The sequence below is a fragment of the Tunturibacter gelidoferens genome (assembly GCF_040358255.1).
In the GTDB taxonomy this organism is placed as follows: Bacteria; Acidobacteriota; Terriglobia; order Terriglobales; family Acidobacteriaceae; genus Edaphobacter; species Edaphobacter gelidiferens.
Genome location: NZ_CP132938.1, coordinates 2,133,845 through 2,364,530, shown reverse-complemented (window position 1 = coordinate 2,364,530; position 230,686 = coordinate 2,133,845). Strand labels below are relative to the sequence as shown.

The window sequence follows — 230,686 nt, the reverse complement described above, 5'->3', positions numbered from 1 at the left end:
CGGTTCTCTTTCTCGTAAGACGATGAGCGTAAGCCGCGCAAATATGGGAAAAATTGCTTCCCATTCAAAAGAGCGCCTACTTTTCTTTCCCAAACCCATGCGCGGCAGGAATAACCCCTTCATTTAAACATATGTGCTGAACCATGCAATCCTGCCATTGTGTGGAAGGATTGCATGGTTTTGTGGGAGATGGATCAACGGCTCTCAATCGTTCGACGTAACCTAGCCGCTTCGCTATCCAACCCAGCCTTTTGTAAGGCATAAATTGCATCCCATACCAAGCGCTCAAGAATCTCGATGCGCTTGTCCCGCTCCGCTACAGCCGCATCTGAGCCACACCATTGACGAATGATTGCCCATGACGCTCGATATTGATTCAACAAAGGAATGAGATATTCATGACCAGGGCGGGCAACATCCATAGACCAGTTTCGTTCCGTGGCCTCTATCGCAATCAAGACTGGCGCGGGTTCCACCATGCAAAAGCTGCGTGCCAGCTCGGCAGCTTGGTCATGCGGTAGATGTAGAACGCCATCTCGACCTGCAAACGCCGGCCATTTGAGCGTGTACTCAGGAAGCTGGCAGCGCGTTCGCAGTCGATTCAGCCAGTCCCGAGTTGTTCGTAGAATTCCGCGGTCGTAGCTGATTCCTTCGCCAACGCTTTCGAAAACCTGTTGAAGAGCTTCAGAGACAGGTGAACTCCCCTCATAACCATGGATAGAGTTGTACTCGCGAAGACGGGCGAAATCTGTCTCCTCTTGCAGGAATAGCTTATGTTCTTTCCAGGGGACGAGGATTTGTGCCGTTGTCACATAGTCCACCAAGCCTGGATGGGTATCGATCCACTGAGCCTTCCATTTGTTTCCCCTGATATGTTCGATCAGGCGTATCCGCGCAAGCGGGTCGCCAGCGACTCGCTTCTCACGAAATGCATACTCATTACCTGCCTTGAGTTCTGATTTCAGCATCGTCTGCTCGGACGCACGAAGTGGCACACTCAGTCTTTGACGGATCAAGGTAGCTCCCGGTCATGAGCGGGGGCGGTCCCCAGCCCAGGACCTCGTCGATCTCAGCGCCAGTCACCCTGTCAAATTGCCAAGCACTACATGTGATGATTCGATCAGTGATTGCAGATACCGGCAGCTTCATCGGAATAGTGCCGCCCAGCATCCTGGTCACCACGTCGCCCACGTTCAAATTCTCGAATCCTGTCATTGTGCCAACGCGATCTCTAATGTTAATTTTTGTGCTACAAAATGTGACTAGCTCTGCTCGAAGACTCTATAGCGGATTGCAAATTGATACGACATCTAATAGATGGTAACGACGCAATTGAAGCGCACTCGATCGTCGAAATCCATTAGTTGCATCGACATAGGTCTTGATCGCGAAAATCGGCCATAAACCATTGATTCGCTATTCAAAAGCTGACGCCATCAGATCTTGCTCCGCACGTGGGATATGCAATCGGCTAGCTTCACTGCGCCAGCTATGGATCGCCGTCTGAACATGCTGTAGCACACGATCAGCCTGTTGGGTCGTCAGGCCGTAATCTCTATAGGCATCCATTGCAATCGCAACATCACAAGTTGTGTCAACTTCGTTGATTGCCAAAGTCAATTCCGTGCGGTCGATCGACGGGTTCATGTCGTAGGCAGGGGAAAGCCGGATACCCTGCTCACCGATGAAAAAGCCATGATTGCGCAGGTGATCGTCTGTATTGTGAACCAGAATATTGAAGAGAACTCGGCGAAAGAGCTGCTCACAATCGGCAGCTGTGTCGGCGCCTCTTGACTGCAGGAGATCGACAAACTCCAAATAACTCGCTCCAGGCTCTCCGTCTTTATGCTGCGTGAGCGTCATAGCAGAGACGAAGGCGAGCCGCCTCCCATGCGGGGTGCGATCAAATCGCTTCACAAGAAAAGTTGTATAGGTGCTTTCCTGAAGCCGGAGCGGACGAGCTTCCGGAACAACAATACCCGCCTTCAAAGCGAGTCGGTGTGCCACCAACTCCCAGCCTCCGATGTCGCGCGTGTCCTGCCGGCTTGGAAATTTAGCGATACATAGCGTTCCCTCTTCATCTCGCACCGAGGCCTTAGGCCGCGCCCCACCCAGCGAAGTTCCGGGAGCAAATAGCTGAGTGAGCCATCTTTCATACTCTGGATGTTCTTCCTCGTTGATGTGCTGCTCAAATTGGAGGCTGGCAGCTTGCAGTTCCCGAAGCGAAGTGATCGGAGGAGCAGCCAGGTGTTCATCGCTATCGATGAACGCACCCTCAGGTGGCACACGGAAGCGTAACGCTCCAAGCCGGGTCTCATCATGCACACCCAACAGAAAGTCCCATTCTGTTAAGGTGCGGGCCCTTCGCTGCTCTTGCCGTGCGCGTGAATTTTCACGGCGCTGCATCAGCACGCGTCCCCATCGATCGGGAGACGAATCGAGAAAAATGCCGAAGTTTGCTCTGTCGGACGCTGGGTATTGATGGCCTGCCACAAGGGCAAGATCCGGATCAAACGCATAGGTCTCCGGCCCTACAAGCCATGCCTCATCATAGTTGAAGGAGAAGATTTCCCCTGACCGGCTTTGCTGGCAGTGAAGCTCTCCCATCAGGGCCGGTTGCGCAAAACGTTCGAGATCGACATAGACTTGAACGGTATCGAAACGAGTCATGCATCCCTCGGTTCGTTCTCGGCAGGTCTTTCCTTGGCTAATTTACTGGATGTCCGTTTTGGTGCGCGGCGTTTTGGAGTGAGCCCCGCATCCTGCAACTTCCGGCCCAGAACATCGTCGACAGCCAACTGCGCGAGATCGTTCTCCAGTCGTAGAACCTGCATCACTCGTGCGTAGACACCCAACGCGACACCTGGATCGCCTTGTTCCACCTTCGAGAGTGTTCGCCTCGTTATGCCGGCGCGCTGCGCAACGGTCTCCGACGAATACTTTCGCCGCAGCCGGGCAAGCTTGAGGTTCGCACCGAAGCCTTCAAGCAGGCGCGCCATACGAGGGAGTATGGCTGGAATCGTCTTCCCCATAATGAGAATTATTATACACAAAATGACAAAAATATGCGCATTTTATTTCCTGTTGCGTGAAATGGCCAATTCCACATTCCATCGTAATCCCTATGATAGAGAGTCAAAACAATGTCCCAGAAAGGTCTGGTGCATTCTAAAACTCGCTACTCCCATGCCACATTCTCAATCAACCAGTGTGAGGCCTACTATCCAAAGAAAGGTGATTCGATCTAGGGCCAACGTACAGATCGAAAGCGTTTCTGAGTGGGCTCATTCGCGTATTTCCTTGTCGACTTACCCGTCGCAACGTTCAATAATGTGGAAACGCGCAGAGGACGAGCATGCCATCAACCGGACAGAACTCGTTCGCAGTCTGTTCGATTACGTCATCGCTTATACACAGATCAAATCACCGTATGCGCGGAATATTGTGCAGCAACCCTGGTCCCAGTATCTCGGCGAGATACCGCAGCATGAAGCCATCCAGTTCACTCCCCCAGTTTCAAGCGACACAGCCTCAGGTTGGCAGCTACTCAAGATCGGTCGAGCCGCCGCGCCTGCCGGAAATTCTCCTCGATTGGATGGATGCAGATTGGAAGACGCAACAGGATCCGCGCCCTGCACCGCAACGGGACGCGGAACTCGAAGGCGAGATCAAGGCAGAGCAGTTTGAGGACTTGCCGGAGCGTGTCGCAGCCTACACTGGCTGGCTGCCTGGTTTCAAAGCCTGGAGTACAGCAGATCGGAGTGCCAGGGCAGCCCTGAAACTCTTCGAGAAGCTTTATGAGGTCCACGGCATACTGCAACGCGAGAACGAGCTTTGGGAACTTGCTGTCGGTGACGGGTTCCTGTTCCACGCTCCCGCACAGGTCGAACACCCTCTACTGATCCATGCCTTACAGTTAGACTTCGATCCTAAGGTGCCGGCATTCACCGTCACTACCGCGCTCAAGTCTTCGGAGATTTACGTCGCGCTCCTAACCATCCTCGGCCTCGACGGGCGGCACCTGAACGCTCTGCAGGAGGAACTGGAGGGTGGAGCATATTCTCCTCTCGGAGCAGAGGAGACGACAGCGTTCCTGAAGGGTCTCGTCCAACGCTTTGGGAACGGCGTCTTCTGCGAGTCGAAGGCGACCGCCCCGACGGACAGCCCTACACTCTTTCGTAAGCCGGTTCTCTTCCTAAGGCGCCCGACACCGGCTTCGGCCGGGCGCTCTCCGCCATTGCCCAAGCGATTGACGCAGGAGTACAGCCGTCCGAGGCCATTCTCAAGATTGTTGGTGCGGTTGGTACCGGTCTTAATGCGGTGCTTGCAACCGCCTCCCTCGGAGGGAGCAACTTGGGCGAACACGCCGAAGACACGGATTCTCCTGCGGATGCGGAGGAAAGATTGGGCTGGGACGACCGCAATGTATTGTTCAGCAAGGAATCGAATGCGGAACAATTTGAGATCGCCCACAGGCTGAGAAGCCAGAAGACCGTGCTGGTGCAAGGGCCTCCCGGCACCGGCAAGACTCATACGATCGCCAATCTGATCGGCTCCCTGCTGGCGCAAGGCAAGACCGTCCTCGTCACGAGCCAGGCCAGTAAGCCGTTGCGGGTTCTGCGCGAGAAGATCGTTCCCGACCTTCAGCCTCTCTTCGTCAGCGTCGTCTCCGGAGACGAGATGGGAAGGCGTCAGCTTGAGGCGTCCGTGAACGGAATTACCGCGAGACTTGGGTCTGACTCGCTGCAACGGCTAGAAGCCGAGTTCGTTCGCTTGACGGCAGAGCGCCATCAGCTCTTGAACCGCATCGAGAAGTTGCGCGAAGACATCTTCCGAGCTGCGAATACTGAGTATCGGACGATCACGAGATCGTGCCTTCAGCCGCTGCCCGCTTCGTCCGCAAGAACCGGGAGACTTCCGACTGGATACTGGCCCCGCTGAAATCGCTGGTACCTCTGACACTCGATTCAAGTGAAGTGACAAGGCTTTATGGAACGAACGCGGAGCTTACTGATGAAGACATCGCAGAGCTGCGATGCGAACTGCCCGCCGTGTTGGACTTGCCCACGCCCGAGGATTTTCAAGCTCTGGTGAACGAATCTGCCAGCCTTGCCGATATCGACAACCATCCGCTTCTTCGCTTCAGGATTAAGGACGATCGGGAAGGTCTGGTGGCGAGTTTGAAGGCGATCGTACCTCGCGTCGCCACGGTGAACTCCATACTTACCGCGAATCCGGAGCCCTGGAGCGAGGTCTGCATCCTCGCCGGAATACGAGGAGAAGCCAGCCAGCGCGTCTGGCGAATGCTAACGAGCTTTGCCCAGGAGGTGCGCGGCTTCTCCGTCACTCTCGAAACTGACATGGTTCTGGCATCAGGGCCACCCGTAGCGGCTCCGGGAATTGGAACGACAACCGCAGTTGACAAGGTTATGCTTCCGCTCCTTCTTGAACTGAACGGGCATCTTGACATCCTTGACATCAATATCGAGAGCGACCCTTTAGAACCGCATAACGTAATTGTCCAATACTCCCCGCGCAGGCCGGCAGCTAGAAACATCTTCAGCGCGACAACTGATGGGTTGGAACCAGCTTCTCGCAGTCTGTTGAATGAAACTGAGCTTGTTCTCTACTGCCGCCTTCATAGAAGATTGCAAGAATGCTTAGTGTTTGGCGGTCGGTCGAAGCTCGAAATTTCGTTTGGGCAATGCTGCTCTTGGCTCATTCGCAAGACAGCATACTGCCTCGAAGAGCCCTCATTTTTGTCCAATCCGGCGAGAGACTGGCTCAAGCTGCAAAATGCGGATTCAACGATCCAGATGGAGGATAGATTTTTTCTCCCGGCCATATATGAAAGGCTCAGGAGCGATTTTGGATCGAAAGTAGTGAAGAAGCCTGAACGGTTCGGCGGCGAGATCGACATACTTTTTGATGACACTATCCCGATCGAACTCAAGGTAAGGCGTGGACGCAAAGGGCCGTTGAATCTTGCCGAAATTGATCAAGCCTTTCCCCCGGCGGGGCAGGCTTCGGCGTAAGCCTCGGTGTCACGAGTGGGCATTGTGGCAATTCTGGATATTCCCGACACTGATGCTCCGCTAGGCAATTTGGAATCTTGCGCCGCTGTAGTTGAGAGGCGATTCCCAGAAGATTCTCCATACGTGTATAGTCATCATTTCCTTTCGATGCCATCACCCTAAGCCGAGCGCAACCCACTAGTTTGCTGTTGTTCGGGAGTTTCCAATGCCTCGTATCGCAAAGCTCTATTTGCAGACTGTTGTCTACATTTATCGGGATCAAGAATCGGCTAAGGCTGACAAGGTCGAAGGGGCACCGGTTTTCTCGTCGCTCGCTTGGTCGATGGCGGCTATCAAACTTTCGTTGTCACAAACCGGCACGTCATCGAGAAAATGGCGAATCCGGTAATTCGTCTGAATCAGTATGCTGACGAACCGGCACTCTACACCACGAACCGGGCGCTTTGGTCGGTTGTACTCGGAGTTGCAACTGGGCTGGTTAGTTGCGGTCTGTGCAGGCTGGTTAAAGAACCGACTCAAATGGTGAAAATAAGTTTGGCGGGAGAGCCTCCCGCGCACTAATGGTCGCTTGCCAACCCAGGAGTTCAGAACGCTGCCGCTGCACGGCCGAGGTCTGATCAACCTGCCGGAACAAATCATTCATTTGAGAAGACATGTCTATGTTCCCAGGATTCTGAGGGTGCTGAGAATATCGGTCAATTTTTCGACGACTGCTGCTCCGACACGGCAGAGGTCACGCGCAAAAATATTTCTCGCTCGTTCAGAAGCCGCTCTAATCGTGCATTTGCGCGATCAGAAGATTCCTGATCCGCGCTGCGAGGGTGCTGAGGAGGGTGCGGAAGGGCGAGAGAATTGTCGAGCCGATTCGCGGGTCACTTCCGCTATGACGACTTATCATGACTGATCAATTGACCTCTGCTGGAGGTCGGCAAAGGTTTCCCCTCAGATTGTTAGACCTTTTGCTTTTCCGGCAGGCTGTGAAAGCTCACGTAGGAGACCGTTATGAGAGCGAGCGGTAGCAGAACGACAGCGGCAGCTCTTCCGAGGCCTTGTACCGCGAGGTGCGACCAGATGGCGCCGAGGAAATCGAAGACGAATCCCGCATAGGCCCATTCTTTGAGTCGGGGGAATCTTGGCATAACTAGCGCAATGGGACCCAAATCTTAGCGGTGCCAAGGATGGCGAGCATATATGGCGGATAACCCAATGTGACGAGTTTCGTGACCATCTGCGGGCTATGAATCAGATACAAGGTGCCAGTGGTTGCAAAGACTAATGCAAACAAAATCGTGGACGACCAGTAGATCGCTTTGGTGGCCTCATGTAGCGCTCCCTTACTTCCGCTCAATTAGCTGTGTTTTGGCTGCGGACAAGATGCGATCCGAGAATGCCGCGTCATCGACGGCGCGCGCGAGGATCATTGCACCAACCATGGTCGCCATCGTCGACAGAAGCTCATCCTCGTTTTTGCGTTTGCGTCCTATAGGTAAGAGTCCGGCCAAACGCGTTATGTTGTTGCGAACGATCTGAGTAAAACTTGCGCGGACTTCTTTGCTCTGCCTCGGCATGTCGCAACCCAACGCGGCCATGAAGCAGCCCGATCCAGGGTTGTCGCGATGAACCGGAGAGAGATATGCCGAGATAGCGTCGCCCAGACTCTTGACGCCACTGGCTCTGGACTGGCTGAGAGCATGGCCATGCCTCAGGGACTCCGCGAGCAAGTTGTCCTTCGAGCCGAAACGGCTATATAAGCTGCCATGAGTCAGACCGGCCGCCTCGGTCAACGCATCGACGCCGACGCCGTGGACTCCCTTTTCGCGGAAGAGACGCGCGGCCCCGGTAAGGATCAGTTCGCGATTCTCGGCAGCTTTTTCTTTGGACACCTTCACGGTAACGCTCCATCAGACCGGATTGGCTGACGTCTTGATATTAATTACGATCGCCATTATTGTCAATGATGACAGTCGCCATCAAACAGGAAAAGATGACGATGCAAACCGTGATCAATGAAGTTCGAGAGGAACCATCATGAGAACAAGAAGCTTTCTTGGCATCTCGCTGGCCGTTGCAAAAACGTTCTTTTGTGCCGACGCGTACTCCCAGGGCATTCAATATGACAGAACCGAATTCGTCACGGAGAATGTTGGGCTGAATGTCTATGTTCTTACCGGTTCGTATGGGACTGATCCAGGCCATCCAGAGGGCGCGGGTGGCAGAGTTGGTGTGCTCGCCGGACCAGAGGGGATACTCATGGTCGATGCGAGTTATGCTCCCCTGTCCGACAAGCTGACTGCGTCGATCCGGAAGATAAGCCCATCGCCGATCCGTTTTCTGGTAGATACCCACGAGCATCCAGACCACACAGGCGGCAACCCGCAGTTTGCGAGAATGGGCGCACTGATTCTTGCGAGAGAAGAGGTACAGGAGCAGTTAAGCCAGGGGTTTCCTCCTCCGGTGGCAGCAGCGATTGGCACGGCGGCCTCTGGAACTGACCCTGACCACCTCCCGGTTCTGACGTATGGGATGGGCGAGCCGCTGAAGATTCGAATGGACGGCGAGACCGTCGACTTGATCCCCATTCGCTCCGCTCATACGGATGGCGACACCATCGTGCGGTTTGAGAAGGCCGACGTGATGATGATCGGCGATTTTTATAGAAACTATGGATACCCCTTCATCGATCCACAGCATGGTGGAACATTCAGGGGGTGCTGGAGGCGTTGGATGTCGTAATGAAGCTTTCAGGTCCAAAGACAACGCTGGTCCCAGGTCACGGAACCATCATCCACGAAGCCGACATCGCGCCATACCGCAGCATGATTCTCGACGTGCAGGCAAAGGTGCCGCAGATGGTCCGCGACGGCAAGAGTCTGCAAGACGTGCTTGCCGCGAAGCTGACTTTGCCCTACGGCGCCAAGGTACCGGGTGGCCTTGCTCCCCTGCCTGCCGGGCTGGGAACGAGTGCAGACAGGTTTGTCGGATCGATATATGCGGAGCTGAAAACTGCTCACTAGGTGCAGCTGAATGTATACAGCCGTTGGACCTTGCAGACAGCCTGCAGTTCCTCACATCCTCGAAGAGGTGAATGTATGAAAGCAATCTATTTTGAACAATTCGGCACACGCGATGTCCTGCAGTTCGGAGACAGGCCAGAGCCTGCACCTGGGAACAACGAGTTGCTCATTGAGGTGGAACGATCGAGCGTCAACTTCGTCGACATCCGCGAACGTCAAGGCACATATAACCGCTCCGAAACCCACGTCGGCGGCATTGAATTGCCACACATCTCAGGCCTGCAGGCGGTAGGTAAGGTGATTGCAGCCGGTTCGAAAGACGACAAGGCCTGGATTGGCAAAAAAAGTGGTGGCCTATACGCCCAAAGGTGGTGGCTATGCTCAAAAAGTCGTTGCCGAAACCAATTTCTGCGTGGAGATCCCAGAGTCAGCAAACGCCGACCTCTTCGCTGCGCTCCCGAATCAGGGTCTCACCGCATACCTCCTATTGACGGCATCGACGCAGATTCAGCATGGAGAATCGGTCCTGGTTCAAGGTGCTTCGGGAGGCGTGGGTAGTCTCGCAGTTCAGATTGCGAAGATCCTCGGCGCAGGTACAGTCCCCGGAACCGCCAGCACAAATGAGAAATTAGAGTTCATCCGCGGTCTGGGTGCGGACGATGCAATCGACTACACACAAGAGGGCTGGACGAAACGTGTCCTTGAAAGTACGGGAGGGCGAGGAGTCGATGTGCTTCTCGAATCAGTGGGCGGTGAGATCTTCGAGCAGAGCTTTGAATGTCTCGCACCGTTTGGTCGTTACATCATCTTCGGATCGACACGCGGCCCAGGACAGCCCTTCGCGCCGCGCCGGCTCATGCAAAAATCGCAAACGATGACGGGGTTTTATCTGCCGGTTTTTCTGGCTAAGCCGGAGCTGATCCGTGAAGGAGTGGAGTTCCTGGTTAAGGCCACGTTGGAGGAGAAGCTACGTCCTTCCATCGCGCGCGTGCTCCCGCTAAGCCAGACGGCCGAAGGACACCGTCTTCTGGAAGACCGTGAAATTCAGGGAACGATTCTTTTGGACACCAATAGGTGAGAGTACGTCCCCGGATCGATCGCCGGGGTCACGATCAGCAGGCAATCATCAGTAATGACAAATGGGATGAGCAGGTCTTTCGAGACGGAGAGAGACTATTCCCATGAAGAAGCCAGCGCAGCACCTCATCGCTGAAGTTCCACGCAGGCAAGCCAAGGTTGAGATGACGATCGGCATCGACCTTGGCGATGTCTGGAGCCATTACTGCACCCTCAACCAGGACGGAGAAGTAGTTGATCGGGGACGCTTCCGAACCACCCCGAAGGCAATCGAGAACTGGTTCATTGATGTGCCTCCCGCGCGGGTTGCGATGGAGGCTGGAACGCACTCGATCTGGATCAGCGCACAGCTGCAGGAACTAGGCCACGAAGTCATCGTGGCGAACGTCCGTGAGCTGCGGGCTATCTCGCACAGTGATCGGAAGAGCGATCAAGTCGATGCTGAGAAGCTGGCGCGTTATGCCCGGCTTGATCCGAACATACTGCGGCCGATCGCCCACCGCACCGTCGCGCAGCAGGAGGCCCTCACCCTGATCCGTGCGCGAGCACTGCTGGTGCGACTGCGCACGGCTGCGGTGAACGCCGTTCGTGGTCTAACGAAATCCTGCGGTTACCGTATGCCCGCGTCCGCTACAACGTGCTTCGCTCAGCGCAGCCTGGCCGTTATGCCGCCTGGACTGGCACAGGCGCTCGGTCCAGTGCTCCGGCAGATCGCGGAGATGACAGTCAAGATCAAGCAGTACGATCGGCAGATCCAGCAGCTGGGCCAGACCGAGTATCCCGAGACACAGGCCCTGCTGAAGGTTCACGGCGTCGGCCACCTCACCGCCTTGACCTTCGTGCTGACCCTCGGCAGCAAGGAACGGTTCGGACGAAGTCGCGATGTCGGCTGTTACCTCGGCCTGCGGCCGCGCCGCAGTCAGTCCGGAGATCATGATCCTCAGCTCGGCATCACCCATGCCGGCAACGCCTATCTTCGAAGTCTGCTGATCGAGTGCTCCAACCACATCCTCCGACCGCATGGGAGGGACTCAGCGCTTCGACAGTGGGGACTCCATCTGGCTGCAAGAGGAGGCAAGCAGGCCAAGAGCAAGGCCGTCGTTGCAGTTGCTCGCAAGCTGGCCGTGCTGCTCCATCGCCTCTGGACCACGCAAGAACCGTATATGCCGTTCTACGAGCAAACGGCCTAAAAGATGACCCTGTTCACCCGTTGCAACGACACCGTGTTCCGATGACTGCGTGCGCGTTTTGGTCTTCCAAGGCCGACCGATAAATGGCAGCATCGCCTCTCCTCTCGAACCCCAACCGGCACCGAGCTTGCATCAAGACAGCTCATCCAGAGTGCGAATAGAAACCCGGTGGAGAGCAACGAAACTGTGAACAACAACCAAAGCAAAAGCCCTATGAAGGAAAAGACGAAGAACAAACCTTGACATCAGTGACCTGCTCATAGAAAACGCGCTTCTGAGCATCTGAACCAATGCGCAGATCACTACCGGGAAGCCGATTAGGCTTCTTTCAGAAGTTCGGTGTGGTATTTGGGCGCAAGTGCCTTCGCCTTCTCAAGAAACGCGGCTATCTGTTTGTCGTCCAGTTTGGGCGGAGCTGTGGTGCGAGTCGCCACGGGGACGCCGACTTCCAGGAAGAATTTCTCATGTCCAGCCGGGGAGCAAATACAGATCAGACGGGCTGGGTTTGCAGACGCGTTGTGGAACTGATGCGGAGCATTGGCAGGAATGTGATTGTTTCACCCCCGCGGACGACGGATTTCTCTCCGCGAAATGTTGCTTCGATCTCTCCATTCAGCACGATGAATATCTCTTCAAAGTCATGGCGATGTGGCCCAGGTCCACCGCCGGGTGGGATGTGCATATCGACCACGCAGAACTGGCCTTTTGTGTCGACTCCATCGACGGTGATGGTGTAGGTATCTCCGACGAGACCAATGTGGGGCAGTTTTCCTTCATGATCGGGATTCGTGGATGCCAAAGTGCGATTGAGATCGTCGGGCGGAAGGGGCGGGTATTGTATTTGTATTTCGGGCATGTTGCGTCTCCTTGAGAGTTTGTCCGTGTCGACTTGCGCACCGAAGATTGAAAATGCAAATGCTTGAGCCGATCGTGATGCAGATAAGACACCAGCGGCTATTGCGAATTCCGTAATCTGACGACGGTTGATCTTCGGATTCATTTCACAGCTTCCTTTGAATGTTGACCCGGTCAAGCTGCTCCAGGACAGCTTCGGGACGCTCTTCTGGAACGAAGTGGCCACAGTCTGGCAGAACAACGCTTTTGAGATTGGCCGCCACCATCGCCACAGACTGGCCAACGCGCGCTCCCAATCCTTTTTCTCCGCCAATGGCGACGACGGGCAGCTGGACCTTGTTTCGTGTGAGCGGCAACGTCTGCGTCATGGTCGTAAAGACCGTGCGGTAGACGCCAAGCGCTCCCAGCACGCCTTCAACGCCAGCGAAAGTACGCAGATATTCATCCACTGTCTCAGGCGGGATCGCTTCATGTTTTACGACAGCATCTCCGAGATAGAACCAGTTAAGGAACTCTCTCTCTTTACCGACGAGGAGAGCTTCAGGAACACCTGGTGCGAGAGGAAGAACCCACCACCACATGCTGCCTTTTACCATTGCTCCAGGCGTGAAGGTGATGATCTTTTCAAGGATGGACTGCAGCATCACCGGCGCTTCGATGTAGAGAAGCACCGCGATCTCGTCTGGGTACTTTGCGGCCCAGAGGAGCGCGGGCGGTGCTCCCATATCGTGCGCAAGAAGCGTTAGCGGACGCCCTACACCAAACCCTATTTGTCCTACAAGCGACCGGAACTCTTCAGCGAGGGCCGCGCCGTCGTAACCGGCATCTCCTGCGGGCTTATCGGAGTCTCCATATCCGCGCATGTCTGGGACGAGAACCGAGTACCCTGCATCTGCGAGCAGCGGCATCAACTTGTGCCACGAATACGCAGTTCCAAGAAACCCATGCCAAAGCAGCACAGGTGGACCGTTCGGATCGCCGCCGACCCAGTAGTGAAGACTAACGCCATTCACGGTGGCCGATTCACTCCGAAAGCCCGCAATTTGTTGTCTCGTAGTCGTCATGTAATTTCCAGGTTCAGTAGAGGTTTGTTATGCGTTCCAGAGTTTTGTTGTCTCTACGGCAAAATCCTCATAACTGCGAGGCGTATGACCAAGTAGTTTCCTCAGACGCGCAACTTCCGTCTCGGTCGAGGCGAACCCTCGTTCGAAGTAGCCTTGGAGCATCATGCGGAGATCGTAAGCACTCCAACTCGGCATTCGTGCGCGCATGTCCTTTCCGACTGGTCGAAATCGTGCCCCGTGTACTTGATCTCTTTGCCAAGCAGTTTGCTCCATAGTGCCGCGTTTCCCGGGCCACTGATAAGCGAGGGAGCCACGATGTCGTAGGTCTGTTCTTCATGACCCTCTTCTGTGAGCGAGATCGCAGCCGCCTCCGCAATGTCCCTCATGTCTGCTGCGGCGATCCCGGCGGTGCCTAGAGGCATTGGGTAGAGGCCGGGTCCAGTGAGAGCATCCTTCAAGCCGATATCGTTCTGCATGTAGTAACCGGGACGCAGAATGGTGTACGGCACACCGAACTCACGCAATGCGCTCTCGACGGCAAGCTTAGAGGCGAAATGAGGCACGTCGCGGAACTCCTGCACCTTGAAGACAGACAGGTAGGTCACATGCTTCAAACCGATCCGTTTGGCGATGCCGTATGCGATCAGCGCCTGCGTCAACTCATCCGCAACGATGGCATTCAACAGAAAGAGCTTGTCGACTCCTTTCATCGCTGCTTCTAGTGAAACGGGATCAAGCAAATCGCCGATGGCAACCTCAACGCTCGCTGGCAGCTTATGAGCGGCGTCGGGTTTACGAATCAACGCACGGACTTCAGCGCCGCGCTTTAAGAGTTCCCGGACCACCACAGAACCTACATTTCCCGTTGCTCCAGTAACCAAAACTTTCATGTCTTCTTCGCTCTTCCCGGATAGCCAGCATCCATGGGTGCTTTAAAGTGTTCCGCGTGAGTCATTTGTTTGAGATCAGGTGAAAGCATCTCGTCGTATGTCGTCTATAGAACAGATGCGGTATTCTGAGTCGCCGGAGAGCTGATGAACGCAAAGCTATTTTGCGCTAATGCAAAGGAAGAAGGATACTGACTTACGGTCTCCGCACGAAAAATTTGATGCGTCCGTCTTGCGGACCTTGAATGGTTGAGACTGTCCGGGAAAGAATCACTATTACCAGTGACTGGTCGGAACACATCATGCCGCACCATGTTGATCTGAACGACGTCCGGACATTTGTAATCGCCGCGCAGGCGGGAACACTGAGCGCTGCCGGGAAGGCGCTACATCAACCAGCGTCGACGGTGAGCAGATCTCTCACTCGTCTTGAAAAACACCTGGGCATACTTCTTGCGCACAGGGGTCCGAAAGGATTGATTTTGACAGACGCGGGCAGGGAGTATCTTCTCGCCTGTAGACGTGCGTTACGTACGCTTACAGATGGGGAGGAGTTCCTGGAGGCCCGCCGCTCTGACCCCAGCGGCACTATCAAGATCGCGTGCCCGCTGACTATGGCTCGCGAGATACTCGCACCGCTGCTTAGGGATTTCATCACTCGCTTTCCGTCTCTGAAAATGGAAATTGAGCCGTACTCCTTCGGCTGGGATCAGGAGCCCCGTGAAGATGTGGACGTGTTCTTCAAACTCAAAGCGCCGAAGGACTCGGTACGACGGGTCCGGTCCTACCCTGGGACTGCACGGGGGCTCTTCGCGAGTCCGGCATACGTGAACGCATTTGGCAGTCCGGCTGATCCCGACGAACTCGCCGCCCATCGGTGTGCGGGCTCCGGAGTGTGGAAGCTGTCCCGCGGATCTAAAGAGGTCACTCCAAACATTGCGTTTCACGTCGTGACGAGTGATCCCGGCATCAATCTACCCTTTGCTCTGGATGGGTTGTCCACACGCGGACGATGGGGATTAAAACTTGCAAGCGCTTGGAATATCCTGGGCCTTCTCGCTCTGCTAAACGTTGTCACTCGGGCCATACTCACTACTCCCGGGCCACTCAATCTGATCCACGCAGAAGTTCCCGATCGGATGATCGGCATGTTTCCGTTTCTGCTCATTCCAGGATTCTTCGTGCCGTTGGCGGTCGTGTTGCATGTACTCGCAATTCGATCCATTCACGGGTCGCTCGCTAAGAGCCAAATATCGAACTAAGAAAGAGGGAAGGCACAGCAGAGGCCCATGTGTGTGGCCAAAGCGTCTCTCCATCGAAATGCCTGCAACGGCCTGCGGGCTCGGCGGGAGTCCTCCCCTTCAGATCTGGGATCTTCCGTAGTCGAATGTCTGTCATACAGAAGCAGACTGGCGACCACGTCGCCAAGTACAAGCAGTAGGAAGCCAGGTAGAGGCAACAGCGACCCGATCCCGATTGCCTGCAATATGCTGGCAATGGCGGCTGTAATACGAGAAGGGCCGTAGTTGCCTCGATTCTCCGGGTGAGCGCTGGCCTTCACCTTGAGGAGCAAGGCAATGCCGAGGATGGCAGCTGCAATCCCGAATAGGGCATGTTCCAACGCGCGAGCGTGCGGAGCAGTTCTTTTGAAACGCCACACAACATCATCCGGGGAGATTAAGTAGGTAGAGAGGCCTACAAGGAGCAGGGCCGCGCGGACTATCAAACCCATGCGATTTCCCGCGATGCTTCGTGGTCCCATCGTCTCGCACCTGCTGCGAATGTAGCACCCTTCATCTTGTTCTACTGAGACCAGTGCTGCGGAGTCGGCCAGTGTTCAGGAATTCTGATGGGGCGTCAACGCCGGGATAACGAGACACTGCGGCGTTTATCGGGACTGATCGTGGTCTGCTTCGGTCGGTTTTGGACCCGCGATGTTCTGTTCGCGAATGCGAGGCACCTGGGTACCTAGGCCCCGCCGCCAAAGTCAGAATCCTCCGCTTCAAAAATCTTCCGCCGTTCCGGCATTACTGTGGCCTTCAAAACCACGCTTGAGGTATTCACCAGGGTTGGCCCCGACAACTCGCTTGAATGCCTTACTGAACGCAGCGTCGGACTCGTAACCGACCAACCGAGCGACGTCTATGAGCTTTTTGTCACGCTGTTGGAGTAACTGCATCGCCTTCTGCATCCGCCACTCGGTTACATATTCCAGTGGTGTTTGTCCGAGTAACTCTTTAAAACGCGCTGCGAATGCGGAGCGAGACATGCCCGCCGCTTCGGCCAGGGATTCGACCGTCCAGGGCGAATTCACTCTGTCGTGAATGGCACTCAGGGCAGTGCCCATTTGAGGATCGAAAACAGCACGAAGCCATCCTTTGTTGCGTTCCGGTCCCGACGCGATATGCGTCCGGAGTACCTGGATAAACAGAACCTCGGCCAGCCGACTCGCGACTACTTCAGAGCCAGGCGCCTGTTCTGCCATTTCTGATGCCAGCGCCTGCATTGCGTTGTGAAGAGCAAGCGTGCTTTTCTGATCGGCCTTAATCAGAATGAAGCTCGGCAATAACTGAGTGATCGGCTTCAGGCTGGCGCGATCGAAACTGAAGGACCCACAGACGATTGTCGTCGGTGCGCCACCTCCTCCACAATGAGCGACATTGCTGTTGGCCTTGGCCCCAATCTCGCGGAAACTCCACCTCGGACGTGTTCGCGGGCTGTCGCGCAGAACAATCGAAGTCCCCTTAGCCACCAAAAAGCAATCACCACCGGTGAGCGGAATCGGGTCCGGAATCCCTTCCACACTCAGCCAGCAGTTGCCGCGCGAAAGCATCGCGAAGTGCGCCAAATCTGTGGGTGACATCTTTTTGTCGGAAGGCGTGACTTTTTCTTCGGTCTGATTTTCCTGTTTTACGCCCCACGGGGCTGTGGCTTCGAGCCTGTGCAGACCGAAGGCGGTTACGTGCATCGTTCTGAAGATATCTGTTATCGGATCCAACTTAGACTCCATCTGCTCTTGAAAGCCATAGTGTTCTGCGAGAACTGTACGAAACTGCACAGCTTCGCTTGTCGGACAAGCGCAGCATCAGGTAGAAGAGGCCTCAACCATGACGGACATGCTCCTTCCTTCCAGCGTCACAACTCCTACACTCCTTTTCCTCGAGCCGCGCGTCCCAGCTCAATTAAAAGGTGCAACACAGCTCGGGTCGGCCCTCTTTTTGGACGAATAGACAAAAGATTAGGACCCCCGAGCAGTTCTCGTCCACCGCCAAAGAACTCTACTCTACTGTACTGAATGCTAGACATCTACCAAAGGGAGTAATTATGGGAAAGCTTGAAGGAAAAGTTGCAGTCATCACGGGTGGATCGAGCGGCTTGGCGCTGGAGAGCGCCAAGCGCTTCGTTGAAGAAGGCGCCTACGTTTTCATCACGGGCCGGAGGCAGGAGGCGCTCGACGAGGCCGTCAAGCTGATTGGCCGGAACGTGACCGGCGTGCGCGGCGACGCGTCCAATCTCGATGACCTCGACCGTCTGTTCGACACAGTCAAGCGGGAAAAGGGCAAGATCGACGTCCTGTTTGCGAGCGCGGGCAAGGGTGAAGCCGCCAAACTGGGCGAGATTACCGAGCAGCACTTCGATGCGGGCTTCGACCTGATCGTGCGCGGAACGCTGTTTACGGTTCAGAAGGCGTTGCCGCTGTTCAACGATGGCGGATCGATCATCATGATCGGGTCAGTTGCTTCGGTGAAAGGTTTTCCTGGTTTCGGCGTGTATGCGGCGAGCAAGGCGGCATTGCGCTCATTCGCACGCACGTGGCTCAACGAACTGAAGGGCAGGAAGATCCGGGTGAACGTGCTGAGCCCGGGGCAGGTCGACACACCGGATTCCCAGCGACTCGACAAGGCGACGAGGGAGATGTTCGAATCCCTGATCCCGCGGGGAAAGATGGGTCGCCCTGAGGAAATTGCGGCGGCCGCGCTGTTTCTTGCTTCAGACGATTCGAGCTACGTGAATGGAGTGGATTTGGCTGTCGACGGCGGCTTCTCGGCTATCTGAAATCGCGCCGGATCGCCGGAAGTCGCTGACCCGCGGGACCAGCGTGTCCATGGTGGAACGACTTCTGCGCTGAACGGTCGGCCCGCGCTATCCAGTTGATGCACGATGAATGAACTTGCTTGGACGACTGAATGCTACACATCTACCGAAGGGAGTAATTATGGGAAAGCTTGAAGGAAAAGTTGTAGTCATCACGGGTGGATCGAGCGGTATGGCGCTAGCAAGCGCCAAGCTCTTCGTTGAAGAGGGGGCCTACGTTTTCATCACGGGTAGGAAGCAGGAGCAGCTCGATGAGGCCGTCAAATTGATTGGCCGGAACGTGACCGGCGTGCGCGGTGACGCGGCAAATCTCGACGATCTCGACCGTCTGTTCGATACGGTTAAGCGAGAAAAGGGCAAGATCGACGTCCTGTTCGCGAGCGCTGGCCAGGGCGAGGCCGTCCCACTGGGCGAGATTACCGAGCAGCACTTCGATGCGGCCTTCAACGTGAATGCGCGCGGAACGCTGTTTACAGTCCAGAAGGCGTTGCCGCTGTTGAACGATGGCGCATCGATCATCATGACCGGATCAAATGCTTCGGTGAAGGGTTTTCCTGGTTGGGGCGTGTATGCGGCGAGCAAGGCAGCATTGCGCTCCTTCGCACGCACGTGGCTCAACGAACTGAAGGGCCGGAAAATCCGGGTGAACCTGCTGGTCCCGGGGGCGATCGCGACACCGATGCAGGAAGAAGTTCTCACCAAGGAGTCGAAGGCGATGTTCGAATCCCTGATCCCGCGGGGAAAGATGGGTCAATCTGAGGAAGTCGCGACGGTCGCGCTGTTTCTTGCTTCAAACGACTCGAGCTTCGTGAACGGGGCGGAGTTGTTCGTCGACGGCGGCATGACGGCCATCTAACGTCTGCAGACCTCGGCTAGTGGCTTACCTTCCGGCCGCCCGCAAAGTGATTTACTGCGAGACGTTTACGGAAGGTCGCCACAAACGGAATTGATGTTCCCGCGCCGTCGAAGGCTGGGAATCAATATCAACAAGGATCGGAGAAACATTATGAGCTATGCAATTGTAGGATTCGGAAAGATAGGTCAGGCCCTCGCCCACGCCTTCGCCCGTAAAAACATCGACGTGACCGTTGCGAGTCGCCGGCCGCCCGAGGCGTTGGCACCGCAGGCTCGGGCAATTGGATCCACGGTCGTCGCCAAGTCGCTGCGGGATGCACTCGAGGCTGACACAATCATCTTGGCGGTTCCGTTCGGGGAACATCGCGAGATTGCGAAGGCCCTGCCGAGTTGGAAAGGCAAGACGGTCATCGACACGATGAACTCGTTTCCAGTCCCACCTGAGGAGCTGGACGGTCTTCCGTCCTCCGCATTCGTTGCGAAGTCGTTCACCGGCGCTAAGTTGGTGAAAGGTTTTAACCACTTGGTTGCGGCCACACTGGCTACTGACCCGATCGTCGAGGGCGGCCACCGGGTCGTCTTTCTGTCGAGCGATGACGAGGACGCTATCGCTCCCGTGGCGGATTTGGCCAAAAAACTTGGGTTCGCACCCGTCAAGCTGGGAAAGTTCAACGAGGGTGGCGCGCTGGTGCACGCACGCGGCCAAACTTGGGGTCGGCTCATCTTCCAGGATTTATTCAAAAAGGAGCAGTAATCGATCTACGACCGAGACGGATGGTCCCAAAACGTCCGATTAGATCGGACACACTTGATGTAAGGGAAAAGGAGAGATTTCGATGAGCATCGAAAAGAATGTCCATATTGCGAAGAATTTTCTTGCGGCACTCGGCCGCCGCGATAAGCAAGGTCTGCTGGCGTTGTCTGCCGAAGATATTGAGTGGATCGTTCCGGGCGAGGACTGGCCGCTGGCCGGCACGCACCGCGGGCACGCGGGATTGGAGAATTTACTTCAGAAGGCTAACGAAACGGTGGAAACTTCGTACCCAGAGCCCCCCGAGTTCATAGCGCAGGGAGACCGGGTTCTAGTCGTCGGCTTCGCTACGGGGAGAATCAAGGCCACGAATAGGAAGTTCGAGGATCATTGGGTCTTCGCCATTAGCGTTCGAAATGGCAAATTGACGAACATCCGGGAGTATATCGACACGCAAGCACTGGCGCGGGCCTCCGAGATGGCGTGAGCCCCCGGCTTTAACCCATCTGAAATTGGCGGATCTCGGTGAGTGCATTTTCGCCAATGCACTCACTGAGACACGATAACTACCAAGAAGCGGCTTCTCGTCAGTTAACCTTCGATAGTCCGAGATCCGGGAGCTATCCAGAGAAACTCTGTGTGAGCCAGCGCAGATTCCTTCCGTTATGCCGACCTAAGATGTGCTTGGACAAGGTTAGGTCAGGGGCGAAGGCGGTCCAAGAACCTCAAGCCGTCTCTGCTTCTTGAGCATCCGCCGCCGCCGCAGCTTTGCCAACCGACTTCTTCTTGGCGCTGTTAGCCATACCCTGCGATACGGCCTTCTCGACCGCGTCCTCGGTTACGCCCTTCTTCACGGCTTTCCTGACCGCTTTTTCTACTTTCTTTGTTGCCTTCTTTTGGCCTTGATATTCGCCATCGTGGGAACCCTCGGACGAGACCTTGTCTCGCAATTGGAAATTGTACATGGGCTCCCTTTCGTTGTTTTTCCCGCAGTGCCTCCCTTCTGTGTGCCTGATCGCAGGCTCCGAAATTGGCGTTGCATCGACCAGTTGAGACCGCGGGGGTTATCGGAAACTACGGCTTCCCGAATCGCGTCGCTGGGTGAAAGTACCGAAAAATTCGACTTTGCGGCGACCACGGAATCACGTCCAGATAGCCCGTCAACCGGGAGTCATCTGAATCCCTCATAGGCCCATTGTGTAGTAGCGCCGAGCCATGTCCCGAATCAGACGGTGTGTAGATCATCTCGAATAGCCCGTCTATCTCACGGACCATGGGCCTCCAAACTGCGGACGCTGTTTCCTCCTGCATATTCATGCCCCATTCATACGGCGCAAATGCGCGCAGGCATCAGACTAAGGGCGAGGTAACGTTCATGGCAACGTCGATCGACACCAGGCAGACCGACTTCTCCGAGATGGATAATGCGGGGATTTCTAAAGAGCACTGGAAGATCATGCTGATCTCGGGCATGGGTTTCTTCACCGACGCCTACGATCTCTTCGTCATCGGCGTTGTGATGGCGCTCCTAAAACCCATGTGGCATGTGGGAAAAGTGGAAGAGGGCCTGGTCGAGTCAACCGCTTTGCTTGCCGCAGCTATTGGCGCGCTCCTCTTTGGTCGAGTCGCGGACATGGTCGGCCGCAAGCGGATCTACGGCGTCGAAGTCCTGGTTCTCGCCGCAGGCGCAATCGCCTGCGCCTTCTCTCCCAATATCTGGTGGCTTATCGGATTTCGTTTCATTCTCGGCATTGGAATTGGCGGTGACTATCCAGTTTCCGCCACCATCATGAGCGAGTACGCCGGCAAGGCACACCGCGGGATGCTCGTCACCCTGGTCTTCGCGATGCAGGCTGCCGGACTCATCGTCGGTCCTCTTCTCGCTGCTGTTCTACTCTCGACTCATCTCTCGCATGACATCATCTGGCGCATTCTGGTCTCTTTTGGTGCATTGCCCGCCCTCGCCGTCTATGGTGCACGTCGCCACCTGAAAGAGTCACCGCGTTTTCTCAAAGCTGCAGGCCATGAAGAGGACGACTCCGGTAACCTCAGGAAGGCAAAACATTTTGATAAAAAGACGCACTCGATCTCCTTTTGGGACGGCTTTACCCGTCTCGTCGACAGCAAGATGATTCTGATCCGTCTTATCGGTGCAAGTGCCGCATGGTTTCTGATGGACTTTGCCTACTACGGCAATACCGTCTCCAGCCCGCTCGTGCTTTCGGCCCTAAGCAGCGACCACTCGGTCCTGCAGAAGACACTGACCCAACTTTGCATCTTCACTGTGTTCGCGGCGCCCGGCTATGCGATCGCGGCGCTGACGATGGATAAGCTTGGCCGCAAGACGATACAGGGTCTCGGCTTCGGCATGATGGCGCTGAGCTTTGGTCTGCTCGCCCTCATTCCCAATGTCGAGAAGCTGATGTACCCATTCCTAATTATTTACGGCTTCAGTTACTTCTTTACCGAGTTTGGCCCGAATGCCACCACCTTCGTTTACCCTTCGGAGATCTTTCCAGTCAAGGTTCGAACTACTGGTCATGGTATCGCTGCTGCCATGGGCAAGATCGGTGGCTTCTTCGGCGTCTTCACTTTCCCGTTCTTTATGCACTGGCACGGCTTGCCTGCCGCAGAGGGTGCGGCCGCTATCGTCAGCGTCCTGGGTCTGATCGTCACAATCTTCCTCCTGCCCGAAACCAAGGGTAAGAGCCTCGAAGAGCTCTCGGAAGAGCCAGCGACTCCGCTGGAAAGGGCGGCTGCCTGACATCCGCAAAGGGCTAGGATGTGTTCAGCAGAGTTTGAGAGCCTCTTCGACAGAGACTGGTAAGTCCCGGGTAGTCCGCAACTCGGAACTTAGCGGTTTGGTAAAGAGAAGCGCGTTTAGCATGACTGATAGTGCCGCCGGCGGCGTGTCTGGAAAAAGCAAACTGCACCGAGCGTTTTCTTCAAATCGACCACCTGTTTGCGCGCATGCAGCGCCTCAACACATACGAAGCGAAGACGAACGCCATGACGAGAATCGGATCAAATTTATCCCAAGTACTGCCACCGCCATTCAGTTGTGAATAGAACGCGAGTAAAAGAGTGATCGCGAAACCAGCATAAACCCACTCAGTCAATCGAGGTACATTGGGAATCAGAAGGCCCACTCCACCAAGGATGTGGGTTACGCCAATCAGAGGGATGATATAGAGCGGGTATCCGAGCTGCTGATTGGCGATCCTCCATTCGCCAGGATCGTGAATTAAATATAGCCTTCCGAAGTACACCCACATGAAGGCGACAAGGCCGGTTGTTACCATCGCGGCTATTTGAGTTGCTCGACCTGCCTGCACGGATTTATCTATTGTTTGTTCAGCTTTCATAGTAAAAGGATCCTCTTCTTGCGGTTACGATGGGATGGCCTTTCGCCAGCGCGGAACCAGACGATCAGCCGTCCGGTTCCGCCCGTTGCACCCAAACAAGAACTTTCATGTTTGAGCTCAATCTTTTTTGACGTTAGCGCCGCAGTTTCAAAGGAACCGGCGTGGTTAAGCCTGCCCCGGACTTACGCCTTGACGGCGTTCTGTGCAGCCGCAAATACATCGCGTGCGGACGTCGTACCCGCTATGTGCTCCGTACCCGTGACTCCGAGGTCCATCCATCCGGCGTTAACGCTCTCATACATTTCTTCGGCAGGCCCAGTGTGGCCCTTCGGTATGCCGAACTGTTCGAACGCTTCCGCCCACCCTGCACGCGGGACTGCAAAGGCTTTTACGTCGAGTGTCAGGACTTCACCCAATTGTCCGGCCACTTCGTCCGCGCTTACCATCGAACCCAACTCGATGACGCGAGGCCCTGACCACGCCGGCCCGGTCAGAAGCGTTGCCACTTCCGCGCCGATGTCGTCTGACGCGACCATTGTCGATTTCCGGTTTGTAGGATTGTAGAAGACCGGTAGTGTTCCGCCTTGGGCGGCCTGTAAGCCGAAAAGAAAGTTTTCGAAAAAGCCGCCTGCGCGCACAAATGCAACTGGAGATGGCAAGCTGCGAAAACCTTGCTCCAAGAGTGATAAGGCCGTGACATTCCCCACCCCGCTTGTTCTATTCGCGCCCATCGACGAGAGCGCTACCACCCGCGGGGGCACTGCCTTGGTCAGCGCCTCGACATAGTTCGCAATCACGCCCTTTGCTTCTCTATAATCAGGAGAGGGTGCCCATACAGCCGGCAACATAACAAACGCGCCCTCAACACCTTTGAGCGCCGCCGCTATGGCCGTCGAATCGTTCCAGTCTCCCTCGACCAACTCCACACCTTGGTCTGCCCACTTCGCCGCCCTCTCGCGATCGCGCACAAGCGCCCGCACCTCTTTGCCTTGCTTCAGCAGATGCCGCGCGGTGGCGCCCCCAACTTTTCCAGTAATGCCCATGACTAAATACATGCTCGTTTTCTCCTTGTTGTTCTTGCAGCGATATGGGACCGTATTTGCAGCCCCGTTTTTGCGTCGCGACGCATCTCTTTAGTTCAAAGGTGAACTCAAGAGATGCCCCACGCTAAGCATGGTTGGTGACGAGAAATGTCTGGTTTTTTTCCATGGACTTGGTCAACTTCTCAAAGTCGGCCTGAGTGAGTTGGGCGGGCAAGAAGTCTGTCCTGCCATCCGGATGCACCGCATCCTTCATCATTCGCTCGTGGTGATACGTTGACACACTCAGCACGCGGCACGGACGCTCACTCTTATTGGAGAACGAGTGAGGTGCATTGGGTTGCACCACCAAGCTCTCGCCGACTTCATACACGTTCCACTCAGCGGCGCCCTGACTGTTCCAGTGTCCAATTGATAGTGTGCCTTCCAGCACATAGAAAAACTCTGCAAAGGGATGCTTATGGAGGGGAATCCCCATGCCCGGCACGACCGTGGTTTCAAAAATGGAGAACGTGTAGCCCGTGTTTTCTCCCAGTGCCCTCCACAGCAACTGCATAGGCCCGATATCAAGCGCCGGGCCGCCTGTTTTGTTGTTCTTAATAACGTTGTGATGAATGACTTCTTCAAGCGGTGTGGGGAAATTCGACATAAAACAATCCTTTCGTGAACGAAGTTGGTGCTCTGACGTGAATCCCAGAGCTTGTGAGTTGCGCAGCTAGCACTCCGCTAGTCCCGTGGGTTTTCACAGTTATCTGTCGCATCGCTACAGGCCTTTACAGGGTCGATTGGATCGCCTCGATGAGAGGTGGTTGATCCTCGCCGAGGTCTTGCTATGTGGTCGTCACCGTCACTGCCTGACGCACATACAGGCCACTTTCAAGTTGCTGCACCATGAAGGCTGCCAGATCGGCCCGCCCGATCTGGCAGCCTTCTCGCCGCCCTCCGTGCTCAGCACCCTGGCAACGCCGGTCTTCTCGCCGTCGGTCAACATCGGCAGCCGCACGAGCGTCCAGACCAAGTTGCTGCGTTCGATCTCGGCCTCCATGCCCGCCTTGTCTACCAGCAGACCCCTCAGAAACGTCCGCATGAGTACGTGCTCGTTGAAGAAGCCAGCGTTCTTGACGCTCTCGCCCGCACCCATTACTGAAATCTTCAGCAGTCTCCGCACGCCATGGCGCTGCATCGCGTCGACAATATTGTGTGCCGCGCTCGTTTCCATCGTCGTCACTTTCCACGGCGTCTTGCCGTCAAGCGCGTCGATGACCGCATCCTGCCCGGCTACCGCAACGTCGACCGCAGCCGCGTCTAGCACGTCTCCTGCAACAACTCTGACATTCGCCTTCTTGTATTGCGCGGCACCGCGCACGAAAGCCATCACCCTATGCCCAGCCGCCAACGCCTCATTTACCAGCGCCTCTCCGCTCTTGCCCGCTGCTCCAATCACTAGAACTTTCATCGCATCCTCCTTTGCCTCGTACATGGCCGCCCATCTAAATACGCGACCTGACGATTAGATATCTATACTAACCATTGGTTGTAAAATAATCGTTGGTTTTATTTACCAATGGTCGCAAAGCAACATTTGGTCGCAAAAATCGCCAAAAGGAGACTAAGCTATTGAAGTGACATCCACATCACCAAGTCGTCGGGTAGAGCGCAAGGAGAGGTTGCGGGGCGAAATCCTTGCGGCTGCAAGCAAAATGTTTGCCGATCGCGGTTACGAAGCCGTGACGCTTCGCGAGATCGCTAAAGAGATCGGCTATACGCACGCCGTGATCTATCAGCATTTCCCCGACAAGTGGCACATTCTTGTTGAGTTGAGCAGCGAGACGATCGGGCTGATGGTTCAGAACTTCGACGCGATTGCCGCTAAACATCTTGCACCGAAAGATCGTCTTTTTGCGACTTCACGCGGCTTGATTCAATTCTGCATTGCCCATCCGCAACAGTTCCGTAACGTCTTCTTCGGACCTGAGAACCGCAATGGCGTCCGCGCTGGACAATATATCAACGACATTGGCGCGCCGTTGTTCGGACGTTTCGTGCAGCTCTTTTTCGATGTTGCCAAGGAAGAAGGATTGCCAAACAGGGATGACATAGTGGTAGCTCACACTTGGTGGTTTTCGATCTTTGGTCTCGCCACACTCATGGTCATTCAAGGGGTTGTGCCTGACTTGCCTGACCAGACTCTCGTGGTAGAGCAAACGATCGCAACGCTTTGGGCGGGCGTTCAGGCTGTTCCGCGATTGCCGAAGAGTGCAATCTCTAAGCGATCCGGCCGATCCAGTGCCTCAAAGCAATAACAGCTTCTGTCTACTTAGGAGCTGTTGGAGGTAACCGTGAGAGTGCGTAGATCTGAACGCTATGAAGTATTGAGACAGGTCGACGAGATGAAACGCAATCAGAGCCTGTGCGTGCGAGATACATAGGCCTTGATCGCTTAAGCACACTGGCATTCGATTGGTAATGCTAAGTCGGCTTATGGGAAGTGATGGCGGCCGATCGTTACCTATCCACGGCAGAGGTCTGTTCCGCCTGCTGAAACAAGCGACTCATTTGACAAGACATTCCCTCTGACCCGGAAACCTGGAGGGTGCGGAATCGCCATTTGCTCAATACGTCTGGGTAGACGTAGTCTAATTATGGCGATGCGTATTTTCCGGCAATTCGGCGTGCTGGTCTTACTGCTGGTGTCGTGCCTGGCTCCGGCGATGGCCTGCGTGGTTTCCAGTACGGAAATGAACCCCGAAGAACGTGCCTGCTGCCGCATGATGAAGAATCAATGCGGGCAGATGGACAATATGCCTGGGTCGCATGGCTGCTGCCAAAAGACCCCGCCGAGCGTCCACGATAACGCGCTGGATACGAAGGCGGTGACATTTCACCCGGTTGTAGCCCCTGTCATCTGGTTGGCTGCCTTTGAACTGGTGAATCCGGCCTCCACTGTCACTGGGTGGGTCGAGCGCCCCGACTACTCTCCTCCAGAGTCTCCACCTACAACCATTTCCATCCTAAGAATCTAGTCAGCTCCTCTCTCGCACTCTACCTTTGCCGAGCACGCACGCCTATACGCGTGTGTTTCGCCAAATGTCTTGAACTGCACTTGAGATTGGAGCTTCCGTATGAACGTGGTCTCTTTGACCGCCACGCTCGCGCTAGCCACCGCATTTTCTGCCTTCGGGCAGACGCCGGTGGCGAGCCCGCCCACGCCCTTGTCCCAGCTTTTAGCTGAGGCCGGGGCGAACAACCCACAGATCTCCGCGGCCGATCACGGCGCACAAGCTGCCAGGCAAATGGCGCCGCAGGTCACTACGTTGCCTGACCCGAAATTCACCTACCAGCAGTTGAGTGTGGGCAGTCCGAAGCCGTTTGCTGGCTATACCAACAGCGACTTTGCCTACATCGGCGTCGGAGCGTCGCAGGAATTGCCTTATCCAAGGAAATTACGGGCGCGCGGAGAAGTCGCCGAACGCGACGCCGACACAAAGCTGGCTGAAGTTGAAGTCACGAAAACGAGTATCGCCGACTCGATCAAGGCTGACTATCTGCAACTGGCATATCTGCAACAGACGCTCGGCATCCTCCGGCAAAACGAAACCGTGCTTGACCAACTCATTCAGGATGCAACGGCGCACTATCAGGTCGGTCAGGGGATGCAGCAGGATGTCCTACAGGCGCAAGTGAACCGAACCAAGATCGTGAAGGAGATCACGATGCACCATCAACTAATGGGACAGACACAAGCCCATCTCAAGGGCCTGCTCAGTCGGGATCAGGGATCTCCAGACATTGTTACGGAAGACATGATGGAAACACCGCTCACGCGCACGTCTGATGAGTTGCTTGCAGTGGTCCGCCAGGCCAACCCACAGATTCAAGTCGATGCAAGTTCCATCCGGAAGCAGGACGCGCAGTTGGTGTCTGCGAAGCGTGAGGGGAAACCGGATTTTGAAGTTGGCTATATCTATCAGAATACCGATCGTAAGTACCGGGATTACTACATGTTCACCTTTGATGTGCGCTTCCCGCGCAGGGCACGGGTGAATGCGGAGATCGCAGAGGCCACGGAGAAGCGCTCCGAATCACGACAAACCCTCAATGCGCATCTGCAACAGCAACTCGCTGAGGTGAAGGAAGGATATGTCAAAGCGACGAGCGATGCGGAGCTGCTAAAGGAATATCGGGAAGGTCTCATCCCACAATCGGATGCCGCGTACCGGGCAACACTAAACGCTTATGCGTCCAATCGTGAGCAATTCATTCATGTTCTCTCGTACTTCACCGACATTCTGAGTCTGAGGCTCGAATACGCGCAGACCCTCATGGATCACGAAGCTGCTTTGGCCCACCTCGAATCTCTGACAGGAGCGACACTGCGATGAACAAATATGTCTTGAGAACCTCACTCGTTTGGATCATTGTCCTAGCAGCTATCGCAGGGATCTGGGCATACCGCTCTCATTCAATCAAGCTGCCAATGTCACAGAAGTCGTCGATGTCCGGGGACATGCAGCCTGTTGCCTCTGGTCCTCCCGATACTGCGAACGAGCCAAAGCCATCCATGTCGGATATGCGAAATATGAAGATGGATGCTTCGCTCGTTCCAGTGCAGCTCACGCCCGAGAGGATGCAGAGCATCGGTGTTCAGACTGGCATGGTCGAATACAAACAACTGAGCGACGATATCCGCGCGACCGGCACGGTAGACATCAACGAGCGCCTGCTCTCCTATGTGCAGGTCCGCTTCCCCGGCTACATCCGCAAGGTGTTCGCCAATGCCACCTATCAGTATGTGCACAAGGGAGAACCGCTTTTTACGATCTACAGTCCTGACCTCGTGGCGACCCAGCAAGAGTATCTGCTGGCACGGCAGAATCAGAAGGCCATGAGCGCAAGCACTATCGATGGTGTCGCGGACGGTGCGGCCACTCTTTCGACCGCAGCAGAACAGCGACTCCAGCAGTGGGATATACCCGAAAGTGAGATCGCAAAGCTGAAAGAAAGCGGCAAACCAGTTACGGACCTCACCATCAACTCGCCGGTTGAGGGATACATTACCGAGCGAAATGCTCTGCCAAATATGTATGCCGAGCCTTCGACCAAACTCTACACCGTCGCCGATCTGTCGCGCGTATGGGTCTATGCACAGGTATTCCAGAACGACATAGGTCGCATAAGACCCGGCGATGCCGCGCAGATTATCGTCGATTCGTATCCAGGCCGCGTCTTCTCCGGGCAGATCGAAGAGATCCTGCCGCAGGTGGATATGACGACGCGCACGGTCCGTGTGCGACTGGCAATGGCGAATCCGGGACTCAAACTGAAGCCGGGTATGTTTGTGAACGTTGATCTAAAAACAAACCTGGGGCGTCAGCTGGTTGTTCCGGCGTCTGCTGTTTTTCAATCCGGCGCGCGGCAACTCGTGTTCCTCAATCATGGCAACGGCAGTCTTGAACCAAAGGAGATCACAATCGGTCCTCGCGTTGGCGATGACTTTGTCGTGCTCAAGGGACTGAAACCACATGAATCCATCGTGACATCAGCCAGCTTCCTTATCGACTCGGAAAGTCAGCTACAGGCCGCGGCGGGTTCCTTCGTGCCACCACCGCAGGGTGCCGGGGGTACGGCTTCAACAGCGAAAGTGCCTGCTGCTGTACAGACGAACGTCGATTTCGCCACCGATCCGAACCCACCGCAAAAGGGCAACAACATCTTTCGGGTGAAGCTCACAGGCGCAGACGGAACTCCCACCACGGGAGCTGATATTACGGTCACGTTCTATATGGCAGCGATGCCGGCGATGGGAATGGCTGCAATGAACACAAGCACCAAGCTCATCGATAAAGGCAACGGCATGTATGAAGGAAGCGGTTCGCTAAGCTCGGGCGGCACATATCAGGTGACCGTCTCCGCTCAGAAAAACGGCCAGGTGATCGCAACCAAGCAATTGCGCGTGAACGCGACAGGAGGCATGTAATGCTTTCCAGAATTATTGACGTTTGCGCCCGCAATCGCTTTATCGTGTTCACCGGAGTATTGCTGCTCACACTTGCCGGTATCTGGTCATTGCAACATGTGCCGCTGGACGCACTACCGGACATTTCGGACGTACAAGTGATCGTTCATACGGGTTGGGCAGGCGAGCCACCCGATGTCATCGAAGACCAGGTGACCTATCCCATCGTCACGAGTTTGCTGGCTGCCCCGCATGTCAAAGCCGTTCGCGCGCAGACCATGCTTGGCGACTCCTACGTCTATGTCGTGTTCGAGGACGGCACGGATCTCTACTGGGCGCGCTCGCGGGTCATCGAATACCTGCAACAAATAAGCGGACGCTTGCCGGAGAACGTGCATCCTTCGATCGGCCCTGATGCGACGGGCGCAGGCTGGGTCTATGAGTATGCCATCGTCGATAAGAGCGGCAAACACAGTCTTGCCGACCTGCGCAGTTTGCAGGACTGGCATCTGCGCTATGCGCTGGAGACTGTGCCCGGAGTTGCCGAGGTAGCCAGCATCGGTGGCTTCGTCAAGCAATATCAGCTACAGCTCGACCCCAACAAGCTACTTGCCTACGGCATTCCGCTTTCTACCGTCATCGACAAAGTAAAGATAAGCACGAATGAAGTCGGCGGTCGCGTCCTTAACTTGAGCGGCGCGGACTACATGATCCGTGGTCTCGGATATCTGCGCTCACTGGACGATCTCGCTACGGTTGCCGTCGGCAGCAAGAATGGGACCCCTGTTCTGTTGCGCGATCTCGGAACGGTGAGCTTTGGCCCGGATATACGCGAGGGGGTCGCGGAGTGGCATGGAGACGGGGAGACGGTCGGCGGAATCATCGTCATGCGCCAGGGCATGAACGCATTGAACGTCATCAATGGAGTAAAGCAGAAGCTCCGTGAGATAGCGCCCTCATTTCCACCCGGCGTCCAGATCATGACGGGTTATGATCGATCCGACTTGATCGAGGCGTCTATCAAAACGCTACAGCGTGATTTGACCGAAGAAGCCATTATCGTCAGCCTCGTCATCATCGTCTTCCTGTTTCATTTCCGTTCTGCGCTCATTGCCATCGTCGCCCTGCCTATCGCGGTGCTGATGTCTTTTATCCCAATGTATTGGCTGGGAGTGAGTTCGAACATCATGTCCCTGGGCGGCATCGCCTTAGCGGTTGGTGTGCTTGTCGATGCTTCTATTGTGATGGTCGAAAATGGCTATCGCCATCTGTCGGAACGGCAGGAAAACGATGCCAACCCGGTATCGGAGTCAGAGCGGCAAAGCATTCTTATCAACTCGGCCAAGCAGGTTGGTCCTGCACTCTTCTTTTCACTGATTATCATCGTCGTTTCCTTTATGCCGGTCTTCCTGCTCGAAGCGCAGGAAGGACGCATGTTCCGGCCGCTGGCATGGACCAAGACCCTGGCGGTCGGCTCCTCCTCCATCCTTGCCATCACGCTCGTGCCGGTTCTAATGGTGATGCTGATTAGAGGGCGGCTCAAGCCGGAGAATGCGAATCCTATCTCACGAGTCACGCAGGCGATTTACCTGCCCATCCTGAAATTCTGCCTGCGACACCGCAGGCTCACCATCGTGGTCAACCTGATCTTTCTGCTGGTCACGTTTCCACTAGCAACACGTTTGGGCAGTCAGTTCATGCCAGCTCTCTTTGAAGGCTCCACTCTCTACATGCCGACCGCTCTTCCAGGCATCTCCATCGAACAAGCGAAGGTGCTCCTGCAGCAGCAGGACCGCATTCTTCGCAGTTTTCCGGAGGTGGCCAGCGTATTCGGCGCAGTGGGCCGATCCGACAGCGCAACCGACAATGCGCCACTGGACATGTATGACACCACTCTCATGCTCAAACCACGGGAGCAATGGCCCACCGGGATGACCTACGAGAAGCTCATTCAGCAGATGGATGATAAGCTCCAGTTTCCGGGGCTCTCGAATACCTGGACAAGCCCGGTCGAAAACCGCCTCGATATGGAATTGACCGGCATCAAGACACCACTTGGCATGAAGGTGCAGGGGCCAAATGTGGATGGCATTCAGCAACTTGCCTCGCAGCTTCAGACTGTTCTTTCAGGGCTGCCCCAGGTGCGATCTGTCTTTGCTGAAAAGGTCGCGCAGGGTTTCTACGTCAATGTCGAAGTCAAACGGGAAGAGGCAGCGCGTTACGGTCTAACGATTGCGGACGTTCAGACAGCGGTTTCATCTGGCATCGGCGGACAGAATATTGCAGAGAACATCGAGGGCCGAGAACGCTACCCCATCAATGTCCGCTATCAGCGCGACTTTCGCGACAATGTTGACAAGATGCGTGGGGTACTGATCGGCACCCCATCCCGCGCTCAGATTCCGCTTGGACAGGTAGCGAAGGTCTCCTTCTCGCATGGCCCTGCCATGATCCGGGATGAAGACGGTGCGCTGACGGGATACATCTACATCGATCTCAAGAACTCCGATTACGGTGGCTTCGTTGCACAGGCAGACAAACTGATTCAAAACAAACTAGCCTTGCCCGCAAATTACACTTTCCAATGGTCGGGAGAATATGAACTCGAACTACGCGCAAAAAAACGCCTACAGCTGATCCTCCCGGTGGTATTCTTCGTGATTTTCCTATTGTTGTATCTGGTCTTTCACTCTGTTGCCGAAGCGCTTGTTCTCATCTTTCCAACCATCTATGCGATGAGTGGAGGGTTGCTCTTGCAATGGCTTCTTCACTACAACTTCAGCGTCGCCGTGGCGGTCGGTTACATCGCACTCTTCGGAATTGCGGTAGAAACAGGTGTCGTGATGGTCGTCTATCTTCATGAAGCTCTCGAACACAAACTGCAATCTGGTAAGACGCTGACGAATGCTGACGTTGAAGACGCAGCCATTGAAGGTGCTGTTCATCGTCTGCGGCCAAAGCTTATGACCGTCTGCGCTGTGCTTGCCAGTCTTGTTCCGATTCTCTGGGAATCCGGCATCGGCTCCGATGTGATGAAGCCGATTGCCGCGCCTATCGTCGGCGGCATGATTACGTCCACCATCCACGTCCTGATTCTGGTTCCCGTCTTCTTCGTCATGATGAAGGAACGGGCATTGCGTAAAGGACATTTACAAGCGCGGAATCAGGGTTCTGGCGTCACGGATTGAGAGGTATTTGGCCCGTTCTGGGTTCAGCAGCAGCCACAACTCTCGCCGTGGAGAGCACGTCGTCCCTCGACTATCAAGATGGACAACGCCAGGAGGGCTGCTGCTGAATCCACCCAACTAATGTGCCAGACAGCATTGATAGCCAGTCCCGCCAAAGTTATCAGCGCTAGATAAGCACAGGTGGCGGACTGTACCGCATCCGCAGCCAAGGCTCGGTTGTTTGTCCGTTGCGCGGTTCTACGCTTTGCCCAGGCCAGAATCGGCATCACGATAAGGGCAGCAAACGTGATGGCAATACCACTGCAACTCGTCTCCGGCTTGACACGGTATAGGAGTGAAAGGACAGTCACGAGTGCGACTATTCCTGCAAGGACAAAGAGCAGGACCAGCCAACCGTGCGGCACGGTCTTTCGTGAGTGGAAATGATGGGACAAGCGCTAAGAGAACCACCGTCGCCGATAGCAGTTCCACAAAGCTGTCAGCGCCAAATGCCAGCAGCGCCGAACTGTGCGCCCTCACAGCTCCGTAGAGAGATACTCCGCACTCTACCAACATCCATACCAAGGTGATTCCCTGAAGCCAGGCAATCGTACCCGTCATCGTCGCAGGAGGGGAGCAGGCTGTCCTGTTATTGGAATGAGCTTCGGTCTGGATGAACTGTGCCACAACTAAGTCTATCGCCATACCTACGCTGGAATCGTGTTCAACTGCTCCCGCGCCAGCAACTTCAAAACACGCTGCTTGATCTCATCACGAGTTTGGCGCACGATTTCTATTCCCTGTCCCTTGGGATCGGGCAACGGCCAATCGTCACGCCTGAGGCTAGGGACGTAGGGGCACTCATCTCCGCAACCCATCGTGACCAGCATTTCGGCATTTTTCGCCAACTCTGCCGTAAGCTTCTGAGGCTTCGCGTTGCTGAGGTCGATTCCCACCTCGCGCATTGCGTCCACGACTACTGGATGAACATGTTCGGCGGGATGAGTCCCAGCAGAAATACCATGCGCCAAATCAGGATCGACGAGTTGGTTGAAGAAGGCAGCCGACATCTGTGAACGACCAGCGTTATGAATACAGGCAAAAATGAAAGTACGCATCCCTGGTCAAGCTCCTTCGGTTGAACGGTTCTACTGATGTCCTATATTGTCAATTTCCTTTTGCAAGGCAAGCTGGTCAAGTGTCGAGAGCGGCAAAGAGAGAAACAGAGCAATTCTCCGATCAAGGATGGAGAAGGTGTCACGAAATGCGCGGTCAATCTCTTCCGGCCTGCCCACGGCTGTAGCGGGATCGGGCACTCCCCAGTGGGCCGTCATTGGCTGCCCCGGCCAAACCGGGCATATTTCTTTGGCAGCGTTGTCGCAGACAGTGAAGACGAAATGAAGTTGGGGAGCATCGGGTTTCGCAAATTCATCCCATGACTTGCTGGAGAACCCGTCCGTACTGAGTCCAGCAGTCGCGATCTGCTTGAGCGCTTCGGGGCGAACAATGCCTGCTGGGTGGCTGGCTGCACTATAAGCTGTGAAGTTGGCTCTGCCTTTGCGGTTCATGATCGCCTCGGCTATGATCGAGCGTGCAGAATTACCGGTGCATAAGAACAATACGTTGTAGTGTGGCATCATGCTCTCCTACGCACAGCAAGACGGGCCACAGCAAGGGGATGACGCTGTGGCTTTTGGCTTGACGGCGTAGACCTTTACACTTGCGGCCGCGGCATTGATGTCATGGTTCTTCAGCAAATCATTCAGTTCCGTGTGGAGTGATGCTATATTTGGCGCGGGCGCACAGCAGGACTCTCCATCCATCGCGGGGGAACAGCAACCCGACTGATTCTCCACTTTGGTGTAAGCGTTCAGGTCCGCTCCACTGTCCAAGATCTCAACATGCTCGAATCCTGCTGCGAGAAGACCGGCACGGTATTCGTCGATCTTGATCGCGCCAGCGATGCAGCCCACATAGGCGGCCATGCTGCGAGCGACGGCCTCCGGTAGCTCGCCCTTCAAGGCTATGTCACTCACGGCAACACGGCCTCCAGGCTTGAGCACACGGGCAATCTCGCGGAAGACAGCGGACTTATCCGGTGCTAGGTTCAGGACGCAATTCGACATGACGCAATCCACAGAAGCATCGAGAAGCGGGATGTGCTCGATAGTGGACTGGTAAAACTCCACATTGGTATAGCCGCCCGCCATTGCGTTCGCTCTGGCCCGCTCAATCATGGCCGGAGTCATATCAATACCGATTGCACGTCCCTGCGGCCCCACCATCTTTGACGCCAGAAAGACATCGAGGCCGCCCCCGGAACCGAGATCCACTACCACCTCACCGGGCCGAATGTGCGCGGTCGCCGCGGGATTGCCGCAAGACAGGCCCATGTTTGCCTCGGCTGGGATCGAGGTTAGTTCCTCTGTCGAATAGCCAAAGGCTTCTGCAACGGCCCTTACACCGTCATCGTCGCTCGATAGCGTGCTCTGTGCAACTGCACCGTACTTCGATCGAATGGAATCAAGAATCTGTTCTGCCATGCAACCACCTCCGAGGACATATTCGCCAATGTGAATGTATCTCTTGCTTTCGTATTCGTCAAGGCGTATACATTCTCTATGGCAAGGCGAGCGCAACTATTCGACATGCAGCAGTTCTTTCAGGCTTTGGGAGACAATACCCGCATCCGGCTCCTCAACCTCATGGGAGATCAGGAAGTTTGCGTCTGCTACTTCGTGGAAATCCTGGGTGGCCCGCAGCCGAAAATCTCTAGGCATTTAGCGTATCTGCGGAAGGCTGGCATCGTCTCGGTGCGGCGAGAAGGTAAGTGGATGCACTACCGCATTGTTATGCCGCCCCATATCGGAGCAACGCAAATCCTTCGACAGACCCTCGATTGGTTGAAGGAAGACAAGTCTATGCAGGCAGATAAGGCGCGTCTCACCAAGGCTTGCTGCTCTCCGTCGAAATACCCCGCGCTCGAAGGTGCTCCACTCCCCACGGCTATTACGGAACCGTGCTGCGAGGCTTGCTAGATATGACCACAGCCATAACGCAAGGACGTGTATGCGCTCCCGCGCAACGAAAGAAGCTATCTTTTCTGGATCGCTTTCTTACGCTCTGGATATTCCTCGCAATGGCCGTCGGTGTGAGCATCGGCCACTTCATCCCCAATTCGGCGGCCTTCGTCAATCGATTTCAGACCGGCACGACCAATATCCCCATCGCTATCGGACTCATCATCATGATGTTCCCGTCACTCGCGAAGGTTCGTTATGAGAAGCTGGGCGAGGTCTTCCGTAACAAGCGCGTACTTGGCCTGTCGCTGATACAAAACTGGCTCATCGGCCCGGCACTCATGTTCTTCCTGGCTGTTGTCTTCCTGCACAATGAACCGGCATACATGCGCGGCCTCATCCTGATCGGCATTGCACGTTGTATTGCGATGGTCCTCGTCTGGAATGAGCTTGCAGAAGGCGATACGGATTACGTCGCCGGACTGGTCGCTATCAACAGCGTCTTTCAGGTGCTTTTTTACAGTATCTACGCCTGGGCTTTCCTTACGGTGCTCCCGAAGTGGTTTGGCCTTGAGGGGAGCATTGTCAAAATCGGAATCGACCAGATTGCGAAGAGCGTCGGCCTTTATCTCGGTGTTCCATTTGTCGCCGGATTCCTGACACGGTTCGTTCTCATTCGGCTCAAAGGGGAGGAATGGTATCGGGCACGCTTCCTTCCTCAGGTGAGTCCGCTCACGCTGGTCGCGCTGCTCTTCACAATTCTGGTCATGTTCTCGCTGAAAGGCGAACTCATTGTGAGACTGCCTCTTGATGTAGTGAAGATTGCTGTTCCTCTGGTCGTCTATTTCCTCATTATGTTTCTGGTCAGCTTTTGGATGGGCAAGCGGCTTGGCGCGGATTATGCACAATCGGCTACCCTCTCCTTCACGGCTGCCGGTAACAACTTTGAGCTGGCTATTGCGGTAGCGGTGGCAGTCTTTGGGTTGAACTCTGGAGAGGCGTTCGTCGGTGTCGTGGGCCCACTCATAGAGGTGCCAGCGTTGATCGGCTTGGTCAACGTGGCCTTCTGGCTTAGACACCGGTATTTTGGGCAGGGGGCCACAGGCTTTCATGCACGCCCGGTCGAAGACGCCCAATAAAATGTCTCGGCAACGCTAAGACGATTTGCCAGCGGTGCATATTGCTGTTGGATTCCGAGATAGGCTCGATAGGCAGGAACAGACGCCGTACGCATCAGATTCGCTGAAACTTGGAACGTCGCGAGGGTGCTTGAGCACCCTTCCGCACCCTAAAAATTTGAAAAAGATCGATTTGGACTGGACCTCTGCCGTAGTCCAGACCTCTGTCGCTGCACGGCAGAGGTCTGAATCTCGGCACGTTCAATTTGCGAGGGTGCTGGCGAGGGTGCTGAAATTTGGGATTCGCGTTTTTCCCCGTGTTTTTGAATGTCTTTGGGTGTCGTAGTTAGCCATCAACGCCCATTAAATCATATAGATACAACCAGTTAGCGTAACTGTCACAGCAGAGGTAAGAGTCAGAGGCTCGCCGCTCAATAGAATGATTGCTGACCCAATCAGCGTCCCCCCACTAAACAATCGAGGGACAAATGAGAAAGTCACGCCGAAGAGGCTGGATCGAGCTTCGCGGGAAGAAGTGGTATGGATATTTCCGCAAGACAGTGATTGATCCGACAACAAACGAACAAAGACGCATGACCGCCACGGTGATCCTGGGATTCCAGGCTCACATGAACAAGGCAGAAGCACGAGAGATCCTGGATTTCCACCTCTTCAAACAAACAGGAGCACGCTATGAGGAAGGAGTTTGGATCGACAGTTCGGTAACTTTCGGATGGTTTGTTCGCAATCGCTTTCTTCCTCTGAAAGAAGGAATGTGGAGGGTTGAGACCGCCAAGGTCAAGAAACTTCTCATCGAGCGTGACCTAATCGATAGCTTTGACGCTATCTCGCTGAAGAGCTTCGATAAATTTCGCCTGCAGATTCATCTGCATAATTTGGCCAAAGAAAGATCCAGAGATCGTGTCCTTCAAATTCACGCATATCTGCGCGATATTTTTGCAGAGGCAGAGGAGCAGGGATTTCTTGCGAAGGATCCAGCGCGAAGGCTCCGAGTTCCGACACAGCTACGCGGGGTTGATAAAACAACTTTGACCTGGGAACAGCTCAGAGAAGTTCTCTCTCGCTTGGTCCCCGTGATCGTCTGCTATTAGAGCTTGGTATGACGAATGCATTGCGGCCCAGTGAAATGTTTGCTCTCAAGTGGCAAAGTTTCAACTATGAAAAGCTGACCATAACGTTGAGTGAGACAGTATATAAAGGGAAAATTCGTCCATGGGGTAAAACGCCAAAGAGCATGGGAGTGATCCATATCACTCAGGAGTTAGCCAAGGCACTACTGTTTTGGAAACAGCAATGTCCAACCCCTACTCCTGATACGTTTATTTTCTCGAATAGCAGGGAAAACTTTATTGATGCAGACAGATTCCGCAAACAGGTATTACACAAACTGGCTGCCGAACTGAAATTGCCTAAGCTGACGTTCCGGGTCATTCGTCGTTCGATTGCAACACTCGCTCAAACGATGGGCTCGGTTAAAGACATCCAGGGCATACTTCGGCACTCGTCTGCGTCAACAACTGCAGATGTCTACATGCAGGAAATTTCCGAGGGTGTGCAGATGACTTTGTTATCCATCAGCAATGAACTGAGGGCAATTCCCTCTTCATCCAGTTTGGAGCCAAATGGAAGCTGCTGCCAACCCATAGAGTCTTCTCTAGAATTTGAGGTGGCAATGAATATGTAACGAGGGTAGGAAATCGTGTCGTTTGACCTCTTCCACACACGGAGGGCAACCTTCTTTAGTCGCCCAGCACTGGTTGCATTGGTTGCAAGTGCGAAAGGGAACGGCCGCTAAGTCATTGATTTTCCCAACTGGTTTTGCTTGGTTCCTCTTCCATGCCATGGAAATGGCAAAACCATAAGTTATTGACGGTAAAGCAGTTATAAACCGGCAAAACCGGCCTTCTGGGCGGCCTTTGACACAAACTTTGACACAAACTTTTCGGGCCGTGGGCTGCGCTTGTGGCGGGAGCAGCTCACCATCATTTCCATTCACCGATGGACAGAACGTAACCTTAGAGACGACATGGACACCCTCCAATACGGCGAAATCCGTAACGATATTGTCGCACTGCTCCAGGCTGCCAGAACCGCTTCCGCTCGAAGCGTGAATGCACTGATGACTGCCGCCTATTGGGAGATCGGACGCCGCATCGTGGAATCCGAACAACAGGGGCAGGAGCGGGCGGAATACGGCGAGGCCCTTATCAAGCAACTCGCCGAAGATCTGGAGCCACGTTTCGGGCGGGGCTTTGGGTGGCGCAACCGCACACAAATGCGGGCGTTCTTCCTCGCTTGGCCCGCCTCGAAGATTTTGCAGACACCGTCTGCAAAATCTGTCCCTCTTCCTGAACTGGCTCAAAAGTTCCCTTTACCCTGGTCGGCATACGTCCGGCTGCTCTCGGTGCGGAATCTGGAGACTCGTGCGTTCTACGAGACCGAAGCTCTTCGTTCCGGCTGGTCAATTCGTCAGCTCGACCGGCAGATTGGCAGCCAGTTTTACGAACGCATCGCACTTTCTAAAAACAAGGCCGCCATGCTTCAAAAGGCGGAGACCGCCGCATCCGGCGATACCGTTACACCTGAGCAAGCCATCAAAGATCCGTTCGTGCTCGAATTCCTTGGCCTCAAGGACGAGTATTCTGAGACGGACCTTGAAGCGGCGCTCATCCAACACCTCACCGATTTCCTGCTAGAACTAGGAGACGACTTCGCGTTTCTGGGCAGGCAGAAGAGGCTTCGCATTGACGACACCTGGTTCCGAATAGATCTCCTTTTCTTCCATCGTCGGCTCCGTTGCTTGGTTGTCATCGATCTCAAAGTGGGCAGGTTCAGCTACGCGGATGCCGGACAGATGCACCTCTACTTGAACTACGCACGCGAGCACTGGATGAAAGAGGGAGAGAACCCTCCGGTGGGATTGATTCTTTGTGCAGAAAAGGGCACAGCGGAGGCTCATTATGCTCTCGACAGTCTACCCAATAAAGTTCTCGCCGCCGAATACCAGATGGTGCTCCCTGATGAAAAGGTGATTGCCAACGAATTGAAGAAATCTCGGGTGCAGTTGGAAGAGCGGCGTATGAGTCGTATCCAATCTGATAGCACCTGAGAATTGTGGGCACTATCCTAACCGATGTTTACGACATCTTGGTACCATTCAGCTCTTTGGTGAGTGCATTGGCGATGATGCGTCATTTGAGAGTGACGGCCCGCTTACATCCAAGTTGCGCCCGTCGGCCTGCGTATACATCACATCTCCTTTCACCTAGGCTTTACATACGGCGCAAAAACTTACTTCACTCCATCGGGTCTAAGCAAGCTCATGAAGAAGAAAGAGCAAAATGCGATTCACGCTCTTCTTGGAACCTTGGCGGTTCTCGCACTCCTGCCCGTACCGGTGCGCGCGCAGGAGATTGTCGCAGGTGTGAATGACAAGATTCGGGTCCGCGTGGGAACGCCTCTGGTTGCTCGTGGGCCCTCTGGCGATGTCGCTGACAATTGGTTTACGGAAACCCGACTTCCCGATGGGCGCTTTCGCGGCTTTACAGGAACTGGAGATACATGGGCGGTTGACGGCCATCATCCCTACGAAATGAGCAGCCCAGGGGTCAAAGTCCTGAAACCGGGGCTACCGGGCAGCCCATCCTCTTGCGGTCAATGGACCCAGCACGTCGAACTCGAAGGCAAGACACTGTACGGCTGGGTTCACAATGAAACCGCCTGCAACTACGCAAAGGGCCAGACACATTCCTCCATGACCATTGCTACCTCCGCCGACTATGGGCTTACCTGGAAGATTGAAGGACCGGTCATCGCTGGTACTGACCCGCCCGCCGCCGGTAAAAGTACAGGTGATAGTTGTCCTGCCACAGTGAAGGGGCAGGACGGTTATGACTATGCGTATTGCCTTCGCAACGGCGGGCAATCCTGGAATGGCGGTTACACGTTCATTGCGCGTGCGCCTTCCACCAACCCCGGCCCCGGCCAGTGGAAGAAGTTTTTCAACGGCGCCTGGTCCGAGCCGGGAGTTGGTGGCAAATCAAGCCCCGTCGATGGGCTGGGCGTCGCTTATTGGACCACAACGCATCAGACCATCAGTCTCAACTGGGCCCACGGAGGCATGGGGCTTCAGGTGTCCGCGGATCGCCTGCACTTCAAGCCAGCTTTTTCTCAACCTCTCATGTTAACTGCGGGTGGCGACTGGGGGCGCAAAGACGGCCTGGAACTTGTCTCTTATCCTGTTGTCATCGACGCACAAACTCGTCTTAATCAGCTCGGTGACCATTGGCTACTCGCTTACATGTACCTTAACCCTGGCGAGGGCTTCGACAAGCGCTATCTGATTTTCCGTCCGGTCGATATCTCCTGGTCCCGCTCACCGAGCGAACCCGTAGTGGCTGAAATGCTCACGCACTGGTACGACGCGACCCACCATGACCATTGGACCACCATTGCTCCCGTGCCTGGCAACTACACTTCTTACCGCCTTGTCGCCCAGCTTGGCTACATGATGACTGCGGCAGATCCTGCCAAACCCACCGTTGAGCTCGAAGAATGTCTCAGTAGGTCGCTCGGTCATCCCGACCGCATTCTCATTCAAAAGGGCGTTTGCGAAACGCAGGACTACCAGCGACTGCGCAGCGCAGGATTCGTCTATTCCACAGCTCAGCCCGACACGCAGCCGCTTTATCGCTGCTACTCCGACGCCGAGCACGCCCACTTTGCAGCAAATGACGAGAACTGCAACGGCATGGGCAAACGCGAGGCACTCCTCGGCTACGACCTCAAACAGTGACTGGCATTGCGATGTGACACTTCCCCGCGCAAACGGCTTTGCACACTCGTTGCTGGTGGTTTATCACCAACTGAGGCAGACCCGCCTGAATTCCTCGTCACACGATCCTCTGAACCCATTGGCTCCGCCAAGGCGGCGCCTTGAAGAGATCTATCCGCGAAATACTGTGCCTCATGCACGACCTTGCCGTTACGGAACTCCATAATGCTCACTGTGTATGATGAACGTCCCGGGGCGGCGAATACTGAGTCGATTCTACAATGCCGCAAACAGGGCGCACCACGTTTCCATGACCGAACAGCTTGGAACCAAGCATCGGCGACTTGACACTGATTTAAGTTCACTTCAGTGTAGAGAACCCGCCTAGTGGATACCGTACAGCCCTTGAAAGTAGTAGTCGATGAGGTGCGTAAACGCTTCTGGAGATGATTCAGGGAGATTGTGCGTCGGGTACACTCCCTGATGGCATGGACGAGATGACCGCAACTTCTTCTTTGCTATAAGGGTTGTAAAAGGCAATCTTCGGCTCATCGAAGTTCAGAGGAGATTTTGGGTTCATGAAGAAGCGCAGACGCTTGGTTGCAGTCCTAGCATTTCTGGTTCCGCCAACCGTCCTTGCATCCGAGGATGTCACTCTTAAGGGCAGAGAGTTTTATCTGGACGGCAAGCCGTGGTTGCCGAAGGGCATCGACGTTGAGGCGTTCAATCGCCCCATTGGAAATTATGAGTCTGCCTCGTTGCAACAGCTGGCGAAGCAAGTGCGCAGTGATTGGGGACCTGCCGAAATGAGTGCAATCAAGACGGTCTTTGGCAGCAAGATGATCCGTTTTACTGTCAGTCAGCCGGGGCTGGATCCGCAATCGCCGATCTATTCGGCGGCCTACCGTGACGAAGTGCTTGCGGGGTTCAAGGAGGCGAGAGATGCCGGTTTCGTCCTCGTTGTGTCTATGGACGCGCAGGCCGAGAACGGCATCCCCAATCTGCCTTGCATGCCGAGCGACAGTACGGCGCGGGCCTGGAAGGCGCTTGCACCTTCGCTCATCAACGATCCGGGGGTGATCTTCGAACTGTTCAACGAGCCCTGCCGGGACAACTGGGATCAGGGACGCAAGGAGTGGGCAGGCGAGATGCAGACCCTGATCGACATGTTCCGGAGTATGGGAGCCAGGAATATCCTGTTGGCGGACGGCCTGAGTTTCAGTCAATCGACCAACGGGCTGTTTCCTCTCTTGCACGATTCCATCCCCAACCGTCTTGCGATGGCCGTCCATCCCTATTTCAACGGCTTGAGCAAGGAGCCATCCACGCCACCCGAGACGTACTTTGAAAATCATTTTGGCAAGGATGCTGGCAGGTATCCGATCCTCGCCACCGAGTGGAACGCCACCGACACCAATGGTTGCGTGGATGATCGAACGCCGGAGATTGCTCTAGCGTTAGTGCGCTATCTGCAACGGCTACATATCGGACTGGTTGGCTGGGCCATCGATTCCGATCATGGAAAGCTGGTGAAGGATCATTTGCACTTTGAGCCAACCGATTACCAGAACTGGCATGGGTGCCCGCACACGCCCAAAGGTCAGCCGACGCCTCCGGTCTTCTCCGGTGCCGGCAAGCTGCTCGCCAACTTCCCAAACAACTGAGGAAAAACGTGATGAGATATGTTGCGCTCCTTGTGTCCTTACTATTTTCTCTTCCTGCCGTGGCTGTCCAAGACGTCACGATCAAAGGCAAGGACTTCTATCTGGATGGCAAGCCCTGGCTGCCCAAGGGTGTTAACGTCGCCGCTTTTGTTCGGCCGAAGTTTATTCCGTCCGCCCCCAAGTGGATGAATGATGAGAGCAACAATCCGGGGCGGGAATGGTGGTGCCCTGCTGAGTTTGCCGCGATCAAGAGCGTTCTGGGAGGCAGCGTGATTCGCTTCCAGATCAGTCAGGCCGCGCTTGATCCCCACTCCTCCATCTACGACCGCGCATATTTGACCGAGCTGACTGGAGCCATCAAGCAGGCGCGCGCAGCCGGTTTTGTCGTCATCTGCTCGATGAGTTGGGGAGATAGTGGCGGACTGCAGAACATGGCGGGCATGCCGGACGATGGCACAACGCGCGCGTGGCAGTCGCTGGCGCCTGGATTTGTCCATGATCCGGGAGTTATGTTCGAGCTATTCAACGAGCCTAAGCTGGATTGGAACAAGGCAGGCAGCCACCAGATCTGGGCGCAGGATATGCAAGCGCTCATCGATGAAGTGCGTTCGCTGGGCGCGACGAACATCCTGCTTCTGGATGGCCTGGGCTATGCGCAGTGGACCAACGATCTCTTTCCTCTGGTCCATGATCGCCTGCCCAATCGCATGGCAATGGCCGTCCATCCCTACCTCGACCCCATGCGCAACGAAGCTCATCTCGACCCGCAGGAATACTGGCGCAAACACTTCAGCCTGAGCGCCGCGCAGGTTCCCATGATCACGACGGAGTGGAACGCAACGCCCAACGGCGGCTGCGCTGGCCCCAGCACACCAGAGCTATCGCTTGCGCTCATGCGGTTGCTGGCATCGCTGCATGTGGGCGTGCTTGGCTGGTCCATCGATACATCCGCAAAGCTGGTCAAAGACCATACCAGTTATCAGCCGACAGACTATACATCCTTCCAGGATTGCAAGGACGGATCGGAATCCGGCGGTGGCAGCCTGTTGGCCAGGTTCCCAAACGACTAAAAGGATCAGCCTTCTGCCTCACTATCTTGAAAGATAGCAGTGATTCTCAGACAGAACCTATGCCGTGCACGAGCAGCGGTCTTCCTCAATTCCATCAACATGCTCGCAAAGATGAAGCCTACTTTGATGAGTGGATCGGCGATCTATCGTCAGGTGAGGATTGCGACGCCAAGAAGCCGTTCGAGCACACTCTGCCCGAGTTGCAGCATTTGGCTGGAAACTCTGGTGTGCTTTTAGGGTCTTCATTACTGAGCTTTTCGCAAGCCTGTGATGATTGAAGGGTGCGATGGGCCGATTTCGATTCATGCCGTTCGTAGAAACCGAGGCGCTGCTATGCATGTTGCTGCACGCAAGTTGAAGCTGTATCGGCTGTTTATTGCTGTTGCGATCGTAGGGATTCATTTTGCGTTCAACTCTCCCGCGATGCAGGCTCAGAACGTTCATGCAGGGCCAGTGACTGGAGTTATCGATGGGGTTGGATTTGAGGGAGACCAGTATTACGTTCACGGATGGGCGTGCCAAGAGGGGCAGCGGGGCTCCATCGACGTTCATATTTACGCTGGTCACGGCGCAAACGACAAGCCACCGGGAACATTTGTCACCGCAGACGCAGCAAACCTACCAAACGAACCGGCCGTAGACCATGAGTGCCACGACGCAGATGGGGGCCGACACAGGTTTCGAATCGCGTTGCCCAACCAACTCCTTAGGAGCTTTCAGAGCAAAGCGCTCTTTGCACATGGAATCGCTATCGCGGGCAACGTGGAGAACACCCTGCTTGCCGGGTCGGGGAATTTCAAGCTACCTGCTCCCAGATGGCCACCAGATCCGCCTACGCCAGACTTTCTCGATGGTCCTGCCGTCGCGGCTTTCGACACCAGGAAGGACTCTTGCGAGCAAATCGATATTCCGGATGCCGCGGCCCGAGCCTTCCGCGACTATAGAGGAACGATCCATCTGATCGCTTCACACTATGTGACACGTGCTGGGCTTGGGGCAACGCTTGAGACCGTGAAGCATAACTGTCAGGTTGTCTATCAATCCCCGAAGGACGGAAATATCGCAGACTTTAGCGATTACACCTGGTTGAATTCTTTCTACAACGTGGATGGTAAGCAGATTGTGGCGCTGGGGCATATGGAATACCACGGCTGGGAACATAGCCAGTGTGCAGGTAAGACGGACACCATTACCTGCTGGTATAACGTGCAGACATTCAATCTGTCGGAAGACGGCGGCTATCACTTCGCTCGTCCTAAGCCGCCGGAGAACTATTTTTTGAGCCTTCCATACAAGTATCAGGTCAATCAGGGGCCAGAAGGTGTCAGCGTCGACGCCAACATCGTCAAGGTTGGCAACTGGTATTACACAGCGATGAGTGGATGGCCGTGGCCGCCCAACTGCGGCAGCGGAAAAGGTCAGAAGCCGTGTCTGAATCCCGGAGGCACCTGCCCGGTTCGCACGGCGAATATTCTCGATCCATCCTCGTGGCGGGGTTGGGATGGCAAAGGATTCAATGTAGCCTTCGCAGATCCGTATCGCGGCCCGATAGCGAATTCCTCAGCGCATCTCTGCCCCCAAGCGCCGAATATCGAGTTCTTAACAGGATTCAACTACTACCCGGCAACGCATCTGTTTATTGGGACACAGTTCACGCCAGTAGAGACCGCGTATGGTCCCCCGGGGGTGTACTTCACGACATCGCCGGACTTTGTGCACTGGAGCAAGCCCGCACTCGCTCTGACTATGAACCAGATGCTCCGGCGGGAGCCTGAAGGCAATTGGTCTTATGCGTACTTTTCTCTGATTGATCCGAGATCGACAGATTCGAACTTTATGACGATCACGGACACTCCTTATCTTTATTACGTCCGAAGTGACGTTGACCACGGTCCCTATCAACGCGTCTTGTTTCGGCAAAAGATTAAGTTGAATTGGTTAATGAAAAGCTCAAATCGATGAACGCCGTTCCGCTCTAGCCACATTGGTTGGAGCGATGTCACTTGAGGCTTCTCAGCGCGTTTGAAAGTAGTAGTCGATGAGGTGCGTGAACGTCTCTGGAGATGATTCAGGGAGATTGTGTGTTGGGTAGACATGCCAGGTTGAGATCATGAGATGGTCCGGGGGCCATGCGCCGGACTTCCGCAAGAGATCGATATTCTGTTCGGCGCTGCGCATCCAGGTCTCATCCGGGCCTTTACCAGACGCGGCAATGATAATGGGGGCGAAGGGAATGTGGTTGGAGTGAACGAGCTTCGCGACAGCCGGTAGATAACCTGGCAACGGCCGTGACCAATCGGTGATGTCCTCATGAATGAAGGCAAGCCGTTGTCCGGTAGCAGCTTGAAGGGCATCGATCCATGCTTGGGTATTTTTGGCCCATTCGCTGGTTGGATCTCCACTGGGTGGTGGCCCCAGTGGCTCGGTGTCGCCAATACGAACAGTGGGGAAAACAGCTTGGTACGCCTTGAAGTTAGCGGCAACGTCAGTCGCCAGAGCGCTAGCTGCGCTGTGACAGGCCCCTGCGCCGCCAAAATAACGACCGAACCAAAGAGCTTCGTCAACATCGATGTAGCTGAGTTCTCCTCCAAGTGCCTTGATACGGTCGGCGACGTAGCGCGAACCTCCGGGAGGAACATATCCCTCAATGTGCTTCCCGCATCGATCTGACCAGGTCAACATTCCAATGCCAACGGCAAGCTTGATGTGATTCGCCTTGAGAAAGGCGTAAAAGGCCTTGAGCTTATCTGCCGGCCCGTTGGTTACGAGGTTCTGCGCGATCCCAACGACGCGAACGTGATGTTCGGCGTGTGCCCAATCAGCACCCGGCTGGAACATGTCCCAGAAGTCTGTGGCACCACCGTGTGTCGGATCGTTCGGCGAAATCCAGACCTCATCTTCAGTATTGGCAGGCTGGGAGCTTTGCCTGGCCGTCTGGCTTGACTCTGCTTGAAGTTGGGCGATACACATCGAGCTTCCGGAAACAAACAACAAGATACACGCTGAAATGAGACGTTTGATTCGATAACGTTGGAGAAAGAATTCGAGGAGGAGTAAGGGTGTCATTGTCATGGAATTTCGTCACCTTCCCTGACGCTGTGCGAGGACGATCAGGGCCTGACGCATCTTGTTCAAATCGCCGCCTCCATTCAGATCGACCAGGTTGTTCGCCTTGATGCCGCAGGTCTGCCAGTCCTTGTTCAAAAGGTCCGCGCCGTATGCTTGCTGAACGCGATATCCCCAATCGCCCATCGACTCCTCGCTTGCCACACCGGCACGCGCGGCCATCTCTTCTGGATGGCAAATAGAATGTCCGACGAGATTAGACAACGATTTCAGTTTGGCACGATCTTCTGTCGTCTCCGAGATATGCAGCGCACTCCGGATTTCGCGCAAGGCCAGCAGCATGGAGAGCGCTCGATTTTGGTAAATGAGTGCCCGGGAACCTCGCGAGAGTTCCGAGTCCAGATATCCATCGTCATGGACCGAAGCAAGAAAGTATTGCCAGACTTCGTTTTGAAAATCGAATGCATTCTTGTCATGTGTCAACAAGGCATACGCTGCCGCGGTCGCGCCATCCTCGTAATAGAGGTTGCCTTCTTTGTTTCCTTGCGCGATATGCTCGCGATCCCCCTTGATCTTGTCGCCAACCAGGTGTCCAAGCCATGGCAGGACATCCGGCCCCAATGGCATACCACTGGCCTTCATTTTGATCGTCAGCATCACCATGCCACGCGTGAATTCGCCTTTATCGACGCCGCCTTCGCGGCTGTACTTGCCGTGTGCATCGACGGTCGTTGCCATTGCACCGGCGGCAGCCCACCCTTCCAGCAGAAGATTGGCGCATATTGGAGATAAACCCCTCATCTTGCTCCATGATGGTGCACCATCCAGTGACTGAGTTTCGTACGAGAGAAAATTATTGATCGGTTCTCGATCTTTGCTGAGCTCCGCCTCTTTCGTCGGGTCGACCTCCGATCCTTTTGAGTCGGAGTAGAATTCTGGCCCGCTGACGTTCAACACTGGAGGATAGCTTGGACATGGAGCTGCAGACTGCGCCTTGATGGAAGGAGAAAGGGCTAGGGCCAAAAACAGTGTGACGTACTTCATTATCTTTCAATTCCTCTCAGAACTTTGGCTACTGGGCTTCTATTTCGGGTTATTCCTGGGTGGTAAATGTCTCTTTGATCGCAGCGATGTCCCCGCAGGTCACAGCATCATACTCAGTCTTTCCGTCGGGCCGTATCTCACACTTGTCTCCCACCACCTTCGCCGGAATGCAGTCGACGCAATGCAACATAGGCGGAATGAAGTAAGCGCCGTACTTGTGCGCTGTCTGGGCACTCGTGGTCAGCAGATAGCGCCGGTTGCTGGGGTCAAGCTCCATGAACCGACGAAGATCGTCTTGATTCGCATCCCAGTTATCCACGTAAAAAAAGACATGAGCATTGCGAGGGGCAGCAGCCAAAACGTCTTGTGCACGTGCAGGTGAGAGGCTATAGGAATAGCCGACGCCAATTCCGGGTCGAGCGATCTTGTTCTGGTATTTCTGTGCAAACGTCAGGTGATAGAAACGAGAAGGTACGTAATAGAAGTCGATCTCTTTTACAGTGTCATCCGTGGCTGGATCGCCGGAAAAATAGATCCGCTCACCCTTTTCGGCTCCATAGTGTCGCAACGTTTCCAGCAGCGATACGAAATTTCTCACCGCTTCCGGTTTCGAGGAAGCATGAGCGATCACATTTTCGTGTTCTGGAAATCCGATCAGGGTATAACCGCGGTCTATCAACTCCATCCCCACGCAGACGTAATAATCGCGCGCGACGGGATTGGCTAGATCAAGCCACGCCGTATCGCCTAGAACGCGCTGTTTAGGATCGATCATTGCTGCGGGCGCAAACGTCTTTGTCCCGAGTTGCCCACCGCACATTAAGGTCTGGGCCGGAATGGAAAGAGAGACAGACTCATTAACACCTCCGCCGAGAATGGTCTGCGGTAGAAGCTGACGCAGCTTGCTGGCTAGCTGTTCAGCGGAATTCAGGTCCTGCTGCCGGATTGTGCCCCACACCCCCACGTATGTGGCGTAGATCATGCCCGGATCGAGATTCTGGATTGTATCGAGAACATGTTTTTGGTCGGTCGCGCTGAACAGGCTCATCCGCGTGTTCACAACACCCTTCGAGATCGCATCGTTCAGAGGATAGAGACCAGACTTCGTCCCAACCGATTCGACCTGCTGGGCGTTTTCGGGCCGACAGATTCCGAAAACGAGAACAAAGAGGGTGCTCAAAACATAGCTGTATCGTCTGCGGCTCATGAAACTCCTTCGTCCAAAGCTCATTGGTGCCAATGTCATCAGGCTGCTGATTATTGAATGACAATCCTGTTCACCGAACAGTGGCAGGAGAAAAACAAGCAGACATCAAGAGACGGAAATCAAAGCGACAACATCCGACTAGACCCGAGTGTCATGGTAAAGTTCCGCTGAACCAAATTCACAGTCGCGTGAACACTGAATCGCCTTTGATCGGCTCGTTCGGGCTGGCACCTGGTTGTACGTTAGCTATCTTGGCGTCTTTCGGCACCCTAAATCTGAGGAACAGCCAAAATCTCCTTCATAAACTCTGCCGTGTACAGGCAGAGGTCGCCAATTGGTTCTGTGAAGCCGGCTTGTGTTTACTGACAGATCTTGTTGAGTCTCAATTGGCGATATCAGGCCAACTCACTTATTCAACTCAGATTGACTGCACGAAGAGCCATTAGCACCGGAAACCTGTGGCATTGCTAATCATTAGCGAGAGAAGGTAGATACTTCGGAAACCCAGCAAGCTGACCGACGAGCGCCGCCAGAGGTGCTCGTGCAGGCTCAGCGATTTCATACTCAACATGAAGAACGGAATTGCTCAAATCTCGGCGGAAGATCAGCTGCATTTTTTCAAGAGATCTAAGGTTCGCGGTTAGGGCCTTCTTGGACGCCGTTGGTATTAGCCGCCTCAATTGACTGAGACGAACTGGACCGGAGAGCAGCGCACAAAGAATTTGCACGGTCCATTTTCCTCGTAAGACCTCCATGGTGCGCGCAACTTGATCCAGGCATTCTGCGTCGTATGCAGGCATTGGGACGTCTCCTCGGTAGGTTAGCGTGCTCACGTCCCGATTCCGTTTCGGATTCGCTGAGCTAAGTCATTGCACAACCTCAACGCGCCCGTGCGGTAACAGCGAATTGGCCCCTCGTTCCCGAGTCATGTACCAGCCGACCTAAGACATCGAAGATAGGGGCTTCGTCGTTAGGGGAATCAAAAAACAACTAAAACTTATACGTCGCCCATACAGCGGCATAATCCACAACCTTGCCTGGTGGCGACGCCTGCGTCAAAAACGAACCAACGAAAAAATGGCCGTAGGCGGTGGATACTGAAAGATGATGGCTCGCGTTCCAGTACACCCCGACCGACGGCTGATTCCCTATATAGCGCCCAGAATTACCTTGTCCAGGAACCAGTAGATTGACGCCGAGTCCATACACGCCGTCTTGGAGGCTGGTCCGCCAAAAAGTATGGTCGTCTGCAACCAGGCTGAGCGATCTGGTGAACTGCAAGGTTATGTGGGGGCCGGTTTCAAAGAGATTCGATGGGCCGAGCAAACTGATGCCACCCTGACCAAAATAAAAGCCCGTGGGGAACAGTGGGTTGAATGTTCCAAGCGGGGATGTAGAACCTCCGCGGTTACCGCTGGCGATGCCTGCCGTGGCTCCAATCTGAAGGTGGAGCGCAGCGGATCGAAAGGTGTATGCGGTGTCGTGGGTGGTGGCCCAGGCACGTATGCCATTGGGGCCAAACGACCCCCATTGGAACATGGTTTCGCTGTTGTAACTCCAGCCGTTTCGTCCGCCCCAGAATCTTCCGCCTACCGTATGGCGCAACTCGTTCTGGGAACCTTTTTCGAACGGCGCATTTTTCCGAGCGAGCCCTAGATAGTAAAGATCGATGTTTCCGCCCTTGATTTCGGGCAAAGGATGGACAGCATACACGCCCCAAAAGGTAGAGCCGTGATTCGGAGGTGCATCAAGAACGCCGTTGCCGTTCAGTACGGGCTTTGCAGCGAGCCCGTCGACGGTCCAGGCGGATGTCTTCCATTTCAACGAAGCGCCATCGAATGCCTGACGGACATTAGGCCCCTCTCTGACGTCAACGAAGCGTCCGGAACCAAACTCGAACTCCTGCCGTCCAAGACGTAATACCGCCGATTCATCGCTTGTCTTCGAGAGGGCAATATCGGCGAATCCCTCTTAAAAAAATAGCTTCGATTCATCGGTCACTGGTCTCGGGCCGCCACTCCGCCCCGCTTCGATAGCACTGGTGAGTTGCACAAAGAACCGAAGGCGAGGTGCCGCATGGATATCGGCGTATATTGACAGGCGCTGCAAAAGATAGCCGTTGTCGTCTTGAGTGCCGAGACCCCAGGTCGCGTTGCGGAAGCCCTCATGCCATTCTCGAATCTCGCCGCCAAAGGTGAGATACCTATCCTCGTTCGCTCCGAGTGGTACGTACTTGAGTCGATCCCAATCGTCGTGCCGACACGTTGGATTGCTGAGATATCGGTAGTCTTCGTCCTGCCGGAGCAGTGCATACGGCTGAAGATTGTCAGGACATGGCGATTGAGCAAACACGCGACTTGTAAGCGGCAGGAGAACGCTTAGACCTGCACAGGCAAAGAAGATCATCTTGAGCCTCCCCAGCGATCGCGACGCAATTGATGATCTCTTTGTGATGGTCTGCAACATCCTCTTCTTTCGGCCTTTTCAATGCGAAACGCTTCGGTCGGCAAGCGAAGCTACTCTCAGGCAACACCCTTGTACGCCAGCGCAGAATCAACCCTGAAGCTGACGCATGAGCAGCGCGAAGTCCGCGACTTCCCAATGCTCTGCGAGCTGTCCGTTTTCGATTCGGTAGAGTTGAAAGGCCATCGCGTCGATGCTTCTGCCAGAGGGCTTGAGGCCAATGAATTCTCCCTTGTGCGTCCCTCGAATGGAGTTCAGGACAGCGACGCGGTCACCCTCACCACAATCGCCGAAATCGGCAGCGTCAAATCCGGAAACGCAGAGCGAAGTGTGGCGAAGTATTTTTTGAGGATCTCTCGTCCTGGAGTCTGCCCAGGCAGATGATCGTCGTAGCCTTCCGCGACGATCTCGTCCAGGACCTGGAGGTTGCCGCTTTCAATGGCGTTGAAAAAGCTGCGTATGAGTGCTTTGTTCTCTTCTATCGATGACGACATATTGTTCTCCTTCAATTGCCTTCTCTTTCCCGACCAGCGAGCATCCCCGTTCGTTCAAGATGAAGATGTGCGGAGCTTAGGGGTACGGTCAAAGAAAATGTCGCGCCGCCACTCGGGTTATTCTCAGCCCAGAGGCGCCCGCCGTGCGCTTCGGCGATCGAGCGGGACAGAGCCAAACCGATCCCTAGCCCGCTTTTTTTTGAGGTCACAAAAGCATCGAAGATCTTGTCTGTTTCGCCGATACCAGACCCGTTGTCGATCACTTGTATGATCATCTCGTTCGCATCATTTACATCTGCATGGATTTCAACGAGAGCAGTTTCTCTATTGTTTTCTAGCGCTTCGATGGCATTCGAAATCACGTTAATGAAGAGCTCCTGAATTGCGAGTGGGTCTACCCAAACTTCGGGTAGATTCTCCCCGAAGCAGCATCGGGTCGATACTTCACGCTTGCGGGGATCCTCCAGAACCAAACGAACTGCTTCATTGATCACATCTGGGATGTTGGCTGCTCTTCTATCTAAAGGCTCTTGTTTGAAGAGCGCCTGAATCCGCTGCATCGTCTCACCGGCGGTGCGAGCATCGATCACTATCCGATCAACGGATGCGATGGCCTCCCTCAGACTGGGTCCGGCCACTAACCAGCGCTTTGCGGCTTGGGCATTCGCGAGCATCGACGTCAGAGGTTGGCTGAGTTGATGAGCGATCGAAGCTGACAGCTCAGCCACTGAACCCCTGTCGGTGGGATTGTTGCGTTTGGTGCAACCGGTAAGACGGGCAGGTTGATAACCAATGAAGCTCCGCGGCGCGGAGACAGCGTCACTGCGGCTGTCCGCGACCTGAGCAATGAGCCCGGTTTCGCCGAGAGCGTACATGCGGTCATGGGCAATCCTGCTCATCGCTACCTCCGCCGTCCTAGGACGGGCATGTTCCTCAAGCGCTAAACGGATAGGTTTCTGTGGGACGACGTAGCCGGAACGACGAGTTGTAGAAGATGGTGGCTTCCACATTTCCAACAATAGGCAATCGGTGCAAGGCGCTGAATTCCGAAGCGCCCGTAAATAACAACGAACCTTCCCCGGACCATATCTCACCGCCGATGAACTCCAGCGCCGACGGTACGAACTCGCATACCGACAACGGTCCTCCAGGCACAGCCGACCCGACCACCCTCAGCCCGAGAGTCCTAATCACTGTGGGATTTTCCTCAGTTATCTCACCCAAAAATTCACTTGGGCGAAAGATCCCTTGCGCCAACAAGAAACCGGCGGGACGGGAAAGCCGTGTCGTGATCAGTCCGTAAACGTTCGGCTGCAATGTCCCCGAGCAGCTTCGGATAGCCTTCTCTTTCCCGCCCGGCGAGCATACCCCGTTCGTTCGAGATGAAGATGTGCGGAACGAAGCCGACCTCCTCGCCCCGGAAGCGCGCGTGAATGATGTGAATGTACTCTCGAAAGGGACCGACGCTGGTGAACCCGTATGACAAGAACATCCCGGATATCTTAGGGTTCTCATCGATCTCCAATTCGGTGGGCAGCAGCGCCGCTGCAGCATCGGTGTTCGTCCGGTAGCTAAACGTCACTTGATTCACTGCTCTGAACGACGCATTCTTGAAGCCGAGAGGATCGGCGTGAACCGGCATCACTTGCCCCAAGCTGCTTCGACTCATCTTTCCCTTCACAGACATCTTGTATCTCCTAATCTTTGCGGTTGCGTATCGCCCAACTCTTTGAGTTAGTCAATCCTGATTAGATTTTGCGTAGAGAAAGGTCCGCCAAACTGCTGGAGACGACCGCACTCAGATATCCGTCCGAGATTGATGGGATAGAAGCCCAGTCGCTCGCACAGGGCGCTGACCGTAGCGATCGCATCAGCATCGTCGGAGGAGATGAAGATGACACGCCGTCCGCCAGCCTCGGCGGGATTGCTCGCTAGGGCCGCTGCCGCCAAGGTATTGAACGCCTTCACTACACGCGCACCGGAAACAGCCTCGGCCACGATCTTGCTGGATAACCGCCCACCCAGGTTCGTTGGAGTAAAAGCTGGGAGGTCGACAGCGTTCGTAGCATCTATGACGATGCGGCCTCCCCAGTCGGATATCGAGCTGACTGCATCAGGTACCGCCGGAAACGGAACCGCGAGGATCACGACGTCGGCCAGGACGGATTCCTCGACAGTGACCGCTTTCACCTTCGAGCCCAGCTTGCCAACGATATCCGTCAGCGAACCAGGCCCGCGATTGTTGGCCAGTGAAACTTCGATACCCTTGCTTGCGAAATGGCCGACATGCAGTCGCATGACTTCCATTGAAGCTGATCGCCTTACACAGGCAGTAATCTAACCATTTGAACTCAGCCCTCCTGCTTCTGCGCAGGAGGATTCTTGGGGCAACGGCTCCAACTCAAGCGCTGTGCCGCGCCACGCGCTTTCATGTGAGCAGGTCAGTTCTTGAACCGACTGCCGATAGCAGCGGCAAGTACGGTAGCCTGCAACCAGCCGAAGAGGATGAGAAACACCCTCGCCCACCGAAGGGTGGTATAGGACACGACCCAATCTTTGGGTTTGTATGTCTGGTCAGGTGCCCACTTGTCGTCGAGGCCAAACTTCACGAGAGGCAGATCGTTTTCGAGAGAGTAGAAAAAGGGGTTGAATCGCGGATAGACGGTGTTTAGCGGAGCGCCGGTCGACCACGCCAAGTAGGCTTCTTTGTTCGTGGGAGCCATCGCGCCTCGGGCGCTCGCACACCAGAAAAGGCAGCTTACTAGCAGCGTGGTCAGAGCAATGGGAAGCAATACCCACAACGGCTGTTGTTGTAGCCGGGCAAAGCCGATCTTCCAAACGCGCACAGTCTGGTTGGCGGATTTTGCTTGGGCACGTCGAAGTTCGAAGAGGATGCGTTTTGCGCCATCCTCATCTCCCTTCGCTCTCAACAGAGCGGCAAGCTGCATCCATGGTTGCGGCTCGACTTGATCAGAAGACGGCTGAAGCTGGAGCCACTCGACCCGGTCCTCAATCTTCAAGGGATGTTCCCGACCTAGACTGTTATTCCCCCGATCCGCATCGGTTCGGACAGAATGCAGGGTTAACTCTTCGTACTGGAGGCCGTCCAGATGCAATCCACCCGCACTCGGCCAGCTTTCACGCTCATCGCGCAGGTTCTTGATCGTCGCGCCGTTCAACCAAAGCGAGGTCAACTTCGCATCCTGAATACCAGTCCACTGAAGGTCACCCTTGAGGTTCAGGTTTGCGCAATACAGCGCGGCCAACTTGCAACTATCGCAAACGAGATTGCCTTCGATCTGCGCGCTCTGCACTTCCACTCGTCCGAAGCTCGAGAACCTGTCGCAGATGGAAACCGTCCCACGGATCGTGGCTTCCTGGAGGAAAATGGCGCTCACCGCCTCGGTCAGCGTCGCGCCGCTCAGATCGATGCTGTTTCCGATCTCGGCGCTGTGCATATGAAGTTGGCCAGCGGCCTGCTTGGTGCGCAAGAGCCGTCTGGTCACCATGGGAATAACGGTCATAGCGGGGTCCTCTCGCATGCGGGCAGTTCCGCACCCACATGTCAGCCTCGACCAGCAAGCCGGTCGAGTGGGGATCATGGGGCTGTTCCGGATTTCGGTCAAATGTCTGGCGTAGGGATCCTGCCCTTGGGGCGAGGGAGTGCGCAGGGCCACTCCGCGTGAGCCGGAGGAAGGCCCCGCTCCGCCGATGTCTAGGCAGTCGTCGACTCGTCCCCTCAGGAGACGCTGAGCTGCTGAGTTTGCAGGGTTCTCAGTCGGCTCTCTTTCTCCCAATGGGAGCGAGGGCGAAGATGATGGATTTTCTTGAGAGGGAGAAGGGGCGAACGATGTGCGGCTCTGCCGGTCGTTCGGTTTGTTTCTAACGTTTGGACAAAGAATGGACAAAGTCGGATCCAGGCTTGGAACCGACGATTATGTAAGTTGTTGTATTTATGGTGCCGGGAGGGGGAATCGAACCCCCATGACCTTGCGGTCGGCGGATTTTGAGTCCGCTGCGTCTGCCAGTTCCGCCATCCCGGCTTTTGCTTGCAACTTGCAAGAAGTGAATGTTCTACCTCACCGCTAATCAAATCGCAAAAAATACCGCCGCGCTGAGCTCGATCATCGAATCAGCGGGCTTTGCCTTTAAGTATCGTATATCATTCACTGATCCGCATCTTCTCAAACTCGTCTGTTTGGCCAAAGCCACGCCGCGCCGCGGACTCCACTGGAGTCTCCATATTTTGCTTTCACGACCGGCGTGGATGCCTCTCCTCCAAACACATATTTCGGCAGCAACTTAGGCAGTGCCTCGTAGATATGCTCCACCCCTGATACGCCTCCACCAACCACAATGACATCTGGATCCAGTATGTTGATCACGTTAGCCAAACCGCGCGCCAAACGATCTTCGAACCGCTCAACGGTCTCCGCCGCCACTAGATCTCCCGCGGCAAAGTCAGCAATTATCTCCCGCGTAGTCCGCGCTCTGCCGGTCACATTTTTGTAATCCCGCGCAATCCCCGTGCCCGAGACCCACATCTCCATGCACCCTTTCTTTCCGCAATAACACTCCGGTCCAGGGGACTCCTCCGGCTTCGGCCACGGCAGTGGATTGTGCCCCCATTCGCCCGCAACTCCATTCGGTCCGTCGTGGACGCATCCCTCCAGAGCGACTCCGCCTCCACATCCGGTCCCTAGAATGACTCCATACACAAAACGCACACCGGCGGCCGCGCCGTCTGTCGCCTCTGATACCGCAAGGCAATTTGCATCGTTGGCGACCCGTACTTCGCGACCAAGCGTAGCGATCAAATCTCTATGAAATGGTTGGCCATTCAACCACGTTGAATTGGCGTTTTTAACCAGCCCGGTAATTCTCGAGATGGTACCTGGAATACCGGCACCCACAGTGCCTGTCTTTCCAGTCTCCGTTTCTATGCGGTGGACCAGCGCAACAATTGCCTTCACCGTCGCTTCATAATCGTCCCGCGGAGTATCGACACGATGCCGAGCCAACTCTGTGCCGCGATCATCGATAGCGAGTGCCTCGATTTTTGTCCCACCAAGATCAATCCCGATGCGCATCCCCATCTCCGTCATTGAGCCTTCCAGTCCCTTTCACTTGCCACTCTAAAAAGTGGGCACAACGAACCCTACTGCACCTTGCCACGGGGACGCAACCTGCTTAGCTCCCCGCCGCATGCAATCGCATTCAGCGCCGCGAGCTTCAGGTTATCCGCAGCGAGCCACAGCCAGAAGCGTGTTCCTCGCTCCCCCTGATCAAAGTCTCCGCTCACTCGTACCATAATGTCCTCCTGCCCCGCCGCACTCAGGTTGCTCGGCGGATCGGATTCCTCGCTTACTACGTCTATATGTTCCCCGGCAAGCGCCACCTCTACTTCCTCCTGCGTCGCTTCACCAGAGAGTTCCACCAGCATCGAAACGACATACCCATGAAACACCGGAGCCTGAATGACCTGCAGCGCCAGTTCAGGTAACAGCGAATCAGCAAGCCCAGCGTAGTGTTTGCGGATACGCCGTTCCGTGGCGCTCAGCTTCACCTTCGCGGCATCGCCGAGCGAAGGCAACAGATTGAATGCCACCTGCGCATCATATTGCTCCCGTGGCAGCGTCTGAAATGAAAGCAGGGTAACAGTCTGCTGATGCAACTCATCCATCGCGGCGCGGCCATACTCGGACGCCGGCTCCATGACGGTCGCAGCAACGCTCGTCAAAGCCATCTTCGCTTGCAGTCTTCCGGCAACTAGGGCAAGCATCACAGCGACCGGATGCGCAGCTACTAGAGCTGGCGTCTTCAAATCCGGCTCTGGGCCTCCAGGCTCGCTCTTATCTGCAAGCACCTCAGCCACCCAAGGAGCCCGCACCAGAACATCCTTCTCGCCCTCCAACGCGTACGTTAGATCGACAATGCTCGCCCCCTCGCGCCGCGCAGCCTGCCAATGCTTCTTCGTCACCGCTGCACTGCCCGCAAAAAAAACAAAGTCCATTCGGTCGAAGGAAGATGTCTCCAATCGTTGTATAAAAACAACCTCATCGCCAGCGGAGGTCACTTGTCCAGCGGCTTCTTCTTCGTCGAGCAGGACAAAGTCCGATGCTCCCAGCACCGACTCGGCCAACTCCTCGCTCAGCTCTTTACCAGCGAGCGAAGACGCCCCAACGATTCCGATTCGATACATTCTTTCCGTCATATTTTCCTGAAGTCGTCGAAACGTAAGGTCTGAGCGCCAGATTACTATCTTATCTGTTCATCTCCCGTCACCGACTTACACCGCGGAGTGCCGCCGCTCTCGCCCCCACGAGTACGCAAGCCGAGCCACCACACCGGACACCAGATACGCCATTGCCAGGATGATCAGCATGTACTCCGAATACAGCACGATCAGCGCTCCTATAAACGCTATCACCGCGACCAGTTGAAAGGGATGACGCTTACCAAGCGTGATCTCCTTCGCACTCCAGAACCGCCAGTTGCTTACCATCAAAAAGCTGGTGAACAGCAGCAGGCACAGCCACACCAGCGCTATCCATGGGTTGTCGATCGGCGATCCGTGTTGAAAGTGAATCACCGAGCTGATCACGCCCGCACCTGCCGGAATCGGCATGCCCACAAAATACTTCTTGCCCGGTCGCCCCGGGTTGCGAGGCTGCGGGTTGATGCTGATATTAAATCTCGCCAGCCGACTGGCGCCGCATATCAAAAAGATAAAACAGACAAACACCCCAATATGCACAATTTGCTGTCGCGCCTCCGGATGAGCCATCAAAGGCAGCATGCGGAAGCCCCAGATATAGGCCAGCAAACTCGGCGCAACACCAAACGTAATCACGTCCGCCAGCGAGTCGAGTTCTTTTCCAAAGTCGCTGGTCGTGTGGGTCATTCTTGCGATGATGCCATCAAGACCATCGAACAGAACGGCAATCCCAAGCGCCAACGCAGCTCGATCGAAGTAACTCTGATCCGCCACGGACCCCTGAATACTCTGCGTAATTGCGTAGTACCCAGCGGCCATGTTGCCCGCCGTAAATAGCGATGGCAGCACGTACATCCCCCGACTAGGTTGACGCCTCACCTTCTCGTCGGTCTCGATCTGCGCGTCCTCCATTAGGCCACCACTGCCGGTGCGTCTCTCAGCGACTGCTCCGGGAGCACGGCCAGCACGGTCGACCCACCCTTAACGCGAGCCCCCGTCTTCACCTTCAGGTTCGCCGCTGCCGGCATCAGTACATCCACCCGCGACCCAAATTTGATGAGGCCGATCCGCTGTCCACGCTCCACTCGGTCACCTACTTTCAGGTTGCACACAATACGCCGAGCCAGCAGCCCGGCTATCTGTTTGAAGCTGACTTCATATCCACCGGCATCGATCGTAATCAGAGTCTGCTCGTTGTTCAACACAGACTCCGGCTTCATCGCATTCATGAATTCGCCCTTGCGAAACTCGCACACCTTCACGACTCCGCCCACCGGCGAACGGTTCACATGCACATCAAACACGTTCAGAAAGATGCTAAGTCGCAACCGACTCCCGCTAACCGTTTCGATCCACTCAGCTTCCGTAACCACCCCGTCCCCAGGAGACACAATCTGTCCCGGCGCCTGCGGAATCGTCCTGTTCGGATCGCGAAAAAACCACAAAAAGAAAGCCGCCAGCACCACCGGTAACGCCACCAGCGCAATCGGCATATTCAGATACCAAAGTGCCGCCGCAACAACCCCAAGCCCTAAGGCATAGAAAAAACCGTCTCGCACCATAAGTGACTCGATTATAAGGCCACGTACACCTCGGACCTGAGCGTAACGCTACTCAGGCCGGTCGCCTCCATACGGTCAAACCGCGTCTTCTAGCTTTAGGATGCTCCCAAGCGTCGAAGCCGCTCGATCTCATCCTTCAAACTGAGCTTCAGCTTCTTCAATCTCACCTCTTCCAACTGTTCCGAGTCAGTGAGAAACAACTTGGACCGCAGCGTATCCAGCCTGCGATCATAAAGGCTATGTTCTTGCATCAATTGTTGAATGGAAGGGAACGACGCAGGATGGGGCAGCTCGGTGAACTTGCCAGTTTGCACGTGAGAGTACCTCCAGCAACAGACGACTTCGCACTGATGGCCGACACGCTATCACAGCGCGATAATTACCGGCAATGTGGATTACTCGTCTCCAGCTAACTTCAACTGCATCAGCAACGCGTCCTCTGTGGGATCGTGGTAGTAGTTATCGCGCTGTCCAACGACCGCAAACCCTAACCCCCTGTAAAGCGCAACTGCACCCCCACTCCCCGCCCTCACCTCGAGTTCCATCTCCTTCGCACCCCGCTCCCTGCACCAGCAAATGACCCCCCCGCACAACGCCCTTCCCACGCCCACTCGTCGGGCCGACGCACTTACTGCCACGCTTTCAAGCTCGGCCAGCCTCACAGCCCCGGAAACAAGAACCTTTCCAACTGCAAAACCCAACAACCCAGCATCCGACTCCGCAACGAACAAGCACCTCGTCACCGCAACCTCAGAGCTTCTATCGGCACCCACAATTGCCGCATACTCGGCCTCCGCCCAATGCGGAGCCTCAGGCGTAGCCCTCTCCAGCCTTATCACACCAACAAAGTCCTCAGCACGACCAGCGCGAACCCTATACTTGGCCGAACTCATCGAGTGGCTCGCGGAGCAGTAGGTTTGGCAAATATCTCAGCATCGGTCCGTCTCAGATAATTCGCATCCAGCGCAGCAGCATCATCAAATCGCCCCGATACAACTCGCTCTACCGCAAACGGCAGAGCATCCCCCGCCAACGGCTCATCCACCAACTTCGGACGCAACTCCCGCAAAGCCTCCGCCACCTTCAACTCACACACCACCACCAACCCACCCGAAGCCGCCGTCCTCAAATCCTCCGCGCCTGCCAGGATCTCCCGCACGCATCTCTTCCCCATATACTCTCCGTAGTAGAACTCCCCGCGACCAGCATCCAGAACTGCATGCACCATCTGCTCCCCGCCATTGACCGCGGCGGCAAGCAGGGCCAGCCGCGACAACGCAATCAGAGGCACACCCCCGGCCTCGCTCAGCCCCTTCGCCGCGCTCACCCCCACACGTACCCCCGTAAACGATCCCGGCCCATACACCACAACCACAGCCGCCAACTCTCTCAGCAGCCATCCACTCGACGCCATCAGCCGCCGCACAGTTGGAACCAGCCGTTCCGACGAACTCCTTCCCGGCAACACCTCAGTCGCAACGATCGCCGACGCCATCTCGGTATCCGCCAGCGCAACGCTCCCCTCACCCCCTGCCGTATGAATCATCAGAAACCGCATCACTCCCCACCCTTACGCGGCTCAACTGCATCCCCGACAATCTCCAGCAACACGCCCCCTGTGCTGGCCGGATGCACAAAGAAATACCGATGCCCGCCAGCCCCCACTCTCACCGCATTGCTCGCCAACCTCACTCCTTGCTTTGTCAGCCGCGCAAACATCACGTCAATCTCATCCACATGGACGGCGATATGATGCAGCCCCTCACCTCGCTTCGCCAAAAATCTCCCAATCGTGGAATCTGCCTCGGTCGCCTCCAACAACTCGATACGGCTTTCTCCCAGCGGCAGCATCGCCGTCTTCACCTGCTCATGCTCCACTGTCTCTTCATGGCTCACCACCAGCCCCAGCGCCTCATAAAATCCACGCGCCCCCGCAATGCTCTTCACCGCGACGCCAAGATGATCCAGCCGCAGCCCGCCCTGCCCCAGCACGCACAGAGTGTCAGCGCTCTCAAGCCTTACTCTTCGCGACCCCTTCTCCAAGGCGCATCGTCTCACCGTCTCCATCAACTCCTTGACACCCTCCCCCGTAGTCGCGACCGTCCGCACAACAGGAGGCACCCACTCACCCTCTCCAACCGCCAAAGCCTGCATCGCAACAATCTCCTGCTCTACCAACTCCGCACCCCCACGGTCGCTCTTGTTCACAACAAACACATCCGCGACCTCCATCACGCCAGCCTTCAGACTCTGCACCTCATCGCCCATTCCGGGCACAAGCACCAGCACAGTCACATCCGCCAGGCCGATCACATCCACCTCATCCTGTCCCACACCCACCGTCTCAATCACAATCGTCTGCCGCCCGGCCGCCTCCATCACCGAGCAAACATCGGCAGCCGCACGCGCAACGCCCCCCATAGCCCCACGCGAAGCCATGCTGCGAATAAACACCCCATCATCCCCGGCAAAATCCTGCATCCGAATCCGGTCCCCCAATAACGCCCCACCCGTGTAAGGACTAGACGGATCGACCGCCACCACCCCCACACTCTGCCCCTGCTGCCGAAGCCACCTCACCATCTGGTCCACCAGCGTGCTCTTCCCCGCCCCAGGAGGCCCCGTCACTCCCACCCGCAGCGATCTGCCCGCAAACTCCCGGCAAGCCGCAAGCACCTCCGCTCCGCCGCCATTCTCCACAAGAGATAGGGCCCGAGCCAGAGCACGAACATCGCCTGCCCGCACCCGCGCCATCATCTGCGCAACTTCCACCCCACTCGTCCTGAAATCCTTAGGCACGTTAGCGATAATAACGTGCTCCACCTCGCATCTCCCATGCCCACCTTCCTCACCGGCAAAGCGCCCTTAACATTCATGTGCTTGAACTCTTCAAATGGACCCTTCTCAAAACCCGGTCGCCCACCTTCCTTCGTTCGCCAGCGCTCCAACGCATTCATTTGTAATCAAAAATGATCTTTCCAGATCATCGGAGACGGCGCTTGACACCTACTGCCCAGCACAGACTATCCTCATCCTCGACACCCCTTGACCCGAATCTGCCGCATCAGGCGCAATCCGGGGCAGCCGCCGGACCAACATTTACGCTGGAGTTACAACTAATGTCGATCAACACTGCCAGCCTGCCTGACTCGGGCTTCACCACCACCGCCCCGGAGAAATCCAATATCCGCTGGCTCGTCTGCGGTCTTCTCTTCCTCGCCACCACCATTAATTACATGGACCGCTCGGTCTTCTCCCTCATCGAGCCGCTCCTCCACCTCGACTTCATGGGCTGGATTCCCGGCATCGACGCCGCTCATCAAACCGCTTACAACCTCAACTATGGACGCGTCCTCATCTGCTTCCAGATCGCCTATGGCGTCGGCTTTCTCTTCGCCGGTCGTATCATCGACAAGCTCGGCACCAAAACCGGATACGCCCTCGCCATCCTGATCTGGGGATGCGCCTCGATCAGCCATTCCATGGTGGCCAGCGTCGCCGGCTTCTGCATCGCGCGCGTCTTCCTCGGCCTCGGCGAATCCGGCAACTTCCCCGCCGCCATCAAGGCCACCACCGAGTGGTTCCCCTCCGAAGAGCGCGCCCTCGCCACCGGCCTCTTCAACTCTGGCTCCAACGCCTCTGCTTTCATCGCCCCGGTTCTCATCGCAGCGGTCGCCGCCCGTTGGGGATGGCACGCCGCCTTCATCTGCACCGGCTCCATGGGACTCATCTGGGCAATCATCTGGCTTATCTTCCCTTACAACAAACTTCGCCGCAGCGCGACGCAAACCCAGACTGACCTTGCCCCCGTCACGCAGGGCGGCTCCATCTACCCCATCCTTCTCCACCACCGCGGCTTTTGGGCCTTCTCCATCGCCAAAGGCATCACCGACCCCATCTGGTGGTTCTATCTCTTTTATCTCCCCAAATTCCTCAACGATAACTACGGCCTCAATCTAAGCCACGTAAAGTACCCGCTCATCGTCATCTACACCGCCGCAAGCATCGGCTCCATCGCTGGCGGCTGGCTCTCCGGATTTCGCATGAAGCACGGCCACACCGTCAACTCCGGTCGCAAGTTCGCCCTTCTCATCTGTGCCCTTTGCGTTCTTCCCATCATGCTCGTCCCGCACATGCACTCCATCTCCCCACACAATGCCTGGCCCGCTATCGCGCTCTTCTGTCTCGCCACCGCCGCCCATCAAGGCTGGTCTGCCAACCTCTTCTCCACTCCAACGGACATGTTCCCCTCGACCAGCGTCAGCACCGTAGTCGGCATCGGCGGCGCTGCCGGAGCCCTCGGCGGAGCGTGCTTCACCTGGCTCGTCTCTCACTACTTCTCCCTCCACCCATTGCTGATCTTCACGATGGGAGGCCTCGCCTACGTCACCGCCCTCTTGATCTTCCAGCTCCTGGTTCCTCGTCTCGGCGGCCGGCAAACTGCCTAAATCCAGTCTTCCCAATCGCAACAATGAGCAGCGTCGAACACAGCCCGAAACGTCTCGCTCCTCTACCCGTCCCACTGAAACATGCGCCGCACCGCCGTGTTACCCTTCATCAAATCAGGCGCAAGGGAGCTTCGTTCAGCATGAAAAAAGAGGTCAAAGAGCAGTTCGACGAGGTCTCCAGCCACAGCCAGCTCACCATGCAGGTCGTTGAACACATCCGCTCGCTCATCAGTTCGGGAGAGGTTCGCCCCGGCGACCGCCTCCCCCCCGAGCGCGACTTGGCTCGCCAGCTCAAGATCAGCCGCTCCAGTCTGCGGTCCGGCATCGGCTTTCTCGCAGCCATGGGCGTCCTCAAAAGCCGCCACGGCGCTGGAACCTTCGTCGCCTCCGGTCCGCCCTCGTTCGACTCCAGCTCCTTCTCCGTCCTCGGCGCGCTCCACGGCTTCCTTCCCGGACAGATGTTCGAAGCCCGCATCATCATCGAATCCAACCTCGCCGCTCTTGCCGCCGAACGCGCTACCGAGGAACAGGTGACAGAGCTGGCCGAAGAGGTCGCCGAGATGTACGCCGCGCTCGACGATCCCCACGAGTACCTCATCCATGACGTCCGCTTCCATCGCGCCATCGCCCGCGCCGCGGCCAACCCCATCCTGGCCGCCATCATGGAGACTCTCATCGCCAATCTCTATGAGATCCGCAGCAAGACCATCCAGAACGCCGTAGATTTAAAAGAATCCTCCGAGATGCACCGCGAGATCTATCGTGCCATCCGCTCCCACAACCCCGCGCAGGCTCGCCGCTCCATGGAGCAGCACCTCAACCTCGCCCGCATCGCTCAGGCCGCCGAAAGCCCGTCGAACCCTCCCGCCGCACACGAGACGACTCCGACCAGCCAAGCCGAAATCTCAGCCGCGAGCGAAACCGAGACCCCTCAATCAACCCCCGCCCGCTGACCCTACAACTTGCAAGTCATACCGCCCCTCCACGCCGCTGTGTATCGTCAAGTTGCTTCACTCTTCGGGACTATCTCTACGTCCTGATCAACTTAGCGCTACACCATGACGCACGGCCTTCGGGCCAGGAGAGTTCCCCATGGATCCATTCTTAGGCGAAATCAGAGTCGTCGCCTTCAACTTCGTTCCTGCCGGCTGGGCCGCCTGCAACGGCGCGTCTCTGCCCATCAATCAAAATCAGGCACTCTTCGCCCTCCTCGGCACACAGTATGGCGGGGACGGCACGACCACCTTCAACCTCCCCAACCTGCCCGACGCAAAGACTCACGCCGTAGCCGGCAAGGACACCGCAGCCCCGGTGCACAATATCATCGCCGTCAACGGAATGTTCCCTTCGCGCCCCTAGCGCCTACGCCGCTCCGCTCTCACCGGGCGAGCGGCAACCTCCCGTCCCACCAGCCAACATCATCCCTCTGCCCTGCTAGACTTAGGCATATCGTCATGCCTGAAGCCCCGCAAAAGTTCTATCTCACGACCCCTATCTACTACGTCAACGCACGCCCTCACATAGGCCATGCGTACTCGACCATTGCGGCCGACGTGATCGCGCGCCGCCACCGCCTGCTTGGCGACGACACCTTCTTCCTCACCGGCACCGACGAGCACGGCCAGAAGGTCGAGCGCTCCGCCGCCGCCGCCGGTATTCCGCCCCTCCAGTTCGCCGACCAGGTCTCCGCCACCTTCCGCGCCCTCTGGGACCGCATGGGAATCACCTACAACGACTACATCCGCACCACCGAACCCCGGCACACCGAGGCCGTCCAGAAACTCTTCCAACTCCTCCTCGACCGTGACAAGTTCTACCTCAGCAGCTACACCGGCCAGTACTCGATCGGCGAGGAGATGTTCGTCGATGGACCTCCCGGTACCATCGGCCCCGACGGCAAGCCGACCGAAACCGTCACCGAAGAGAACTACTTCTTCCGCCTCTCCGAATACCAGCTTCCCCTCATCGACCTGATCGAGAGCGAGAACCCTGAGAGCCGTCTTCTGATCCAGCCCGAGTCGAGCCGCAACGAAGTCCTCAGCTTCCTTCGCGGCAACGTAGCCGAAGCCACCGACCGCGGCGAGGTCCTCGAACTGTCAGCCCTCGGCAAGCCCTATGTTCCCGGCGCCCTCAAAGACCTCTCCATCTCGCGCACCAGCTTCAAGTGGGGCATCCCCGTGCCCGGCAACGAAAAGCACGTTATCTACGTCTGGCTCGACGCTCTGATCAACTACCTGACCGGTATCGGCTACGGCAGCGACAACCCCGCCGACCAGGAAAAATTCAAACGCTACTGGCCCGCCGACCTTCACCTCGTAGGCAAGGAGATCACGCGCTTCCACTGCGTCTACTGGCCCGCAGTCCTGCTTGCCGCCGAGATCCCCACTCCAAAATCCGTAGTCGCCAACGGCTGGTTGCTCTTCGACGACAGCAAGATGTCGAAATCGAAGGGCAACGTCGTCCGCACCGAGACCATCCTCGACGCCTTCGGCACCGAAGTCTACAAAAAGCAGTTCCCCGACAGCACGAAGAAAGAACAGGACCTCTTCGCCGCCGACGTCCTCCGCTACTTCCTCCTCCGCGAGATCCCCTTCGGACAAGACGGCAGCTTCAGCTTCGACGCCATGATCACCCGCTACAACGCCGACCTCGCCAACGGCTACGGCAACCTAGTTAGCCGTACTCTCGGGCTGATAGTTCAAAATTTTAGCGCGGGAGATATCGAGGGTTCGCCAAGGGGGGTTGCTCGGGTCCCTCCCTTGACCGATGGCAACGATACGCTCGCGTTCATTTACAGCAATAATCTGCGTGCGCACGCCGATACTCTAGCGGATCTTGATGCGACGGAGAATGAATACACTTTTGGATCGAGACTTCAAAGGATTTTCGACCTAATTCAAAAGGTTGATGTCTTCATGACTGAGGAAAAGCCTTGGAAGCTCGCAGCGCAGCTTAAGGCATCGTCCACGACGACCTACCTAGATGCAGCGAAGCAGACGGAGTTTGAGGAGGAGTTGCGAAAAGACGTCATCCAGCTTGAATGCATACTTTACACTGCTGCCGAATCCATTCGGGTTATCTCCGCCCTGCTTTACCCCGTCCTTCCCTACTCTACAGCCAAAGTGTGGGCCCAATTGGGCCTCGGCGACATCGAAGACGCCGCGAAAAACGGCGAACTGAAAAATCTTAAATGGGGAGGCTTGAAACCCGGCACAAAACTTGGCCCACTCGCCCCCATCTTCCCCCGAGCAGACAAAGGACTCGCGCAAATCATGACCGACATGGAAAACCCGACCACCCCGCCAAAGCCCGAGCATCCGAAGCCCTCCAAGTTCGTCGACGAGACGACCACCCACACTTCCGCGGCTCCCATCGACCCCACCGATCCCGCCGCCGCCCCCCGCACCTCCTACCTCGCCGAAGCTGCGCCTGGAACTACCGTCGGCGGAAGTCACGCCGTCAGCACCGAGCGCACCGGCACGCCCTCGCACACCGAAGCCCCCGCCTCGGGCATCTTCGCCAACTCTGCCGCGCAGTCGAACATCTCCGGCACTGCGCCCGACACCCCGCAGATCGTCATCGACGACTTCGTCAAGATCGACCTTCGCGTCGCGCAGATCGTCGTCGCCGAACGCATCCCCAAAGCCGACAAGCTCCTCCGCCTCGAGGTCGATCTCGGCTACGAAAAACGCCAGATCCTCTCCGGCATCGCCGAGTGGTACACGCCCGAAGAACTCCTCGGCAAAAAGATTGTCGTCATCGCCAATCTCGCACCACGCAAGATGCGCGGCTTCGAATCTCACGGCATGCTGCTGGCCGCCTCGCACGGTGAAGACGGAAAGCCCGTCCTCGCAACCTTCGGCGAAGAGATTGCCCTGGGCTCTCGCCTACGTTAGACATCGTTAAGGCCGCAAGCTGGATGCTACCTTGCCGGTCTCATGCGACGGCGGCATCCAGCGCAGCAAGTCCGTTTTAATCGTCGTCGTATACCCAATCACTGTTGCCACGAAGACCCGCGCCAGTACTCGCATCATTGGAAAGCTGCGTAAAACAAGACCAAGAATCTCCTTGACATCCCGACAGGCCGGTCGCATCCTTGTCCGTAAATTCGAATAGCTTCAAGAAGGAAGCTCTCATTATGAGAAATATTGTCTTCCCGCTTGCTCTTCTTTTCTCTGCCTTCGTCCAACCTCTAACCGCCCGCGCCGACACGATCGACGGCTTCGTCCTAACCGGCAATGGCCTCGACATCACGTTCTCCCTGCCGGCCTCACCTCCGGGCAATGAGAGTACTTGCCCTACAGGCATCATCACCTCCTGCCTCCCGGGTTCGGAGACCTCTTTCTCCGCGTCCACAATGGTCACAACCAACGGCGTCTCCAGCGAGGAGAGCATCGTCTTCCCGACGGGCCGCTTCCTCGGAGGCCTGAGCCTTGGCCTGATCCCTGGAAGACTGTTCGGCGAGCAGCTCTTCGCACCGGACGCCGCCAATCCTACCTTCCTGACAGGGACTTTTGACCTGACTGCGCTCAACCCCAAAGGGTCCCCACCTTTCCTCGATTACAGCCTCACAATTACGCCCGAGACGACCGCACCGACGCCTGAGCCCTCGACGCTGGCCCTGCTGACCACTGGTGTCCTCGGCCTCGTTAGCCTTGCGCGAAGGAAGTATAGCCGGGACTCGCGTTAGTTGGATTCATCCCATTGATCTGCCATCCTTAGTCTGTCATCGACCACTCGCCGCATCCTCATTCAGACGATCGCCTTCTGCACGCCGATTGCAACGACAAAGTAGTTCGCCATCACGTCGCCAACGTTCTTCAATCCGTGCAAGACGCCTGACGCGGTGAAGATGACTCCGCCCGGCTCGACGATGCCCGTCTGTCCGTCACTGGTGACTTCGAGCTTCCCCTCGCGAATCATCAGGAACTCCGAGTGCGTGTGCCGATGCGGCTGGTGCGGCATCTGGCCGGGGGGCAGCGCAGTCTCGTGCACCTCAACAAACTCGCCTGTAGCCAGCCGCCCCTGGATCACCGCACGGCTCGCTCCGCCATTCGCCGAAGCATGCACGGGCAGCTTGTCGAAGGGAAATATCTCCGAGTGAGCGAGCACGGGTTCTGCCGCCCCGGTACCGCTCTGCCCCTCCGCCATCACACCGCCCATCGCCGCCAGAGCCGAAAGAGCAACACAAAGATCACGTCGATTAAGATTTTTCATGCCGACATACTACGCGGTCCGAACTATACCAGTCACGCACTCCTTCGCCGCCTCCCTGTCAGCCTCAATGTCGCGCCCCGATGGGATACCCTGAAAGAGATGCCTCTGATCGACTCTCACGCCCACCTCGATTTCTACACAGAGACTCCAACGGAGCGCGAAGAAGTGCTGCGCCGCGCCTATACCGCAGGAGTCCATACCATCCTCGCGATCGGCATCGGCGATGGCCCCACGACCATGAATCAAGCGCTCGAGATCGCAAATTCCACAGCCGGCGCCGGGCTTCCGCAAATCTACGCAAGCGCAGGGATTCACCCGCAGGAGGCAACTCACGCCACCCCCGAAGCACTCGACAAACTAGCCGCGCTGGCTGTCCAGGAGAGGTGTGTCGCAGTTGGTGAAATCGGGCTCGATTACTACCACTTCGACAACCCCGACATCACCACGCAGAAGCAGGCCTTCATCGACCAGATGCGTCTTGCGGCGAATATGCGTAAGCCAATCCTGATCCACTGCCGCACGAGCGAGCTGGCAACGCCGCAGGCCAAAGAGAAGTTCGGAGAGGCTGACGCCTGGGAGGACCTTCTTGCGCTCATCGACCAACACTGGACGCCGCATGCGCTGGGCGGCATCATGCACTGCTTCTCTGGTACCGTCGACCAGGCGGAACGATCCCTCGCCGCAGGCTTTTATCTCTCCTTCGCGGGTAACCTTACCTATCCGAAGGCGCAGGCCATCCGTGACGCCGCCGCCATGGCCCCGCCGGACCGTATCCTCGTCGAAACCGATGCGCCGTTTCTCGCGCCAATTCCGCTTCGTGGCCAACGCAACGAGCCTGCTTTTGTCACACATACCGCGGCAGCCCTGGCGGAACTTCGCGGCATCTCACCAGAAGAGCTCGCCACCCAGACGACAGCGAACTTCAAAAATCTGTTCCCCACAACCCGCGAAGCTCTCAAGCGCTGACATAATAGAGATCGACCGAGTTACAGACGAATAGAGATCGACAAAGTTACATAAGAAGGAACACACCCATGGCATCCGATAACAGCTTCGATGTAGTGAGCAAAGTAGAGATTCAGGAAGTGAAAAACGCCATCGATCAGGCCTCGAAGGAGGTCCACGCCCGCTTCGATCTCAAGGACTCGAAGTCGAAGATCGAGCTCGAAGGCACCGACACCATCCAGCTCGCCTCGCAGGACGAGTATAAGCTGCAGGCCGTCACCGAGATCCTCTCGCAGAAGCTGGTCAAACGCGGCGTCTCGCTCAAGAACCTCGAGTTCGAAAAGATCGAGCCGGCAGCCAACTCCAGCGTTCGCCAGAAGATCAAGCTCGTCCAGGGGATTCCGTCGGAGAAGGCGAAGATCATCGTCGCGGCGATCAAAGACTCGAAGAAGAAGGCGCAGGCCAGCATTCAGGGCGACACCGTGCGCGTCGTCAGCAAAGACCGCGATGTTCTGCAGGAGGTCATGGCGCTTCTGAAGGGCAAAGATATCGGCGTCGACCTTCAGTTCACCAACTTCCGCTCCAACTAACCTGCGTCCTCTTCCTCAAGGCGGCAGAAGGCCTCGTTTCGCTGCCGCTCACCAACCCATTGCTGCGATCAAAATTCTGACTTACTTTTTCGAGCCTATTCTGAAGCCAAATCCACATCCTGATACTCTGACTAGTAAGTGAGCACGCTCTCCATCGCGACCGCAGCCGAGGTGTTCGACCTCCTCCGTGACGATCTAGCCGCCATCGAGCAGGAGTTCTCCCGCCAATCGGCTTCCAACGTCGAGGTCATCACCGACATCGCGCGGTACCTGATCGCTGGGGGCGGTAAGCGCATCCGGCCGCTTCTTCTGCTGCTCTCGGCCAAGGCTCTAGGCTGTACCAGCGAGAGCCGCATCCGTCTCGGCGCCGTCGTCGAGATGCTTCACACCGCAACCCTGGTCCACGACGACATCATCGATGAAGCCGACACGCGCCGCGGACGCCCCTCTTCCAACACGACATGGGGCAACGCCAAGTGCGTTCTCGCGGGCGACTGGCTCTACATGCAGTCCTTCTCGGCGGCCCTTGAGGAGCGGAACTTTCGCGTCCTTGAGTTGCTGATCTCGCTTACCCAGCAGATGGTCGAGGGCGAGCTGCTCCAGATTGAAAAGCTCGGCCACCTTATCAACGAAGAGGAGTACTTCGACCTCATCTTCCGCAAGACCGCCTGCCTCTTCAAGGTCTCGATGCAGCTCGGTGCGGCGATCACGCCTGCTCACGGCTTCGGTGACCCCGATGAACTTGAATCCCAGCTCGGCGAGTACGGCCGCAACCTGGGCCTCGCCTTCCAGATCGTCGACGACGTTTTAGACCTGACCGCCGCTGAAGATGTCCTCGGCAAGCCTGTCGCCTCGGACCTGCGCGAAGGCAAGGCCACTCTCGCCGTCATCCACGCGCTCGAGCGCGGCACAGGAGCCGACCGCGAGGCCATCCGCACCGTCCTCGCCGACCGCAGCTTCGCCCGTGTCTCCCACCCGCAGATCCTTGAGATTCTGCAACGCCACGGCTCCATCGACTACGCCATGGACACCGCCTGCGCCTACGCCGAAGCAGCCCGCCTCACCATCGCAGAGCTGCCCGACTCCGACGCCAAGCGCGCGCTCCTCTGGGTACCCGGCTTCGTCACCAGCCGCGACCGCTGACATCGAAAGATCCCGCGAAAGAGAAACTAGATCACTGCCTCACCCATCTCTGCGCGCAGCGCACGATGCTGATCAAACCACCACGCCCACGGAATCAAAACTAACTCAGCAACGATTCCAGGCCACGCAATATCTTGTGCGACGTTAGCAGGTGGACTACTGAATCGATCTCCAAGGTATAGCACCAGCAGCAACACGACATAAGCGAGAAATCCGTATCGCCCAACTCGATCGCGAGCGCGAGTAACGCCAACATACAACCAGATGCCCAGCAGAAACATGGTCAATTCGACGGCCAGCGTTGCGCCCACATGGTTCCACAACCCCAGACCGAACAGAGGACTGCCAGGATAGAGTGGCATATCCGGACGATGCGTAATCCAGTCGAGTAACCAGTGGCTCACCACGCCAATCCAAATCACAACCGCGCCACGCCGATAGCGTGTGGTCAGGTAGTACAGAAGCCCGAACGCCGAGGCCCAGACAACTGACATCAACAAGCTGTGCGACCACGGAAAATATTCAAGATCGAGCGGAGTAAACCGCGTATTGCCAGGGTCGATACGTACTCGCTCCCAGCCAGTCAGAAGAAACACCGGCCACAGCATATCCAGAAACATGGGGGCCGCAATCAGGACACCCCTGTTGGTACGAGGCGCAAACTTCTTGCTCGCAAAACCGACTGCGAAATGACCGAGAAACATGATCGGGACCTGCCCTCCCTACGGCCCATCCTCTACTCCTCGTCGTCACCCAACTGACCATTCTCAGACATATCCAGATCCTCCACCCCTTTCTTACCCTTACCCTGCTCCACCAGCACCTGGATCTTTCCCTCTGCTGCCTCCAGCTCCTTCTTGCAGGCGTTCGAGAGCTTCACACCCTCCTCGAACAGACGCACCGACTCGTCGAGCGAAAGGTCTCCGCGCTCCAGCTTCTCCACCACCGTCTCCAACGCCGTCAACTGCTCTTCAAAGTTCGCCATTACGCAACCTCAACCTCTGCCAGCCCGAGCACGTCGGCCGCGACGCCATATCGTCCGAAGGGCGCACTCACCTGAACGCCCTGCACCATCGGCCTTGCCTCAGCCAGCATCTCCTGCGCAATCTTGACGCCCTCCAGCCTGCCTGCTTCGGGGGTCAGCGCCGTGGCCATCCGCGCCATAATCTCATCCGGCATACTCACGCGCAGATCGTTCTTCATAAACTCCGCGTTGCGCAGACTAGTCAACGGCCAGATGCCCGCGATCACCGGAATGCGGAAGCCTTCGATCCTGCGCAAAAACTCTTCAAGCACGCGCATATCGAAGACGGGTTGCGTGATGGCGTACTCCGCCCCAGCCTCCACCTTGAACGCGAACCGGCGAACCTCCTGATCCATATCCTGCACGCCTGGGTTCGCCGCTACCGCAATGGAGAAGCCCGTGGACTCTCCGATAGAGTTGCTCCCAATGTCGAGTCCGTAGTTCAGATTCTTCACCACATTCACTAGACCGATCGCATCGACATCAAACACCGCCGTCGCATTCGGATAGTTGCCCAGCTTCGGCGGATCGCCCGTCAGGCAAAGAATATTTTTCAGCCCAATCGACGAGGCGCCCAGCAGATCGCTCTGAATGCTCAGCACGTTTCTGTCGCGGCAGGTGTAGTGCAGAATCGTCTCGATGCCGACATGCTGTTGAATCTGCACGCACAGGCTCTGCGCACTCATCCTCGCGCTGGCCCGGGGCGAATCCGGCACATTGATCGCATCCACGCCGAGCCGGTGCAACTGCGCTGCACCATCCAGCTCCTTGCTGCAGTCGATGCCCTTCGGCGGAACGATCTCCACCATCGTTACAAACTCGCCCGCCGCTACCATCGAACCGATCTTGGACCGTTCGGCCAGCGGCGGCGGCGCAACCTTGCTCTCCTTGATGGTCGTAGCCTTGCCCGTACCGCTGCGCTGCATCACCTCAATGCCGCCCTCCATCGCTCCCAACGCGCGCAGCGAGCTCTTCATCGCCCGCGTGTAGCTCGGCGTGGTACCGCAACATCCGCCAACGATGCTCGCGCCCGCCTTCACCAGCTTGCGGGTAAAGCTGGCCATGTACTCGGGCGACGTGAGATAGATCGTTCGCCCCTCGACGGCTCGTGGAATTCCGGCGTTCGGCATCGCAGCCAAGGGAAGTGCGGTCAATGGCCGCATCCGCTCAATCACGCTCAATACCGTAGCCGGACCCGCGCTGCAGTTGCATCCCACAGCGTCCGCGCCCCACTCCGTCAGCTTGATCGCGGCAGTCTCCGCCGATGCACCGTCGAGGCAGTTCCCGTCTTCATCGACCGTCATCATTACGACGACACGAACTCCCGGAGCCACACTGCGCGCTGCCAGAATCGCCTGCTCCGCCTCGGTCAGCGACGTCATCGTCTCCACAATCAGCAGATCCACGCCCACGCCCGGCCCACCCTCTACCAAAGCACGAATCTGTTCCGCAAAAGCTTCCTGGGCCTCCTCGAGTCCAACCTTACCCAGCGGCTCCAACCGCACGCCCAGCGGCCCGATCGACCCCGCCACAAAGGCCTCAGAGGCCTGCTTCTCCCGTATCTGGTTCACGCACTCCCGCGCCAGCTTGACGCCCGCTACGTTGATCGCGCGCACCTGATCCTGCAACCCATGCTGGCCCAGGCGAAACCTGTTTCCCCCAAAGGTATTGGTCTCGACCACCTCCGCACCCGCCTGCAGATACTCCGCGTGAATCTCCCGCACCAGATCCGGCTGCGAAAGATTCAGCTCGTCGTAACACCGGTTGATGAAGACGCCGCGCGCGTACAGCATCGTACCCATGGCTCCATCGCACAGCACTGTCCCGCCGTCAAACAGCCGGTCGGCCGCAGCATATCCTGCAACAGACACCGATTCCGCACCACCTACACCATCCGCCATAGCCGTCTCCAAGTGTTCTCACCATCTTAAGCCACCCGGCGGATCCGCTCCAAACCAATAAAACTCAACCCTTTGCTGATTGCTCCCAAACCGTGGACTGGCCGAGTCCTTTGTTATACTCGGCAGATAGCCGTGGCCGCCAAAATTATGCCGCAGCGCTCAGGTTGGAGTTAGTTACCGTTGACGAATCGAAGTCTCTTTACCCAGTCTCTCCGTGCCCAGATCTTCTGCGGCCTCCTGATCGCCGCTGTCACGCTGGGCCTCACAGCCTGCAGCACGCAGTTCTACAAGTTCCCGCAATACACCTTCGCCAATCGGCCCATTCCTCCCAGCAAGCTTGCCCAACGGGTGATGGTTGGTGTCACTGCCAACGGCGGCACCAGCGGCAGCCTGCAGATCCTCGATGCGTTTCGCGACCTCCGCAACAACGTACAGAACACCAAACCATCATTCTCCATCAGCGGATACTCGTCCGGTTTCCCCAATCTCATCCTCAACTTCCCCTCTGAGATCACCGGCTACGTGTACTCCAACACGCTGGGCGACGTGCAGATCATCAACTACGGTACCGAATCCACCGTCGGCTCTGCCGGCACCTTCCCGGCCAAGTCAACCAGCATCGCTGTCCCTCCAACCTTCGGCCACGTCTACTCTGCCGAAGAGGGCGCAGGCTTGCTCGGCATCATCGACAAGACCACCGGCGCAACCTACGGTCTTAATCTCCCCAACGTCTTCCAGGTCGTCGTCAACCAGGGCGACACCGTCATACTTGCGATGGTCCGCAACTCCAACTCGCTCTACCGCGTCATCAAGCTGAACGCCAACCAGTACCTCACCTCGACCGCCGCCATCGCCGCAATTGGCGCGGTGGATTGTCAGCCCTTCAACCTTCCCGCCTACTGCATCATTCCCGTCAACACCGGAACCAACGCAAACGCCTTCGACCGCCCTACCGGAGCCTACTTCTCCCTCGACGGCAACACTGTCTACGTTCTCAACTGTGGAGCAGAGTGCGGTGGAAACACCTCCAGCGTCACTTATCTCTCGCCCGGCGCGCTTCAAGTTAACAGTTACACCAACAGCACTGTGCCTGCACAACAGAACCCGAACGCCTTCGTCTCGAATCTCCCGGTTGCTGGCGGCGTCACAACGGCAGTCTCCGATGGAAATAATCTCTACGTCGCAGGCCAGCAGCGACAGCCCGACGGCCTCTTTGCGGGCAATCTCTCCATCATCAGCCTCGCGACCAACGCCGTCACCAGCACCACCTCCATCTCCGACGGTACTCACACTAAAATCCTCTTCGCCGACGACAACACTCTGTGGATCGGCTCTCAGTTCTGCGCCACAGGCGAACGCGCGGCGCGTGCAGCGCAGCAGATCGCAGCAGGCCAGGCTACCGACCAGAGCGCCAACTACAACTGCCTCACCCGCGTCGTTCTTCCCTCGGGTTCAACCGGCGCCAGCGCATCGATCATTCCTGCGGTCACCCAAAGTACAACGTCGCCCGTCGTCGTCCCTTATCCAAACACGAACCAAAACCAGTTTTACTACGGCGACCTGACAGGACTCTGCTGGGTCCAGGGCTTCCACAAGGTCTACACCGCCTACGGTGGACAGGTTCATGCCTTCAACACTGCAGACGGCTCCGAGATCAACAACGCGAACATCACCGTTCAGGGCACAGCCCTCGACGTAGCCTACATGGACGCCGTTACCGACGCTGCCAACTAATGCCCGGCTTAGGGAACAGGCCTTAGGTCCGGAGAAGATCCCGCCTCTGGTCTCCCGCCTGAACCCTAGGCTTTACGCCCTAAGTCCTATGCCCTCGCCCACCCAACTCGATATCCTCGCCATAGCAGCCCATCGCGACGACGTCGAACAGACCTGCGGCGGCACTCTTCTCGCCATGCACGCTCGCGGCTGGACCACCGGCATCCTCGATCTCACCCAGGGAGAGTCCGGCACCCGCGGCACCGCAGCCGACCGCGAAGCCGAAGCCACCGCCGCAGCCCGCATCCTCAACGTAGCCCATCGCGAGGCTCTCGACCTTCCCGACGGCAACGTCGAGAACACCCTGCTCAACCGCCTCAAGCTCGCCGCCGTTCTTCGCCGCCTGCGACCCCGCGTGGTCATCCTTCCCTACTGGCAAGGCCGTCACCCCGACCACTACACCTCGGCCACGTTAGGCTATGAAGCCTGCTTCGTCAGCGGCCTTGCGAAAGTCATAACGCCCGGCGACCCCGCCCCACCTCATCGGCCCTACAAGATCCTCTACGCAAGCCTCTACGCAGATGTGCGCCCCACCTTCGTCGTCGACATCACACCCTTCGCCGAGCAGCGCCTGCAATCTCTACTGGCTTACCGATCCCAATACGGCACTCAACCGGAGGGCACCGGCCTCTTCGTCCCCGAAGATGAGATTCGCGAGCGAACCTTCGCCACCGCCCGCCACTATGGTCTGCTTGCCGGCGTCCGCTACGCTGAACCCTTCGTTCAAAAGGAAGTCAGTCTCGTTGATGACGTGATGCTTCTTTCTGTTCCATCAATCTAACCTTTATTTTCAAAGCATCTGTAAATCCGATACACTCCACAGTGCGTCATCCAAATGACATAGGAAGCCAGCACCACGCACTGAGGAGAGGTATATTGTGGAAAAAAAGCTAAACGAACTAATAGATAAGGCTCTGTCCCGCCGAAAGTTTCTGGCCGGAGCAGGTACAGCAGCCGCTGGGGCAATGATCATCGGTTGCAACAGCAGCACACCAGCGCCCACCACCACGCCGACACCGACGCCAACCCCGCTCGACATTCCCGACAACGACATTCTGAACTTCGCCCTCAACCTCGAATATCTTGAGGCCGAGTTCTACCTCTACGCATCAACCGGCTCTGGTCTCTCCTCGGCCGATGCACTCACGGGTGCAGGTACCACCACCGTTCCTCAGGGAATCAAGGCAGTGCCATGGACCAATTCGGTCTTCGCTCAGTACGCCGCCGAGATCGCGCAGGATGAACTGAATCACGTTCGCTTCCTGCAGGCAGCCATCACAAAAAACAGTGGAACGCCAGTTCCCCGTCCTGCTCTCGACCTCACCTTCTTCGGTCCCCTCGCGGTCGCCGCAGGCATTACAACGGCACCCACCTTCAATCCCTTCGACAGCAACAACGACTTCCTCATCGGAGCATTCGTCTTCGAAGATGTAGGCGTTACCGCTTACACTGGCGCTGCTCCCCTGCTCGCCAACAACAACATCCTATCCGCCGCCGCCGGCATCCAGGCGACGGAGGCCTACCACGCAGCAGAGATCCGCACCTTGATCACTGCCGTTGATGGTGCGGCTGGCAATCAGACCTACACCACGATTGCCAACCAGGTGTCGGCTCTCCGCGGTAAGCTCGGCGGCGGCAATGAGACCACCCTCAGCGTCAGCAGCATCGTCGCGGCCGATCCCACCAACGCCATCGCCTTCCACCGCACAACCGACCAGGTTCTGCACATTGTGTACGGCGCACTGGGCGCGGGCCTCTCCAAGGGCGGCTTCTTTCCCAATGGTCTCAACGGCAACATCTCAGTAACAGCTTCCTAAGGACGGAGACATCATGGCAACTTTAGAGACACAGCAACTCGATGAAATTATCGTAAGTACCCGCCGAAAGATGCTCACCAAGGGAGGCGCCGCGCTGGCTGCTCTTGCCTTCGGCGCAACAACGACACCCAAAGCAGAGGCCCAGGCAGCCGCCATCGGTGACTCGGACATCCTCAACTTCGCCCTCAACCTGGAGTATCTCGAGGCACAGTTCTACAACCTCGCAGTCTATGGCGTCACCATCGACAAGCTGCCGACGCCGATCCCCGTCAGCGTCAACGGCGTAGCCGCTGGAACCGTCACCTTAAGCCCGACCTTCTCCAAGGTCCCGTTCGCGCTTTCGTACATTCAGGCCTATGCCACCGAGACAGCTACCGAAGAAGGCAAGCACGTCACCTTTCTCCAGGGCGCTCTCGGATCCAAGGCAGTCTCGATGCCCAACATCGACCTGTTCAACTCCTTCAACGCTCTCGCAGCTGCAGCGAACATCGCAGGCGGGACTTTCAACCCCTTCGCAAGCGACGCAAACTTCCTCATCGGCGCCTATATCTTCGAGGACGTGGGTGTCTCCGCATACCACGGTGCTGCCCCCTTGATCACCGACAAGGTCAATGTCCTCCCGGCTGCAGTAGGTATCCACGCGGTCGAGGCCTATCACGCCGGTCTCATCCGCACCACCATCAACGGTCTCGATGGCGGCGGTGGCACCGGACCGCTCAGCACGTTGACTCAGATGATCTCGGCGGCTCGCTCCTCGCTGGCCAATCCTGATCCTAAGAACCCGATCACAACTCCGTTTGTAACCTTCACAGGCTCAGCGGCAGACGACATCGGAGTCTCCACGACCCAGGTAGCGCTCAACACCGCCACCGCGAACATAACAGCCTCAACCATCGTCGACTGCGATCAGAACTCTCTGGGCTGGTCCCGTAACACCTCCCAGATCCTCGCAATCGTCACCGGTACTACGCCAACCGCAACAGTCCATCAGGGAGTCTTCTTCCCCAATGGCCTCAACGGTCTCATCGCATAGCTCCACGCACCACATCAACAAGAAAAGAGCCGCGGCCTTAAAGCCGCGGCTCTTTTGCATCTCCAGCGAACTCACTCAAACAACCGCACGAACTCGAAGCCGCTCTCTCACAAACTCCACCATCTCTTCCGTCACATAGACCGGTGGCCGCATCGGCAGCACCGGCGTCCCCTCCACCAGCTTCAGCGAAACTCCCTTCCACTCCGGCCTTCCCAACACACCCTCAGCTACCAGCACGGCGTCCGCGCGGTCCAAAAAGTACTTAGCCGAATCTTTGAAGTCTGCAGTCTCCGGATCGAGCACGCTCAGATAAAGATCCGGCCGCAGAAACCGCAGGATGCTGTTCGACTCGATCACCACATTCTCCGCTCGCTCAATCTCCTTCCGAATCCGCGGCATCGCCTCTGACAGATCGCCCTGCCGCGTCCTCACCCAGAACGAACGCATCGCACCCGCCGCCAGATACCGTCCCGAATCCGTCGTAGCATCGCCCCCCACCCGCTCCTCGCTGACTGCCACCGTATGCTCAGCGGTCTCGCAGTCGCACGGCTCGCCATTAGCCGAGCACATCCCATGCCCGAATTGCGTAATCTTGAACGCGGTCCAATGCATCTCCGGCATCGCGGCGATCAACCCAGCCACCACGCTTGTCTTCCCGATATTCCTCGTATGTCCGCCAACCACCACAATCGCCATCACTCACCGCACAATCCAGTAATTTTAGTCGCTCTTGCCAGGCGGATGCCCTGCCGGACGGGCCCACTGCGCGTGGCGCGGTCACTTCGTGACGCGTGATTGCTTCGCATGGTCCTCCCGTTGGTCGGAGAAAGATGATTCCGACCAACGGGAGGACCCATGCTGATGAGTTCGCAACGACCGGTATACAAGTCACGAAGTGACCGCCCGAATCGGGGTCCCCACGAATAGGTCTTCGTTCGTGGGGTAACAAGCGCAGTGGGCCCGTCCGGCAGGACACCCTCAGCGCCGCTTCAACCTCGCAAGATCCCTCAGATACTCCTTCAAAGGTCGCGCCGGCCGGCCCCAGAACACCTCCCCGGCCCCCCGCATCTTCTTCCCACTCAGCACGCCAGCCCCACCGCCCAGAATCACACCCGCTCCCACCGTCGCGTGCTCTCCAATCCCCACCTGCCCACCAAGAATCGCGCCATCCTCCACCACACTCGAACCCGAGATCCCTGTCTGTGCCGCGATGATCACGTTCTTCCCAATCACGCAGTTATGCCCTATGTGCACCAGGTTATCGATCTTCGTGCCACGTCCGATCCGTGTCTCCCCCAGCGCACCACGGTCGATCGTCGTATTCGCCCCGATCTCAACATCGTCCTCCACCACCAGCCGCCCCTGCTGCGGAAAAATCAAATACTCTCCCGTCTCCGCACTCCTCACATACCCAAATCCTGTCGACCCCAGCACCGCCCCCGCCTGCACCACCACGCGGTCCCCCAGCATCGTACCCGCGTAAATCGTCACCTGCGCACCAATCTCACATCCACTCCCAATCACCACACCGTCGCCAAGCACAGCACCCGGCCCCACCGCCGTCCCCACGCCAATCGCCCCCTTCTGCCCCACCACGGCCGAGGCATGCACTCCCGCCCGAACCCCATCGACATTCAACTTCCGCGCCACCAAAGCAAACGCATACCTCGCATCCGCCACCCACAAAACCCGCGGGTCCGGCGTCCGATAGGGCGGCAGCTCCGCCGACTCCAGCTTCCTGCTCGCCAGAATCACCCCAGCCCTCGACCGCAGCGCCCTGCCCAGCGCCTCACCCTCGACCGCGAACACGACCGAACTCTCCCCGGCGTCCTCGATGCTTGAGACCGATGTAATCTCCACCTCCAACAGCGGTGCGCTCACCCCAACCCAGTCCGCGATCTTGCTCATCGTTGTCATCAGTAAATCCCCGCCATCAGTAGATCCCCTCTTCTCCCGGAGGCCGCGTCTTCCATCGCCGATGCATCCAAAGCCACTGATCAGGATACCGTCGAATCGTTGCTTCAATCGCCGCCGTAAACGCCGCTGTATTTGTAACCGCATCGGTTTCAGAGTCTCCAGTATGCGTCACCTCAAGCTCTCTGCCGAAGCGCAGCACGTACTTCTGCTCGCTCTCCTCCCACAGCAGAAACCCCGGCACTACCGCCGCTCCCGTCTTGCCTGCAATCCGTGCCATCCCCGAGGCCGTACAAGCCTGTACTCCAAAGAACGGCACAAACACACCCTGCGGCGGAGTCATATTCGTGTCCATCAGAATCCCAACCGTCTCCCCCGCGCGCATCGACGCAATCAGCCCCCGCGCAAAGTCGTCCTTATGAATCACTCGATTTCCATGCAGGCACCGAATGCGATTCACAAACTCATCCACCAGCGGATTATCCAGCCGCCGTATCACCATCCCCATCGGCATCCCCATCAGCGAGTGATAAAAACTCGACAGCTCCCACGCCCCCAAGTGCCCCGTCAACACCAGCACCCCCTTCCCGCGCTCGCGAGCCGCCAGGTAATTCTCCAGTCCCTCATAGCGAATAAACCTGCTCGCACTCTCCGGCGTGTATCCCGGCATCAGGCAGAACTCCGCCAGCAGCCAGCCAAGACGCCGGTACAACGACCGCAGAATCCTCTCACGCTCCACCTCCGGCATCGCAGGGAACGCGAGCTTCAGGTTCCGTGCGCCCACTCCACGTAGCCGTCCCAACCCGTGAAACGCAATCGTCGCAATCCCCTTGCCCACCGACCTGGCCACTCCACGCGGAAACAAACGCATCCCACGAACCGCCAACCACACCACGGCAAACTCAACTCGTTCGCGGAAGCTCACCTCCGCGTCAACCTGCTCTTTTTTTGGAACCTTGCTCAAGCCTCTAGTCTACCGATTCCCATCCTCGACGCCTTAAAAACAGAAAGGGCGGCCAAATCAGCCGCCCTTCCATGATCAAACAACAAATGCCACTACCGGTTCTTGGCAACCACAAAATACTTCGCCACCGTTCGCACAAACGGACGAGCCTCAACCGGAGTCACTTCCTTGCCACCAAGAATCTGTTCGAACTGAATGTCGGAACCGTACAGCGCGCGGGTGTCGTCCTGATTCTGCGACAGCACCGTGCCATCGAGATCGATGCCGGCAAACAGCCCCTTGCTACGCGAGTAGCTTAGAAACTCCGCATTCAACTTCCAGTCCGTTCCAGCCTGGGCATTTCGTCCCACTGGACCAGCAGAGGCAGCAGCATCAGCTCCCAGCTTGAACTTGTTCTTCAACATGTCCTGCAGACCCTGCTGATTCATCGCAATCAACACGAGGTCCGTCGCCTGACCGCCAATCTGGAACCCGAAGCTGCCCCCGGCTAGTTGAACGCAAACCGGAGCGCTCCACTTTCCGCTAGGCGTACGACAAGTCGCGACACCCTGTCCGTACTGCGCTCCCACAACAAAGGCGCCCTTCTTAAAGCTCGGAATCACTACCACGCACGATGCACCCGACAGAATCCCGCTTGGTATGCCTTTATCTGGTGTCGCCATGATCTGGTTAAGCACCTCGCCAGCAGCGGTCATACGATCCGCAATCTTCGCCTTATCGCCCTGCGCATGCGCAGACAGAGAACCGGCCATCATCGCCAAACCACAAAGTGCCACTGAAATCTTCTTCAACATTATTGTTATCCCTTTCACGTTCTTAATCTGTAATTTGGAGAGGTCTCAGCAAGCTGCCTATTTCCAACAATATGTGAGATGGGGGGAAACCGCTCCAAGTTGTCCCGTCAATAGAACGGAACCAGCATATGCCGGAATGGCCCCACACACCCAAAAAAATGGGGGTTGTAGAGATAGTGTCGGCAGAACTCCGACGCTATCTCTACAACCCCTCTCCCAGGTCTGTGTTGCTTGGTAGTACTTTGCCCCACATTACCTTCGCTCACAACGGTACGAAGGTGGGTAGACCTTTGAGCGGTTTTTGTTAACTTAGTAGTTAACGCCATTTGGACAATAAAAATTCACTAACTCATCCTGTATCAGCATTTGCAACGAACGAGACCCACCAACGGTTCCAGTCGATCAAATTTCTTACCAAAACTCCGGGTTACCGCTTCAGCAACAGCTTCTGATTGACGGCCTGAACCGACAGTGCGATGCGATTATCAACCCCGACCTTCCGCATCAGGTTGCCCACATGCTTCTTCACAGTGCCCACGTCGATTCCCAGCTCCCGGCCAATCGCCGGGTTAGGATGTCCGGCAGCCAGCAAACGCAGCACCTGCAGCTCCCGTTTCGTGAACTTCGGCTCCTTGGCTGGTTTGGTCGTCGTCTCCGCTCCAGCTGAAGTCGACTCAAGCAACCGCGCCAAAACCTTGCGGGGAGCCCACACCGACCCATCCTGCACCACATCGATCGCCATCCGAATCTCGCTCTCCTTCGCCGAATGGGCCAAGTAGCCCTTCGCTCCGGCGCCGATAATTCGTTGAATGTGTTCGTGATCCTCCTCCAGCCCAAGCACCATCAGCCGAAAACGGGGGCGCGTTCTGCGAAACGTAGCCAGCAGCTCAAAGATGTGCTCTGTGCAAGCCGAATCGATCAGGATCAACGACACTCCCGACGCATCCAGCGCCCCCGGAACCGACAGAGGAACAACCTCCACCGGTCCGCCGTCAGGAAAGATCGTCTGCAATCCCAGGATTCGCAACGGATCCGCAGCCACGAGACCGACGCGCAGAGATCCCTTGGCCTTCTTAACCTTCTTGTCTTTTGTGTCCTTCATCGCCTGCGCAGCCCCTTTACTCAGCATCGTGCATTTAGTAGGCCGACTTCAGCGCTTCAGAAAAATCGTAACTCTGTAGTTTTATAGCTTAGGCAGCACGATTCCCTGCTGATTTTGATACTTCCCCTTCCGATCCGCATAGCTGACCTCACACACCTCGTCGGATTGAAAGAAAAGGATCTGGCAGAGCCCTTCGTTCGCATATACCCGCGCCGGCAAAGGCGTTGTGTTCGAGATCTCCAGAGTCACATAGCCCTCCCACTCCGGCTCGAACGGCGTAACGTTCACGATAATCCCGCACCGCGCATACGTCGATTTGCCTACGCAGATCGTCAGCACATCGCGAGGAATCTTGAAGTACTCAATCGACCGCGCCAGCGCAAAAGAGTTCGGCGGAACGATCACGCTATCGGCCTGCACCGTCACAAACGAGCGCTCATCGAAAGCCTTCGGATCGATGATCGCGCTGTTGACGTTGGTAAAAATCTTGAACTCGTCCGATACCCTCAGATCGTACCCATAAGAAGAGAGTCCATAAGAGATAACACCCTCTCGAACCTGTTTTTCGCTAAACGGAGAGATCATTCCGTGTTCGTTCGCCTGCTGGCGAATCCAACGGTCGCTTTTAATTGCCACTCTGGTGTGCCCCTTCAGTCCTGCTTTTTGAAATTTCTTCAATTCTCGCAGAAGGTGATATCCCTAATTGTCGCAGAAGGGTGTAAATTGGGTGCGGTAGTGTCCCAGGTCCCATTGCGTCATTAGATTCTTCATCTTACGGTAGCGTTCTTTCGTTGACAATCTGAGTTTGAGTTTCTAACATCACCGTACTACCAGGTCAGCATCCAGTTTCAAAAAAATTACAGCCCAAGGGCGGCCCAGATGATTAAGCAGGATCTCATACAGAGGGTGGTAGAAAGAACCGGCCTTCCAAGGACAAAAGCAGAGTCGGCTGTCGATGCGATCTTTGAAAGCATGAAAGCCACTCTCATCGCGGGAGATCGCATTGAACTCCGCGGATTTGGTGTATTTACCGTCAAGCCGCGCAAAACCGGAATCGGCCGCAATCCCAGGACCGGCGCCGAAGTCACCATTGCCCCAGGCAAAGCAGTTCGCTTCAAGCCAGGCAAAGAACTCCATCTGCTTGACTAGAGCATTTGTCTAAGTCTTGACGCACCAGCAGTCGCGACTTGTTAGCATCAACCTCCCCAACATTTCACCGCCAACGATGCGTCACATCAGGTGCACAGCATCCACGTCGACCATCAGGTTTCGGCGCGCAATCCCTTGCGTCTCCGCATAAGCCAGCATCGCCCGCAGCGTCTCGCCCAGCGTCTGCCGCCGCTCCGCCTTCAGCACAAAGTGGTACCGGTAAATCCGCTTCAACCGGACAATTGGTGCCGCCGCCGGCCCCAATACCCGCACCTTATCCAACCGAGCCTTCTGAAACCATCGCCCCAGCGTTCCCGCCCACGCCGTGGCCTCCTCCAGCTTCTCGCTCTGAACCACCACATTCGCCAGCACCGCAAACGGCGGATAGTGCATCCATCGCCGATACTGCATCTCCTTCGCTACAAACCCAGGATAGTCATGCTTCGCCGCGAACTGAATCGCATAGTGATCCGGATGGTACGTCTGCACCAGCACTTTCCCAATCAGATCCCCACGCCCCGCCCGGCCTGACACCTGGGTCAGCAACTGAAACACTCTCTCCGCCGCGCGAAAGTCCGGCAGCCCGAGTTGGAAGTCCGCCCCAATCACTCCAACCAGCGTCACTCCATGGATGTCATGTCCCTTCGCGATCATCTGCGTCCCCACCAACAGATTGATCTCGCCCCCATGGAGCCTCGCCAGCAGCCGCTCCATATCACTTCGCCCGCGCACCGTATCGCGATCCATCCGCCCAATCCGCGCCGTCGGAAACAGCTCCTGCAGCCTCTCCTCTCCCTGCTGCGAGCCCACTCCAAGAAAATAAAGATGTTCACTCTCACACTTCGGACAAGCCTTGGGCACCGCCCGTCGCGATCCGCAGTAGTGACACTCCAATCGCTGTCCCGGCTGCGCAATCGCATCATTGCCACTCACCGGCTTGTGATAAGTCATCGACACCGCGCAGTTCTCGCACTCGATCTTCTCCCCGCAGCTCCGGCACAACACCGTCGACGAGTACCCCCGCCGATTCAACAACAAAATCACCTGCTCCCCGCGGTCGAGCGTAGCCTGCGTCTCCTCCATCAACCTCCGCGAAAAGATCTGCTCCTGCCCCGTCTCGCGAAACTCCTCCCGCATATCCACCAGCTCCACCAGCGGCATCGGCCTGTCCGCAACCCGCGCGCGCATCTCCACCCGCGCATACCGCCCCTTCTCCGCATTCGCCCAGCTCTCAAGCGAAGGCGTCGCCGACCCCAGCACCACCACAGCTTCATTGAACTTCGCCCGCATCACCGCAACATCGCGCCCGTGATACCGCGGCGTCTCCTCCTGCTTGTAGCTCGAGTCATGTTCTTCATCGACGATGATCAATCCCAGATCCACCATCGGCGCAAACACCGCAGACCGCGTCCCCACCACAATCCTCGCCTCACCCCGACGAATCCTGTGCCACTGCTCTGCCCGCTCATCCGGCGTCAGCTGCGAGTGCAGCAGTGCCACCTCACCGCCAAACGCCGCCACCATCTGCCCTGCCATCGCCGGCGTCAACCCAATCTCCGGCACCAGCAGCAACGCGCTCTTCCCCGCATCCAGCGCCCTCTGCATCGCCGCAAAATAAACCGAAGTCTTTCCACTCCCCGTAATCCCATACAGCAGATGCGGCCTGAACCCACCCTTCTCCATCGCTGCCGCGATCGTCCCGAGCGCCTCCATCTGCGCCTCGTTCAAAGCATGTTCATGCGCATGCTTCTTCCTCTTCTCGCCCGCATGCATCGTCCTGTTCTCTTGCGCATGCAATGTCGTATCCTCTTGCGCACGCATCGTCGTATCCTCTTGCGCACGCATCGTCCGGTCCTCGGGGGCACGCAAGTTCCTGTTTTTTTGGTTGTCATTCCGCAGCGCAGCGGAGGAATCTGCTTCTTCTCCACCCTCCGCAACCAGCCCTCCCATCCAGAACTCCCGCTTCACCTCTTCAACCCCCACCAGCCCGCGCTTCACCAGCGTCCCTAACGTAGACTCCGGCACTCCCGCACGCGTCAAACTCAACCGCAGATCTCGCACCCGCATCCGCCCACCCACCGCTGCCAACTCCGCCAGAATCGCCGTCTGATTCTCATTCAACTTCGGTAGCCGAGCTTCAGTCACTAACACCGCGACCTTCTCCAGCCGCCGCGCATCTCTCTCCTCCGCCACCGCCTCCCTCACCAGCCACTTCTTTCGAACCATCCCCTCCAGCAACCCCTTATTCGCCCCCGTAGCCGATCGCAGAGCCGACATCTTCGCCGCCTCGCCCCCCTCCAGATAATTCAGCACCGAGTACTCGCGATTCTGCTCCTCCACCGTCAGCTTCGATCGCCGCGAAGACCCCTTCACCGCCCCCTCATACAACACCTTCCTCCCAGCCTCCGCGATCCGATAAGAAAAATGCCGCTTCACCTCCGCCGCCAGCGGCAGCATCCCTCGCAGCACCTCACCCAGCGGCGCGACATAGTACTGCGCGATCCACCCCGCGAGCTTCATCAACTCCTCAGGCAACAGCGCCGCATCATCCAACACCTGCTGCACCGGCTTGATCTCAAACTCCTCCACCGGCGCATCCTCATGCACCCGCACCACCACGCCCATCAGCCTCTGCCCGCTGAACGGCACCAGCACCCGCGCCCCCACCACCGGCACCACCCCGTTCACCGCATAGGTAAACGTCCTATCCAGAGGCACCGGCAAAGCAACATCGCAAAACAAAGCCATCCCACCAGCTTAACCGACCAGCCCCCACAGCCCGATCTCCACCCTTGCCCTCGCGAAGAATCTACAAAGCAGCCTTCGCCCGCTGCGCTCCCCGCCAGTGCGCCGGCGGAACACCCTCCCATATCCGAAACGCCCTCACAAATGAGTTCGAATCCTCATATCCCAGCAGGTGTGCCGTCTCACCCAACTCCAGCAACGAGTTGGTCAAATAGTGCCGCGCCAGCTGATGCCGCGCCTCTTCCAAAGCCTTCTGAAAGCTCGAGCCGGCATCCTGCAACCGCCGCTGCAGCGTACGAGAGCTGATATGAAGTTCGCGAGCGATCTCCTCCATCTTCGGACGGCTCCCCGTAAGCTTCCTCTGAATCGTCGCGCGAACCCGCTCCGGAAAACTCTCCTCGCCCTTATGCTGCTTCAACTCCTCATCCAGTTGCGGCGCAAGCATCGCCAACAGCTCCGCATTACGAGTCACAAAGCGAAGCTCAGCATCCGACGCACGAAACACAATCGCATTACGCGCCGCACCAAACACAACCGCGCAGCCAAAGTGGCGCTCAAGAGATCTTGCATTCGCACGCGGCCGTTGCAGCTCAAGACGCAACGGCGAAACCCGCACTCCCGTCCCAAGCCGCGCAATCCCAAGTACCCACGCGAAGCAAAGATCCGTCAGCACCGCAGGCTCAGCCTCGTTCGCCAGCAGCCAACGAAACTGAATAGTCCACTCCGCGTCACCCGGCTCAAGCACAACCTCCTCCGGACAAGAGAGTTGTTTATAGCGCGCGATCTGCCGCATCGCCTCGCCAAAGCTGCCCGTCGAAAGAGCCACAAGCACCACAGGATCGAAGTGCTCAGCCTTCGTCTCCGTGCCCAACACAAGCCCGATGGCGGGATCAGAGCTTACCTGCCCAATCCCCCGCCACAGCGCAAAGAACTCTCCTGTCGATAAGAGAATGCGAGGTTGATAGAGCAGACCCGAAGGCAACCCCGCACGCTCCAGCACAGAGGACACACGAACTCCCGACTCGTTCAACTTCGACGCTAGACGGCCGGAAACCCGAAAATGCTTACTCATCGTTGAACTACGCCGCACCTTTCAGAGAGGCCATGTCGATGACGAACCGGTACTTCACGTCAGCCTTCAGCAACCTCTCGTAAGCATCATTCACCTTCTGAATAGGAATGATCTCGACATCCGCGGTGATGTTATGTTTGCCGCAGAAATCAAGCATCTCCTGTGTCTCCGCAACGCCTCCGATCGGTGAACCCGACAGACTCCGGCGACCGAACAGCAGGCCGAACGCAGACACCGACAACGGCTTCTCCGGCGCACCCACCAGGCAGAGATTCCCGTCGCGGCGCAGCAGATTCAAATAAGCGTTGATGTCGTGGTCAGCCGACACCGCATCGAGGATAAAGTCGAAGCTGCCCGCATGCTTTGCCATCTCGTCCGCATTGCGAGAGATGACAACCTCATCTGCTCCGAGACGAAGAGCATCGTCCTTCTTGTTAGGCGAAGTCGTAAACAGTACGACATGCGCACCCAGCGCATGAGCGAACTTCACTCCCATGTGGCCAAGTCCGCCAAGGCCCACAACGCCAACCTTCTTGCCCTTCGTCACGCCCCAGTGATGCATCGGCGAGTAGGTGGTAATGCCGGCACAGAGCAGAGGAGCAGCTCCCGCTGGATCAAGATTGCTCGGAACTCTAAGGACAAATCTCTGATCCACAACAACACTGTCCGAGTAGCCGCCATACGTGACGCCGCCGGTATGCTTGTCAGGAAAGTTGTAAGTGAGCGTCAAGTTCGGGCAGAACTGCTCCAGGCCCGCCTTGCACTCCTCGCACACACCATCCGAGTCGACCATGCAGCCGACCGCAACAACGTCGCCGGTTTTGAATTTAGTTACAGCCGAGCCGGTCTTGGTTACACGGCCCACAATCTCATGACCGGGAACGCACGGATAAACAGTGGGCATCACACCGCTCCACTCATTACGGGCCTGGTGTAGATCAGAGTGACAGATTCCGCAGAAGAGAATCTCGATCTGCACGTCTGTCTCGGTTGGATCGCGCCGCGCGATCGTAGTGGATGCAAGCGGCGATGACGCACTGGCAGCGGAGTATGCTTTTGCGTTGTACATGGTTCAAATGTAGACCGTCACAACTGGTCACTGATATGCGAAACACGCCATTCTATATGCAGAATACGCCTCCACTCTTCGATTCAAAAATATTCGGTTACATCCAAAAACGCACCGCCAACCCTGCGAAGACGCACAACAACAAGTCCACTCCTTACAGAACATGGCATCGTAAGTTCGCTGGCGTCATCCATCCACAAACGCTATCCTTCTCCCACTATGAAGAAGAAAGCCGCACTCTCGCTTCTGATCCTTCTTCTGCTCACCGCCTGCAACCCGCCTCCTCGGCCCACGCCTGAGCCTGCTCCACGTCCAGGCGCGGTCGCAGCGCAAGCCATCGAACCCATCACCACTCAACCGTTCGACTTCTACCTCCTCAACCTCTCCTGGTCCCCCGAATTCTGCCACTCACACCCCACCGCAACCGAGTGCGCCCAGCGCCCCGCCTTCGTACTGCACGGCCTCTGGCCTCAAAACACCAACGGAGGCTATCCGCAGAACTGCTCCACCGACCCCGGTCCGCGCGATCCCTCCTCCTACTCCGACATCTATCCTGACCCCGGTCTCCTCCGCCACGAGTGGCGCACCCACGGCACCTGCTCCGGCCTCTCTCCGGACGCCTTCTTCACCCTCGCCCGCATTGCCTACAAGGCGGTCGCCGTCCCGCCAACGCTCGCTCAGCTCAATCACCAGATCTCGCTCACGCCCGCCCAGCTCATCGACCTCTTCCAGACCGCGAACCCTTCCATCCCCGCCGCAAGCCTCGCCATCAGCTGCGGCAACAACTACCTCACCGCCGTCGAGGTCTGCCTCGACAAGCGCGCTCAGCCCACCCCCTGCGGCCCCGTCCGCTCCTGCCGAGCCAACTCCGTCCGAATCACACCACCCTGACCCACGAACCTCTCCCCGAAGTCGTCATCCTGACCCTGAGCGTCCCGAAGGGGGAGGATCCCTGTATTTCGCAGTTGCGCTTGCAATTGCGGTTGCGTTGCACTTGCGGTTGCCGTTGCACTTGCGGTCGCAGTTGCAGTTGCGGTCGCAGTTGCAGTTGCGGTCGCAGTTGCAGTTGCAGTTGCAGTTGCCGTTGCAGTTGCGGTTGCCTTTCTTGTTGTCATCCCCGCAGGGGATCTGCTTTTGCTTTTTGTCGTTGCCCGTCCTCCCACCCCCTCAAAAACCTGTCAAGCCCTCAAATCGCAAATCCCCGCGCCAATAAAGGAGATTCGCGTGGCGTATTAGTTACCACCAATCCCGTAAACTGGATAAAGATAGAAAAAAGCCCGAGCTTCTGCTCGGGCTCTTCGTCGTTAAAGGCCGTAACTCTTTTGTTTAGACTTATTTACCTGTAACCCTTTTGTTTAGAATATTTTGGAGATTTTCAAAAAATGCAAGTAACTATAAACAAACAACTTGCGCGTAAATACCCCCCAGGGGGTACCCCCCACACTTCCCAAAAGGACCACAACTTTGTCAGCCCCGGCTCGCGCCCTTCAACCCCATCTCCGCCATCACCCTCTGCAGATCCTTCCAGGCCTCACCCTTCATCCCCGGATCCCGCAGCAGAAACGCCGGATGGTAGGTCACCGCCAGCTTCGCTCCCCTGCAGCTATGCCAGCGGCCCCGCAGCACGCTCAGGGACTGCTTCACACCCAGCAGGTACGTCGCCGCCGTAGACCCCAGCGCCACGATCACCTGGGGCTGTACCACGTCGATCTGCTGCAGCAAAAACTGGTCGCAGGTATTGGCCTCCACCGGCTCAGGAACCCGGTTCGCCGGCGGCCTGCACTTCACGATGTTGGCGATGTAAACCTCCTCCCGCTTGAGGCCCATCGCCTGGATCATGTTGTTGAGCAGCTGCCCAGCCTTCCCGACAAAAGGAATCCCCGAGGTGTCCTCATCCGCCCCCGGCCCCTCGCCGACAAACATCAACCGCGCATTGGCATCGCCATCGCCGAACACGATCGTCCGCCTGCCCGCATACGCCAGCGGACACCGCGTGCAATCGCCAATCTCAGTTTTGATTCCAATCAGTGCCTCAGCCTTATGCGCCGCGGCCACCCGGGTTGCAGGCAGGGGAACAAGATCATCGAAACTCACAAGCTTCGCGATAGGAGGCTCCAGAAATTGAGGTCGACTCGAAACAGCAACAGCCCGCTGTTCTGCCACAGCCGCCTTCGCAGGCAATGGTCGCGCTTCCACCGCGTCATCGACAACAGAAACCACATCAACGGCAGCAAGAGGAGCAACCGGAACGGTCTCCGCGTACACCGGCTCGCCCTGACGATAGAAGTCATGGACGCCCATGTCGCGAAGATATTCCACGTAAGCCCGCAGCTGCTGCTCTACTTCACCTGCCATGGCTCTATGGTATCGCGCTTAGTGCACAGGAAGATCAAGTACAGGTTCTACAACCTTCTCCGGCAAAACGAACTTCACGTGTCCCTGCTTGATCTCATCCTGCGCCACGCGACAAGCCTTCATCGACTTGGCCACGATCAGAGGAGAGGCGCCAGACTGTAGCTGCCGCGCGCGACGCGCCGCACCTTTCACCAGACTGTACTTATTGTGGAAAGCATTCTCAATCGTCATGCGTTTCACCCCGATGCAGAAGTTATAACTCACCCCGGTGAAAAGCCATACACAATTCGTAGTGGATAACACGCTCTTTATTCGTGAAAGGTACTCAGAGCCTTCTTCAACCGAGGCGAAGCGGCATCGGTTCTGCAACTCGAAGCCAGCGCCTGCACTCCGTCCCGCTCACCGCGCTCACACAAAACAATCGCCCGCAGCTCCGCCACAGCCTGGTCAAGCACATCATTCACCAGCGCATACTTGTAATCCCACATCTGTTTTAACTCAGTCCGAGCTTCAGCTAACCTGCTCTGAATCACCTTCTCAGACGTGACATGCTCCGCCTCGCTCCGGTTGCGCAGCCGCATCTCCAATACCTGCGGACTCGGCGGCAGAATGAAGATAGAAACCGCCCTCGGCATCTTCTTCATCACCTGCACCGCGCCTTGCACATCGATATCGAGCAGCAGGTCCTTTCCCGCGTCCTTCGCATGTCCCAGTGCCGAAATCGCCGTCCCGTAGTAGTTGCCAAAGACCTCTGCCCACTCCAGAAAGTCTCCCGCCGCAATCATCCGCTCGAACTCCTCCCGGGTCGTGAAGTGGTACTCGCGCCCATCCGTCTCGGACCCCCGTGGCGCCCGCGTCGTATACGAAATCGAAAAATCCAATCCCTCCACCAACGTCCGCAGCTGACTCACCAGCGTCGACTTCCCCGAACCCGACGGCGCCGAAATGATAAAAAGAATTCCTGCCATGCGCCTCAATCACCTAATCAATTTGTCTCTGCCAGTCTAACAACCGCGCCCACTCGAGCTACTCGAGATTCTGAACCTGCTCCCGCGCCTTCTCAATCTCGGCCTTCATCTCGAGTCCCAGCTCCGTAATCCGCAAGCTATTCTCGCCCGCTGCTCCGCTGGTCTTCGATAGCATCGTATTCGCCTCGCGGTTCAGCTCCTGCAGCAGAAAGTCCAGACGCTTGCCCAACTCACCGCCCTCCTCCAGCATCGCCACAAAGCGCTCCACATGCGTCCGCAACCGAACGATCTCCTCCTCGATATCGCTCTTCTCCGCCAGCACCGCAGCCTCAGCCAGCAGCCGCTCCTCGCTCACCGGAACGCCCTGCGTCAGCTCCATCAGTCGACTCCGTAACCGCTCGAACTGCACCTCGCGCACGCCGTTCCTTAGCCCAGCCATCTCTTCCCCGAAAGCCTGCAGCCGCAGCATCGAAGCCTTCAGCTCAACAGCCAACGTCGCACCTTCCTGAGCCCGCCCTTCATTCAGCTTCCCTACAAGCGGCACGATCTGCGAGAGCACCGCTGCATCAAGCCCCTCAATATCCGCGGCACCTGCGACACTCTCAGTACTCATCACACCCGGTATGCGCAGCATCGCATTCAAGTCCGGATCGCCCGACACGCCATGCGTCACGGCAGCCTCACGGAACGCCTGCACATAAGCCTCCAGCAATCCCGTATGCAGTTGGATCTCAACATTCGCCCTGCGCTCCAACTGCAGTGTTACCTCAATATGCCCCCGCCGCAGATTCTCCTTCAACATCCTCCGCATCTGCACCTCCAGCCCATCGCAGGAGGCTGGCAACCGCAGATGAAGATCGAGAAACCGATGGTTCACGCTCTTCATAGCCAAGGTAAAAGAGATGCTATCGCGCACCGCCCCACGCAGACTGGCGTACCCAGTCATCGAATAAACACTCCTCACGCGATCCCCTCCAGCCCCACCGGTAGCGCAGTTTCGCTGTTACTCGCCGGCACAACATCGTCCTCACTGAACTGCATGTTGTAGAGCCGCCGATAGGTCCCCGAGTGCTGCATCAGCTCGTCGTGCGTGCCGATCTCCGTGATCCGTCCCCCTTCAATCACCGCAATCCGAGAAGCTCTCCGCACCGTCGAAAGGCGATGAGCGATCACAAACACCGTCCGGCCCTGCATCAAATTCGCCAACGCCGCCTGCACAAACTGTTCGCTCTCCATATCGAGCGCCGATGTTGCCTCATCCAAAATCAAGATCGGGGCGTTCTTCAAAATCGCCCGCGCAATCGCAAGTCTCTGACGCTCTCCCCCGCTCAGCCGAGTCCCCTTCTCGCCTATCATCGTGTTATACCCGTCAGGCATGTTGAGAATGAACTCATGCGCCAGCGCCATCCGCGCAGCCTCTTCCACCTTATTCATCGGAACATCCGGCTGACCGTAAGCGATGTTGTTCCGCACTGTATCGTTGAACAGCACGGTCTCCTGCGTCACCTTTCCAATCTGCTGTCGCAACGATGCAATCGTCACATCACGCAGATCGTGCTCATCCAACAAGATCCTTCCATCGTTCACATCAAAAAACCGAGGAATGAGATTAACCAGCGAAGACTTGCCCGCACCACTCGGCCCCACAAACGCAATGACCTCGCCGGGCCGCACGTTCAAATTGATTCCATGCAGAACCTGCCTTATCTCGCCATCGCTCTCATAGGCGAAGCCGACATCTTCAAAACGGATCTCCTCCTTAAACCCTTTCAAAACAAACGCGCGCTTCTTCTCCTGAACATCGTCCTGCGCGTCCATAAACTTGAAGATCTCTTCGCTTGCTCCGAGCGCTTGCTGAAAGCTGTTGTAAAACAATGCAAATTTCCGAACAGGATCGTACAAGGTAAACACCGCGATCAGGAAAGAAATAAATGAGCCGATCGTCATCGAACCGCTCTTGATGCGGTCGCGGCCAAGCAGCAACAACAGTGCGATTGCAACCGAACCGAGCCCATCCATCAAAGGCGAGCTGATCGCCTGCACACTCACCGAGCGAAGATTCGCGCTGAACAACCTCCGCGCCGCGCGGCGAAAGCGATTCATCTCCCACAGTTCCATTCCGAAGGCTTTCACGATTCGATTGCCCGTAATCGTCTCGTGAAGAATGTTCTGAATCTCCGCCAGCTTGTCCTGTCCCTTGCGCGTCGTCTGCCGAACCCTGCGACCAATGCGTCGCGCGGAGGAAATCACCACAGGAACAAACAGCAGCAGCACCCAGGCCAACTTCCCGCCGTAAAAAATTGCCACACCGATCATAAAAATCAAGGTGAAGATCTGCTGCAGAAACTCCCCCAGCACGCTCGACATAGCTGTCTGCACGCGCTCGATATCGTTGATCAGCGTAGACAGCAAAGTCCCCGTCGTGTGCTTCTGAAAGAAGCCGACCGAACGTCGCAGCACCGCGTTGTACAGGTCGTTCCGCAGATCGGTGATCATTCCGAAGCCCGCGTAGTTCACGAGATACGTCCCCGCGTAATCGCACACCGACTTGACCAGGGCAGAGACCACCAGCGCATACGCCACCACCGTCCACGCATTATGCAGCGGGCTCGGAACCAGAAAGTGCAGGTTCAAAGACCTTCTGAGAATAGGCACATGAGGGAACACCAGCACGTCATGCGTATAAGCATCCGGACTCAGCACATTGTCGAAGATCGGCTTCACCAGCAGCACGCGGAAAGCCGCCATCGCGCCCACCACCGCCATCAGTACCACCGACGCCATTGAGTACAGCGCATAAGGACGAACGTACAGCAGCAATCGCCAGATGCGCTTCAAGCCGTCACTCTCCCGATTGTTGCCATCGCATTGCGCATCTTACTATTCTATTGCGCCAGACCGCGCGCAGCAGCTACTTCGGCATATCCCGGTGAGCGGTCTTCACCCGATACCCCTCATCTGCCAGCCGTCTCTTCATCTCTTCCGCGATAAAGACCGACCGATGTTGTCCTCCGGTGCATCCAAACGCCACCGTCAGATAGCTCTTCCCTTCCTTGATGTAATGAGGCAGAAGGAACTTCAACATCTCCGCCGTCTTATCCAAAAACTCTTTCGTCTGCGGAAACTGTAGAACATACTTCGCCACCTTAGGATGCTTGCCAGTCAGTTTGCGAAACTCCGGCACAAAGTGAGGATTCGGCAAAAAGCGCACGTCGAACACCAGATCCGCCTCTGTAGGTACTCCATTCTTGAACCCAAAACTGTTCGACGAGATCATCAAAGCTCGCCCGCTCTCCTCACGTTCGAACTGTGAGTTGATATGAGCTCGAAGATCGTGCACATTGAACTTCGTCGTATCCAACACGATGTCGGCGACATTGCGAATCGGATCCAGCCGCTTGCGCTCCGCTCGAATCGACTTCACCACTGTATCGCTGCGTCCCATTGGATGAGGCCGCCGCGTCTCGGAGAATCGCCGAATCAGCGCATCCTCACTCGCCTCCAAAAATACCACTCGCGTCGGCAGGACCTTGCGAACTTTCTTTAGAATCCCCGGAAACTCATCCAGCCGCATCCCCTCGCGCACGTCGACCACCAAGGCCGCACGTTCGATCTCTGCGGACTGTCGCACAAGATCCGCAAAACTCGGCACCAGCTCCAGCGGCAGATTATCGACCGAGTAGTACCCCAAATCCTCAAACGCCTTCAGCGCCGACAGCTTCCCCGACCCCGAGAGTCCAGTCAAAATGACCAGTTCGCCCCGATGCTCCGGAAGCACAACCTCCACGACTCTCTTCCTGCGCGTCTTCGTGGATGACTTCACAGAACTTTTCGTGACCCGCTTCCTCATGCAGAAATCCTAGCACCCCAGTCTAAGGGACTTCGATCAGTTCCATCTTTCCGTCGCGCTTACGATAGAGCACCATCGCCTGCCCCCCATGGTCGCGAAATACAAATACTTCGCGGTCTCGGAACGCAGCCTCCTTCACCGCCTCCTCGATCGACATCGGCCGCAACGCAACTGAATCATTCGAGCGCACCACATGCGGCTCCGCAAGCGGCGAGTGCGACGGAAAAGAGTGCACCAGCATCGGCACTGCCTTGCGGCCAACACTGCTCTTCGCCACCGCCTTCACCGCGGCAGTCTTCCGTGCCACAGGAGCCGCAACCTCAGCTGCAGTGCCCTTCAAATCCGACTTGGGATGCCGCTTGATCGTCCCGTATCTCTTCTTGTGCCGGATCGCCTGCTGTTCAATCTTCGCCAGCGCATCGTGCAACGCGACGATCATGTCCGTAGCCTCGCACCGTGCCACCATCTTCTGATGCTTGGTCTGCACCGTCACCTCAGCGATCTGTCGATACTTGTCCGTGGACAAAATCACATGCACGCTGCCGGAGTTGCCGACGATCTTCGCAATCGCCTCAACACCTTCTTCCGCCTGTGACTTCAGTTTTTTTGTAATCGTTGTCTGTCTGCCGGTGTACTCCACGTCCATACGTTCACCTCGTCCCCGCGATCGGTTCGGATCTTTCGCAGACGATCAGCGCACACGACGCTGGTGCGTGCTTGGTATCTGCATATCTTCCCGGTACTTCGCCACCGTCCTTCGGGTCACCTGAATCCCCTGCCGCTGCAACTCAGCAGCCAGTTGATCATCCGTCAGCGGCTTCCGCTCATCCTCTTCCTCGATCAGCTTCTTCACCTTGCGCTTCAGCAGGACCAACGGAAGATCGCCGCCCTCCGGCCCGTTTACTCCCTCAGAGAAGAAAAACCGCAGCTCGAACACGCCCTGCGAGGTATGGACATATTTGTTCGCGACCGCGCGGCTCACCGTGGAGGGATGCACACCGATCTCCTCTGCAACCTCTTTGATCATCATCGGCTTCAATGCATTGACACCATGCTCCAGAAACTCTTGCTGCCGCCTGACGATCACCTCGCAAGTTCGCACAATCGTATTCTTCCTCTGCTCGATATTCCGCAGCAGCTGAATCGCCGACTTGTACCGCTCCTTCACGTACTCTTTGACTTCCTTCTCCGTCTGCTTCTGCTGCAGCATTTTGCGATAGCCCTGATTCAACCGAAGCGTCGGCATATCCTCTTCGTTCATCAACACGACATAAACATCATCGCGCTTCACAAACGCCACATCCGGCTCAATCAGCCGCGTTTCGCTGTGGTTATATCGCTGCCCCGGGCGCGGATCCAAGGTGCGGATAAACTCCACCGCCGCATTCACTTCGTCCGCCGTGCGTCCGCAGCTCCGGGTCAGCTCGCGCATATCCTTCTTCTGCAGCAGCGGTAGACAGTTCGTCACAATGTGCGTCGCGATACTGAAGACATCTTCGCGTCCCGGATGATCGGAGGTTGCTACCACCTCTGTCGCGCCGTAGTCTTCGTCGCCGGCTGGACCATTTTTTGCGGCTGCATCTGCAGCATGCATCTGATGGCGTCGAAGCACTATCGCCGCCTCACCCTGCTGCGCGCATATCTGAATCAGCAGACACTCACGCAAATCCCTCGACCCCACTCCCACTGGGTCAAGAAAATTCACCACCTTCCGCGCCTCGCGGACCGCCGCCAAAAACACGCCGACCGTCTCATCGGAAGCAGCCGCTAAATCCAACGACTTACCCTGCACCGAGCCGTCTTCTCCCTCGCTCGTCTCCGGAAGATCCCACACATGCGCAGACCGGCTCCTGGTGCCCCGCTCAAATGGAATCGGTTCCGACCGTTCCGGTTCCTGCATCTGCATCAGAGCCTCAACCAGCTCCTCGTCGCTCGCCGTCAGATAGCCATTTTCATTCAGATTTCCCACCACCAACTCTGCCGCTGCTCGAACCTCCGGGCTCAGCGTCAGCGACCCAAGCTGCCACGCCAGATGGTCGCTCAGTGTGCTCGGCTGCGAAAGAAAGTTCTCAAACGATGGCTTGTCATACTCTTCGAAATTAGAGGCCGTGCGAAAACCCGGATCGAGATAATCCTGAAAGTAGCTGCCGAAGTCGATCTCATCGAACGGGTCTTTTTCCACCCTTTCACTCTCCGCGGCAACATCTTCCGCAGAACGCTCCCGATCGCCTTCAAGGCCCGCTCTTTCATCCAGCGTGGCGACCGATTCTTCCAACTCCTCCAGCACCGGATTCTCCACCATCTCAGTGTTGATCATCTCTCTCAGCTCAAGCTTGTTCAGCGCCAGCACGCTGACCATCTGCACCAGGCCAGGCGTCAATACCTGTCGTTGCGAGACTTTCAAGTTCAGCTTCGGTTGCAGCAACACGTTATTCCCTCACAACCCAATTACTTTGACTTTGCTAGAGATGTGCCATTTGGCACGTCTCGTGCTCATTGTGCAATTAATTACAAACAGAACGCTATTCCCTGGCTTGGCCACAGTCTACACGCCCTGCCTCGATCTCGCTGTAAGTCTAACGCTGTCAAAGGCTGCGCGCCCTGCACCGATAGCATCTCTGTCTTACAACAGAAGTTGTAACGCGCGCCGCTCATCAACCCATCGAGAAGTTTTCGCCCAGATAAATCCGTCTCACCTCAGGGTCGCGCCCCAGTTCACCCGGCGTTCCCGTCTTAAAAATCTTTCCCTCGGCAATGATGTAAGCCCTGTCTGTCACGGACAAAGTCTCTCTCACATTATGGTCGGTGATCAGCACCCCAATCCCGCTCTTCTTCAATCCGAAGATAATCTCCTGCAGATCCAACACCGCAATCGGATCGATACCCGAAAACGGTTCATCCAGAAGAATGAACGCCGGTTCGATCGCGAGACATCGCGCGATCTCCACTCTTCTGCGCTCTCCTCCGCTCAGTGCATAGCCGCGCGTCTTCCGCACATGCCCCAGGTTCAGCTGTTCAATCAGCTTCTCCGTACGCGTACGCCGGCTCTCCCAGCTCAACTGCTGCGCCTCTAGCACCGCAAGAATATTGTCCTGCACCGTCAGCTTGCGAAACACAGAAGGCTCCTGCGGCAGATAGCTGATGCCATAGTTCCTCGCCCGCAGATACATCGGCAACCGGCTGATGTCGTGCCCATCCGCAAGCACGCGCCCCGTATCCGGCCGCACCAGCCCCACAATCATGTAAAAGCTCGTCGTCTTTCCCGCGCCATTCGGCCCCAGCAGCCCAACCACCTCGCCCTGCTCGATCTCCAGGCTGACCCCCTTCACCACTTGGCGGCCGCCGTACGACTTGCCAATCTCCTCCGTCGATAAGGTCTTCATTACTTGTTCTTCACCCGCGTCTCCGTGCGCACTCGTTGCCCCGCGCCACTCTCTCCTTCATTAGAAACCACGACGTTGTCATCTCCGGTGTGGAATTGCAAAGACGTACCCGTTACGGTCCCCCGCTGATCGTCCACAACCTTCGGTAACGCCGTCGGAGTACCAGTCAAAACAAACATGCCATCGCTCGCGGTGTACACCAACTGCTCCCCGCTCGCACGTCGGCCCGGCTGTTGCATCTCGATATGCCCACTCGCCACAACCCTCTCCACGTTGCCGCCCATAAATCCACCGGCCGCCCCATCAGGCTTCTTCGCGCCATTAGCCGGAGCCGCCTGCAGATAAACGACCGCCTGCTGCCCTCGCATACTTCCATCCGCACTATCCACCTGAACCCCACCCGTAAAGTCCGCCTTGCGTGCCTCATCCGAATAAACCAGTTCACGGCTGATCACCCGGACCACGCTGGTCTTGCCGCCTCCCGTCCGCTTACCCGTCTTAGCTAAATCCGCATTGCTACCAGACCCACCACTTACCAGCACGGTATGCACAGCGGCAGACGCGCCCTGTCCCTCGCCGTGCGCCACCAGCCTCTTCTGCTTCTGTTCAAACTCAATCACCGGAGCGTCCACCTGCGAAGCACCTTGCCACAGCCGCGCGGGCGTGCCCCCAGCCCCTTGAGATCCCGCCCCATAAAATATCGCCACCTGCGAATCATGCTTCAGTTCCGCACGCGACGCCCGCACATGCACCGGCTCAGCCTCACTGCCCACCTGACTAAAGCTGGCCTTCACCGAACCGTCCGCCGTAGCATCTCCCGTCTGTTGTTCAGTCACCACCCGATCCGCCCACAACACACTCGTCCCATTGCTCACCTGCACGTTGCCTGTCAACGTCGTCCGTTCCAGTTCGCCGTCATAAGCAGCTCGTTCCGCCGTCACTCGCTCCTCTGCCGGAGCCACCGCATCGCCCGGCTTCTTCACCGGCAACTCTGTCATCACCACATGCCCCTGTTCGGTCGCGCTCGTAATCTCATCCGCCCCTTGCCCTTTGCCTGTAGCGCTCGAACCACGCGCCGCACCCGCAGTCACAGGCCGAAAGTGCGCCACCAAAGAATCCCCCGAGCTCGTATCGACGACTCCCTTTCCATTCACCCGACGCATCGACGTGTGCCCATCGCCATGCACCTCCGCAAGATGGTCTGCGTTCCCCACACGCACAAAGTGTGCCGTCAAGACATCCCCCGCCAAAGCACTGCCAGTCGTTCCGCCACCCTTGGCAGCCGGATTCATCACCGTCAGCCGCGCATCCCCGGTGGCCTTCGCATCGCGCAACTGCGCCTTACCTGCGCGATCTGCGGACAATGCCAGCTCCATCTGCCCAGCGTTCAAATCGCGCTCCCCCCAGGCTTCAACCGACGCATCTGTCCGAACCCGCTCGTTCAGATGCACCGCGCCAGTCATCACAACATGCTCCGGCCTGCCCACCTTGTCGAACACCGCCCGTCCCTGCGCCGCCTCTCCCTTGGCCTGCCGCAGCGGTTCATCCGCCGAGTACTTCACCCCGCCCTGCATCACCGCCGACGCCGGCTGACTCTGCGCATTCAACGTCACCTCACCCCGCGGAGCCACAACCGTCCCGCCCAACCCATCGGTCAGCGTTACCTCTCCCTCCGCCTCAACCCACTCCGCCGTTCCATCCGGCCTTAGATGCACGACAACATTCCTCGCCTGCGCCGTCTGCCCCGAATTCCCTTTGCCGCCCACCGCCACATACTTCGCCTGAGTCAGCACCGCTCTCTCATTCTGCCGATCCAACTCCGCACGCGACGCCGTCAACACCACCGGCCTGTCATGCTCCAGCCCATTCACCCTCACCGCCGAGTGCAGCACCAACACTCCCGTGTCCGAGTTGTAATCCGCCCCCACCGCATGCCCCGTCAGCCCACCCGACGCAAACTCAATCTCGTTATCCGTCGCCGCCACACCCAGCTTCTGCAAAAACACCAGCCCACTGGTCGTCACATGGATCAGCCGCACATCCTTAGTCTCAACCGCTCCCGCGCCATGCAGATCCTTCCCTGCGGCATAGTCCATCTTTGCGTTCGCATCCGCTGCCTCCGGCGCCTGCAGATCGATATGCACTTCTCCATCCGCACGGATCACCTGGTTCTTCTGGTCATACTCAAACTCTTTCCCGTAGATCCTGTCGGCCCGATCCTCCTTCAGCCCATAGAGCACGATCCCCACATCGTGCAGCGTCACCTTGCCATCACCACGTTCCACTGCCTTGGCCGCATGAACCGTATAGATCGTCCGGCCCTGCACTGACTGCGAATAAGTAAATCCATTGGTCTCCCGCCGAACATTTACCCCGAGCTTCTTCGGCAGATTCGTCAGAAACCGATGCGCCCGGTAGTGCGCGTACCCCAGAAAAGAGGCGATCACGATCACCAGCAGGCCTGCACCCGCCAGCAACCAGACCCGCAGCCGTTCTACCGAAACGTTCATTCCCCTTCTATCTTCTCATTCCGCACCGCAGTCCTGCCGGACGAGCCCACTACGCGTGGGGCGGTCACTTCGTGACGTGTATACCGGTCTTGGCAAACTCACCTGCAGGGTCCTCCCGTTGGTCGGAATCATCTTCCTCCGACCAGCGGGGAGGACCACGCGAAGCTCTAAAAAGGCGTGCGAACGCCCGCCCCACGCGCAGTGGGCCCGTCCGGCAGGACCAGTCATCGAACCAAAAGGTCTAAACTAAAACTATGGCCGATCAGCTCTACCTCAGTCTCTGGTTCCCCAACTTCCGCTTCGAAACCCTCCCTGCGACCATGGTCTCGGTCATGCGCCAGTTCGCGCTCATCAGCGGAGAGAAGCGCGTCGCCGCCGCCAGCGTCTACCCCATCAGCTTCACCGAAGCGCCCACCTACCAGCGCATCTACGTCAACGACGACCGCGCCGAAGAAAACCAGGACACCTCCGGCTCCATCATCGAAAACGCCGTCGCCGAAGCCACCGAGCAGCTCCACGACGACATGGCCTACGAGTTCGAGATGCGCTGGAAGCTCTGGTCCCCGGATGTCGACCCCAACTACCCCAACCCAGACATCGATCCCGACTCCGACATCGACCCGGAGTACGAATCCGCCGCCCTCGATCCCCTCTGGAAGCTCCAGCCTGCCACCGTTCGCATCCTCGGATTCGGCCCCAACTTCGACCACGCCAGCTTCGACCAGAACGGCCACATCCGCGTCGACTTCGGACTCGACACCCCCTGGCTCGCCGAGACCCTCGAGGACGAGCAGCTCGACGAAGCCGCCACCAAACACATCCAGCAGAACGTAGAGATGCTGTTAGCCTTCACCCTCTCCGTCGAAAAGAACTGCGGCATCAGCAGCCGCCTCCTCTGGACCGAATCCGGCGAGCCCCTCGCCCAGAAGCTCATCGACCGCCTGCAGCGCGTCAACTAGCGCTCTCAACCACAGCACCGTCGCCTCGTGCCGCCGTGTTCTTCGCCGCCGCCACAGCAGCCCTGGCCTCTCTCCGCAACCTTGCCTCCCTCATCGCCACCAGCATCAGCCCCGCAAAGGTCAGCGACAGTACCCCATAAGCACGAGCACCATGCAGCTGCGGAGTATCTTCATACAACAGCGTCAGTCCGACGAACACAAAGAAGACGTGTGCGCAAAAAACCTGCAGCGAAGCCTTTCCCAGCGTCAGAAACGGCTCAACCGAGATCAGCTTCACCAGATACCGTCGCATCCAATATCCAACGACTAGAAACGCCGCCAGGTTCACCACCCGCATCGGCCCAATCTGCCACTTATCCAACCCGATCCCCAGCGACTCCTGCGTCAACACAGGTCCCAGCCAGTGATGCCTCACCCCAAGAAAGAAGAGGCAAACCGCCCCGCACACCGCCACCACATATCCCGGAACCCTCTTCAACGGCATCTCGCCCTCGGCGCTCTTTGCCCCCAGCCACAGTCCCGCGATCCAAACTCCCTGCCACGCAAACAAGTTGAACGCACCCGTCTCCTGCAACGGAATCTGCAGATGAGTTACCCGCACGATCCACGCATGCACCAGCTCCCGCAGTCCAAACTGTGCCCAAACCCACAGCGCCGCGCTGCCCCCCAGCACCCATCTCCACCCATAACGCACACCCACCGCCAGCGAAATCGGCGTCAGAAACATGAAGATCACATACATCGGCAGAATATCCAATAAAGGAGGGCAGTAAATCAGCAGCACTCCGCCAAGTATCGCCACCTTCGGATGAGCCAGATAAAAATTAATGAGGTTGTAAATCGCTGACCGGTGAGTCTTCGCCGCAAGTGCAGCCGCAATAGTAAACGCGAAAGCCAGCATCAATACGTGATAGCCGTAAATCTTCAACGTCCGCCGCCACAACCTCGCAATCACACCAGACACATCCTCCAAGGCGTCTCGCAAATAGACCGTGCCCACCAGCATCGCCGACAGAAACACAAATCCCTCCGCCGAAGACACAAATCCAACCGGCTGATTTACGAAGTCGCTGAAATGCGTCGGCATATGGGTGAAAGTCATCCACACCAGGAACAGCCCACGCAGCGCATCCAACTCCGGCCTCCTCTGCGTCTTTGGACTACTGAGCGTCACTGGTAATCCCCTCTCTGGAAAAAGCGCACCTTCAGCATAGGCCACAAGCCACCAGCAACGGTGTAGCGATTCGCTCCGTATCGACCAGCACTAAAGGCCTCTTCACTACTAGAACAGACGTCCGGAACAAGAGATCCGCTTCAGCCGTGCCAGAGATTCCAGACCGGCTTTTAGAGCCCTCGAAAACACCAGGAACCGTAGAAAACAAAGACGAACATCTTTACGAACTTCATCGAAATCTCTTATGCCTTCTTTACGAACGCAGTGCTGAAATATAAAAGTCGGCTGAAGCAACGACCGACAGGAGAGTTAGATGAACACCTTTCGCACCCGCAGACCGCTCCTCGTAAACGCCACCCAGTGCCTCCACCCCACCCTCATCCTTACCGACTCCGGACAGCGCAAAGCCTATCCCGGCGACTGGATCATCGAAGGCGAAAACCGCGAGCGCTACATCGTCGACAACACCTTCTTCCAGCGCACCTTCGCCCCCATTCCATGGGAGTCCTCGAGCGAAGGCCGCCACTACGGCAGCTAAGCCACTCCTCCGTCAGAAATTCAACCCGAAACCTTCACCAACCGGCCCCGGGCCCCACGATCCTCAAAGAGAAAAGCGCAGTGTCCTATGGCATTGTCCCCTGTACTAGAACCTCCGGCGTCCCCGTTCCCCTTCCTACCGACAACAACGATCATCCCCACAGCCTCATCCCTCTTCCCACACTCGCGCATCGCCCCATCACAAGCCCGCTCCACCACTCTCCGCAGCGAACCCAAAACCATCTTCCTGCGAACGCGCAAGGCGCAGTCGCAAGACGCCCGCGCCATCCATCAGCTGATCGAGAGCTTCTCCCACGACGGCACCCTCCTTCCCCGCTCCTACGCTGAAGTCTGCGCCAACATCCGCACCTTCACCGTCGTCGAAACCCACACGCACCAGTTCCTCGGCTGTGCTGCCCTCCACATCTACGGCCCGCACCTGGCCGAGATCCGCTCCATCGTCGTCCGCCCTGACATCAAAGGCCGTGGCGCAGGAGGCCAACTCGTTCACGAGCTCCTGCGTCAGGCCAACGCTCGCGGCATCGGGTGCGTCTGCCTCTTCACCCGCATCCCGTCCTTCTTCAAACACTTCCACTTCTACGTGACCGAGCGTCAAGCTCTGCACGACAAGGTGCTCAAAGACTGCATCCACTGCTCCCGCCGCAATGCCTGCGACGAGACCGCGATGGCCCTCGGCGAGCTCCCCGTCTCGCCAGACAACCCGCAGAACGACACCTTCCTGCCCCGGCACCACTCAGAGCTGGTACAACTCCAGCTCTGAGCGCATCACCCGGAAGTGTCATTCAAGGCTCCACCCCTTCACGTTACCCTTGCCGTCAGCAGTTTTCGTCATGCATGATGACGAGCAACAAACACGGCCGTCGAAGAAATGGCAGCCCGCGCTGCCTTCTTCGCACCTCGCATCCGGCATCTTATGCAAAGCAGGACAAATGCATTCTCTGCCTGAACGTTTTGCCGGAGCCAGCGACACTTCGCACAGGAAAACAAAGATGAACTACATCGAATCGAAAGAAATAGCACCAACCTTCCAGTCCAACAATCGCGCTGAAGACGGTCTACTCGACCGCAGCCGCTGGAGCGGCCTCTGCGAAGGTGTCCTCATCCCACTGGGTTCCCTCTTCGCGGTCTTTCTCTTCATGCTCGGGGTCATGCTCATCACAACCTAGCCGGCGATCACAATCTCCGAGAAGTCCGCGATCCCGGAAAAATCCCCGAGCACCTTCTCGAGCAGCGCCAACCTATTCGCCCGCACTGCCTCATCGGGCGCCATCACCATCACCGCCTCGAAGAACGCATCCACCTGCGGCCGCAGCGTAGCAATCTCCTCCAACGCTGCCCTGTAACTCTTCTCCGCCCGCAGCGTGTAGACGCGATCAGCCAACTCCGCCGACCTATCCGCCAACGCCCTTTCTGTTGGCTCCGTCAGGAGCGCAGCATCAACACCGCGCGCCGCTGAAATCCCCTTCTCCCTCGCCTGCGAAAGAATGTTCTTCATCCGCTTGAACGCCGAACTCACCGCAACAAAATCATCCGACCCGCGCACCGCAGTTACCGCCTCTGCCCGCGCTACCGCATCTCGAACATCACTCGCACCAGCCGCCAACGCAGCCTTCACCACGTCATAAGCCTGCCCGCGCGCCTCTTTTAGATAGAACTCCAGCCTCTCCGCAAAAAAACCTCGCATCTTCGCGACCACCGCAGCATCGTAGCTACCCATCTCCGCGATCTCATCCAGCTTCAACGGCAGCGTTACCTTCGTCTCGGCCAAAATCTTCACAATCCCATTCGCCGCCCGTCGCAGCGCAAACGGATCTTTCGACCCCGTAGGCTCCAATCCCAACCCGAACATCCCCGCAATCGTATCCGCCTTATCTGCTATCGCCAGCAGCGCACCTTCCGTTGTCCGAGGTACGCCATCTTCCATCGACTCAGGCTTGTACTGGTCATATATCGCATCTCCCACCGCCGCAGGAAACCCCTGAGCCCGTGCGTACAGGCCGCCCACCACGCCCTGCAGCTCCGTAAACTCCTTCACTAGCTCTGCCGTGAGGTCCGCTTTCGCTAATCGCGCCGCGTGATCCAGTGCTAGGACATCCACTTCCAAGCCGCGTTCCACGACGCGTCCCGCAAGCGCGGCCGCAGCCTTCCGTACTTTACCTGTCTTCACAGCATAACTTCCCAAGTCTTTCTGAAAGGTCACATTTTCGAGCAACATACACCGCTCGTTTAGTGGCACCCGCTGGTCGAACTCCCAGAAGAACCGCGCGTCATTGAACCGCGCTCTCAGCACCCGCTCATTGCCATGCCGAATCACCGCGACACCAGCCTCATCGGCTTCTGTATTCAGCACCGCGAGAAAATGCGGAGCCAGCTTTCCACTTTTATCCTCCACTGCAAAGTAGTTCTGATGATCCCGCATCACCGTCACCAGAACCTCCTCCGGCAGCGCCAGGTACTCCTTCTCAAACCCACCCATCAGCACCGAAGGCCACTCCGTCAGTTGCGTCAGCTTATCCACCAGCTCATGGTCCTCGCGCCACCGCAGTCCCGACCCCTTGAGATCACCAGCCCGCGTCACCTTATCCAAAGCCTTCCGAATCCTCTGCCTCCGTACCTCCACATCCGCAATCACAAAGCCGCCCAGCAGCGCATCCTCGTAGTCCCCAGGAGCCTTCAGCACAATCTCCTTCTCCCCAAACAAGACCCGGTGCCCATACGTAACACTTCCAGCTACATATCCGCCGAACTCCACCGGCACCGTCTTTTCACCCAGCATCGCTACCATCCACCGCACCGGCCTCACAAATCGCTCCGGCCGCCCCGCGCGCCAGTACATATTCTTAGCCCAATAAATCCCAGCCAGTTCCTTCGGCATCTCCGCAGCAATCACCTCCGCCGCCTCGCGTCCCGCCTTCACTAAAGTCGCCGCAAGATACTCCCCCTTGGCATTCGTAATCGTCTTCAGTGCAGCAACCTCCACCCCAGCCTTCTTCGCGAATGCCACTGCCGCCGGAGTCGCCACACCATCCTTGTAAGCCACCTTCACCGAGGGTCCCACCAACTCCTCAGCCACATCCTCCTGCTGCTCCGCAACTCCCTCAACCCACACCGCAAGCCGTCGCGGCGTAGCAAAGCTCTTCGTCCCTGCGCCCGACCTCATCAGGCGCTCGCGCTCCAGGATCTTCACCACGCGCTGCTCCAGCTCCGCCTGCGCCCCGGCTATCATCCGCGCCGGGACCTCTTCCAAACCAATCTCAAACAAAAAATCAGCCATCACACTCTCGCAAAATTCCAAATCGCTAACTTGCTGACTCGCTAACTTGCTAACTCGCTGACTCGTTCACCCTGCGCCGCATACGCCTTCGCCACTCCCACCACCAGCGTCCGAATCCGCGCCATCACTCCAACGCGCTCCGTCACCGAGATCGCCCCGCGAGCATCCAGCAGATTGAAAAGATGCGAGCACTTCAGCGCCAACTCATACGCGCCCAACACCGGAAAGCGCTTCAACTTCAGCACATCCATCTCACCAAAATCCTTCACCTGCGACAGCAGTCCCAAACACTCCGCTTCATACGAATTCAAGTGCTCCCAAAGCCTCCCCACATCGGCGTAATCGAAGCTGTAAGCCGAAAACTGCTCCTCCTCAGCCAGGCGCATCTCGCCGTAAGTCACCTTGCGCCCGGTATCCGGCTCAACCGCCCACACAATGTCGTAGATCGAATCCACATCCTGCAGAAACCCCGCGATCCGCTCCAGCCCATACGTAATCTCGCCGCAGATCGGATCCAGATCCATCCCGCCGCATTGCTGAAAGTAAGTGAACTGCGTAATCTCCAGCCCATCCAGCATCACCTGCCAGCCCACGCCCCAGGCGCCGCCCACCGGCCACTCCCAGTTATCCTCTTCGAACTTGATGTCGTGTTCCTTCAAGTCAATCCCAATCGCCACCAGCGACTCGAGATACATCTCCTGAATCCGTACCGGTGGCGGCTTCAGAATCACCTGCAGCTGCGTATGCCGAAACAGCCGATTGGGATTCTCTCCATACCGGCCATCCGCAGGCCTGCGCGAGGGCTGCGCATAAGCGATCCGCACCGGCTTCGGCCCCAGCACCCGCAAAAACGTATCCGGAGACATCGTCCCCGCGCCCACCTCAACATCGTAAGGCTGCTGCAGCACACAACCCCGATCTGCCCAAAAACGCTGCAGCGTAAACAACAGCTCTTGAAACGTCAGCGCGCGCTTCTTTCCAGCTATCTCAGTCATGCATCTCTCTTCACAAACGGCAATCCACCGATTCTAAATGCAATCGGTCAATTCCCACCCGCACCGAACCGTGGTCACGCAACCCTTACCCTGGCGCGCCATCCAAGCAACTTCCGCGCCTTCTCCGATCCTGCGACCGGGTTTCCCATCTATGATTGCCCAGTACTTTACAACCCAATTTCAATTGTCGGCGACAACATCCGGGAAAAGCCGGGTTCATACAACCGAAGTATCGAGGAACGACCATGAAAACCCCACAAACACGTAGTACGACCATTAGGGGCTTCTTCAAGCAGAGCATCATCGCCTCATTCGTCCTCACCCTCCTCTCTGCCCTCTCCCTGCATGCCCAGGATTATCCTCAGAACACAGACCCACCCGAGCGCGTCGCCCGCCTTAGCATCCTTCAAGGCAACGTCTCCCTCCAGCCCGCTGGCGTCGATCAGTTCAGCCAGGCCGAAACCAACTATCCCCTCACCAACGGCGACCGCATCTACGTCGACAACTCCAGCTTCGCCGAACTTCAAAGCGACGCCCTCGCCATCCGCATGGGCCTCGGTGCCGACCTCTCCCTCACCAGCATGACCGATCAGGTCGCCCAACTCGGCCTCGCCCAGGGCTCCGTCCACATCCGCAGCTGGGACCTCCAGAACGGCGCCACCATCGAAATCGATACCCCCAACGGCACCATCACCATTGTCCGTCCCGGCGACGTGCGCATCGACAGCTACCCCCAGGACGACACCACCGTCGTCACCGTCAACTCCGGAGAGGCCGAAGCCACCGGGCCCAATCTTTCTCAAGCTATCAATCCCGGCCAGGCCCTCCGCCTCACCGGCTCCAACCCCATCTACGTCGAATATGTTGAGCTCGCCCCAGGCGACAACCTCGACCGCTTCGATCAGGATCGCGACCGCCGCCAGATGGCCGACCGCGCCGCCCAGCAGCAGTACGTCAACCCAAACATGATCGGATACAGCGACCTTCAAGAGTATGGAGAATGGTTTTCCCAATCGGACTACGGTCAGGTCTGGTATCCCCGCAACGTCGACGCCAGCTGGACCCCCTACCATAACGGCCACTGGGCCTGGATCGCCCCCTGGGGCTGGACCTGGGTCGAAGCCGAACCCTGGGGATTCGCACCCTTCCACTACGGCCGCTGGGCCAGCTTCAACGGACGCTGGGGATGGATCCCTGGCCCCACCATCGTGCGTCCCGTCTACTCTCCAGCTCTGGTAGCCTTCGTCGGAGGATCCAACTTCTCCGTTAGCGTTGGCTTCGGCGGCGGCAACGGGGGAGGTCTCGCCGCATGGTTCCCACTCGGCCCGCGCGAAACCTACGTTCCCTGGTATCACGCGAGCCCCGGCTACGTGAACCGCGTCAACGTCACCAACATCTATAGCCGCAACGACACCGAGATCCGCAACATCTACAACAACCGCACCACCAACACCTACATCAACAAGACAACCGTCAACAACACCACCATCAACAACATCACCTACGTCAATCGCACCGCCGCCACCACCGTCGTTCCCCAGCGCGCATTCGCTGCCGGACGTCCGGTAGCGTCAGCAGCCGTTCACGTAGATCCAAAGCAGCTCGTCCAGGCTCAGGTCATGCCCCACCCCATGATCACACCCACCCATGAGATCGTGGCGCCTGCCCCAGCCCGAGCCGTTCCCGTCAACCTCGCACGCCCCGTCCTGCAAACCCGCGTTGGCCTTGCGCAGGCCGTCCCCGGAGCCCAGGCCCACCCCGTCCCAGTCCATACCCTCACCCCGCAACAGCAGGCAGTCAAACTCCAACCTCTGCCCGGCGGCCAGAAACCGATCCAGCAGCCCGCACCCGCACCCGTTCAACGACAAGCAATCGTAGAACGACCTACTCCAAACCAGCCCGCGCGCGCCGTCCCGGCACAACCCGCACAGCCCACAGCCCAGTCCAACCCGCCACGGTCTCAACCTGTAGCTCCAATCAACCAACCAAAGCCCGAGCCTCCGGTGCAAGTGGCCCAACCAAAACCGCAGCCGCCACCTCCGGTCATCCAGCCGAAGCCGCAAAGCGTGGCTCCCGTCAACCAATCAAGGCCCGAACCGCCCGCGCAAGCAACACAACCTAGACCGCAGCCGCCACCTCCGGTCATCCAGCCGAAGCCCGAGCCTCCGGCGCAAGCCGCTCAACCGAAGCCGCAGCCACGGCCCGTCGATCAACCTCGTCCGCTCATCAACCGAAGCGAGCCCCCGCCCGCGCAACCCACCTTCGTTCAGCAACGACAGGCCATACAGAAGACCGACCCCGGCCGCCCTCTTGGTCCACAGCAGGTCGAAAATCTGCGCAGCGGACGCCCAGCCGGTCCACATGAGCAGCCCGAGCCTATTCCTCATCCAGTCGCCCATCCCCCACAACCCAAAACAGAGTCGAAGCAGCCGCCTCCCAAATAGGCGCGGCTCCCCTTCAAACCTACCCCGCACCACCTGAAGAGGTGCGGGGTAGGTTTACATCGGCGTCTCTCCGGAGACCGCCTCATCGCCTTCACGACATCACTGTGGCGGCGTCAGAATATGATGCGTCCCCACCTCCGGGGCCAAGGCAGGATCCGTATGTACCGTCGTCGGATCGGCCAGCACCTTCGCATCCTGCACAGGTACTGAGATCCCCGTCGAGCGAATAAACGCCTTGCTCTTATCGATAGCCACCACCAGCTCGTGTAGTCCCTTCGTCGAGTTGTACGGTCGAGGAAACTCCAGGATGTAGCGTCCTCTAACCAGTTCCATAAACCCTTTTAGCCTCTTCGCCACGTCACTTCTGTTCGCCGAAAACACCAACCCCCCACTCCACTCACAGATCGAACGGAAGGGATCTTCCAATGCGTTACCCACGCTGGGGGATCCAACCGAAAGCCACGGTACATACGTCACGCCAAAGACCGCAACCGCACTAGCCTGCGCGAACACCCTCACCTCGTTCCATCGATGCGTGCTTCCCTTATCGTTCCCATCGGTCACCGCAAGAATCACCCGCCGGCCGGGAAGCGCCGACAGTTGATTGGTAGCGAAGGCCAGTGCGTCCCATAGCTGCACCTGTGGTTTGCACTTCGACCCTTGTTTATCGCGCCTCCGGTCGACCCATGACTGTAGCGCTTCATGGACCAGCTTCTTCAAATGCGCCTGGTCGGCTGGCACGTCACTCGCATAGCGAGTAAGCTCGCAATCCAGCCCGTAGACCGAGACATGATCCTGAGAACGCAGAGACAACGGCGCAAGCCCCGCAATCGCATCCTCAAGCTTCGACGATAACTCCGCCTCCGCCCCGCTCATGTCCAGCAAAATCGCAAGCGAGATCGGATCATCCCCCTCCAGACGAACATGCGAGACGCGGAACGGCGGTCCTCCGTCGAAGCTTACGCTGAACCTGTTCGGCGCGATCGGCGCAATCTTCTTCCGATCCTCCCCCAGCACCAGCACTGGGATCTGAATCGTATTCGCATAGACATGCAACGTTGGAATATCCGCATCCTGTGCCCTGGCCGGCAAGCCCAGTCCCCACCCCGCCATCCACAAAGCCCATACGAATACCCACACAAAGGCCCACACACAAGCTTTTGCCAACCGGCCCGCCATACCCAACCCAAACGCGAACCCACCCGCCCTCGCCATCCCAGCAGTATGCCAGAACTTAGTCGGCAACAACCATCTATACGGAATCCTGCCGTTCGACCGCATTTTTCTCGAACGCGACGCGCGCCCGCTCGATCTCCTCACCATGCTTCTCCGCCCAGATCCACACCCCGCAAAACGCCTCCCCCAGGCTCGAACCAAGCGCCGTCAACTCATACTCCACTCGCGGCGGAATCACAGGATGCACCTTCCGTGTCACCAGCCCATCCCTCTCCATCTGCCGCACCGTCTTGGTCAACATCTTCTGACTCACACCGCCCACCAGCTCCCCGAGCCGCGTAAACCGCACCACCCCGTGCTCCTCCAAAACCTCCAGCACCAGCATCGTCCACTTGTCCGCCACACGCGCAATAATCTCTCGGACCAGTGCCTCGACCTTTGGGTCCGCCTCAGCCGGATACTTCGACCGTTCCTTTGTCGTCGTCTTATTACGAACCGGTTTCTTAGCCGCAACCTTCGTTTTTCCCATAAATTCTTCACTCTCTTTTAGGTAAGTATAGATATTTAAGGTGCCTACTTCCCAATGGATACAAACAATCCTACTATTAAGTCAGGAGAATTCAACACCATGAACACCACTGGAAATACGATCCTCATCACCGGCGGCGGCTCCGGAATCGGCCGCGGCCTGGCAGAGGCCTTTCACAAACTCGGCAACCACGTCATCATCGCCGGTCGCCGCAAACAAGCCCTCGACGACACCGTAGCCGCCAACCCCGGCATGTCCTCCGCGATCCTCGACATCGAGAACGCCGCCAGCATACGCGCCTTCGCCGCCAAGCTCATCGCCGACTTCCCCGCCCTCAACGCCGTCGTCCACAACGCCGGCATCATGCGCCCCGAGAAACTCCTCGCTCAACCAGAAGACCTCACCGACGCCGAGGCAATCATCACCACCAATCTCCTCGGCCCCATCCGTCTCACCGCAGCTCTTCTTCCTCACCTCGAAAAGCAACCCCACGCCGCTATTCTCACCGTCACCTCCGGCCTTGCCTTCATCCCCATGGCGATGACCCCCACCTACAACGCCACCAAGGCCGCCATCCACTCCTACACCCAGGCCCTGCGCTATCAACTGAAGTCCACCAACATTCAGGTCATCGAACTCATCCCACCCTACGTCCAGACCGAGCTTATGGGCAGCAAGCAAGCCTCCGACCCACGCGCCATGCCGCTAGCCGACTACCTCAACGAGACCATCAACATCCTCAAATCCCAACCCGACGTCACCGAAGTCCTCGTCGAACGCGTCAAGCCTCTCCGCTTCTCCGAACAAAACGGCCCCGAAAAGTACAACGCCTTCTTCAAACAATTCAACGACGCCATGGCCACCGACCCCCATTAACCCGACCACACGAACCAGGCCTGCAAGAAGGTGCGGTGTACCATCATCTCGTCTCCAACACCGCACCCGTCTCCGAAAGGCCACTACCCTCTTGCAAAGAAGACCGCTCGCAGCCCTCCTCGCCACGCTCCTCACCACCACCGTCTTCGCCGTTCAAAACAATCTGCCCAGCGACTACAAGGGCACGCCCTACCACGACGACCGCCACAAAAACGCGCCGCAAATCATCCCCGGCAAAGTCGAGTGCGCCTACTACGACACCGGCGGCGAAGGCATCGCCTACCACGACACCGACTCCGTCAATCACGGCTCCGGCGAGCTCAATCCCGCCGACGGCTCCTACCTCCACGAGTTCCGCATCCACGAGGGCGTCGACACCTCCTACACCAAGTTCCACACCACGCCCGACCCCACCGACAACAGCCCCTACTCTCTCGTCCTCCCGCCCGAAGACCAGCTCTACGTCGGCTGGACCGAGCCCGGCGAGTGGTTCAACATCACCGTCGAAGTCGCCCACGCCGGCCTCTACCCCGCCGACCTTCTCTACACCTCCAACCGCGGAGGGACCATCTCCATCGACCTCAACGGCAAACCCGCCACCGGCCCCCTCACCATCCAATCCACCTTCAACCAGGCCGACCCCCTCGCCTGGCGTCAGTGGCACCACTGGAACCTAACCCCAAGCCTCTTCAAACTCAACCTCCCCGCCGGCAAAAGCGTCCTCACCGTCCACATCCTCACCGGCGGCAACATGAACCTTGCCTGGCTCAACTTCAAACAACCCTGACCAAAGCGCAAATGCCACACCCATCGCCGCAACGCAATCGAAAGTCGAGTTTTCGGCAACTCGTCGATCTCCGTTGTTCAAATTGTCTCTCCTCCTCTCGGTTTCTCGCTGATTGCCGATCAATAGAAGCAGTTAGAACCAGCTGAACCAGCCTGTTTCCCAGTGATGTGAGCGTCGGACGCGCCGCAAACCTCAACTCGTGTCCGCTTAACCTGGCTGCACCGCTTTATTGCACTTTGCACAAGATTATGTGGCTCTCGTGGATGGATAACAGAACGCTCTTCGCATGTCAGATTCTGCTGACGATGGTTTACTCGATCGCCTTTCTGGGAATGAGGCGGATGTATCGTCATCTGCCTGGCACCGGGTCCTTCGCGCTGGGATTTTTTTCGGGCTTTCTGGCGTGCATCCTGATTCTTCTACGAAGCGGCGTGCCGAACTCTGTCGCTGTCGTTGTCGAGCATTCCCTGATCTTCTCGACATTTGTGCTGTTCTATCGCGGGATATTGCTTTTCTTTCGTAGTCCACGGACGACTCGCTTCCTTTCGATCATGTGCGTTGTCGCCCTTTTGCTGCTGACGTACTTCAGCGCGGTGCAGGACCGGGTCGCCGCGCGGATCGTTATCGTGTCGTGCGTGCTGTTGGTTTCGCGCGGGCTGATCGCGGTGGAGTTGTTCCACCAGGCCAGACAGCGGTCGATCCTGAACGTCTTCGCGGCGCTCATGGCAGCCTACGCGTCATTTGGTGCGGTCCGGACGATCGCGACTTTTCTGCATGGCCCTCCATACGACTTCATGCAGACCAGCCGATTTCAGACACCGTCGCTGGTGGTGAACCTTCTGTTCATCTGCATTATCGGGTTGTTCTTTCTGCTGATGCTGAGCAGTGAACTGGTAGCGATTGTTGAGGCGCAGTCCCTGTATGACCACGTCTCAGGTGCGCTGAACAGGCGAGGAATTGATCAGCGGCTTGCCCTTGAGCTGGTTCGTGCGGAGCGAAACGGTTATGAGCTTGCTGTGGCGCTGATCGACATCGACCACTTCAAACAGATTAATGACACGGCAGGCCATGCCGCAGGAGATGCGGCGCTGAAGCAGGTTGTCGAGGTCATCTCCTCGCGGCTTCGCTCGTATGATTTTTTCGGGCGCTACGGAGGCGACGAGTTCCTGTTGGTGTTTTCGCAGACTTCCTACGAAGACGCGCTGCGAATCGCGGAACGGATAGAACACGCGGTGAGTGGGCTTGCGGTCTCGAGATTCGCGCTTCCGATTACGCTGAGCATCGGGCTCACCTTTGCCAGACCGTGCGAGACCGCGGTGTCGACGCTCGCGCGGGCGGACCGGGCTCTCTACAACGCGAAACGGGCTGGACGAAACTGCATCAGGGTGCTTCTGGCGTCTGTCGAAGACGCTTCAGAGGACGGTGTGCATGTTCATGTCGGCGAGGCGATTACTTCGTGAGCGCTCCGCGACTTATCGCCGTGGATTTGGGGTTAAGAAGCAAATCAAAGCGCTCTGCCAGGCGCTTCCATCTTAGACATGGACCTGCACGTTGCATAGGATCTCGCATCGGTATAGTGAAATCGGCTCATCGGAAACCTACGGTGACGGCTTGATCGTCTGACTACCGGAAACGGCGTTTTCGGAAACGTCCCGGTCAGACAGCAGGGTGCCCCATATCTCGATTCTGAGATGTGGGCATTCGCGCCGCGCGCGAACCGCTCTCCTGGCTAACTCTCACGCTCTCCCCAACGCCCTGGCACTCACCAACCGCCGCTCCAGATGCCGCTCCAGCGTCTCCACCGCAAAGCGCCGCAGATCCGCCGCCCGCCCCTTAGGCCACTCCTCCTTCGCCAGTTCGCCCACCGTCCCCCGAAACATCCGCACCGCTTCACCCACCGACGCCGCCGACAGCGCCACACTCCCCGGCCGCCGGTCATCCTCGCACGTTACCCCATCACTTGTAGACGAATACCAAACCGTTCCCCCGCCCCCGTCTCTCGGATCCAGCACGAGTCCACACACAACACACCGTCCCAACTCCGGCATCCATCCCATCAGCCGGCTCATCCACAGCGAAAAATACGTCACCGGCATCCACACCCTGCCCACCTGTATCTGGTCGAGCACTGCCAGCACCAGCCGAAACACCGCATCCTCAGGAGCCTGCTCCGGCAGCGCCTCCTCCACGACTTCCGCCACAAACTGCAGCGCCGCCGTCCGCGCATAATCAATCGGCCGCGACAGCGGCGAACTCAAAATCTCAAACGCATCCAGTCGCACCAGCTCCTGCTTCGGCCTCTCCGCATACGTCGCGCGCACATACGTCATCGGCTCCAGCGCCCCGCCAAACCGCCGTCGAGACCGCATCGCATGACGAGCCACCCCCTTCACCCGCCCCTGTTCCCGCGTAAACAGGCTCACCAGCAGGTCCGCCTCCTGAAACGGCCACACCCGCAACACAATCGCCTCTCCCTGCCGCTCTGTCATCCCTCCAAGACTAATCCACGTAACAGACCGCTCAGCCGTCATCTCTCTCGAAGTCAGTCGAGACGCTAAGATCCTTCCATCTCCTGTCAGCCTCAAGCGTCGCAAGAGCGCTCTTCTCAGCCGCCGCATAGCAATCGCTTCCCAGCAACAGCCGCAGCGGAGGCTCCGCCAGCGACACCAGCTGCAGAAGTGCCGCAGCAGCCTTAACCGGATCACCCGGCTGCCTCCCGTTGTAGCTCCGCTGAAACCGCACCGTCGCCCCCACAGTCGAGTCATACTCCGCCCGACCCTCCCGAAGCTCCGTCGACGAGCCAGCAAAGTCCGTACGAAAGCCACCCGGCTCCACAATCGTCACCTTCACCCCAAGCGGTCCAAGCTCCCGCGACAGCGACTCCGAAAATCCCTCCACCCCAAACTTCGCAGCCGCATAAGGCGCCCGCCCCACCGGTCCAAGTCGTCCAGCGATCGAAGTCACCTGGATAATATGTCCCGCCTCGCGCTCGCGAAAGTAGGGAATCACCGCCTTCGTCATGATGATCACGCCAAACAGATTCGTCTCGATCTGCGCACGAAACTCCTCAAGCGTCGTATCTTCTACCGGAGCTACATTCCCATAGCCCGCATTGTTCACGAGCACATCCAGCCCACCAAAGCGTTCAATCGCCGCCTCGACAGCATCCTTCGCCTGTGCCTCACTCGTCACATCCAGAGAAACCGCACGAACCCTCTCCCCAAACCTCTTCTCTAGATCGGCAAGCTGCGCCGGATTTCGCGCACCCGCCACCACGCGATCGCCTGCTTCCAGCACAGCTTCCGTAAACGCGCGTCCAAGTCCCCGAGAACTTCCCGTAATAAGCCAAACCTTTGACATAGAACCTTTCCTGGCCGACAGAATTATCAAGGTCCCGAGAAAATCGCCGGCACTTCTAATTGATTCAATCGAACGAATGAGGTTTCCAAATGAGCGCGAAATAAGCCAAATCGCAGAAGCGCTTGTCCTAATAAAACAGGCTAACCAGGAGCCGCCTCCTGAAAGCGTCCCCAAAAACTGCCTCCGTGCCTCCCACGCCAGCTACAACCACGGCAACAAGCCAGCAAACACGGGTTTATCGCCGGAGATCCCCGCGCCCTCTCTAAAATCGGCGATGCGAGGTGTAGGATTGCGTCGGCGAGCACCACTTCTGCCGCCAGCAATACTTTGGGAGGAATAGCGTGAAGAAAATCCAAGGATTCTTTGTGGGAGCCGCAATGACGGTGTCTCTAATCGCAATGGCACAAGAACGCGGCTCAAACGTCAAAGTCACCGGCTGGGTTATCGACTCCGCGTGTGCGTACACCAAAGGCCTCAGCAAACCCATCGGAGTAGCGTGCGCGAAAGCCTGCGCCAAAAACGGTTCGCCGCTGGTCATTCTGCAAGACGACGGAACCATCTATCTGCCGATCGACAGCAACACACCCTCCGCATCGCAGAACGCCAGACTACTCCCCTACGCAGGCGAGCACGTTACGGTCACTGGAAAGGACTACGCCAAAAACGGTTCCCACGGTCTCGTCATCGACACCATCTCAAGATGAACTGAACCGAGCCGGCACGCAAAAAGAGACGCGCAGCCCATTGGCCACGCGTCTCTTTTGAAATCCCCTAAAACAAATTACCGCCCGAAGTGAGCCGCATTCTTCGTCTGATACTCCGCCCACTTCTCTGGAAGGTCATCGCCGGCATAGATCGCCGAAACCGGACACACCGGCACGCACGCGCCGCAATCGATGCACTCCACCGGATCGATAAACAACTGCTCAGACTCGCCGAACCCGGACTCATCCTTCTTCGGATGGATACAGTCCACCGGGCAGGCATCCACGCAAGCCGAATCCTTCGTCCCGATGCACGGTTCCGCAATCACATAAGCCATCTCAAAAATCTCCCTTATTTACGTGTAAACTCACGTCTAAATTCACCGTCTAAATTCGCCGCGCAAAAATCAGCTCGTAGCTAGATTCTAGCAGCACAACCGCACTCCTTCGCAACTCGGCCGCTACGCAATTGCGACCTCTTCAAACCTCACTCCGTCGCACTTTGTCGCTCTGTTCCCGCGTCCGCTCCGCCAAATTCTCCGGAAAGATTCTCTCCTCCGAATTCGCAATCTCATCTCCACTCCACCAGCGAATCTCTCGCATGATCTCCCTCTCATCAGCCGTAACTCCCATCAGTTGAGGCTCCTCGCGCCGACACTTCGCCCTGAAGAGAAAATCCGTATTGTCCTGCATCTCCCCCTGATGCAGAAACTGATTCCTGTCGCAATAGACCGGTCCAGTCATCACCAAATCCAAACCAAGCTCTTCCCGCACCTCGCGCGCCGCCGCCTCAGTCTCCGTCTCGCCCGCCTCTATCTCTCCACCCGGCAAAGCCCAGAAGACGAACTCGCCATCCTCTCGCGGCACCACAAATCGAATCAGCAAAACCTCTCCGGACTCATCAAACAGCATCACCCGTGCCGTTCGTCTCTTCCGCACCCTACTTCGCCGCCAACCGCTTCGCTGCAAACTCCGCCGCTGAAGGAATCGCCGTCAGCTCCCGCCCCGCAAACATCTCCGTAAACAGATGCACCATCTCCCCGTGGATTCCGTGGGCCAGCCCATTCGTCGCCAGCACCTCGCGACTATCCAGCGTGAACTTCCCCCCATCGAAGTGAGTCACCGTCCCACCCGCCTCCTCCACCAACAAGAAACCAGCCGAAGTATCCCACGGATTCAAATTGAACTCCCAAAACCCATCCAGCCGCCCGCAAGCCACATAAGCCATATCCAGCGCCGCGCTCCCCGCTCGCCTCACTCCATGCGACCGCAGCGTGATCTCGTTATAGAAGTTAATATTCGGGCTCTCATGCCGCTTCTTGCTCGGAAACCCCGTAGCCGTCAGCGACTCCTGCAGCGAAGCTATCTTCGAAACCGAGATCTTCCTCCCATTCAGCCACGCGCCCTTACCTCTCTCCGTTGAAAACATCTCGTCGCGCAGCGGATCGTAGATCACCCCGGCAACCATCTCTCCATCCTGATCCGTAGCCAGCCCCGCGACGCGCCTCTCCAGCCCCAGCACCACGCAAAACGCCGGAAACCCATGCGCAAAGTTCGTCGTCCCATCCAGCGGATCGACGTACCACCGGAACTCGCTCTCCAACCCACTCCTCGTCCCCTCCTCGCCATACACCCCATGCGAAGGAAAAGCCGCCTTCAACTTCTCCGTAATCAACTGCTCGCTCGCCCGATCGGCCTCCGTCACCAGGTCCACATCGCCCTTGTACTCGGTTGCCACCCCCTTCACATAAAACCCACGCAGCAACGCCCCCGCCTGCCGCGCGATCCCTTCAGCAAGATGCGCAAACTCGAACTTCTTCACGGTAACCCTCCCATCGACCGCAGCCGTCTCCAGTGCTATCGTTGTCCTCCAGAGTATCCTGTGCCCGCCGAGCCTGCTCGAAACTCCATCTCTCTCGAGGTCAGTCATGCCAAAATTTCTGATCGAACGCGACATCCCCGGAGCTGGTAACTTCACGCCCGAGCAACTCCTCGCCATCTCCAAAAGCTCCTGCTCTACCCTCCGAGGCATCGATCCCGAAGTGAAGTGGATCACCTCCTTCGTCACCGCCGACAAGATCTTCTGCATCTACATCGCGCCCGACGAAGAGATCATCCGCCGCAACGCCTTCGAGGGCGGCTTCCCTGCCAACGTCATCACCCTCATCCGGTCCACGATTGACCCCAACTACGCCGACGCATAAACCTCACCGCGCGTCCGCGTAGTACCCAGATCTGTAGCGAAGGTCATACTTCCCCTTCATCTCCGCATCCGTCATCCGCACCTTGATCTGCCGAAATGAGCTGTCCGTCCCCCGCTTTGGCGCATAGTAACCCAGCAAATACTGCGTCCTCAGATCATCAGACACATGCGCAAACGCCGGCTCCAGGTCCTTGGGATCCACCACGTAGTAGTACTTCCCGCCCGTATCCTCTGCCATCTGAATCAGCGCATGTTCTCCACCCGTGTTCCTGCCCGCATCCGCATAGATCGGCACAATAATGATCGAGTACACCATTGCCCCCGCCCTCTGCGCCTGCTCCAGCGCCTGCGTATACCGCGCGCCCTTCACCGTATCTCCGCCATCGGTGATCAGCACAATCACCCGCCTCCGCCCATTCGCAGCCGAGGTCCCCGCCAGCCGGTCCGACGCCAGGTAGATCGCGTCATACAACGCAGTAGCGTCTCCATGCTGAATCGCGTTCAACCCACTCTCAATCCGCTTCGGCTGATTCGTAAACGGCACAATCTCCCGCACCACATCCGAGAACTCCATCAGGTCCAGCTCATCCTGCTCCCGCAGCAGCGCCCGCACAAAGTGCTTTGCCGCCTCCTTCTCCAGCCGCTCACTGGTCATCACGCTCTCACTCGCATCAATGGCAAGCACGATCGACAGCGGCGTCGTAGCCTCCTTCTCAAACACCGCAATCTTCTGCGGCTTCCCATCTTCCAGAATCTCGAAATCGTCCCTTCCCAACCCACCCACCGGCGAACCCTTCGCGTCCACCACATTCAACGCCACATTCACCAGCCGCGTCTCCACCTTAATCGTAGGAAACCCACCCGCGGGAGAGCCATTCGTGGAACCATTTGTCGCAGTGCCATTCGTCTTCCCACCAGCCTGCGCGCCGTTCGTCTGCGCATCAGCCACCGGAGGACTCTGCACATCATCCGGATCCTTCGGCGCCTGCGCCCCTACCGTCGGCGGCGGTTGCCGCACCACCGGAGCCTGCGACAGCAGATCACCCTGCACCATCAGCAACCCAACCAGAGCCCCGACCACCAATCTCACCGACCGCCTCCACCTTCGACCTTCGCCAAAGAACCCGGTGCCCCATACGTCGCTTCTGATGTAGGTGCATCATGCGCAGCATGACCGCTCTGCTCCCCATCTCCCGAATCCAAAGCCTCAGAAGCATCCCCCGTCTCACCGGGTGCCCCATATCTCGATTCTGAGATGTGGGCATCGTCCGAAGGGCGACCGCTCTCCTCCGCATCCATAACACCCAACCCTACCGCCTCAGGAAACGGCTCCCCATCCGCCCAGATCGCGCCATCCACAAACTGCTCCTTCTTCCAGATCGGCACCGTCTTCTTCAACGTATCGATCAACCAGCGGCAAGCCTCGAACGCCGCACCCCGATGCGCAGAAGCCACCACAATCAACACACTCGTCTCGCCCACCATCAGCCGCCCCAGCCGATGCACCAGCGTCACATCCCGCACCCCGAACCGCTCCACCGCCTCACCCGCCAGCCCGCGCATCTTCTCCAGCGCCATCTCCCGATAGGCCTCATAGTCCAAATACAGCGTCTTCCTTCCCCGCGTATTATCCCGCACGATTCCATCGAACACGCACACCGCGCCGTCCGCACCAGCCTTAATCTCCGCGACGATCTCCTCCCCCGCAATCACCTCATCCGTCATCTCAACCCGCATCATCCTATCCTCGTCCCCGCATACCCTCACCTTCGCAGTTGCCCTTACCTTTGCAGTTGCAGTTGCCTTTACCTTTGCAGTTGCCTCGGCAGTTGCAGTTGCCGCTGAAGTTGACGTTGCATCTCCAGTTGCCGTTGCCTCCTTGGTTGTCATCCCCGAAGGGGATCTGCTGTATCGCCCTTGCCGTTGCCTCTAGGTACGCCAAGGCTTCAGCCTTGGCCCTCTACCGACCAACCAACTGGGGCTTTAGCCCCTTTGGAAGCCTTCCTATCCCTGCCATCCAACTCCAAAACTCCCGCCGCTCACCGGCGGCAACAAAGCCACCTCATCGCCATCCTTCAACACATCCGCCGCTCTTGCATACTCCTGATTCACCGCCACAGCTATCGAATCCCAAACCCCACCGGCTCCCGCAGAACGCCCTTGACAAGCAGCAATCAAATCCGCCACCGAAGCACCCTCGGCCAACTCCATCTCCTCAACACCCCGGCCAAACGCATCCTTCAGCACCCCAAAATAAAGAACTCGCACCCGCATATCCCATCAGGATACGCGAGCACGAGTCTTTGACGTTCAGCCAACCTCAAACATCACTCCCCACCGGGAGCAACATCGTCCTACAGCAATCCTCATCGCACAGGCGAGTCCGGAAACGGAGAATTCGCAATCAAATCGCAGAAGTTCGGGCTCTTGTACCCCGGAATAAACCGCTCGCAAACATCCGCCTTCACCGTCCCCCACGTCGTCCCCGGCTTATGCTCAAACCCGCCAAAGAATGCCCTCACGATCCCGTCCTTGAAGTTCACCCGCGGATACTCCGCTACAATCGCCTCGCGAACGTCCGACGGAAAACTCTCAAATCCCTCCCCCAGCACATCCAGCCCGACGCCCGAAAACAACAGTGCCACCTCCGGCTTCATATACTGCGTCACCCCCGGAGTCGTATGCAGCGCAATCGCTGTCCAAGCCGTCTGCACCTCCTCCTCGGGAACGTTATGTGCAGTCAAAAACTGCCGCACCGCATTCGCACCATCCACCTCAAACCGCTCCGTCTCGCTGATGTACTTCTTCACCAGCCCAAGATCATGAAACGCTGCACTCACATACAACAGCTCAGGATCGAACCTGAGCTTCTTCTGCCGCCCCAGCTCAGCAGCAAACAAATAAACCCGGTTCGAATGGTTGAACAACAGATCCGTACCCTGCTCACGCAAAATCTCTGTCGCCTCTTTGGCAAGCTTGGTATCGGGAATCGCAGTAGCGGAAATCGTAAGGCTCATGGCACTCTCCTTTGGCACAACTCACTAACACCCCAATCCTGCGCCTCCCCCGCCCGCACCGCCACGACACAGATACAGCAAATTCGGACATCCCTCCGCGCCGGCCGTCTCCGTCTTTTCTTGCCATTCCGCAGCGAAGCTTGCCCCTGTACACCATCGAACTCAACTTTGTCTTTGTCTGGCTCGCTCTCTTTCGGCCAGATAAAAACTCGTCATCTCGACCGAAGCGGCGGACAGCCTCACCGTCCGTTGCGCAGTGGATTGCAGCCACAGCTCCCAGTTGCAGCGAACCGATTCATGTTGCGGTATCCGTCAAGACCCCCGTAGTTCGCCTTTGCACTTGTCGTACCCTGAAACTCATGCGAAAGATCGTCATCACCGGCCCTCCACCCGTCCAAATCCTGGACATCGCCGGCCCCCTCGAAGTCTTCGCTAACGCCGTCTTCGCCCACTCCCCCGACTACGACATCACCATCGCCACACCCGACACCACTCACCTCCTCCAAACCAACCGAGGCTTCGCCCTCACCAACGCCGTTCCACTCACCGAAATCACCGGCAAGATCGACACCCTCCTCGTCACCGGCGGCCCCGGCGCCGAATCCGGCACCTACGACCCCGCCTACATCGCGTGGATCGCCGCCGCCGCCACCCGCTCCCGCCGCGTCGCCTCCATCTGCACCGGAGCCTTCCTCCTCGCCGCCGCAGGCCTCCTCGACGGCCGCCAGGCCGTCACCCACTGGGACTTCTGCGACCGCCTCGCCCGCGAATTCCCCGCCGTCCACGTCAAGCCCGACCCCATCTTCCTCCGCGACGGCTCCGTCTACACCTCCGCCGGCATCACCGCCGGCATCGACCTCGCCCTCGCCCTCGTCGAAGAAGATCACGGCCACGCCACAGCCCTCGCCATCGCCCGTAAGCTCGTCATGTTCCTCGTCCGCCCCGGAGGCCAGGCTCAATACAGCCACATGCTCTCCCACCAGGCCGTCACCTCGCGGCCCCTCCGCGAGCTCCAGGTCTGGATGCTCGAACACCTCCGCGACAATCTCACCGTAGACAGCCTAGCCGAGCGCATGGGAATAAGCCCCCGCCACTTCACCCGCATCTGCCTTCGCGAAACCAACATGAACCCCGGCCAGTTCGTCGATCGCATGCGCGTCGAAGCCGCGCAACAAATGATCGACAGCTCCAACATGGGCCTCAAAGAAATAGCCGACGCCACCGGCTTCAGCACCGCAGACGCGATGCGCCGCACCTTCTCCCGCATCCTCGGCATCACCCCAGCCGAATACATCCACCGCTTCAAACGCCCCACCCATACCTAGACGAAGACAACCACAGTCACTGCGAGTGTATCGGCGATCCATATCGATGAATTTTGTCCAGCCCAATGCAAGCCACACCCAAGCACATCAACACCCAGCAGAGGACAAAACGCAACAGGATGGATCTCCGCAATCGACTGTCCGGGAAAAAGGAACGGTGAGGCCGCCAAGCTCTGTCCCATCGATACCATTTAAATTCTCTCCCAGAACATGCTTCGTTGGTCTCACGAACCAACTTGATCGTTGCCTGCACAAGCCTTACGTAAACCAAAAGAGCTGCCAGACCAAATAAAATCCCGACGAAAGTCATCGCCGCAGTCTATCTCACGCTATCTCGTTGCCTTCGCGGCCTTCTCCTTCGCCGCACGATACTTCTCCAACAGCGTCCTTCCCTTAGCCCCCAGCTTCTTCGCAGCAGCCTCCGTCTTCGGCACCGCCTCTCCCCACGCATGCGCACTCAAAGCCAGCCGCGTCGATTCTCCAATCCTTCACCATCGGCCCACGAGGATGAGTAAAGTGCCTCGTCAAAACGATCCCTTCCTTCGCATCTTCTCCGGAGTATCCGCCTTGCCCTTCACTCCCGGCTTCAAATTCGCCCCCTCCGTCTTCTTATAAAACTCTCTTCCCGCCGCCGTCAGCCCGCCCTTCGGATCCTTACCCTTCGCCCGCATGGACTTCGAGGAAGCCTTCTTCACCGCTCTCTTCTTCACATCACGCTTCTCTTCATTCGGCACAAAACCCTCTACCCTTGAGAATCGCTTCACTCGCAACAGGTTTCTTCCGTATTCATCTCCATTGATCCCGTCAACCCCAATAGGCGCAAATTGCACCATCCGCAGTTCCAATTAGATGTCGCCCAGTCGTCACCTTTCATCGACCGTCTCTGTAACCGCTGCGATAGCGTCACTTGCTCATCATCCGTTCAAACAAAGCCAGCCCGACCAACATCCACGCGCCTTTTAGCATCAAACCAATATCAATCCCGCCGCACCGTCCATGATCATTCCATCCATCCCAAATCTCATAATTCAGTGCATACTGGCCAGCTCCGTCGCATTACTTCTCTCGGCCCTCTTCCCCATCCGGTGGATCTGCGGTATGCTCCCTCGTGGATTCGCACGTTCCACCTGGCGCTCCATGAGCATACTCATCCTTCTCTCTGCCGCAGGCGTCACCGTATTCCTGCGCATCAACAGCACAGAAGGCCCAAACCACCACGAAGACTGGCTCGTCAGCCTTGTCTTCCTCGCCGCATCCATCTTCGTCGTCACCGTCTGCACCCTGGCGCTCAACACGGCCAAGGATGTCTCGAAGATTGCTGCTCTCGAGTTTGCAGCCATCGTCGATCCCGTCACCGAGCTCTTCAACCGCCGTCACATCATGGCTCTTCTCGACGCGCAATGCCAGCTCTCCAGCGAGCACAACTCACCCTTCTCCATCCTTCTCATCGACATCGACAACTTCAAAACCATCAACGACACCTTCGGCCACCGCGCCGGAGACATCGTCCTCAAAGAGCTTGGCCGCGTCATCGCACGCATCATCCCCGACTCCAGATACATCGGACGATACGGCGGAGAGGAGTTTCTCGTGATCCTCCCTCAATCCGCCTCCAGCGAGGCCTGGAGCGTCGCCGAACGCGTTCGCAAAGCAGTTCAGTCCACGATGATCGCGTACGAAGCAAAACCCATCAGCTCCCCCACCATCAGCATCGGCATCGCCACCGCCTTCGGATGGAAGGAAACCTCCGAAGACCTGATCGAGATCGCCGACGAAGCGCTCTACTCTGCCAAAGCCACCGGCCGTAACCGCGTCTGCCACGCCTTCGAATCCTCAGGAAGACAATTTGGCTCGAGATTCACCGTCGTCTCAGCGACGCAATAGCAGCCATCACCTGCCGTCTCAGGCTTCACCGGCTCACACTTGCACCGGCTCATAGTGCAGCAGCACACTCCCATTCCCAAACACGCGATGTTTGGTCAGCTTCAACTTCAACTTCTTCTCCAGCCCTTCAAACATCGTCCTTCCCCCACCCAAAGCCACCGGCACCACCGCGATCTGATACTCATCGATCAGCCCCGCATCCGCCAGTTGCGCGACGATCGTTCCACTCCCGAAGATCACCATCCCTTCCCCGGCCTTCGCCTTCATCTTGCGCACCGCCTCGACCGGATCATCCTTCATCAGCGTCGTATTCTTCCACCCCGCTGTCTCCATCGACTTCGAAAACACCACCTTCTTCGCACTATTCATCTTCTCCGCGACCTCAGGCATCATCGCAATCGCGGCAGACGTTGGCCAGAAGCTCACCATCAGGTCGTACGTCTTCCGTCCAAACAAAAGCATGCCCTTCCCGCTGGCATTGCCTTGTACAAACTCATTCCACTCTGCGTCATCATTACGAGCCCAGCTCATGTCGCCCTTCTCATCCGCAATGTAGCCATCAACTGACACGTTGTTGAACACCATCACTCTCTGCATTCCACTCTCCTTTATCTCTGCCGTAGTCGCCGTTGCCTTTGTCGTTGCGTTGCCTTTGCCTTTGCCGTTGCCTTTGCTTGTCCTCCAGTCCAACAAAAAAACGGTCATTTCGACCGAAGCTGCTCACAGTCTCACCGTGAGCAGCGCAGTTGGAGAAACCCCCGCATCTCGTCTTTGCTGGTGCCCCTGTCTTCTTTCTGTCGCTCTGCAACGGGAGAATCTACTGCCGTCTCCAAAGCAGTACCTACTTAGGCCCAACCACCGCAAACAGAGCCCCCTGCGGATCGATCCCCTGCACAATCCAACTCCCGCCCGGAACCTCATGCGGCCCCATCAACACCTTGCCGCCCTTCTCCTTCACTCTCCCCGCCGCCGCCTCCGCGCTCTCCACATTGAAGTAGTAAATCCAACCCGGACGATTCGCCTGATCCTCAGCAGTCATCATCCCGCCAATCGGAGGCCCATCTGCCGCGAACATCTGATACACCCCCATCGGCCCCATATCCATCGCCTCAGTCTTCTTCCAGCCGAACATTCCGGAGTAAAACTCGAACGCCGACTTCCCATCCACAGCATGCAGCTCATGCCAGCTCGTATAGCCAGGCGTCCCCGCCGGCGGCTCCGGCGGTCTCTCTGCTCCCTCCTTCGGCTGAAACAGCACAAACACCGTTCCCTGCGGATCGGCCACCACCGAAAAACTCCCAACACTCGGAATCTCCCGAACCGGACGATGCAGCTTCCCACCCGCCTCCTGCACCCGCTTCGTAAATCGTTCCACGTCATCAACCCCGATATAGCCGATCCATCCCGGCTTCGTCCCACCGGTAAAGAACTCCTTCGGCATCGCCATCATCCCCGCAACCGGCACCTTTCCCGCCTTCAAGATGGTGTAAGGTTCCCCCGGAGTCACGCCCGCCTGCGTATCCGCCTCCCACCCCACCACGCCGCGATAGAAGGCCTCAGCCGCCTTCGCATCCGAGGTCACCAGCTCATACCAGACAAAATTCGAGGGCCCGGCCTTCCCATTATTAAGCGTCATCGTCTTCTCTCCTTTGGTTGATGAAACAGAAAGCATCTCGACGGTCCCCGCAAATCGGCCAGGCCCAGCCGGCAATCACGAAGCCCCGTCCTGCACTGACTACGCACGAACCCGGATCAAGTTCACTTCCGAAGTAAAAACCCGTCAGGCAAATTCTGGCCACCAACATACCCACCGGTAGGTACAGTGTCAAGCCGTCTCCTTATCTCTCGCCATGACAACAACTCCCCCGCCGTACGAATACAAACGAAGATGAAGGCGCCACTCAAAAATCCTGCGAACATGGCAAAAACTCCTGGCAACAGCCGCGATTCTCTACTGACTCGTTCAAGGGACAAGCGCCCAGCCCCTTCCCACTACCATCGCCGCCGCGACCTTCGGGATACCGTGTTTATGCGGTCTTCGGAATCTCGCCGCGTACGACGTATACAACACCCAGCCCTCTTTTTTTGTTTGGTCTATCGAGCCATCCACGCGAAGCCGGAGTCCTCCGCCAGATGTTCATAGACTTCTGGTTTGGACCGCGCCTGCACGCTCGTAGTTCACGAAAATCACGCCCTTCGAGGTGACTGTGCTCTCCGTCACCTTGAATGCCGCCGGGATCGTGCCCTCGGCAAACAATCGTTTTTCACCGCCCAACGTGATCGGAAATATCTTCAACCAGAACGCATCGACCAGATCATGCTTCATAAGCGTCTGCACGAGATTTGCGCTTCCATAAACGTGCAAATCCGGGCCTTCCTGTTGCTTAAGTTCAGCGATTTTTTTGGCAATATCTCCGTTGAGAAACACGGACGGCTGCCATTCGTGAGAAGTCACGGTATTCGAGGCGACGTACTTGGTCGCTGAGTTGACGCCTGGCCAAATGTCATTATGTTGCGGCCAGAATTGTGCCCAAAGATCAAACGTTATGCGCCCTAGCAACAAGTCAAACGGCATGTTCATCTGCTTTTTTACGGCCGCTGAACTAACTGGGTCGGAATGCATACGTATCCACCATGGCGGGCCACTGGTATCTTCCTCTGGGTCGCCTGGGGCTTCGATGACGCCATCAAGTGAGACAAATTCAAGCACATTGATCTTTCTCATGACTGAGTTCCTTTCGAGTCCTGCCCCTGGGCTCGTGGCAACCCCGATGCCAGCCCGTCGGGCCGGCATCGGAAAAAACGCGCGCACCACTACCGCTTCAATCCGTGGATGCAAGAGCGGCTATTTGCTGACGGGCTGATTCGGCAGCTCAGCCCGTTTCGCTACTTTGTACTGAATCTCCTCTTTGGACAGGACGGGTGCGAAGTCTTCCATCTCAAAGACCTGGCGGATTTCGATCTCGGACTCGCCGCCGTGGGGGTTGGGGCAGCGCTTGACCCACTCAATGGCCTCTTCAAGGGACTTGACTTGCCAGATCCAAAAGCCGGCGATGAGCTCCTTGGCCTCGGTGAAGGGGCCGTCGATGACGGTACGAGACGTGCCGGAAAATTTGACGCGTGCGCCTTTGGAGCTGGGATGGAGGCCATCCATGGCGAGCACGACGCCAGCCTTGATGAGCTCTTCGTTAAACTTGCCCATCTCCTGCAACATCTGTGGATCGGGGAGGGCGCCTTTTTTGTCTGCCTCTGGGGTTGATTTGACGATGACCATGAATCGCATTGCGGAATCTCCTTTGGGTTGAGCGATGGTTGGGTGGCTTATCTTCGGGTTTAGCTATTTTTGTTGACTAACCGGTGAACTCGGATTGAAAGCGCAGTTGGATCGCTTCGCCCTCTGTGGACGAGTCGAAGTTGTCGGGGTGGTGAGTAGCGACCAAATACTGCGTCATCATCTCTCCTGTAACGGTCTCAGGCGGGCCTCTTGCCTGCCTTCACTACATAGTCGAACGACCGAACCGGAATTCGACAGATCGTCCAGAAAAAATTTTGCTTCTTCCGCTCTTCAGATCAAAAAGATACGCGTCCGCCCAAAATCGTAAAGCGTGGAACCAACCGGTCGCTTTAGACGTTCTACCGACACGGGAGGAATTCATGCCTCAGGCTGCATCGAGTTCAAGGCTTGTCTCATGGCGTTGGGCGCTCCTGGCGCTTCTCGCAACCCTGGTTGGTTTGGCATCGCTTCGCTACGCCCTGCCCAAAGTCCCTTTTCCCGCCGGCCTTCCGAACTTTCAGCTACGCCACAAGTGGCTCATCGCTCATGCAATCTTTGCTTCCATCGCGCTTCTGACTGGCCCCTGGCAGTTCCTTCCTCTCATAAGACAGCGTTGGCTTCCTATGCATCGCTGGATAGGAAGGATCTATTGCGGCGCGGTCCTTTTGGGATGGTTGGCCTCGTTACCCATAGCAGCCCATGCGCAGGCAGGAGCCATCTCTTCCGCGGGTTTCCTCACACTCGGCTTTCTCTGGGTCGGCTCCACCGCCGCGGGCTACTTCACGATTCGTTCCGGCAAAGTAATCGCCCATCGCAGATGGATGATCAGAAGCTTCGCCCTCACGGCGGCTGCGATCACTCTTCGCATCTACCTTCCACTTCTGCCGCTCACTGGACTTTCCTTCTCGACAAGCTATCGAATTATCGCCTGGGCCTGTTGGGTACCAAACCTGTTCTTCGCAGAGTGGCTTCTCCGCCACCAGCCAACTCCCGAACCCATCGCTCATCTCCTGCACGGTCATCAATCGGTAAGCGCCGATTGATCGAAAAAGAACAGCCGCGTCCTCAATCCCGCTCCTAATATGTAGGCCGGGTGCCGGGTGCCCCATATCTCGATTTCGAGATGTGGGCATTCGCGCCCGCGCGAACCGCTCCTCTCCCCTCAACAACAGAAAGCTCACTTGCGTGGACCACTGACGAACGGGACACAGTAGAACCCCAATCTCAAAAATCAATCAAACAACCCAGCCGCCGTCACACCCGGATACCAAACCCTCCCGCCCTCCACCCGGGCAAACTCCGTCATCTCGTGCACCCTTCGCGAGCTCCCACCCTCAGCCGTCACAAAGATATCCTCCACCCCTTCCCCACGAGCCAGAACCGCATCACCAATCAGCGACCGGTGACACCTCCAGGGCACCGCCTCCGCACACATCACCACCGCAGTCTCCAAATCCGGCAGCCCCATCAGCCAGTCGATCTCCGCGACAAACTCCGCCGTCTGCATGTAGTCCGCATAACCCCGAAAGCTCTCATTCCGCCATCCCGTATTCACGCTGTCCTTCCGCGCAGCCCTGCGCCCACCCAACCCCACCCGCCACACTCCGCGAATCCCAGCCCCCTCAAGCGAAGCAAACAACCTCTCCTGCCCAAACTGCGGATGTCTCTTCGACCCCGGATACCGCCTCACATCCACCAGCGTCGAGCACCCATTCTCCCGCAAAGCCCGCAGAAACGACTTCAGCTCCAGCGTCGAATGTCCAACCGTCATCATCCCAGCCACCGCCCGAAAATAAAGTTCCAAAACGTGTCACATTTTTAGACGCTCAAAACATGACGGCTAAACACCACACCAGCCACGCAAATCACCACAACCACACCACAAAAACACCACACCAAAACACCCATTTTGCGCAAAAACCCCTGCAAAAACGCCCCTCCACCACAAAACCAAAAAAATCCCTCCAAAAAACAAAAAAGTGGGCGATCCGGCACTCGCCGAACCGCCCACTTTTTCTCAATCCAACTTACACCGTAGCGTGAAGTACCTCTTCGCGAACCACCTCGTCCTCCACCTTCTCCGCTCGAGTCTTAGGCAGCGCAACCGCCAGAACATCCTCAATCCGCGTAGCGTAATGAAGCGTCACGCCCTCAATCTGATCCGGCGTTAAGTCCTCATCCACCTGCTGTTTGCAGTCCGCCGGCAGAATCACATCCCGCACGCCGGCCCGCTTCGCCGCAAGGAACTTCTCCTTGATTCCGCCAACCGGCAACACATTGCCGCTCAGCGTAATCTCGCCCGTCATCGCCGTCAGCGGATGCACCGGAGTATCGGTCAACAGACTCACCAGCGCAGTCGCCATCGTCACGCCAGCCGACGGGCCATCCTTCGGAATCGCACCCGCAGGCACGTGAATGTGCAGGTCCGTATCCTTGGTAAAGTCCTCCTCGAGCCCCAATGACGCGGCATTCGAGCGTACCCAGGTCAGCGCGGCCTGCATGCTCTCCTTCATCACATCACCAATCTGGCCAGTGATCGTGAACCCGCCCTTACCCTTCATCCGGTTCGCTTCGATGAACAAAACATCGCCGCCCGCCGGAGTCCACGCCAGTCCAACAGCAACGCCGGCACGCTTGGTCCGCTCTGCAATCTCGGTATCCACGCGCACCTTGATACCTCCAAGAAACTCGTGCACGATCTCAGGAGTAATCAAAACCTTCTCCGTCTGACCCTCCGCAATCTTGCGCGCAACCTTACGGCAAACGGTACCAATCTGTTGCTCCAGCTTACGGACACCAGCCTCCCGCGTGTAGTGCCGCGCAATCAGATGCACGCTATCCTTCGGGAATTCGATCTGCTCTTCCGTAATTCCGTTCTCTTTGATTTGCCGCGGAATAAGGTATTTGATGGCGATGTTCACCTTCTCCTCTTCCGTATAGCCGGTCAGTTCAATGATCTCCATACGATCCAGCAAGGGCCCAGGAATCGTATCCAGCTGGTTCGCCGTGCAGATGAACAAAACCTTGCTCAGATCGAACGGCTGGTCGAGATAGTTATCGCGGAACGTATTGTTCTGCTCCGGATCCAGCGTCTCAAGCAACGCACTCGCAGGATCTCCCCTGAAGTCGCGCCCCAGCTTGTCGATCTCATCCAACATAAACACCGGGTCCTTCACCTCAACCCGCTTCAAGTGCTGAATGATCTGCCCAGGCAGCGCGCCAATGTACGTTCTCCGATGCCCGCGAATCTCCGCCTCATCATGCATACCGCCTAACGAGATGCGTGAAAACTTGCGATCCAGAGCCTTCGCGATCGAACGTCCCAGCGACGTCTTACCAACACCCGGAGGCCCAACGAAGCAAAGAATCGGCCCCTTCATATCCGGCTTCAAACGCCGCACCGAAAGGTAATCCAGAATGCGATCCTTCACCTTCTTCAAGCCGTAGTGATCCTCATCGAGAATCGCCTTCGCCTTCAGAATGTCCACCTCGCCCGAAGATGTCTTCGACCACGGCAGTACCGCCAGCCACTCCACATAGTTCCGCGTCAGCGAGTAGTCCGCAGCAGCAGGATTCATCCGGCTCAACCGGCCCAGTTCCTTCAGCGCATCCTTCTTCACATCCTCCGGCATTCCAGCGGTCTCAATCTTCTCCTTCAGCTCCGCGATGTCCTTCTGGGTATCATCCTGGTCACCCAGTTCCTTCTGGATCGCCTTCAACTGCTCGCGCAGGTAGTAATCCCGCTGCGATGACTGCACCGAATCCTGAACCTCCGTCTGGATCTTGTTGCGCAGCTGCTGCACCTCAAGCTCCTTCGCCAGGTGCTTGTTGATCCGCTCCAGACGAGCCGAAACATCCGGCGTCTCCAATAGCTCCTGCTTGTCCGTCGTCGTCAAAAACGGAAGCGACGAAGCAATAAAGTCCGCCAGCCTGCCGGGTTCGTCGATGTTGATCGCAATGGTCTGCAGATCGTCGCTCAATGTAGGAGACGAGGTCACAATCTGCTGGAACTGGCTCACCACATTGCGTTGCAGCGCCTCGGCCTCCGGCGTCTGCTGCGGATCCACGTCGGGGATGGCCTCATATTCGGCCGTCATAAAGGGCGTCAGTTGCGCAAACTCGCCAAGATGTACCCGCTCATTGCCCTCGGTGAACACAAACAGGCTCTGGTTTGGCATCTTGACGACCTTGTGCACTGTTGCTCTGGTCCCGGTCGCAAACAGATCTGCAGCCTGCGGAGCATCCTGCCGCGCATCCCGTTGCGCCACCACCAGAATGGTCTTCTCTTCGCCCAGCGATTGAATCAGCTGGATCGAGCTATCCCGCCCCACTGTCAGTGGAAGCACCGCGTGAGGAAATAAGACGGTATCCCGCACCGGCAACACTGGAACAGGACGTTTGCCTACCACCTCCGCGCCTGACCCTTCACCGCTTTTTGTTGCCGTAGGTTGAATCACACTTACAAAATCGCTTGGCATTGAGTGTACCTCTATCAGATTATCCACTATTCGATGCAGCAAGTCTTCGTCTGGTCGCAAACTATGGCCCTCTCTCAGGAAAACGTGTCTCTTCACATTCCGTCATCGGCCATAACTCCCTTCACATCAGTGAGTAACTGTCTAATAGAGGTATTATGAGTAGTTCCAAATAGAGAGTGCTGGCCCAGTCACGCCGCCAAAACCATCATTCGCCTACATCGACGCAGACCCTGAGGGAAGGGACCGCCATGGCAAGCCTCCCAACGGCTCACAGTACTCGGCATATTACGCCTCCACTCTGCGTCTTCGCCACTGCCGCCCAAGGTCTAAAAACCGCACAGTTCCTGCATCGCTGCCCCAGCACTGCTACCTAAGCCGCCCAGTACCGTCCCAGCACCTTGACCATCCGGCAGTGCTCGCGCAGCGCAATCAAAGCAGCCTCAGCCTTCTCCGATGAATCGAACCGCACATCAACATAGAAAACATACTCCCACGGTCTACCCGGGACCGGTCTGGACTCGATTTTAGTCAGATCCACCCCGGCCTTCGCCAGTCGTTGCAAAGCCGCCACTAGCGTTCCCGGCCGATGTTCGATGGCAAATGCCAGGCTCATCTTGTTCCCGTCGCCTCCGGCCTTTTCCAAAACCGAATCGTCCCGCCGAACCAGATGAAACCTCGTGTAGTTTTCCGTATGGTCCTCTATGTCAGCCACCATCACTTCGGCGCCATACTCCGACGCCGCAAGCACAGGAGCGATCCCCGCCGCATCCCGCAAGCCTTCGGCCATCAGTCGCTTCACGCTCCCCGCCGTGTCGTAGAAGGGGACTACCTCCCACTCCGGATGCGAGGCCAGAAATCTCCTGCACTGCGACAGCGCCACGGGATGCGACATCACTCTCTTCACCTCCTGCAGCTTCACCCCTGGCATCGCAATCACATTGTGTCGAATCCTTAGCAGGCTCTCACGCTCAATGTGCACCGGCAGATCCAGCAACAGATCGTAGTGTTCAGCAACCGATCCGTGCAGGCTGTTCTCAATCGGCAGCACCGCCGCATCGACCTCCCCCGCGATGACCTTCGCCAACACCTGTGCCGACACCGCGCACGCGACGATCTCTAAGCCCCCAGGACTCTCCAGCATCTCGACTGTCGCCATGTGGCTATTCGAGCCCAACTCCCCTTGAATCGCCACCTTCAATCCACACACCCCGCATATTCGTTCTTATCAGGTTCATATTTTATGCTCATTGGCAACCCCCTCGACGAACCCGGCAACTTACCACAAGAAGGGCCTGAGTTTTTGAATACCATCACAGCGAACCGGAGACCCAAAACCGGCAATCGTTTAGGAGAACGAAATGCTTTGGACAATCACTATCATTCTTTTCATCCTCTGGATCGTAGGGCTTGTAAGCAGCTACACCCTCGGCGGATGGATTCACATCCTTCTGGTCCTCGCCATCATCGTGCTCATTTTCAACCTGCTGTCCGGTAGGCGAGCACTGTAACCACCCCGAAATCGCAGCCCTCCCGTTTTACGCGTATACCCAAGGAGCAAACTATGAACACCGAAAAAGTAGAAGGCAAGTTTGACCAGGTAGCAGGCAAGATCAAGCAGAACGTTGGCGAAGCTGTCGGCAATCAGAAACTAGCCAACTCCGGCGTGGCAGATCAGGTCAAGGGCGCCGCCAAAGAAACCTGGGGCAATGCCAAAGATGCCGCGGCTGTCGCAAATGATGATGCCCGCGCTCGTGCCGAAGTCAAAGGCGAAGACTACAAAGCGCGCGCAGAAGATACAGCTCACAATATGCGCGAGAAGATCGCGAACACAGCGCACAATGTCAAAGAGAGCGTGAGCGAAAAGCTGGATAACTTCAAACGAGAGCACCGCAGTTAAACAGAACTGTAATCCCCTAGAGAAGGTCCGCCATCGAGCGGGCCTTCTATTTGCGCATCAACACATCCGCGGCAACAAATCCAAAAAACACCACTGAGATTACCCCATTCAACGTAAAGAACGCAGCATTCATGCGCCGCAGATCCTTTGGCGAAATAATTGAGTGCTCATACAGCAGCAGCATCGCAACCAGTCCAACCCCCAACATCGCAACCCTTCCCAGCCCGAACAACTCCATCAGCCAGCACAGCATAAGCAACATTCCCACATGCATTGCACGCGCAATCCAGAACGCCGCTGTTATGCCAAAAGCCTGCGGCACACTGTTCAAACCCACCTTGCGGTCGTGCTCGAAATCCTGACACGCATACAACACATCGAAGCCGCCCACCCACAAAAGCACTGCCGCCGTAAGCACAACAATCCTGATATCCAGCGATCCCCTCACCGCAATCCACGCCGCTGAAGGCGCGATCCCCAACGCCAGCCCCAACACAACATGCGACCATCGCGTTACGCGCTTCATGAAGCTATAAGCCAGCACCACAGCCAACGCCACCGGAGCAAGTTCCAGCGTCAACCGGTTCAACATCGCCGCACCCAGCACGAACAGCGCGATCGATATCACTACAAATCCCGCAACAAACCCGTTGCTCAGCGTCCCCGCAGGCAGCGCCCTCATCGCCGTACGCGGGTTTGCCGCATCCAGCTGAGCATCTGCCAGCCGATTGAACGCCATCGCCGCAGACCGCGCCGCCACCATGCAGACAATAATCCAGCCCAAAACTCGCAGCGTCGGCCAACCACCCGCAGCCAGCACAGCACCCGTCAACGCAAACGGCAGCGCAAACACCGAATGCTCCCACTTGATCATCTCAAGCGTTACAACCGTACTCTTCCACAACGATGCCATCCTTCCATCGTAAAAGACCCGGGCCCCGCCGACCTAACCGGCGCAGCCCGAACGCCAGAAACTATCCCTATTTAGCTGGTTTCTCCGCCTCACTACCAACCACCTCAAGGTTGTTCACTACCTTGAACACCCCCGAAACAGCGTTAGCCCGTATATTCGCCACATCCTTATCCGACTGGCTGTCCACCACACCCGACAGGGTCACACTCCCATTCACCACCGTGATCCGAATCGGCTTTGCCGGATCAATCGCGTACTTGTTCAACTGCGGAAACCCATAGATCGACCGCGCCTCTGCCAATCGAATCCGGTCATCGATCGGCGACACCGGCGCCACCTCCACGTTGTCAATCACATCCTTCACACCCGGATAGTTCTCCACCAGGCTCAGCGCTGAATCTTTATCCGTGGGCCCATACGCAGTCCCGCCGAGCGTCACAACACCCTTCTCGACGCCGATCGTAAACGCATTGAACGCCGTGGTTCCATACCCAACCCGGTCGTACGCCAGCTTTTCTGCCAGCTTGTTCCGAAGTGTCATGTCATCGACCTCAGGCCCCGCAACCTGAATCTGATTTTCAACGCCCTTTACATTCTTGCGGTGGTGCGCACGATCATCCGCATCGATCTTCGCGCTGTAAAGCTCCACGGTCCCCGTCAGCGTCACCACGCCATTCTGCACCAAACTCTTCACATCTTTGAATCGCTTATTATCCAGCGCCTTCGTCACATCCGCCTGAATCTGCGTATCGTTTGGCCCCGATCCGACGTTGTTGACGGCGCTCTGGGCCACACCTTTCGACGTCCCGAACAACATCACCAGACCAGCAAAACCCAACACGCCGACGCGTGCAAAATTCTTCATCCTGCTCATATCTTTCCTCCGAAAATATTGCGTCGCGATACCCGCGTGAAGCACCGTCATCCACACTTAGTACGATGCAACATCCGTCTCAGCGCGCTAACGATATCTCCTCCGCAGCTTATAGACGATGCTGAACACGCCCGACTCGTCACGCGCCACCACAATCGAGTTGTCATGGTTCAAGTCATACTGCACCTGGATCAACTGCTGCGCCGAAGTATTCACATTCGTCGCAAACGTAGCCGTAATCTGCCGAGATAACTGTTGCTGCACCGTGATCCTCGCCGACGACCCGCCCAGCGTCCCCACAAACGCCGGATCTATCTTCACGCTGCCCACGCCAAACAACTTCTCCACACGATTGCTGACCGTAGCATTCAACGCCCCACCCAACAACGCGCTAGTCGTTGGATCGGTTCCCTGCTGCACCTGCCGCTCCTGGTATAGCTGCGCCTCCTCCTGCGTCCGTCCCAGCGCCAGCAGGGCAAACACATCCGACTCGCTCAGTGGCGGCTCCGACCGATACGTCGGCTTCAAATTCGTCGAAGTCCCGTGCAGCCCAATCGTAATGTCGTAGTTCTCCACCTGCGCCGTCGCATCCAGGTCGATGATCGGATCAATACGCACTGGATTCGTAAAGTAAATGTCCCCGCGCTGCAGTAGATACTTCGTCCCCGCAAACGTCGCGCTTCCTTCATTGATCTCGATCCGCCCCAGCAAAGAAGGCACCGCAGCCGTCCCACGAATCTGCAAATCAACGGTCCCCGCCAGCTTTGCATACGAGTTTTGAAAATCAAGCTGCGGCGCACTCGTCACATGCACATCTAAACGAATCTTGTTCGAAGGCGCATTCGGATCGGGAGGCGGGCTTACCCCTCCTGCAGAACCAAACGCTGCGAAATCCACATCAGCCCCCACGCCGAATCGTGTAATCAGGATCGTTCCGCTCAACAGCGAGCTCTCCGGACCGCCCTGCAACTTCAAGTTCGCATTCGCCGTCGCACTTAACCCATACAGCCGCACCCGCACCACATCGCCCGTCGCCGACAGGTCCGCATACAACCCATTCTTGTAGCGGATGAACCCGCCGATCTTCAGTGTTCCTCCGCCGGTCGTAGCAGTCAGGCTCTGCACCTGCAGCCGGTCGTCGTTGAACACCAGCGTGCCATTCATATTGCTCAACCCATTCGGCACGCCATCGATCGCAACATTCACTTTGTCGAACTGTACTCTCCCCGTCAGCTCCGGATTCATCACATATCCGCCGGCGCCCACGGTGAACTCCACCTTGCCAGTCGAAATAACATCCGAGTCGAAGGTGTGCAGCAGCGTCATGCTCACACTGCCGGTCGCTTTCACATCCAGCTTGCCTCCCTTCGGATCCGTCGCGCCAAATAACTGTGCCGTCCCACTCGCGCGCATATCCGTATCCTGCCCGGTGATGTGAACCTGCTCGAGCGTAGCCAAACCATCGCGCAGTCCAACCCGCAAGGGTTCAGCAGCCTTCAGTTCCACCCCCTGCAGCTTCACATCTACCTGGCTGAACTCAGCCTCGCCTCGCAGCGTCTTCGGTGTCTTGAGTGGCCCGCTCACAGTCGCACTGCCGTTGATCATCGACTGCGCCTTCATGGTCCCCGGTCCAAACATCTCCAGCGGCTTGCCAATATCCAGACCCGCCACCGTCATCTTCGCCTCGGTCTGATACTCGCCCGTCAACCGCGTCTGTCCCGAAGCATTCAGCTTCGCTCCCACCAGCGTCGAGTTCGCGGTGAAGTACATCACCTCTCCCTGGCTATGCGCCTCCACCGTCGCCTCGCCAATCATCTGCCCGCGATAAGACACCGCGTTCAAAGTGACATTCGCCTTCAACCCGGGCTGCGTCAGCGTCCCATTCGCATCCGCAACCAGGTTCACCGTCCCATCGACATCGTTCTTCGTCTTCTTCACCGTCTCAAACTTCGACAGCTGAATGTCATGCCCTTCTATATGCCCATGCAGGCGATCCGTGCTCATGTCATACCCACCGTTACCCGCAATCTGCATCCCGTGCAGCCGCAGCACGACATTGGTCGCCTCCACATCCTTCCCCTGCACCGTCAAATCCGCCACCGCCGACTCGTACGGCTCCCCGTAGGCCACACCGTTCATCAACGAAAGATGACCGCCTCCACTCAAACTCCTCAGCGTCCCCACCGCATGCCCGTTCAGCGCCACCGTTCCTGTCAGCGAGACCTTCTCCTGCTGCCCCGCGATCTGCAATACATCGACCACCTGCGCATTGGCCAGCTGCACCTTCGCGTCCAGAGCCATCCCGTCGTCCCACAAATAAGTCGTCTTGCCGAATCGTGACACAACCTTCCGCGGCGCAATCTTGCCCTCCGCATTCAGCACCGCAGTCCCACGTTTGATCGTCGAACTCGCTACCACAACTCCAGTGTTCGGCGAATACTCCGCATCCGTCACAAGCGAATCGATCAACACATCAGTCGTTCCCAGCGCGAACTCCGCATTCGTCGCCTGTAGATGCCCCTTCATATCAAGATCCGCAATCTTCCCTTTCGCTGTTCCGTTGAACTGCATCGCGCCATGCAACACAACAGGAATTGCCGCGGTGCCCTTCTTTCCATTTCCTTCCAGATCCAGCGTCGTCAGCAGTTGGTTGTACTCTGATAGATCCCGCACCGTCATATCCACACGCAGGTCCGTCAGCGGATCACCCTCATTCACTCCCAAAATCCCAGACGCCTCAAAGTTTGTCTGGGGCATCTGCAACGAAATCCGCTGAATCAGCACCGTCTCGTTACGGCCCGTGTAGTGAGCCACAGTTTGCCCCGTCACCGGAACATCGTTCAACGCCCCACGCCGTCTAACCCCCGTCGGAGCAAACGTCAAATTTCCCTCTACCTCCACCGTATCGGAGATATTCTTCGCTGGGCCGCCCCACTCGACCTTCACCGGCCCGCTCACAGCCGTATCAAACCCCAGATCGCCATAGTCCTCCGGGGCCGTCACGTCCATAATCGTTCGCAGCGGAATCTTCGTAACTATCGCAGTCAAATACGCGTGCGCGACCTGCACCGGGGGCACCTTCGCCGTCTCCGAAATCGGAGCCTTCGCCCCGATCGTCTTTGCAGTCGTATTCGCCGTCGTAATCGCAGCTTTGGTCGAAGACGAACTCACCGCAACATCCTGAGGCGGTACCTCCCCAAGCCAGTTCGCAATCCGCAGCTCACCCGCCGCGCCGCCTCCGCCAGGCAGATATCCCGTCAACGCAGTCAACAATAACTCCGTAGGCGTCACATGCAACGTCCCACCGCCATCGATATCATGTAGTCGCACATTCTGATCCCGATAAGCTGCTTTGTGAATCTTCGCCGTCCCCACCAAAAGATATCCAGCCACACAATCTGGATCAGGCGGCAACGGCCGCGGCGGCTTAGTCGTCTCCGCGGGATGGCTCCGGCGCCAGAACGGCGGATGCTTCTGCGCTACCGAGGGGGACGTCGTGCAGTTATGCCCATTCAAATCTAGATCCACCGTGCCCGCATTCAGACCATCCACATCGGCCAGCACCGAAATCTGCTTTATTTCGACCGTTCCCTTCACCGTCGCCTGCCACTGTGGTTTAGCAAAGTTCTTGAAGCTCCCAGTTGCGTCCAGCTCGGAACTCTTGCCTGTGGTGAACTTCAGCCGCTGCAACTCCATCGCGTCTCTTCCCAACTCCACTGCCAGGCTCAACGCCGACTGCGCCTCCACCTGCTTCCCCATCTTCGTTCGAAGATCCTTCAGGTCTACCGTCGCGCCATACCGATCCGTCGCAGCAAGATAATGCACCTCCGCATCCAGATCTCGGGCAGCAAGATCGAACGGAATCGCCCGATTATTAATCAACGCCACACCGTTGGACAGCACCACCTCCTGCGCCTTCAGATCAAGCAGCGTATCCGTAACCGATGTCTTACTCGTATTAGGATGCTTCGGCACCGGTTGGTTCGTCTTGCCATCTTTATCAACGATCAAATGGAACTGAGGATGCTCCACGTCCAGGTAGTTCAAACGAATATGCGACGAAATCCCGCTGCCCGTTACATGCGTGAAGAAGTCAAAGATCTCTACGCGAAGCAGAACTCTATCCACCGCGATATAGGGAGCCTCTCCCGGCCCCTCAAGCCCATGTATCACCAGTCCGTCGGCCTCTACGACAAGATGCCAAAGATCGAAGCTGATCTTCGCCAGCTCCACTCTTCCGCCCGTCGCGTCCTCCAGAACCTTTACAACCTCCTTCCCAACCCGCCGATTGAAGTCGTTCGTCTTCGAATACCACGCGAACGCCCCGAACAGCACCACCACCAGCACCAGCAACGCCGCCACGGTCCAGCCGATCCAGATCATCATCCGCTTCGCCAGAGACCTCTTCACCTTCGCAATCTCACCGGCAACCTTCGCCTCGAGCTCCTCCTTCTTCTCACTCAGTTTTTTCTCCAGGTCGCTCATGGAGCCACCTCACCTGGATTCATAATCTTCACGCTGCCCTGCACCCGCAGCGACTTCAGCCAATCCACCAACAGTGCTCCTACCTGCTGCTGCAGCAGCACCTCTTCAATCCTCTTCGAGATCGTATCCAGCTGTGGCGCGGGCACATTTCGCTTCGCATACTCCGGCGCCATCCTCTTCTCGTAAAAGTCCTTAATCTCAGAGTCCGAAATCTTGATTCCATTGCGAAACCGCACCTCAATAAACCTCAGCAGTTCCATCCTCAGCCGCCACCGCTCGCGGAACTCCTCCACCGTAAATCCATGGTCGCCGAGATATTTCTTCCAACCCTCGTCCGACTCGCAGTGATACTCCTTGCAGTCGGGAATATCCTTCCGCAGCATCGTCAACTGGTCATCCAACGCCTTACTGGAGATTGCATCTTCCGGCTCCAGTTCCGCCTGCTGCAGGATTAAATCGCGATCGATCAATCGTTCGATCGTCCTCTCCCTCGAACGGTCCCCTGCAGTCCTTCGATAAGGTTGAATGTCCTCAAACCGCCGTTCTTCATCGACATCGCTCTCCAGAATCACATCTCCGTTCACTACCGCGACCACTCGATCCAGCACCACACCCTGCTGGGCAACCGAACCAGGCGTAGTGACAGGCGCGGAACTCGCAGCCCCGGCCGGTGGTGTCGTCGTCTGTCCGGCAGGCGATTGCAAGGAAGCCAAACCCTGCCCGCTGCTCCACACAAGCGTCATTGCAAACGCAGCCAGCGACAATCGCTTAATCGTATTGTGCGTCATCCAACGCATCTAGAAGCTCTCTCCGATGCTGAAGAAAAAGTTGAAGTGCGAAGCCTGCCCCTCATGCGGAGGGCTGTTGTTGAAGTCGTAAATAATCGGATACACCGGCGGATTAAGGTTATAGCTGAAGTCCACACGAATCGGCCCAACCGGCGTCCTGTAGCGCGCGCCCAGACCAACCGCGTGTGAAAAATAATTGAAATTGCAGGTTCCGATCGACCCCGAAACATTCGCGCAAGTCTGCTTGTCCGGTTGATGGAACCGCGTAAAACTAGGAAACATCTCGTTCGCATTCTGAAATACATTGCCCATATCGTGAAAGATCACGAAATTCACGCTATTGCCCACCAACGGCAATGTCTGCGGGGGCAGCCTCAGTTCAAGCGTATTCACGAACGCCGCTGACCCGCCTACAGGAAAGCCGGTCTGCAAGTCCCGGGGGCCCGCGCCATTGATCGGAAATCCGCGATGCGAATTCGCACCGCCGGCATACAACCGCTCGGGCAGCGGAATCGAATTGCAGCTAGGATTCGTCGTCAGCAAAACTCCAGCGCACGCTTCGTTCCCTACGTTGGGATTTTTCCCCGTCGCCTGCTCGTACCCAATCCGTGTCTCACGCGCAAACACATACTTCAGCTTGCCGAACTGGTAGTACGTCGAGTTCGTTCCATCCAACTTCCAGAAGTCCGTCTGCGATCCGAACTTCGACGAAGCCACAAAGCCCTGCACCGTCGAGTACTGTCCCTTCACTGCGTCCAGCGGCCCCGGCGACCGCGTATCGTGAAACCACGTAATGCTCGGCCCACCCACCCGCACCGGCTGAGACAGCAGCGGAATCAAATCCGCAGAAACCTGCAGAGTATTCGGATTCACCGCCACCCGGCGATACAGAAAGTCGTAGATAAATGTATCCCGCCGCCGAAGCTTCTCCGTAATCCGAAAGTCGCCCTGAAGCGTCGACGCCTGAAACGTCGTAATGTCCTGGATGTTAGAATAGCCGCCTGAGATCGCCGCACTGAAGTTCTTGCTCCCGTGCAGATGCGGATTCTGCAACGTTAAAATCGCCACCTGCTCCAATAACCCATACGACGTGTGCAGCGTCAGCGAATCCTCTGACCCTCGCAGATTAATTCGCGACACATCCAGCGACACCCGCGGGCTCACTCCCGCCCTTCCCTCCTGCGTCAACTGGTTGCATGGGTTCAGCATCAACTGAATGCACGAGGCCTCCGAGATCATGCCTTGCTGCGGCGTCCCCGTCTGCGCCTCAAAGCCGAACCCATACGTCACATTCCACCGCTTCGCCTCCGTCAACTGCAGCACCACATTTTTCTGAGGTGCGTCTCCCGCAGGATTCTGTACCGCCGCCACAACCTCATTGAACAGCGCAATGTTATACAGATTCCTCTGCGTCTGGAGCAGCGCCGTCTGGTCCAGCGGATCCCCCGGATGCACCAGAATCTGCGATGCCACAACGCTCGGCCTCGTCTTCTCCACTCCCGATAACAGCACGCGGTTGACGAACACCTGCTGCCCCTCGGTTACGTTCAGCGACACATTCGTCTTATCCGCGTCCGCCCCCTCCTTCGTCTGCCTGATCTCCACCTTCACCTGGTCGAACCCATGCGCCAGGTAATACTGCAGCACCGTGTCTCGATCGCCAGAGAGCGTTACCAACGAAAACGGCTGGCCTGCCTGCGTATTCATCAGTCCCCGCACATCCGGCACGCGGCTCGCATTTACTCCCGTCAGGTCCACCTTGCCAAACTTCTGCTGCGGCCCCTCGACGATGGTGAAGGTCACCGCAATCTCCCCCACCTTCATAGCCTTTCCATTCTTCGCCGTCGTAACATCCTTCACATCCGTCGTCACCTTGGCTTGATCAAAGCCATTCGCACGATAGAGTGCCTGGATCGCACTCACATCGCCCGACACCAGCGCCGGACTGTACCTCCCGCTTCGCTGATACGCATTCGACTTCTGCACCCGCATCCGCTCCCGCAGCAGATCATCTGTGAAGTATTTATTGCCCTTCAAATCCACCGCCACGACCTTGTGCTTCACCCCGCGATCCACAGTAAACACCACCTGCTCCGCCGTCGCACCGTTCCCCACCACCCTCACATCCACCTTCGAGTCGAAGTACCCCTGCTGCTGTTCGTAGTCCCGAATGTTGAAGACACCTTCGTTCAGCAGGTCGTTATCAATCGTGCCTTCCTCGAAGATGGGGACCAGGAGATGCAGGCGACCCGTCGAAATCTTCGCCCCCTCCACCGACACCATCACCTCCGGTCCCTGGCTCGCATGGAACTCGTAATCCACCTTGTCCCGCGCATCGTCGTACGTCTGCTTCTGCAGCGACACCGTCGCCTCAAGCCGGTTCTTCTTCTGATAGAGCTTCCGCAATCGATCGAGCGCGTTGCTCGTCGTATCCCGCCCCACCTTGCTGTTCTCCTTCAGCTTCGACTTCTTGCGAAACTCCTCCGGCGTTAACCCCGTATCGTCACCCACCAGTTTTATCTGTCCGACTCTCGCCTGCGGTCCAATTGCAACCGTATAAGTTACATTCACCTGATCGCCCGCTTCATCGGTCTCGGACTTCACCGCCACCGTTGGTTCGTAGTACCCCTGCTGTTGCAGAATCTCCTTAATCCCCACCGTCCCCGCCGGTATCTGTGAATCGGTAAACGCAGTTCCCGGCGAAAGCTTCGTGGCAAACTCCAGCAGCGAAGTCAGCCGTTCGCTCTTCACCCCCGCAATCGTCACCCGCCCCACGTAGTACCGCGCCGCACCAGCAAAGATCAGCGTCACCTGGTCGCCCTGCCGGATCCCTCGAACCGAAATATCCCGATACCGCCCGCTCGCAAACAGCCGACGCAGACTCGCCCGCACCTCCTCCGGATCCAGCGGCACGCCAACCTTCTGCGTCAACTCCTTCGGCAGCGTATCCGTCGCATCGAACGTCACACCCTCAAATGAAATCTTCTCGACGATGAGACCCTTCCACTGCCAAACCGAAGTCGTCAGTCCCACATTCTTTTCGTCAACCGAATCCGGCTTGTCCTCAACCGGTTTGGTCTGCTGACCCTGCGCCGGAGTCGCTCCACTCGGCACCGGGCTCGGCGTACGCGCCGAAGTCGACGCCGCCGGCACCTCCTGCCCGAAAGCCACACCCGCCATCAGCGACAAACCAAGCCACACCGCCGCAGCGACACACTCGCACCTCATCCACCGTGGTATTCGCGCACGACCTCGAAGCACCTGACCCAAAAAACCACCCATCATTCCTTATCTAATTTGAGGAGCCCAGCAAGTCTTTCACGATGTGCAGCAAGCCCGCATCCAGCCCGCAAACTCGTTCTCCCGTAGGATGCCGAAAGCCAATAGCTCGTCAGCCGGTTCCCTGCACATCCGTCCTTCCCTATACTACGAAACAACCGCCTTTTTCAGACGGTGTGACCCCATCATGTCAAAGCATCCGGCACCCCCCTTCGAAGAACCGACCGCGAGCATCCACATCGGCACCCCCGCTGACGCGCAATCCTCCAGGACCACTAAAACTGGCACCACCAGCCACGCCAATCCCAATCGCACCACAGATCCCGTCATTCTCGATACAGACCGTTACTCCCGCCAAATTCTCTTCCCTGGCATAGGAGCCCCCGGCCAGCATCTCCTCGCCTCCGCCCACGTCGCCATCATCGGCATCGGAGCCACCGGAGCCGCTACCGCCTCCCTCCTGGCGCGCGCCGGCGTCGGCACCCTCACCCTCATCGACCGCGACTTCGTCGAGCCCTCCAACCTCCAACGCCAAATCCTCTTCGACGAGGCCGACGCACGCGACTCCCTCCCCAAAGCCGAGGCCGCCCGACGCAAGATCGCCCTCTTCAACTCCGACGTCACCGTCCACTCTCACATCGCCGACCTCATCCCCGCCAACATCCGCGAGCTCCTCGCCCCGGCCCATCTCATCCTCGACGCCACCGACAACTTCGAGACCCGCTACCTCCTCAACGACTACTGCGTCCAACAATCCAAACCTTGGATTTACGCCGCCGCCATCGGCGCCTACGCCGCCACCATGAACATCCTCCCGCAGACGCCGGAGTCCACAGGCGGAACCGCTGCACGTTACACCCCCACCGCATGCCTGGCCTGCATCTTCCCCAAGCCCCCCACCGGCCCGGTCGAGACCTGCGATACCGCGGGCATCCTCTCCACCGCCGTCAACCTCGCCGCCTCCATCCAAACCACCGAAGCCCTCAAGCTCCTCACCAACCAGCCCCACCTGATGCGCCGTACTCTCCTCTCCCACGACCTCTGGTCCAATGAGCGCACCGAGATCAACGCCACCAAACCCGATCCCTCCTGCACCGTCTGCGGCCAGCGCATCTTCACCCACCTCGCCGGCGAAGGTCGCCCTCACATCACTCTCTGCGGCCGCAATTCAGTCCAGATCCACGAGCATCACCGCCCCGTAGACTTCGCTGCCATGCACAACCGCCTCGCGCCTCACGCCGACATCCACGACCTGCGCTTCAATGAACTTCTCCTCCGCTTCAAACGCGGCCCACACACCTTCACTCTCTTTCCCGACGGCCGCGCCCTCATCCAGGGCACCACCGATATCACCCTCGCGCGCTCCCTCTACGCCCGCTTCATCGGCTCCTGAATTAGCACAGCCCCTTGCACTTGCCGTCGTCATTCTCCTCCAACCCGCCAAAAAGAAGCGTCATCCCGACCGAAGCAGCGGACGGCTTTATCGTCCGTTGCGCAGTGGAGGGACCCCCGCATTTCGCCTTTGCTTTTGTTTGCCTTCACCTCCCACACCACGGTCCTTTTGATCTTGAGCGAAGTCGAACGGTTGGCGCTCTGCCGCCGTAGAGGAGAAGCTGCTTCTGCCTGCTCCGTCCGCCCGTATTCGCTGCGTGCACCCCACAAACAACCCTTCCCGCCTGTCATCCATCCAACGTATCTACGACAGAATATTTCCTCCGTTTGCGGTAGGCTCGATGCAGGCGAAAACTTAACGGTGAATGATTAATTTAGTCCGGAGTCTAGCTATGGACGTCCAAGGCCTACAAATGACCCAACCAACACCACCTACTCCTGGCGTCTTCAAACGCAACCCGCCCATCGCAGGCGAAGCCGAAGCCATCGAAGCAGCGAAGAATGGAGATGCAGAAGCATTCTCCCGCCTCTACGCCCTCCACAAACGCCGCGTCTACACCCTCTGCCTGCGAATGCTCGGCAACGTCTCCGAAGCCGAAGACATGACCCAGGAGGCCTTCCTGCATCTCTTCCGCAAGATCGGCAGCTTCCGCGGAGAGTCCGCCTTCTCCACCTGGCTTCACAGGCTTACGGTAAACTTGGTGCTCATGCATCTCCGCAAGAAAGGTCTCAACCTGGTCTCCCTCGAAGAGACCATCAACCCTTCGGAAGAAGACGCACCTAAGCGCGACTTCGGCAGCCGGGACCTCGCCCTCACCGGATCAGTCGACCGAGTAGCCCTCGAGCGTGCCGTAGCCTCTCTACCCCCCGGCTATCGCATGGTCTTCGTCCTTCACGATGTCGAAGGCTTCGAGCATAACGAGATCGCCACCATGCTCGAGTGCTCCACCGGCAACAGCAAATCGCAGCTCCACAAGGCCCGCCTCAAACTCCGTGAGCTCCTCCGCCAGCCTGAACCTGCTGCCCAGCCAAACGGCCTCAAGGAGGTGGCGGTATGACTGAATTCCAATCTCTCGACTTCGACACCATGACTCCGGCTGACTTCGAGACTTATCTGCCTGAGTTCTTCGCCAACGGAGACGGACACGTCAGCACCGACCCCCGCCTTCAGACCTTCCTCAGGAACAATCCGGACTGCGCCGCCCTCGTTCGCGACCTCGAAGCGATCGCCGACCAGGCCCGCAGCCTCTTCGAACCCACAGAGGATCAGGACCCAAGCGACACCGTCTGGAGCAACATTCAGAACAAGCTCAAGCAGGGCGTCAGCGTCAGTGGCGAAGACGACTCCCCCATTCCCCAAACTGTTTAGCCGGCATCTTGACCACATCGGCCCATCCCGACTCACCGGGATGGGCCGATCAGTGCAAAAGGGGCGCATCATCCTACACGGCCGTCATCCTGACCCTGAGCGTAGCCGAAGGGGAAGGATCCCTGTATTTGGTCTCTGCCTCTAACCCTCCACATCAATACAAACTGCTACTAAGCTATCGAAAGTAGCCGTTCCTCGTGCGCACAACAACGTCCTGCCTATCCAAAAGACCTTCATAAGCCTCCGGCTTGAGCCGAAGCTCCAGTTTGCAGAACGTTCCCTCCGGCTTTGCATTCGTCGGCTTGTATCCAACCGTATACCGTCCGCGAAGCTGATCGATCAACTCGGCGAGCCGATCCGCAACCTCCTTCTTGCTCGTGTTCAGAACCGGCCCACCCGTCAGATCCGCATACTTACGGATATCCCCCATGCGCGCGCCAAAGAACATCGCAAACGGATTAACATCTGCGGCGACCATCACAGCATCCGTCTCCGCGGTGCGGTCGATGAGCGCCGAGACCACTACCCCCGACCGCAGCAGGCTCGCCGTCGCCTCTTCCTTCGTATGCAGATACGCCGGAGCCTCCCTCCCCATAGTCTTTCGCGTATGCGAATTTTCAAAGTTCGCGGTTCCGTCCGTGAGCCACACCAACACCTTCCGGCTGCCCGGAGTAGTCGCCTTCATCGCCTGGTCCACGGCTTCATACATGCTTTCGTGAATGAACGTCCCCTCGCCGGTCTTCATATTTGAGGCTTTTCCAATAGCATCCGCAGCCAGCGAACGGTCAGTAGTGAAACTCTGCAGCAGCTCCGTATGCGACGAGAAGACCATCACAGCCACCTCATCCTGCGGTTTGAGATGACCCAGCACCTCCCTCGCGCCTCCGCCCAGCGATGCGAGAGCCGGACGCACCGACTGAGTCAGATCGAACAGAAAGATCACCGACAGAGGCAGTTGATCGTGGCTGAAGTAAGTGATGTGCTGCGGAACTCCATCTTCCGACAACACAAAGTCATCAGACTTCAACGTCCCGATCAATTTGCCTGTCTTCTTGTTCTCAACCTCAGCGTCAAGCACTACGAACTTCGCCGAGACTCGAATCGTCGATTGAGCATCCGCCTGAGTCGGCACACCATCCTGCCCATACCCATACTTGTACCAGCAGGCTCCCATCGCGGCACAAAGCAGAACTGAGCGCACAAGTAAACTCATGCCCCCGGATACGTCCACCAGCCAATCGAAGTTCCAAAGCGCAATTAAAACTCGGTCAACAAATCACCCCAGCCAGCGAGGTCGACAATCCACTTCCAGTTGCGCCCTCGCCAAGCACCCGAAGACTTCTTCACTTATTTTTCCGCCTTGAGCACCGCCGGCTGGTACTCACCCGGCACCATCCGAAACGAGATCGCAATCCTGTTCCATCCATTGATCGCGATCACAGCCGTCGTCAGGTTCACCAGCTCCTCCTCCGAAAAGTGCTGCTTCGCATGCTCATACACGGCATCCGGAACATGGTCCGCACTCACCAGAGTCACCGCCTCGGTCCACGCCAACGCAGCCTGCTCCCGATCCGTAAAGAACGGCGTCTCCCGCCAGGCGTTCAAAGCATAGAGCCGCTGTTCGCTCTCCCCCTTTGCACGCGCATCTTTCGAGTGCATATCCAAACAATATGCACACCTATTAATCTGCGAAGCCCGCATCTTCACCAGTTCCAGCAACGACGGCTCCAGCTTTGACGACTTACTGACAAACGTCTCCAGCCCCATCATTGCCCGATACGCCGCGGGAGATGCCTTGTGAGGTTCCACTCTTGCTTTCATCGTTATTTCCTCCATCTTCAGACTAGAAGAACTACGGATCATCGGAAAGGTCCACAATCAAACTGTCGAATAGTCACTTTTCGATCTTGCGACAGAATCGCGGCATCTCCGTCCTCGCAACCGCGCTCCGATCATCTGGTAACTGAATGCGACGACTCATCTCCACCCTTTGATGGATGGCGTTTCCAAATCAGGCGCGTAGGATGGCTCCCTGATGGAACAACGCCGCCAGATGGGTTTAGCCGCCGCCCTCTCCGTAGTCACGGGCGAATCGATCGCGCTCGGCATCTTCCTCACCCCCGCCGCAATGGCAAGATCGCTAGGCTCCCCACTCCTGCTCGCTTCCATCTGGTGCGGCATGGGCCTCATCACTCTGTGCGGAGCGCTCTGCTACTCCGAACTCGCCATCAACTATCCCCTCACCGGCGGCGAGTATGTCTACCTCCGCCAGGGCTACGGCACCCGCCTCGCATTTCTCTACGGCTGGATGTCCGCCGCAGTCATGGACCCCGGCCTCGCCGCCGCGCTCGCCGTAGGCGCAGCCCCATATGTCCTTTCCCTCTTCGGCCTTCCACCACGCGCGCAAATCATCATCCCCGCGCTAATCCTCATCGGCCTAGCAATCCTCAACTACATAGGCACTCGCCTCAGCCGCCGCGTAATGACCACCGCCAACCTCCTCAAGATCGCCGTCCTCCTATGCCTCGTCCTCTGGGCATGGATCTCCGGCCACGCCACTGCCTCAAACCTCTTGCCCCTGACTGCCCGCCGCCCCGGCTCCGAACCCCTCTTCGCCGCCATCGCCGGAGCCACTGTAAGCGCCTTCTTCAGCTTTGGCGGATGGTGGGAGGCAGGCAAGATCGCCGGCGAAGTCTGCAACCCACGCCGCAACATGCCCCTCGCCTTCACAGGAGGCGTACTTCTCGTCACCGCAGTCTATCTCCTCGTCAGCTGTTCGTTCCTCATGGTCGTCCCGCTTGAAAAGATCGTCTCCAACACCGCATTCGTAGCCCAATTCGGCGAAGCCCTCTTCGGCACCATCGGAGGCAAAGTCCTCTCCGCCTGCGTCCTGCTCTCGGTCCTCGGAGGACTCATGGCGCTCACCATGGCCGCCCCGCGCGTCTACTACGCCATGGCAAAAGACGGAGCCTTCTTCGCTCCATTCGGCAAGCTCCACCCGCGCTTCGGAACTCCCGCCAACGCAGTCCTCCTGCAAACATCCCTGGCCCTCCTCGTCCTCAGCTTCGGAGCCTTCAACCGCATCCTCTCCTTCATCATCTTCTCCGCGGTCTGCTTTCTCGCGCTCTCCGTCACCACCCTCTTCCGCATGCCGCAACCCGTACGCCGATGGTGGTTCCCCGCCGCACCCATCGTCTTCCTCCTCGGCTGCACCATCATCAACCTCATGATCCTCATGCACGATCCCATCCCCGCGCTCATAGGTTTAGTCATCGTGCTCTGCGGCGACCCCGTCCGCCGTCTCTTCTTCTCGAAGACAGAAGTCAACGCCAACCCACTTCCCCAGCAAATCGCATCCTGAAAGGATCACCTCTTATGGCACACATCAAACTCCCCGAAGGCCTCCCCGGCATCCGCGGCGCAATGGCCTTCCGCCCCGCCACCGCAAGGCCGCTCAACGATCTCGTAGAAGTCCTCCTCCACGGCCCCAACTCCCTCACCCCAGGCGAGCGTGAGCTCATCGCAACCTACGTCTCCTCCGAGAACGACTGCTACTACTGTCAAACCATCCACGGAGCCGTAGCCGCCGCAAGCCTCAACGGCGACGAGGCACTCGTCAAACAGGTGAAGCACGACTTCAGCAACGCCGCCATCTCCGACAAACTCAAGGCCCTCCTCGTCATCGCAGGCAAAGTACAACGCGGCGGCAAGCACGTCACCACCGAAGACGTAGCCGCCGCCCGGGCCCAGGGCGCAACCGACATCGAGATCCACGACACCGTCCTCATCGCCGCAGCCTTCTGCATGTTCAACCGCTACGTCGACGGCCTCGCCACCATCCAGCCACGCGACGAAGCCATGTATCGCGAACGCGGCAAGTGGATCGCACGCGAAGGATACGTCAACGTCAGCAAGGAATATCTACCGGCCGAAGCCGCACACTAGCGCACACGAAGGAGAAGAACTCATGCCCCACATCAAACTGCCCGAAGGCTTCGCCGGAATCAGCAGCGGATTCGTCTATCGCCCCGAAACCGCCAAGCCCATGCGCGAACTCGCCCACGTCCTCCTCCACGAGCCCAGCACACTCACCCCCGGCGAGCGCGAACTCATCGCAACCTACGTCTCCAGCCAGAACGACTGCTACTTCTGCCAGACCAGTCACGCCTCAGCAGCCGCCGCGCACCTCAACAACGATTGGGGGCTAACCGAACAGGTAAGACAAAACTACGAACAAGCCCCCGTCTCAGAAAAGCTAAAAACCCTCCTGACAATCGCAGGCAAGGTCCAACAAGGAGGCAAGCACGTCACCTCCGAGGACGTAGCAAACGCCCGCGAGCAAGGCGCAACCGACCTCGAAATCCACGACACCGTCCTCATCGCCGCAGCCTTCTGCATGTTCAACCGCTACGTCGACGGCCTCGCCACCTGGCAACCCGAAGACCCCGAGATGTACGCCAGAATGGGCCAACACCTCGCCACCGAAGGCTACCTCGCCCCCTCCATCAAAGCCTGAGCCACACGCCCACCCGGCTACCCTGTACATCCGTGGACGCGCTCGTCCATTTACGGACATCGTCCCCGAACAAATCACGCACCGCAAACCCCCAAAACCAACAAAACACCCATATAGTTGACTCGAATAGAACTCCCCGATTTGGGCATTCGCATGCTCCAACACCGATAAGTTCAATCGCTGCTCCGCTGGAGTCTGCATGAGATCTCTCGTCCAAGACCTGCGCTATGCCCTACGCCAGCTCCTGAAGAGCCCCGGCTTCGCAGCCACCGCCATCCTCTCTCTCGCCTGCGGAATCGCAGCCACCTCCGCCGTCTTTAGCGTCGTCTGGGGAGTCGTGATGAACCCCTACCCCTACGCCGCACCCGACCGCATGGTGCACTTCGCCCTCGGCGGCGCCACGGCCGGCGGTTACTACCCCGTCCAGTTGACCTCCACCCAGTGGCAACAACTCCGCCAGGTTCCTGCGATCGAAGACACGATCCTCCTAAGCTTCAAACGCATGACCATCACCGGAAGCGACCTGCCCGAAGACGTTCAGGGCAGCCAGATGAGCGCCAACTCCTTCAACTTCTTCGGCGTGCCCGCTCTGCTCGGCCGGGAACTTCTCCCCTCCGACGCAATCGACGGCCACGATCCGCAACCCGTCGTCGTGCTCAGCTACAAGTTCTGGCAGCGCCGCTTCAACGGCGACCCCACCATCATCGGCAAGATCATTCAACTGGATCACCAGCCCTACAGCGTAGTCGGCGTTACCGCAAAGAGATTTACCTGGAGCGACGCCGATGTCTATCTCCCCATGAAGATAGTTCCTGGCACCGACTCCAACGAAGTCGAGGCCCGCCTCAAACCCGGAGTCAGCCACCACCTCGCCGAACAGCAGATGCAAGGCCTTATCACCCAGTTCGAAAAGGAAACGCCACGTAACTTTCCCGTCAACCCGGGCCCTCTTACCGTCATCGGCCTCAACGATCAGTTCATGAAAGCGATCGGCCCCTCCCTCGCGCTCCTCTTCGGTGCCGTGCTCCTGCTCCTCGCCATCGGTTGCGGCAATGTGTCGATCCTTCTTCTCGCCCGCGGGGTCGCACGCGAGCATGAGTTTGCCGTCCGCGCCGCCATCGGTGCCTCTCGGGTCCGCATCGTCCGCCAACTCCTTACCGAAGCCTTGCTCCTCTCAATCACCGGCGCCGCCCTCGGTGTGCTTCTCGCTTACAAACTCCTGGCAGGCATCGTCGCGCTGCTTCCCGAGTACTCCTTCCCCCACGAGGCCGCCTTCGCCATCAACCTCCCCGTCTTGTGCTTCTCGGTCACCGTTGCGCTGCTCACTGGCATCCTCTTTGGCCTGTGGCCCGCCCTGCGTCTTTCCCGGCCCGATGTTCGCGAGGCCATGCAGACCGGCACACGCAAAGTCGCCGGCACAGTCAGCGGCCGAACGCTCCACAACGCGCTCATCGCAGGTCAGATCGCTCTAACCCTTCTGCTCTTGTCCGCCGCCGGAGCAGCCGTTCAAAGCTTTCTCAAACTCGCCCACACCCGCCTCGGATACGACCCGCATCACACCATGTCGATCGGCATTCCACTGCGCGAGTCCGCCTACTCTACCCTCACCGCCCGCCTCGCCTACGTGGAACTGCTTCGCAACAAAGTCGCCGAGATCCCGGGCGTCAACATGGTCGCCATCTCTGCCAACGCCACGCCCCCGAACAACGGCCTCAACACGCCAATCGAACTCTTAGGTCAGCCCTCCTCCCAGGACCGCACCGCCAGGCTCAACTTTGTAAGCGAAGGCTACTTCCCGCTGCTCAAAATCTCTCTCCTCCAGGGCCGGCTCTGGACCGAAGCGGAGAACCACAACGCCAACACCGTCGCAATCATCAACCAAACCCTCGCCCACAAGTACTTCCCCAACGGCGATGCCATCGGCCACTCCATCCAGATGGTGGCTCTCAAAAACGCACCGCCCTACGTGACCACTCAGCCCCACGCAGGAGACTGGCTCCAAATCATAGGCGTCATCGAAGACAAGCTCGACGATGGCTTGAAGAATCCAGTGGTACCGGAGGCCTTCGTCCCCTATCCCCTCGCCATGTGGCAATACACCCAATTCCTCGTCCGGACAGATGGCTCCCCCACCGCCATGCTCCACACTATCGCCCAGCAGATAGCCTCCATCGATCACGATCAACAGATAGGCGCACAGGTCAGAGACCTCGACCACTGGATCAGCACCCAACCCGAGTACGCCCAGGGTCAGCTCCTCTCCTGGCTCTTCGCTGGATTCGCCGTACTGGCTCTCCTCCTCGCAGCCGTCGGTCTCTACAGCGTCGTCTCCTACACCGTCTCGCAACGCACCAACGAGTTCGGCATTCGCATGGCCCTGGGCGCTCCCCGCAGCAGCGTTCTCGAGCTAGTCGTGCGCTCGGCAACCACCAGCGTCGGCATCGGCGTTGCCCTCGGAGTCTTACTCACCATCCTGCTTCAAAAAGGCCTGGCCCACTGGGCAACATCAACCGACCAAAGCGCCGGTCCGCTACTCATTGCCGTCGCCATCCTCGCTTCTGTTGTGCTCGTTGCCAGCGGCATCCCCGCCCGCCGCGCCACCCAAGTAGAACCAATGGAAGCCCTCCGCTACGAGTAGCCCACACAAACAAAACCACCTCTCACCCTTGAATCCCTTCCTCCATAGCCAGCCGCCGTTCCACAAAAGTCTGATCAGCTACGGACCTTTAGCACTGTCGTAATCCGCCGCCTCCAAAAAAATCGTCATCTCGACCGACGCCATAACACCCAAGAAGAATCGTCATCTCGACCGAAGCGACGGACAGTCTCATCGTCCGTCGCGAAGTGGATTGCGGCCACAGCTCTCAGTTGCAGCAAACCGATTCATGTCGCGGTATCCGTCAAGACCCCCCGCATTTCGCTTTTGCTGTTGCCTGTTCTCCACCGCCCCCTGCAATAATCCAGCTATGGTCGAGCAAGCCTACGTATACATGCTCTCCAGCACCTTTCAAAAACTCTACATAGGCGTCACGACCAAAATCCAACTCCGCAGCAGCCAACACCAAGCAGGGAGATACGAAGGCAGTTTTACCTCGAAGTACAAGATCGAAAAACTCGTCTACTTCGAGCGCTACACCGAAATCAGCACCGCCATTGCACGAGAGAAACAGCTCAAACGCTGGTCTCGCATCAAAAAGATCCGCCTGATTGTCGCGCAAAATCCAACTTGGAGAGATCTGAGTGAGGAATGGGGCAAACCCATCGCAACCTTCACCGAACCAACCCCATAAGCCCCCCCAAGCACCCCCAAGCACCCCCAAGCACCCCCAAGCACCCCCAAGCACCCCCAAGCACCCCCAAGCACCCCCAAGCACCCCCAAAGAAATCGTCATCTCGACCGAAGCGACGGACAGTCTCATCGTCCGTCGCGCAGTGGAGAGACCCCCGCATTCAGCCTTTGCTGTTGTCTGTCCTTCTGTTCGTCAAACTGACCCACTACCGGTCGATTGAAGACCTTGTAGGACTGCTGGGATAAACTTCTTGCATGATCAGGGGCGTCATAGCAGTTTCAGCGGGCATGCTTACCTTTGCAATACTCGCGGCGCTGGCACTCCCGCACTTGGAAACCAGCCTTACATTCCTACCTATCTTCGCAATCTCTGTTCTGATTGGATTTGTTGCACCGAAGGTCTACGACAAGCTCAAGAAATCAAACTGACCCACTACCCACCCCAACCCCTTGCAATCCCCCAAACTCCCGGTGTATCGTCTTACCAGCATGTCGAGCCGCTTCCAGTTCGCTTTTTTTACCTGCTCCTATTGGCGCCACCCAGCGGCCAGTGGAGTCCTCGCATGCATCTCTGAAAAAACCTAAAAAACTTCAGAGTCTTCGACCTTCCCGAGCCGCAACCCACACCAGGTTGCGGCTCTTTCGTCTTCTGCACACGTTTACAGGCACACTAAGGAGAGGCAATGACGTCCACCGAACCCGAAACGCAAACCGAGCCCCAAACCGAGATCATGACCCAAGCCCCAGCCCACCTCAAACGTCTCGTCCTCACCGGCTTCATGGGAGCAGGCAAATCCACCATCGGCCGCCTCCTCGCCGCCCGCGTCGGCTGGAACTTCCTCGACCTCGACGCCCACCTCGAGTCCCGCACCAACGCCACCATCCCCCAACTCTTCGAGCAGCACGGCGAAGCCCGCTTCCGCCGCCTCGAATCCACCGCCCTCGCCTCAGCCCTCGGCTACAGCAACATCGTCCTCGCCCTCGGCGGCGGAACCCCCGAAGACCTCACCAACCGCCTCCTCCTCGAGCAGACCCCCGCCACCTTCACCATCTTTCTCGACGCGCCCTTCCCCACCCTCTTCGACCGCTGCATGCTGCAGGATCTCGGTGATCCAGCCCTCGCCCGACCGGTCCTCCGAGACCCCGCCGCCGCCCAGCTCCGCTTCGAGCGCCGCCACCCCCTCTACCGCCGCATGGCCGGCCTCACCATCGCCACCTCAAACCAGACCCCCACCCAAACCGTCGAAGCCCTCCTCCGCGCTTTAGCCGAAAAGAGACCCTAGTCGCCGCTTCTCCACCCGAAACCCAGACTCAAACTCCTCACTACCACCCCTGAGCAGTGGAAGCGCACACTATCTGCATCTCAACGTCAGCACCCACAGGAGAACCCGGCTGACCAACCCCACACCCGACGACCTCACCCCCTACGAGAAAAAAACCCGCGCCCAGGTCCGCGGCAACATCCTCTTCTTCTTCGCCGTCATCCTCCTGCTCGCCCTCGCCTGGACCCTTGAGAAAGAGCTGCTGATCATCTACGTCAGCGGTCTCTTTGCCGTCGTCCTCATGCCCGCAGTCACGCGCATCCGGCAGTTGAAGATCCGCAACTACCAGCCCTCCCGCGGCGTCGCCATCGTTCTTCTCATCGCCGCCGTCGCACTGGTCCTCGCCGTCTTCTTCACCACCGGCCTCCCGCCGGTCCTCAGCGACCTCCGTAACTTCTCCGCCGAACTCCCCCAGCGCATCCCCGAAGTCGTCGCCCGTGTCAAAAGAATTCCCTTCGCCGACAAGTTAGGTATCGACTCCATCGCCCAGCGCGCCGCCGGAGCCTTCGACGCCACCGCCTCCTATCTCGTCACCTCGCTCCCCCTCTGGCTCTCCCACCTCTTCGACATCCTCACCGCCGCCTTCCTCTGCATCTACTTCATGCTCGAAGGCGAGCACGCCTATCACTTCTTCCTCTCCCTCTTCCCCGACGCCGAACGCCACCGCCTCAACAACACCCTCAAAAAAGCCGAACGCAAGATCAGCAAGTGGCTCCTCGGCCAGGGACTCCTCATGCTCATCCTCGGAGTCTCCAGCACAATCGTCTTCGGCCTCCTTCACGTCCGATACTTCCTCCTCCTCGGCTTCCTCATGGGCCTCTTCAACATCATCCCCATCGCCGGCGGAGTCATCACCATCGTCGTCGCCGCCGGGGTCGCCGCGCTCGACTCCTGGACCAAGATGGCCAGCGTCCTCATCTTCTACGCCATCTACATCAACATCGAAAACGCCGTCCTCACCCCGCGCATCATGCGTTCCAGCGTCAACCTCATGGGCCTCACCGTCCTCGTAGCCCTGCTTCTGGGCACAGCCTTGGCCGGCATCGTTGGCGCGCTCGTCTCAGTTCCCACCGCCGCCCTCATCACCGTTCTCCTCGAGGAATACGCCGTCCAAAAGGGCCGACCCTGACCGCCTCCAATTCCAGTAGCCTCAGAACCCGCATTCTCACCTCCATCAGGGCTTACAAACCCCTGTGGGCAATCGATTAAGTTAAATTTCAGTTTTTTTAATCTTCTGAAAACCAACCAGCCTTGCTATTCTCATCCCAGTGTCCGACCTCAAGTTTGCCCAACCCGCTCGAAGCAACCTGCTGGCACCGGTCCTCCTGGCATTTCTGATCCTTGGCATCACCCTCGCCCTGGTCATGCGCTTCACCCCGCGCAGAACTGCCGACCTCGACATCCTCCACACCGCCATCTACCCCGCCCACACCGTCTTCAAAGGCGAATCCATCCTCGTCGGCCACGATCAGGGCCAGGACGACCTCTACGTCCTCACCACCCTCCGCATCACCGACGGCCTCCGCCTCCCCCTCTTCCTCAAAGACTTCACCGCCACCCTCACCACCGGCGACGGTCAGGAGATCACCACCAGCGCCGTCGAAAAAGACGACTTCGCCAACCTCTACACCACCTTCCCCGCCCTCAAGCCCCTCGCCTCCGAGCCCCTCCTCCGCGAGACCATGATCAGCCCCGGCCAATCCGCCGAAGGCATGATCCTCCTCCACTTCCCCGTCACCCAGGCCGTGTGGGATCACCGCCGCACCGCCATTCTCAACGTCGACCTCTACCACCAGGGTCAACAAGGGGTGATGATCAGCCGCGCCAGCGAATCCATACCCGCCCCCACCTCCAAACTCGCCAACTGACTTAACTGACCTTTGAGAACCAGCCCATAAACTTTTAGGACGCACCCACCCGACTCAACTGGCTTTTAGGACGCACCCACAAATCGACGACTTGCTTTTAGGACGCACCACAAATCCCGTCATCCCGACCGGAGCGCAGCGCAGTGGAGGGACCCCCGCATTTCGCCCGAAGCGCCCAAACCCTCCGTGAGAATCCACCCACCAACCCATAAACTAACTCCATGACCCGCCGCCGCTGGATCGCCGACGCCTGGACCGCCACCACCGCATCTCTCACCGGCGACCAGGCCACCCACCTCGCCCGCGTCCTCCGCGCTGAACCCGGCCAGATCTACGACGTCGTCTCCAACGGCTTCCTCCACCGCGCCGAGATCCTCACCGTCTCCGACGACGAAGTCCTCTTCACCCTCCACGAAGAGCTCTCCTCCGACGCCGCCCTTCCCCTCCATCTCCTCCTCGCCGTCTTCAAGTTCGACCACATGGAGTGGGCCATCGAAAAAGCCACCGAACTGGGCATCGCGAAGATCACGCCCATCCTCGCCCGCCGCACCGAAAAGCACCTAGCCCAATCAGCCCTCAAACGCGCCGAACGCTGGCGCCGCATAACCCTCGAAGCCTCCAAACAATCCCGCCGCACCACCATCCCCGAGATCGCCGACCCCACTACCCTGAAATCCGCCCTCGAAAACGAGAACTCCCCCACCCGCATCCTTCTAAGCGAAACCGAACAAACCCTCACCCTAACCGCCGCACTCAAAGCGACAACCCCCTCACGAGAGACCGACACGGCCCTCGCCATCGGCCCCGAAGGCGGCTGGACCCCCGAAGAGATGAGCCTCTTCACCACCCATCAATGGCAGCCCGTCACCCTAGGCCCCCGCATCCTCCGCGCCGAAACCGCCGCCATCGCCGCCATCGCCATCGCCTCCACCCATCTCATCTGAACGGACGGCCTCCATGCAAAAGTACTTCGGACCTCTGACCATCGTGCTGCTGCTTGGCCTGGTAGGGAGCCGCGTCCTGCTGATGAGAAGCAAAGGAATCCAGGCGATGAACTTCGGCAAAATCGACAAAAAAGACTTCCTGATTCCGCCGTTTGCCTTCTTCTACTTCTACCTCGTCTTTGCCGCAGCATTCAATCTTCCAACCGTAAGCAGGCAAGAACTTTTTCACTCCCGAATAGCCTCCTGGATCGGAGCTCTGCTTTGTCTAGCGGGACTGCTCCTGCTACTCCTGAGTCTCATCTCCTTCGGGAAGAGCTTCCGCGTTGGCATTGACCAGGCCCACCCGGACAAACTCGTAACCACCGGCATCTTTGCCTTCAGCCGCAACCCAATCTACGTGGCCTTTGCCTCGGTCCTGCTGGGCCAGTTCCTGCTCTTCTCAAACTGGATTCTCCTGGTCTATCTGCTCGCCGCCATCTGGCTATTCCACCGCCAGGTATCACGTGAAGAGCAATACCTGAGAAGTCACTACGGCGAGCAATACTCCGAATACTCCAACCGAGTGAGGCGGTATCTATAGCCAGCAAGATCGCCGAAACGACAGGTTTTAGAGCAGGTCCAAGGTAGGCGGATAAGAAGAGTCTCGCACGCCTTATCCGTGGTCATCCATGGTCGCCGCAGTATGGGAGTGATCCCCACCCGCCTTCTGTGGCTCACCCATCATCCGCAGCATCGCCGGGCCGCCTGTCCTCAAAAATCTAACCACCAACACTCCCGCCACTACCAGAAAGCCAAGGTTCAGCCACGTCGTATAGTTCCACGAGATCGCCTCCTCCATCACCCGCGCATTTCTCTGCTGCGGAATCAGGTGTAGCGCCCCAAACAAAAGCTCCACCACGAAAGCTGCAGCCGCCATCGCCACGTAAAACGTGACAAATAGAAACGCGCTCATCTTCCACCCGTAGTACTTGCGATAGATATTCAGGATCGGAAGAATAATCAGATCGGCAAACAGAAACGCAATCACGCCACCAAAGCTGATCCCGCCGTTCCACAGCACCGCCGCCAGCGGTACATTGCCCACCGAGCATACAAACGAGATCACCGCCACCGCCGGCCCCACCAGCGGCCCCCACAGCTTCGCCAACACCGGATGCCCCGCGAAGAAAAACGCCTGCCAGAACTGCTTCGGCACCCACGCCGCCAGCGCTCCGGAAATCAGCAGACCTCCCGCAATATCCAGCCACAGCGACGCCCAGTCCATCACGAAAAAGTGGCTGATCGCCGTCCGCCCCTTCTCCGACGCAGCCCGCTCCCACAGCGACCCCTCATGCAGACTCATATCCATCGCCGCATGCCCTTCCATGCGACCTTGAATCCCCAGCTCCGCCTGCCGCCGCGCCGCCTCCACCCACTCAGGCCGCAGCAACATCCGAAACAGCAGCACCAGCACCCAGATCATCAGCGGTCCGCCCACAAACTCCGCCAGCGTAAACCTCCAGCCCATCAACACCGCCAACAGAATTCCCAACTCCATCACCAGGTTCGTCGAAGCGAACTGAAACGCCATCGAAGAGGTAAAGTTCGCCCCCTTCCGGAACATCGATCTCGCCAGCGCCACCGCCGCATACGAGCACGAAGAACTCGCCGCCCCCAACCCGCACGCCTTCACAATCGTGCGCGGCCTGTCGTCCGGCAGCAGCCGCGACATCTCCTCCTTCGAAACCACCGCCTGCACCACTGCCGACAGCAGAAATCCAAGAATCAACGCCCACAGAATCTCCCAGGCCATCGTCAACGACATCATCAACGCATGTCCAATAGCCAGGAACATTCCATCCCCCGTTTCGGCAAGTCAGCGACATCAGCAAGCCAGGCGACATCAGCAAGCCAGCCTTATTTAGAAGTCCCCACCGAATCGTCATCTCGACCGAAGCACCTCACAGTCTCATCGTGAGGTGCGCAGTGGAGAGACCCCCGCATTTGCATTTGTTCTTGCCCTCGATACTTGGCGGGGCGACGGTCTCTTCGTCGTAAGATGCGCAGTCGCGCAAGCGATCCGTCCTCTTTCCATTCCATCCCAACAACTAACAGCAGAGAACAGATCACCGACTACCTAGCTGAACATATCCTTCACCTTATCAAACAGCCCACGCGACGTCGGTGTATTCTCCACCACCATCGTCTCGCTCAACTGCTTCAACAACTCCCGCTGCTGCTTGCTCAGCTTGCCCGGCGTCTGCACCCGAATCTCGACGATCAAATCACCCTTCCCATGCGAGTTCAGATGCGGTACGCCCTTGCCCTTCAGCTTGAACGCCTTCCCATTCTGCGTTCCTTCGGGAACCTTGATCGTCGCCGCACCCTCCAGCGTCTGAATCTCCAGCTCCGTCCCCAGCGCCGCCTGCGGAAACGAGATCGGCATCACGCAATGCAGATCATCGCCGTCGCGCTCAAAGAACTTGTGCGCCTTCACACTCAGCACAACATACAGATCACCGGCAGGTCCGGCAAACTTGCCCGCCTCGCCCTCGCCCGAGTAGCGAATCCGCGTATCCTGCTCCACACCCGCCGGCACCTTCACCATAATCGTGTGCTCGCGCTGTACCCGCGTCTCACCCTTGCACATTTGGCACGGGTCAACGATCAGCGTCCCCGTCCCTCCGCACACCGAGCAGGTCCGCGCCACCGAAAAGAATCCTTGCTGGAACCTCTGCTGCCCGCGCCCGCCGCACTGCGTACAAGTCACCGGAGCCTTGCCCTTCGACGCGCCCGAGCCCTTGCAGTCGAAGCAGGTCTCCATCCGCCGAATCGTAATCTCCTTCTCCTTGCCGAAGACCGCCTCTTCGAACTCGAGCTTCATGTCGTACCGCAGATCCCGCCCACGCTGCACGCGCGAAGCCTGCTGCCGCCCATTGCCGCCCATGTTGAACATCTCGCCGAAAAGATCGCCGAAGATATCCCCCAGGTCCTGCGCATTGCCGCTGAACCCGCCACCAAATGGACCACCGGCACCACCACCGTTCTGAAACGCCGCATGCCCATACCGGTCATAAGCCGCGCGCTTATCCGGATCGCTCAGCACCGAGTAGGCCTCGCCGCACTCCTTGAACTTCTCCTCCGCAGACGGATCGTTCGGGTTCCGGTCCGGGTGATACTGCATGGCAAGCTTGCGATACGCAGTCTTCAACTCCTGGTCGCTCGCATCCCGCGAAACACTCAATACTTCGTAGTAGTCAACCTTCGTCACGTTTGCCGTCGCCATATCCCTGAAATCTCACTTCCATTCTATGCAGCTACAAAATTCGTACCAATCACTCTGTCGTTGCAGTCGCTACCCTTGCCATTGTTCTTTTGCCTGTCATCCCGCAGGGATCTGCTTTTCATTACCCCACTCAATAAAACCGTCATTTCGACCGTAGTGGACCACAGTCTTATCGTGGTCCGCGTAGTGGAGAAACCCCCGCATTGCTGTTGCTTTTGCATTTGTCGTTGCCGTTGCTCTTTTGCTTGTCATCCCGCAGGGATCTGCTTTTCATCGCCCACTCAACAAACCGTCATTTCGACCGAAGCGGACCGCAGTCTCATCGTGGTCCGCGCAGTGGAGAAACCCCCGCATTTTTGCTGTTGCATTTGCATTGGTCGAGCCACTAATCCACAACCTGATTCGGATTCGCTGCAATCCTAACCAGCGCCGGCCGCAACAGCTTCTCGCGGATCTTGTAACCCCGCCGAATCTCCTCCAGCACCTGGTGGTCCGGGAACTCCTTGGTTTCGATGCTTCCCAAAGCCTCATGGATTCGAGGATCGAACTGCGTACCAATCGTCTCGACAGCCTGAACATTCAATCCCTTCAGCGCATCTTCCATCTGCTTCAGAATCAGCTCCACGCCACCCCGCAGCTGCTCGGCCGTACCATTCGCCTTCAGCGCCAGCTGAAAGTTATCCATCACGCCCAGAAACGGCTCAACCGTATTCGAGATCGTATAGTCCCGCGAATCGGCCCGCTCCTTCGCCTCACGCTTCCGTGCATTATCGAACTCGGCCTGCAGCCGAGCCAGACGGTCCAGCAACTGGTCCCGCTCGCCCTTCACCTGCTCCAACTCCGCCTGTGCGGGGCTCATCTCATTTATCGGCTCAACGTCAGAACCCACAGCCACCTCCGGGTCAACAACTCCTTGCCCGTTCATCTCATCCTGCATCTTTTTAGAACTCCTCATCGTAGTACCTCTTCTATTGTTGCCCATCCGGGCCCATCGCGCGAACTGCTCCTTGGCGTTCATCGCGAAAATCCTCTGCCAGCCGTTCCAACTCCGAACGTCCCCACCTGAAACCTTTTCAAAACCCACCCCATTCACAACTCGCTAAAAATAAATCTCAAAAAACCTGGCACTTTTTTCGTGGCCCAAAAAGTGACGTCCAAAACACCACATCCACCACACAAAACACCACACTCACACCACAAATTCACCACGTCCAAACACGCTATTTTCTCAAAAACCCCAACAAAAACCACTCCCCACCACGCCAGAAAAAAATCACTCCTCCGGATGCAGCATCCGGTCAAAAACCTGCGCAATATAGCTCACCGCGTTCATCGTGTTCTCGTAGTGCATCCGTTTCGGCCCAATCACTCCCACCGTCCCGCGACTCTCTCCGCCCATCCGCGCTGGCGCGGCAATCAGCACAAGTCCAGCCATTTCAGGAGCTTGCTCCTCCAGATCAAACACCACCCTCACGCTCTCCTGCCGCGCATCGATGTAAGCATTCAGCAACTCCACCAACCTCTGCTTCGCCTCGAGCGCCGTCAAAACCTCCCGCAGCCTCTCCCTATCCTGTTGAGAACCAACGAGATTCGCCACTCCATCCACATAAACCGTCTGCACCGGCACATCCATCTCCGGCACCGCCTTCACCCAAAGCTGCTGCACAGAGTTCAACAACCTCTGATAGTCACTCTTCTCCCGCTCCACCAGCCGGGCAATCTCGGCCCGTACCCGCTCCACGCTCCACCCACGAAAGTTCTCATTCAGAAAATTCGCCGCAACCTCTAACTCCCTCACCGTCAGGTCTTTATCGAGCGCCAGCACTCGATCCCGCACCAACCCGCTCCGCGTCACAACCACCGCCAGCACCCTCGCCGGAGCCAGCCGCGAAAAATGAACATGCTCCAGCATGTCCCCATCCGCCGCCGCGGCAATCGCCACGCCCACACCGCTCGACAACGTAGCCAGCACATGCGAAGTCCGTTCCAACACCGCCTGCGTCCCAGCAACTCCAACAAAACTCAGGTCGATCTGCGACCGTGACCGCGCTGACAACCGCGCCGCATCGATTCTCGGATTCACCCCGCCACTCAACTGCTCCACAAACATCCGGAACGCCCGAGCCGTAGGCACCCGCCCCGCCGAAGTATGCGGCTGCTCCAGCAGCCCCGCATCGGCCAGCTCCGCCATCTCGTTCCGCACCGTAGCCGGGCTAAGCCCCACGCTCTCAACGCTTTGCAGCCGCGCAATAGTTCCCGAACCCACTGGCTCGCCCGTCTCGATGTAGCTCTCAATAATGGCGGTCAGAATAGCTCTCTGCCGCGCCGTCACCCGCTCCGCATCCGCCATTCGCTCCTCCACCCTTAACTTTACGCCACCCGTCAAGCCCGCAAACCCATGTCCTGCCGGACGGGCCTCCTGCGCGGAGGGCGGTCACTTCGTGACGCGTATACCGGTCTCGGCAAGATGATCTGCATCGGTCCTCCCGTTGGTCGGAATCATCTTCCCTTGCGACCAACGGGAGCGCCACGCGAAGCGGTACACACGTTACGAAGTGACCGCCCCGCGCGCAGCGGGCCCGTCCGGCAGGACAAGCACTTACGAAATCTCCAGCACATCCTCCGTCTTCGAAGCAATCGCCTTAGCTCTCTCCGCAACCTTAGCCGCGATCAGATAGAAGTCCTTCGCCAGCTTCGATTCAGGCCCCGCCAGCGCCACGGGCAGCCCCTTATCTCCACCCTCCCGAATCTGAGGATCAAGCTCCACGGCCCCAAGAAACTCCAGCCCAAACTGCGCCGCCGTCCTCTCCGTTCCACCCGCGCCAAACACGTCGATCACCTGCCCATCGGGTAGCGTCATCTGCGACATATTCTCCACCAGGCCAATCACCTCCACCTTCACCTGGTGAAACATCTCGAGCGCCTTCCGCGCATCCTGCAGCGCCACACCCGACCCCGTCGAAACCACCACCGCCCCGGTCAAAGGCACAGTCTGCACCAGCGAAATCACCACATCGCCTGTACCCGGAGGCAGATCGACAATCAGAAAATCCAGCTCTCCCCACTCCACCTGCTGCAAAAACTGCCGGATGATCTGGTGCAGCATCGGCCCACGCATCACCATCGGCTTGTCGCCCGGCGAGATCAGCCCCACCGAAATAAACTTCACCCCATGCGACAGAATCGGCTCAATCCGATTCTCCCCCACAATATTCGGCTGCCGCGTCACACCCAGCATCATTGGCACATTCGGCCCATAGATATCGGCATCAATCAACCCAACCCGATACCCCAACCTGCCCAGCGAAACCGCCAGATTCACCGCAACAGTCGTCTTCCCCACTCCACCCTTACCACTCCCAATTGCCACTACATGCGCCACTCCCGGCAACGGCTGCGGTCCCTGCGGTACTCCTGCTCCCGTGTGTCCCATATTCATCTCCTAAAATCGAACGTCTTATTTGTTGTCATTCCGCAGCGCAGCGAAGGAATCATCTGCTTCACCGCATCGGCACGAGCCTCACACATGCCAGCCCGCCCCCAGAGCAGCTCGCATCTCCTTCTTCCTCTGCGTCTCTCCCGCCCGCATCTCGCGCCGCCGCCCCGCATCGTCAAATCTGCGCTTCTGATGATCCGTCACCGGCACTACCTGCGGCACGACCAATCGATTTCCCTCTCGATCCACGGCTACAAAGGTGAGATAAGCCGAAGAGACATGCCGCAATCTCTGCTCCCGCACATCCTCCACCATCACGCGCACCCCAATCTCCATCGACGTCCGAAACGCGCGATTCACACTAGCCTTCAAAATCAGCAACTCTCCAACCCGCACCGGAGCTACAAAATCCAGATGATCCATGCTCGCCGTCACCGTGAACGCACGTGCATGCCGCGAAGCAGCCATCGCTCCCACCAGGTCGATATACTGCATCAACCTTCCGCCAAACAGGCTTCCCAACGCATTCGAGTCCGCAGGCAAGACAATCTCGCTTCGCTCCGACTGCGACTCAGCCACCGTCCGTTCCAAAACCAAATCGTTCATTCCTACAAGTCTAAATCGCCACAAACTCGCGTGCCGCACGCAATCACCCTGCAGCACCGCAGCGACGCCAGTTCGCCCTCAAAAATCCTGCGCATACGAGACTTGCCAATCCAACCCCGAACAACGCACCATCGATTCATGGACAAGATCGCCGCTCTCACCGAAATCCTCACCGCCGACCCGACCAACGCCTTCGCCCGCTACGGCCTCGCCATGGAGCACATTAGCCAGGGCAACACCGACACCGCCCTCGCCGAATTCACCGCGCTCATCCACCACAGCCCCGACTACGTCCCCGCCTACCAGATGTCCGCACAGACACTGGCCAAACTAGGCCGCACCCAAGAAGCCCTCGACCGCCTCCACCACGGCATCGCTACCGCGAACCGCACCAACAACCCGCACGCCCTTACCGAAATGGAATCCCTCCGCGACGATCTCACCTCATAGAACCGTTTACAAACACGTCCGCAACGAACACTGAAAATTATCCGCATTTGTTTCACATCCGCCTACAAGGGGCCGACATCCGAACCCTTCGTCGCCGCCAAACATCTATACTTAGACATGGCGACCACACTCCCGACCACCCTAGGCTCTCTTCGCGCCAGCGAATTCACTCCAGTCCGCCTCGCTCGCAGCGTAAAAGACGAGCTCCGCGAAAATCTGATCGCCAAACTTCGCGCCTCCGCCCAATCGAAGGAAGGCAATAAAGCTCCGCTCTTCCCGGGCATCGTCGGCTACGAGGACACCGTCGTCCCCCAGATCGTCAACGCCGTCCTCTCAAAACATAACTTCATCCTCCTCGGCCTTCGTGGCCAGGCGAAATCCCGCATCCTGCGTTCCCTCACCACTCTGCTCGACCCGCACTGCCCCTACATCGCCGGCTCCGAGATCCGCGACAACCCCTACGCCCCCATCTCGAAATTCAGCCGCGACCTCATCGCAAAGATGGGCGACGAGACCCCAATCGCCTGGATGACTCCCGACGACCGCTTCGTAGAAAAGCTCGCCACCCCCGACGTCACCGTAGCCGATCTCGTCGGCGACATCGACCCCATCAAAGCCGCCCGCAGCAACCAGGACCTCGGCAGCGAACTCACCATGCACTACGGCCTGCTCCCGCGCGCCAACCGCGGCATCTTCGCCATCAACGAAATCCCCGACCTCGCTGGAAAGATTCAAGTAGCTCTCTTCAACATCATGCAGGAAGGCGACGTGCAGATTAAGGGCTACCCCGTTCGCCTCCCCCTCGACGTAGCCATCGTCTTCTCCGCCAACCCTGAGGACTACACCGCTCGCGGCAAGATCGTGACTCCACTCAAAGACCGCATCGGTAGCGAGATCCGCACCCACTACCCAGAGAACGTAGAAGAAGGCATCGCCATCACCGCGCAGGAAGCGTGGTCCACACGCCCCGCCTCCAGGATAGAAATCCCCCACTACATCCGCCAGATCGTCGAGCAGATCGCCTTCACCGCACGCGAAGACAAGAAGGTCGACAAGCGCAGCGGTGTCTCCCAACGGCTCCCCATCAGCACGATGGAACTGGTCCTCTCGAACGCCGAACGCCGCGCTCTCCTCCACGACGAAGCCGTAGCCGTCCCACGCGTAGGCGACATCTACACCGCGCTCCCCGGCATCAGCGGCAAGATCGAACTCGAGTACGAAGGCGAGATGCGTGGAGCCGACACCGTCATCCGCGAGATCATCCGCGCGAGCGTAGCGAACGTCTTCGACAAGTACTTCGCCGCCACCAACACGCAACAGATCGAGCAGTGGTTCAACCTCGGCGGCACCGTCCAGCTCAACGACGAGCAGCCCTCCAGCGGCTCGCTTGAAGAACTCAAACAGATTCAGGGCCTCATCGAAAAACTCTCACCGCTCGAGATCAACTCCAAGTCCAAACCCGAGGTCACCGTAAGCGCGGCTGAGTTTCTCCTCGAAGGCATGTACGCCCACAAACGCCTCAGCCGCACCGAAGAGCGCGCCTTCAGCGCCGCCGAAAAGAAATCCCGTAACGATCAGGCCTCGCAATACGCCGAAAAGATGCGCGAACGCGAGATCGAACGCGACGACTACGCCAAGCGCACTCGCCGCGGCTTCAACTAACCTGCAACTAGCTACCGAGTTGCGTTTGTTGTCATTCCGCACCCTGAAGGGCGAGGAATCTGCTTCTACAGCCTAACTTCTATGCTCCTGACCTCCACTCTCGCGCTAATCGCGCTCGCGACTCCCCCCGAGAAGCCGCGCCCGCACATCCCCGCAGACCAACTCAACGATATCGCCACCATCCTCGCTCACGACGAAGGCTGGCCTCTAGGCGACCCCGACTACACCCTCGACCCCATGCATCCCGACACCGATGACGGCTTCGACTCCATCGGCATCTACAAAAAAGCCCACCTCGTCCGCATGTACTCCATCGACCGCACCACCGGCGACGTGGTCGACTTCCTGCGCGGCTGTCAGGTCTTCCGCTTCGAGGACATCAAGTCGTTCCAACTAAAGATCAAACAACAATCGCAAGCACCTGCCCTCACCGACAAACAGCTCGCAGCCAAGGCTGGCTGCCCGAAACTCACCGTCGTCAACACCCGCTGGGTCCACTAGGTCCACACCATGAAGCGCGTCCGATACACAAAGTTCACCGGCGACCTCGCCTCCTCCTTCGGCCTCGAAGACCTCATGCAGGCCCTATCCGACTTCCTGCTCGACTCCGGCTTCAACGACCCCATGTCCCGCTTCCAGGAGTTCGACGGCGACCAGACCATGGAGAACCTCCGCGAAGCCATCCGCCAGGCCCTCGACTCAGGCGAGCTCTTCGACGACGAAGCGCAGGAAAAGTACGAAGCCCTCTCCGAAGATCAGGTCGAAGAACTCATCGACCAGATCATCCAGAAGATGCAGGAGCAGAACTTCATCAACGCCGAGATGCCCGAACAAGGACAGGGCGAACAAGGCAACGGTAACGGCGAAGCCCGCTTCGAGGTCACCGACAAGGGCATGGACTTCCTCGGCTACAAGGCCCTCCGCGAACTCCTGGGCCCCCTCGGCAAATCCAACCTGGGCCGCCACGACACCCGCCACGAAGCCGCCGGTGTCGAAACCAACGGCAGCAGCAAGCTCTACGAGTTCGGCGACACCCTCAACCTCGACATCACCGCAACCCTCTCCAGCGTCTTCGCGCGCGAGGGTCTAGCCACTGCCATCGAGGGAGAAGAGCACGCCCCACTCAACATCTACCACTCCGACGTCCACGTCCACCAGTCCGACTACCAGTCCTCCTGCGCCACCGTCGTCCTGCTCGACTGCTCCCACTCCATGATCCTCTACGGCGAAGATCGCTTCACTCCCGCCAAGCGCGTGGCCATGGCTCTCTCGCACCTCATCCGCACCCAGTTCCCCGGCGACACCCTCAACCTCGTCCTCTTCCACGACACCGCCGAAGAGATCCCCGTCTCCCAGCTATCCCGCGTCAAAGTCGGCCCGCACTACACCAACACCCGCGAAGGCCTCCGCATGGCGCAGCGCATCCTCGCCCGTCAGAACAAAGACATGAAGCAGATCGTCATGATCACCGACGGCAAGCCCTCCGCCCTCACCCTCCCCGACGGCCGCATCTACAAGAACGCCTTCGGCCTCGACCCACTCGTCATCTCCGAAACCCTCGAAGAAGTTGCCCGCTGCAAGCGCTCCAACATCATGATCAACACCTTCATGCTCGCCAGCGACTTCTCCCTCGTGCAGTTCGTCCAGCAGGTCAGCGCGATGTGCCGCGGCAAGGCCTACTTCACCACTCCGGAAAATCTCGGCAACTACCTTCTCATGGACTTCATGTCCCGCCGCATGAAGACCATCCACTAAAATCGAGCGGACCATTCAGTAGCTCGCTAAGCGTCAATGAAGACCATCCACTGAGAACCCCTTCCGACCAACGGAAGGACAATTGCGCCAGTCCCACCGAGACAAGGTATACGAGTCACGAAGTGACCGCGCCGCGCGCAGCGGGCCGTCCGGCAGGACAGCACTTTCAACTATCATCACCAAAAGGAGAATCATGGGCACAAGCTGGGCACATATCGGCACCGCGGTCACAGCCTCCTTCCTCGCCTCCCTCGTCGAGTGTGTCGAAGCCCTCACCGTCGTCCTCGCCGTAGGCAGCGTCCGCGGCTGGCGCTCCGCTCTCATCGGCAGTGCCTCAGCAATCGCCGTTCTTCTCCTCATCATCGCCGCGCTTGGGACCGCCCTCACCCACATCCCTCTGCACATCCTTCAACTCACTGTCGGCACCCTCTTACTCCTCTTCGGTCTGCGCTGGCTGCGCAAGGCCATCCTCAGAGCCGCCGGCCACATTCCCCTTCACGACGAAGCTGCTGCCTTCTCGAAGAACACCGAGGCCATGCGTCAGCACGGCAACCGCCCCGCCGCATGGGACAAGATCGCCTTCGCCGCCGCCTTCAACATCACCATGCTCGAAGGCACCGAGGTCGTCTTCATCGTCATTGCCATCGGTGCAGGCCGCGCCGGCACGCTCCTACCCGCCAGCCTCGGCGCCGTGGCTGCACTCCTTGTCGTCATCGCCCTCGGCCTCATCCTGCATCGACCCCTCGCGCGAGTCCCCGAGAACACCCTTAAGTTCATCGTCGGCGTCCTGCTCTCCGCCTTCGGGACCTTCTGGGTCGGCGAAGGCATGAACCTCCACTGGCCTGCAGCCGACTGGTCCATCCTCGCTCTCATCGCCGCCTACCTTGTCCTCGCGTTAGCGGTGGTGCCCCTCTGCCGCAGGCGCTCGCAAGCCGTCCCATCGACCACATAAGGAGACCGCCATAAACTCGATCAAAACTATCCTCCGCGAGATCTTCGGACTCTTCGTCGACGACGCCAGCTTCGCCCTCGCCCTCCTCTCCTGGCTCCTCCTCATGCGCATCGTCTCGCCTCACCTTGGTGCAGCCTCTGCATTCTCAGGCATCATCCTCTTCATAGGACTCGCTCTCATCCTCCTCGAAAGCGCAACCCGCTACTCAAGAAGACAATCCCTCAGCAAATGACCCTACCGATGCAGGTCCAGCCCGAACTTCGGTGCTGACCTCGTCCCACTCACCTTCACCGGAATCACCGCGCCTGCACCATCCTTCTTGAAGAATGGATCAACCGGCTTCAGCAAAATCGACTTCCACCTCGAAGCCACCATCTGCGACACCTTGGCGTTGGTCCGTATCTTTCCCTCAAACTCGAACCGCTCTCCATCCAGCGTGTACTCCCCCGCGAGCATCACATCGGCTCCCGGCAAGGTGTAGTTCAGCTTACTAAAACTGATCCGCCCGGCATCCATTACAAACTCCCCCACCATCTGTGACTGCACATCTTCCGCGCCTGGCTTCGCATCCTTCGGATCGCCCTGCGCCCGCAGGCTCAACATATCCACCTTATCCTCCACCTCGGGATTGCTGAAATGAATCTGCTGCAGCGAAAATCCGCCCTTCAATCCAATCTTCTTCGACACGCTCTCCGGTCCCGGGCGAATATGCAGCTTTGTCTTCATCTGCAGTCGCCCCGTCATCACCGCCGGCGTAGTCTTCACCGCAAGCCGCAGAAAATCCTGAATCTCTCCCGCGGGTACGTTCACATCCAGGTCGATCATGTGCCCTTTGCCTCTTTCATTCACCACCGCTCCACTGCACGTAAACTCCGATCTACCCAACCGCGCCTCCACCGGCTGTAGATACGTATCGCCGCTGGTCCCATCCACAATCGCGTGAAACTTCGTATGCAGCGGCACAGGATGATCCGCCGTATCGAGCGAAAAATTCGGCGTCTCCGTCGTCCCATCCACAATAATTTTGTTCAACTGCCCGCCAAACTCGCCCACTGAAGACAGCATCCCGCCAATGCCTTTGATCGTATTCAGGTCCACATGATCAAACGTGTATCTTCCCGTCACAGTCGAGTCGCCGGGGCTCTCGTTATTCCACGGCCCAAACGTTCCCGTCGCATGGATATCGCCCTTCGGAATAGCATTGACCAGCGTTGCATCATACCTCCACGCCGCATCCGGCCCAACATTCCGCATCACGATGCGGCTCATCTCAAAGTCCTTCGGCTCTTTGCCCGGCTTCATCGTTCCGATGATCAGCTTCGAATCGTCGAACACTATCTCGTCCACCACAATCTTGATCTTGCCCAGATGCCTCCGCCCCTTTGGCGCCTGCTGCCGCATCTCCCGCGGCGGGATGTGAATCGCCATGCCCGCAACCTGCACCGTCCGAACGCGCATCGGCTTCACAAACAAACCCGACAGGTTCGCATGAAACGAAAAATGATCAAGCGCGATAAGAGGATCTGTCGCCCCTGCCGCAACCACCTCGTCCTCAGGGTAGATCCGGAGCCCGTCCCCAGAGACCTCAAGCCCCTTCAGCACTGAAACAGAAAACCCATCCATCTCCACCCTGCTGTCAAAGCGAGTACTCAGCGTCTCGATCACGCGCCCCTTCAAGATCGGCATGGCCCGATGCACCACAATCACGCCGATCACCACGAGAACAACAACCGCAATCAGCACAGAGACCAAAATCCAAGCCCACACGCCGCGATGCTTCGGAGTCTTCAAGTCACTTATTGTTTCGTTCATGTTTTCGTCATTCACAACTGCAGTGATATTTTTTGATGCCAAAAAGCTGCAGCACGGTTCCGGCGCAATAAATCAAACCGAAGGCAACCCCGGCGCAGTCAACTCCCTCCATCAGAATGCTCTTGTAAACAAAAAATACTCCTACGTCAGAGATTGAGTTACGTTTATCCGTGTCGCCAAAGCCACACATGATCGTCTTCGGTATCCTGGTCCTTTTGCTGCCGCTTACTGTTCACGCTGTGCAGATCCACGAAGAACCCACACGCATTCCCTGGACTCAGGCAACGCCAAACGGTCTTAGCGCGCTTCTTGTCTATGCTGATCTTCCCGGCAAACGTCCTCTCGTCGTCATCACCCACGGAACCTCCCGCGACCTCGAACCACGCAACAACGTTACCCCTTGGCTGTTTCTTCCCCAGGCGCGTTGGTTTGCGCGTCGCGGCTTCGTTGCCCTCGTCGTCGTGCGCCGCGGCTACGGCTCCTCCAGCGGTAAGCCCGACTACCTCGGCAACGGCCGCTGCCCCCAGACCGACTACGAAGGTGCCGCCCGCAAGTCCGCCGAAGATCTTCGCATCGCCATCGACTTCGGTAGCAAGCTCCCCCAGGTCGACCCCACCCGTGTTCTCGCGGTCGGCATCTCCACCGGCGGCATGGCCACCGTCGCCCTCACCGCCGACGCTCCCAAAAACCTCGTCGCAGCCATCAACTTCGCAGGTGGCCGCGGCTCAAACGCCGATCACGAGATCTGCAACCCCAACGCCCTTATCGCCGCCTTTCGCGACTTCGGCAAGCACTCACGCACGCCCATGCTCTGGATCTATGCCGATAACGACAAGTACTTCTGGCCCGAGATCGCTCAGCAGTTCGACACCGCCTTTCGCTCCGCTGGTGGTCAAGACCAGTTCCTCCACGCTCCAGCCTTCGGCGAAGACGGTCATACTCTCTTCAGCCACGGCATCGCCATCTGGTCGCCCATGGTCGACGACTTCCTCAAAGCCCACGACCTTGTACTTCTGCCGCAACCGCTTCCCGACGTAACTCCGCCCGACATCCCACCCCCTCCAAGCCTCTCCGACCGCGGCCAGCAAGCCTTCCGCAGCTATCTCACCCTCGGCCCGCACAAAGCCTTCGCGATCTCTGCCCACCACTACGCATCTTCCGTCGCACAGATGAACTCTGACGACGCTCGCAAAGACGCACTCAAAAACTGCAACCGGCTTGCCGCGCCGGATAAAGAAACCTGCACCATCGTCTTTCAAGAAAACTCGCCCGTGCACTAGTGATAAAAAAACTGCTACTTCGTACGACCCGGCAGATCGACGATGTTATGTCCATCGTGGTACACCGCAAAGATCCTCTGAGTGTTGCCGATGTCAACCAGCGGATCAGCGTCCAGCACCAGCAAATCCGCTCGCTTCCCGGGCGCAATTGTCCCACGATCACCCGCATGCAGCAGCTTCGCATTCTCTCCCGTCGCCGCCGTAATCGCCTGCAACGGAGTAAGTCCAGCCCGAACCATCAATGCAAGCTCGTGATGCTCGGCAAACCCCGGAATGCGCCCGGGCAACGCGCCTGAGTCTGTTCCGAACCCAACGCTCACGCCCGCATCAAACAGCTTCTTCAGATTCTTTTGCCCCACTTCGAAGTCTTTCTGATGCTGCGCTGTCTGCGGATCCTGCATGATCTTCTCCGCATACCCAGGCGCGCTAAACTTCGCCATCAGCTTCGCTCCCGCGGCCTGTTGAAAGAAAGGCGTCTGCATGAATGCCGCATTCTGCGCATAAATGTACGCCGACTCGTCCACCGTAAACGTCGGCACATACCAGACGTGGTGCTGCTTCATCGACCGCACAAACACATCATCCACCACCTGGTCGCGAACCGAGTGCGCCAGCACATCCACACCATCCGCCACAAGTTGCTTCGCATCCTCCAGCGCATACTCATGCGCCGCAACACGCACATGCCGTTTATGAGCCTCATCGATCACGGCCTTATAGATCTCCGGCGTCATCTCCGGCACCTTGCCGTGCAGCTTGTCCACCCAGATCTTGATGATGTCCACGCGTTGCGCCGCCATCTCATCCACATCGCGCCTCGCATCCTTATCTGTTGTTGGACGATAGATCTGGTCTGCCGCCGAAAGCAGCGGTGGCGCACCGTCCGGCACTCCAATCCCCCTGCCCGCCGTAAAGATCGAAGCCCCAGCCAAGCGCCCCGCCTGTTGTTCGTCACGCAACACAAACACCAGATCGCGATTCAGTCCCAGCGACAAGATCGTAGTCACACCATATCGCTCATACTGGATCAACTGCCCGGTCACATTCTCCCGTGTGTACCCCGTCGCAGAAGACTCAGCATCATCCACGATCAAACCCAGGTGGGAGTGTGCGCTGATCAACCCCGGCATCACCGTCTTTCCCGTCAAATCATGAACCTGCGCTCCCGCAGGCGCTGCCATCTCCGCCCCACCAACCTGCTCAATCTTTCCATTACGCAGCAGCAACGAAACATGCTCCTGCGGCGCCGCACCCGTGCCGTCAATCACCCGCGCATTCCGCAGCATAACTACTTGCTGTACAGGCATCCGCCGCCCCGGTACCTGCTGCACCGCTGCATTCTGCGCCCGAGCAAGAGAGCCGCCGAGAAGGATCGCAATCACAACGAAGTTCGACCGCGCTGTCATAGGCTTCTTAGATGCAAACCGCTCCACCAGGAGACCAGCTATGGCCGCGAACCCACCTGCCGCCGCTCCCGCCAAAGCCTGTACAACCCCCACGCCGCCACCGAGCAGTTATCCACGATCGTCCCATCGAGAATCATCTCCTCGAACGCCCCCCCGCTCACCCGCCTCACCACCAGATCGCTCTCCTCCGCATCCGGGTCTGGCTTCCCCATCGTCAGCCCTTCAGCCAGAAACACATGCTGTATCTGATTCATCACTCCATACGCGATCTGCAGCGTCGACAAAAGCGTCATACGCTCCGCCGTCAATCCAGTCTCCTCCAGCAACTCTCCCCGCGCCAACTCCTCCGGCACCACCTCTGCCAACTCCCACCCTCCCTGCGGAAACTCCCAGTGCCGCGCCCCCACCGTGTACCGGAACTGCTCAATCAGATAAACAAACTCGCCCTCCGCTCCCACCTCCAGCGGAATCACAATACAAGCCGGATCTTTATCGACCACCCCGTAGATCCCACGCTTTCCATTCGCCCGCTCGATCACATCTTCGCGCACGCTCGTCCACGGATTCCGGTAGACCTCCCGGCTGCTAATCGTCTTGATCGTCACAACACCGTCCTCCACACACTCAATCTCCGTCAGGAACCGAAAACTCCAGATGCGACGGATACTTCTCCGATCCATAGATCGTCACCGTCTGCCCCCGGTACGCCCCCGCCGGAGCCGTCATGATATTCGGCACAAACGTCTGCGGGTTCCGATCGTACAGCGGAAACCAGCTCGACTGCACCTCCACCATCATCCGGTGTCCCTTCAGAAAAGTATGATCCGCCCCATGCAAACTCCACTTGTACTCAGTCACCTTCCCCGGCGTAATCGCGTCAGGCGTCTCAAAACTCTTCTGATACCGCCCACGAAAGATCTCATCCACAATCATCAGCTGGTACCCCGCCATGGGAGCCGGCGCGTCGTCCGGATAAACATCGATCAGCTTCACCACAAAGTCCCCATCCGTACCGGTCGTAGAAGCAAACAGATCCGCAACGACATCTCCCGTCACAGTGACATCCTTCTCCAGCACCGGCGATGAAAAGTTCGCCAAATCCTTCCGCCCACTTACAAACCTCTGATCCTCCACCAGCCACGTCCGCCACTTCGACCCATCCGCATACGTCGACTGAATCGGCCGATTCCGATACGGCACTGGATTCGCGGGATCTGCACTATAACTGACCGCGGCCTTCCCGCCAGCCGCAGGTGCTGTCCTTCCCAATCCGCCATCCGTCGTCAGAAATAGCTTCGTTTCCTTGAACCCCTGCTTCGGCGGCCACGCCTCATAGCGCTCCCACTTATTCACGCCAGTCCTGAAACTCGCCACGCCGGTCAGGTCGAACCCAGCGCGCCCCTTCAGATACTTCTCAAAGAAAGGAGATTCAATCGCCTTCCTGTACTGATCCCCCGTCGCCGCTCCAAAATCCAGCGCCCCAAGATGCCGCGTCGTCGGCCCCCACCCACCGTGATTCCACGGCCCCAGCACCATGAACACTTCGTTCTGCAAGTCATGTGGCTTCAACGCAGCATACTCGGCCTGCGTCCCCCACATATCCTCCTGGTCCCACCATCCACCCACCTCAAGCGTCGGCACCTCCGCCTTCGTCAGATGCTTCTCCACAGCCATATCCTGCCAGAACTTCGTATACGCAGGCTGCGTCAAAAATACCTTCGCCGTTGGCAGACTCTCCATCTTCGCTGCGTCCGCAGCACCAGCGAAGTTCACGTTGCGAAGAAAAAAATCGAAAGTGTCTTCTTTACTCTCCACCCGCGCATCCGTCTTTTGTGCCTCTAACTGTTGCACATAGTCGAAGCCATACGTCTCGCGGAACGCTCCATTATGGAAAAAGTCATCCCCCATCCACACATTCGTCATCGGAGCCTGCGGCGAGATCGCCTTCACCGCCGGGTGCGCATCAATCCCAGCCGACATCGCCAGAAACCCCGGATACGAGACCCCCAGCACCCCCACCTTTCCGTTATTCTTCGGTACATTTTTCAGCAGCCAGTCGATCGTGTCGCGCGTATCGGTCGTCTCATCCACATCATTCTTCGTCGCATGTGCAACGATCGCGCGGTTCATCACGAACTTTCCCTCCGACTCATACCGTCCGCGAATATCTCCAAACACAAAGACGTACCCACTCGCCGCCAGCTCCGGCTTACTGCCGTTTACCGCTGCCGACGAAACCCACGAAGTCCCATACGGCGTCCTCTGCATCAAAAAGGGAAGCGTCTCCCCACTCGTCTCCGATCCCGCTGGCCGCAGAATCACCACATGCAGCTTCACCCCGTCACGCATCGGAATCATTGCCTCGCTACGCGTGTACTCCCGAAAGTGATTGAGCCGCGTTCCCACCAGGCTGACGCGGCCTTCCTTCCTCTCGACGCCCGGCTCGCCCCGTTCGCCAAACGTGCTCGTCAATCCGGAGACCTTCCCCGCAGCGTCCCGCGCGAAAACGACTCGCAGCTCGTGCGCAAAGAAGTGATCGACCGACTCGGCCCGCAACTCATATCGCGGTGAACGCTCGCCTTCGACGTAGAGTTTGTCGCCCTCACGGTAAACCGAACTCAGCACATCCGGCTCCATCTCATCCCGATACTGCCCCACATACTCGTCAAGTGCCCTAACGGAAAGCGTAATCGTATGCGGCTTCTGCGCGGCCTGAACCTCCTGCGCACCCAGCACAGCCACCGAAGCCGTCAACCATCCGGAGAGAACCACCGCGCAGCAGCCGCTAATCTTCATCAAGCTCATCCTCACACTGAAATCGTCAAGTCGTAAAGCAAAAGAGACCGCAGGCACTCAAGAAGAAATGGGTTGAGTAGCACTCAGAGCCCATCTCTTTCCATGAAATCTGCAGTCTCCCTCTTAGGTAAGAATTACTTCAGGGCTAGCCACGCACTGGAAGCCCACTCGATTGTGCGATCCATCGCAAAACGGGCGTTTCTCGCTCGCTCCGCAGCGGCAAAGCGAAATCGCCGGCTTCCCCGTCAGATCCCACTCCTTGCCATCCGCGTCCTTCAAAAGGATGTGGCCTTCAACCCGCAGCGGACCATTGGGCCGAACCGTAATCTTTACTGCCTCTTCTGACATCGTTAGTACTCTCTCTCTTACAAAGGATGCGTTCAGCATAGCAAATTGCGACTGCAACAACTGCCGAGCAGCACCCTCATCGCTAGAGAGGGACAGCAGTCGCCCTCTTCGCAATCGTCTCTGTTTTGAGTGCGAAGCCATCTCTCACTGCATCTTTCACCCATCGCGTTCGGAACCAGCGGTTCATCGGCTCCGAATAGACCCGCGAGATAAGTGCTCCCAACAGCCCGGAAAGCAGGAGAACAGCAAGGAACATTGCCGGGACAGCTCGGACCGGATTGTTCATGGATAAAAAAATATGGAAAAGACTCAATACAACAAAGACGTGCGTCAGGTAAATCTCATAGCTCAGCCCACCTGCCCGCGCCAGGGGACGAAGCAACGTCGGCGCCTGCCATCGCGTCTGCGCAACTGCGATCAGCAGCAGGCAAACACCTAAAGCCAGAACCGTCATGTCCAGTCCGGCACGTCCCAGACCTAGGCTCTCAACCCGAATCGAAAAACCAAGGACAGACACGAGCATCGTCATCCCTGTTGCGCCCAGAACTCGCAGCGTCATGCCGGAAAAACGCGCCTTCGCAGAGAGCAGCGCAGTCAAACAGCCAAGCGCGATACCGTCCATTCCGCCAAGGTAGGAGTACTCCCTCCAAATCGGATTGTGGTTGAAAGCCTGCGCCCGGGCAAACGGCCCCAAGACGACAAAGACAAAAAGCAACCCCGAGAGAAAGCTGGTGCGACGAAACACGCGGCACGCCAACGGGAAACAAAGATAAAACATCTCTTCAACTGACAGTGACCATAAAACGTCCCAATTCGCCGGCAGATATCCGCTTCGCGCCTCAAGTACATTCACACGAAAGGTAAGCGCCGCCGCCAGAGCACGCCCCAGCCCGCCTGTCTTCTGAGAGACCACAAACTCCTTGACGTGCGCGAAGTGAAGAAGACTGAGGATCGCGAAAACAAGCAGCATCAGCGGCGCGATGCGGGCGAACCGCAATCGATAAAAATCGCCCACATTCACCGCCGACACTGAACCCCAACGCCGCAGCGTCGTCGACGTGATCAGAAATCCAGAGATCACAAAGAAGATCTGGACGCCAAACTGACCATTCCACACCAGCGAGGACACCAACTGACGCGGCAGACCTTGCGTGTAGGAAACCTCCGCCCCTAACAGCCGCATGTTGACGTGATTCATCAGCACCAGGCAAATCGCAAGACCACGAAGAAGATCCACCCCATCGAGACGCGACCAAATCAGCGAAGCCTGTCTCCCCACCATCGAGTTCGATCCGTGCTCAAGGACAAGGCACCTCAATCACACAACATCGACTTCCAGCTCATCCACGTAGCACCAGCCCCAGCTCTCGCCCGGCTCAACCGACCGCATAATCGCATGTTGTGTAGTATGAAAATGCTTGGTCGCGTGCTTGTGCAGAGAAGAATCGCAGCAACCCACATGCCCACACTCCAGGCACATCCGCAGATGCACCCAGCTACTGCCGATCTTCAAGCAATCCTCGCAACCCTTCGCCGACGGCTTCACCTTACGAATCTGATCCAGATGAGTACATTCCATTCGCGCACCTGCCTTCGCCTGATTCTATCTCCAAGAGGCTGATTAGAAACTGTCCTGCCGGATGGGCCCACTACGCGTGGGGCGGTCACTTCGTGACACGTATACCGGTCGTGTCACCGTCATCAACAAAGGGCCTCCCGTTGGTCGGCGTCATCTTCCCTCCGACCAACGAGAGCACCATTACCGTTCCCTTGCCACAACAAGGTACACAAGTCACGAAGTGACCGCCCCACGCGTAGTGGGCCCGTCCGGCAGGACCAGTCTTCTAATCCCCCATCCCCTCCGTAATCCCATACTCCTTCAGCTTCCGGTAAAGCGTCGTCTTGCCTATCCCAAGCAGCTTCGCCGCCATCAGCTTATCGCCCTTCAGCTGCCGGATAGTCCCAAGAATGGCATGCTTCTCCATCTCTGCGATCGAAACGATCCCGCCGCCCTGCGAAGCGCCCACCGTCTCACCCCGCTCCATCCCGTCGTCTTCCTCAGCCGCATGGACAGCCGGTCCCTGCTGCATGCGAAAGTTTTGCAGCTGCGTCGGCAGGTCGCCCAGGTGCAGCACCGGCCCCGACGACAGCGCACACGCCCGCTCGATCGCATTCTCAAGCTCACGAACATTGCCCGGCCAGTCATACTCTGCCATCGTTCGCAGCATCGAGTCGGAGAAGCTGCGCTCCACGCCACTCTCCTTCTCCATCTGCTTCAGAAAGTGCGTCGCCAGAACAGCAATATCCTCTCGCCGATCCCGCAGTGGAGGAATCCGCAGGTTCACCACGTTCAAACGAAAGTACAGATCCTTGCGAAACCGTCCCTGCTCCACCATCGTCGAAAGGTCACGATTGGTCGCCGCCAGCACCCGCGCCGAGATCGGCCTGGACTGCGTCGCTCCCACAGGCCGCACCTCCTTCTCCTGCAGCGCCCGCAGCAGCTTCGCCTGCAGGTCCAGCGGCAGTTCACCAATCTCGTCCAGGAACACCGTCCCGCCTTCAGCCGAGGCCAGCAGCCCTTCCTTCGCTCGATCAGCTCCCGTGAAAGCACCCTTCACATGACCAAACAACTCGCTCTCAATCAGCGTAGGCACCAGCGACCCGCAGTCCACCGGCACAAACGGTTTCGCCGCGTTGGGCCCGTTGAAGTGAATCGACCGCGCCACCAGTTCCTTACCCGTCCCACTCTCCCCCAGGATCAAAACCGGATGCGTTGAATAAGCTACCTTCGACAGAATCCGATACAGCTTCTCCATCTCCGGAGACCGGCCCACCAGCCCCCCCATTCCCTGCTGCGTTCTCAGCCTCTCGCGCAGCTGCCGGCTCTGCACGTCCATATGCAGCTGCTGCCCTGTCCGCTCGAGCACCGCCGTCAATTCCTCGAGTGCAAACGGCTTGGTCAGATAATCTCCCGCACCAATCCGCATCGCCTCCACCGCGGAGGACACCGTCGCAAACGCCGTCATCACAATCACCGCCGTGTCTGGATGCAACGCCTTCACCTGCTCCAACAGCGGCAGACCACCTCCACCCGGCAACTTGAGATCCAGCAGCAACAGATCGATCCGCCTCTGCTTCAGAATCGCTCGCGCCGCCGTAGCACTCTCAGCGCCCACTACTTCAAACCCCATCCCCGCTGCGATCTGGCAGCAAGCCTTCCTCACCGCCTCATCATCGTCAACCACCAGCACATGCAGCAGCCCAAGATGTTCCGCCGAACTCACCGCGTGCGGCGCAGAGACCGGCGACACGCCCACCAGCACTCCCGACGGCGAGTCCGCGCCCACTTCCCCACTCCTCCGCTCACCATTCCCTCCTTCGTTCAACACAGAAACACCTCCTGCACCGCTCGTCCTCGCTCCCGCCGTCTCAAAACCCGTCATCCTTAGCATGCGATCCATCCAGCCTCTCCCCGTACGACCATCTTCACTCCCGAATCGTTCATCCTCGTTCCCTCCATCTCCAACTCCTCCCGCTCGAGCACCGCATCCAACCGCTTCATCGCACTCCACTCCACCGAGATGCTTGTTCCCACCTCCGGCTGGCTCGCAATATTCAGAGATCCACCCGAAATAGCCACCAACTCCCGCACCACCCGAAAGCCCAGCCCACGTCCATTCGCAGAAGAGATCCCGCCGGTCTGCATCAACCGTCGCACCGCCGCCTGATCCATCCCGCAGCCGCGGTCCGTCACCGTCATTACCACTCTGCGTCGCGGCTCTTCGCCTTCGCTCTCCGTCGCCTGCAGCACGCCTTCCACATGGATCGAGATCGCCCCGACCCACGGCGTAGCCTCCGCCGCATTCTTCACCAGGTTCGTCAGTATCCGCTCCACCGACTCTACCGGCACCTTCACCGCCTGAAACGCACCCACGCCATAAGAGATCTCCACCGTCCGCCCCGCCACCCGGCTCAGCAGGCCCCTGCACCGGTCCACCACATCTGGCAGCACGGCAAACTCTCCCTGCACCTTCGTCGACCTTCCAGCACGCGCATGATTCACCAGCCGGTCAATCATCGCCCAGCTGCGATCGCTCAACATCCTCAGCTCGTTGGCATATTCCTTATGCTCTTCATGCAGCACTCCGGGCAGCGCCAGCAGATCAGAATAAAGACTCAGCGCCCCCAGCAGATTACCCGCGTCATGCGCCAGCCCCGCGCCCTCGGCCACCCCCGCGATCGCTGCCACCTCGGCAGCCGGCGCATCCACCGTCCTCCGCACCGTCGGCATCGCCGAGCCACCAAGACCCATCTGGCGTGTCACATGGCGAAGCGCCGCAAACTTCCCTGAATAACTCTCTGGCCCCGAGGCAGTACCACTCTGCATTGCCTGCATTCCGAAATCCACCGTTCTCCTGCTTAGTAACCTATAGCAGATGCACTTCTGTAATCACTTCAAGTGCCAAACTGGAACTCCCTTCCTAAGTGATTACACATCAAGCGAAAACTCCTCCAATCCTCCTGCGCCACCCGAATCAGGAGCCGTCCCAATATGGAACCGAATCCAACCAAGATCCACCGACTCCCACAAAATCCTCAACAAACTCCAATCCAATCGAGCCTTCCCATTATGGAACCAATCCCATTTCGGAACACTCCCCCAAAGGGCTCACACTCCACCCATCCCATCGCTCCCACAACCCCGCAACTATAATTCCCTAATGTCCGTAACCACCGCCACACCCTCCCCTCAGCTCTTCCGCCCCGACCACCGCTCCGCCGACGCCCTCCGTCAGGTCCGCATCACCCCTCACTACGTCGCCATGGCCGAGGGCTCCGTCCTCATGGAGTCCGGCAACACTCGCGTCCTCTGCAACGCCACCGTCGAGCAGGGCGTCCCCAGCTGGCTCCGCAACTCCGGCCGTGGCTGGGTCACCGCCGAGTACGGCATGCTCCCCCGAGCCACCCTCACCCGCACCGCACGCGAGAGCGAACGCGGCAAGGTCGGCGGCCGCACTCACGAGATCCAGCGCCTCATCGGGCGTTCCTTGCGAAGCGTGGTAGATATGAAGGCTCTCGGCGAGCGCACCGTCATCCTCGACTGTGATGTCCTTCAGGCCGACGGCGGAACCCGCACCGCAGCCATCACCGGAGCCTGCGTCGCCCTGGCCCTCGCGCTCGGCAAGCTCGTCAAAGCCGGCACCCTCAAGAACTCGCCTCTCAAACAGATGGTCGCCGCCACCTCCGTCGGCATCGTCGACGGCAACGTTCTGCTTGACCTCGCCTACGAAGAGGACTCCCGCGCCGCCGTCGACATGAACGTAGTCATGCTAGCCAACGGAGGCCTCGTCGAGACCCAGGCCACCGCCGAGCACGACTCCTACACCCGCGCCCAGCTTGGCCAGATGCTCGACTTCGCCGAGAAGGGCATCCAAGAACTCCTCGCCGCCCAGCGCACGATCCTGGACCAGGCAGGATAAATCTTCATCCCGACCAACGGGAGGACCCGCGCACCTACCCAGCCGCGACCGGTACAAAAGTCACGAAGTGACCGCCTCCCGCGCAGGGAGCCCGTCCGGCAGGACAACCCTCGTCAAGCCGCCTCCCGAGCCCCCACGTGAGTACCAGAAGAAACGGCCAACTCCAGCGCAGGCTGCCGAGTCGTCATCACCATCTGCGCCAGCAGACCCTCTTCAACGATCAAAACCGTCGCACACACAATCAGCGGAATCAGTTCGCCGAATACCCTCGTCTCGATCAGAATCCCATACACAAACATGAACCCGAACCAGATCGGCAGCAGCCACAGCCAGGCCTCCAACCGGGGGTCGCGAATCCTCCGCCGCATCACCACGACAAACACCAGCAGATATCCGCAAGCACTCATCAACTGCGGCCACGCCTGTGGAAACAGCAGCGACTTCACATTCCAGTCGATCCGTGGATAGAACTCCGACACATTACCCGCGAACACGTGTCGAAGGAAGATCTGCCACCCCGCCCAAAATAAAGCCAGCGGCACGACTACTCCCAGGCTCTGCACGCGCAGCATCCTCGACCATCGCAGCCGCCCACCCTCCACCGCTTCATTCAGCAAAAACAACGGCAGCAACAGCAGCGTAGTCTCTCTGTTCAGCGTCGCGATCACAAACAGTCCCGCAAAGTAAATCCAGTGCCGCCGAAAGTACATCAGGTACATCGCCGTCGCGAAGAACGCCAGGCTCGGCAGATCGTAGACGAATCGAAAGTTCTGCACCGTATGCATCACATAGGTCGCGGCGCAGGCCACCAGCAGCAGCGGATAAACCATCGGCGTCAACAGCCGCCGCCGCGAACTCGCCTGGTAGATCCTCGTCGTCATGTACCCGGCCACAAGCAAACACACGACGTTGATCCCCGCCTGCACCAGCACCTCGGAAGACACCGGCTTGGGAAACCAGAAGTGTGACTTCGCCAGCGGTCTCGCCAGCCACGCAAGGGTACTGCTCTCATGCGCCCACCGCATCGGCAGCATCATCAGGCTTCGCCCCTGGAACGGCATCCGCTCCCGGCCCTCCTCGTACAGCAGTGTGTTCACGTAGGGCCTTGTCAGCCACAGATAGCACCACACAAACTGCACCGTAGCGAACACATACACCACAATCAGACAAATTCGCTTGTGCCTGGACATAGGCTCACCTCGTCAAAAACCGCATGCCACTGGCTTTCGGCAAGGGAATGTGCAGCCCCCGTTCCGCCGCAATCACTCCTAGGATGACCCGATCCTTACTGCGGGTTGCAACAGCTCACAACCTCTCTTTTGCAACCGGAGGCCCAACCCGGCACTCCAAACCTGTAGAATCTCTCACGCTGATATAACTAGCTTGCAGAGGCAGGAAAAAACCCTTGAACATAACCACGACCCAGCAGACAGCCTCCACCCGCGACCCCCAGGCCACTGACGTTCGCGCCATGAGCATCGCCACCGTGCTCTTCTTTATGTGGGGCTTCCTCACCTGTCTCAACGACATCCTCATCCCGCATCTCAAAGGCATCTTCAGCCTCAATTACGGCCAGGCCCTGCTCGTTCAATTCGCCTTCTTCTCGTCGTACTTCATCTTCGCGCTCCCCTCCGGAAAACTCGTCGACTGGCGCGGCTACAAGCAATCCATGGTCATCGGCCTCATCGTCATGGCCGCCGGCGCGCTGCTCTTCCTGCCCGCCGCCAGCACCGCGTCCTTCCCTCTCTTCCTCTCCGCGCTCGTCATCCTCGCCGCCGGTATCACCTGCCTTCAGGTCTCGGCCAACCCCTACGTCACCAACCTCGGCCCGCAAGCCACCGCGGCCAGCCGCCTCAATCTCGCTCAGGCCTTCAACTCCTTCGGCACTACCATCGCACCCTTCTTCGGCGGAGCCCTCATCCTCGGTGCCATCCAGGCCTCGCCCGAAAAGATCCAGTCCTTCTCCGCCGCAGCGCTTCAGACCTACCGCGAGCAGCAGGCATCTTCCGTCCGCATGCCTTACCTCGTCATCGCTCTTACTCTCGTCGTACTCGCCGTCGCCATCGGCCTGATCAAGCTCCCGACCACCGACTTCACCCGCGACTTCCGCCCCGGTGAGCTAGTCGGCCGCGCCGCAGGAAGCATCTGGCATCAGCCGTATCTGCTCATGGCCACACTCGGCATCTTCGTCTATGTAGGCGCCGAGGTCTCCATCGGCAGCTTCCTCATCAACTACCTCGGCCTGCCCCACATCATGAACTTCCCCGAGCGGACCGCCGCCCACTACGTCTCTTTCTACTGGGGCGGAGCCATGATCGGCCGCTTCATCGGCTCCTACGTCCTTCGTTACATCAGCACCGGCAAAGCCCTCGCAGCAGCGGCCTTCATCGCCTTCTGCCTCGTCCTTACCACCATGGCCACCGGAGGACCCGTCGCCCTCTACACCGTCCTCGCCATCGGCTTCTTCAACTCCATCATGTTCCCCAGCATCTTCAGCCTTGGCCTCGCCGGACTAGGCGAACTCACCAGCAAAGGATCCAGCCTCCTCGTCCAGGCGATCGTAGGCGGTGCCCTCCTTCCCCTAGCCGAAGGCCATCTTGCCGACCGCGTAGGCGTCCAGCACGCCTTCATCATCCCCGCCGTTTGCTACATCTATATCGCCTTCTTCGGCTTCATCGCCTCTCGCCGCAAAGACATAGACCAGGACCCCAGGCACCCCTCACACACCGCTACCGCTCACTAAAACAGAACTCCCTCTCGCACCCTTCCAGCAAGTGGGAGTTCATAGCAACAGCACAAATCTGTCATTCCGACCGAATCGCAGCGCAGTGGAGGAACCGCTCCTCCTTCGTACCGGCGAGAACTTTCGCCGCGAAATTCGGTAGCTGGTCAGCTTGGAGTGAACGACTGAAGTCTCCGAAAACCCGACTTTGCGGGAACACGGCCTGATTAACGGCCACAAGAGCGTTCATAAGGACTGACCGCCAGGGACTCATCGCTCCTGTCAAGAGAGGAAGTCCAACTTGCACCGTGTTGAATCTACCGCTGCCATAACGCATCCAATGCGCCAAGGAGCAACAATGAAAATTTCAGGCAACACCATCCTCATAACTGGCGGCACCAGTGGCATCGGCCGCGCACTTGCTGAGGCGCTGCACGGCAAAGGGAATCGGGTGATCATCGCTGGACGGCGGCAGGAGCTGCTCGACGAGGTCACGGGGCGCAATCCCGGGATGGTAGGTATCGCGGTGGACCTGAGTGACAGCGCGGCCATCACAAAGTTCGCAGAGTCGGTGAAGAGTCGGTTTCCTCAATTGAATGTTCTGATCAACAACGCAGGCATCGCCGGGCATGAGGACTACACGTCGGATTCGACCGACCTGACGCGGGCGTACAGCACCATTCAGACCAACATCACCGGCGTGGTGCAATTGTCGACCGCTCTGCTCCCCACATTACGTGCTCAGCCACACTCCACGCTGATGGTGACCACTTCAGGGCTTGCATTCGTCCCCTATCCGCCAGGTCCGGTTTACAGCGCGACCAAGGCCTTCATGCATAACTGGCTTGACGCCCTTCGTATGCAATTGCGGAAGACCAGCGTTGAAGTCTTAGAACTCGCGCCGCCTTACGTACAGACAGAGCTCGGAGGTCCGCAGCAGGCCAGCGATCCGCGTGCCATGCCGCTTGAGGATTTCACCAACGAGGTCATGCAGATTCTGGAAAGCAACACCATCGACAAGGGAGAGATTCTCGTCGAGAGAGTCAGACCTCTGCGCACTGCGGAGAAAGATGGCAAGTACCAGGAGTTCCTCGACGTGTTCGCGAGCATGCACGTTTAGTGACTGAGCCGGCGGTCGTCTCATACGGTCGGCCGCCGGATCCTCGAGTCCTCTGAATGGAAAACAGGATCACAGGCAACTTGGCTGCCCCTAAGTTGAAACTGGCCCACTCCCGGAATTCCCCCCTCACAAACGGAACATTCCGTGCAATCCAGACACCCCGAAAAACCTGTCAAGCCCCTAAATCACTCAAATCACTCTTATAAAACCACTTACGCGTGGCGTATGAGTTCCTCCCGATCCCGTAAAATAGAGTCAGACAAAAAATAAGGTCCGCGCATAACCGAAATCGAACAGCACATGCCCGTAAGTCCTTTGCTAAGAGGATTTTGCCCCTAACCCCTTTCTTTAGACGAATTTGGCGACACCTATTTTTCTATCTGACTGCATCTAAGCCACTTACGAAGAGATACCCCCCCAGGGGGTACCCCTGACTCGGGCCGCCGGTCTGCCTCACTCGCTCGAGGAAAGGGAGATGGTGAAAGGGAGATGGTGAGAACAGCGTGGATGAATGGCATGTCGTCCCATCGAGGCTTCCCCGCCCATACCGAGGATGACGCCAAATCCACAGAAGCCGCATCCCATCCCTGAACCATCGACGCTCACCGGCGCAAATCTGCAAAGATCGGGCGCATCCTAACCTCGGCTTCCGCTTCACACCGAACCTATCCTCCGCTGTGTAAAATGGCCCTTCGTAGTCCTTCCATCACTCCAACCGTCTCAGGAGACAAGCACCCCATGATCAAGTTGACACCAGGAAAGTTAGCCGGCCTCAAGGCCGTCTCCGACCATCGTGGCGTGATCGCCGCCGCCGCCATGGACCAGCGCGGATCCCTCCAGAAGTCCCTCGCCAAAGAGCGCGGAGCCGCTGCCGACGCGCACGACCTCGAGGAGTTCAAGACCCTCGTCACCTCCGTCCTCACCAAGCACGCCTCCGCCATCCTCCTCGACCCCGAGTTCGGCCTCCCCGCCTCAAAGCACCGCAACGGCAAGGGCCTCCTGCTCGCCTACGAGAAGACCGGATACGACGCCACCACCCCCGGCCGCCTGCCCGACCTCCTCGACGTCTGGAGCGTCCAGCGCCTCAAAGCCGCAGGAGCCGACTGCATCAAGATTCTCCTCTACTACACCCCCTACGAGAAGAGCAGCGTCAACGACCTCAAACACGCCTGGATCGAGCGCATCGGCGCTGAGTGCATCGCGAACGACATCCCCTTCTTCCTCGAGTTCGTCGGCTACGACGCCGAGGGCGGTGATGAGAAGTCGGTCGCGTACGCCAAGAAAAAGCCCGAGATCGTCTCAGGTTCCATGGCCGAATTCGGCAAGGCCCACTACAACGTCGATGTCCTAAAGGTCGAAGTCCCCGTCGAGATGGCCTTCGTCGAAGGCACCAAGTCCTTCAAGGGCGAGAAAGCCTACACCCGCGCCGAAGCCTTACAACACTTCCGCGACGCCGCCACCATGACGCACAAGCCCTTCATCTACCTCTCAGCCGGCGTCTCCAACCCCGTCTTCATCGAAACCCTCGAACTGGCCGTCGAATCCGGCACCACCTTCAACGGAGTCCTCTGTGGCCGCGCCACCTGGAAGGACGGCATCCCCATCTACGCCAAGCAGGGCGCCAAGGCCTTCGAAGACTGGCTTAACACCACCGGCGTAGAAAACATCACCAACGTCAACAACGCCCTCAAGCAGGCCCACTCCTGGCACGACAAAGTCGAATCCAAATAGCCTCCACCCGTAGCAACAATCAAGGCGCTGCATTCGTGCAGCGCCTTTTCATTGACATGGGAGATCGTCCACTGACTTTATTTAAAGGACAACAGATTCAAGCTATCGCTAAAACGGCCCTTCGTGCAAACACCCTAAGCACGCTCTGCCGCATCGTAAGCTAGATAAATTGAGAAGAGGTTGAACAAATGGATCGGTCGCAAGAGAAGACAGTTACAAAGTCGCTGGCGAAGGGCCTGCTGGCAGGGTTGATTGGTGGCTTGGTGGCAACAGCAGCAAAGACGCTTGCGGAAAAGATCTATCCGCCGCGCACTCACGGAGAGCCAGAACCATTCACAGTGCTGGCGGAGAAGCTCGTCGGGCACGAGCTTATCGGAACCCAAAGGGTCATCGCGACGGAGACACTTCACTGGGGGTTCGGAGCTGCGGCTGGCGCTGCTTATGGAGCGCTGGCAGAGTACTATCCGCAAGCCACGGCGAAGGATGGTGCTGGATTCGGAATGGCACTATCTTCCCTGACCCATGGGACAACCCTTCCAGCGCTGGGTATTTCGCCAGAGCCAGAAGAGCAGACAACCCGCGAACGCACCAGTGAGCTGGCCACCCACGTTGTCTACGGAATGGTCACCGAGACCGTCCGTCGCGCGGTGAGGAAGATGCTGGGTTAGGCGTTGTCGCAACATGTAGTCCGAAGGTTGCAGAATCCGCAATGCATAACCTTGGCAGCACTGCAGCGCACAATCGCTTCACGGAGTAAAGGCGGCTATCCATTGAGCATTAGCCCAGAGGCGTTCGGCGGAGTCGTATCGAGTGGCGAAGTTGGCGATGACGTTGCCAGCTTCCTCGTCGATCTGCGAGGCGTAGTTGAGAACCAGCTTGCGCTTACGAGTGATAGCTCCGGCGGCGGATTCGTCGGTCTGGCAGAGGATGGGACGGAGCGGTTCGTCAAGCAAGGTCGTCGCATCGCGGAGCGAGTCAAGGTCTGCGGCAGCACTGGGGTGAGTAGCGGCGTACGGAAGGTCTTCGTAGAAGGCGGCGGGAAGCGACACTACGAAGGGCATGGCAGCTTCGCGGACGGCGAGGTGGTCAATTTGATTGCCCAGAGCGGCCGGAACAACAACAGCCTCCATCGCGTCTAGCTCGGATTGACGAGTAAGAGCCTTGCGGATTTTTTCAATCGACGGGTCGCTTGGATTTACAGGCATATCACATAGTTGATCGAGGGGAACACGAAGCCGGATAGGCGCGTCTTTGAGGTTGAGGTCAAGCATCTGCAGATTGTTCTTGAGACCCTTCGGCAAGGACTCTTTCATCCGCCGAAGGAAGAGCTCGTCTTCACGCAGGCGCATGGCCGAGACATAGGAGAGCTCGTCGTTTTCGTGGACGAAGGCAGCATCCGAGTACGGAGCGTAGCGGCTGCGTGTGAAGACGTTGAGGAGCGTGACCGTGTGGCGCGCGCTAAGCCAGTGAGTCATCGCCAGCGAGAGAGAGAACGCAGCGTCATCGCGGTGTGGGGAGAGAATGAGGATCTTCAGGGTGGGCTCCAGAGCCTATTTTACCGGGCAGCGCCGATGGGATGTGATCACGGGTCTGGGGCCAGTTGGCAATCAGGTCATCCACGACAAGGTGGCCGACGCGATAAGCAGCATCGAGCGCCGGAAGGTACGCGCTGTACTGTCGCACCTTGGTTTCGCCGAGGCTTTCGGCGGCAGTGATTCCAGGACGCTGTTGATCGAAGTTGGACGCCGTTCGAAGTACAAGGACGCGGTTGATATCGAGCCTATGCGCGTGAGCAAGCCATGTCAGGGACTGCATGGTGCCGGTATCCTCCATGCCACAGATCGCGTAGGTACCATGGCCGTCAGTCTGATACTTCACCCAGTCGCGGGCCCATTGGTTGAGGAGCTTGCCGTGCCAGAACGTTGAAGCGGAGAGATTATCACCCCGCAGAACGAAGGGCGGACGATGAGCCGCCTCTTCGGCGTATTGCTGGCGACGAGCGGCTATCGCCGGTGTATCGGGAAGCGGCGTGTCCTTGGTAAGTGCGAACGCCCAGTCAACCAGAGAGGTGTTGAGGCGATAGATGTTGCCGTCGTCTCCAAACCTGGCGGCTCGGGGCTGCTCATACGGCGTGGACTTACCAAGTGGCACGTATCCCGTCGACCAGTCTTTGGGAATTTCGCGGGCATCGATCTCATGCGCAAGGTCGCCGTCGACGATGTAATCGGACCAGACTGCAGAGCCGAGCGAACCCATGCGAGGGTCGATGCCGCCGATGCCGGCAACGAGAAAGTAGGCATGTGTAAGGTCGAATCGGGGATCGAGGCCCAGCGCCATAATAGTGGCGGCAGTGCGGGCGGTGCCGACGCCAGTAAGCACGCCGAGAATCCCGTTCTTTTCATTGAGACGGAGGTCGTGGTAGCCCGCGGAAAAGGGGATAACCGTATCGAGGTGTTCTCGCTCAACCCAGTACTGATACTCACCAGGCGCGTCGCCGGTGTCGGCACCTACTTCAAACATGTTGATGACCACGACTTTGATCTCGATGGCCTTGGAGACCTTCTCCGGAGCACCGGTGAGATCGGTCAGGTGCCGGTCGGCGCTGGAGATTGTGGCGACGGGGGCCGGACAACAGGCACTTGCAGCCACGCTCGACACAGCCAACACGAGAAGCATGAAAAAGAGGCGCATAGGCAATGGTAGCGCAGCAGCGCTCGAAAACTTTGTAACGCGTGAGCAGACGCCCGCACTATATGCGCAAAGTATAGAAAGGAGACTGACATGTCTGAAGATACTGCTGCAGTTGTAGTGACCATCGCATTCTTTGCTGTGATGGCCGCTTGGATTCCTTTAGTCGAGTGTTGTAGAAGGGCGATGCGAAAGCAACCAGAACGCGAACGAAGCAGGAGTGGCCGGGTCGTCGAAATGAAACCCAAAACGCACGAAAAAAAAAGGCGCGGATACGAGGCGGTCGTATTGATTACGATGGTGGCGTCCGTCTTCTCGCTGGGCCTGATCAACTAATTCGAGCTAGACACCCTTCTTGATCGGCTCCCAGATGAACTTGTGAATCTGGAGTGACAAACGGGCGTCGATTCCATCGGCCATCATCCACTCGACGAGCAAGCGAGGGTCCAGGATGGCGTTATCGGTTGTTCGGAGCAGGCTAGGAGCTTTGTGGAAGGCTGGACTCAGCAGGATTTGACCAGCCTTCTCGTGGAGCGCATGGGAAAAGATGAACTCGCGCGCGAAATCATAGTCTTCGCGATGCGAGATAACGAACTTGACCTCATCATTCTTAGTGAGGGCTTCGAGGTTTTCCATGCGGAAGCTGTTGGCTGCACTCCCTGCACCCGGGCACTTGACGTCGACTATCTTGTGAACGAGTTTGGGAACGTCCGCCAAAGGACGCTCGCCGCTCGTTTCCATCATCAACGTGTAGTTCTGTGCCAGCAGCCGCTCCATGAGTGGCACCAATTCCTTGGCCTGAAGCATGGGCTCGCCGCCTGTGAATTCGATGAGACGGCACGGGGCGAGGGCCTCAATTTGCGCGACGATCTCATCCGCACTGTACGCTTTTCCACCGGTAAAGGTGTACTCGGAGTCACACCAGGCGCACCGCAGATTGCAACCCGCAAGGCGGACGAAGATGCAGGGGAGGCCGGCGAAGGAGGATTCACCCTGGACAGATTTGTAGAGCTCGATTAAATGCATCTGTGTGTCTCGCTAACGAAAACTACGTCAATGGCAAAAGACGATATAACTGGGTTTCTCCGCTGTACCGAGCGCAGTTGGCCACTTGCGTCGTCTACTCGTAGTAGCGGGCGAAACTGGTATCGGTCTCGTAGAGTGTGCAGTCCTTGACGCGGACGCGACCGCTCGTCATCTCGTGGAGTTGGGCACTGGTCTGATCGTAGAAGTATTTGGCGAGGTTTTCGGCGCTGGGATTCATCTCTTTGTCGAACGGTGGCAGGTCGTTGATCATGAAGTGATCAAGGTAGTCAACGGTTGGGCGCATGACCTGCTTGAGTAGTTTGAAGTCGAGGAGCATGCCGGCTTCGTCGAGTTCTTCGCCGATGAGGGTCACGAAGACCTTGTAGTTGTGCCCGTGCGGGTTTTCGCACTTGCCGCGATAGTTGCGGAGGTAGTGGCCGGAGGAGAAGCCGGCTTCTACAGTTACTTCGAACATGAGTCTGGAAGTCCCTTCGGTAGTTCGATCGTTCGATACTTCGAAAAAGATCGGGCCGCGTCTGGGTTGGATATGGGTGGGCTCGCGGACGCGGCAGCAGCCTGCTTTGATTGTACCGTTTTGCGGGCTAAAGGGCTCGTCGGCGCTTTGCTCTGCGTACCTCTTCGTTGCGGCGCTCTGCCTGCTCAAAGAGTGAAGACAGAATGCCTGCGAGGGCCACGAGGAGGCCAACGACGAAGAGACCCAAGCCCATAGTGCGCCACAGAGCGGCGTCTCCGGGCGAGCCGGGCTGTTGGGCAATGTTCGTGTAGGCGACACCGCAGGATATGAGTGCGAAGAGAATGAGGCTGCTGGCGAGGATGTAGAGGTTGCGGCCCATACGGATGGTCTTATTTTACGGCGAGAAGCACCCGCACGACTCCGGCCCTACCTCAACTTGTAGATGCGGGCCTCCCAGCCGGCCAGGTTGAGAGTGCCGGTGACGAGGCCAGTGGTGTCGAGGTTCGATATGATGAGCGAATCAACTTTGACGCTGGCCGGAAGGGTGTAGGCGACAGGGCCTGAGCTGAAGTTGAGGGCGACGAGGTAACGCTCTGCGCCCAGCGCGCGAGTGTAGATGAAGATCGATTTGTTCTCTGGGTCGAGGTCCTTGTAGTCGCCGTAGACAAAAACTTGGTGGGCCCGGCGAAGTGCGATGAGCTTGCTGGTGTAGTTGTAGATCGAATTGGAATCGGCGACTTCAGAGGCGGCGTTGATCTCTGTGTAGTTGGGGTTTTCGGCTAGCCACGGCTTGGGTGCGGTGGTGAATCCGCCGTTAGCGGAGGTGTCCCACTGCATTGGGGTTCGCGAGTTGTCGCGGCTGGTATGGCGGAGGTTGGCGATGAAGGTTTCCTCAGGGATCTTGCCGGTGAGGACCTGGGTCTTATACGCGTTCTTTACTTCGATGTCGTCGAAGTCAGCGATGCTTTTGAAAGGGTAATTGGTCATGCCGAGTTCGTCGCCCTGGTAGAGGAAGGGCGTGCCATGGAGAGTGAGGAGCATCGTGGCGAGAAGCTTGGCAGACGGAATGCGAAACTCAGGTGAGTCGTCGCCGAAGGTGGAGACAAGGCGGGGGTTATCGTGGTTGGAGAGGAACACGGTGTCCCAGTCGTGCGTGCCAAGCACTTCTGAGTGGCGGGTGTAGATAGATTTGATGGTGGCGAGGTCGAAGGGTTTGAGCTTGATGCCGTCGCGGTTGGAGCGGATCGCGTCAAAGTTGAAGATCATGTTGAGCTCGCGGCGGTTGTCGCCGACGATGAGCGGGGTCTGTTCGAGAGAGATGCCGAGAGCCTCGCCCACAGTCATGACGTCGTACTTCGCCATGACGTTGCGGTTCATCTCCTGCAGGTAATCATGCATGTGGGGGCCGTTGGCGTAGGCATTGCCGTAGCTATGAAGTTGGTCAGGCGTCAGATCGGGGAAAGCCGGATTCTTCGATATGAGGGGAATGACGTCCATGCGGAAGCCGTCGACGCCCTTGTCGAGCCAGAAGCGCATGAGACTGTAGACCTCTTCGCGAACCTTGGGATTATCCCAGTTGAGGTCGGGCTGCTTTACGGCGAAGTAGTGCAGATAATACTGGCTCGTGATGGGGTCGAGCTGCCATGCCGAACCGGAGAAGAACGACGGATCGTTGTTAGGCGGCAGCATCGTCGACTTTCCATCCGGACCTGCGGGACCGGGCTTCCCGTCACGCCAGAAGTAAAAGTCGCGATAAGGATTGTCTTTAGATTTGCGGCTTTCGACGAACCAGTGGTGTTCGTCGGAGGTGTGATTGACGACGAGATCGATGATAAGGCGCATGTGACGCTGCTTGATGCCGGCAAGCATCACGTCGAAATCGGCCATTGTGCCGAACTCCGCCATAACTTTGCGGTAGTCGCGAATGTCGTAGCCGTTGTCGGCGTTGGGGGAGTCATAGTGGGGGCTGAGCCAGATGACATTGACGCCGAGCTTCTGGAGATAGTCGAGCTTGGAGGTGATGCCGGGGATGTCGCCGATGCCGTCGCCGTTAGAGTCTTTGAAGGAGCGAGGGTAGACCTGATAAACGACGGACTCCTTCCACCAAGTGGGCTGGTAGCCGTTGATGAGGCCGGCCCGCGCGCCGTCAGCGGTTTGTGATTGGAGCGAAGCCAATGGCAAGAGAGCTGTAAGAACGAGGGCGGCGAGAACGAGGGCGGGAGTCTTCACCGCACTATGGTCTACGGAAGTCTCAAGCGCGTCAAGCAAACGCAGACCATGACCTGGAGGGAAAAAGAGCCTGTATCGAATGGACACAGGCTCTTTGGTGCAACGATCATCAAGAAGAAGTTAGTACTTTGTGACGGTTCGGTCGCCGGCTACAAGGTCGCGCTCTCGGTCTATCGGATCATTGTCGATTTTGCGCGCGGCAATCGGCTCACTGTCAGATAGATTGCCGAAGGTGCCGCGGCCGCCGGTTGTGTCCTTCGATCCTGCTTCGCCAGTGGAGGAGATGTCGGTTGCGCCGGTCTCCTTGAGTGCAGCTTTGGCGGTGTCGATCTGGTCAGAGGTGTCGCAGTGGATGGAGAGGAGTGTTCCTCCGCCTTTGACGGCGCCTTCGTAACGCTTGGCTTCGTATTCAGGGATGCCCATACCGACGAGGGCTCCGACTAGTCCACCTACCGCTCCGCCAATGCCGAGACCGGCGAGCGATGCCATGATGGGGCCAGCGGCGATCAGCGGGCCGACGCCGGGGATGGCGAGAGCTCCGATACCAGCAAGGAGACCAAGGGATCCGCCGATGACGCCTCCAGCGGTGACGCCGGTGGCTGTGCCTTCAGGAGCCTTGGTGTGCTTCTCGTGGGCAAAGGCGCGTGTGCTTTCGTCGTCGGGAAGGAGAACGGAGATCGCCGAATTCTGAAAACCCTTGGCGAGTATGTGGTCTACGGCGGATTCGGCGGTATTGGGAGTCGCGTAGATACCGAAGACTGCGGTGTTTTTGCTGGACATGATTACTCCTTTGCTGCTGGATGCAGCACTGGTGGATGATGGATCTACTCGGTTGATCGTCTTGATTTAATTCTTTGACGGTGGGCTACTACTTGACGGTGAGATCGTTTGTTACCTTGTCAGCAGAAACCACGCTTGCCGCAACGGATGCTACTTTTTGCTTTTCGTCGTCGGATGAAACTGGGCCCTTGAGAGTTACAGTGCCGTTGACAGTGATGATTTTGACGTTGTGGGCATAGGTTGAGAGAGACTTGTCGGCGATGATCGCCTTACGAATCTGAGCAGTTGTCTGCCTATCCGACGTGCCGCCGTGCGCCTGGGTGTCAGCCGTCGGTTGCTGGGCTTTATTTTGTTTGGAGTTATCGGGCGGGGTCGTCTGATCTGACGATTGCGCGATAGCCCGCGACGTGGGGAGGGTAGTTGTGAAAAAAGTACAGGCGAGCGCGGCCGAGGCCAAGAGGATGAACCGTAAAGCTTTCATGGGAGAGTCCTTTTCTGCGGTGACCAGAATTTGAAGGCAGGCCGCGCGATTGCGTGGCATCAAAGCCGTTCGTTCATACGCAGTCAGAAGGTCAGATGGGATCGGTCGTCGCTTAGTTGTTCAACGCGAAACGATCTTTGTGATGTCACGCAAGCTCTTTGAAGAAGTTCTCGACGTCGCTAATCTCCTGCGTGAGGCGGTAGGGGGGCAGGGACTCCAGAAAGATTCGGCCGTAGCGTTGTCGCTGAATGCGGGGGTCGAGCAGCATCAAGACTCCACGGTCGTTAAGCGAGCGGATGAGGCGACCGAAGCCTTGCTTGAGCGTGATGACGGCGTTGGGAATCTGATAGTCGAAGAAAGGCTTCCCCCCAAGTGCTTCGATGGCCTCCATACGGGCTTCAACGATCGGATCGGAGGGCACGGCGAAGGGAAGACGGTCGATGATAACGCAGGATAATTGCTCACCCTGGACGTCTACCCCCTGCCAGAAGCTCGAGGTACCAAACAGGACGGCATTAGGCGTATCGCGGAACTGTTGCAACAAAACGTGGCGCGGCGCGGTGCCGTGCAACAGCAGTGGGTAGGGGAGTTCCGCTAGCAATCGCTCGTATGTGTTGCGCATCTGCGTGTAGCTCGTGAACAGGCAGAAGGCGCGACCCTTGGTGATCTCTAGCACGCGACGGATGCGCTCAGCCGCGCGCTCCGGAAAATCCGGTTCTCGCGGATCAGGCATATTGGGTGGAAGGTATAGCAGCGCCTGCTTTTCGTAATTAAAGTGCGATGGAACGATCAGTTCTCGAGCAGTAGTCAGGCCAAGGCGTTTGCGGATGTGGTCGAAGCCTCCGGAGACGGTGAGGGTCGCAGAGGTAAGAATCACAGAGCTATAGTTATCGAAGAGCGAGGTCTTCAGTAGTTCGGAGACGTCGATAGGAGTCGCCTGCAGATGCGTGTGAAAGCTCGCATTCCCAGTTCCGCGCGCAAGGTTCCGGACTCCACCTGCGGCGCGCCGCTCAATCCAGAACACCGTGTTGCGATCCGTCGATTCAAGCAAAAAAACCAGATGGGCGCGAATGTCGGCGGCACGTTTGCGAAGCCCAGATGCCTCTTCGACGTTTTTCAGATAATCGAGTTCGCTTTCAAGTCGAGTAAGAGCATTGAGGGTAGCAATGTAGGTATCGCCGCTCTCCTCAAGGAAGGCTTCGCGATGAACGAAGGGCATGCGTCCTCCGCCATTCGGCATTCCCATGGGATCCGTCGGAAGAACAGAGAAAAACAGACGAGAGCGGTCTTTGAGAGTAGCGCAGGCACTCTCGATCGCTGACGTGCTGGCCTGTTTCGCCTTCAACAGCATGTCGACATCGCGCGTAAGCTCGTCGACGCGTTGAGTGGAGAGGCCGATACCGAAGTAGTTGGAGGCAACCTCTTCCAACTCGTGAGCCTCGTCGAAGATCACACACGCAGCCTCAGGCAGAATGCCTGCGTCAGGCGCGCCTGCGGCCTGTTGCTTGATGTTCAGGTCCGCAAAGAAAAGATGATGATTCACAATCACAATGTCCGACTCGAGAGCCTTTCGTCGCATCGCGGTGACAAAGCAGCGCTCCCAGTCCGGGCAAGTTTGGCCCAGGCACACCTCCGTCCTGGCATCGAGCTTGTGCCACAAAGCGGAGGACTCCGGAAGATGATCGAGCTCAGCGCGATCTCCGGTTTCAGTCATCTTCTCCCACGTGGCAATCTGATGAAACTGATCGATCTCTTCGAGACCATTGAGGAGAGGATTGTCGCGCAGCGCATAGAGCTTGTGCCGGCAAAGGTAGTTGGCGCGGCCCTTCATGTAACAAACCTTGAGCGGGCCCAGGAGAGATTCAAGGAAAGGAACATCCTTGAAATAAAGCTGCTCCTGCAAATTCTTAGTGCCGGTTGAGATGATGACGCGCTGGTTTCGCTCGCGGGCAAGGCGAAGGGCGGGCAGAAGATACGCCAGTGTCTTGCCCGTCCCCGTCCCAGCTTCAACAATAAGGTGACGCTTTTCTTTGAAAGCCGCCTCAATAGCTCGAGCCATGTCGTACTGCCCTTGACGATGCTCAAAAGCCAGGGACGATCGAGACAGGATGCCACCGGGAGCAAAGAAATCGCGGAGATTCGGTAGATTCTCCGGTTTCGCGGGCGTAATCGAGATGGGAGCGGTCGTAGACAAGGCGATTTGCTTGAGGATCGGCGGCACAGAGGCTTTGCAATTTCTATAATAGAGGGGGAAGCGAAGAATTAGCGTAATAAGCCTGGCCGCCTGATGCGTGCGCGGGAGAAAGTTGGATGTACCGTGGCTCAGAAAGACGATAGAAAGCGGCTAGGCAAAAAACATAGGCAGGCCAGCACGCGACCAAAAAAAGGCCGAGCCCCAAAGTCTACCCCGACAACCGGGGCCGTAGATCCGCGGAAGCGGAAGATCCTTTCAACCAAGCGCGCTGCCGTCGACCGAGCTTCGCGAGTCACAAAGCAGTCCCCCGAACGGGAGAAGCGGAAGGCGATCCGTCCCGACGGAGCCACCCCTAAAAAGCCCGCGGGAGCAGTTCGTCCAAAGGCCGAGAGACCGGCAGATGGGATTGTCGGACGGCAGACGCCGCGTTCGGAGAACGTCGCAGGCCGCGAACGAATTGAGGACGACTGGCGGGACATCGAGCTGCTGGCTTCTCAGATGGTCACCGAGACCGAGAGTGCGGATGCGCGCGAACTACCGTTGATCGCAATCTGCGGTCGGCCCAATGTGGGTAAGAGCACCCTCTTCAATCGGCTAACCGGTTCGCGCCGATCGATCGTAGGCGATGAGCCCGGAATCACACGCGACCGCATCTATGGCGAAATCGAGTGGATGAACCGTGCGGCGAGAATCGTGGACACCGGGGGCGTGGTACCCGACGACGAGGCTCTGATTCCAGCAGAGATCTTCCGCCAAGCGAAGGTTGGATTGGAAGAGGCCGATGCGATCGTGATGGTCGTGGATGGCCGCACTGAGCTGGCCTCGCCTGATCTCGAACTGGCGCGATTGCTGTTACGCGGCGGAAAGCCGGTGTTTCTCGCCGTAAACAAGATGGATACCGACGCAATGCAATCGCAAGCGGAGAATTTCCGCCGGCTCGGATTCAGGAATGTGCTCCCCATCTCCGCGGAACACGGCTCGGGGATGGGTGATCTGCTGGATGCAGTATTCGAGATACTCCCGGAGCCGGCAGAGATCATCGAAGAGCCTGAGGTGATGCTCACCGAAAACGACGAAGCTGAAGAAGATGAAACGGGCCCGGACTTTTCCGTCTCTCCCGCAGCAACCCTCTCGACAGAGCCCTCAGAGGTCGCTACACCGAAACGCCCGCGAATGCTTCGATCACATGGTGAGTATGAGAGCCGCGAAACGAAGATCGCGATCATCGGGCGGCCAAACGTCGGCAAGAGTACGCTTCTGAATGCGCTCACAGGAACGCAGCGAGCTATCGTCTCCCCGATTGCAGGAACCACTCGCGATGCAGTCGACGAGGTGGTAGAGCGCGGCGGCCACGCATTCCGATTTGTCGATACCGCAGGAATCAGGCGGAAGGGGAAGACGAAGCTGATGGCCGAAAAGCTATCAGTCATCATGGCGCGAAAACATCTGGAGGCGGCAGACGTTTCCTTGCTGATCATCGATGCGGCGGAGGGCGTTGCCGCACTTGACGCGAATATCGGAGGCTATGCCCACGAGAGTGGACGCAGTGTAATTATCGTCGTCAACAAGTGGGACCTAATGACTCGCACCGGCAAGGACGGCATGCGCCTGTTCGATGGCAAGCCGCCGGCCGATCAAAAGCTCTACGAGCAAGACGTTCGGGATAAGTTGAAGTACCTTGACTATGCGCCGCTACTGTTTATCTCTGCAGCCGATGGAAAAAACATAGAATCCGTGTTTAAGAAGGTAGAGCTGGTTGCGCGAGAGAGACGGAAGCGCGTGACCACCGGACAGATGAACCGGTTTCTGGAGAAGGTCGACTTTCAGAAGGCAAGCGTACCGATGAACAAGCGCGTCCGGATCTACTACATGACGCAGGCTGCCGTTGCTCCGCCGACGTTCGTACTCTTCACTGACAAAGATGTGAAGATGCACTTCTCCTTCGAGCGTTTTCTGGGCAACCAGATCCGGGAGAACTTCGGGTTTATCGGAAGCCCGATCTGGTTCAAGATCAAAGCTCGAAACAAGAAAAAAATAGGATAAGCGTGGCGAGAGCTAGATTGGACAGAACTGCTGGGGAACCGCTTCCGGGAACGGAGGAGGCGGTGGCTCCAGCAGATCGCCTAGCGCGGCGAGACGTCCACCTACAAAATAAAGCGCATAGGCCTGATAGAAGACCAATATCGCCCCCACGATACAAACGATCGTGAGCATCAGACACACCAAGAAGATCAAGCCGAGTAGCCCAAGGCTGGTGTAGAGAAATACTGCGCCGAAGGGTCCCGCGTGGCGGAGAAGGATCCATAGACCTCCACTGATAAGGCCGACAGGAATCGCGACAATAATCGCGGCGGCTAAAATACAAAGCTCAGCAGCAATGGCTGCGACCAGGGTTAGCACGAACTTCACCAGAAAATAGAGCAGAACGCTGCCCGGTTCACGTCGGATAAGCTCGACTGCTCCGCTAACTCCTTCTCGTATAGTCGCGTTCTCGAACACCAAAAATGGCAGGACGAGGTCTCGCAAAAACCAGAGGCAGAGCATCAGCACGACGACCATGCCTGCGATAATCGCGAACAGAAAAAGAAAGTTCCCGAAGAAGGCGGCGTCCGGTGGCTGCCCGGTCTTGGACGGAATCGACCGGATGAGGTGCAATAGCGGCCAAGCCGCGACCCCGCCGATAACCAGAAATGCCAACAAAAAGGTCGCAACTTTGAGACCAATCCAAGGCCAGGTCTTCGGACCATGCCGACGCCACGACGGACCGACCACAGTGGTGCGATAAGCAACGAGATCCATAAGAACAAACTGCATTCTGGAACCGAAATAGAGCATGCAGACGCCGATTAGAAGGAATAAAACGCTGACAACTGCCAGCGCAACCACAGCATGCTGATTAATACTCCACGAGACCGCTCCAGACCGAGAGTTCGAATGCGAAGCGAAGTGGCCGGTCGGAGGGAAGATAAACTGTGCGCCCATCTCCGCCAGAAGCGCGACCAACCCAAGCTTGACGAAGCTTCGAAGAGAGAAGGGCCGGAACATTGACTTTGTGCGTTCGATAGCGGGCGTGATAGCTTCGGCGGCTGAGAGTATTCGCATAGGTTGATGCGATGAGGGTATCTCAGCTCTCCCAATTTCAAAATCGAATTGTCAGTCCCCTTCACTAATTCGTGGGTGCGAGCCACTCCGTCCAGGCGGCGAGTGCACGGTCGCACTGCAGTTTGTGACGTTCTTTTTTGTCGCGGATTTTTTTGCGAAGATCTTCTTCCAGAGGTGGTAGAAGGTCGAAAGTAATATTGGCCGGTTGGAACTTCTTCGTATCAGCGTGGGTGATGTAGTGGGTCAGAGACCCGTTCGCACTCAAGCGCGGCGCAATTGCAGGTGTGTTTCCGTTCGCGATGGATGCGGCGTAAATCCCCGCCAGCATACCCGAGGCAATCGACTCTGTATACCCCTCAACGCCGCTGAGCTGGCCAGCGATCAAGATGCATGGTTGAGCCTTGAGTTGGAGAGTTTCGCTGAGCAAAGACGGCGCGTGGATGTATGTGTTGCGGTGGATCTGGCCGTAGCGTAGGAACGTTGCGTTCTCCAGTCCAGGGATGAGTCTGAGGATGCGATTCTGTTCGCCGTACTTGAGGTGATTCTGGAAGCCCACAAGATTGTAGGAGTCGGCGCGGAGGTTTTCCTGGCGGAGCTGCACCACAGCGTAGGGCCAACGGCCTGTCTTGGGATCGGTGAGCCCCACCGGCTTCATCGGACCGAAACGGAGCGTATCGCGACCACGTCGGGCCGTCTCTTCAATCGGCAGACAGCCTTCGAAGTACTGAAGCTTCTCAGCCGTACCGGTAACAGGAAACCTCTCCCAGTCCTTCGATTCCACAGCCTCTGCGGTAGTCAAAGCCTCCATAAACCGGTCGTACTCTTCTTTGGTGAAGGGGCAGTTGATGTAGTCGGCGGTCCCTTTGTCATAGCGCGCTGCGAAGTAAACCTTCGACATATCAATGGACGACGCGTCAACGATAGGGGAGATGGAGTCGTAGAAAGCTAGATGGTCAGACCCAGTGATGCGCTGGAGTTCGGCAGCAAGCGCCGCGCTGGTGAGCGGACCTGACGCGAGGATTGTCAGAGTGCCAGGGTCTCCCTCGTTAAGCGTGGTCACTTCTTCACGATGAACACGAATACGAGGCTCTGACTCGATTCGTTGGGCGACGCGCTTGGAGAATTCGACGCGGTCAACCGCAAGGGCATGGCCAGCAGGGACAGCCGTAGCATCCGCTTCGGCGAGCAGGATGCTGCCTGCCCGGCGCATCTCCTGCTTTAGCAACCAGGGAGCGGTGTTTTCAGACTCAGACTTCAGTGAGTTGGAGCAGACCAGTTCGGCAAAGTCAGAGGTCTGATGGGCTTCGGTGGATCGCGTCGGGCGCATCTCGTAGAGATCGACCTCGCAGCCGCGCTTTGCTGCCTGGAGCGCTGCTTCGGGACCGGCCAGCCCGCCGCCGATGATTTTTATTCTTTTCATGCTCCTTCCAGCATAGAGGAAGTTGCAGAAGTCTTTTGTCGCAAAGAGCTACGCTTGCCAATTGCTCACAGTCTTCACCAAGCCTATTTGGACTGTGTGGCAAGAGCAGCGAGAGCTTCGCCGGAAACCTGCATACCCTTCCACTCGGACTTCATGACGGCTCCCAACTGCTTATAAAAGTCGATGGATGGAGTGTTCCAATCCAACACGCTCCACTCGAACCGAGGACACACTTCGGACACAGCAATTGCGGCGACGCGGGTGAGTAGAGCTTTCCCAATTCCCTTCCCGCGATGCTCGGGACTGACGTAGAGGTCTTCGAGATAGATACCTGCGTGGCCTCGCCAGGTGGAGTAGTTGTAGAAGTAGAGAGCGAAGCCCGCGGCAATGGTCCTGTCTGCGTTGGTCAACTCGGCGATGACGCAATCGAAGCGCTTGTCAGGTCCGAAACCATCGCGAAGCAGATCGGCTTCCGTGGCGAGAACGGCATCTGGTTCACGCTCATAAGTGGCGAGTTCGCGGATGAACTCGAGAATCTGCGAAACGTCGGCAGATGTAGCAGCGCGTAGATTGAGCTCGTCGTTGCGGTTCGGGAGGGGATCGGTCATCGCTGAATTATTCCTGTGTTCATGGTTTAGGCACGTTGTCAGCGGACTTCACTCCAGGTTGAGCGGCGAGCCATTTGTCAAAAGGAATATTGAAGTCGAAGAGCTGTTTCTTGCCGTCCACGGTGTGAACCATCTTGACGTAGAGTTCAGCGCCCTTCAGGGGCCGGTCCGGTAGCTGACGAACATCGTAGAAGAGATAGCCAGCGAGAGTGCTGTGGGGATTGACTGTCGTTCCGTTGAATCCGAAGTCTTTGTCGTCCTTGATGATCTGTTTATCGACAGGCTTGTCGTGGACGGTCACAGGCGGCAAGGGAAGCGGGAGGGGAATCTTCCGGCCGGCTGCACCTTTGGTAGAGAAGAGTCGGCGCTGAAGGTCATCGTCGGTAGCCGCAGGAATCTTGTCGTTATTGATGGAGATGAATTGGATACGAGCATCGTCGAGAGAAATCGCGGCGTCGCTGTCGTTCGTGAAGATTACGCGGATCGCAACGAAGCCGTGCTGAAGGTAGGGAAGACGAAAGAAATCGCAGTCTTTGGGGTCGTCGCAAGGTTCGGCCGCGACGGTGACCTTTTCGTTCGGGTGCACCTCGAAGGCCGCGTACTGGTCGGCCGGTTTTACCGGAGGCGCTTTCTTGTCGGCGGCCCTGGCATTCGCCGCGAAGAGGCAGAAAATGACTACTAGTAGGATCGGAGTTGTGGGGAACCGGTGGGACTTCATAGCCAAGGTTGATTATCATCTCCGCTGGCGTACAACGTAAAGCGAGGGCTCGGCGACAGTGATGATGGTGATCTATAGCTCGTTATTGCTGGCCGTACTGGTGGTAGTCGCTCCGTACTGGTTAGTGCGAATGGCAACCAGCGGGCGATATAGGGCGGGGCTGCGGCAACGACTAGGGTTGGTGTCGAAGGGGTTGCACGCGAGCGCAGCCGGACGCAGTGTGGTTTGGGTACATGCGGTAAGCGTCGGTGAGGTGATGGCCGCAACGCAGTTGATACGCGAACTGAAGCAGAGGCTGCCGGGTTGGCTGGTGGCGGTTTCGACCACCACGGAGACGGGACAGAGGCTTGCAAAGGAGAGGCTTCCGGATTCACCGGTGTTTTATCTGCCGTTGGACCTCAAATTTTCCGTAAGGAAGTATCTGCGCGTACTGCAGCCGAAGATGCTGGTGCTCATGGAGAGCGAGCTTTGGCCGCGGCTGATCGCGGAGTGCACCAGGGATGGAATGCCGGTTGTAGTGGTGAATGCGCGGATCTCGGATCGGTCGTTTCCGCGATACATGCGGCTGCGGCGACTTTGGCGACCGTTCCTGGAGATGATTGCTCTGTTTCTTGCGCAAAGTACCGAAACCGCGGACAGGCTGATAAAAATCGGCGCTTCCGAGACACGTGTGCGGGTGACCGGGAATCTGAAGTATGACGTGCAGGCAAGGACCGACAACGAGATGACAAAGCGAATCGCGTCGATACTCTCCGGCACAAGACTGGTTGTCGCCGGGAGCACCCTTGCCGGCGAAGAAGAGACCCTCCTCGCTACGTGGCCTGCGATCCGGCAAGCTATTCCGGATGCGTCGCTCCTGATAGCTCCGCGGCACAAGGACCGCTTTGAGGAAGTTTTGCAGCTGATTCGAAGAAGCGGAACTCCATTCCTCCAGTGCAGCCAACTCACGCAGAATCCCAACCCCGTTGTCGGCGGAACGATCCTCCTGCTGGACACGATAGGAGATCTTGCATCGGTGTACGGATTGGCGTCCGTGGCCTTCATCGGGGGCAGCCTGGTTCCAAAGGGTGGACACAACCCGCTGGAACCAGCGCAGTTTGGAGTGCCGGTGCTGATGGGGCCTTCCTTCGAGAACTTTCGTGAGATCGTAAAGACCATGCAAGAGGCAGAAGCGATTCGCATCGTCGCAAACGAAAAGCTTGCAGAGACGCTGATCGCGATGTTGCAGGACGAGGCAGCCTCACGGGCACTCGGAGAACGCGGACGAGCAGTATTTGAAGCTCAAGCAGGAGCAGCAGCGCGGACGGCACAGGCCGTCGTCTCACTGTTGGAGGAGAGGGTGAGGACCACGCGATGAGTGTGCGGCGACCATGGCTGCTTCCGATGTCTCCCCTGTACGGAGCTGCGCTTGCGCTCAAAAAGCAGCTGTTTGCTTGGGGCTGGTTGAAGCGCAACCATCTGGAGAGCACTGTGATCAGCATCGGTAGCGTCTCGGCGGGTGGCGCGGGCAAAACACCTGTTGTGTTGATGCTGGCTGGCATTCTGCGCCATCGCGGCTACGCGGTACGAATCCTCACGCGAGGGTATAAACGCAGCTCGGAGATGATTGCAAGGGTCGAACCGTTCGACGACGCCCGTTGGCATGGTGATGAGCCCGTCTTGCTGGCTCAGCGCTCTGGCGTCCCGGTGTACGTGGGAGCAGACCGCTATCAGGCCGGCATGATGGCAGAGCAGGGCGAGCCTTCGGAAAAGTTGGTAGTTCATCTGCTGGATGACGGATTTCAGCACCGGCGGCTGGCTCGCGACATCGATATCGTCTTGCTGACCCAGGAGGATGTTGAGGACACGCTACTGCCAGCCGGAAACCTGAGAGAACCGCTCGAGGCGATAGCGCAGGCCGATGTTGTGGTTCTCCGAGAGGACGAGGCGGACACACTCAGAAGCGTAGTCGATGGATTGAGCCACTCCAAGGGCAGGCCTTCGATCTGGATCATTCGCCGGAGGTTGAGCCTGGGGGAGGGCGGCGAAGTAACGCTGCCAACGATGCCGTTTGCTTTTTGCGGAATCGCGAGACCTGAAAACTTTACCCGGATGCTGGCGGCGCAGGGTTATGAGGCCATGCAGACAGTGGCCTTCGAAGATCACCATGCCTACGACGAAGACGATATTGCGCGTTTGATGCAGCAGGCGCGCGCGGTCGAAGCGAATGGATTTGTGACCACCGAAAAGGATGCCGTGAAGCTGACACCCACCCTCCGAGACCGGCTGGAAACGGTAGGCCCCATTGTCGTGGCGCGTCTCTGCGTCGAACTGCTGGATGAGAAGCAAGCGCTGGAGCAGTTGGTAGCGCTCGTGGGCCGGCTCGATCGCCGCCGACGCCAGGGCCGCTAGGGATTGGGTCCTGCATGAGAAAATGAAGGCTTGGCCACTGAACTCACGCCCTCACCGTCGCGCAGTGTCGCAACCCACACGTCAGATTCTTCGCGAAGCGTCTTGATTGTAAGGATTGGCGCGATGGGAGATGTGCTCCACGCGATGCCCGCGGTCGCTGCATTGCGCGAGAAGCATCCCGAGTGGTTTATCGGTTGGGCGATCGAACCCGCCTGGAGCGGACTGCTGCAGGCTTCAACGGACTTCAACCGGATCTCCCACAAAGCAGAACGAAGCGGAAGCAAGCCATTGATCGATCGATGGCACCCCGTGCCTGCCAAAGCTTGGAGCAACCGCCCCTTTGCTCTCTCCACTCTGGCCGAGATCAATACGACGCGTCGTGAACTCCGTGCAGCCCGGTATGACGTCTGCGTTGACATGCAGGGGTCGATAAAGTCCGCACTCGTGGGGCGAATGGCGGCCACACCGGTCTTTGCCGGGCCAGCGAGGCCTCGTGAAACTCCTGCGCGTTGGCTCTATCGACATCGGATAGCAACCACCGCTACCCACGTAGTGGAGCAGGCGTGCGAGCTACTAGGCGCTGCCGTGGGAGAAACTCTGAGACCAGCAGCAGTAACGCTGCCTATAGACCCGAAGGCCGAGTTATGGTGCGACAGACTTCTAGCCCAGACCTCATCGATCAGAGACGGATTCGTCTTCCTCGCCCCTACAGCCGGCTGGGGGGCCAAGCAATGGCCCGCGGAGAGATACGCCGCCGTCGCTGCAGCTCTGGGCCGAGCCGGATTTCACTCACTCGTAAACGAAGCTCCCGGCCATCGATTTGCAGATGCAGTCGTTGACGCCAGCGATGGTTTTGCCACTTCCGTTCCCTGCTCCGTCGAGCAGATGATTGCGCTCGTGCGCCGCGCCGGAGTGGTGATCGCCGGGGACACCGGACCACTGCACCTCGCAGCCACCCTGGACCGTCCCACAGTCGGTTTATACGGCCCCACCGATCCCTCTCGCAACGGCCCTTACATGACCGACAGTTCAAAGGCGCGAGTGTTGCGACACGAGTCCAGCCGAACAGACCACTCGCGGCACGCAGAGACGGAGCCGGGGCTCATGCAGATATCAACGGACGAGGTTGTAGAAGCAGCGCTGGAGCTGCTCCGCAGCGGACAAGATAAGGTAAAGCTGTGAGCGAACGAACAACATGGCAAAAGATAGCCCGGCGGATCCGCGTACCGCTCGGATTCGCCTTCGCCGCCGTATTTCTGTGGCTGGCACGACCGACCGGGAAAACCATGCTGCTCAGCCTCCTGTTGGTAGTACCCGGCGTATGGCTGCGAGCCTACGCGGCTGGCTATGTGCGCAAAAACGCTGAGCTGACATTCACAGGCCCCTACGCCTACACGCGAAATCCGCTCTACCTGGGCTCGATGCTAATCGCCTTCGGATTCGCAGCAGCAGCAGGCAGTTGGGCGATTCTTATTGCGCTGACCGCACTTTTTGCGGCCATCTACATCCCCACAATTTATAGCGAGGAAGCCTATCTGCGAGAGCACTTTGCAGGCTTCGATGACTATTCCACCAAGGTGCCCCGTCTGCTGCCGCGACTGACCCCGGCGACATTTCCGGCGAACCAGAATGCCAGCGGAGGCAGATTCTCCTGGCAACAGTGGCAGCACCACCGCGAGTACAATGCTCTAATGGGTGCTGGCGCAATCTATCTAGCGCTGGCGGTCCGGCTTTTTCTCCATCACCACGGGGTGGCGGGGGGTCTGCGCTGAAGGCGCGGAGGCTGGGGCGGAATGGCCCACAAACTTCAACTCGTGAGAGTGCTGCCCTTTGCTGAAGCCGGAACGGTCTTTCCTTGCATCTTTCTTCCTGATGTCGTGTTCCATAGGTTCGCTGACGGCGAGTGCGCAGCTTCTGGGGTTAGGCGCCAAACCAGCGCCGGTAGTCATTCCAACCCTGCAGCCTCCGCAGCCAGGCTTTCCCTTTCCCGAAAAACAAACCCTTACTTTTACTGTTGACTGGCGTGTCTTTACGGCGGGCACAGCAGTATTTCAACTCGAACAGCAAGGGACAGTGCAAAAGATTACAGCCACCGCAGACTCAACCGGCGCCGTGACCATGCTCTTCCCCGTCGTAGACAAGTTCCAGGCCGGGTTCGACACCAAGACCGGTTGCTCCACCGGATTCAGCAAACAATTACAGGAAGGGCGCAGAAAGGTCTCCAGCGAGCTGAGCTTCGATTACTCCCAGGGCAAGCAAAAACAGATCGAGAAAAATCTGGTCAAGGGAACCTCGAAGGAGCAAGTGGCCTCGATTCCAGCCTGCGTAACCGACTCCCTCTCGGCAATCTTTTATGCAGCGTCGCAGCCAATGGCGGTCGGCCAAAGTATCCGGTTCCCCTTGGCGGACTCGATGCGCACCGTGACCGTGGCAATGAAGGTTGAATCCAAAGAAGAGATCAAGACCCCAGCCGGAACCTTCGAGACGCTAAAAGTAGAGCCAACCGCGGATGAGGGAATCGTAAAAAACCGCGGCCATATCTGGGTTTGGTATACCGACGACGCACGTCACATGCCCGTGCAGATTCAGGCACGGCTGTTCTGGGGGACGATCACCTTCCACCTGCAGTCGTACGATACAAAATAAGAAGAAAGACGGCTTTTGATGGCAGATTCAAAACACGACGCAGCATTAGATCCAGACAAAGATCCAGACAAGTTCGTAACCGTAGGCAAGTTTCTCGAGCCCGTGAATGCCCAGATGGCGAAAGGAATGCTCGAGTCGGCGGGAATCGAGTGTTTCCTGCAGGGCGAGAACGCCAATAGCCTGCTGGCGTTGGCCTTTCGAGCAAGGCTGCTGGTGCACAAGCAGGACGAAGAGACCGCACGGGAGATTCTCGGCGAGTCCGTCGGCGAGTTGACCGGAGATGAACTGACCCCATCCGAACAGCGCGAGTTGGAGGCAGGCGATGACGAAGGATGAGCAAGGCCGCCCACGAGCCGTCCTCTGCCTGTCAGGCGGAATGGACTCCAGCGTCTGCGCCGCGCTCACGGCCCGAGACTACGACGTCTTCGCCCTCCACTTCAGCTACGGCCAGAGAACGGAATCGAGGGAACTGCACTCCGCACAGGAGGTCGCCCGCATCGTCGGAGTGAAAGAGCTGCTGCATCTCAAGATCGACCTGTTTCGCCGAATCGGAGGGTCGGCGCTGACCGATGCCTCGATTGCCGTACCGGCGGCGGGGGAGGAAGCGACCATCGGAAACGAAGTCCCAATCACTTATGTTCCATTCCGAAATGCGCATTTCCTCTCAGCCGCGGTAAGCTGGGCCGAGGTTCTGGGTGCCAAGAAGGTCTTTATCGGGGCCGTCGAACAGGACAGTTCGGGGTATCCCGACTGTCGGCCAGCGTATTATGAAGCGTTCAATCAGCTAATCAGGATGGGCACCAAAGACGGACAGATCCAGGTCGTCACTCCGCTGATCCAGATGCGCAAGAGCGAGATCGTCCGGTTGGGAGTTGAACTCGGTGCACCCTTCCATGTAAGTTGGTCATGCTATTCCGGCGAGACCGAGGCCTGCGGCGTTTGCGAGAGCTGCGTTCTGCGACTGCGGGCATTTCGTGACGCCGGAGCGGTCGATCCCATATCGTATGCGGTCGCGTGACCGCTGCATTTTGCATCAAATTTGAGGAAGCAAGAACTGTTTTGCAACGAAGACTTACGCCCCCACTAATGGGCCAGGAGAAGATAAGAGCATGAAACGTATCGGATGGAAGATAAGCACCCTGGCAGCCGCTCTGCTGGTAATCCTGGCAATCGCGCAGCCCACACGCTTGAAAGCACAAGCAGCCCCGCCCGCGGGAACCGCAAGCATTCATGGCCACATTCTCAATCCCGCCGGCCTGCCAATTACAAAGGGCGAAGTCAGGCTCACAACGGATCGTTCGTCTGACGCGAAGGACCGAAAGTACCCCTACAAGTTTCCCATCGATCAAGATGGCAACTACAAAGGAACCGGGATCGTGGCTGGGACCTATGTAGTCTTCGTCTTCCAGGACGATAAGAGCTTGGACTTCAACGAGAGTGTTCCGATTGCGAAAGACGAAGACAAGCTCCTCGATTTCGACATGTCGCGCGCGGAGTACATCAGTAAGATGAGCCCCGAAGACCGGAAGGCGCTCGAAGAGTACAAGAAGAAGAACGCCGAGGTCGTCGCCGGCAACGCGAAGATTCAGAACCTCAACGCCCTTCTGACTCAGGCCCGCGCCGACAACAAGGCTGGCAACTACGACTCCGCAATCACCGCCATGAAGCAGGCCACCGAAACCAAGCCCGACGAGGGAATTCTGTGGGTCACCCTTGGTGATGCTCAACTTGGGAGCGGAGAGACCGCAGCAAAGGCAGCTAAAGCAGCTGGCACCTCACCGACGGATCCGGCCATCCTCCAGAAGTACACCGATGCCGCTGCCTCCTATAAAAAAGCCGCGGATCTGAATGCCGCTTCCAAGAAACCAAACCCCGAAACCGCCGGCGTAGCTTACAACCAGTTGGGACAGGCGGAGGCCCGTCTGGGTGACGCCAAGGCCTCCTCCGACGCCTACGAGCAGGCTGCCAAGGCCCAACCGGAAAAGGCCGGAATGTACTTCTTCAACGAGGCCGCAACCCTCTACAACTCAGGCAAACTGACCGAGGCGGGTGCTGCTGCCGACAAGGCAATCGCAGCCGATCCGAAGAAGGCGGATGCTTATTACATCAAGGGACAGGCGCTCATTCCACAGGCAACAGTCGATCCGAAAACCCAGAAGATTGTAGCGCCACCGGGTTGCGTCGAAGCCTATCAGGAATACCTTGAACTGGCTCCGGACGGACCACATGCTGCTGATGTGAAGGGTATTCTCGAAGGCATCGGCGCACCGATAAAGTCGACCTTCAAAGCTGGAAAGAAATAAGCGCCGGAAAAACCGGAAGGCCCCGGGCGACCCCGCTCGGGGCCTTTCCATTTGTCACGCTGATAGCTGAAGGAGAAGAGGATGCAGTCAGCGGCCGCAGTTCTCGGTTTCGATGAAGCTCTGACGAAGGTGCTTCAACACGCAACCGATCTTCCACGTCCGCCAAGCGAACCGCTCGCGCTGCTGGCCTGCGGAGACCGCGTACTCGCCCAGCCCGTGCTCGCGGATCGCGATCAGCCGCCATTCAATAGGTCGACCCGAGACGGGTTTGCTGTGCGGGCGTCCGACACGCTCGGTCCATTGAAGGTAGTCGGCCAGGTCAGGGCCGGTGAGCAGTGGCGGGGCAGCACCCTCGAACAAAATACCGCGATTGAAATCATGACCGGCGCACCAACTCCAGCAGGCGCCGACGCTGTCGTGATGATCGAACATGTGGAACGCACCAACAACTCGATACGCTTACTTGCTGGACGCACGATTCGAAGCGGAGAAAACATCGTTCCCCAGGGAAGCGAGGCCCGGGCCGGCCAAACAGTATTGGCCTCTGGCTCTAAAATCGAGGGCGCGGAGGTAGCTCTCGCCGCCTCCTGCGGATACACAGAGCTAAAGATCTATCGCAGGCCAAAGGTAGCCATCGTCGCAACTGGAGACGAACTTGTCGACCTCGCAGCGACGCCCGGGCCGCACCAGATCAGAAACTCGAACAGCTACGGTCTGTCTGAGCTGATCAGGCACGCTGGCGGAGAACCCGTCCAGCTCCCGATTGCTCCGGACCGGCGACCTGAACTCGAACAAACCATTCGTTCCGCACGCCATTGCGAACTTCTGCTGCTGTCCGGTGGCGTTTCCATGGGCAAGTACGACCTGGTCGAAGAGGTACTGCAAAGCCTGGGCGCAGAGTTTTTCTTCACCGGCGTCAAGATGCAGCCAGGCAAACCCCTGGTCTTCGGCAGGTTGCCGGCTGACGACCAGTTCCCTGCCCAATTTTTTTTCGGCCTGCCCGGAAACCCCGTCTCGACTCAAGTGACCTTCCATTGTTTCGTCGAACCGGTGCTCCGTGCGATGGGCGGGTCCGAAGTCCAGGGCCCGCGTTTTCTGCAGGCGACGCTGGCAGAGGGCCTCGCAGGAAAGGCCGGCCTGATGCGTGTGCTCCCCGCCAGATGGACCTCCAACCGAGTCCGCCCAGAGGTACGATTGGTAGGCTGGCAGGGATCAGGCGACTTGGCCGCGAATGCGCAAGCGAACTGCTATGCGGTCCTCCCACCCGACAAAGATCACTTCTCCACCGGGGATGTCATCACGATTCTCCTGCGGTAGGCTTGTAGGATGGACGACGTAGACTACACCTCCGAACAGCTGATGGATGACGCCCCCGAACCTCTCGGCAATGATGCGGACTTCCCTCCCCGGTCCCCCGTGCCGCTGCATCTGTCGCACTACGATCAGGCCGGCGAAGCGCACATGGTGGATGTCGGCGACAAGCTGGCAACAAGACGCGAGGCCGTGGCATCAGCGTTCGTCGAGCTGTCCGACGCGGTGCTCGAGGCGCTGCCGCAAAATCCCAAAGGCAATCCCCTCGAAGTGGCGAGGTTCGCGGGAATTCAAGCAGCGAAGCAAACCTCAAGCCTCATTCCGATGTGTCATCAAATAGCACTGAGCTTCGTAGACATACAGACAAAAATTGTCGAAGGTGGCGTCGCGATCGAAGCAACCGCAGCGACAGTTGCAGGCACAGGCGTTGAGATGGAAGCGATGGTGGCAGCCTCAATCGCGGCGCTAACCATCTACGACATGACCAAAGCGCTCGACAAAGGAATACGAATCCGCGACGTCGTATTGATACGCAAAACCGGAGGCAAGAGCGGAGAGTATCGACGCGGAAGCCTCTGAATCAGACCGCAGTAGCCAGCGTGACCGCGAACAGATGCTGCGGATCCTCCCAAGACCTGGTCTTCTTGAAGTTCGCCGACGCGAGAAGTTCCTCAACCGCAGCCGAGGTGAATTTGTAACTGTTTTCGGTGTGAATACTCTCGCCCCGTGCAAAATCGACAGCGAAGGCAGGACCGCTGGAGTTAGCCGGGACATGAACGCGCTGAGCGATGACCGATTCCAAGTGCATCTCAATGCGTGATTGAGCGGGATTCCAACGAACCCGATGCTGAAAGTTTGCTAACGCAAAATCAGTCCCCAGATCACGATTGAGACGCGCAAGCACGTTCAGATTGAAAGCCGCTGTCACTCCAGCGGCGTCGTCATATGCGGCAAGCAGCGTGGCTACAGTTTTATTGGCGTGTGGGCCACCGTTCGGCGCCAAGTCCGTGCCCAGCAAAAGAGTATCCCCGGGAAGCAACTGCGCGCGGAGGTTGCGAAGAACATCCCTCGCATCCTCCGGCATGAAATTACCAATACTGGAACCAATGTAAAGAGCCAGCGTCCGCGTGTCGGGTAGGCGGTTGAGCGGGAGAGCCTCACGAGTGTAGTCAGCGACTTGAGAGCGGACCGTCACGCCAGGAATATTGGCGAGAATATTTTCACTGGCCTCGGCGAGAGCCGTCTCGGAAACATCAACAGGCTGGTACACCACACTCCCCTGCTGGCGAACGGCTTCCGCCAGAAGGATGCCGGTCTTGGTCGCCGTTCCAGCACCTAGCTCGATCAGGGTAAGCTTTCCGCTCGGCCCCTGACCAAGCGCAGCCTCGCGAAGAATCTCATCGGCGTTGGCCGCAAAGATGCCACGCTCGGTCCGGGTCAGATAGTACTCCGGCAGCTCCGTGATCTGTTCGAAGAGGCGCGAACCAGACTCATCGTAGAAGAGCCATGGGGACAGGGTCTTAGGCATAGCAGACAGACCCACGCGTGCTTCAAAGGCGACGGCATCAGTAATACTGATCAGCGGTGCGTCTGGCGCGAAGATAGTTGTTGGCACGTCTAGTCCCCCGGCGGATTTGATAGCGGAGTGGAAGGCGTGCCTCAAGGATCGATCTCCACCGCTGCCTCAGTTTGATGCATTTGAAAGGGATTTTGTGCAATTTAATCTTTACTGACTTAGATCCTCTGCAGGCAGAAATCGATCGGAATCCAAAGAAAGCCCAATTTATTGCTGATTTCAAGTTAACTTCTGCAAAAGCCGACCGTCTGTCCTAGTACCGCCAACTCGTAACATCTGCCCCGGCCGGTGCCGTCTTCTCGATGCGATCCATGATCTTCGGCAGGTACATAGTGTTGTAGTGCAGCCGCGACAGCGCATTCGGCAGCGTCGGATCCCCATTCCAGCAGTGCTCTGCCCGCGGGCCATAGAGCACCTCGCCGTCATAGGCCACGCCATGCCCAGGCGTTCCCGTCGCCTTCAAAAAGTCCTCCATCAGATAAACCGCATCGTTCAAGAAATAGGTGTCGTCGCTGCCCACATACAGGTGAATCTTCCCCTGCAGCTTAGGCCCCAGCTGCTCCCAATCCCGTTGCAACTTCGCGTTCAGGTCGTAGTGCTCCTTCCAGTACTCTGCGACCTTGTGATCGATTGCCCCGGTCTCCTTATCGAAGATCGGCTCCGGATACCCATCCTTCCCCTGCGGCGAATACACCGCCTGCCAGATATCGAACTGCTCTCCCGATCGTCCATGATCCCCCAGCGCCGCCTCATACGCGATGTTGTCCCTCATCGAGATCAGCGTATGCCCAAGATAGTCCCGCATCGCCGGCTGTTCCACCTGCTTGTTCGCGCCCTGCAAGTAAAACATGTTCGCATCTTTATAAAGATCCCGCGACATATACGCATGAAAGTCCACCGGATCGGGACAAGCCACAAACGCCCCGTTGTAGTGGTCGGGATAAAAAATCTGCACCGCCAGCGACTCCCATCCGCCCGTTGACCCGCCATACATGAAACGCGCCCAGCTCTGCCCAATCCCGCGAAACTGCTTCTCCACCGCAGGAACCAGCTCCGTCTCAATTGCATCGCCATACGGCCCCAGGTTCGCCGAATTCACCGCATACGAATCGTCATAGTAGGGATTCGCATGTTGAATCTTCATAATCAAAACCCGTGGAAACTTCGGACTGATCCACTGCTGATACTCCTTATAAGCCTCCTCCTGCTGAATCCGGTTATACCCCGCAAGATGAAACCGCTCCGAGTAGTTCGGCTTCAAATTCGGATCCGGCGGTGTCGTCCGAAAATCATCGAACCCCGTAACGAAGTGATCGTGAAAGATCATAAGCGGATAATGCGCCTCACTATGTTCCTCGAATCCCTCCGGCACCAGCACTACCGCACTCAGATACATCGGCGTCCCCCAGAACTTCGTCAGCAGCGCACTCTGAATCCGTATATGCCGAACATATTTTGTATCCGCTTCCGGCACAATTGGTGGAATCACCTGGTCCACCGAGATCGCAATCGGCGCACCGCCCGGCCCGACGTGCACCTTCACCGGCTTGCTATACAAATTCCCCGGCGCAAGATTCCAATGCTTCCCTTCGCCCCGGTCCGGCGACAGCTTGATCGTCTTCCCATCCGCACGATGGAACGTTTCATAAACATCTAGTACCGCCTGCACCGTGTAATCCCCCGCCGGCACGTCCTTCAAACTCTTGATTGGATAACCCGCAGCCTTATCGTCCACCAGAACGCTCTCGCCCGGCTTTAGCCCATCCACAGTAACCCCAAACACCATCTGGCTCCGCGGCGTGTCGTCGATCTGCATCCGAGGCTCCTCCGATGGATCATTCGACAACAGCAGCAACACCCGTCCGTCCAGCGGCTTCGCCGACTGCGCAGCAGGAAAAGAAACCGAAACCGCCTGAACACCGGTCTGAGCATTCCCAGCCTCAGAGTTCAAACACACACACGCAGCAGCCAACGTTAGAACGCAGGGGATCGAATGGAGACGCATTGGGGCAGTATACAAACCCGAGAGCTGCAACACCGCATTATCTTCAGGTCATTCGCCCACCAGGTTGATATCATCCTTTCACCGTTGCAATCTGAGTACGCAGGCACTCTCTAAAAGACCTGCCGGGCCTCCGTGGAGAACAGATGAAAGCACCCCAGTTCGCATTCAAGAAATTTGCCGCAGCACTTTTATGCGGCCTTGTAACTACGCCAATGGCAATTGCTGCAGACAATCTCCCGGCTGCCAAGCCACTGAAGCTCCCCGAACTCAAGTACGAAAAGTACACCCTCCCCAACGGCCTCGTCGTCCTTACCCACGAAGACCACCGCCTCCCCCTCGTCGCCATCGACCTCTGGTATCACGTCGGCCCACTCAACGAGCGGGCTGGCCGCACCGGCTTCGCCCACCTCTTCGAGCACATGATGTTCGAAGGCTCCGAGCACGTCGGCGAAAAAGCCCACATCAAATACCTTGAAGGCGCAGGCGCCACCGACATCAACGGCACCACCGACTTCGACCGCACCAACTACTTCGAGACCCTCCCCAGCAACCAGCTCGAGCTGGGCCTCTGGCTCGAAAGCGACCGCATGGGCTTTCTCCTGGAAGGCCTCGACCGCGTCAAGCTCACCAACCAGCGCGACGTCGTACGCAACGAGCGCCGCCAGGGCGAAGGCACTCCCTACGCGCTCGCCGACGAGCAGGCGTACCACATGCTCTTCCCCCACGAGCACCCCTACTACGCCTCCGTCATCGGCTCCCACGCCGACATCGAAGCCGCCCGCATCAACGACATCCGCGACTTTCACCAGCACTTCTACACCCCCAACAACGCCAGCATCGCCATCGCCGGCGACTTCGACGCCGCAAAGCTAAAAGCTCTCCTCACAAAATACTTCGGCCCTATCCCACAAGGCCCACCCGTCGAACCCGTCACCGTCAAAACCCCACCCATCAACGCCCAAAAACGCGCAACCGTCACCGACTCCGTCCAACTCCCGCGCCTCTCCGTAGCCTGGCTCACCCCTCCCGTCTTCACTCCCGGCGACGCAGAAACCGATCTTCTCGTTCACATCCTCGGCGGAGGCAAAGCCAGCCGTCTCTACCGCAAGCTCGTTTACGAGCAGCAAGTCGCTCAGACCGTCACCTGCGCTCTCAACGATCTCAAGCTTGGCTCCATCGCCCAGTGCGACATCACCGCCAAACCCGGCGTCTCGCTAGACACCCTCGAAGCAGCGCTCTGGAAAGAAGTAGCCAGCCTGCAATCGGAAGGTCCCACGCAAGCCGAACTCGACCGAGCCCGCACCGTAGACGTCACCGCCAAGATCACCGGTCTCCAGCGTCTCGGAGGCTTCGGTGGCGTCGCCGACACCCTCGACCGCTACAACCAGTTCCTCGACGACCCCGGCTACCTGCCCAAAGACATCGCTCGCTACCAGGCCGCAACCATTGCCTCCGTCAAGCAAGCCGCGACGCAGTACCTCGGCAAAGACCAAAGCGTCGTCGTCAACTGCGTCCCCGGCAAAAAAGTAGTCGACGATGTCCCCCGCAGCCCCGACAACACCGACGCCGACGTCAAGCTCACCGCGCCCTACACCGCGCAGTTCGAAGACCAGCAAAACTGGCGCAAGACCGCACCCGCACCCGGCCCAACCAACGCCTTTCACCTCCCAGTCCCGAAGACCTTCACTCTCTCCAACGGCCTCCAGGTCTACCTTCTCGAAGATCACTCTCTTCCCGTCTTCAGCGCAGCAGTCGTAGCCCGTGCCGGCAGCGAGTCTGACACGCCAGCCAAAGCTGGCCTCGCCGGCTTCACCGCCCGCCTCCTCACCGAAGGAACCACCCAACGCTCCGCCACCACACTTGCCGACAACGCCGAACAGATCGGCACTACCCTCACCTCTGCCGCCGACGTCGACAGCGCCAACGCCAGCCTCAGCGCACTCAGCAACAACACTGAAGCGGGCCTCGACCTCCTCTCTGACGTCATCGAGCACCCTGCCTTCGCGCCCGAAGAAGTAGAGCGCATTCGCAAACAACGCCTCGTCGCCATTCTGCAGGAAGGCGATCAACCCGTAGCCTCCGTACTTCGCGTAGGCTTCCGCACTCTCTACGGCGACCATCCCTACGGTATCCGCTCCATCGGCAACACCGACGGAATCAAATCCATCACCCACGACGACATCACCAGCTTCTGGCAAGCCCACTACGGCCCCAAAGACGCCGCACTTGTCCTCGCCGGCGACGTCAACGAATCCGAAGTCAAACACCTCGCCGACAAGTACTTCGCCCCATGGTCCGGATCAGCAGCGACGACCATCGCCGTACCTCCCGCTCCCACCCCGCCCGGCCTGAAGATCGTCATCGTCGACAAGCCCGGCGCACCACAAACCGCCCTCTTCGCCATCGGTCTCGGCCTTCCCCGCACCACGCCCGACTACCCCGCCGTCATGATCATGAACAACGTCCTCGGAGGCCTCTTCGCCAGCCGTATCAACATGAACCTGCGCGAAGAACACGGCTACACCTACGGTGCCAGCTCAGGCTTCATGATGTACCGCACCGGAGGCCCCTTCTACAGTGGAGCCCAGGTCCGCACCGACGTCACCGCTCCCGCCGCCAAGCAGCTCATGCTGGAGCTCAACCGCATCCGCACCGAGCCTCCCACCGAAGCCGAACTCAAACTCGCAAAAGACTCGCTCCTCCACTCACTCCCTGGAGACTTTGAAACCACCAAAGCCTCCATCGGCGGCCTCCGTCAACTCTTCGTCTACAGCCTCCCCCTCGACTACTTCGCCAAGCTACCCGCCCGGTACGAAGCCGTCACCCCCGCCGAAGTATCAAAGGCCGCCCAAACCGACGTCCATCCCGACCAGCTCATCCTTATGGCCGTAGGCGACCGCGCCAAAATCGAACCCGGCCTCAAAGAACTCAACCTAGGCCCCATCGAGTACCGCGACACCACCGGCACCCTCATCAAATAACCCTCCGTAACAACGAAGTGATCAGCGCTTCCCAACAAAAAAGAGCCGCAGAGCACTCACTCTGCGGCCTTTCTCTCTCAACGCCCAATAAATCTTGTCATCCTAAGTGGAGCGAAGAACGCCTGCATTTGCATTTGGCTTTGACTTTGCTGTTGCTTTCTCCTGCAAAACCGTAGAAGCGTCATCTCGACCGAAGCTGCTCACAGTCTCATCGTGAGCAGCGCAGTGGAGAGACCCCCGTATTTTGCAGTTGCATCTGCAGTTGCCTCTGCATCTAGGTACCCCCAAGGCTTTGGCCTTGGGTCTCTAAATCAGCGCATCAGGAGGGGCTTTAGCCCCTGGGTATGCCTTCTCCCTGCCACATCTACAACCGAAGAAACTAAGCCTTCCCCAGCACCTTCGCCATAGCCTCACCAATCTCCGCAGGCGACTTCACCACCGTAATCCCAGCCTCGGTCATAGCCTTCATCTTTTCCGCAGCCGTCCCCTCGCCGCCCGAGATGATCGCCCCCGCATGTCCCATCCGCCTCCCCGGAGGAGCCGTCTGCCCGGCAATAAACCCAACCACCGGCTTCTTCACATGCTCCTTGATGTACTTCGCCGCAGCCTCTTCCGCCGACCCGCCGATCTCACCGATCATGATGATCGCCTCAGTCTCCGGATCCTCATTCAGCAGCTTCAGCGCATCGATATGAGTCGTCCCGATAATCGGATCGCCCCCAATCCCAATCGCCGTAGACTGCCCAATCCCCCGCGTCGTCAGCTGATACACCGCCTCATACGTCAGCGTGCCCGACTTCGAAACAATCCCCACCGAGCCTTCCTTATGAATCCGCCCCGGCATAATCCCGACCTTAGCCTTCCCCGGCGAGATCACCCCCGGACAGTTAGGCCCAATCAGCCGAGTCCCCTTGCCGTTTGATCCAGTCCCTTTCACAAACTCCCACACCTTGACCATGTCCAGCACAGGAATCCCCTCAGTAATACAGATCACCAGCGGAACACCCGCAGCCGCAGCCTCCAGAATCCCATCCGCAGCAAACGGCGGCGGCACAAAGATCACCGACACATTCGCCCCCGTCTCCTTCACCGCCTCTTCGACAGTGTTGAACACCGGCCATCCCTCATGCGTCGTCCCACCCTTACCCGGCGTCACGCCACCCACAACCTTCGTCCCATACTCCGCGCAGCCCTTCGCGTGAAAAGTACCCTCACGCCCCGTAATCCCCTGCACAATCAGCCGCGTATTCTTGTCAACCAAAACCGCCATTACTTGCCACCTTTCGCAGCAGCCACAGCAAGATCCGCGGCTTCCTTCATCGTCGTTCCCACCTGAAAGTTCAATCCCGAGTCCGCCAGAATCTTCCGGCCCTCTTCCACGTTCGTTCCTTCGAGTCGCAGAATGATCGGTATCTTCACGCCCAGCTTCTTCGCGGCGTTCACTACGCCTTGAGCCAGCACATCCACCCGCAGAATCCCGCCAAAAATATTGATGAAGATCGCTTTCACATTAGGATCGCTCAGCAAAATCCCAAACGCATTCTCAATCTGTTCCTGGTTCGCCCCGCCACCCACATCCAGAAAGTTCGCCGCGCTGCCACCCGCATACTGAATGATGTCCATCGTCGCCATCGCAAGCCCAGCGCCGTTCACCATGCAGGCGATCGTGCCATCCAGCTTGATGTAGTTGAGCGCAAACTTGCTCGCCTCAACCTCCAGCGGATCTTCCTCCGCCAGATCGCGAAGCTCCTTCAGATCCTTATGCCGGAACATCGCATTGTCATCAAAGTTGATCTTGCAATCGAGCGCCAGCAGCTTGTCATCCTTCGTCGTGATGAAAGGATTGATCTCCATCAGCGTCGAATCCGTCTCCACAAACGCCTTGTACAACCCTGTCATAAACTTCACGGCATCGTTGATCTGCGTCGTCTTCAATCCCAGCTTGAACGCCAGCTTCCGCGCCTGATAAGGCGCAAAACCCACCGCCGGATCGATGTACTCCTTGTAGATAAGCTCCGGCGTAGCATGCGCCACCTCTTCAATCTCCATCCCACCCGACTGCGAGGCCATAAACACCACCTTCGCCGAAGCCCGGTCCAGCACCAGCCCGAGATAAAGCTCCCGCTCGATCGCCGATCCCTCTTCGATCAGCAGTCTCTGCACCTTCTGCCCGGCAGGCCCCGTCTGGTGCGTCACCAACTGCATCCCCAGAATCGCCTTCGCCGCCGCATTCGCCTCTTCGAGTGTCCTCGCCAGCTTGACGCCACCGCCCTTGCCACGCCCACCGGCATGAATCTGCGCCTTCACCACCACAACCTTATTTCCCGCACCAAAGAGGCTCTTCGCCGCGGTATCGGCCTGCTCCAGGGTTGTCGCCATCTCGCCGCCCGGAACCGGCACACTGTACTTCCGCAGAATCTCTTTTGCCTGATACTCGTGAATTTTCATGAATGCCTTTGAAATAACGCTCGCGCGAGAAGTGTAGCGGACTCTCACAATCCCTCGCAATCAGAAACTCGCACAAATGTGCGTTTATCGCCCGTCCCTCTGCGCGTAACCTTAAGCCTGCCTTCATCTTGCCTCTGTATGATAGGCAACATAGTCTGGCGGGAATCTTCCCGGCCGGCACTCGGGCCCAGCCGCAGCTAGGTGCTGATTCGTTCCACTCTCAAACACTCTGTGAACCCACCGTACCCGCTTCAGCAAAGTTGGATTCTTGAGTGTTCATCTCGTAAATCCCAGCGACAACTCCTTTGGAACCGCTGTAATCACACCCCGTTGGCTCTTCGTCCTCGCCGCCGCCACACCCTCTATCGCAGGCGACCCCATCCTCATCGACGAGTCCATCGAACAAATCATCCCCGAATCCATCCAGTCCGGCGACATCGTCGGCATCAGCGTCCACACCGGCAACGCACTCCGCGGTTACGAGGTCGGACGCATCGCCCGCGAGCGTGGAGCCTGGGTCATCTACGGCGGCATCCACGCCACGCTCTTTCCCGAAGAAGCCTTCGAACGCGGAAACGCTCACGCAGTAGTCAAAGGCGACGGCGACATCGCCTGGGGCAAAGCCGTGACTGACATCCTCACCGGCTCTCAACCTGAAAAAATCTACGAAGGCGGCCGCATCAGCGGCACCGACTTCCTCGCCGCCCGCTGGGATCTCATGCCCCGCGACAAGTACATGTGGGCCTCCGTCCAAACCATCCGTGGCTGCCCCAAGCACTGCTCCTTCTGCAGCGTCTGGCGCACCGACGGCCAGCAGCCCCGCCAGCGCCCCCACCAGTCCGTCATCGACGAGATCGTCAACCTCCGCCAGATCGGCTTCCGCTTCATCGCCCTCGCCGACGACAACTTCTACCCCGTCACCCTCACCGACCTCCGCCTCGCACGCGAACAAAACAACGAAGCCAAACTCGCCGAACTCACCGCCATCCGCGCCGAACGCTTCCTCCTCATGGCCGAGCTCGCCAAGCTCCCCAAAGACATGGTCTTCTTCACCCAGATCACCATGGAAGCCGGCGAAGACGGCGAGTACCTCGACGCCATGCGCAAGGCCAACATCAAGGGAGCACTCGTAGGCGTAGAGGCCGTCACCCCCGAAGGCCTCAAGGCCGTCTTCAAAGACTTCAACTACTCAGGCGAAGCCCTCGCCCGCCAGCTCCAGACCTTCAAGAAGCACGGCGTCCACGTCCTCGGCTCCTTCATCTTCGGCCTCCCCACCGACAAGCCCGCCACCTTCGACGCCACCGTCGAGATGGCTCTCAAAGCCGGCGTCACCTTCGCCCAGTTCGTCATGATGACGCCCTTCCCTGGAACCGTCGACTTCGGCCGCTGGGAAAAAGAGCAAGCCAAAGCCCCCGAAGTCGTCGCAACCCCAACCGGCGACATCCCCATCACCCGCTACTGGCTCATCCCCACCGCCATCCGCCCCAAGATGTTCACCCCGCATCCCTCCATGAGCTCCATCGAGATCAGCCAGCGCACGCAAAAAGTCTGGGACCGCTTCTACGACTGGACCTCCATCTGGCAGCGCAGCGCCTGCACCCCGACCCTCCGCGCACGCGTAGCGTTCATGTTCCTCTCCAAGCTCTACCGCCAGATGTACGCCGGCACCGGCATCTCCACCGACAGCGCCCGC

At 57.8% G+C, this 230,686-nt stretch carries 212 protein-coding genes, 1 tRNA gene and 6 pseudogenes (1 of these 219 only partly in view); 96 read left to right on the top strand and 123 right to left on the bottom strand.

The genetic code is table 11. The features are described from left to right. Positions 1 to 194: 194 nt before the first annotated feature. The 3 genes from RBB81_RS10530 to RBB81_RS10520 form a co-directional block, all read right to left on the bottom strand. Positions 195 to 968 (bottom strand): hypothetical protein, encoded by a 774-nt coding sequence (locus RBB81_RS10530; protein ID WP_353073653.1) that lies wholly within the window; start codon positions 966 to 968, stop codon positions 195 to 197. Between the two features lie 448 nt (positions 969 to 1,416). Beyond that, the gene (locus RBB81_RS10525; RefSeq protein WP_353073652.1) at positions 1,417 to 2,670 is read right to left on the bottom strand and encodes a type II toxin-antitoxin system HipA family toxin; all 1,254 of its coding nucleotides are present in this window, start codon (positions 2,668 to 2,670) and stop codon (positions 1,417 to 1,419) included. Then, on the bottom strand, positions 2,667 to 3,032 hold the full coding sequence (locus RBB81_RS10520; protein ID WP_353073651.1) for a helix-turn-helix domain-containing protein: 366 nt from the start codon (positions 3,030 to 3,032) through the stop codon (positions 2,667 to 2,669). The genes RBB81_RS10525 and RBB81_RS10520 overlap by 4 nt, the downstream gene beginning before the upstream one ends. Before the next feature lie 455 nt (positions 3,033 to 3,487). Between RBB81_RS10520 and RBB81_RS10515 the strand changes: the two genes are divergently transcribed. From RBB81_RS10515 to RBB81_RS10505, 3 genes are read left to right on the top strand one after another with little or no spacing between them, the layout of a single operon-like run. Further along, positions 3,488 to 4,480 carry a hypothetical protein gene (locus tag RBB81_RS10515; RefSeq protein ID WP_353073650.1) on the top strand — a complete coding sequence of 331 codons (993 nt, stop codon included), beginning with the start codon at positions 3,488 to 3,490 and terminating at the stop codon, positions 4,478 to 4,480. Positions 4,481 to 4,500: 20 nt separating this feature from the next. Next, a complete protein-coding gene (locus RBB81_RS10510) occupies positions 4,501 to 4,941 on the top strand; it encodes an AAA domain-containing protein (RefSeq protein WP_353073649.1) in 441 nt (146 codons plus the stop codon). Continuing rightward, entirely contained in the window at positions 4,872 to 6,035 is a 1,164-nt protein-coding gene (locus tag RBB81_RS10505; RefSeq protein WP_353073648.1) for a hypothetical protein, read from the top strand. Before RBB81_RS10510 ends, RBB81_RS10505 begins: the two co-directional genes overlap by 70 nt. 950 nt (positions 6,036 to 6,985) lie before the next feature. Here RBB81_RS10505 and RBB81_RS10500 read toward each other — a convergent pair. Beyond that, positions 6,986 to 7,287 (bottom strand): annotated as a pseudogene (locus RBB81_RS10500) (DoxX family protein). Positions 7,288 to 7,369: 82 nt separating this feature from the next. Next, positions 7,370 to 7,924 (bottom strand): TetR/AcrR family transcriptional regulator, encoded by a 555-nt coding sequence (locus RBB81_RS10495; RefSeq protein WP_353073647.1) that lies wholly within the window; start codon positions 7,922 to 7,924, stop codon positions 7,370 to 7,372. 139 nt (positions 7,925 to 8,063) lie between these two features. On the opposite strand from RBB81_RS10495, the gene RBB81_RS10490 reads away from it, so the two are divergent. The 5 genes and pseudogenes from RBB81_RS10490 to RBB81_RS10475 all read left to right on the top strand — a co-directional run bounded on the left by RBB81_RS10490 (position 8,064) and on the right by RBB81_RS10475 (position 11,316). Next, positions 8,064 to 8,768 (top strand): MBL fold metallo-hydrolase, encoded by a 705-nt coding sequence (locus RBB81_RS10490; RefSeq protein ID WP_353073646.1) that lies wholly within the window; start codon positions 8,064 to 8,066, stop codon positions 8,766 to 8,768. Continuing rightward, the gene (locus tag RBB81_RS10485) at positions 8,768 to 9,049 is read left to right on the top strand and encodes a hypothetical protein (RefSeq protein ID WP_353073645.1); all 282 of its coding nucleotides are present in this window, start codon (positions 8,768 to 8,770) and stop codon (positions 9,047 to 9,049) included. The genes RBB81_RS10490 and RBB81_RS10485 overlap by 1 nt, the downstream gene beginning before the upstream one ends. 75 nt (positions 9,050 to 9,124) lie before the next feature. Then, positions 9,125 to 9,340, top strand: a pseudogene (locus RBB81_RS23475) (NADPH:quinone oxidoreductase family protein); the annotation flags it as partial. Between the two features lie 43 nt (positions 9,341 to 9,383). Further along, the gene (locus tag RBB81_RS10480; RefSeq protein WP_353073644.1) at positions 9,384 to 10,127 is read left to right on the top strand and encodes a quinone oxidoreductase family protein; all 744 of its coding nucleotides are present in this window, start codon (positions 9,384 to 9,386) and stop codon (positions 10,125 to 10,127) included. A 103-nt stretch (positions 10,128 to 10,230) separates the two neighbouring features. Further along, positions 10,231 to 11,316: an IS110 family transposase gene (locus RBB81_RS10475; RefSeq protein WP_353073643.1), complete on the top strand. Its 1,086-nt coding sequence runs from the start codon at positions 10,231 to 10,233 to the stop codon at positions 11,314 to 11,316. 490 nt (positions 11,317 to 11,806) lie between these two features. On the opposite strand, the gene RBB81_RS10470 is transcribed toward RBB81_RS10475, so the two are convergent. The 3 genes from RBB81_RS10470 to RBB81_RS10460 all read right to left on the bottom strand — a co-directional run bounded on the left by RBB81_RS10470 (position 11,807) and on the right by RBB81_RS10460 (position 14,125). Next, positions 11,807 to 12,172: a cupin domain-containing protein gene (locus RBB81_RS10470; RefSeq protein ID WP_353073642.1), complete on the bottom strand. Its 366-nt coding sequence runs from the start codon at positions 12,170 to 12,172 to the stop codon at positions 11,807 to 11,809. A gap of 145 nt (positions 12,173 to 12,317) precedes the next feature. Then, entirely contained in the window at positions 12,318 to 13,235 is a 918-nt protein-coding gene (locus RBB81_RS10465) for an alpha/beta fold hydrolase (protein ID WP_353073641.1), read from the bottom strand. 161 nt (positions 13,236 to 13,396) lie between these two features. After that, positions 13,397 to 14,125, bottom strand: coding sequence for an SDR family oxidoreductase (locus RBB81_RS10460; protein ID WP_353073640.1), 729 nt, complete (start codon positions 14,123 to 14,125; stop codon positions 13,397 to 13,399). Between the two features lie 242 nt (positions 14,126 to 14,367). Here RBB81_RS10460 and RBB81_RS23470 point away from each other — a divergent pair. Both RBB81_RS23470 and RBB81_RS10455 read left to right on the top strand, forming a co-directional pair. After that, positions 14,368 to 14,562, top strand: a pseudogene (locus RBB81_RS23470) (helix-turn-helix domain-containing protein); the annotation flags it as partial. Between the two features lie 42 nt (positions 14,563 to 14,604). Further along, a complete protein-coding gene (locus RBB81_RS10455) occupies positions 14,605 to 15,384 on the top strand; it encodes a LysR substrate-binding domain-containing protein (RefSeq protein WP_423248077.1) in 780 nt (259 codons plus the stop codon). Here the strand turns inward: RBB81_RS10455 and RBB81_RS10450 are convergent. Together RBB81_RS10450 and RBB81_RS10445 are read right to left on the bottom strand one after the other, a co-directional pair. Further along, entirely contained in the window at positions 15,381 to 15,854 is a 474-nt protein-coding gene (locus tag RBB81_RS10450; protein WP_353073638.1) for a hypothetical protein, read from the bottom strand. The two genes, RBB81_RS10455 and RBB81_RS10450, sit on opposite strands and share 4 nt — an antisense overlap. Before the next feature lie 270 nt (positions 15,855 to 16,124). After that, on the bottom strand, positions 16,125 to 17,120 hold the full coding sequence (locus RBB81_RS10445; RefSeq protein WP_353073916.1) for an AraC family transcriptional regulator: 996 nt from the start codon (positions 17,118 to 17,120) through the stop codon (positions 16,125 to 16,127). A 326-nt stretch (positions 17,121 to 17,446) separates the two neighbouring features. On the opposite strand from RBB81_RS10445, the gene RBB81_RS10440 reads away from it, so the two are divergent. The 4 genes from RBB81_RS10440 to RBB81_RS10425 all read left to right on the top strand — a co-directional run bounded on the left by RBB81_RS10440 (position 17,447) and on the right by RBB81_RS10425 (position 20,310). Then, positions 17,447 to 18,178, top strand: a complete 732-nt coding sequence (locus tag RBB81_RS10440) for an SDR family NAD(P)-dependent oxidoreductase (RefSeq protein WP_353073637.1) — start codon at positions 17,447 to 17,449, stop codon at positions 18,176 to 18,178. A gap of 160 nt (positions 18,179 to 18,338) precedes the next feature. Next, entirely contained in the window at positions 18,339 to 19,073 is a 735-nt protein-coding gene (locus RBB81_RS10435; protein ID WP_353073636.1) for an SDR family NAD(P)-dependent oxidoreductase, read from the top strand. Positions 19,074 to 19,223: 150 nt separating this feature from the next. Beyond that, the gene (locus RBB81_RS10430; protein WP_353073635.1) at positions 19,224 to 19,826 is read left to right on the top strand and encodes an NADPH-dependent F420 reductase; all 603 of its coding nucleotides are present in this window, start codon (positions 19,224 to 19,226) and stop codon (positions 19,824 to 19,826) included. An 82-nt stretch (positions 19,827 to 19,908) separates the two neighbouring features. Then, positions 19,909 to 20,310, top strand: a complete 402-nt coding sequence (locus RBB81_RS10425; RefSeq protein WP_353073634.1) for a nuclear transport factor 2 family protein — start codon at positions 19,909 to 19,911, stop codon at positions 20,308 to 20,310. A 238-nt stretch (positions 20,311 to 20,548) separates the two neighbouring features. Here the strand turns inward: RBB81_RS10425 and RBB81_RS10420 are convergent, their stop codons facing one another. Then, on the bottom strand, positions 20,549 to 20,788 hold the full coding sequence (locus RBB81_RS10420; protein WP_353073633.1) for a hypothetical protein: 240 nt from the start codon (positions 20,786 to 20,788) through the stop codon (positions 20,549 to 20,551). 410 nt (positions 20,789 to 21,198) lie between these two features. Here RBB81_RS10420 and RBB81_RS10415 point away from each other — a divergent pair, with 410 nt between their 5' ends. Continuing rightward, positions 21,199 to 22,587: an MFS transporter gene (locus tag RBB81_RS10415; protein ID WP_353073632.1), complete on the top strand. Its 1,389-nt coding sequence runs from the start codon at positions 21,199 to 21,201 to the stop codon at positions 22,585 to 22,587. A 181-nt stretch (positions 22,588 to 22,768) separates the two neighbouring features. On the opposite strand, the gene RBB81_RS10410 is transcribed toward RBB81_RS10415, so the two are convergent. From RBB81_RS10410 to RBB81_RS10395, 4 genes are all read right to left on the bottom strand, one after another. Beyond that, the gene (locus RBB81_RS10410; RefSeq protein ID WP_183789353.1) at positions 22,769 to 23,188 is read right to left on the bottom strand and encodes a DoxX family protein; all 420 of its coding nucleotides are present in this window, start codon (positions 23,186 to 23,188) and stop codon (positions 22,769 to 22,771) included. Between the two features lie 182 nt (positions 23,189 to 23,370). Then, positions 23,371 to 24,243: an NmrA family NAD(P)-binding protein gene (locus tag RBB81_RS10405; protein ID WP_353073631.1), complete on the bottom strand. Its 873-nt coding sequence runs from the start codon at positions 24,241 to 24,243 to the stop codon at positions 23,371 to 23,373. Between the two features lie 112 nt (positions 24,244 to 24,355). Further along, on the bottom strand, positions 24,356 to 24,877 hold the full coding sequence (locus RBB81_RS10400; RefSeq protein ID WP_353073630.1) for a cupin domain-containing protein: 522 nt from the start codon (positions 24,875 to 24,877) through the stop codon (positions 24,356 to 24,358). A gap of 198 nt (positions 24,878 to 25,075) precedes the next feature. Beyond that, positions 25,076 to 25,708 carry an NAD(P)-dependent oxidoreductase gene (locus tag RBB81_RS10395; protein ID WP_353073629.1) on the bottom strand — a complete coding sequence of 211 codons (633 nt, stop codon included), beginning with the start codon at positions 25,706 to 25,708 and terminating at the stop codon, positions 25,076 to 25,078. A 142-nt stretch (positions 25,709 to 25,850) separates the two neighbouring features. Here RBB81_RS10395 and RBB81_RS10390 point away from each other — a divergent pair, with 142 nt between their 5' ends. The 5 genes from RBB81_RS10390 (at position 25,851) to RBB81_RS10370 (ending at position 33,372) form a co-directional block, all read left to right on the top strand. After that, positions 25,851 to 26,531, top strand: a complete 681-nt coding sequence (locus RBB81_RS10390) for a TetR family transcriptional regulator (protein ID WP_179581862.1) — start codon at positions 25,851 to 25,853, stop codon at positions 26,529 to 26,531. Between the two features lie 339 nt (positions 26,532 to 26,870). Further along, positions 26,871 to 27,251 carry a hypothetical protein gene (locus tag RBB81_RS10385; protein WP_179581861.1) on the top strand — a complete coding sequence of 127 codons (381 nt, stop codon included), beginning with the start codon at positions 26,871 to 26,873 and terminating at the stop codon, positions 27,249 to 27,251. A gap of 99 nt (positions 27,252 to 27,350) precedes the next feature. Continuing rightward, positions 27,351 to 28,610, top strand: coding sequence for a TolC family protein (locus tag RBB81_RS10380; protein ID WP_179581860.1), 1,260 nt, complete (start codon positions 27,351 to 27,353; stop codon positions 28,608 to 28,610). A 95-nt stretch (positions 28,611 to 28,705) separates the two neighbouring features. Then, the gene (locus RBB81_RS10375) at positions 28,706 to 30,205 is read left to right on the top strand and encodes an efflux RND transporter periplasmic adaptor subunit (RefSeq protein WP_353073628.1); all 1,500 of its coding nucleotides are present in this window, start codon (positions 28,706 to 28,708) and stop codon (positions 30,203 to 30,205) included. Then, entirely contained in the window at positions 30,205 to 33,372 is a 3,168-nt protein-coding gene (locus RBB81_RS10370) for an efflux RND transporter permease subunit (RefSeq protein ID WP_353073627.1), read from the top strand. Before RBB81_RS10375 ends, RBB81_RS10370 begins: the two co-directional genes overlap by 1 nt. A 686-nt stretch (positions 33,373 to 34,058) precedes the next feature. On the opposite strand, the gene RBB81_RS10360 is transcribed toward RBB81_RS10370, so the two are convergent. The 3 genes from RBB81_RS10360 to arsM are packed head-to-tail and all read right to left on the bottom strand — an operon-like array spanning position 34,059 to position 35,894. After that, complete coding sequence (locus RBB81_RS10360; RefSeq protein WP_179581857.1) at positions 34,059 to 34,469, bottom strand: low molecular weight phosphatase family protein; 411 nt, start codon at positions 34,467 to 34,469, stop codon at positions 34,059 to 34,061. Positions 34,470 to 34,499: 30 nt separating this feature from the next. After that, positions 34,500 to 34,991 (bottom strand): arsenate reductase ArsC, encoded by a 492-nt coding sequence (locus RBB81_RS10355; protein WP_353073625.1) that lies wholly within the window; start codon positions 34,989 to 34,991, stop codon positions 34,500 to 34,502. Positions 34,992 to 34,997: 6 nt separating this feature from the next. Then, the gene (gene arsM, locus RBB81_RS10350; RefSeq protein ID WP_353073624.1) at positions 34,998 to 35,894 is read right to left on the bottom strand and encodes an arsenite methyltransferase; all 897 of its coding nucleotides are present in this window, start codon (positions 35,892 to 35,894) and stop codon (positions 34,998 to 35,000) included. Between the two features lie 78 nt (positions 35,895 to 35,972). Between arsM and RBB81_RS10345 the strand changes: the two genes are divergently transcribed. From RBB81_RS10345 to RBB81_RS10305, 9 genes are all read left to right on the top strand, one after another. Beyond that, positions 35,973 to 36,389, top strand: coding sequence for an ArsR/SmtB family transcription factor (locus RBB81_RS10345; RefSeq protein WP_179581854.1), 417 nt, complete (start codon positions 35,973 to 35,975; stop codon positions 36,387 to 36,389). A 2-nt stretch (positions 36,390 to 36,391) separates the two neighbouring features. Next, positions 36,392 to 37,510, top strand: a complete 1,119-nt coding sequence (arsB, locus tag RBB81_RS10340) for an ACR3 family arsenite efflux transporter (protein ID WP_353073623.1) — start codon at positions 36,392 to 36,394, stop codon at positions 37,508 to 37,510. Between the two features lie 539 nt (positions 37,511 to 38,049). Continuing rightward, a complete protein-coding gene (locus tag RBB81_RS10335; protein ID WP_353073622.1) occupies positions 38,050 to 38,601 on the top strand; it encodes a hypothetical protein in 552 nt (183 codons plus the stop codon). Between the two features lie 8 nt (positions 38,602 to 38,609). Beyond that, positions 38,610 to 39,194: a tyrosine-type recombinase/integrase gene (locus RBB81_RS10330; protein WP_353073621.1), complete on the top strand. Its 585-nt coding sequence runs from the start codon at positions 38,610 to 38,612 to the stop codon at positions 39,192 to 39,194. 342 nt (positions 39,195 to 39,536) lie between these two features. Next, positions 39,537 to 40,619 carry a PDDEXK nuclease domain-containing protein gene (locus RBB81_RS10325; protein WP_353073620.1) on the top strand — a complete coding sequence of 361 codons (1,083 nt, stop codon included), beginning with the start codon at positions 39,537 to 39,539 and terminating at the stop codon, positions 40,617 to 40,619. A 213-nt stretch (positions 40,620 to 40,832) separates the two neighbouring features. Then, positions 40,833 to 42,305 carry a hypothetical protein gene (locus tag RBB81_RS10320; RefSeq protein ID WP_353073619.1) on the top strand — a complete coding sequence of 491 codons (1,473 nt, stop codon included), beginning with the start codon at positions 40,833 to 40,835 and terminating at the stop codon, positions 42,303 to 42,305. A 557-nt stretch (positions 42,306 to 42,862) separates the two neighbouring features. After that, positions 42,863 to 43,948 (top strand): cellulase family glycosylhydrolase, encoded by a 1,086-nt coding sequence (locus RBB81_RS10315; RefSeq protein WP_179581850.1) that lies wholly within the window; start codon positions 42,863 to 42,865, stop codon positions 43,946 to 43,948. A gap of 11 nt (positions 43,949 to 43,959) precedes the next feature. Beyond that, a complete protein-coding gene (locus RBB81_RS10310) occupies positions 43,960 to 45,018 on the top strand; it encodes a cellulase family glycosylhydrolase (RefSeq protein ID WP_353073618.1) in 1,059 nt (352 codons plus the stop codon). A 333-nt stretch (positions 45,019 to 45,351) separates the two neighbouring features. Continuing rightward, the gene (locus RBB81_RS10305) at positions 45,352 to 46,980 is read left to right on the top strand and encodes a hypothetical protein (RefSeq protein WP_353073617.1); all 1,629 of its coding nucleotides are present in this window, start codon (positions 45,352 to 45,354) and stop codon (positions 46,978 to 46,980) included. A 51-nt stretch (positions 46,981 to 47,031) separates the two neighbouring features. On the opposite strand, the gene RBB81_RS10300 is transcribed toward RBB81_RS10305, so the two are convergent. From RBB81_RS10300 to meaB, 19 genes and pseudogenes are all read right to left on the bottom strand, one after another. Further along, positions 47,032 to 47,988: a hypothetical protein gene (locus RBB81_RS10300; protein WP_353073616.1), complete on the bottom strand. Its 957-nt coding sequence runs from the start codon at positions 47,986 to 47,988 to the stop codon at positions 47,032 to 47,034. Between the two features lie 111 nt (positions 47,989 to 48,099). Continuing rightward, on the bottom strand, positions 48,100 to 49,128 hold the full coding sequence (locus tag RBB81_RS10295) for an alginate lyase family protein (RefSeq protein ID WP_353073615.1): 1,029 nt from the start codon (positions 49,126 to 49,128) through the stop codon (positions 48,100 to 48,102). Positions 49,129 to 49,177: 49 nt separating this feature from the next. Continuing rightward, positions 49,178 to 50,188, bottom strand: a complete 1,011-nt coding sequence (locus tag RBB81_RS10290; protein WP_353073614.1) for a hypothetical protein — start codon at positions 50,186 to 50,188, stop codon at positions 49,178 to 49,180. Positions 50,189 to 50,802: 614 nt separating this feature from the next. Further along, positions 50,803 to 51,135 (bottom strand): winged helix-turn-helix transcriptional regulator, encoded by a 333-nt coding sequence (locus RBB81_RS10285; protein ID WP_353073613.1) that lies wholly within the window; start codon positions 51,133 to 51,135, stop codon positions 50,803 to 50,805. Positions 51,136 to 51,325: 190 nt separating this feature from the next. Next, positions 51,326 to 52,741 (bottom strand): annotated as a pseudogene (locus tag RBB81_RS10280) (alginate export family protein). Positions 52,742 to 52,888: 147 nt separating this feature from the next. Continuing rightward, positions 52,889 to 53,292 (bottom strand): annotated as a pseudogene (locus RBB81_RS10275) (ester cyclase). Positions 53,293 to 53,303: 11 nt separating this feature from the next. Further along, positions 53,304 to 54,191 (bottom strand): sensor histidine kinase, encoded by an 888-nt coding sequence (locus RBB81_RS10270; RefSeq protein WP_353073612.1) that lies wholly within the window; start codon positions 54,189 to 54,191, stop codon positions 53,304 to 53,306. 34 nt (positions 54,192 to 54,225) lie between these two features. Beyond that, a pseudogene (locus RBB81_RS10265) lies at positions 54,226 to 54,934 on the bottom strand (acetoacetate decarboxylase family protein). A gap of 92 nt (positions 54,935 to 55,026) precedes the next feature. Next, the gene (locus RBB81_RS10260) at positions 55,027 to 55,599 is read right to left on the bottom strand and encodes an NADPH-dependent F420 reductase (RefSeq protein WP_353073611.1); all 573 of its coding nucleotides are present in this window, start codon (positions 55,597 to 55,599) and stop codon (positions 55,027 to 55,029) included. A gap of 134 nt (positions 55,600 to 55,733) precedes the next feature. Then, the gene (locus tag RBB81_RS10255) at positions 55,734 to 56,816 is read right to left on the bottom strand and encodes a hypothetical protein (protein WP_353073610.1); all 1,083 of its coding nucleotides are present in this window, start codon (positions 56,814 to 56,816) and stop codon (positions 55,734 to 55,736) included. Between the two features lie 432 nt (positions 56,817 to 57,248). Continuing rightward, a tRNA-Leu gene (locus RBB81_RS10250) sits at positions 57,249 to 57,335 on the bottom strand. 141 nt (positions 57,336 to 57,476) lie between these two features. Beyond that, a complete protein-coding gene (gene mak, locus RBB81_RS10245) occupies positions 57,477 to 58,397 on the bottom strand; it encodes a fructokinase (protein WP_218892315.1) in 921 nt (306 codons plus the stop codon). A 53-nt stretch (positions 58,398 to 58,450) separates the two neighbouring features. Continuing rightward, a complete protein-coding gene (locus RBB81_RS10240; protein WP_353073609.1) occupies positions 58,451 to 59,506 on the bottom strand; it encodes an Asd/ArgC dimerization domain-containing protein in 1,056 nt (351 codons plus the stop codon). Between the two features lie 75 nt (positions 59,507 to 59,581). Then, on the bottom strand, positions 59,582 to 60,421 hold the full coding sequence (pssA, locus tag RBB81_RS10235) for a CDP-diacylglycerol--serine O-phosphatidyltransferase (RefSeq protein ID WP_246373539.1): 840 nt from the start codon (positions 60,419 to 60,421) through the stop codon (positions 59,582 to 59,584). Beyond that, positions 60,421 to 61,071 carry a phosphatidylserine decarboxylase gene (locus tag RBB81_RS10230; protein ID WP_179581813.1) on the bottom strand — a complete coding sequence of 217 codons (651 nt, stop codon included), beginning with the start codon at positions 61,069 to 61,071 and terminating at the stop codon, positions 60,421 to 60,423. The genes pssA and RBB81_RS10230 overlap by 1 nt, the downstream gene beginning before the upstream one ends. Before the next feature lie 95 nt (positions 61,072 to 61,166). Next, complete coding sequence (locus RBB81_RS10225; protein WP_179581812.1) at positions 61,167 to 61,385, bottom strand: DUF465 domain-containing protein; 219 nt, start codon at positions 61,383 to 61,385, stop codon at positions 61,167 to 61,169. A gap of 81 nt (positions 61,386 to 61,466) precedes the next feature. After that, positions 61,467 to 61,964: a GNAT family N-acetyltransferase gene (locus RBB81_RS10220; RefSeq protein ID WP_353073608.1), complete on the bottom strand. Its 498-nt coding sequence runs from the start codon at positions 61,962 to 61,964 to the stop codon at positions 61,467 to 61,469. After that, positions 61,961 to 62,617 (bottom strand): tRNA (adenosine(37)-N6)-threonylcarbamoyltransferase complex dimerization subunit type 1 TsaB, encoded by a 657-nt coding sequence (gene tsaB, locus RBB81_RS10215; protein WP_353073607.1) that lies wholly within the window; start codon positions 62,615 to 62,617, stop codon positions 61,961 to 61,963. Before tsaB ends, RBB81_RS10220 begins: the two co-directional genes overlap by 4 nt. Positions 62,618 to 62,628: 11 nt before the next feature. After that, positions 62,629 to 63,894 carry a methylmalonyl Co-A mutase-associated GTPase MeaB gene (meaB, locus tag RBB81_RS10210; protein ID WP_353073606.1) on the bottom strand — a complete coding sequence of 422 codons (1,266 nt, stop codon included), beginning with the start codon at positions 63,892 to 63,894 and terminating at the stop codon, positions 62,629 to 62,631. A gap of 296 nt (positions 63,895 to 64,190) precedes the next feature. On the opposite strand from meaB, the gene RBB81_RS10205 reads away from it, so the two are divergent. The 4 genes from RBB81_RS10205 to metG all read left to right on the top strand — a co-directional run bounded on the left by RBB81_RS10205 (position 64,191) and on the right by metG (position 69,415). Further along, positions 64,191 to 65,519: an MFS transporter gene (locus RBB81_RS10205; RefSeq protein WP_353073605.1), complete on the top strand. Its 1,329-nt coding sequence runs from the start codon at positions 64,191 to 64,193 to the stop codon at positions 65,517 to 65,519. A 140-nt stretch (positions 65,520 to 65,659) separates the two neighbouring features. Next, complete coding sequence (locus tag RBB81_RS10200; protein WP_179581808.1) at positions 65,660 to 66,472, top strand: FadR/GntR family transcriptional regulator; 813 nt, start codon at positions 65,660 to 65,662, stop codon at positions 66,470 to 66,472. 139 nt (positions 66,473 to 66,611) lie between these two features. Then, complete coding sequence (locus RBB81_RS10195; RefSeq protein ID WP_179581807.1) at positions 66,612 to 66,878, top strand: phage tail protein; 267 nt, start codon at positions 66,612 to 66,614, stop codon at positions 66,876 to 66,878. Between the two features lie 95 nt (positions 66,879 to 66,973). Further along, positions 66,974 to 69,415: a methionine--tRNA ligase subunit beta gene (gene metG / locus RBB81_RS10190; RefSeq protein ID WP_353073604.1), complete on the top strand. Its 2,442-nt coding sequence runs from the start codon at positions 66,974 to 66,976 to the stop codon at positions 69,413 to 69,415. A 6-nt stretch (positions 69,416 to 69,421) separates the two neighbouring features. Here the strand turns inward: metG and RBB81_RS10185 are convergent, their stop codons facing one another. Beyond that, positions 69,422 to 69,553 (bottom strand): hypothetical protein, encoded by a 132-nt coding sequence (locus RBB81_RS10185; RefSeq protein WP_281376751.1) that lies wholly within the window; start codon positions 69,551 to 69,553, stop codon positions 69,422 to 69,424. A gap of 104 nt (positions 69,554 to 69,657) precedes the next feature. On the opposite strand from RBB81_RS10185, the gene RBB81_RS10180 reads away from it, so the two are divergent. Next, positions 69,658 to 70,209: a PEP-CTERM sorting domain-containing protein gene (locus RBB81_RS10180; protein ID WP_179581805.1), complete on the top strand. Its 552-nt coding sequence runs from the start codon at positions 69,658 to 69,660 to the stop codon at positions 70,207 to 70,209. 62 nt (positions 70,210 to 70,271) lie between these two features. Here the strand turns inward: RBB81_RS10180 and RBB81_RS10175 are convergent, their stop codons facing one another. After that, positions 70,272 to 70,736 carry a cupin domain-containing protein gene (locus RBB81_RS10175; RefSeq protein WP_179581804.1) on the bottom strand — a complete coding sequence of 155 codons (465 nt, stop codon included), beginning with the start codon at positions 70,734 to 70,736 and terminating at the stop codon, positions 70,272 to 70,274. 99 nt (positions 70,737 to 70,835) lie between these two features. On the opposite strand from RBB81_RS10175, the gene RBB81_RS10170 reads away from it, so the two are divergent. From RBB81_RS10170 to RBB81_RS10160, 3 genes are all read left to right on the top strand, one after another. Beyond that, positions 70,836 to 71,702: a TatD family hydrolase gene (locus RBB81_RS10170; protein ID WP_353073603.1), complete on the top strand. Its 867-nt coding sequence runs from the start codon at positions 70,836 to 70,838 to the stop codon at positions 71,700 to 71,702. A gap of 68 nt (positions 71,703 to 71,770) precedes the next feature. Beyond that, complete coding sequence (locus tag RBB81_RS10165; protein WP_179581802.1) at positions 71,771 to 72,271, top strand: YajQ family cyclic di-GMP-binding protein; 501 nt, start codon at positions 71,771 to 71,773, stop codon at positions 72,269 to 72,271. A gap of 138 nt (positions 72,272 to 72,409) precedes the next feature. Beyond that, the gene (locus RBB81_RS10160; RefSeq protein WP_179581801.1) at positions 72,410 to 73,414 is read left to right on the top strand and encodes a polyprenyl synthetase family protein; all 1,005 of its coding nucleotides are present in this window, start codon (positions 72,410 to 72,412) and stop codon (positions 73,412 to 73,414) included. A 26-nt stretch (positions 73,415 to 73,440) separates the two neighbouring features. On the opposite strand, the gene RBB81_RS10155 is transcribed toward RBB81_RS10160, so the two are convergent. From RBB81_RS10155 to RBB81_RS10145, 3 genes are read right to left on the bottom strand one after another with little or no spacing between them, the layout of a single operon-like run. Further along, positions 73,441 to 74,118 (bottom strand): metal-dependent hydrolase, encoded by a 678-nt coding sequence (locus RBB81_RS10155; RefSeq protein ID WP_353073602.1) that lies wholly within the window; start codon positions 74,116 to 74,118, stop codon positions 73,441 to 73,443. 32 nt (positions 74,119 to 74,150) lie between these two features. Next, on the bottom strand, positions 74,151 to 74,399 hold the full coding sequence (gene xseB / locus RBB81_RS10150) for an exodeoxyribonuclease VII small subunit (protein WP_179581799.1): 249 nt from the start codon (positions 74,397 to 74,399) through the stop codon (positions 74,151 to 74,153). Further along, positions 74,399 to 76,339 carry a bifunctional homocysteine S-methyltransferase/methylenetetrahydrofolate reductase gene (locus tag RBB81_RS10145; RefSeq protein WP_353073601.1) on the bottom strand — a complete coding sequence of 647 codons (1,941 nt, stop codon included), beginning with the start codon at positions 76,337 to 76,339 and terminating at the stop codon, positions 74,399 to 74,401. Before RBB81_RS10145 ends, xseB begins: the two co-directional genes overlap by 1 nt. Positions 76,340 to 76,519: 180 nt before the next feature. Between RBB81_RS10145 and RBB81_RS10140 the strand changes: the two genes are divergently transcribed. The 4 genes from RBB81_RS10140 to RBB81_RS10125 all read left to right on the top strand — a co-directional run bounded on the left by RBB81_RS10140 (position 76,520) and on the right by RBB81_RS10125 (position 80,962). Further along, entirely contained in the window at positions 76,520 to 78,073 is a 1,554-nt protein-coding gene (locus RBB81_RS10140; RefSeq protein WP_353073600.1) for a hypothetical protein, read from the top strand. 88 nt (positions 78,074 to 78,161) lie between these two features. After that, a complete protein-coding gene (gene bshB1 / locus RBB81_RS10135; protein ID WP_179581797.1) occupies positions 78,162 to 78,893 on the top strand; it encodes a bacillithiol biosynthesis deacetylase BshB1 in 732 nt (243 codons plus the stop codon). Between the two features lie 97 nt (positions 78,894 to 78,990). Then, a complete protein-coding gene (locus RBB81_RS10130) occupies positions 78,991 to 79,929 on the top strand; it encodes a ferritin-like domain-containing protein (protein WP_218892314.1) in 939 nt (312 codons plus the stop codon). A gap of 13 nt (positions 79,930 to 79,942) precedes the next feature. Next, positions 79,943 to 80,962 (top strand): ferritin-like domain-containing protein, encoded by a 1,020-nt coding sequence (locus RBB81_RS10125; protein WP_353073599.1) that lies wholly within the window; start codon positions 79,943 to 79,945, stop codon positions 80,960 to 80,962. Between the two features lie 75 nt (positions 80,963 to 81,037). Here RBB81_RS10125 and RBB81_RS10120 read toward each other — a convergent pair whose 3' ends face one another. The 6 genes from RBB81_RS10120 to dcd form a co-directional block, all read right to left on the bottom strand. Next, a complete protein-coding gene (locus RBB81_RS10120) occupies positions 81,038 to 81,658 on the bottom strand; it encodes a hypothetical protein (RefSeq protein WP_353073598.1) in 621 nt (206 codons plus the stop codon). A gap of 282 nt (positions 81,659 to 81,940) precedes the next feature. Beyond that, positions 81,941 to 82,879 (bottom strand): UDP-3-O-(3-hydroxymyristoyl)glucosamine N-acyltransferase, encoded by a 939-nt coding sequence (gene lpxD, locus RBB81_RS10115; protein WP_353073597.1) that lies wholly within the window; start codon positions 82,877 to 82,879, stop codon positions 81,941 to 81,943. A 16-nt stretch (positions 82,880 to 82,895) separates the two neighbouring features. Then, positions 82,896 to 83,747, bottom strand: coding sequence for a lysophospholipid acyltransferase family protein (locus RBB81_RS10110; RefSeq protein WP_423248076.1), 852 nt, complete (start codon positions 83,745 to 83,747; stop codon positions 82,896 to 82,898). A gap of 185 nt (positions 83,748 to 83,932) precedes the next feature. After that, complete coding sequence (locus RBB81_RS10105; RefSeq protein ID WP_246373545.1) at positions 83,933 to 84,634, bottom strand: lipid-binding SYLF domain-containing protein; 702 nt, start codon at positions 84,632 to 84,634, stop codon at positions 83,933 to 83,935. 427 nt (positions 84,635 to 85,061) lie between these two features. Then, positions 85,062 to 85,763, bottom strand: coding sequence for a helix-turn-helix transcriptional regulator (locus RBB81_RS10100; protein ID WP_183789401.1), 702 nt, complete (start codon positions 85,761 to 85,763; stop codon positions 85,062 to 85,064). 54 nt (positions 85,764 to 85,817) lie between these two features. Then, positions 85,818 to 86,372 carry a dCTP deaminase gene (gene dcd / locus RBB81_RS10095; protein ID WP_179581792.1) on the bottom strand — a complete coding sequence of 185 codons (555 nt, stop codon included), beginning with the start codon at positions 86,370 to 86,372 and terminating at the stop codon, positions 85,818 to 85,820. Between the two features lie 243 nt (positions 86,373 to 86,615). Between dcd and RBB81_RS10090 the strand changes: the two genes are divergently transcribed. After that, positions 86,616 to 86,885: an HU family DNA-binding protein gene (locus RBB81_RS10090; protein ID WP_158943184.1), complete on the top strand. Its 270-nt coding sequence runs from the start codon at positions 86,616 to 86,618 to the stop codon at positions 86,883 to 86,885. Positions 86,886 to 86,966: 81 nt separating this feature from the next. Here the strand turns inward: RBB81_RS10090 and priA are convergent, their stop codons facing one another. The 3 genes from priA to RBB81_RS10075 all read right to left on the bottom strand — a co-directional run bounded on the left by priA (position 86,967) and on the right by RBB81_RS10075 (position 91,771). After that, complete coding sequence (gene priA / locus RBB81_RS10085) at positions 86,967 to 89,633, bottom strand: replication restart helicase PriA (protein ID WP_353073595.1); 2,667 nt, start codon at positions 89,631 to 89,633, stop codon at positions 86,967 to 86,969. Between the two features lie 61 nt (positions 89,634 to 89,694). Beyond that, positions 89,695 to 90,702 (bottom strand): AraC family transcriptional regulator, encoded by a 1,008-nt coding sequence (locus RBB81_RS10080; protein ID WP_353073594.1) that lies wholly within the window; start codon positions 90,700 to 90,702, stop codon positions 89,695 to 89,697. 7 nt (positions 90,703 to 90,709) lie between these two features. Beyond that, a complete protein-coding gene (locus RBB81_RS10075) occupies positions 90,710 to 91,771 on the bottom strand; it encodes an NAD(P)-dependent alcohol dehydrogenase (RefSeq protein WP_353073593.1) in 1,062 nt (353 codons plus the stop codon). A gap of 219 nt (positions 91,772 to 91,990) precedes the next feature. Here RBB81_RS10075 and RBB81_RS10070 point away from each other — a divergent pair, with 219 nt between their 5' ends. Next, positions 91,991 to 92,662, top strand: a complete 672-nt coding sequence (locus RBB81_RS10070; protein ID WP_353073592.1) for a ribonuclease T2 — start codon at positions 91,991 to 91,993, stop codon at positions 92,660 to 92,662. A 576-nt stretch (positions 92,663 to 93,238) separates the two neighbouring features. Here RBB81_RS10070 and RBB81_RS10065 read toward each other — a convergent pair. The 10 genes from RBB81_RS10065 to RBB81_RS10020 form a co-directional block, all read right to left on the bottom strand. Next, positions 93,239 to 94,126, bottom strand: coding sequence for a uracil-DNA glycosylase (locus RBB81_RS10065; RefSeq protein ID WP_353073591.1), 888 nt, complete (start codon positions 94,124 to 94,126; stop codon positions 93,239 to 93,241). Positions 94,127 to 94,144: 18 nt separating this feature from the next. Then, positions 94,145 to 94,357: a DNA-directed RNA polymerase subunit omega gene (gene rpoZ, locus RBB81_RS10060; protein ID WP_179581786.1), complete on the bottom strand. Its 213-nt coding sequence runs from the start codon at positions 94,355 to 94,357 to the stop codon at positions 94,145 to 94,147. A 77-nt stretch (positions 94,358 to 94,434) separates the two neighbouring features. Further along, the gene (gene gmk / locus RBB81_RS10055) at positions 94,435 to 95,094 is read right to left on the bottom strand and encodes a guanylate kinase (RefSeq protein ID WP_353073590.1); all 660 of its coding nucleotides are present in this window, start codon (positions 95,092 to 95,094) and stop codon (positions 94,435 to 94,437) included. Positions 95,095 to 95,152: 58 nt separating this feature from the next. Beyond that, on the bottom strand, positions 95,153 to 96,040 hold the full coding sequence (locus tag RBB81_RS10050; protein ID WP_353073589.1) for a YicC/YloC family endoribonuclease: 888 nt from the start codon (positions 96,038 to 96,040) through the stop codon (positions 95,153 to 95,155). A gap of 14 nt (positions 96,041 to 96,054) precedes the next feature. Next, positions 96,055 to 97,932, bottom strand: a complete 1,878-nt coding sequence (locus tag RBB81_RS10045) for an ABC transporter ATP-binding protein (protein ID WP_353073588.1) — start codon at positions 97,930 to 97,932, stop codon at positions 96,055 to 96,057. Positions 97,933 to 98,005: 73 nt separating this feature from the next. Next, positions 98,006 to 98,944 carry an RNase adapter RapZ gene (rapZ, locus tag RBB81_RS10040; protein WP_353073587.1) on the bottom strand — a complete coding sequence of 313 codons (939 nt, stop codon included), beginning with the start codon at positions 98,942 to 98,944 and terminating at the stop codon, positions 98,006 to 98,008. Between the two features lie 22 nt (positions 98,945 to 98,966). Next, positions 98,967 to 99,590, bottom strand: coding sequence for a ribosome hibernation-promoting factor, HPF/YfiA family (gene hpf / locus RBB81_RS10035; protein WP_353073586.1), 624 nt, complete (start codon positions 99,588 to 99,590; stop codon positions 98,967 to 98,969). A gap of 45 nt (positions 99,591 to 99,635) precedes the next feature. Then, the gene (gene rpoN / locus RBB81_RS10030; protein ID WP_353073585.1) at positions 99,636 to 101,372 is read right to left on the bottom strand and encodes an RNA polymerase factor sigma-54; all 1,737 of its coding nucleotides are present in this window, start codon (positions 101,370 to 101,372) and stop codon (positions 99,636 to 99,638) included. A gap of 226 nt (positions 101,373 to 101,598) precedes the next feature. After that, positions 101,599 to 102,327 (bottom strand): LPS export ABC transporter ATP-binding protein, encoded by a 729-nt coding sequence (gene lptB, locus RBB81_RS10025; protein ID WP_179581779.1) that lies wholly within the window; start codon positions 102,325 to 102,327, stop codon positions 101,599 to 101,601. Next, positions 102,327 to 104,837 carry an LptA/OstA family protein gene (locus tag RBB81_RS10020; RefSeq protein WP_353073584.1) on the bottom strand — a complete coding sequence of 837 codons (2,511 nt, stop codon included), beginning with the start codon at positions 104,835 to 104,837 and terminating at the stop codon, positions 102,327 to 102,329. The genes lptB and RBB81_RS10020 overlap by 1 nt, the downstream gene beginning before the upstream one ends. A 254-nt stretch (positions 104,838 to 105,091) precedes the next feature. On the opposite strand from RBB81_RS10020, the gene RBB81_RS10015 reads away from it, so the two are divergent. Next, positions 105,092 to 105,796 (top strand): hypothetical protein, encoded by a 705-nt coding sequence (locus RBB81_RS10015; RefSeq protein WP_353073583.1) that lies wholly within the window; start codon positions 105,092 to 105,094, stop codon positions 105,794 to 105,796. On the opposite strand, the gene opgC is transcribed toward RBB81_RS10015, so the two are convergent. Continuing rightward, entirely contained in the window at positions 105,789 to 106,970 is a 1,182-nt protein-coding gene (opgC, locus tag RBB81_RS10010; protein WP_353073582.1) for an OpgC domain-containing protein, read from the bottom strand. The genes RBB81_RS10015 and opgC overlap by 8 nt on opposite strands. 313 nt (positions 106,971 to 107,283) lie before the next feature. Between opgC and RBB81_RS10005 the strand changes: the two genes are divergently transcribed. The 3 genes from RBB81_RS10005 to RBB81_RS09995 all read left to right on the top strand — a co-directional run bounded on the left by RBB81_RS10005 (position 107,284) and on the right by RBB81_RS09995 (position 108,694). After that, the gene (locus tag RBB81_RS10005; protein WP_158943198.1) at positions 107,284 to 107,508 is read left to right on the top strand and encodes a hypothetical protein; all 225 of its coding nucleotides are present in this window, start codon (positions 107,284 to 107,286) and stop codon (positions 107,506 to 107,508) included. 87 nt (positions 107,509 to 107,595) lie between these two features. Beyond that, positions 107,596 to 108,288: a GNAT family N-acetyltransferase gene (locus RBB81_RS10000; protein ID WP_353073581.1), complete on the top strand. Its 693-nt coding sequence runs from the start codon at positions 107,596 to 107,598 to the stop codon at positions 108,286 to 108,288. 229 nt (positions 108,289 to 108,517) lie between these two features. Further along, on the top strand, positions 108,518 to 108,694 hold the full coding sequence (locus RBB81_RS09995; RefSeq protein ID WP_179581774.1) for a hypothetical protein: 177 nt from the start codon (positions 108,518 to 108,520) through the stop codon (positions 108,692 to 108,694). On the opposite strand, the gene glyS is transcribed toward RBB81_RS09995, so the two are convergent. Both glyS and RBB81_RS09985 read right to left on the bottom strand, forming a co-directional pair. Beyond that, complete coding sequence (gene glyS, locus RBB81_RS09990) at positions 108,691 to 110,802, bottom strand: glycine--tRNA ligase subunit beta (protein WP_353073580.1); 2,112 nt, start codon at positions 110,800 to 110,802, stop codon at positions 108,691 to 108,693. The genes RBB81_RS09995 and glyS overlap by 4 nt on opposite strands. Positions 110,803 to 110,843: 41 nt before the next feature. After that, positions 110,844 to 111,797, bottom strand: coding sequence for a glycine--tRNA ligase subunit alpha (locus RBB81_RS09985; RefSeq protein WP_353073579.1), 954 nt, complete (start codon positions 111,795 to 111,797; stop codon positions 110,844 to 110,846). 245 nt (positions 111,798 to 112,042) lie between these two features. Between RBB81_RS09985 and RBB81_RS09980 the strand changes: the two genes are divergently transcribed. Further along, complete coding sequence (locus RBB81_RS09980; protein WP_353073578.1) at positions 112,043 to 114,241, top strand: DUF6600 domain-containing protein; 2,199 nt, start codon at positions 112,043 to 112,045, stop codon at positions 114,239 to 114,241. A 99-nt stretch (positions 114,242 to 114,340) separates the two neighbouring features. On the opposite strand, the gene RBB81_RS09975 is transcribed toward RBB81_RS09980, so the two are convergent. Continuing rightward, positions 114,341 to 115,486, bottom strand: a complete 1,146-nt coding sequence (locus tag RBB81_RS09975; protein WP_353073577.1) for a hypothetical protein — start codon at positions 115,484 to 115,486, stop codon at positions 114,341 to 114,343. Between the two features lie 7 nt (positions 115,487 to 115,493). Further along, the gene (locus RBB81_RS09970; protein WP_353073576.1) at positions 115,494 to 115,946 is read right to left on the bottom strand and encodes a winged helix-turn-helix transcriptional regulator; all 453 of its coding nucleotides are present in this window, start codon (positions 115,944 to 115,946) and stop codon (positions 115,494 to 115,496) included. A gap of 99 nt (positions 115,947 to 116,045) precedes the next feature. Between RBB81_RS09970 and RBB81_RS09965 the strand changes: the two genes are divergently transcribed. The 3 genes from RBB81_RS09965 (at position 116,046) to RBB81_RS09955 (ending at position 119,069) form a co-directional block, all read left to right on the top strand. After that, entirely contained in the window at positions 116,046 to 116,822 is a 777-nt protein-coding gene (locus RBB81_RS09965; protein ID WP_353073575.1) for an SDR family oxidoreductase, read from the top strand. 91 nt (positions 116,823 to 116,913) lie between these two features. Further along, the gene (locus RBB81_RS09960; protein ID WP_353073574.1) at positions 116,914 to 117,609 is read left to right on the top strand and encodes a hypothetical protein; all 696 of its coding nucleotides are present in this window, start codon (positions 116,914 to 116,916) and stop codon (positions 117,607 to 117,609) included. 263 nt (positions 117,610 to 117,872) lie between these two features. Continuing rightward, positions 117,873 to 119,069: a GGDEF domain-containing protein gene (locus tag RBB81_RS09955; protein WP_353073572.1), complete on the top strand. Its 1,197-nt coding sequence runs from the start codon at positions 117,873 to 117,875 to the stop codon at positions 119,067 to 119,069. 276 nt (positions 119,070 to 119,345) lie between these two features. Here RBB81_RS09955 and recO read toward each other — a convergent pair whose 3' ends face one another. Beyond that, positions 119,346 to 120,098, bottom strand: a complete 753-nt coding sequence (gene recO, locus RBB81_RS09950) for a DNA repair protein RecO (RefSeq protein ID WP_179581767.1) — start codon at positions 120,096 to 120,098, stop codon at positions 119,346 to 119,348. A gap of 31 nt (positions 120,099 to 120,129) precedes the next feature. Then, positions 120,130 to 120,969 (bottom strand): oxidoreductase, encoded by an 840-nt coding sequence (locus tag RBB81_RS09945; RefSeq protein ID WP_353073571.1) that lies wholly within the window; start codon positions 120,967 to 120,969, stop codon positions 120,130 to 120,132. Between the two features lie 341 nt (positions 120,970 to 121,310). Here RBB81_RS09945 and RBB81_RS09940 point away from each other — a divergent pair, with 341 nt between their 5' ends. After that, on the top strand, positions 121,311 to 121,673 hold the full coding sequence (locus RBB81_RS09940) for a hypothetical protein (protein ID WP_348641582.1): 363 nt from the start codon (positions 121,311 to 121,313) through the stop codon (positions 121,671 to 121,673). A gap of 77 nt (positions 121,674 to 121,750) precedes the next feature. Here the strand turns inward: RBB81_RS09940 and RBB81_RS09935 are convergent, their stop codons facing one another. The 3 genes from RBB81_RS09935 to RBB81_RS09925 all read right to left on the bottom strand — a co-directional run bounded on the left by RBB81_RS09935 (position 121,751) and on the right by RBB81_RS09925 (position 123,603). Further along, complete coding sequence (locus RBB81_RS09935; protein WP_179581765.1) at positions 121,751 to 122,011, bottom strand: 4Fe-4S dicluster domain-containing protein; 261 nt, start codon at positions 122,009 to 122,011, stop codon at positions 121,751 to 121,753. 142 nt (positions 122,012 to 122,153) lie between these two features. Continuing rightward, a complete protein-coding gene (locus RBB81_RS09930; protein WP_353073570.1) occupies positions 122,154 to 122,612 on the bottom strand; it encodes an NUDIX hydrolase in 459 nt (152 codons plus the stop codon). A gap of 1 nt (position 122,613) precedes the next feature. Then, positions 122,614 to 123,603: an inositol monophosphatase family protein gene (locus RBB81_RS09925; RefSeq protein ID WP_353073569.1), complete on the bottom strand. Its 990-nt coding sequence runs from the start codon at positions 123,601 to 123,603 to the stop codon at positions 122,614 to 122,616. Here RBB81_RS09925 and RBB81_RS09920 point away from each other — a divergent pair. Then, positions 123,602 to 123,877, top strand: a complete 276-nt coding sequence (locus tag RBB81_RS09920; protein ID WP_179581762.1) for a DUF4242 domain-containing protein — start codon at positions 123,602 to 123,604, stop codon at positions 123,875 to 123,877. The genes RBB81_RS09925 and RBB81_RS09920 overlap by 2 nt on opposite strands. Before the next feature lie 3 nt (positions 123,878 to 123,880). Here the strand turns inward: RBB81_RS09920 and RBB81_RS09915 are convergent, their stop codons facing one another. From RBB81_RS09915 to RBB81_RS09900, 4 genes are all read right to left on the bottom strand, one after another. Next, positions 123,881 to 124,966 carry a VWA domain-containing protein gene (locus tag RBB81_RS09915; protein ID WP_348641583.1) on the bottom strand — a complete coding sequence of 362 codons (1,086 nt, stop codon included), beginning with the start codon at positions 124,964 to 124,966 and terminating at the stop codon, positions 123,881 to 123,883. After that, on the bottom strand, positions 124,963 to 125,766 hold the full coding sequence (locus tag RBB81_RS09910; protein ID WP_353073568.1) for a molybdenum cofactor biosynthesis protein MoaE: 804 nt from the start codon (positions 125,764 to 125,766) through the stop codon (positions 124,963 to 124,965). The genes RBB81_RS09915 and RBB81_RS09910 overlap by 4 nt, the downstream gene beginning before the upstream one ends. 114 nt (positions 125,767 to 125,880) lie before the next feature. Then, positions 125,881 to 126,144, bottom strand: a complete 264-nt coding sequence (locus RBB81_RS09905) for a MoaD/ThiS family protein (RefSeq protein ID WP_353073567.1) — start codon at positions 126,142 to 126,144, stop codon at positions 125,881 to 125,883. 98 nt (positions 126,145 to 126,242) lie between these two features. Continuing rightward, positions 126,243 to 126,893 (bottom strand): HD domain-containing protein, encoded by a 651-nt coding sequence (locus RBB81_RS09900; protein WP_353073566.1) that lies wholly within the window; start codon positions 126,891 to 126,893, stop codon positions 126,243 to 126,245. A gap of 359 nt (positions 126,894 to 127,252) precedes the next feature. On the opposite strand from RBB81_RS09900, the gene RBB81_RS09895 reads away from it, so the two are divergent. Then, on the top strand, positions 127,253 to 128,218 hold the full coding sequence (locus RBB81_RS09895; protein WP_353073565.1) for a GlxA family transcriptional regulator: 966 nt from the start codon (positions 127,253 to 127,255) through the stop codon (positions 128,216 to 128,218). Between the two features lie 524 nt (positions 128,219 to 128,742). Here RBB81_RS09895 and RBB81_RS09890 read toward each other — a convergent pair. Continuing rightward, the gene (locus tag RBB81_RS09890; RefSeq protein WP_353073564.1) at positions 128,743 to 128,982 is read right to left on the bottom strand and encodes a DUF6321 domain-containing protein; all 240 of its coding nucleotides are present in this window, start codon (positions 128,980 to 128,982) and stop codon (positions 128,743 to 128,745) included. A gap of 373 nt (positions 128,983 to 129,355) precedes the next feature. Between RBB81_RS09890 and RBB81_RS09885 the strand changes: the two genes are divergently transcribed. Next, a complete protein-coding gene (locus tag RBB81_RS09885; RefSeq protein WP_353073563.1) occupies positions 129,356 to 130,102 on the top strand; it encodes a GGDEF domain-containing protein in 747 nt (248 codons plus the stop codon). Positions 130,103 to 130,135: 33 nt separating this feature from the next. Here the strand turns inward: RBB81_RS09885 and RBB81_RS09880 are convergent, their stop codons facing one another. The 4 genes from RBB81_RS09880 to RBB81_RS09865 form a co-directional block, all read right to left on the bottom strand. Next, on the bottom strand, positions 130,136 to 130,807 hold the full coding sequence (locus RBB81_RS09880; protein ID WP_353073562.1) for a dihydrofolate reductase family protein: 672 nt from the start codon (positions 130,805 to 130,807) through the stop codon (positions 130,136 to 130,138). A 136-nt stretch (positions 130,808 to 130,943) separates the two neighbouring features. Next, positions 130,944 to 131,738 carry a VOC family protein gene (locus RBB81_RS09875; RefSeq protein ID WP_353073561.1) on the bottom strand — a complete coding sequence of 265 codons (795 nt, stop codon included), beginning with the start codon at positions 131,736 to 131,738 and terminating at the stop codon, positions 130,944 to 130,946. 501 nt (positions 131,739 to 132,239) lie between these two features. Further along, positions 132,240 to 132,827 carry a dihydrofolate reductase family protein gene (locus RBB81_RS09870; protein ID WP_353073560.1) on the bottom strand — a complete coding sequence of 196 codons (588 nt, stop codon included), beginning with the start codon at positions 132,825 to 132,827 and terminating at the stop codon, positions 132,240 to 132,242. 120 nt (positions 132,828 to 132,947) lie between these two features. Then, positions 132,948 to 133,385 carry a YciI family protein gene (locus RBB81_RS09865; protein ID WP_353073559.1) on the bottom strand — a complete coding sequence of 146 codons (438 nt, stop codon included), beginning with the start codon at positions 133,383 to 133,385 and terminating at the stop codon, positions 132,948 to 132,950. Positions 133,386 to 133,756: 371 nt separating this feature from the next. Here RBB81_RS09865 and RBB81_RS09860 point away from each other — a divergent pair, with 371 nt between their 5' ends. Beyond that, positions 133,757 to 134,419 (top strand): DUF2306 domain-containing protein, encoded by a 663-nt coding sequence (locus tag RBB81_RS09860; RefSeq protein ID WP_353073558.1) that lies wholly within the window; start codon positions 133,757 to 133,759, stop codon positions 134,417 to 134,419. 188 nt (positions 134,420 to 134,607) lie between these two features. Here the strand turns inward: RBB81_RS09860 and RBB81_RS09855 are convergent, their stop codons facing one another. From RBB81_RS09855 to RBB81_RS09845, 3 genes are all read right to left on the bottom strand, one after another. Beyond that, positions 134,608 to 135,180, bottom strand: a complete 573-nt coding sequence (locus RBB81_RS09855) for a DUF488 family protein (RefSeq protein ID WP_353073557.1) — start codon at positions 135,178 to 135,180, stop codon at positions 134,608 to 134,610. A 223-nt stretch (positions 135,181 to 135,403) separates the two neighbouring features. Then, a complete protein-coding gene (lon, locus tag RBB81_RS09850) occupies positions 135,404 to 137,854 on the bottom strand; it encodes an endopeptidase La (RefSeq protein ID WP_353073556.1) in 2,451 nt (816 codons plus the stop codon). A 370-nt stretch (positions 137,855 to 138,224) separates the two neighbouring features. Then, on the bottom strand, positions 138,225 to 139,010 hold the full coding sequence (locus RBB81_RS09845; protein ID WP_423248057.1) for a prephenate dehydratase: 786 nt from the start codon (positions 139,008 to 139,010) through the stop codon (positions 138,225 to 138,227). Between the two features lie 202 nt (positions 139,011 to 139,212). Between RBB81_RS09845 and RBB81_RS09840 the strand changes: the two genes are divergently transcribed. After that, positions 139,213 to 139,362 carry a lmo0937 family membrane protein gene (locus tag RBB81_RS09840; protein WP_121472057.1) on the top strand — a complete coding sequence of 50 codons (150 nt, stop codon included), beginning with the start codon at positions 139,213 to 139,215 and terminating at the stop codon, positions 139,360 to 139,362. A gap of 53 nt (positions 139,363 to 139,415) precedes the next feature. Then, positions 139,416 to 139,751, top strand: a complete 336-nt coding sequence (locus RBB81_RS09835; protein ID WP_179581751.1) for a CsbD family protein — start codon at positions 139,416 to 139,418, stop codon at positions 139,749 to 139,751. Positions 139,752 to 139,797: 46 nt separating this feature from the next. Here RBB81_RS09835 and RBB81_RS09830 read toward each other — a convergent pair whose 3' ends face one another. From RBB81_RS09830 to RBB81_RS09810, 5 genes are all read right to left on the bottom strand, one after another. Next, entirely contained in the window at positions 139,798 to 140,664 is an 867-nt protein-coding gene (locus tag RBB81_RS09830; protein WP_353073554.1) for a UbiA-like polyprenyltransferase, read from the bottom strand. Positions 140,665 to 140,731: 67 nt separating this feature from the next. After that, positions 140,732 to 141,529, bottom strand: a complete 798-nt coding sequence (locus tag RBB81_RS09825; RefSeq protein WP_353073553.1) for a BON domain-containing protein — start codon at positions 141,527 to 141,529, stop codon at positions 140,732 to 140,734. 96 nt (positions 141,530 to 141,625) lie between these two features. Further along, entirely contained in the window at positions 141,626 to 146,023 is a 4,398-nt protein-coding gene (locus tag RBB81_RS09820; protein WP_353073552.1) for a translocation/assembly module TamB domain-containing protein, read from the bottom strand. After that, a complete protein-coding gene (locus RBB81_RS09815) occupies positions 146,020 to 146,820 on the bottom strand; it encodes a peptidylprolyl isomerase (RefSeq protein ID WP_353073551.1) in 801 nt (266 codons plus the stop codon). Before RBB81_RS09815 ends, RBB81_RS09820 begins: the two co-directional genes overlap by 4 nt. Further along, complete coding sequence (locus RBB81_RS09810) at positions 146,821 to 150,039, bottom strand: POTRA domain-containing protein (protein ID WP_353073550.1); 3,219 nt, start codon at positions 150,037 to 150,039, stop codon at positions 146,821 to 146,823. A 235-nt stretch (positions 150,040 to 150,274) separates the two neighbouring features. Between RBB81_RS09810 and RBB81_RS09805 the strand changes: the two genes are divergently transcribed. The 3 genes from RBB81_RS09805 (at position 150,275) to RBB81_RS09795 (ending at position 152,851) form a co-directional block, all read left to right on the top strand. Beyond that, positions 150,275 to 151,483: a ThiF family adenylyltransferase gene (locus RBB81_RS09805; RefSeq protein WP_423248075.1), complete on the top strand. Its 1,209-nt coding sequence runs from the start codon at positions 150,275 to 150,277 to the stop codon at positions 151,481 to 151,483. Positions 151,484 to 151,874: 391 nt separating this feature from the next. Further along, on the top strand, positions 151,875 to 152,540 hold the full coding sequence (locus RBB81_RS09800; protein WP_179581745.1) for an RNA polymerase sigma factor: 666 nt from the start codon (positions 151,875 to 151,877) through the stop codon (positions 152,538 to 152,540). Further along, positions 152,537 to 152,851: a hypothetical protein gene (locus tag RBB81_RS09795; protein WP_179581744.1), complete on the top strand. Its 315-nt coding sequence runs from the start codon at positions 152,537 to 152,539 to the stop codon at positions 152,849 to 152,851. The genes RBB81_RS09800 and RBB81_RS09795 overlap by 4 nt, the downstream gene beginning before the upstream one ends. 175 nt (positions 152,852 to 153,026) lie before the next feature. On the opposite strand, the gene RBB81_RS09790 is transcribed toward RBB81_RS09795, so the two are convergent. Beyond that, a complete protein-coding gene (locus tag RBB81_RS09790; protein ID WP_353073548.1) occupies positions 153,027 to 154,064 on the bottom strand; it encodes a VWA domain-containing protein in 1,038 nt (345 codons plus the stop codon). 134 nt (positions 154,065 to 154,198) lie between these two features. Continuing rightward, complete coding sequence (locus tag RBB81_RS09785) at positions 154,199 to 154,672, bottom strand: carboxymuconolactone decarboxylase family protein (RefSeq protein ID WP_183789477.1); 474 nt, start codon at positions 154,670 to 154,672, stop codon at positions 154,199 to 154,201. A gap of 214 nt (positions 154,673 to 154,886) precedes the next feature. Here RBB81_RS09785 and RBB81_RS09780 point away from each other — a divergent pair, with 214 nt between their 5' ends. The 10 genes from RBB81_RS09780 to RBB81_RS09735 all read left to right on the top strand — a co-directional run bounded on the left by RBB81_RS09780 (position 154,887) and on the right by RBB81_RS09735 (position 165,370). After that, entirely contained in the window at positions 154,887 to 156,212 is a 1,326-nt protein-coding gene (locus RBB81_RS09780; RefSeq protein WP_353073547.1) for an APC family permease, read from the top strand. A gap of 14 nt (positions 156,213 to 156,226) precedes the next feature. After that, on the top strand, positions 156,227 to 156,796 hold the full coding sequence (locus RBB81_RS09775; protein WP_353073546.1) for a carboxymuconolactone decarboxylase family protein: 570 nt from the start codon (positions 156,227 to 156,229) through the stop codon (positions 156,794 to 156,796). Between the two features lie 22 nt (positions 156,797 to 156,818). Continuing rightward, complete coding sequence (locus tag RBB81_RS09770; protein WP_179581739.1) at positions 156,819 to 157,367, top strand: carboxymuconolactone decarboxylase family protein; 549 nt, start codon at positions 156,819 to 156,821, stop codon at positions 157,365 to 157,367. Positions 157,368 to 157,566: 199 nt separating this feature from the next. Continuing rightward, entirely contained in the window at positions 157,567 to 160,005 is a 2,439-nt protein-coding gene (locus RBB81_RS09765) for an ABC transporter permease (RefSeq protein WP_353073545.1), read from the top strand. 328 nt (positions 160,006 to 160,333) lie between these two features. Then, complete coding sequence (locus RBB81_RS09760; RefSeq protein WP_353073544.1) at positions 160,334 to 160,657, top strand: GIY-YIG nuclease family protein; 324 nt, start codon at positions 160,334 to 160,336, stop codon at positions 160,655 to 160,657. A 682-nt stretch (positions 160,658 to 161,339) separates the two neighbouring features. Then, positions 161,340 to 161,939, top strand: coding sequence for a shikimate kinase (locus tag RBB81_RS09755; RefSeq protein WP_353073543.1), 600 nt, complete (start codon positions 161,340 to 161,342; stop codon positions 161,937 to 161,939). A 73-nt stretch (positions 161,940 to 162,012) separates the two neighbouring features. Beyond that, complete coding sequence (locus RBB81_RS09750) at positions 162,013 to 163,107, top strand: AI-2E family transporter (RefSeq protein ID WP_423248074.1); 1,095 nt, start codon at positions 162,013 to 162,015, stop codon at positions 163,105 to 163,107. A gap of 139 nt (positions 163,108 to 163,246) precedes the next feature. Beyond that, on the top strand, positions 163,247 to 163,846 hold the full coding sequence (locus RBB81_RS09745) for a hypothetical protein (RefSeq protein WP_353073542.1): 600 nt from the start codon (positions 163,247 to 163,249) through the stop codon (positions 163,844 to 163,846). A gap of 221 nt (positions 163,847 to 164,067) precedes the next feature. Next, positions 164,068 to 164,790: an RsmE family RNA methyltransferase gene (locus RBB81_RS09740; RefSeq protein WP_353073541.1), complete on the top strand. Its 723-nt coding sequence runs from the start codon at positions 164,068 to 164,070 to the stop codon at positions 164,788 to 164,790. A gap of 13 nt (positions 164,791 to 164,803) precedes the next feature. Beyond that, entirely contained in the window at positions 164,804 to 165,370 is a 567-nt protein-coding gene (locus tag RBB81_RS09735; RefSeq protein WP_353073540.1) for a methyltransferase family protein, read from the top strand. 72 nt (positions 165,371 to 165,442) lie between these two features. Here the strand turns inward: RBB81_RS09735 and RBB81_RS09730 are convergent, their stop codons facing one another. From RBB81_RS09730 to RBB81_RS09705, 6 genes are all read right to left on the bottom strand, one after another. After that, on the bottom strand, positions 165,443 to 166,624 hold the full coding sequence (locus tag RBB81_RS09730) for a permease (RefSeq protein ID WP_353073539.1): 1,182 nt from the start codon (positions 166,622 to 166,624) through the stop codon (positions 165,443 to 165,445). Between the two features lie 282 nt (positions 166,625 to 166,906). Beyond that, the gene (gene dnaJ / locus RBB81_RS09725; RefSeq protein WP_183792263.1) at positions 166,907 to 168,040 is read right to left on the bottom strand and encodes a molecular chaperone DnaJ; all 1,134 of its coding nucleotides are present in this window, start codon (positions 168,038 to 168,040) and stop codon (positions 166,907 to 166,909) included. 400 nt (positions 168,041 to 168,440) lie between these two features. Then, positions 168,441 to 169,010: a nucleotide exchange factor GrpE gene (locus RBB81_RS09720; RefSeq protein WP_179581729.1), complete on the bottom strand. Its 570-nt coding sequence runs from the start codon at positions 169,008 to 169,010 to the stop codon at positions 168,441 to 168,443. A 318-nt stretch (positions 169,011 to 169,328) separates the two neighbouring features. Beyond that, positions 169,329 to 170,405 carry a heat-inducible transcriptional repressor HrcA gene (hrcA, locus tag RBB81_RS09715; RefSeq protein ID WP_353073538.1) on the bottom strand — a complete coding sequence of 359 codons (1,077 nt, stop codon included), beginning with the start codon at positions 170,403 to 170,405 and terminating at the stop codon, positions 169,329 to 169,331. Positions 170,406 to 170,654: 249 nt separating this feature from the next. After that, positions 170,655 to 171,488, bottom strand: a complete 834-nt coding sequence (locus RBB81_RS09710; RefSeq protein ID WP_183789501.1) for an Mrp/NBP35 family ATP-binding protein — start codon at positions 171,486 to 171,488, stop codon at positions 170,655 to 170,657. Positions 171,489 to 171,575: 87 nt separating this feature from the next. Next, positions 171,576 to 172,097, bottom strand: a complete 522-nt coding sequence (locus RBB81_RS09705) for an acyl-CoA thioesterase (protein ID WP_353073537.1) — start codon at positions 172,095 to 172,097, stop codon at positions 171,576 to 171,578. 138 nt (positions 172,098 to 172,235) lie between these two features. Here RBB81_RS09705 and RBB81_RS09700 point away from each other — a divergent pair, with 138 nt between their 5' ends. The 5 genes from RBB81_RS09700 to RBB81_RS09680 all read left to right on the top strand — a co-directional run bounded on the left by RBB81_RS09700 (position 172,236) and on the right by RBB81_RS09680 (position 176,916). Beyond that, positions 172,236 to 172,547 (top strand): tetratricopeptide repeat protein, encoded by a 312-nt coding sequence (locus RBB81_RS09700; protein ID WP_353073536.1) that lies wholly within the window; start codon positions 172,236 to 172,238, stop codon positions 172,545 to 172,547. Between the two features lie 117 nt (positions 172,548 to 172,664). After that, on the top strand, positions 172,665 to 174,209 hold the full coding sequence (locus RBB81_RS09695; RefSeq protein WP_353073535.1) for a sigma 54-interacting transcriptional regulator: 1,545 nt from the start codon (positions 172,665 to 172,667) through the stop codon (positions 174,207 to 174,209). An 81-nt stretch (positions 174,210 to 174,290) separates the two neighbouring features. Continuing rightward, positions 174,291 to 174,710, top strand: a complete 420-nt coding sequence (locus RBB81_RS09690) for a hypothetical protein (RefSeq protein ID WP_353073534.1) — start codon at positions 174,291 to 174,293, stop codon at positions 174,708 to 174,710. A 9-nt stretch (positions 174,711 to 174,719) separates the two neighbouring features. Continuing rightward, on the top strand, positions 174,720 to 175,964 hold the full coding sequence (locus RBB81_RS09685) for a vWA domain-containing protein (RefSeq protein WP_353073533.1): 1,245 nt from the start codon (positions 174,720 to 174,722) through the stop codon (positions 175,962 to 175,964). Positions 175,965 to 176,157: 193 nt separating this feature from the next. Further along, entirely contained in the window at positions 176,158 to 176,916 is a 759-nt protein-coding gene (locus RBB81_RS09680) for a COG4280 domain-containing protein (RefSeq protein ID WP_183789512.1), read from the top strand. A 234-nt stretch (positions 176,917 to 177,150) separates the two neighbouring features. On the opposite strand, the gene RBB81_RS09675 is transcribed toward RBB81_RS09680, so the two are convergent. Next, positions 177,151 to 178,728, bottom strand: a complete 1,578-nt coding sequence (locus RBB81_RS09675; protein ID WP_353073532.1) for a hypothetical protein — start codon at positions 178,726 to 178,728, stop codon at positions 177,151 to 177,153. A 188-nt stretch (positions 178,729 to 178,916) separates the two neighbouring features. On the opposite strand from RBB81_RS09675, the gene RBB81_RS09670 reads away from it, so the two are divergent. After that, positions 178,917 to 180,008, top strand: a complete 1,092-nt coding sequence (locus tag RBB81_RS09670) for an alpha/beta hydrolase family protein (RefSeq protein WP_246373976.1) — start codon at positions 178,917 to 178,919, stop codon at positions 180,006 to 180,008. Positions 180,009 to 180,022: 14 nt separating this feature from the next. Here RBB81_RS09670 and RBB81_RS09665 read toward each other — a convergent pair whose 3' ends face one another. The 8 genes from RBB81_RS09665 to RBB81_RS09630 all read right to left on the bottom strand — a co-directional run bounded on the left by RBB81_RS09665 (position 180,023) and on the right by RBB81_RS09630 (position 188,966). Further along, on the bottom strand, positions 180,023 to 181,507 hold the full coding sequence (locus RBB81_RS09665; protein ID WP_348641586.1) for an amidohydrolase family protein: 1,485 nt from the start codon (positions 181,505 to 181,507) through the stop codon (positions 180,023 to 180,025). Then, positions 181,453 to 182,019, bottom strand: a complete 567-nt coding sequence (locus RBB81_RS09660) for an NUDIX domain-containing protein (protein WP_183789518.1) — start codon at positions 182,017 to 182,019, stop codon at positions 181,453 to 181,455. The genes RBB81_RS09665 and RBB81_RS09660 overlap by 55 nt, the downstream gene beginning before the upstream one ends. 19 nt (positions 182,020 to 182,038) lie before the next feature. Next, positions 182,039 to 184,210: a CocE/NonD family hydrolase gene (locus tag RBB81_RS09655; RefSeq protein ID WP_353073531.1), complete on the bottom strand. Its 2,172-nt coding sequence runs from the start codon at positions 184,208 to 184,210 to the stop codon at positions 182,039 to 182,041. A 123-nt stretch (positions 184,211 to 184,333) separates the two neighbouring features. Continuing rightward, positions 184,334 to 184,558, bottom strand: a complete 225-nt coding sequence (locus tag RBB81_RS09650) for a CDGSH iron-sulfur domain-containing protein (protein ID WP_353073530.1) — start codon at positions 184,556 to 184,558, stop codon at positions 184,334 to 184,336. Positions 184,559 to 184,640: 82 nt separating this feature from the next. Next, positions 184,641 to 185,840: an acyltransferase family protein gene (locus tag RBB81_RS09645; protein ID WP_353073529.1), complete on the bottom strand. Its 1,200-nt coding sequence runs from the start codon at positions 185,838 to 185,840 to the stop codon at positions 184,641 to 184,643. 36 nt (positions 185,841 to 185,876) lie between these two features. Further along, positions 185,877 to 186,137 carry a UBP-type zinc finger domain-containing protein gene (locus RBB81_RS09640; RefSeq protein ID WP_183789520.1) on the bottom strand — a complete coding sequence of 87 codons (261 nt, stop codon included), beginning with the start codon at positions 186,135 to 186,137 and terminating at the stop codon, positions 185,877 to 185,879. 265 nt (positions 186,138 to 186,402) lie between these two features. Then, positions 186,403 to 188,019, bottom strand: a complete 1,617-nt coding sequence (locus RBB81_RS09635) for a sigma-54-dependent transcriptional regulator (RefSeq protein ID WP_353073528.1) — start codon at positions 188,017 to 188,019, stop codon at positions 186,403 to 186,405. Further along, entirely contained in the window at positions 188,004 to 188,966 is a 963-nt protein-coding gene (locus RBB81_RS09630) for a sensor histidine kinase (protein ID WP_353073527.1), read from the bottom strand. Before RBB81_RS09630 ends, RBB81_RS09635 begins: the two co-directional genes overlap by 16 nt. 313 nt (positions 188,967 to 189,279) lie before the next feature. Between RBB81_RS09630 and rph the strand changes: the two genes are divergently transcribed. Beyond that, positions 189,280 to 190,038 carry a ribonuclease PH gene (gene rph / locus RBB81_RS09625; RefSeq protein WP_353073526.1) on the top strand — a complete coding sequence of 253 codons (759 nt, stop codon included), beginning with the start codon at positions 189,280 to 189,282 and terminating at the stop codon, positions 190,036 to 190,038. A gap of 113 nt (positions 190,039 to 190,151) precedes the next feature. Here rph and RBB81_RS09620 read toward each other — a convergent pair whose 3' ends face one another. After that, on the bottom strand, positions 190,152 to 191,228 hold the full coding sequence (locus RBB81_RS09620) for a hypothetical protein (RefSeq protein ID WP_353073525.1): 1,077 nt from the start codon (positions 191,226 to 191,228) through the stop codon (positions 190,152 to 190,154). A 215-nt stretch (positions 191,229 to 191,443) separates the two neighbouring features. Here RBB81_RS09620 and RBB81_RS09615 point away from each other — a divergent pair, with 215 nt between their 5' ends. From RBB81_RS09615 to RBB81_RS09600, 4 genes are all read left to right on the top strand, one after another. Continuing rightward, on the top strand, positions 191,444 to 192,781 hold the full coding sequence (locus RBB81_RS09615; RefSeq protein ID WP_353073524.1) for a sugar MFS transporter: 1,338 nt from the start codon (positions 191,444 to 191,446) through the stop codon (positions 192,779 to 192,781). Between the two features lie 337 nt (positions 192,782 to 193,118). Continuing rightward, a complete protein-coding gene (locus RBB81_RS09610; RefSeq protein WP_353073523.1) occupies positions 193,119 to 193,880 on the top strand; it encodes an SDR family oxidoreductase in 762 nt (253 codons plus the stop codon). A gap of 741 nt (positions 193,881 to 194,621) precedes the next feature. Next, complete coding sequence (locus tag RBB81_RS09605; RefSeq protein WP_423248073.1) at positions 194,622 to 195,611, top strand: tagatose 1,6-diphosphate aldolase; 990 nt, start codon at positions 194,622 to 194,624, stop codon at positions 195,609 to 195,611. A 188-nt stretch (positions 195,612 to 195,799) separates the two neighbouring features. Beyond that, positions 195,800 to 196,279: a DUF1440 domain-containing protein gene (locus tag RBB81_RS09600; protein ID WP_179581710.1), complete on the top strand. Its 480-nt coding sequence runs from the start codon at positions 195,800 to 195,802 to the stop codon at positions 196,277 to 196,279. A gap of 78 nt (positions 196,280 to 196,357) precedes the next feature. Here RBB81_RS09600 and RBB81_RS09595 read toward each other — a convergent pair whose 3' ends face one another. Further along, on the bottom strand, positions 196,358 to 197,086 hold the full coding sequence (locus tag RBB81_RS09595; RefSeq protein ID WP_353073521.1) for a hypothetical protein: 729 nt from the start codon (positions 197,084 to 197,086) through the stop codon (positions 196,358 to 196,360). Positions 197,087 to 197,111: 25 nt separating this feature from the next. Further along, positions 197,112 to 198,287, bottom strand: a complete 1,176-nt coding sequence (locus RBB81_RS09590; protein ID WP_353073520.1) for a purine nucleoside permease — start codon at positions 198,285 to 198,287, stop codon at positions 197,112 to 197,114. Between the two features lie 105 nt (positions 198,288 to 198,392). Between RBB81_RS09590 and RBB81_RS09585 the strand changes: the two genes are divergently transcribed. Next, the gene (locus RBB81_RS09585; RefSeq protein ID WP_353073519.1) at positions 198,393 to 198,635 is read left to right on the top strand and encodes a hypothetical protein; all 243 of its coding nucleotides are present in this window, start codon (positions 198,393 to 198,395) and stop codon (positions 198,633 to 198,635) included. Between the two features lie 6 nt (positions 198,636 to 198,641). On the opposite strand, the gene RBB81_RS09580 is transcribed toward RBB81_RS09585, so the two are convergent. The 7 genes from RBB81_RS09580 to RBB81_RS09550 form a co-directional block, all read right to left on the bottom strand. Beyond that, entirely contained in the window at positions 198,642 to 199,325 is a 684-nt protein-coding gene (locus RBB81_RS09580) for a 7-carboxy-7-deazaguanine synthase QueE (protein WP_353073518.1), read from the bottom strand. 94 nt (positions 199,326 to 199,419) lie between these two features. Beyond that, positions 199,420 to 199,800 (bottom strand): 6-carboxytetrahydropterin synthase QueD, encoded by a 381-nt coding sequence (gene queD, locus RBB81_RS09575; protein ID WP_353073517.1) that lies wholly within the window; start codon positions 199,798 to 199,800, stop codon positions 199,420 to 199,422. A 127-nt stretch (positions 199,801 to 199,927) separates the two neighbouring features. Then, entirely contained in the window at positions 199,928 to 200,179 is a 252-nt protein-coding gene (locus RBB81_RS09570; protein ID WP_353073516.1) for a hypothetical protein, read from the bottom strand. A gap of 47 nt (positions 200,180 to 200,226) precedes the next feature. Further along, positions 200,227 to 202,116, bottom strand: a complete 1,890-nt coding sequence (locus RBB81_RS09565; protein ID WP_353073515.1) for an alpha,alpha-phosphotrehalase — start codon at positions 202,114 to 202,116, stop codon at positions 200,227 to 200,229. A 33-nt stretch (positions 202,117 to 202,149) separates the two neighbouring features. Beyond that, complete coding sequence (locus tag RBB81_RS09560) at positions 202,150 to 202,809, bottom strand: DUF3341 domain-containing protein (protein ID WP_183789538.1); 660 nt, start codon at positions 202,807 to 202,809, stop codon at positions 202,150 to 202,152. 88 nt (positions 202,810 to 202,897) lie between these two features. Continuing rightward, entirely contained in the window at positions 202,898 to 203,290 is a 393-nt protein-coding gene (locus tag RBB81_RS09555; RefSeq protein WP_179581701.1) for a BON domain-containing protein, read from the bottom strand. A gap of 145 nt (positions 203,291 to 203,435) precedes the next feature. Beyond that, the gene (locus tag RBB81_RS09550) at positions 203,436 to 205,484 is read right to left on the bottom strand and encodes an ATP-dependent DNA helicase (protein ID WP_353073514.1); all 2,049 of its coding nucleotides are present in this window, start codon (positions 205,482 to 205,484) and stop codon (positions 203,436 to 203,438) included. 123 nt (positions 205,485 to 205,607) lie between these two features. On the opposite strand from RBB81_RS09550, the gene der reads away from it, so the two are divergent. Then, positions 205,608 to 207,527 carry a ribosome biogenesis GTPase Der gene (der, locus tag RBB81_RS09545; protein ID WP_353073513.1) on the top strand — a complete coding sequence of 640 codons (1,920 nt, stop codon included), beginning with the start codon at positions 205,608 to 205,610 and terminating at the stop codon, positions 207,525 to 207,527. 12 nt (positions 207,528 to 207,539) lie between these two features. Here der and RBB81_RS09540 read toward each other — a convergent pair whose 3' ends face one another. The 4 genes from RBB81_RS09540 to RBB81_RS09525 form a co-directional block, all read right to left on the bottom strand. Beyond that, positions 207,540 to 208,586, bottom strand: a complete 1,047-nt coding sequence (locus tag RBB81_RS09540; protein ID WP_353073512.1) for a DUF7544 domain-containing protein — start codon at positions 208,584 to 208,586, stop codon at positions 207,540 to 207,542. A 64-nt stretch (positions 208,587 to 208,650) separates the two neighbouring features. Next, positions 208,651 to 210,006 (bottom strand): methylenetetrahydrofolate--tRNA-(uracil(54)-C(5))-methyltransferase (FADH(2)-oxidizing) TrmFO, encoded by a 1,356-nt coding sequence (gene trmFO, locus RBB81_RS09535; RefSeq protein ID WP_179581697.1) that lies wholly within the window; start codon positions 210,004 to 210,006, stop codon positions 208,651 to 208,653. Between the two features lie 83 nt (positions 210,007 to 210,089). Beyond that, positions 210,090 to 210,614 (bottom strand): GNAT family N-acetyltransferase, encoded by a 525-nt coding sequence (locus RBB81_RS09530; protein ID WP_353073511.1) that lies wholly within the window; start codon positions 210,612 to 210,614, stop codon positions 210,090 to 210,092. 19 nt (positions 210,615 to 210,633) lie between these two features. After that, the gene (locus RBB81_RS09525) at positions 210,634 to 211,332 is read right to left on the bottom strand and encodes a hypothetical protein (protein WP_353073510.1); all 699 of its coding nucleotides are present in this window, start codon (positions 211,330 to 211,332) and stop codon (positions 210,634 to 210,636) included. A 61-nt stretch (positions 211,333 to 211,393) separates the two neighbouring features. Between RBB81_RS09525 and RBB81_RS09520 the strand changes: the two genes are divergently transcribed. The 10 genes from RBB81_RS09520 (at position 211,394) to moaC (ending at position 220,562) form a co-directional block, all read left to right on the top strand. Then, complete coding sequence (locus RBB81_RS09520) at positions 211,394 to 212,689, top strand: 3-deoxy-D-manno-octulosonic acid transferase (RefSeq protein ID WP_348641588.1); 1,296 nt, start codon at positions 211,394 to 211,396, stop codon at positions 212,687 to 212,689. Between the two features lie 26 nt (positions 212,690 to 212,715). Next, the gene (gene lpxK, locus RBB81_RS09515; protein ID WP_183789553.1) at positions 212,716 to 213,723 is read left to right on the top strand and encodes a tetraacyldisaccharide 4'-kinase; all 1,008 of its coding nucleotides are present in this window, start codon (positions 212,716 to 212,718) and stop codon (positions 213,721 to 213,723) included. Positions 213,724 to 213,846: 123 nt separating this feature from the next. Continuing rightward, a complete protein-coding gene (locus RBB81_RS09510; RefSeq protein ID WP_353073509.1) occupies positions 213,847 to 214,905 on the top strand; it encodes a glycosyltransferase family 9 protein in 1,059 nt (352 codons plus the stop codon). Continuing rightward, the gene (locus tag RBB81_RS09505; protein ID WP_179581692.1) at positions 214,902 to 215,495 is read left to right on the top strand and encodes a methyltransferase; all 594 of its coding nucleotides are present in this window, start codon (positions 214,902 to 214,904) and stop codon (positions 215,493 to 215,495) included. The genes RBB81_RS09510 and RBB81_RS09505 overlap by 4 nt, the downstream gene beginning before the upstream one ends. Positions 215,496 to 215,595: 100 nt before the next feature. Further along, a complete protein-coding gene (locus RBB81_RS09500) occupies positions 215,596 to 216,369 on the top strand; it encodes a DUF3108 domain-containing protein (protein WP_179581691.1) in 774 nt (257 codons plus the stop codon). A gap of 18 nt (positions 216,370 to 216,387) precedes the next feature. Beyond that, positions 216,388 to 216,705, top strand: a complete 318-nt coding sequence (locus RBB81_RS09495) for a DUF2007 domain-containing protein (protein WP_179581690.1) — start codon at positions 216,388 to 216,390, stop codon at positions 216,703 to 216,705. Then, on the top strand, positions 216,692 to 217,387 hold the full coding sequence (gene queC, locus RBB81_RS09490; RefSeq protein WP_179581689.1) for a 7-cyano-7-deazaguanine synthase QueC: 696 nt from the start codon (positions 216,692 to 216,694) through the stop codon (positions 217,385 to 217,387). The genes RBB81_RS09495 and queC overlap by 14 nt, the downstream gene beginning before the upstream one ends. 91 nt (positions 217,388 to 217,478) lie before the next feature. Beyond that, entirely contained in the window at positions 217,479 to 218,672 is a 1,194-nt protein-coding gene (locus RBB81_RS09485) for a tetratricopeptide repeat protein (RefSeq protein WP_179581688.1), read from the top strand. An 81-nt stretch (positions 218,673 to 218,753) separates the two neighbouring features. Next, a complete protein-coding gene (gene glp, locus RBB81_RS09480) occupies positions 218,754 to 219,989 on the top strand; it encodes a gephyrin-like molybdotransferase Glp (RefSeq protein WP_353073508.1) in 1,236 nt (411 codons plus the stop codon). A gap of 144 nt (positions 219,990 to 220,133) precedes the next feature. Continuing rightward, entirely contained in the window at positions 220,134 to 220,562 is a 429-nt protein-coding gene (moaC, locus tag RBB81_RS09475; RefSeq protein WP_423248072.1) for a cyclic pyranopterin monophosphate synthase MoaC, read from the top strand. 1 nt (position 220,563) lies between these two features. Here the strand turns inward: moaC and egtD are convergent, their stop codons facing one another. Beyond that, a complete protein-coding gene (gene egtD / locus RBB81_RS09470; protein ID WP_353073507.1) occupies positions 220,564 to 221,646 on the bottom strand; it encodes an L-histidine N(alpha)-methyltransferase in 1,083 nt (360 codons plus the stop codon). A 166-nt stretch (positions 221,647 to 221,812) separates the two neighbouring features. Continuing rightward, positions 221,813 to 223,564: a hypothetical protein gene (locus RBB81_RS09465; protein ID WP_353073506.1), complete on the bottom strand. Its 1,752-nt coding sequence runs from the start codon at positions 223,562 to 223,564 to the stop codon at positions 221,813 to 221,815. Positions 223,565 to 223,707: 143 nt separating this feature from the next. On the opposite strand from RBB81_RS09465, the gene RBB81_RS09460 reads away from it, so the two are divergent. Further along, on the top strand, positions 223,708 to 226,545 hold the full coding sequence (locus RBB81_RS09460) for a M16 family metallopeptidase (RefSeq protein ID WP_353073505.1): 2,838 nt from the start codon (positions 223,708 to 223,710) through the stop codon (positions 226,543 to 226,545). Positions 226,546 to 226,924: 379 nt separating this feature from the next. Here the strand turns inward: RBB81_RS09460 and sucD are convergent, their stop codons facing one another. Continuing rightward, a complete protein-coding gene (gene sucD / locus RBB81_RS09455) occupies positions 226,925 to 227,815 on the bottom strand; it encodes a succinate--CoA ligase subunit alpha (protein WP_353073504.1) in 891 nt (296 codons plus the stop codon). Beyond that, entirely contained in the window at positions 227,815 to 228,993 is a 1,179-nt protein-coding gene (gene sucC / locus RBB81_RS09450) for an ADP-forming succinate--CoA ligase subunit beta (protein WP_353073503.1), read from the bottom strand. Before sucC ends, sucD begins: the two co-directional genes overlap by 1 nt. Positions 228,994 to 229,261: 268 nt before the next feature. Between sucC and RBB81_RS09445 the strand changes: the two genes are divergently transcribed. Beyond that, a protein-coding gene (locus tag RBB81_RS09445; protein WP_353073502.1) for a B12-binding domain-containing radical SAM protein crosses the window boundary here: on the top strand, positions 229,262 to 230,686 show its 5' portion. The gene runs 189 nt beyond the window's last position; only the first 1,425 of its 1,614 coding nucleotides appear in the window; its start codon is at positions 229,262 to 229,264; its stop codon lies off the right edge, out of view.

Bases quoted from the DNA above. Each gene is read 5' to 3' on its own strand.
- RBB81_RS10530 (WP_353073653.1), bottom strand. From the start codon at position 968: ATGCTGAAATCAGAACTCAAGGCAGGTAATGAGTATGCATTTCGTGAG.
- RBB81_RS10525 (WP_353073652.1), bottom strand. From the start codon at position 2,670: ATGACTCGTTTCGATACCGTTCAAGTCTATGTCGATCTCGAACGTTTT.
- RBB81_RS10520 (WP_353073651.1), bottom strand. From the start codon at position 3,032: ATGGGGAAGACGATTCCAGCCATACTCCCTCGTATGGCGCGCCTGCTT.
- RBB81_RS10515 (WP_353073650.1), top strand. From the start codon at position 3,488: ATGAAGCCATCCAGTTCACTCCCCCAGTTTCAAGCGACACAGCCTCAG.
- RBB81_RS10490 (WP_353073646.1), top strand. From the start codon at position 8,064: ATGAGAACAAGAAGCTTTCTTGGCATCTCGCTGGCCGTTGCAAAAACG.
- RBB81_RS10485 (WP_353073645.1), top strand. From the start codon at position 8,768: ATGAAGCTTTCAGGTCCAAAGACAACGCTGGTCCCAGGTCACGGAACC.
- RBB81_RS10475 (WP_353073643.1), top strand. From the start codon at position 10,231: ATGAAGAAGCCAGCGCAGCACCTCATCGCTGAAGTTCCACGCAGGCAA.
- RBB81_RS10470 (WP_353073642.1), bottom strand. From the start codon at position 12,172: ATGCCCGAAATACAAATACAATACCCGCCCCTTCCGCCCGACGATCTC.
- RBB81_RS10465 (WP_353073641.1), bottom strand. From the start codon at position 13,235: ATGACGACTACGAGACAACAAATTGCGGGCTTTCGGAGTGAATCGGCC.
- RBB81_RS10460 (WP_353073640.1), bottom strand. From the start codon at position 14,125: ATGAAAGTTTTGGTTACTGGAGCAACGGGAAATGTAGGTTCTGTGGTG.
- RBB81_RS10450 (WP_353073638.1), bottom strand. From the start codon at position 15,854: ATGGGTTTGATAGTCCGCGCGGCCCTGCTCCTTGTAGGCCTCTCTACC.
- RBB81_RS10440 (WP_353073637.1), top strand. From the start codon at position 17,447: ATGGGAAAGCTTGAAGGAAAAGTTGCAGTCATCACGGGTGGATCGAGC.
- RBB81_RS10435 (WP_353073636.1), top strand. From the start codon at position 18,339: ATGGGAAAGCTTGAAGGAAAAGTTGTAGTCATCACGGGTGGATCGAGC.
- RBB81_RS10430 (WP_353073635.1), top strand. From the start codon at position 19,224: ATGAGCTATGCAATTGTAGGATTCGGAAAGATAGGTCAGGCCCTCGCC.
- RBB81_RS10425 (WP_353073634.1), top strand. From the start codon at position 19,909: ATGAGCATCGAAAAGAATGTCCATATTGCGAAGAATTTTCTTGCGGCA.
- RBB81_RS10420 (WP_353073633.1), bottom strand. From the start codon at position 20,788: ATGTACAATTTCCAATTGCGAGACAAGGTCTCGTCCGAGGGTTCCCAC.
- RBB81_RS10415 (WP_353073632.1), top strand. From the start codon at position 21,199: ATGGCAACGTCGATCGACACCAGGCAGACCGACTTCTCCGAGATGGAT.
- RBB81_RS10410 (WP_183789353.1), bottom strand. From the start codon at position 23,188: ATGAAAGCTGAACAAACAATAGATAAATCCGTGCAGGCAGGTCGAGCA.
- RBB81_RS10405 (WP_353073631.1), bottom strand. From the start codon at position 24,243: ATGTATTTAGTCATGGGCATTACTGGAAAAGTTGGGGGCGCCACCGCG.
- RBB81_RS10400 (WP_353073630.1), bottom strand. From the start codon at position 24,877: ATGTCGAATTTCCCCACACCGCTTGAAGAAGTCATTCATCACAACGTT.
- RBB81_RS10395 (WP_353073629.1), bottom strand. From the start codon at position 25,708: ATGTACGAGGCAAAGGAGGATGCGATGAAAGTTCTAGTGATTGGAGCA.
- RBB81_RS10385 (WP_179581861.1), top strand. From the start codon at position 26,871: ATGGCGATGCGTATTTTCCGGCAATTCGGCGTGCTGGTCTTACTGCTG.
- RBB81_RS10380 (WP_179581860.1), top strand. From the start codon at position 27,351: ATGAACGTGGTCTCTTTGACCGCCACGCTCGCGCTAGCCACCGCATTT.
- RBB81_RS10375 (WP_353073628.1), top strand. From the start codon at position 28,706: ATGTCACAGAAGTCGTCGATGTCCGGGGACATGCAGCCTGTTGCCTCT.
- RBB81_RS10370 (WP_353073627.1), top strand. From the start codon at position 30,205: ATGCTTTCCAGAATTATTGACGTTTGCGCCCGCAATCGCTTTATCGTG.
- RBB81_RS10360 (WP_179581857.1), bottom strand. From the start codon at position 34,469: ATGCGTACTTTCATTTTTGCCTGTATTCATAACGCTGGTCGTTCACAG.
- RBB81_RS10355 (WP_353073625.1), bottom strand. From the start codon at position 34,991: ATGATGCCACACTACAACGTATTGTTCTTATGCACCGGTAATTCTGCA.
- arsM (WP_353073624.1), bottom strand. From the start codon at position 35,894: ATGGCAGAACAGATTCTTGATTCCATTCGATCGAAGTACGGTGCAGTT.
- RBB81_RS10345 (WP_179581854.1), top strand. From the start codon at position 35,973: ATGGCAAGGCGAGCGCAACTATTCGACATGCAGCAGTTCTTTCAGGCT.
- arsB (WP_353073623.1), top strand. From the start codon at position 36,392: ATGACCACAGCCATAACGCAAGGACGTGTATGCGCTCCCGCGCAACGA.
- RBB81_RS10330 (WP_353073621.1), top strand. From the start codon at position 38,610: ATGACGAATGCATTGCGGCCCAGTGAAATGTTTGCTCTCAAGTGGCAA.
- RBB81_RS10325 (WP_353073620.1), top strand. From the start codon at position 39,537: ATGGACACCCTCCAATACGGCGAAATCCGTAACGATATTGTCGCACTG.
- RBB81_RS10320 (WP_353073619.1), top strand. From the start codon at position 40,833: ATGAAGAAGAAAGAGCAAAATGCGATTCACGCTCTTCTTGGAACCTTG.
- RBB81_RS10315 (WP_179581850.1), top strand. From the start codon at position 42,863: ATGAAGAAGCGCAGACGCTTGGTTGCAGTCCTAGCATTTCTGGTTCCG.
- RBB81_RS10310 (WP_353073618.1), top strand. From the start codon at position 43,960: ATGAGATATGTTGCGCTCCTTGTGTCCTTACTATTTTCTCTTCCTGCC.
- RBB81_RS10305 (WP_353073617.1), top strand. From the start codon at position 45,352: ATGCATGTTGCTGCACGCAAGTTGAAGCTGTATCGGCTGTTTATTGCT.
- RBB81_RS10300 (WP_353073616.1), bottom strand. From the start codon at position 47,988: ATGTGTATCGCCCAACTTCAAGCAGAGTCAAGCCAGACGGCCAGGCAA.
- RBB81_RS10295 (WP_353073615.1), bottom strand. From the start codon at position 49,128: ATGAAGTACGTCACACTGTTTTTGGCCCTAGCCCTTTCTCCTTCCATC.
- RBB81_RS10285 (WP_353073613.1), bottom strand. From the start codon at position 51,135: ATGCCTGCATACGACGCAGAATGCCTGGATCAAGTTGCGCGCACCATG.
- RBB81_RS10270 (WP_353073612.1), bottom strand. From the start codon at position 54,191: ATGAGCAGGATTGCCCATGACCGCATGTACGCTCTCGGCGAAACCGGG.
- RBB81_RS10260 (WP_353073611.1), bottom strand. From the start codon at position 55,599: ATGGAAGTCATGCGACTGCATGTCGGCCATTTCGCAAGCAAGGGTATC.
- RBB81_RS10255 (WP_353073610.1), bottom strand. From the start codon at position 56,816: ATGACCGTTATTCCCATGGTGACCAGACGGCTCTTGCGCACCAAGCAG.
- mak (WP_218892315.1), bottom strand. From the start codon at position 58,397: ATGACGGAGATGGGGATGCGCATCGGGATTGATCTTGGTGGGACAAAA.
- RBB81_RS10240 (WP_353073609.1), bottom strand. From the start codon at position 59,506: ATGACGGAAAGAATGTATCGAATCGGAATCGTTGGGGCGTCTTCGCTC.
- pssA (WP_246373539.1), bottom strand. From the start codon at position 60,421: ATGGAGGACGCGCAGATCGAGACCGACGAGAAGGTGAGGCGTCAACCT.
- RBB81_RS10230 (WP_179581813.1), bottom strand. From the start codon at position 61,071: ATGGTGCGAGACGGTTTTTTCTATGCCTTAGGGCTTGGGGTTGTTGCG.
- RBB81_RS10220 (WP_353073608.1), bottom strand. From the start codon at position 61,964: ATGAGTTCGGCCAAGTATAGGGTTCGCGCTGGTCGTGCTGAGGACTTT.
- tsaB (WP_353073607.1), bottom strand. From the start codon at position 62,617: ATGATTCATACGGCAGGGGGTGAGGGGAGCGTTGCGCTGGCGGATACC.
- RBB81_RS10205 (WP_353073605.1), top strand. From the start codon at position 64,191: ATGTCGATCAACACTGCCAGCCTGCCTGACTCGGGCTTCACCACCACC.
- RBB81_RS10200 (WP_179581808.1), top strand. From the start codon at position 65,660: ATGAAAAAAGAGGTCAAAGAGCAGTTCGACGAGGTCTCCAGCCACAGC.
- RBB81_RS10195 (WP_179581807.1), top strand. From the start codon at position 66,612: ATGGATCCATTCTTAGGCGAAATCAGAGTCGTCGCCTTCAACTTCGTT.
- metG (WP_353073604.1), top strand. From the start codon at position 66,974: ATGCCTGAAGCCCCGCAAAAGTTCTATCTCACGACCCCTATCTACTAC.
- RBB81_RS10185 (WP_281376751.1), bottom strand. From the start codon at position 69,553: ATGATGCGAGTACTGGCGCGGGTCTTCGTGGCAACAGTGATTGGGTAT.
- RBB81_RS10180 (WP_179581805.1), top strand. From the start codon at position 69,658: ATGAGAAATATTGTCTTCCCGCTTGCTCTTCTTTTCTCTGCCTTCGTC.
- RBB81_RS10175 (WP_179581804.1), bottom strand. From the start codon at position 70,736: ATGAAAAATCTTAATCGACGTGATCTTTGTGTTGCTCTTTCGGCTCTG.
- RBB81_RS10170 (WP_353073603.1), top strand. From the start codon at position 70,836: ATGCCTCTGATCGACTCTCACGCCCACCTCGATTTCTACACAGAGACT.
- RBB81_RS10165 (WP_179581802.1), top strand. From the start codon at position 71,771: ATGGCATCCGATAACAGCTTCGATGTAGTGAGCAAAGTAGAGATTCAG.
- RBB81_RS10155 (WP_353073602.1), bottom strand. From the start codon at position 74,118: ATGTTTCTCGGTCATTTCGCAGTCGGTTTTGCGAGCAAGAAGTTTGCG.
- xseB (WP_179581799.1), bottom strand. From the start codon at position 74,399: ATGGCGAACTTTGAAGAGCAGTTGACGGCGTTGGAGACGGTGGTGGAG.
- RBB81_RS10145 (WP_353073601.1), bottom strand. From the start codon at position 76,339: ATGGCGGATGGTGTAGGTGGTGCGGAATCGGTGTCTGTTGCAGGATAT.
- bshB1 (WP_179581797.1), top strand. From the start codon at position 78,162: ATGCCCTCGCCCACCCAACTCGATATCCTCGCCATAGCAGCCCATCGC.
- RBB81_RS10125 (WP_353073599.1), top strand. From the start codon at position 79,943: ATGGCAACTTTAGAGACACAGCAACTCGATGAAATTATCGTAAGTACC.
- RBB81_RS10120 (WP_353073598.1), bottom strand. From the start codon at position 81,658: ATGGCGATTGTGGTGGTTGGCGGACATACGAGGAATATCGGGAAGACA.
- lpxD (WP_353073597.1), bottom strand. From the start codon at position 82,879: ATGACAACGATGAGCAAGATCGCGGACTGGGTTGGGGTGAGCGCACCG.
- RBB81_RS10110 (WP_423248076.1), bottom strand. From the start codon at position 83,747: ATGCGTTTGTTTCCGCGTGGAGTGGCCAGGTCGGTGGGCAAGGGGATT.
- RBB81_RS10105 (WP_246373545.1), bottom strand. From the start codon at position 84,634: ATGTTGAAGAAGATTTCAGTGGCACTTTGTGGTTTGGCGATGATGGCC.
- RBB81_RS10100 (WP_183789401.1), bottom strand. From the start codon at position 85,763: ATGCTGAGTAAAGGGGCTGCGCAGGCGATGAAGGACACAAAAGACAAG.
- RBB81_RS10090 (WP_158943184.1), top strand. From the start codon at position 86,616: ATGATTAAGCAGGATCTCATACAGAGGGTGGTAGAAAGAACCGGCCTT.
- priA (WP_353073595.1), bottom strand. From the start codon at position 89,633: ATGGCTTTGTTTTGCGATGTTGCTTTGCCGGTGCCTCTGGATAGGACG.
- RBB81_RS10080 (WP_353073594.1), bottom strand. From the start codon at position 90,702: ATGAGTAAGCATTTTCGGGTTTCCGGCCGTCTAGCGTCGAAGTTGAAC.
- RBB81_RS10075 (WP_353073593.1), bottom strand. From the start codon at position 91,771: ATGTACAACGCAAAAGCATACTCCGCTGCCAGTGCGTCATCGCCGCTT.
- RBB81_RS10070 (WP_353073592.1), top strand. From the start codon at position 91,991: ATGAAGAAGAAAGCCGCACTCTCGCTTCTGATCCTTCTTCTGCTCACC.
- RBB81_RS10065 (WP_353073591.1), bottom strand. From the start codon at position 94,126: ATGGCAGGTGAAGTAGAGCAGCAGCTGCGGGCTTACGTGGAATATCTT.
- rpoZ (WP_179581786.1), bottom strand. From the start codon at position 94,357: ATGACGATTGAGAATGCTTTCCACAATAAGTACAGTCTGGTGAAAGGT.
- gmk (WP_353073590.1), bottom strand. From the start codon at position 95,094: ATGGCAGGAATTCTTTTTATCATTTCGGCGCCGTCGGGTTCGGGGAAG.
- RBB81_RS10050 (WP_353073589.1), bottom strand. From the start codon at position 96,040: ATGACTGGGTACGCCAGTCTGCGTGGGGCGGTGCGCGATAGCATCTCT.
- rapZ (WP_353073587.1), bottom strand. From the start codon at position 98,944: ATGAGGAAGCGGGTCACGAAAAGTTCTGTGAAGTCATCCACGAAGACG.
- hpf (WP_353073586.1), bottom strand. From the start codon at position 99,590: ATGGACGTGGAGTACACCGGCAGACAGACAACGATTACAAAAAAACTG.
- lptB (WP_179581779.1), bottom strand. From the start codon at position 102,327: ATGAAGACCTTATCGACGGAGGAGATTGGCAAGTCGTACGGCGGCCGC.
- RBB81_RS10020 (WP_353073584.1), bottom strand. From the start codon at position 104,837: ATGAACGTTTCGGTAGAACGGCTGCGGGTCTGGTTGCTGGCGGGTGCA.
- RBB81_RS10015 (WP_353073583.1), top strand. From the start codon at position 105,092: ATGGCCGATCAGCTCTACCTCAGTCTCTGGTTCCCCAACTTCCGCTTC.
- RBB81_RS10005 (WP_158943198.1), top strand. From the start codon at position 107,284: ATGAACACCTTTCGCACCCGCAGACCGCTCCTCGTAAACGCCACCCAG.
- RBB81_RS10000 (WP_353073581.1), top strand. From the start codon at position 107,596: ATGGCATTGTCCCCTGTACTAGAACCTCCGGCGTCCCCGTTCCCCTTC.
- RBB81_RS09995 (WP_179581774.1), top strand. From the start codon at position 108,518: ATGAACTACATCGAATCGAAAGAAATAGCACCAACCTTCCAGTCCAAC.
- glyS (WP_353073580.1), bottom strand. From the start codon at position 110,802: ATGGCTGATTTTTTGTTTGAGATTGGTTTGGAAGAGGTCCCGGCGCGG.
- RBB81_RS09985 (WP_353073579.1), bottom strand. From the start codon at position 111,797: ATGACTGAGATAGCTGGAAAGAAGCGCGCGCTGACGTTTCAAGAGCTG.
- RBB81_RS09980 (WP_353073578.1), top strand. From the start codon at position 112,043: ATGAAAACCCCACAAACACGTAGTACGACCATTAGGGGCTTCTTCAAG.
- RBB81_RS09970 (WP_353073576.1), bottom strand. From the start codon at position 115,946: ATGGGAAAAACGAAGGTTGCGGCTAAGAAACCGGTTCGTAATAAGACG.
- RBB81_RS09965 (WP_353073575.1), top strand. From the start codon at position 116,046: ATGAACACCACTGGAAATACGATCCTCATCACCGGCGGCGGCTCCGGA.
- RBB81_RS09955 (WP_353073572.1), top strand. From the start codon at position 117,873: ATGGATAACAGAACGCTCTTCGCATGTCAGATTCTGCTGACGATGGTT.
- recO (WP_179581767.1), bottom strand. From the start codon at position 120,098: ATGACAGAGCGGCAGGGAGAGGCGATTGTGTTGCGGGTGTGGCCGTTT.
- RBB81_RS09945 (WP_353073571.1), bottom strand. From the start codon at position 120,969: ATGTCAAAGGTTTGGCTTATTACGGGAAGTTCTCGGGGACTTGGACGC.
- RBB81_RS09935 (WP_179581765.1), bottom strand. From the start codon at position 122,011: ATGGCTTATGTGATTGCGGAACCGTGCATCGGGACGAAGGATTCGGCT.
- RBB81_RS09920 (WP_179581762.1), top strand. From the start codon at position 123,602: ATGCCAAAATTTCTGATCGAACGCGACATCCCCGGAGCTGGTAACTTC.
- RBB81_RS09925 (WP_353073569.1), bottom strand. From the start codon at position 123,603: ATGACTGACCTCGAGAGAGATGGAGTTTCGAGCAGGCTCGGCGGGCAC.
- RBB81_RS09910 (WP_353073568.1), bottom strand. From the start codon at position 125,766: ATGACAACCAAGGAGGCAACGGCAACTGGAGATGCAACGTCAACTTCA.
- RBB81_RS09900 (WP_353073566.1), bottom strand. From the start codon at position 126,893: ATGAGCCTTACGATTTCCGCTACTGCGATTCCCGATACCAAGCTTGCC.
- RBB81_RS09895 (WP_353073565.1), top strand. From the start codon at position 127,253: ATGCGAAAGATCGTCATCACCGGCCCTCCACCCGTCCAAATCCTGGAC.
- RBB81_RS09885 (WP_353073563.1), top strand. From the start codon at position 129,356: ATGAGCATACTCATCCTTCTCTCTGCCGCAGGCGTCACCGTATTCCTG.
- RBB81_RS09880 (WP_353073562.1), bottom strand. From the start codon at position 130,807: ATGACCGTTTTTTTGTTGGACTGGAGGACAAGCAAAGGCAACGGCAAA.
- RBB81_RS09875 (WP_353073561.1), bottom strand. From the start codon at position 131,738: ATGACGCTTAATAATGGGAAGGCCGGGCCCTCGAATTTTGTCTGGTAT.
- RBB81_RS09870 (WP_353073560.1), bottom strand. From the start codon at position 132,827: ATGAGAAAGATCAATGTGCTTGAATTTGTCTCACTTGATGGCGTCATC.
- RBB81_RS09865 (WP_353073559.1), bottom strand. From the start codon at position 133,385: ATGCGATTCATGGTCATCGTCAAATCAACCCCAGAGGCAGACAAAAAA.
- RBB81_RS09860 (WP_353073558.1), top strand. From the start codon at position 133,757: ATGCCTCAGGCTGCATCGAGTTCAAGGCTTGTCTCATGGCGTTGGGCG.
- lon (WP_353073556.1), bottom strand. From the start codon at position 137,854: ATGCCAAGCGATTTTGTAAGTGTGATTCAACCTACGGCAACAAAAAGC.
- RBB81_RS09845 (WP_423248057.1), bottom strand. From the start codon at position 139,010: ATGGCGACAGTCGAGATGCTGGAGAGTCCTGGGGGCTTAGAGATCGTC.
- RBB81_RS09840 (WP_121472057.1), top strand. From the start codon at position 139,213: ATGCTTTGGACAATCACTATCATTCTTTTCATCCTCTGGATCGTAGGG.
- RBB81_RS09835 (WP_179581751.1), top strand. From the start codon at position 139,416: ATGAACACCGAAAAAGTAGAAGGCAAGTTTGACCAGGTAGCAGGCAAG.
- RBB81_RS09830 (WP_353073554.1), bottom strand. From the start codon at position 140,664: ATGGCATCGTTGTGGAAGAGTACGGTTGTAACGCTTGAGATGATCAAG.
- RBB81_RS09825 (WP_353073553.1), bottom strand. From the start codon at position 141,529: ATGAAGAATTTTGCACGCGTCGGCGTGTTGGGTTTTGCTGGTCTGGTG.
- RBB81_RS09820 (WP_353073552.1), bottom strand. From the start codon at position 146,023: ATGAGCGACCTGGAGAAAAAACTGAGTGAGAAGAAGGAGGAGCTCGAG.
- RBB81_RS09815 (WP_353073551.1), bottom strand. From the start codon at position 146,820: ATGCGTTGGATGACGCACAATACGATTAAGCGATTGTCGCTGGCTGCG.
- RBB81_RS09810 (WP_353073550.1), bottom strand. From the start codon at position 150,039: ATGAGGTGCGAGTGTGTCGCTGCGGCGGTGTGGCTTGGTTTGTCGCTG.
- RBB81_RS09800 (WP_179581745.1), top strand. From the start codon at position 151,875: ATGGACGTCCAAGGCCTACAAATGACCCAACCAACACCACCTACTCCT.
- RBB81_RS09795 (WP_179581744.1), top strand. From the start codon at position 152,537: ATGACTGAATTCCAATCTCTCGACTTCGACACCATGACTCCGGCTGAC.
- RBB81_RS09790 (WP_353073548.1), bottom strand. From the start codon at position 154,064: ATGAGTTTACTTGTGCGCTCAGTTCTGCTTTGTGCCGCGATGGGAGCC.
- RBB81_RS09785 (WP_183789477.1), bottom strand. From the start codon at position 154,672: ATGAAAGCAAGAGTGGAACCTCACAAGGCATCTCCCGCGGCGTATCGG.
- RBB81_RS09780 (WP_353073547.1), top strand. From the start codon at position 154,887: ATGGAACAACGCCGCCAGATGGGTTTAGCCGCCGCCCTCTCCGTAGTC.
- RBB81_RS09775 (WP_353073546.1), top strand. From the start codon at position 156,227: ATGGCACACATCAAACTCCCCGAAGGCCTCCCCGGCATCCGCGGCGCA.
- RBB81_RS09770 (WP_179581739.1), top strand. From the start codon at position 156,819: ATGCCCCACATCAAACTGCCCGAAGGCTTCGCCGGAATCAGCAGCGGA.
- RBB81_RS09765 (WP_353073545.1), top strand. From the start codon at position 157,567: ATGAGATCTCTCGTCCAAGACCTGCGCTATGCCCTACGCCAGCTCCTG.
- RBB81_RS09760 (WP_353073544.1), top strand. From the start codon at position 160,334: ATGGTCGAGCAAGCCTACGTATACATGCTCTCCAGCACCTTTCAAAAA.
- RBB81_RS09755 (WP_353073543.1), top strand. From the start codon at position 161,340: ATGACGTCCACCGAACCCGAAACGCAAACCGAGCCCCAAACCGAGATC.
- RBB81_RS09740 (WP_353073541.1), top strand. From the start codon at position 164,068: ATGACCCGCCGCCGCTGGATCGCCGACGCCTGGACCGCCACCACCGCA.
- RBB81_RS09735 (WP_353073540.1), top strand. From the start codon at position 164,804: ATGCAAAAGTACTTCGGACCTCTGACCATCGTGCTGCTGCTTGGCCTG.
- RBB81_RS09730 (WP_353073539.1), bottom strand. From the start codon at position 166,624: ATGTTCCTGGCTATTGGACATGCGTTGATGATGTCGTTGACGATGGCC.
- RBB81_RS09720 (WP_179581729.1), bottom strand. From the start codon at position 169,010: ATGAGGAGTTCTAAAAAGATGCAGGATGAGATGAACGGGCAAGGAGTT.
- hrcA (WP_353073538.1), bottom strand. From the start codon at position 170,405: ATGGCGGATGCGGAGCGGGTGACGGCGCGGCAGAGAGCTATTCTGACC.
- RBB81_RS09710 (WP_183789501.1), bottom strand. From the start codon at position 171,488: ATGGGACACACGGGAGCAGGAGTACCGCAGGGACCGCAGCCGTTGCCG.
- RBB81_RS09705 (WP_353073537.1), bottom strand. From the start codon at position 172,097: ATGAACGATTTGGTTTTGGAACGGACGGTGGCTGAGTCGCAGTCGGAG.
- RBB81_RS09700 (WP_353073536.1), top strand. From the start codon at position 172,236: ATGGACAAGATCGCCGCTCTCACCGAAATCCTCACCGCCGACCCGACC.
- RBB81_RS09695 (WP_353073535.1), top strand. From the start codon at position 172,665: ATGGCGACCACACTCCCGACCACCCTAGGCTCTCTTCGCGCCAGCGAA.
- RBB81_RS09690 (WP_353073534.1), top strand. From the start codon at position 174,291: ATGCTCCTGACCTCCACTCTCGCGCTAATCGCGCTCGCGACTCCCCCC.
- RBB81_RS09685 (WP_353073533.1), top strand. From the start codon at position 174,720: ATGAAGCGCGTCCGATACACAAAGTTCACCGGCGACCTCGCCTCCTCC.
- RBB81_RS09680 (WP_183789512.1), top strand. From the start codon at position 176,158: ATGGGCACAAGCTGGGCACATATCGGCACCGCGGTCACAGCCTCCTTC.
- RBB81_RS09675 (WP_353073532.1), bottom strand. From the start codon at position 178,728: ATGAACGAAACAATAAGTGACTTGAAGACTCCGAAGCATCGCGGCGTG.
- RBB81_RS09670 (WP_246373976.1), top strand. From the start codon at position 178,917: ATGATCGTCTTCGGTATCCTGGTCCTTTTGCTGCCGCTTACTGTTCAC.
- RBB81_RS09655 (WP_353073531.1), bottom strand. From the start codon at position 184,210: ATGAAGATTAGCGGCTGCTGCGCGGTGGTTCTCTCCGGATGGTTGACG.
- RBB81_RS09650 (WP_353073530.1), bottom strand. From the start codon at position 184,558: ATGTCAGAAGAGGCAGTAAAGATTACGGTTCGGCCCAATGGTCCGCTG.
- RBB81_RS09645 (WP_353073529.1), bottom strand. From the start codon at position 185,840: ATGGTGGGGAGACAGGCTTCGCTGATTTGGTCGCGTCTCGATGGGGTG.
- RBB81_RS09640 (WP_183789520.1), bottom strand. From the start codon at position 186,137: ATGGAATGTACTCATCTGGATCAGATTCGTAAGGTGAAGCCGTCGGCG.
- RBB81_RS09635 (WP_353073528.1), bottom strand. From the start codon at position 188,019: ATGGATCGCATGCTAAGGATGACGGGTTTTGAGACGGCGGGAGCGAGG.
- rph (WP_353073526.1), top strand. From the start codon at position 189,280: ATGTCCGTAACCACCGCCACACCCTCCCCTCAGCTCTTCCGCCCCGAC.
- RBB81_RS09620 (WP_353073525.1), bottom strand. From the start codon at position 191,228: ATGTCCAGGCACAAGCGAATTTGTCTGATTGTGGTGTATGTGTTCGCT.
- RBB81_RS09610 (WP_353073523.1), top strand. From the start codon at position 193,119: ATGAAAATTTCAGGCAACACCATCCTCATAACTGGCGGCACCAGTGGC.
- RBB81_RS09600 (WP_179581710.1), top strand. From the start codon at position 195,800: ATGGATCGGTCGCAAGAGAAGACAGTTACAAAGTCGCTGGCGAAGGGC.
- RBB81_RS09595 (WP_353073521.1), bottom strand. From the start codon at position 197,086: ATGACTCACTGGCTTAGCGCGCGCCACACGGTCACGCTCCTCAACGTC.
- RBB81_RS09590 (WP_353073520.1), bottom strand. From the start codon at position 198,287: ATGCTTCTCGTGTTGGCTGTGTCGAGCGTGGCTGCAAGTGCCTGTTGT.
- RBB81_RS09585 (WP_353073519.1), top strand. From the start codon at position 198,393: ATGTCTGAAGATACTGCTGCAGTTGTAGTGACCATCGCATTCTTTGCT.
- RBB81_RS09580 (WP_353073518.1), bottom strand. From the start codon at position 199,325: ATGCATTTAATCGAGCTCTACAAATCTGTCCAGGGTGAATCCTCCTTC.
- queD (WP_353073517.1), bottom strand. From the start codon at position 199,800: ATGTTCGAAGTAACTGTAGAAGCCGGCTTCTCCTCCGGCCACTACCTC.
- RBB81_RS09570 (WP_353073516.1), bottom strand. From the start codon at position 200,179: ATGGGCCGCAACCTCTACATCCTCGCCAGCAGCCTCATTCTCTTCGCA.
- RBB81_RS09560 (WP_183789538.1), bottom strand. From the start codon at position 202,809: ATGTCCAGCAAAAACACCGCAGTCTTCGGTATCTACGCGACTCCCAAT.
- RBB81_RS09555 (WP_179581701.1), bottom strand. From the start codon at position 203,290: ATGAAAGCTTTACGGTTCATCCTCTTGGCCTCGGCCGCGCTCGCCTGT.
- RBB81_RS09540 (WP_353073512.1), bottom strand. From the start codon at position 208,586: ATGCGAATACTCTCAGCCGCCGAAGCTATCACGCCCGCTATCGAACGC.
- trmFO (WP_179581697.1), bottom strand. From the start codon at position 210,006: ATGAAAAGAATAAAAATCATCGGCGGCGGGCTGGCCGGTCCCGAAGCA.
- RBB81_RS09530 (WP_353073511.1), bottom strand. From the start codon at position 210,614: ATGACCGATCCCCTCCCGAACCGCAACGACGAGCTCAATCTACGCGCT.
- RBB81_RS09525 (WP_353073510.1), bottom strand. From the start codon at position 211,332: ATGAAGTCCCACCGGTTCCCCACAACTCCGATCCTACTAGTAGTCATT.
- RBB81_RS09520 (WP_348641588.1), top strand. From the start codon at position 211,394: ATGATGGTGATCTATAGCTCGTTATTGCTGGCCGTACTGGTGGTAGTC.
- lpxK (WP_183789553.1), top strand. From the start codon at position 212,716: ATGTCTCCCCTGTACGGAGCTGCGCTTGCGCTCAAAAAGCAGCTGTTT.
- RBB81_RS09510 (WP_353073509.1), top strand. From the start codon at position 213,847: ATGGGAGATGTGCTCCACGCGATGCCCGCGGTCGCTGCATTGCGCGAG.
- RBB81_RS09500 (WP_179581691.1), top strand. From the start codon at position 215,596: ATGTCGTGTTCCATAGGTTCGCTGACGGCGAGTGCGCAGCTTCTGGGG.
- RBB81_RS09495 (WP_179581690.1), top strand. From the start codon at position 216,388: ATGGCAGATTCAAAACACGACGCAGCATTAGATCCAGACAAAGATCCA.
- queC (WP_179581689.1), top strand. From the start codon at position 216,692: ATGACGAAGGATGAGCAAGGCCGCCCACGAGCCGTCCTCTGCCTGTCA.
- RBB81_RS09485 (WP_179581688.1), top strand. From the start codon at position 217,479: ATGAAACGTATCGGATGGAAGATAAGCACCCTGGCAGCCGCTCTGCTG.
- glp (WP_353073508.1), top strand. From the start codon at position 218,754: ATGCAGTCAGCGGCCGCAGTTCTCGGTTTCGATGAAGCTCTGACGAAG.
- moaC (WP_423248072.1), top strand. From the start codon at position 220,134: ATGGTGGATGTCGGCGACAAGCTGGCAACAAGACGCGAGGCCGTGGCA.
- RBB81_RS09465 (WP_353073506.1), bottom strand. From the start codon at position 223,564: ATGCGTCTCCATTCGATCCCCTGCGTTCTAACGTTGGCTGCTGCGTGT.
- RBB81_RS09460 (WP_353073505.1), top strand. From the start codon at position 223,708: ATGAAAGCACCCCAGTTCGCATTCAAGAAATTTGCCGCAGCACTTTTA.
- sucD (WP_353073504.1), bottom strand. From the start codon at position 227,815: ATGGCGGTTTTGGTTGACAAGAATACGCGGCTGATTGTGCAGGGGATT.
- sucC (WP_353073503.1), bottom strand. From the start codon at position 228,993: ATGAAAATTCACGAGTATCAGGCAAAAGAGATTCTGCGGAAGTACAGT.